The organism is Pseudomonas sp. RC10 (assembly GCF_038397775.1).
Classification (GTDB): domain Bacteria; phylum Pseudomonadota; class Gammaproteobacteria; order Pseudomonadales; family Pseudomonadaceae; genus Aquipseudomonas; species Aquipseudomonas bambusae.
Map to the genome: position 1 here is coordinate 56,768 of NZ_CP151650.1, position 230,686 is coordinate 287,453.

Annotated in this window: 207 protein-coding genes and 1 pseudogene (2 of these 208 cut by a window edge); 87 read left to right on the forward strand and 121 right to left on the reverse strand. The window is 59.2% G+C overall.

Going from position 1 to position 230,686, the window contains the following annotated elements; all coding sequences use genetic code 11:
• The 7 genes from AAEO81_RS00290 to AAEO81_RS00320 form a co-directional block, all read right to left on the reverse strand.
• Nucleotides 1-772: the 5' portion of a response regulator gene (locus AAEO81_RS00290; RefSeq protein ID WP_341960924.1), read on the reverse strand. It extends 125 nt beyond the left edge of the window; the window shows 772 of its 897 coding nt (coding positions 1-772); it begins with the start codon at nt 770-772; its stop codon lies off the left edge, out of view.
• A gap of 184 nt (nt 773-956) precedes the next feature.
• Entirely contained in the window at nt 957-1,715 is a 759-nt protein-coding gene (phoU, locus tag AAEO81_RS00295; RefSeq protein ID WP_166594019.1) for a phosphate signaling complex protein PhoU, read from the reverse strand.
• A 54-nt stretch (nt 1,716-1,769) separates the two neighbouring features.
• Complete coding sequence (pstB, locus tag AAEO81_RS00300) at nt 1,770-2,603, reverse strand: phosphate ABC transporter ATP-binding protein PstB (RefSeq protein ID WP_341960926.1); 834 nt, start codon at nt 2,601-2,603, stop codon at nt 1,770-1,772.
• Between the two features lie 103 nt (nt 2,604-2,706).
• Nucleotides 2,707-4,383, reverse strand: a complete 1,677-nt coding sequence (gene pstA / locus AAEO81_RS00305) for a phosphate ABC transporter permease PstA (RefSeq protein WP_341960928.1) — start codon at nt 4,381-4,383, stop codon at nt 2,707-2,709.
• A gap of 7 nt (nt 4,384-4,390) precedes the next feature.
• Entirely contained in the window at nt 4,391-6,676 is a 2,286-nt protein-coding gene (locus AAEO81_RS00310) for an ABC transporter permease subunit (RefSeq protein WP_341960929.1), read from the reverse strand.
• 194 nt (nt 6,677-6,870) lie between these two features.
• Entirely contained in the window at nt 6,871-7,842 is a 972-nt protein-coding gene (locus AAEO81_RS00315) for a phosphate ABC transporter substrate-binding protein PstS family protein (protein ID WP_341960931.1), read from the reverse strand.
• A gap of 157 nt (nt 7,843-7,999) precedes the next feature.
• Nucleotides 8,000-9,292: an MFS transporter gene (locus AAEO81_RS00320; RefSeq protein WP_341960933.1), complete on the reverse strand. Its 1,293-nt coding sequence runs from the start codon at nt 9,290-9,292 to the stop codon at nt 8,000-8,002.
• A gap of 376 nt (nt 9,293-9,668) precedes the next feature.
• Between AAEO81_RS00320 and AAEO81_RS00325 the strand changes: the two genes are divergently transcribed.
• Nucleotides 9,669-10,070: an acyl-CoA thioesterase gene (locus AAEO81_RS00325; protein ID WP_108236231.1), complete on the forward strand. Its 402-nt coding sequence runs from the start codon at nt 9,669-9,671 to the stop codon at nt 10,068-10,070.
• Nucleotides 10,071-10,168: 98 nt separating this feature from the next.
• A complete protein-coding gene (locus AAEO81_RS00330; protein ID WP_341960935.1) occupies nt 10,169-11,080 on the forward strand; it encodes a D-hexose-6-phosphate mutarotase in 912 nt (303 codons plus the stop codon).
• Nucleotides 11,081-11,246: 166 nt separating this feature from the next.
• On the opposite strand, the gene AAEO81_RS00335 is transcribed toward AAEO81_RS00330, so the two are convergent.
• The 4 genes from AAEO81_RS00335 to purE all read right to left on the reverse strand — a co-directional run bounded on the left by AAEO81_RS00335 (nt 11,247) and on the right by purE (nt 13,968).
• Entirely contained in the window at nt 11,247-11,783 is a 537-nt protein-coding gene (locus AAEO81_RS00335; RefSeq protein ID WP_341960936.1) for a DUF3299 domain-containing protein, read from the reverse strand.
• Nucleotides 11,784-11,863: 80 nt separating this feature from the next.
• Nucleotides 11,864-12,109 carry a GlsB/YeaQ/YmgE family stress response membrane protein gene (locus AAEO81_RS00340; RefSeq protein ID WP_341960938.1) on the reverse strand — a complete coding sequence of 82 codons (246 nt, stop codon included), beginning with the start codon at nt 12,107-12,109 and terminating at the stop codon, nt 11,864-11,866.
• Between the two features lie 277 nt (nt 12,110-12,386).
• Nucleotides 12,387-13,469, reverse strand: coding sequence for a 5-(carboxyamino)imidazole ribonucleotide synthase (locus AAEO81_RS00345; protein ID WP_341960939.1), 1,083 nt, complete (start codon nt 13,467-13,469; stop codon nt 12,387-12,389).
• 7 nt (nt 13,470-13,476) lie between these two features.
• Nucleotides 13,477-13,968 carry a 5-(carboxyamino)imidazole ribonucleotide mutase gene (purE, locus tag AAEO81_RS00350; RefSeq protein ID WP_074754780.1) on the reverse strand — a complete coding sequence of 164 codons (492 nt, stop codon included), beginning with the start codon at nt 13,966-13,968 and terminating at the stop codon, nt 13,477-13,479.
• 310 nt (nt 13,969-14,278) lie between these two features.
• On the opposite strand from purE, the gene AAEO81_RS00355 reads away from it, so the two are divergent.
• Complete coding sequence (locus tag AAEO81_RS00355; protein WP_341960942.1) at nt 14,279-14,926, forward strand: hypothetical protein; 648 nt, start codon at nt 14,279-14,281, stop codon at nt 14,924-14,926.
• A 24-nt stretch (nt 14,927-14,950) separates the two neighbouring features.
• On the opposite strand, the gene AAEO81_RS00360 is transcribed toward AAEO81_RS00355, so the two are convergent.
• Nucleotides 14,951-15,868 (reverse strand): LysR substrate-binding domain-containing protein, encoded by a 918-nt coding sequence (locus AAEO81_RS00360; RefSeq protein WP_341960943.1) that lies wholly within the window; start codon nt 15,866-15,868, stop codon nt 14,951-14,953.
• Nucleotides 15,869-16,199: 331 nt separating this feature from the next.
• Between AAEO81_RS00360 and AAEO81_RS00365 the strand changes: the two genes are divergently transcribed.
• The 3 genes from AAEO81_RS00365 to AAEO81_RS00375 all read left to right on the forward strand — a co-directional run bounded on the left by AAEO81_RS00365 (nt 16,200) and on the right by AAEO81_RS00375 (nt 20,423).
• A complete protein-coding gene (locus AAEO81_RS00365; protein WP_166594006.1) occupies nt 16,200-17,624 on the forward strand; it encodes an aspartate ammonia-lyase in 1,425 nt (474 codons plus the stop codon).
• 310 nt (nt 17,625-17,934) lie between these two features.
• A complete protein-coding gene (locus AAEO81_RS00370) occupies nt 17,935-19,389 on the forward strand; it encodes an alanine/glycine:cation symporter family protein (RefSeq protein ID WP_341960944.1) in 1,455 nt (484 codons plus the stop codon).
• A gap of 29 nt (nt 19,390-19,418) precedes the next feature.
• Entirely contained in the window at nt 19,419-20,423 is a 1,005-nt protein-coding gene (locus AAEO81_RS00375; RefSeq protein ID WP_341960946.1) for an asparaginase, read from the forward strand.
• A 10-nt stretch (nt 20,424-20,433) separates the two neighbouring features.
• On the opposite strand, the gene AAEO81_RS00380 is transcribed toward AAEO81_RS00375, so the two are convergent.
• Entirely contained in the window at nt 20,434-20,739 is a 306-nt protein-coding gene (locus AAEO81_RS00380; protein WP_341960947.1) for a DNA-binding transcriptional regulator, read from the reverse strand.
• The gene (locus AAEO81_RS00385; RefSeq protein WP_341960948.1) at nt 20,729-21,103 is read right to left on the reverse strand and encodes a type II toxin-antitoxin system RelE/ParE family toxin; all 375 of its coding nucleotides are present in this window, start codon (nt 21,101-21,103) and stop codon (nt 20,729-20,731) included. Before AAEO81_RS00385 ends, AAEO81_RS00380 begins: the two co-directional genes overlap by 11 nt.
• Before the next feature lie 203 nt (nt 21,104-21,306).
• Here AAEO81_RS00385 and AAEO81_RS00390 point away from each other — a divergent pair, with 203 nt between their 5' ends.
• The 3 genes from AAEO81_RS00390 to AAEO81_RS00400 all read left to right on the forward strand — a co-directional run bounded on the left by AAEO81_RS00390 (nt 21,307) and on the right by AAEO81_RS00400 (nt 24,758).
• Nucleotides 21,307-22,299, forward strand: a complete 993-nt coding sequence (locus AAEO81_RS00390; RefSeq protein ID WP_341960949.1) for an AraC family transcriptional regulator — start codon at nt 21,307-21,309, stop codon at nt 22,297-22,299.
• A 299-nt stretch (nt 22,300-22,598) separates the two neighbouring features.
• The gene (locus tag AAEO81_RS00395) at nt 22,599-23,627 is read left to right on the forward strand and encodes a histone deacetylase family protein (protein ID WP_341960950.1); all 1,029 of its coding nucleotides are present in this window, start codon (nt 22,599-22,601) and stop codon (nt 23,625-23,627) included.
• 30 nt (nt 23,628-23,657) lie between these two features.
• Complete coding sequence (locus AAEO81_RS00400) at nt 23,658-24,758, forward strand: polyamine ABC transporter substrate-binding protein (protein ID WP_341960951.1); 1,101 nt, start codon at nt 23,658-23,660, stop codon at nt 24,756-24,758.
• Between the two features lie 69 nt (nt 24,759-24,827).
• Here AAEO81_RS00400 and AAEO81_RS00405 read toward each other — a convergent pair whose 3' ends face one another.
• Nucleotides 24,828-25,709 carry a bestrophin family ion channel gene (locus AAEO81_RS00405; protein ID WP_341960953.1) on the reverse strand — a complete coding sequence of 294 codons (882 nt, stop codon included), beginning with the start codon at nt 25,707-25,709 and terminating at the stop codon, nt 24,828-24,830.
• Nucleotides 25,710-25,949: 240 nt separating this feature from the next.
• Here AAEO81_RS00405 and tkt point away from each other — a divergent pair, with 240 nt between their 5' ends.
• Nucleotides 25,950-28,043: a transketolase gene (gene tkt / locus AAEO81_RS00410; RefSeq protein ID WP_341960954.1), complete on the forward strand. Its 2,094-nt coding sequence runs from the start codon at nt 25,950-25,952 to the stop codon at nt 28,041-28,043.
• A 188-nt stretch (nt 28,044-28,231) separates the two neighbouring features.
• Here tkt and AAEO81_RS00415 read toward each other — a convergent pair whose 3' ends face one another.
• A complete protein-coding gene (locus tag AAEO81_RS00415; RefSeq protein WP_341960955.1) occupies nt 28,232-29,443 on the reverse strand; it encodes a YeeE/YedE family protein in 1,212 nt (403 codons plus the stop codon).
• Between the two features lie 253 nt (nt 29,444-29,696).
• Complete coding sequence (locus AAEO81_RS00420) at nt 29,697-31,241, reverse strand: PLP-dependent aminotransferase family protein (RefSeq protein ID WP_341960956.1); 1,545 nt, start codon at nt 31,239-31,241, stop codon at nt 29,697-29,699.
• An 88-nt stretch (nt 31,242-31,329) separates the two neighbouring features.
• On the opposite strand from AAEO81_RS00420, the gene AAEO81_RS00425 reads away from it, so the two are divergent.
• From AAEO81_RS00425 to AAEO81_RS00435, 3 genes are read left to right on the forward strand one after another with little or no spacing between them, the layout of a single operon-like run.
• The gene (locus AAEO81_RS00425; RefSeq protein WP_341960957.1) at nt 31,330-31,968 is read left to right on the forward strand and encodes an FMN-binding negative transcriptional regulator; all 639 of its coding nucleotides are present in this window, start codon (nt 31,330-31,332) and stop codon (nt 31,966-31,968) included.
• Nucleotides 31,961-32,407 (forward strand): GNAT family N-acetyltransferase, encoded by a 447-nt coding sequence (locus AAEO81_RS00430; RefSeq protein WP_166593995.1) that lies wholly within the window; start codon nt 31,961-31,963, stop codon nt 32,405-32,407. Before AAEO81_RS00425 ends, AAEO81_RS00430 begins: the two co-directional genes overlap by 8 nt.
• A gap of 17 nt (nt 32,408-32,424) precedes the next feature.
• Entirely contained in the window at nt 32,425-33,096 is a 672-nt protein-coding gene (locus tag AAEO81_RS00435; protein ID WP_341960959.1) for a GNAT family protein, read from the forward strand.
• A 964-nt stretch (nt 33,097-34,060) separates the two neighbouring features.
• On the opposite strand, the gene oadA is transcribed toward AAEO81_RS00435, so the two are convergent.
• Both oadA and AAEO81_RS00445 read right to left on the reverse strand, forming a co-directional pair.
• The gene (gene oadA, locus AAEO81_RS00440) at nt 34,061-35,866 is read right to left on the reverse strand and encodes a sodium-extruding oxaloacetate decarboxylase subunit alpha (protein ID WP_341960960.1); all 1,806 of its coding nucleotides are present in this window, start codon (nt 35,864-35,866) and stop codon (nt 34,061-34,063) included.
• Between the two features lie 98 nt (nt 35,867-35,964).
• A complete protein-coding gene (locus tag AAEO81_RS00445; protein ID WP_166593992.1) occupies nt 35,965-37,380 on the reverse strand; it encodes an acetyl-CoA carboxylase biotin carboxylase subunit in 1,416 nt (471 codons plus the stop codon).
• Between the two features lie 196 nt (nt 37,381-37,576).
• Here AAEO81_RS00445 and AAEO81_RS00450 point away from each other — a divergent pair, with 196 nt between their 5' ends.
• Nucleotides 37,577-38,527, forward strand: coding sequence for a LysR family transcriptional regulator (locus AAEO81_RS00450; protein ID WP_341960962.1), 951 nt, complete (start codon nt 37,577-37,579; stop codon nt 38,525-38,527).
• Here the strand turns inward: AAEO81_RS00450 and AAEO81_RS00455 are convergent.
• The 3 genes from AAEO81_RS00455 to AAEO81_RS00465 all read right to left on the reverse strand — a co-directional run bounded on the left by AAEO81_RS00455 (nt 38,481) and on the right by AAEO81_RS00465 (nt 41,992).
• A complete protein-coding gene (locus AAEO81_RS00455; protein WP_256665072.1) occupies nt 38,481-38,708 on the reverse strand; it encodes a hypothetical protein in 228 nt (75 codons plus the stop codon). The two genes, AAEO81_RS00450 and AAEO81_RS00455, sit on opposite strands and share 47 nt — an antisense overlap.
• A gap of 233 nt (nt 38,709-38,941) precedes the next feature.
• Nucleotides 38,942-39,808 (reverse strand): transcriptional regulator HexR, encoded by an 867-nt coding sequence (hexR, locus tag AAEO81_RS00460; protein WP_074754821.1) that lies wholly within the window; start codon nt 39,806-39,808, stop codon nt 38,942-38,944.
• Between the two features lie 144 nt (nt 39,809-39,952).
• Nucleotides 39,953-41,992 (reverse strand): EAL domain-containing protein, encoded by a 2,040-nt coding sequence (locus AAEO81_RS00465; protein ID WP_341960965.1) that lies wholly within the window; start codon nt 41,990-41,992, stop codon nt 39,953-39,955.
• Between the two features lie 203 nt (nt 41,993-42,195).
• Here AAEO81_RS00465 and uvrD point away from each other — a divergent pair, with 203 nt between their 5' ends.
• Entirely contained in the window at nt 42,196-44,382 is a 2,187-nt protein-coding gene (uvrD, locus tag AAEO81_RS00470; RefSeq protein WP_341960966.1) for a DNA helicase II, read from the forward strand.
• A 229-nt stretch (nt 44,383-44,611) separates the two neighbouring features.
• Here uvrD and AAEO81_RS00475 read toward each other — a convergent pair whose 3' ends face one another.
• Both AAEO81_RS00475 and AAEO81_RS00480 read right to left on the reverse strand, forming a co-directional pair.
• Entirely contained in the window at nt 44,612-47,215 is a 2,604-nt protein-coding gene (locus AAEO81_RS00475) for an RHS repeat-associated core domain-containing protein (protein WP_341960967.1), read from the reverse strand.
• Between the two features lie 157 nt (nt 47,216-47,372).
• Nucleotides 47,373-47,474: pseudogene (locus AAEO81_RS00480) on the reverse strand (IS5/IS1182 family transposase); the annotation flags it as partial.
• 213 nt (nt 47,475-47,687) lie between these two features.
• Here AAEO81_RS00480 and AAEO81_RS00485 point away from each other — a divergent pair.
• Together AAEO81_RS00485 and AAEO81_RS00490 are read left to right on the forward strand one after the other, a co-directional pair.
• Complete coding sequence (locus AAEO81_RS00485) at nt 47,688-48,542, forward strand: Tim44 domain-containing protein (protein WP_166593987.1); 855 nt, start codon at nt 47,688-47,690, stop codon at nt 48,540-48,542.
• Nucleotides 48,543-48,672: 130 nt separating this feature from the next.
• Nucleotides 48,673-49,080, forward strand: coding sequence for an SMI1/KNR4 family protein (locus tag AAEO81_RS00490; protein WP_166593986.1), 408 nt, complete (start codon nt 48,673-48,675; stop codon nt 49,078-49,080).
• Nucleotides 49,081-49,116: 36 nt separating this feature from the next.
• On the opposite strand, the gene AAEO81_RS00495 is transcribed toward AAEO81_RS00490, so the two are convergent.
• Nucleotides 49,117-50,880, reverse strand: coding sequence for a cation:proton antiporter (locus AAEO81_RS00495; RefSeq protein ID WP_166593985.1), 1,764 nt, complete (start codon nt 50,878-50,880; stop codon nt 49,117-49,119).
• Nucleotides 50,881-51,186: 306 nt separating this feature from the next.
• Between AAEO81_RS00495 and AAEO81_RS00500 the strand changes: the two genes are divergently transcribed.
• Nucleotides 51,187-51,672 (forward strand): acyl-CoA thioesterase, encoded by a 486-nt coding sequence (locus AAEO81_RS00500; protein WP_341960969.1) that lies wholly within the window; start codon nt 51,187-51,189, stop codon nt 51,670-51,672.
• 159 nt (nt 51,673-51,831) lie between these two features.
• Here AAEO81_RS00500 and pdxY read toward each other — a convergent pair whose 3' ends face one another.
• Complete coding sequence (pdxY, locus tag AAEO81_RS00505) at nt 51,832-52,698, reverse strand: pyridoxal kinase PdxY (RefSeq protein WP_341960970.1); 867 nt, start codon at nt 52,696-52,698, stop codon at nt 51,832-51,834.
• Nucleotides 52,699-52,832: 134 nt separating this feature from the next.
• On the opposite strand from pdxY, the gene AAEO81_RS00510 reads away from it, so the two are divergent.
• Nucleotides 52,833-53,225, forward strand: a complete 393-nt coding sequence (locus AAEO81_RS00510) for a DUF3301 domain-containing protein (RefSeq protein ID WP_166593983.1) — start codon at nt 52,833-52,835, stop codon at nt 53,223-53,225.
• 20 nt (nt 53,226-53,245) lie between these two features.
• On the opposite strand, the gene AAEO81_RS00515 is transcribed toward AAEO81_RS00510, so the two are convergent.
• Nucleotides 53,246-54,208: a CobW-like GTP-binding protein gene (locus AAEO81_RS00515; protein WP_341960972.1), complete on the reverse strand. Its 963-nt coding sequence runs from the start codon at nt 54,206-54,208 to the stop codon at nt 53,246-53,248.
• A 54-nt stretch (nt 54,209-54,262) separates the two neighbouring features.
• Between AAEO81_RS00515 and AAEO81_RS00520 the strand changes: the two genes are divergently transcribed.
• Nucleotides 54,263-54,634, forward strand: a complete 372-nt coding sequence (locus AAEO81_RS00520; RefSeq protein WP_341960974.1) for an NADH:ubiquinone oxidoreductase — start codon at nt 54,263-54,265, stop codon at nt 54,632-54,634.
• Nucleotides 54,635-54,769: 135 nt separating this feature from the next.
• Here the strand turns inward: AAEO81_RS00520 and zigA are convergent, their stop codons facing one another.
• Nucleotides 54,770-55,972, reverse strand: coding sequence for a zinc metallochaperone GTPase ZigA (gene zigA / locus AAEO81_RS00525; protein ID WP_341960975.1), 1,203 nt, complete (start codon nt 55,970-55,972; stop codon nt 54,770-54,772).
• 89 nt (nt 55,973-56,061) lie between these two features.
• Here zigA and AAEO81_RS00530 point away from each other — a divergent pair, with 89 nt between their 5' ends.
• On the forward strand, nt 56,062-56,454 hold the full coding sequence (locus AAEO81_RS00530) for a glutamine synthetase (RefSeq protein WP_341960976.1): 393 nt from the start codon (nt 56,062-56,064) through the stop codon (nt 56,452-56,454).
• A gap of 157 nt (nt 56,455-56,611) precedes the next feature.
• Here AAEO81_RS00530 and AAEO81_RS00535 read toward each other — a convergent pair whose 3' ends face one another.
• Complete coding sequence (locus tag AAEO81_RS00535; protein WP_341960978.1) at nt 56,612-57,865, reverse strand: N-acetylmuramoyl-L-alanine amidase; 1,254 nt, start codon at nt 57,863-57,865, stop codon at nt 56,612-56,614.
• A gap of 262 nt (nt 57,866-58,127) precedes the next feature.
• The gene (locus tag AAEO81_RS00540) at nt 58,128-58,649 is read right to left on the reverse strand and encodes a DUF3617 domain-containing protein (protein WP_166593978.1); all 522 of its coding nucleotides are present in this window, start codon (nt 58,647-58,649) and stop codon (nt 58,128-58,130) included.
• Nucleotides 58,650-58,835: 186 nt separating this feature from the next.
• Between AAEO81_RS00540 and cls the strand changes: the two genes are divergently transcribed.
• The gene (gene cls, locus AAEO81_RS00545) at nt 58,836-60,275 is read left to right on the forward strand and encodes a cardiolipin synthase (RefSeq protein ID WP_341960979.1); all 1,440 of its coding nucleotides are present in this window, start codon (nt 58,836-58,838) and stop codon (nt 60,273-60,275) included.
• Between the two features lie 130 nt (nt 60,276-60,405).
• On the opposite strand, the gene cfaB is transcribed toward cls, so the two are convergent.
• The 5 genes from cfaB to AAEO81_RS00570 all read right to left on the reverse strand — a co-directional run bounded on the left by cfaB (nt 60,406) and on the right by AAEO81_RS00570 (nt 67,927).
• Nucleotides 60,406-61,590 (reverse strand): C17 cyclopropane fatty acid synthase CfaB, encoded by a 1,185-nt coding sequence (gene cfaB / locus AAEO81_RS00550; protein ID WP_341960981.1) that lies wholly within the window; start codon nt 61,588-61,590, stop codon nt 60,406-60,408.
• A gap of 280 nt (nt 61,591-61,870) precedes the next feature.
• Nucleotides 61,871-63,751, reverse strand: coding sequence for a cation-translocating P-type ATPase (locus tag AAEO81_RS00555; protein ID WP_341964659.1), 1,881 nt, complete (start codon nt 63,749-63,751; stop codon nt 61,871-61,873).
• 77 nt (nt 63,752-63,828) lie between these two features.
• Entirely contained in the window at nt 63,829-64,896 is a 1,068-nt protein-coding gene (locus AAEO81_RS00560; RefSeq protein ID WP_341960982.1) for a protease modulator HflK, read from the reverse strand.
• Nucleotides 64,893-65,936 carry a protease modulator HflC gene (locus tag AAEO81_RS00565; RefSeq protein WP_341960984.1) on the reverse strand — a complete coding sequence of 348 codons (1,044 nt, stop codon included), beginning with the start codon at nt 65,934-65,936 and terminating at the stop codon, nt 64,893-64,895. The genes AAEO81_RS00560 and AAEO81_RS00565 overlap by 4 nt, the downstream gene beginning before the upstream one ends.
• A gap of 11 nt (nt 65,937-65,947) precedes the next feature.
• Complete coding sequence (locus tag AAEO81_RS00570) at nt 65,948-67,927, reverse strand: protease modulator HflK (RefSeq protein WP_341960986.1); 1,980 nt, start codon at nt 67,925-67,927, stop codon at nt 65,948-65,950.
• A gap of 361 nt (nt 67,928-68,288) precedes the next feature.
• Between AAEO81_RS00570 and AAEO81_RS00575 the strand changes: the two genes are divergently transcribed.
• The gene (locus AAEO81_RS00575; RefSeq protein ID WP_341960987.1) at nt 68,289-69,164 is read left to right on the forward strand and encodes a LysR substrate-binding domain-containing protein; all 876 of its coding nucleotides are present in this window, start codon (nt 68,289-68,291) and stop codon (nt 69,162-69,164) included.
• 287 nt (nt 69,165-69,451) lie between these two features.
• On the opposite strand, the gene AAEO81_RS00580 is transcribed toward AAEO81_RS00575, so the two are convergent.
• The 4 genes from AAEO81_RS00580 to fae all read right to left on the reverse strand — a co-directional run bounded on the left by AAEO81_RS00580 (nt 69,452) and on the right by fae (nt 74,023).
• Nucleotides 69,452-70,813, reverse strand: a complete 1,362-nt coding sequence (locus AAEO81_RS00580; protein WP_341960988.1) for an MFS transporter — start codon at nt 70,811-70,813, stop codon at nt 69,452-69,454.
• Between the two features lie 222 nt (nt 70,814-71,035).
• On the reverse strand, nt 71,036-72,469 hold the full coding sequence (locus tag AAEO81_RS00585) for an NAD-dependent succinate-semialdehyde dehydrogenase (protein WP_341960989.1): 1,434 nt from the start codon (nt 72,467-72,469) through the stop codon (nt 71,036-71,038).
• Nucleotides 72,466-73,500, reverse strand: coding sequence for an aldo/keto reductase (locus tag AAEO81_RS00590; RefSeq protein WP_341960990.1), 1,035 nt, complete (start codon nt 73,498-73,500; stop codon nt 72,466-72,468). The genes AAEO81_RS00585 and AAEO81_RS00590 overlap by 4 nt, the downstream gene beginning before the upstream one ends.
• Before the next feature lie 10 nt (nt 73,501-73,510).
• On the reverse strand, nt 73,511-74,023 hold the full coding sequence (gene fae / locus AAEO81_RS00595; protein WP_341960992.1) for a formaldehyde-activating enzyme: 513 nt from the start codon (nt 74,021-74,023) through the stop codon (nt 73,511-73,513).
• Nucleotides 74,024-74,453: 430 nt separating this feature from the next.
• On the opposite strand from fae, the gene AAEO81_RS00600 reads away from it, so the two are divergent.
• Entirely contained in the window at nt 74,454-75,095 is a 642-nt protein-coding gene (locus tag AAEO81_RS00600) for a CDP-alcohol phosphatidyltransferase family protein (RefSeq protein ID WP_341960994.1), read from the forward strand.
• Nucleotides 75,096-75,376: 281 nt separating this feature from the next.
• Complete coding sequence (gene lpdA, locus AAEO81_RS00605; RefSeq protein ID WP_341960995.1) at nt 75,377-76,777, forward strand: dihydrolipoyl dehydrogenase; 1,401 nt, start codon at nt 75,377-75,379, stop codon at nt 76,775-76,777.
• Between the two features lie 283 nt (nt 76,778-77,060).
• Here the strand turns inward: lpdA and AAEO81_RS00610 are convergent, their stop codons facing one another.
• A complete protein-coding gene (locus AAEO81_RS00610; protein WP_341964660.1) occupies nt 77,061-77,534 on the reverse strand; it encodes an Lrp/AsnC family transcriptional regulator in 474 nt (157 codons plus the stop codon).
• A 154-nt stretch (nt 77,535-77,688) separates the two neighbouring features.
• Between AAEO81_RS00610 and AAEO81_RS00615 the strand changes: the two genes are divergently transcribed.
• The 6 genes from AAEO81_RS00615 (at nt 77,689) to AAEO81_RS00640 (ending at nt 85,162) form a co-directional block, all read left to right on the forward strand.
• Complete coding sequence (locus AAEO81_RS00615; RefSeq protein ID WP_341960997.1) at nt 77,689-78,318, forward strand: LysE family translocator; 630 nt, start codon at nt 77,689-77,691, stop codon at nt 78,316-78,318.
• A 192-nt stretch (nt 78,319-78,510) separates the two neighbouring features.
• Nucleotides 78,511-80,130, forward strand: coding sequence for a glucan biosynthesis protein D (locus AAEO81_RS00620; protein ID WP_341960999.1), 1,620 nt, complete (start codon nt 78,511-78,513; stop codon nt 80,128-80,130).
• A 601-nt stretch (nt 80,131-80,731) separates the two neighbouring features.
• The gene (locus tag AAEO81_RS00625; protein ID WP_341961000.1) at nt 80,732-82,036 is read left to right on the forward strand and encodes a hypothetical protein; all 1,305 of its coding nucleotides are present in this window, start codon (nt 80,732-80,734) and stop codon (nt 82,034-82,036) included.
• A gap of 22 nt (nt 82,037-82,058) precedes the next feature.
• Entirely contained in the window at nt 82,059-83,342 is a 1,284-nt protein-coding gene (locus tag AAEO81_RS00630) for a hypothetical protein (protein WP_341961002.1), read from the forward strand.
• Between the two features lie 191 nt (nt 83,343-83,533).
• Nucleotides 83,534-84,286, forward strand: a complete 753-nt coding sequence (locus AAEO81_RS00635; RefSeq protein ID WP_341961003.1) for a transporter substrate-binding domain-containing protein — start codon at nt 83,534-83,536, stop codon at nt 84,284-84,286.
• Nucleotides 84,287-84,547: 261 nt separating this feature from the next.
• Complete coding sequence (locus AAEO81_RS00640) at nt 84,548-85,162, forward strand: hypothetical protein (protein WP_341961004.1); 615 nt, start codon at nt 84,548-84,550, stop codon at nt 85,160-85,162.
• Between the two features lie 39 nt (nt 85,163-85,201).
• Here AAEO81_RS00640 and AAEO81_RS00645 read toward each other — a convergent pair whose 3' ends face one another.
• The 9 genes from AAEO81_RS00645 to gcvA all read right to left on the reverse strand — a co-directional run bounded on the left by AAEO81_RS00645 (nt 85,202) and on the right by gcvA (nt 95,805).
• Nucleotides 85,202-87,019 carry an FAD/NAD(P)-binding protein gene (locus AAEO81_RS00645; RefSeq protein WP_341961006.1) on the reverse strand — a complete coding sequence of 606 codons (1,818 nt, stop codon included), beginning with the start codon at nt 87,017-87,019 and terminating at the stop codon, nt 85,202-85,204.
• Entirely contained in the window at nt 87,010-88,017 is a 1,008-nt protein-coding gene (gene sbnB, locus AAEO81_RS00650; protein WP_341961007.1) for a 2,3-diaminopropionate biosynthesis protein SbnB, read from the reverse strand. The genes AAEO81_RS00645 and sbnB overlap by 10 nt, the downstream gene beginning before the upstream one ends.
• Nucleotides 88,010-89,029 (reverse strand): 2,3-diaminopropionate biosynthesis protein SbnA, encoded by a 1,020-nt coding sequence (gene sbnA, locus AAEO81_RS00655; protein ID WP_341961009.1) that lies wholly within the window; start codon nt 89,027-89,029, stop codon nt 88,010-88,012. Before sbnA ends, sbnB begins: the two co-directional genes overlap by 8 nt.
• On the reverse strand, nt 89,026-90,384 hold the full coding sequence (locus AAEO81_RS00660) for a SidA/IucD/PvdA family monooxygenase (RefSeq protein WP_341961011.1): 1,359 nt from the start codon (nt 90,382-90,384) through the stop codon (nt 89,026-89,028). Before AAEO81_RS00660 ends, sbnA begins: the two co-directional genes overlap by 4 nt.
• 52 nt (nt 90,385-90,436) lie before the next feature.
• Nucleotides 90,437-91,384 carry an ABC transporter substrate-binding protein gene (locus AAEO81_RS00665; protein ID WP_341961013.1) on the reverse strand — a complete coding sequence of 316 codons (948 nt, stop codon included), beginning with the start codon at nt 91,382-91,384 and terminating at the stop codon, nt 90,437-90,439.
• Nucleotides 91,381-92,496 (reverse strand): FAD-binding oxidoreductase, encoded by a 1,116-nt coding sequence (locus tag AAEO81_RS00670; protein WP_341961014.1) that lies wholly within the window; start codon nt 92,494-92,496, stop codon nt 91,381-91,383. Before AAEO81_RS00670 ends, AAEO81_RS00665 begins: the two co-directional genes overlap by 4 nt.
• Nucleotides 92,497-92,509: 13 nt before the next feature.
• A complete protein-coding gene (locus AAEO81_RS00675; protein WP_341961016.1) occupies nt 92,510-94,018 on the reverse strand; it encodes a methionine--tRNA ligase in 1,509 nt (502 codons plus the stop codon).
• Complete coding sequence (locus AAEO81_RS00680; RefSeq protein WP_341961018.1) at nt 94,018-94,461, reverse strand: cupin domain-containing protein; 444 nt, start codon at nt 94,459-94,461, stop codon at nt 94,018-94,020. Before AAEO81_RS00680 ends, AAEO81_RS00675 begins: the two co-directional genes overlap by 1 nt.
• 435 nt (nt 94,462-94,896) lie before the next feature.
• Nucleotides 94,897-95,805, reverse strand: coding sequence for a transcriptional regulator GcvA (gcvA, locus tag AAEO81_RS00685; RefSeq protein ID WP_341961020.1), 909 nt, complete (start codon nt 95,803-95,805; stop codon nt 94,897-94,899).
• Between the two features lie 169 nt (nt 95,806-95,974).
• On the opposite strand from gcvA, the gene AAEO81_RS00690 reads away from it, so the two are divergent.
• The 3 genes from AAEO81_RS00690 (at nt 95,975) to AAEO81_RS00700 (ending at nt 99,641) form a co-directional block, all read left to right on the forward strand.
• A complete protein-coding gene (locus AAEO81_RS00690) occupies nt 95,975-96,898 on the forward strand; it encodes a DMT family transporter (protein ID WP_341961021.1) in 924 nt (307 codons plus the stop codon).
• Between the two features lie 202 nt (nt 96,899-97,100).
• Nucleotides 97,101-98,033, forward strand: coding sequence for a LysR substrate-binding domain-containing protein (locus tag AAEO81_RS00695; RefSeq protein ID WP_341961022.1), 933 nt, complete (start codon nt 97,101-97,103; stop codon nt 98,031-98,033).
• A 420-nt stretch (nt 98,034-98,453) separates the two neighbouring features.
• On the forward strand, nt 98,454-99,641 hold the full coding sequence (locus tag AAEO81_RS00700; RefSeq protein WP_341961024.1) for an AcvB/VirJ family lysyl-phosphatidylglycerol hydrolase: 1,188 nt from the start codon (nt 98,454-98,456) through the stop codon (nt 99,639-99,641).
• Between the two features lie 37 nt (nt 99,642-99,678).
• Here the strand turns inward: AAEO81_RS00700 and AAEO81_RS00705 are convergent, their stop codons facing one another.
• Nucleotides 99,679-100,674 carry a LuxR C-terminal-related transcriptional regulator gene (locus AAEO81_RS00705; RefSeq protein WP_341961027.1) on the reverse strand — a complete coding sequence of 332 codons (996 nt, stop codon included), beginning with the start codon at nt 100,672-100,674 and terminating at the stop codon, nt 99,679-99,681.
• A 243-nt stretch (nt 100,675-100,917) separates the two neighbouring features.
• Here AAEO81_RS00705 and AAEO81_RS00710 point away from each other — a divergent pair, with 243 nt between their 5' ends.
• The 5 genes from AAEO81_RS00710 (at nt 100,918) to AAEO81_RS00730 (ending at nt 105,825) form a co-directional block, all read left to right on the forward strand.
• Nucleotides 100,918-101,145: a hypothetical protein gene (locus tag AAEO81_RS00710; protein ID WP_341961028.1), complete on the forward strand. Its 228-nt coding sequence runs from the start codon at nt 100,918-100,920 to the stop codon at nt 101,143-101,145.
• A 14-nt stretch (nt 101,146-101,159) separates the two neighbouring features.
• Nucleotides 101,160-102,656 (forward strand): sodium:solute symporter family protein, encoded by a 1,497-nt coding sequence (locus AAEO81_RS00715; protein ID WP_341961030.1) that lies wholly within the window; start codon nt 101,160-101,162, stop codon nt 102,654-102,656.
• Between the two features lie 48 nt (nt 102,657-102,704).
• On the forward strand, nt 102,705-103,793 hold the full coding sequence (locus tag AAEO81_RS00720; RefSeq protein ID WP_341961032.1) for a carbon-nitrogen hydrolase family protein: 1,089 nt from the start codon (nt 102,705-102,707) through the stop codon (nt 103,791-103,793).
• A 77-nt stretch (nt 103,794-103,870) separates the two neighbouring features.
• Nucleotides 103,871-105,091: a M20 aminoacylase family protein gene (locus AAEO81_RS00725; protein ID WP_341961034.1), complete on the forward strand. Its 1,221-nt coding sequence runs from the start codon at nt 103,871-103,873 to the stop codon at nt 105,089-105,091.
• A 44-nt stretch (nt 105,092-105,135) separates the two neighbouring features.
• Nucleotides 105,136-105,825: a flavin reductase family protein gene (locus AAEO81_RS00730; protein ID WP_341961036.1), complete on the forward strand. Its 690-nt coding sequence runs from the start codon at nt 105,136-105,138 to the stop codon at nt 105,823-105,825.
• A 61-nt stretch (nt 105,826-105,886) separates the two neighbouring features.
• Here AAEO81_RS00730 and glmS read toward each other — a convergent pair whose 3' ends face one another.
• The 21 genes from glmS to rpmH all read right to left on the reverse strand — a co-directional run bounded on the left by glmS (nt 105,887) and on the right by rpmH (nt 126,139).
• The gene (gene glmS / locus AAEO81_RS00735; RefSeq protein ID WP_341961037.1) at nt 105,887-107,722 is read right to left on the reverse strand and encodes a glutamine--fructose-6-phosphate transaminase (isomerizing); all 1,836 of its coding nucleotides are present in this window, start codon (nt 107,720-107,722) and stop codon (nt 105,887-105,889) included.
• Nucleotides 107,723-107,731: 9 nt separating this feature from the next.
• Nucleotides 107,732-108,499 (reverse strand): DeoR family transcriptional regulator, encoded by a 768-nt coding sequence (locus AAEO81_RS00740; protein WP_341961038.1) that lies wholly within the window; start codon nt 108,497-108,499, stop codon nt 107,732-107,734.
• A gap of 198 nt (nt 108,500-108,697) precedes the next feature.
• Nucleotides 108,698-110,065 carry a bifunctional UDP-N-acetylglucosamine diphosphorylase/glucosamine-1-phosphate N-acetyltransferase GlmU gene (gene glmU / locus AAEO81_RS00745; protein ID WP_341961039.1) on the reverse strand — a complete coding sequence of 456 codons (1,368 nt, stop codon included), beginning with the start codon at nt 110,063-110,065 and terminating at the stop codon, nt 108,698-108,700.
• A gap of 125 nt (nt 110,066-110,190) precedes the next feature.
• Nucleotides 110,191-110,616 carry a F0F1 ATP synthase subunit epsilon gene (locus AAEO81_RS00750; RefSeq protein ID WP_043192055.1) on the reverse strand — a complete coding sequence of 142 codons (426 nt, stop codon included), beginning with the start codon at nt 110,614-110,616 and terminating at the stop codon, nt 110,191-110,193.
• 44 nt (nt 110,617-110,660) lie between these two features.
• Nucleotides 110,661-112,037, reverse strand: a complete 1,377-nt coding sequence (gene atpD, locus AAEO81_RS00755) for a F0F1 ATP synthase subunit beta (protein WP_341961042.1) — start codon at nt 112,035-112,037, stop codon at nt 110,661-110,663.
• A 28-nt stretch (nt 112,038-112,065) separates the two neighbouring features.
• A complete protein-coding gene (gene atpG, locus AAEO81_RS00760; protein ID WP_110951681.1) occupies nt 112,066-112,926 on the reverse strand; it encodes a F0F1 ATP synthase subunit gamma in 861 nt (286 codons plus the stop codon).
• Between the two features lie 50 nt (nt 112,927-112,976).
• Nucleotides 112,977-114,521, reverse strand: a complete 1,545-nt coding sequence (atpA, locus tag AAEO81_RS00765) for a F0F1 ATP synthase subunit alpha (RefSeq protein WP_108236322.1) — start codon at nt 114,519-114,521, stop codon at nt 112,977-112,979.
• Nucleotides 114,522-114,542: 21 nt separating this feature from the next.
• Nucleotides 114,543-115,079, reverse strand: coding sequence for a F0F1 ATP synthase subunit delta (locus AAEO81_RS00770; RefSeq protein ID WP_166593943.1), 537 nt, complete (start codon nt 115,077-115,079; stop codon nt 114,543-114,545).
• 12 nt (nt 115,080-115,091) lie between these two features.
• A complete protein-coding gene (locus tag AAEO81_RS00775) occupies nt 115,092-115,562 on the reverse strand; it encodes a F0F1 ATP synthase subunit B (RefSeq protein ID WP_166593942.1) in 471 nt (156 codons plus the stop codon).
• Nucleotides 115,563-115,619: 57 nt separating this feature from the next.
• The gene (gene atpE, locus AAEO81_RS00780; protein ID WP_002555987.1) at nt 115,620-115,877 is read right to left on the reverse strand and encodes a F0F1 ATP synthase subunit C; all 258 of its coding nucleotides are present in this window, start codon (nt 115,875-115,877) and stop codon (nt 115,620-115,622) included.
• Nucleotides 115,878-116,013: 136 nt separating this feature from the next.
• Nucleotides 116,014-116,883 (reverse strand): F0F1 ATP synthase subunit A, encoded by an 870-nt coding sequence (gene atpB, locus AAEO81_RS00785; protein WP_081564624.1) that lies wholly within the window; start codon nt 116,881-116,883, stop codon nt 116,014-116,016.
• Nucleotides 116,884-116,899: 16 nt separating this feature from the next.
• Nucleotides 116,900-117,307 carry a F0F1 ATP synthase subunit I gene (locus AAEO81_RS00790; protein WP_341961070.1) on the reverse strand — a complete coding sequence of 136 codons (408 nt, stop codon included), beginning with the start codon at nt 117,305-117,307 and terminating at the stop codon, nt 116,900-116,902.
• A gap of 146 nt (nt 117,308-117,453) precedes the next feature.
• The gene (locus AAEO81_RS00795) at nt 117,454-118,326 is read right to left on the reverse strand and encodes a ParB/RepB/Spo0J family partition protein (protein ID WP_166593940.1); all 873 of its coding nucleotides are present in this window, start codon (nt 118,324-118,326) and stop codon (nt 117,454-117,456) included.
• A 9-nt stretch (nt 118,327-118,335) separates the two neighbouring features.
• A complete protein-coding gene (locus AAEO81_RS00800) occupies nt 118,336-119,133 on the reverse strand; it encodes a ParA family protein (protein WP_166593939.1) in 798 nt (265 codons plus the stop codon).
• A gap of 18 nt (nt 119,134-119,151) precedes the next feature.
• Entirely contained in the window at nt 119,152-119,787 is a 636-nt protein-coding gene (gene rsmG, locus AAEO81_RS00805) for a 16S rRNA (guanine(527)-N(7))-methyltransferase RsmG (RefSeq protein WP_341964661.1), read from the reverse strand.
• A 5-nt stretch (nt 119,788-119,792) separates the two neighbouring features.
• A complete protein-coding gene (gene mnmG, locus AAEO81_RS00810; RefSeq protein WP_341961072.1) occupies nt 119,793-121,691 on the reverse strand; it encodes a tRNA uridine-5-carboxymethylaminomethyl(34) synthesis enzyme MnmG in 1,899 nt (632 codons plus the stop codon).
• Between the two features lie 526 nt (nt 121,692-122,217).
• Entirely contained in the window at nt 122,218-123,588 is a 1,371-nt protein-coding gene (mnmE, locus tag AAEO81_RS00815; protein WP_341964662.1) for a tRNA uridine-5-carboxymethylaminomethyl(34) synthesis GTPase MnmE, read from the reverse strand.
• Nucleotides 123,589-123,666: 78 nt separating this feature from the next.
• Nucleotides 123,667-125,346 (reverse strand): membrane protein insertase YidC, encoded by a 1,680-nt coding sequence (gene yidC, locus AAEO81_RS00820; RefSeq protein WP_341961073.1) that lies wholly within the window; start codon nt 125,344-125,346, stop codon nt 123,667-123,669.
• A 2-nt stretch (nt 125,347-125,348) separates the two neighbouring features.
• Nucleotides 125,349-125,594, reverse strand: a complete 246-nt coding sequence (gene yidD, locus AAEO81_RS00825) for a membrane protein insertion efficiency factor YidD (RefSeq protein ID WP_166593935.1) — start codon at nt 125,592-125,594, stop codon at nt 125,349-125,351.
• The gene (gene rnpA / locus AAEO81_RS00830; protein WP_166593934.1) at nt 125,587-125,988 is read right to left on the reverse strand and encodes a ribonuclease P protein component; all 402 of its coding nucleotides are present in this window, start codon (nt 125,986-125,988) and stop codon (nt 125,587-125,589) included. The genes yidD and rnpA overlap by 8 nt, the downstream gene beginning before the upstream one ends.
• Before the next feature lie 16 nt (nt 125,989-126,004).
• Nucleotides 126,005-126,139, reverse strand: a complete 135-nt coding sequence (gene rpmH, locus AAEO81_RS00835; RefSeq protein ID WP_002551315.1) for a 50S ribosomal protein L34 — start codon at nt 126,137-126,139, stop codon at nt 126,005-126,007.
• Nucleotides 126,140-126,725: 586 nt separating this feature from the next.
• Here rpmH and dnaA point away from each other — a divergent pair.
• The 11 genes from dnaA to AAEO81_RS00890 all read left to right on the forward strand — a co-directional run bounded on the left by dnaA (nt 126,726) and on the right by AAEO81_RS00890 (nt 142,849).
• On the forward strand, nt 126,726-128,261 hold the full coding sequence (gene dnaA / locus AAEO81_RS00840) for a chromosomal replication initiator protein DnaA (RefSeq protein WP_341961077.1): 1,536 nt from the start codon (nt 126,726-126,728) through the stop codon (nt 128,259-128,261).
• Between the two features lie 35 nt (nt 128,262-128,296).
• Nucleotides 128,297-129,400, forward strand: coding sequence for a DNA polymerase III subunit beta (gene dnaN / locus AAEO81_RS00845; RefSeq protein ID WP_166593932.1), 1,104 nt, complete (start codon nt 128,297-128,299; stop codon nt 129,398-129,400).
• A gap of 14 nt (nt 129,401-129,414) precedes the next feature.
• Nucleotides 129,415-130,518 (forward strand): DNA replication/repair protein RecF, encoded by a 1,104-nt coding sequence (gene recF, locus AAEO81_RS00850; RefSeq protein WP_341961078.1) that lies wholly within the window; start codon nt 129,415-129,417, stop codon nt 130,516-130,518.
• A 4-nt stretch (nt 130,519-130,522) separates the two neighbouring features.
• Nucleotides 130,523-132,940, forward strand: a complete 2,418-nt coding sequence (gene gyrB, locus AAEO81_RS00855) for a DNA topoisomerase (ATP-hydrolyzing) subunit B (RefSeq protein ID WP_166594270.1) — start codon at nt 130,523-130,525, stop codon at nt 132,938-132,940.
• Nucleotides 132,941-133,665: 725 nt separating this feature from the next.
• Complete coding sequence (locus AAEO81_RS00860) at nt 133,666-134,826, forward strand: outer membrane beta-barrel protein (RefSeq protein ID WP_341961080.1); 1,161 nt, start codon at nt 133,666-133,668, stop codon at nt 134,824-134,826.
• Between the two features lie 45 nt (nt 134,827-134,871).
• Nucleotides 134,872-135,399: a polysaccharide biosynthesis/export family protein gene (locus AAEO81_RS00865; protein WP_166593930.1), complete on the forward strand. Its 528-nt coding sequence runs from the start codon at nt 134,872-134,874 to the stop codon at nt 135,397-135,399.
• Between the two features lie 56 nt (nt 135,400-135,455).
• Nucleotides 135,456-137,630, forward strand: coding sequence for a polysaccharide biosynthesis tyrosine autokinase (locus tag AAEO81_RS00870; RefSeq protein ID WP_341961084.1), 2,175 nt, complete (start codon nt 135,456-135,458; stop codon nt 137,628-137,630).
• 91 nt (nt 137,631-137,721) lie between these two features.
• Nucleotides 137,722-139,113 (forward strand): undecaprenyl-phosphate glucose phosphotransferase, encoded by a 1,392-nt coding sequence (locus AAEO81_RS00875; RefSeq protein WP_341961085.1) that lies wholly within the window; start codon nt 137,722-137,724, stop codon nt 139,111-139,113.
• A gap of 25 nt (nt 139,114-139,138) precedes the next feature.
• Nucleotides 139,139-140,503 (forward strand): oligosaccharide flippase family protein, encoded by a 1,365-nt coding sequence (locus AAEO81_RS00880; RefSeq protein ID WP_341961087.1) that lies wholly within the window; start codon nt 139,139-139,141, stop codon nt 140,501-140,503.
• A 77-nt stretch (nt 140,504-140,580) separates the two neighbouring features.
• Nucleotides 140,581-141,522, forward strand: coding sequence for a glycosyltransferase family 2 protein (locus AAEO81_RS00885; protein WP_341961089.1), 942 nt, complete (start codon nt 140,581-140,583; stop codon nt 141,520-141,522).
• Between the two features lie 49 nt (nt 141,523-141,571).
• Nucleotides 141,572-142,849, forward strand: coding sequence for a hypothetical protein (locus tag AAEO81_RS00890; RefSeq protein ID WP_341961091.1), 1,278 nt, complete (start codon nt 141,572-141,574; stop codon nt 142,847-142,849).
• A gap of 1 nt (nt 142,850) precedes the next feature.
• Here the strand turns inward: AAEO81_RS00890 and AAEO81_RS00895 are convergent, their stop codons facing one another.
• A complete protein-coding gene (locus tag AAEO81_RS00895; protein WP_341961092.1) occupies nt 142,851-143,900 on the reverse strand; it encodes a glycoside hydrolase family 5 protein in 1,050 nt (349 codons plus the stop codon).
• Between the two features lie 212 nt (nt 143,901-144,112).
• Here AAEO81_RS00895 and AAEO81_RS00900 point away from each other — a divergent pair, with 212 nt between their 5' ends.
• Nucleotides 144,113-144,844, forward strand: coding sequence for a WecB/TagA/CpsF family glycosyltransferase (locus AAEO81_RS00900; protein WP_166593923.1), 732 nt, complete (start codon nt 144,113-144,115; stop codon nt 144,842-144,844).
• Between the two features lie 175 nt (nt 144,845-145,019).
• Here the strand turns inward: AAEO81_RS00900 and AAEO81_RS00905 are convergent, their stop codons facing one another.
• Nucleotides 145,020-146,135, reverse strand: a complete 1,116-nt coding sequence (locus AAEO81_RS00905; protein WP_341961094.1) for an acyltransferase — start codon at nt 146,133-146,135, stop codon at nt 145,020-145,022.
• A gap of 424 nt (nt 146,136-146,559) precedes the next feature.
• On the opposite strand from AAEO81_RS00905, the gene AAEO81_RS00910 reads away from it, so the two are divergent.
• The 3 genes from AAEO81_RS00910 (at nt 146,560) to AAEO81_RS00920 (ending at nt 150,405) form a co-directional block, all read left to right on the forward strand.
• The gene (locus AAEO81_RS00910; RefSeq protein WP_341964663.1) at nt 146,560-149,148 is read left to right on the forward strand and encodes a glucosidase; all 2,589 of its coding nucleotides are present in this window, start codon (nt 146,560-146,562) and stop codon (nt 149,146-149,148) included.
• Nucleotides 149,149-149,216: 68 nt separating this feature from the next.
• Complete coding sequence (locus AAEO81_RS00915; protein ID WP_341961096.1) at nt 149,217-149,918, forward strand: MFS transporter; 702 nt, start codon at nt 149,217-149,219, stop codon at nt 149,916-149,918.
• Nucleotides 149,902-150,405, forward strand: a complete 504-nt coding sequence (locus AAEO81_RS00920; protein WP_341961097.1) for a hypothetical protein — start codon at nt 149,902-149,904, stop codon at nt 150,403-150,405. The genes AAEO81_RS00915 and AAEO81_RS00920 overlap by 17 nt, the downstream gene beginning before the upstream one ends.
• 184 nt (nt 150,406-150,589) lie before the next feature.
• Here the strand turns inward: AAEO81_RS00920 and AAEO81_RS00925 are convergent, their stop codons facing one another.
• The 4 genes from AAEO81_RS00925 to glyQ are packed head-to-tail and all read right to left on the reverse strand — an operon-like array spanning nt 150,590 to nt 154,983.
• The gene (locus AAEO81_RS00925; RefSeq protein WP_166593919.1) at nt 150,590-151,360 is read right to left on the reverse strand and encodes a lysophospholipid acyltransferase family protein; all 771 of its coding nucleotides are present in this window, start codon (nt 151,358-151,360) and stop codon (nt 150,590-150,592) included.
• 56 nt (nt 151,361-151,416) lie between these two features.
• Nucleotides 151,417-151,968 carry a D-glycero-beta-D-manno-heptose 1,7-bisphosphate 7-phosphatase gene (gmhB, locus tag AAEO81_RS00930; protein ID WP_341961100.1) on the reverse strand — a complete coding sequence of 184 codons (552 nt, stop codon included), beginning with the start codon at nt 151,966-151,968 and terminating at the stop codon, nt 151,417-151,419.
• A gap of 16 nt (nt 151,969-151,984) precedes the next feature.
• The gene (gene glyS, locus AAEO81_RS00935) at nt 151,985-154,039 is read right to left on the reverse strand and encodes a glycine--tRNA ligase subunit beta (protein WP_341961101.1); all 2,055 of its coding nucleotides are present in this window, start codon (nt 154,037-154,039) and stop codon (nt 151,985-151,987) included.
• Nucleotides 154,036-154,983: a glycine--tRNA ligase subunit alpha gene (gene glyQ / locus AAEO81_RS00940; RefSeq protein WP_166593916.1), complete on the reverse strand. Its 948-nt coding sequence runs from the start codon at nt 154,981-154,983 to the stop codon at nt 154,036-154,038. The genes glyS and glyQ overlap by 4 nt, the downstream gene beginning before the upstream one ends.
• Before the next feature lie 82 nt (nt 154,984-155,065).
• On the opposite strand from glyQ, the gene AAEO81_RS00945 reads away from it, so the two are divergent.
• The gene (locus tag AAEO81_RS00945) at nt 155,066-155,620 is read left to right on the forward strand and encodes a DNA-3-methyladenine glycosylase I (protein ID WP_341961104.1); all 555 of its coding nucleotides are present in this window, start codon (nt 155,066-155,068) and stop codon (nt 155,618-155,620) included.
• Nucleotides 155,621-155,820: 200 nt separating this feature from the next.
• A complete protein-coding gene (locus tag AAEO81_RS00950; protein WP_341961105.1) occupies nt 155,821-156,708 on the forward strand; it encodes a lysophospholipid acyltransferase in 888 nt (295 codons plus the stop codon).
• 131 nt (nt 156,709-156,839) lie between these two features.
• Here AAEO81_RS00950 and AAEO81_RS00955 read toward each other — a convergent pair whose 3' ends face one another.
• From AAEO81_RS00955 to def, 5 genes are all read right to left on the reverse strand, one after another.
• Entirely contained in the window at nt 156,840-157,130 is a 291-nt protein-coding gene (locus AAEO81_RS00955; protein ID WP_341964664.1) for a tetratricopeptide repeat protein, read from the reverse strand.
• Nucleotides 157,131-157,164: 34 nt separating this feature from the next.
• Entirely contained in the window at nt 157,165-158,538 is a 1,374-nt protein-coding gene (trkA, locus tag AAEO81_RS00960) for a Trk system potassium transporter TrkA (protein WP_166593912.1), read from the reverse strand.
• A 129-nt stretch (nt 158,539-158,667) separates the two neighbouring features.
• Nucleotides 158,668-159,987, reverse strand: a complete 1,320-nt coding sequence (rsmB, locus tag AAEO81_RS00965) for a 16S rRNA (cytosine(967)-C(5))-methyltransferase RsmB (protein ID WP_341961106.1) — start codon at nt 159,985-159,987, stop codon at nt 158,668-158,670.
• Nucleotides 159,984-160,943, reverse strand: coding sequence for a methionyl-tRNA formyltransferase (fmt, locus tag AAEO81_RS00970; RefSeq protein ID WP_341961108.1), 960 nt, complete (start codon nt 160,941-160,943; stop codon nt 159,984-159,986). The genes rsmB and fmt overlap by 4 nt, the downstream gene beginning before the upstream one ends.
• A gap of 58 nt (nt 160,944-161,001) precedes the next feature.
• A complete protein-coding gene (def, locus tag AAEO81_RS00975; protein WP_341961110.1) occupies nt 161,002-161,508 on the reverse strand; it encodes a peptide deformylase in 507 nt (168 codons plus the stop codon).
• A 148-nt stretch (nt 161,509-161,656) separates the two neighbouring features.
• On the opposite strand from def, the gene AAEO81_RS00980 reads away from it, so the two are divergent.
• The 3 genes from AAEO81_RS00980 (at nt 161,657) to AAEO81_RS00990 (ending at nt 164,516) form a co-directional block, all read left to right on the forward strand.
• Nucleotides 161,657-162,682 carry a LysM peptidoglycan-binding domain-containing protein gene (locus tag AAEO81_RS00980; RefSeq protein WP_341961112.1) on the forward strand — a complete coding sequence of 342 codons (1,026 nt, stop codon included), beginning with the start codon at nt 161,657-161,659 and terminating at the stop codon, nt 162,680-162,682.
• A 124-nt stretch (nt 162,683-162,806) separates the two neighbouring features.
• On the forward strand, nt 162,807-163,919 hold the full coding sequence (gene dprA / locus AAEO81_RS00985) for a DNA-processing protein DprA (RefSeq protein WP_341961114.1): 1,113 nt from the start codon (nt 162,807-162,809) through the stop codon (nt 163,917-163,919).
• A gap of 39 nt (nt 163,920-163,958) precedes the next feature.
• A complete protein-coding gene (locus AAEO81_RS00990) occupies nt 163,959-164,516 on the forward strand; it encodes an L-threonylcarbamoyladenylate synthase (protein ID WP_166593906.1) in 558 nt (185 codons plus the stop codon).
• A gap of 56 nt (nt 164,517-164,572) precedes the next feature.
• Here AAEO81_RS00990 and AAEO81_RS00995 read toward each other — a convergent pair whose 3' ends face one another.
• Nucleotides 164,573-165,550, reverse strand: coding sequence for an NADPH:quinone reductase (locus tag AAEO81_RS00995; RefSeq protein WP_166593905.1), 978 nt, complete (start codon nt 165,548-165,550; stop codon nt 164,573-164,575).
• A 227-nt stretch (nt 165,551-165,777) separates the two neighbouring features.
• Between AAEO81_RS00995 and hemF the strand changes: the two genes are divergently transcribed.
• Nucleotides 165,778-166,701 carry an oxygen-dependent coproporphyrinogen oxidase gene (hemF, locus tag AAEO81_RS01000; protein ID WP_166593904.1) on the forward strand — a complete coding sequence of 308 codons (924 nt, stop codon included), beginning with the start codon at nt 165,778-165,780 and terminating at the stop codon, nt 166,699-166,701.
• Nucleotides 166,698-167,525 carry a shikimate dehydrogenase gene (gene aroE / locus AAEO81_RS01005; RefSeq protein ID WP_166593903.1) on the forward strand — a complete coding sequence of 276 codons (828 nt, stop codon included), beginning with the start codon at nt 166,698-166,700 and terminating at the stop codon, nt 167,523-167,525. The genes hemF and aroE overlap by 4 nt, the downstream gene beginning before the upstream one ends.
• 269 nt (nt 167,526-167,794) lie before the next feature.
• Here the strand turns inward: aroE and choX are convergent, their stop codons facing one another.
• Together choX and betC are read right to left on the reverse strand one after the other, a co-directional pair.
• A complete protein-coding gene (gene choX, locus AAEO81_RS01010) occupies nt 167,795-168,721 on the reverse strand; it encodes a choline ABC transporter substrate-binding protein (RefSeq protein WP_341961117.1) in 927 nt (308 codons plus the stop codon).
• A 38-nt stretch (nt 168,722-168,759) separates the two neighbouring features.
• A complete protein-coding gene (betC, locus tag AAEO81_RS01015; protein WP_341961118.1) occupies nt 168,760-170,265 on the reverse strand; it encodes a choline-sulfatase in 1,506 nt (501 codons plus the stop codon).
• A gap of 114 nt (nt 170,266-170,379) precedes the next feature.
• Here betC and AAEO81_RS01020 point away from each other — a divergent pair, with 114 nt between their 5' ends.
• Both AAEO81_RS01020 and AAEO81_RS01025 read left to right on the forward strand, forming a co-directional pair.
• Entirely contained in the window at nt 170,380-171,330 is a 951-nt protein-coding gene (locus AAEO81_RS01020) for a LysR family transcriptional regulator (protein WP_341961119.1), read from the forward strand.
• A 158-nt stretch (nt 171,331-171,488) separates the two neighbouring features.
• The gene (locus AAEO81_RS01025) at nt 171,489-171,818 is read left to right on the forward strand and encodes a DOPA 4,5-dioxygenase family protein (protein WP_341961120.1); all 330 of its coding nucleotides are present in this window, start codon (nt 171,489-171,491) and stop codon (nt 171,816-171,818) included.
• Nucleotides 171,819-171,960: 142 nt separating this feature from the next.
• Here the strand turns inward: AAEO81_RS01025 and AAEO81_RS01030 are convergent, their stop codons facing one another.
• The 3 genes from AAEO81_RS01030 to trpB form a co-directional block, all read right to left on the reverse strand.
• On the reverse strand, nt 171,961-172,413 hold the full coding sequence (locus tag AAEO81_RS01030) for an anti-virulence regulator CigR family protein (RefSeq protein ID WP_341961122.1): 453 nt from the start codon (nt 172,411-172,413) through the stop codon (nt 171,961-171,963).
• Between the two features lie 126 nt (nt 172,414-172,539).
• On the reverse strand, nt 172,540-173,352 hold the full coding sequence (gene trpA, locus AAEO81_RS01035; protein WP_341961123.1) for a tryptophan synthase subunit alpha: 813 nt from the start codon (nt 173,350-173,352) through the stop codon (nt 172,540-172,542).
• Nucleotides 173,352-174,578: a tryptophan synthase subunit beta gene (trpB, locus tag AAEO81_RS01040; protein WP_341961124.1), complete on the reverse strand. Its 1,227-nt coding sequence runs from the start codon at nt 174,576-174,578 to the stop codon at nt 173,352-173,354. Before trpB ends, trpA begins: the two co-directional genes overlap by 1 nt.
• Nucleotides 174,579-174,699: 121 nt before the next feature.
• Between trpB and AAEO81_RS01045 the strand changes: the two genes are divergently transcribed.
• Nucleotides 174,700-175,599, forward strand: a complete 900-nt coding sequence (locus AAEO81_RS01045) for a LysR family transcriptional regulator (RefSeq protein WP_341961126.1) — start codon at nt 174,700-174,702, stop codon at nt 175,597-175,599.
• A 10-nt stretch (nt 175,600-175,609) separates the two neighbouring features.
• Here AAEO81_RS01045 and AAEO81_RS01050 read toward each other — a convergent pair whose 3' ends face one another.
• Nucleotides 175,610-175,936, reverse strand: a complete 327-nt coding sequence (locus AAEO81_RS01050; RefSeq protein WP_166593894.1) for a DUF883 family protein — start codon at nt 175,934-175,936, stop codon at nt 175,610-175,612.
• A gap of 176 nt (nt 175,937-176,112) precedes the next feature.
• On the opposite strand from AAEO81_RS01050, the gene AAEO81_RS01055 reads away from it, so the two are divergent.
• Both AAEO81_RS01055 and AAEO81_RS01060 read left to right on the forward strand, forming a co-directional pair.
• A complete protein-coding gene (locus tag AAEO81_RS01055) occupies nt 176,113-176,328 on the forward strand; it encodes a dodecin (protein WP_166593893.1) in 216 nt (71 codons plus the stop codon).
• Nucleotides 176,329-176,472: 144 nt separating this feature from the next.
• Nucleotides 176,473-176,697: a DUF1161 domain-containing protein gene (locus AAEO81_RS01060; protein WP_341961127.1), complete on the forward strand. Its 225-nt coding sequence runs from the start codon at nt 176,473-176,475 to the stop codon at nt 176,695-176,697.
• A gap of 251 nt (nt 176,698-176,948) precedes the next feature.
• Here the strand turns inward: AAEO81_RS01060 and AAEO81_RS01065 are convergent, their stop codons facing one another.
• Nucleotides 176,949-177,950 (reverse strand): LLM class flavin-dependent oxidoreductase, encoded by a 1,002-nt coding sequence (locus tag AAEO81_RS01065; protein ID WP_341961130.1) that lies wholly within the window; start codon nt 177,948-177,950, stop codon nt 176,949-176,951.
• A gap of 289 nt (nt 177,951-178,239) precedes the next feature.
• Here AAEO81_RS01065 and AAEO81_RS01070 point away from each other — a divergent pair, with 289 nt between their 5' ends.
• Nucleotides 178,240-178,671: an OsmC family protein gene (locus tag AAEO81_RS01070; protein WP_166593891.1), complete on the forward strand. Its 432-nt coding sequence runs from the start codon at nt 178,240-178,242 to the stop codon at nt 178,669-178,671.
• Between the two features lie 133 nt (nt 178,672-178,804).
• Complete coding sequence (locus AAEO81_RS01075) at nt 178,805-179,038, forward strand: DUF1161 domain-containing protein (RefSeq protein WP_166593890.1); 234 nt, start codon at nt 178,805-178,807, stop codon at nt 179,036-179,038.
• A gap of 149 nt (nt 179,039-179,187) precedes the next feature.
• On the opposite strand, the gene AAEO81_RS01080 is transcribed toward AAEO81_RS01075, so the two are convergent.
• Complete coding sequence (locus AAEO81_RS01080; protein WP_341961131.1) at nt 179,188-179,604, reverse strand: hypothetical protein; 417 nt, start codon at nt 179,602-179,604, stop codon at nt 179,188-179,190.
• 103 nt (nt 179,605-179,707) lie between these two features.
• Here AAEO81_RS01080 and AAEO81_RS01085 point away from each other — a divergent pair, with 103 nt between their 5' ends.
• Nucleotides 179,708-180,772: an aminopeptidase gene (locus AAEO81_RS01085; RefSeq protein WP_341961132.1), complete on the forward strand. Its 1,065-nt coding sequence runs from the start codon at nt 179,708-179,710 to the stop codon at nt 180,770-180,772.
• Between the two features lie 119 nt (nt 180,773-180,891).
• Here the strand turns inward: AAEO81_RS01085 and gltP are convergent, their stop codons facing one another.
• The 5 genes from gltP to AAEO81_RS01110 form a co-directional block, all read right to left on the reverse strand.
• Nucleotides 180,892-182,223 (reverse strand): glutamate/aspartate:proton symporter GltP, encoded by a 1,332-nt coding sequence (gene gltP / locus AAEO81_RS01090; protein WP_341961134.1) that lies wholly within the window; start codon nt 182,221-182,223, stop codon nt 180,892-180,894.
• Between the two features lie 694 nt (nt 182,224-182,917).
• Nucleotides 182,918-183,385 (reverse strand): inhibitor of vertebrate lysozyme family protein, encoded by a 468-nt coding sequence (locus tag AAEO81_RS01095; RefSeq protein WP_341961136.1) that lies wholly within the window; start codon nt 183,383-183,385, stop codon nt 182,918-182,920.
• A gap of 5 nt (nt 183,386-183,390) precedes the next feature.
• Nucleotides 183,391-183,555 (reverse strand): DUF1328 domain-containing protein, encoded by a 165-nt coding sequence (locus tag AAEO81_RS01100; RefSeq protein ID WP_025257796.1) that lies wholly within the window; start codon nt 183,553-183,555, stop codon nt 183,391-183,393.
• Between the two features lie 88 nt (nt 183,556-183,643).
• The gene (locus tag AAEO81_RS01105) at nt 183,644-183,931 is read right to left on the reverse strand and encodes a hypothetical protein (protein ID WP_341961139.1); all 288 of its coding nucleotides are present in this window, start codon (nt 183,929-183,931) and stop codon (nt 183,644-183,646) included.
• A 291-nt stretch (nt 183,932-184,222) separates the two neighbouring features.
• Nucleotides 184,223-185,074 carry a BON domain-containing protein gene (locus AAEO81_RS01110; protein ID WP_341961141.1) on the reverse strand — a complete coding sequence of 284 codons (852 nt, stop codon included), beginning with the start codon at nt 185,072-185,074 and terminating at the stop codon, nt 184,223-184,225.
• A gap of 257 nt (nt 185,075-185,331) precedes the next feature.
• Here AAEO81_RS01110 and algB point away from each other — a divergent pair, with 257 nt between their 5' ends.
• Together algB and AAEO81_RS01120 are read left to right on the forward strand one after the other, a co-directional pair.
• Nucleotides 185,332-186,678 carry a sigma-54-dependent response regulator transcription factor AlgB gene (gene algB / locus AAEO81_RS01115; protein ID WP_341961142.1) on the forward strand — a complete coding sequence of 449 codons (1,347 nt, stop codon included), beginning with the start codon at nt 185,332-185,334 and terminating at the stop codon, nt 186,676-186,678.
• A 10-nt stretch (nt 186,679-186,688) separates the two neighbouring features.
• Nucleotides 186,689-188,476 (forward strand): KinB sensor domain-containing domain, encoded by a 1,788-nt coding sequence (locus tag AAEO81_RS01120; protein ID WP_341961143.1) that lies wholly within the window; start codon nt 186,689-186,691, stop codon nt 188,474-188,476.
• Nucleotides 188,477-188,656: 180 nt separating this feature from the next.
• Here the strand turns inward: AAEO81_RS01120 and AAEO81_RS01125 are convergent, their stop codons facing one another.
• The 6 genes from AAEO81_RS01125 to AAEO81_RS01150 all read right to left on the reverse strand — a co-directional run bounded on the left by AAEO81_RS01125 (nt 188,657) and on the right by AAEO81_RS01150 (nt 195,731).
• Nucleotides 188,657-190,276, reverse strand: a complete 1,620-nt coding sequence (locus tag AAEO81_RS01125) for an EAL domain-containing protein (protein WP_341961145.1) — start codon at nt 190,274-190,276, stop codon at nt 188,657-188,659.
• Between the two features lie 81 nt (nt 190,277-190,357).
• Nucleotides 190,358-191,134, reverse strand: coding sequence for an N-acetylmuramoyl-L-alanine amidase (locus tag AAEO81_RS01130; protein WP_166593880.1), 777 nt, complete (start codon nt 191,132-191,134; stop codon nt 190,358-190,360).
• Nucleotides 191,135-191,231: 97 nt separating this feature from the next.
• A complete protein-coding gene (locus AAEO81_RS01135) occupies nt 191,232-193,388 on the reverse strand; it encodes a diguanylate cyclase (protein WP_341961146.1) in 2,157 nt (718 codons plus the stop codon).
• Nucleotides 193,385-194,263 (reverse strand): endonuclease/exonuclease/phosphatase family protein, encoded by an 879-nt coding sequence (locus tag AAEO81_RS01140; protein ID WP_341961147.1) that lies wholly within the window; start codon nt 194,261-194,263, stop codon nt 193,385-193,387. The genes AAEO81_RS01135 and AAEO81_RS01140 overlap by 4 nt, the downstream gene beginning before the upstream one ends.
• Before the next feature lie 9 nt (nt 194,264-194,272).
• Nucleotides 194,273-194,911, reverse strand: a complete 639-nt coding sequence (locus tag AAEO81_RS01145; RefSeq protein ID WP_166593877.1) for a thiol:disulfide interchange protein DsbA/DsbL — start codon at nt 194,909-194,911, stop codon at nt 194,273-194,275.
• 202 nt (nt 194,912-195,113) lie between these two features.
• Nucleotides 195,114-195,731, reverse strand: a complete 618-nt coding sequence (locus AAEO81_RS01150) for a c-type cytochrome (protein WP_341961148.1) — start codon at nt 195,729-195,731, stop codon at nt 195,114-195,116.
• 174 nt (nt 195,732-195,905) lie between these two features.
• Between AAEO81_RS01150 and yihA the strand changes: the two genes are divergently transcribed.
• Nucleotides 195,906-196,541 (forward strand): ribosome biogenesis GTP-binding protein YihA/YsxC, encoded by a 636-nt coding sequence (gene yihA / locus AAEO81_RS01155; RefSeq protein ID WP_062386430.1) that lies wholly within the window; start codon nt 195,906-195,908, stop codon nt 196,539-196,541.
• Between the two features lie 218 nt (nt 196,542-196,759).
• Here yihA and AAEO81_RS01160 read toward each other — a convergent pair whose 3' ends face one another.
• The 3 genes from AAEO81_RS01160 to polA all read right to left on the reverse strand — a co-directional run bounded on the left by AAEO81_RS01160 (nt 196,760) and on the right by polA (nt 200,246).
• Nucleotides 196,760-197,173 (reverse strand): type II toxin-antitoxin system VapC family toxin, encoded by a 414-nt coding sequence (locus tag AAEO81_RS01160; RefSeq protein ID WP_341961151.1) that lies wholly within the window; start codon nt 197,171-197,173, stop codon nt 196,760-196,762.
• On the reverse strand, nt 197,170-197,400 hold the full coding sequence (gene vapB, locus AAEO81_RS01165) for a type II toxin-antitoxin system VapB family antitoxin (RefSeq protein WP_341961153.1): 231 nt from the start codon (nt 197,398-197,400) through the stop codon (nt 197,170-197,172). The genes AAEO81_RS01160 and vapB overlap by 4 nt, the downstream gene beginning before the upstream one ends.
• Nucleotides 197,401-197,480: 80 nt before the next feature.
• Nucleotides 197,481-200,246, reverse strand: coding sequence for a DNA polymerase I (polA, locus tag AAEO81_RS01170; RefSeq protein ID WP_341961155.1), 2,766 nt, complete (start codon nt 200,244-200,246; stop codon nt 197,481-197,483).
• Between the two features lie 74 nt (nt 200,247-200,320).
• On the opposite strand from polA, the gene AAEO81_RS01175 reads away from it, so the two are divergent.
• Both AAEO81_RS01175 and AAEO81_RS01180 read left to right on the forward strand, forming a co-directional pair.
• On the forward strand, nt 200,321-200,611 hold the full coding sequence (locus AAEO81_RS01175) for a DUF2782 domain-containing protein (RefSeq protein WP_166593874.1): 291 nt from the start codon (nt 200,321-200,323) through the stop codon (nt 200,609-200,611).
• A gap of 34 nt (nt 200,612-200,645) precedes the next feature.
• Nucleotides 200,646-201,596 (forward strand): homoserine kinase, encoded by a 951-nt coding sequence (locus AAEO81_RS01180; RefSeq protein WP_341961156.1) that lies wholly within the window; start codon nt 200,646-200,648, stop codon nt 201,594-201,596.
• Between the two features lie 37 nt (nt 201,597-201,633).
• Here AAEO81_RS01180 and AAEO81_RS01185 read toward each other — a convergent pair whose 3' ends face one another.
• Entirely contained in the window at nt 201,634-202,596 is a 963-nt protein-coding gene (locus AAEO81_RS01185; protein ID WP_341958274.1) for an IS110 family transposase, read from the reverse strand.
• A gap of 348 nt (nt 202,597-202,944) precedes the next feature.
• Nucleotides 202,945-203,871, reverse strand: coding sequence for a zinc ABC transporter substrate-binding protein ZnuA (znuA, locus tag AAEO81_RS01190; RefSeq protein ID WP_341961158.1), 927 nt, complete (start codon nt 203,869-203,871; stop codon nt 202,945-202,947).
• Nucleotides 203,872-203,937: 66 nt separating this feature from the next.
• Between znuA and AAEO81_RS01195 the strand changes: the two genes are divergently transcribed.
• The 4 genes from AAEO81_RS01195 (at nt 203,938) to AAEO81_RS01210 (ending at nt 206,875) form a co-directional block, all read left to right on the forward strand.
• Nucleotides 203,938-204,420 (forward strand): Fur family transcriptional regulator, encoded by a 483-nt coding sequence (locus tag AAEO81_RS01195; RefSeq protein WP_166593871.1) that lies wholly within the window; start codon nt 203,938-203,940, stop codon nt 204,418-204,420.
• Nucleotides 204,420-205,229, forward strand: a complete 810-nt coding sequence (gene znuC / locus AAEO81_RS01200; protein WP_341961160.1) for a zinc ABC transporter ATP-binding protein ZnuC — start codon at nt 204,420-204,422, stop codon at nt 205,227-205,229. The genes AAEO81_RS01195 and znuC overlap by 1 nt, the downstream gene beginning before the upstream one ends.
• Nucleotides 205,222-206,004, forward strand: a complete 783-nt coding sequence (gene znuB / locus AAEO81_RS01205; protein WP_341961162.1) for a zinc ABC transporter permease subunit ZnuB — start codon at nt 205,222-205,224, stop codon at nt 206,002-206,004. The genes znuC and znuB overlap by 8 nt, the downstream gene beginning before the upstream one ends.
• Before the next feature lie 157 nt (nt 206,005-206,161).
• Complete coding sequence (locus AAEO81_RS01210) at nt 206,162-206,875, forward strand: PA5502 family lipoprotein (RefSeq protein WP_341961163.1); 714 nt, start codon at nt 206,162-206,164, stop codon at nt 206,873-206,875.
• Between the two features lie 207 nt (nt 206,876-207,082).
• Here the strand turns inward: AAEO81_RS01210 and katE are convergent, their stop codons facing one another.
• The gene (katE, locus tag AAEO81_RS01215; protein ID WP_341961164.1) at nt 207,083-209,242 is read right to left on the reverse strand and encodes a catalase HPII; all 2,160 of its coding nucleotides are present in this window, start codon (nt 209,240-209,242) and stop codon (nt 207,083-207,085) included.
• A gap of 393 nt (nt 209,243-209,635) precedes the next feature.
• Here katE and AAEO81_RS01220 point away from each other — a divergent pair, with 393 nt between their 5' ends.
• The 3 genes from AAEO81_RS01220 (at nt 209,636) to AAEO81_RS01230 (ending at nt 212,162) form a co-directional block, all read left to right on the forward strand.
• Nucleotides 209,636-210,643: a methionine ABC transporter ATP-binding protein gene (locus AAEO81_RS01220; RefSeq protein ID WP_166593866.1), complete on the forward strand. Its 1,008-nt coding sequence runs from the start codon at nt 209,636-209,638 to the stop codon at nt 210,641-210,643.
• The gene (locus AAEO81_RS01225; RefSeq protein ID WP_166593865.1) at nt 210,643-211,317 is read left to right on the forward strand and encodes a methionine ABC transporter permease; all 675 of its coding nucleotides are present in this window, start codon (nt 210,643-210,645) and stop codon (nt 211,315-211,317) included. The genes AAEO81_RS01220 and AAEO81_RS01225 overlap by 1 nt, the downstream gene beginning before the upstream one ends.
• Nucleotides 211,318-211,388: 71 nt before the next feature.
• Nucleotides 211,389-212,162, forward strand: a complete 774-nt coding sequence (locus tag AAEO81_RS01230; protein ID WP_166593864.1) for a MetQ/NlpA family ABC transporter substrate-binding protein — start codon at nt 211,389-211,391, stop codon at nt 212,160-212,162.
• Nucleotides 212,163-212,423: 261 nt separating this feature from the next.
• Here AAEO81_RS01230 and AAEO81_RS01235 read toward each other — a convergent pair whose 3' ends face one another.
• The 4 genes from AAEO81_RS01235 to AAEO81_RS01250 form a co-directional block, all read right to left on the reverse strand.
• On the reverse strand, nt 212,424-213,056 hold the full coding sequence (locus AAEO81_RS01235) for an SCO family protein (protein WP_341961168.1): 633 nt from the start codon (nt 213,054-213,056) through the stop codon (nt 212,424-212,426).
• Nucleotides 213,057-213,202: 146 nt separating this feature from the next.
• Entirely contained in the window at nt 213,203-214,258 is a 1,056-nt protein-coding gene (locus tag AAEO81_RS01240; protein ID WP_341964665.1) for a COX15/CtaA family protein, read from the reverse strand.
• A 13-nt stretch (nt 214,259-214,271) separates the two neighbouring features.
• The gene (locus AAEO81_RS01245) at nt 214,272-214,865 is read right to left on the reverse strand and encodes a hypothetical protein (protein WP_341961169.1); all 594 of its coding nucleotides are present in this window, start codon (nt 214,863-214,865) and stop codon (nt 214,272-214,274) included.
• Nucleotides 214,831-215,595 carry an SURF1 family protein gene (locus tag AAEO81_RS01250; protein WP_341961170.1) on the reverse strand — a complete coding sequence of 255 codons (765 nt, stop codon included), beginning with the start codon at nt 215,593-215,595 and terminating at the stop codon, nt 214,831-214,833. Before AAEO81_RS01250 ends, AAEO81_RS01245 begins: the two co-directional genes overlap by 35 nt.
• Nucleotides 215,596-215,667: 72 nt before the next feature.
• Here AAEO81_RS01250 and AAEO81_RS01255 point away from each other — a divergent pair, with 72 nt between their 5' ends.
• Nucleotides 215,668-215,871: a twin transmembrane helix small protein gene (locus tag AAEO81_RS01255; RefSeq protein WP_166593860.1), complete on the forward strand. Its 204-nt coding sequence runs from the start codon at nt 215,668-215,670 to the stop codon at nt 215,869-215,871.
• A 132-nt stretch (nt 215,872-216,003) separates the two neighbouring features.
• Here the strand turns inward: AAEO81_RS01255 and AAEO81_RS01260 are convergent, their stop codons facing one another.
• The 4 genes from AAEO81_RS01260 to coxB all read right to left on the reverse strand — a co-directional run bounded on the left by AAEO81_RS01260 (nt 216,004) and on the right by coxB (nt 220,382).
• Nucleotides 216,004-216,888, reverse strand: coding sequence for a cytochrome c oxidase subunit 3 (locus AAEO81_RS01260; protein ID WP_341961172.1), 885 nt, complete (start codon nt 216,886-216,888; stop codon nt 216,004-216,006).
• Nucleotides 216,889-216,915: 27 nt separating this feature from the next.
• Complete coding sequence (locus AAEO81_RS01265) at nt 216,916-217,479, reverse strand: cytochrome c oxidase assembly protein (protein ID WP_341961173.1); 564 nt, start codon at nt 217,477-217,479, stop codon at nt 216,916-216,918.
• Between the two features lies 1 nt (nt 217,480).
• The gene (ctaD, locus tag AAEO81_RS01270) at nt 217,481-219,076 is read right to left on the reverse strand and encodes a cytochrome c oxidase subunit I (RefSeq protein ID WP_341961174.1); all 1,596 of its coding nucleotides are present in this window, start codon (nt 219,074-219,076) and stop codon (nt 217,481-217,483) included.
• A gap of 178 nt (nt 219,077-219,254) precedes the next feature.
• Nucleotides 219,255-220,382 (reverse strand): cytochrome c oxidase subunit II, encoded by a 1,128-nt coding sequence (gene coxB, locus AAEO81_RS01275; protein ID WP_341961175.1) that lies wholly within the window; start codon nt 220,380-220,382, stop codon nt 219,255-219,257.
• A gap of 353 nt (nt 220,383-220,735) precedes the next feature.
• Between coxB and AAEO81_RS01280 the strand changes: the two genes are divergently transcribed.
• Nucleotides 220,736-221,386 carry a hypothetical protein gene (locus AAEO81_RS01280; protein ID WP_341961177.1) on the forward strand — a complete coding sequence of 217 codons (651 nt, stop codon included), beginning with the start codon at nt 220,736-220,738 and terminating at the stop codon, nt 221,384-221,386.
• A gap of 136 nt (nt 221,387-221,522) precedes the next feature.
• Here AAEO81_RS01280 and AAEO81_RS01285 read toward each other — a convergent pair whose 3' ends face one another.
• The 3 genes from AAEO81_RS01285 to AAEO81_RS01295 form a co-directional block, all read right to left on the reverse strand.
• The gene (locus AAEO81_RS01285) at nt 221,523-223,052 is read right to left on the reverse strand and encodes a SulP family inorganic anion transporter (protein WP_341961179.1); all 1,530 of its coding nucleotides are present in this window, start codon (nt 223,050-223,052) and stop codon (nt 221,523-221,525) included.
• 147 nt (nt 223,053-223,199) lie between these two features.
• A complete protein-coding gene (locus AAEO81_RS01290) occupies nt 223,200-223,934 on the reverse strand; it encodes a carbonic anhydrase (RefSeq protein ID WP_341961181.1) in 735 nt (244 codons plus the stop codon).
• Between the two features lie 240 nt (nt 223,935-224,174).
• On the reverse strand, nt 224,175-225,233 hold the full coding sequence (locus AAEO81_RS01295) for a PA0069 family radical SAM protein (RefSeq protein WP_341961182.1): 1,059 nt from the start codon (nt 225,231-225,233) through the stop codon (nt 224,175-224,177).
• Nucleotides 225,234-225,428: 195 nt separating this feature from the next.
• Between AAEO81_RS01295 and AAEO81_RS01300 the strand changes: the two genes are divergently transcribed.
• Nucleotides 225,429-226,103 (forward strand): dual specificity protein phosphatase family protein, encoded by a 675-nt coding sequence (locus AAEO81_RS01300; RefSeq protein WP_341961184.1) that lies wholly within the window; start codon nt 225,429-225,431, stop codon nt 226,101-226,103.
• Nucleotides 226,104-226,188: 85 nt separating this feature from the next.
• On the opposite strand, the gene AAEO81_RS01305 is transcribed toward AAEO81_RS01300, so the two are convergent.
• Both AAEO81_RS01305 and prlC read right to left on the reverse strand, forming a co-directional pair.
• Nucleotides 226,189-226,476 carry a YheV family putative zinc ribbon protein gene (locus AAEO81_RS01305; RefSeq protein WP_341961186.1) on the reverse strand — a complete coding sequence of 96 codons (288 nt, stop codon included), beginning with the start codon at nt 226,474-226,476 and terminating at the stop codon, nt 226,189-226,191.
• On the reverse strand, nt 226,473-228,524 hold the full coding sequence (gene prlC, locus AAEO81_RS01310) for an oligopeptidase A (RefSeq protein ID WP_341961187.1): 2,052 nt from the start codon (nt 228,522-228,524) through the stop codon (nt 226,473-226,475). The genes AAEO81_RS01305 and prlC overlap by 4 nt, the downstream gene beginning before the upstream one ends.
• Nucleotides 228,525-228,636: 112 nt before the next feature.
• Between prlC and AAEO81_RS01315 the strand changes: the two genes are divergently transcribed.
• The 3 genes from AAEO81_RS01315 to AAEO81_RS01325 form a co-directional block, all read left to right on the forward strand.
• Nucleotides 228,637-229,182 carry a gamma carbonic anhydrase family protein gene (locus tag AAEO81_RS01315; protein WP_341961188.1) on the forward strand — a complete coding sequence of 182 codons (546 nt, stop codon included), beginning with the start codon at nt 228,637-228,639 and terminating at the stop codon, nt 229,180-229,182.
• 191 nt (nt 229,183-229,373) lie between these two features.
• On the forward strand, nt 229,374-230,027 hold the full coding sequence (locus AAEO81_RS01320; RefSeq protein ID WP_341961191.1) for an HAD family hydrolase: 654 nt from the start codon (nt 229,374-229,376) through the stop codon (nt 230,025-230,027).
• Nucleotides 230,028-230,153: 126 nt separating this feature from the next.
• On the forward strand, nt 230,154-230,686 hold the start of the coding sequence (locus AAEO81_RS01325; protein ID WP_341961192.1) for a nucleoside recognition domain-containing protein. Its footprint extends 706 nt past the window's final position; only the first 533 of its 1,239 coding nucleotides appear in the window; its start codon is at nt 230,154-230,156; its stop codon lies beyond the right edge, outside the window.

Consider the following 230,686-nt stretch of genomic DNA (forward strand, 5'->3'; position numbering starts at 1 on the left):
TCTGCTCGAACGCGGCGATGGCGTGCAGATAACCGTTCAAACGGGCAACCTCGGCGTTCTCGCCTTGCTCCAGATCGAGCACGGCGCTGTCCAGAATCTGCGGCAGGATTTCGCTGCGTCGTACGACCAGCGACGCCTCTTTCAGCGTCAAGGCCTTGATCACGCATTGCTGAGTGCCGCTGGACAGACGCAACTGGCCCTGACCACGGCCGGTGGGCTCGGTCGACGCCGCGGCCGGAGCGGCAGGCCTGATCAACGGTTGCGTCGGAGCAGACACCGCTGGCGTGGCGGACACGACTTCCGGACGATTGCCCGTCAGCGCGCTCAGGGAGTCGTTGGCGAACGCCGCTGCAGCACGAGCCGGGCCGGACGACATCAAGGCCTCCAGCTTGCCGACCTTGTGCAGCGCCTTCTTCACTTTGGTCAGCAACTGTTCATTGGTGAACGGCTTGCCGATGAAATCGGAAACGCCCGCCTGAATCGCCTGAATGACGTTTTCCTTGTCACCACGGCTGGTCACCATGATGAAAGGCATGCCTTTCAGGCTTTCTTGCTGACGGCACCAGGTCAGCAATTCAAGCCCGGACATCTCGGGCATTTCCCAATCGCACAACACCAGGTCGAACACCTCTTTGGTCAGCAGGACCTGAGCTTTTCGGCCATTGACTGCGTCTTCCAGCGTGACGCCGGGAAAGGCGTTACGCAGCCCTTTCTTAACCAGGTCGCGGATGAACGGCGCGTCATCCACCACCAATACACTGACTTTACTCATCGACGCTCCTGATGGCGTGTTCACCGCAAATGGCGAGCATATCGCTGGCTGGTGGCCAACTGCCAAAATTGTTTGACGACACCGGGACATTTATTCGCGGGTGACAGAAAAATAGGCGGCCTGAAAGGACTGAATCCCCAAAAAAAACGCCCGGCGTTCGCCAGGCGTTTTTTCTCAGGCAATCTTACTTATCGTCAGGCGAGGCCGGAACATTAGGTATTTCGGCGGACAGACCTTCGACTTCTTCCTGCATGCGCTTGAGACCCAGGTGACGCACATCGGTACCGCGCACCAGATAGATCACCAGCTCCGAGATGTTACGAGCGTGGTCGCCGATACGCTCCAGCGAACGCAGGACCCAGATCACGTTGAGCACGCGAGAAATCGAGCGCGGGTCTTCCATCATGTAGGTGACCAGCTCACGCAGCGCGGTCTTGTACTCGCGGTCGATGGTCTTGTCGTACTTCGCGACCGACAGCGCCAGATCGGCGTCGAAACGGGCGAACGAATCGAGAGCGTCACGGACCATTTTGCTCACCTGGTCACTGATGTGGCGCACTTCCACATAACCGCGTGGCGACTCGCCTTCTTCGCACAGCTGAATGGCGCGACGGGCGATCTTGGTGGATTCGTCACCGATGCGCTCCAGGTCGATGACCGACTTGGAGATGCTGATGATCAGACGCAGGTCGGAAGCGGCAGGCTGACGACGGGCCAGAATGCGCAGGCACTCTTCGTCGATGTTGCGCTCCATCTGGTTGATGCGATCGTCGACTTCACGAACCCGTTGGGCGAGGCCCGAATCGGCTTCGATCAGCGCGGTGACCGCGTCATTGACCTGCTTCTCGACCAGGCCACCCATTTCCAGCAGGTGGCTGCGAACCTCTTCCAGTTCAGCGTTGAACTGCTGGGAGATGTGATGTGTGTGGCTGTCTTTGATCATGCTGAGTGTCCGTCCGATTGATTGCGCGGTGGTTCAGGGCTGACGAAACACGTGCTAGCCGTAACGACCGGTTATGTAGTCTTCAGTCTGCTTTTTGGTCGGATTGGTGAACAACGTATCGGTGTCCCCAAACTCGACCACCTTGCCCATGTGCATAAAAGCGGTGTAATCCGATACACGCGCCGCCTGCTGCATGTTGTGGGTAACGATCACAATGGTGTATTTGGATTTCAGTTCGTAGATCAGCTCTTCGACTTTTAACGTCGAAATCGGGTCGAGCGCGGAGCACGGCTCATCCAGCAGCAGCACTTCAGGTTCGACGGCGATAGTGCGGGCGATCACCAGACGTTGCTGCTGACCACCGGAAAGCCCGAGCGCCGACTCATGCAGGCGGTCTTTGACCTCGTCCCACAGCGCCGCGCCACGCAGTGCCCACTCGACCGCCTCGTCGAGCGTGCGCTTTTTGTTGATGCCCTGAATCCGCAAGCCATAGACCACGTTTTCATACACGGTCTTGGGGAAAGGGTTGGGCTTCTGGAACACCATGCCCACGCGACGGCGCAGTTCGGCAACGTCTTCACCCTTGGTGTAGATGTCGTGGCCGTACAGCTTGATCTCGCCCTGCACCCGGCAGCCGTCCACCAGATCGTTCATGCGGTTGAACGTGCGCAACAAAGTCGATTTGCCACAGCCCGACGGGCCGATGAACGACGTCACCCGTTGCTTCGGGATGTTCATCTGAATGTCGAACAGCGCCTGCTTGTCGCCGTAGAACAGGTTCAGGCCCGGCACTTCCAGCGCCACGTCTTCGCTGGCCATGTCCAATCCCTGGCGCTTGCGCCCCAGGGCCGACATGTTCACGCCGTGTGTGTGTGGATCTTTCTGCATCTCTCTCTCACATCGTTTTTAGCGGCAGGCGTTAAGCCGTGAGCTACAAGTGGAGCAATCGGGGAGCGGCTTGTAGCTTGCCGCTTGAAGCTCGTCGCTGCGGTCATCCATCGAGGGCGCGATACTTCTCGCGCAGCCGGTTGCGAATGGTCACCGCCGACAGGTTCAACAGCGCAATCACCAGCACCAGCAACAGCGCCGTGGCGTACACCAGCGGCCGTGCAGCTTCGACGTTGGGGCTCTGGAAGCCCACGTCATAAATATGAAAGCCCAAGTGCATGATCTTCTGATCGAGGTGCAAATACGGGTAGTTGCCGTCCACGGGCAGCGACGGCGCAAGCTTGACCACGCCCACCAGCATCAACGGCGCGACTTCACCCGCTGCGCGAGCGACAGCCAGAATCAGGCCGGTCATCATGGCCGGGCTGGCCATTGGCAGCACGATCTTCCACAGGGTTTCAGCTTTGGTCGCGCCGAGTGCCAGCGAGCCTTCGCGCAGGGTCAGCGGGATGCGCGCCAGACCTTCCTCGGTCGCCACGATCACCACCGGCACCGCGAGCAGCGCGAGGGTCAACGACGCCCAAAGCAGACCCGGCGTGCCAAATGTCGGCGTAGGCAGCGCTTCGGGGAAGAACAGCCGATCCAGCGAACCGCCGAGCACATAGACGAAGAACCCCAGGCCGAACACGCCGTACACAATGGCCGGCACACCCGCCAGGTTGTTCACGGCAATGCGGATCAGCCGCGTCACCAGCCCCTGACGGGCGTATTCACGCAGATAGACCGCCGCCAGCACGCCGAACGGGGTCACGATCACCGCCATGATCAGGGTCATCATTACGGTGCCGAAGATCGCCGGGAAAATCCCGCCCTCGGTGTTGGCTTCGCGCGGGTCGTCGCTGAGGAATTCCCACAGCTTCTGGAAGTAGAAGCCCAACTTGGTCGCAACGCCCATGGCATTGGGCTGATACGCGTGCACAACCTTGCCAAGGCTGATTTCCACTTCTTTGCCGTTGGCGTCACGGGCGGTCAGGCTGTCGCGCGCAAAATCAGCATGCAAGGCAGAGAGGCGCGACTCGATATCCTTGTAACGCGCGTCGTACTCGGCGCGCTCGGTCGCCATGTCGGCCTGGGCCTCGGCGTCCAGTTGACCGTTAAGCTCCAGCTTGCGAGCCTGAAGGCGCAGGCGTTCGATGCCGTGGTTGATCGCGCCGATGTCGGTCTTTTCCAGACTGTCCAATTCATCGGAGATCGTCTGCGCCCGCTCGATGCGCTCGCGCAACTGTGGCCACGCGGCCTCGCCCTCGGCAACGACCTTCCCGTTTTCTTTGACGTTGACCAGATAGCCGTAAAAATTGCCCCACTCCCGACGCTCGATCGTCATCAGCTCGGCGGGTCTTTTCTGGTCCTTCAGCCACTCACCGATGACCCAGCTGAAATCGCTGGGGTTGAGGTCGCGGTTTCCGACCTTGAACAGGTCGCGGGTCATGAACTCTGGCCCTTGATCTGGCACCGGCAATCCGGTCGCCTTGAGGCGGGCACGTGGGACTTGCTCGGACTGCACCAGCTCGCCGACCAGCACGTGTTTTTCCTGGCCGGGAACGTCGTATTGGGCGGAAATCACGTCCGCTGGCCAGAAATGCCCCAGCCCGCGCACGGCAATCACCGCCAACAAGCCGATGGTCATGATCACGGCAATCGACACGGCACCCGCGCTGATCCACACGCCGGGGGCGCCGCTGTTGAACCAGCTCTTGAGGGAGGTCTTTTTCATCTGCATACCTGCCCTAGAGAGATGAATACTGCTTGCGCAGGCGCTGACGAATCAGCTCTGCCAAGGTGTTCATGATGAAGGTGAAGACCAGAAGCACCAGCGCCGCGAGGAACAACACGCGGTAATGGCTGCCGCCCACCTCGGATTCCGGCATCTCTACCGCAACGTTGGCCGCGAGCGTGCGCATGCCTTCGAACAGGTTCATGTCCATGATTGGCGTGTTGCCCGTGGCCATCAGCACGATCATGGTTTCGCCCACCGCGCGGCCCATGCCGATCATCAGCGCCGAGAATATTCCGGGGCTGGCCGTGAGCAACACCACGCGCATCAAGGTCTGCCAAGGCGTGGCGCCCAGCGCCAGGGAGCCGAGTGTCAGGCCGCGAGGCACGCTGAACACGGCGTCTTCGGCAATCGAATAAATGTTGGGGATCACGGCAAAACCCATCGCGATACCGACGACCAACGCGTTGCGCTGATCATAGGTGATGCCCAGATCGTTGGTGATCCACGAACGCATGTCGCCGCCGAAGAACCAGTTCTCCATGTGCGAACTCATGCCCAACGAGAACCAGCCCACCAGCAGAATGACCGGAATCAGGATTGCGCTTTCCCAGCCGTCGGGCACGCGCAGGCGAATCGAATCAGGCAAGCGCGTCCACAGATAACCCGCCAGCAGAATGCCGATGGGGGTCAGAAGCAGCAGGCTGAAAATCCCCGGCAAATGCCCTTCCAGATACGGCGCCAGAAACAGCCCCGCGAAGAAGCCAAGGATGACGGTCGGCATGGCTTCCATCAGCTCGATGACCGGCTTGACCTTGCGGCGCATGCCCGGTGCCATGAAGTAGGCCGTATAAATCGCAGCGGCAATGGCCAGCGGCGCGGCCAGCAGCATTGCGTAGAACGCGGCCTTGAGCGTGCCGTAGGTGAGCGGGGCCAGGCTGAGCTTGGGTTCGAAGTCACTGTTCGAGGCCGTGGACTGCCAGATGTATTTGGGTTCGTCGTAGTTCTCGTACCAGACCTTGTCCCACAACGCGCTCCATGAGACTTCCGGGTGCGGGTTGTTAAGGGTCAAAGGCAGCAGCTTGCCGTTGTCTTCGACGACGATGCGATCAGCGCGCGGCGACAGGGCCATGACCGACGGGCCGCTGGCGACCGGATCGATGAGTAACGTGCGATGGGCCGTGCTGTGGAACACGCCCAGCTTGCCGGAGGTGTCCATGGCAATGAAGCCTTTGCGGCGTTGCTCGGCGGTGATCTGCGAGATGGGCGCGCCGCTCATTTTGAAGTCGCGGATATGCTGCAAGCGCATCTCGCCATCGACGTCGCGGGCCATGAACCATTGGGCGATGTTGCCGCGAGAACTGCCGATCATCAGGGAAATGCCGCCCACCAGCTGCGTGCTGGCGGTGGTTTCAGCGTTGGCGTCTTCCAGCAGTTTGTAGCGACCGTTGAGCGTACGGTCTTGCAGACTGAACACGTCGGCCTGGGCGCGACCATTGATGACGTACAGCCACTGCTGGCGCGGATCGACGTAAATCGCTTTCACCATGGCCGACAGCTGTGGCAGCGCAATGCGGTTCTGTTCGCGGGTGGTTTCGCCGGTCATCAGGTTTTCGGACTGGGTCAGCGACAGCACGTGCAGTTCCGCGCCGGTGGCACCCGCCAGAATCAGCGTGGTGTCGTTGGCGTTGAGGCTGACATGCTCAAGTGCACGCCCCGCGTCATCCAACACCAAGGGGGTTTCGCCGTAGGGCCACGTGATAGCCGGGGTGATGGTCTTTTTGTTGCCGGGGTAGCTGATCGGGTAGGCGTGCTTGAACACCAGCACCTGGCCATTGGACAAACCTACCGCCATTAGCGGCTTGCCAGGCTGATCCTGCGCCACCGACGTCACGTGCGCGCCAGCAGGGATTGGCAGCGCCACACGGGTCAGCTCGCTTCCGTCTGCGATATTGAAGAACAGCGCTTCGCCCTTGTCCGAGACCCGCAGGCCGACCTGATTCTGCTCTTCGAGGACGAGCACCAGCGGTTTGCCAGCGTCCTGCATCCAGGTGGGAGTCTGTACGGTCTGGGCGGTCAGCTTCGCGCCCTGAAACAGAGGGGCGACGACGTAGGCCAGATAAAAGAAGATCAGCGTGATTGCCGCGAGAACGGCGAGGCCACCCACCAACACGTACCAGCGCGTCAGTCGGTCCTTGAGCGCACGAATACGACGCTGGCGTTGCAGCTCCGGCGCATTGAAATCAATGCGCTCAGGCGAGGACTTCTCGGTCATTGATGAATTGGCCAAATCATTCATGCGCACACCCTAGCGGCAATGTATGACAGATACATGACAGCATAGTGACGCAAAAAAGCCCGTCGCCTCGGAACCGTGGCAACGGACTGTTCATGTTTCGCAAGCCTCGTTCCATAAGGCCCTTGGGTTCAGCGGCGGGACGAACCTGTCACCCCGCGCAGGGTTGTCTGGCAGCGCTTCGCACTGCCGCGTTCTTATAGCCCCAGATCAGCCAATGCTTTGCTGACAACCTTGGCTGGTAGAGGAATGTACCCGTCTTTCGTGACAACTTCCTGACCTTGTTTTGACAGGATCAGTTTGACGAACTCGGCCTCCAGCGGGTTGAGCGGCTTGTTGGGCGCCTTGTTCACGTAGACATAAAGGAACCGCGCCAGCGGGTACGTGCCATTCAGCGCGTTGGCTTCGTTGTCTTCGATGAAGGCATCGCCCTCTTTCTTGGCCAGCGGCACGGTGCGCACGCTGGACGTTTTATAACCAATGCCCGAATAACCGATGCCGTTCAGCGAGCTGCTGATGGAGCTGACCACCGAGGCGGAGCCGGGCTGCTCGTTGACGTTGGGCTTGAAGTCGCCCTTGCATAGCGAGACTTCCTTGAAGTAGCCGTAAGTGCCCGAAACCGAATTGCGGCCAAACAGCTGGATCGACTTCCCCGCCAGATCCCCGGTCACGCCCACGTCCCCCCAGGTTTTTGCGTCCGTCTTGGCACCGCAAAGACGAGTGGCCGAGAAGATCGCGTCCACTTGCTGCAAGGTCAGGCCCTTGATCGGGTTGTCCTTGTGCACGAACACCGCCAACGCATCCACCGCCACCGGGATCGCGGTTGGCTTGTAGCCGTATTTCTGCTCGAAGGCCGACATCTCGCCGTCCTTCATCTTGCGACTCATAGGGCCAATGGTTGCAGTGCCTTCGGTCAGTGCCGGAGGCGCCGTGGACGAGCCCGCCGCCTGAATCTGGATGTTCACCGTTGGGTATTCTTTCTTGTAAGCCTCGGCCCACATGGTCATCAGGTTGGCCAAGGTGTCCGAGCCAACGCTCGACAGATTGCCCGAGACGCCGGAGGTTTTGACGTAAGGTTTGATCGCCGGATCAACCGCAGCAACAGCGCTTGCGGTGGCAACGCTGGCTGCGACAAAGGTGAGTGCAGTCATCAAACGCTTGAATGTCATGCCTGGCTCCTGGCGAGGTCAAAAATCTGGCCGGGTGAATGATGGCCATGTGACTACTGTATGACCAAGTTGTGACAATTAAATGAAAGGCCGCCAGCCTTTTCAGGTGGCGGCCTCACATCGAGCCGATTAGTTGCTACGGGCTATTTCTCATGCATCAGGCGCGTTTACTCTTCAGCAAATACACCCCAATCACCATGCCCAGCGCGCACAGAATCGCGACATACCAGGCAGGCCCCATCGGGTTGGCCTTGAGCATCAGAGTGACGACCATCGGGGTCAGGCCGCCGAAGATCGCGTAGGCCAGGTTGTAGGAGAACGATAGCCCGGAGAATCGGACGACAGGCGGGAAGGCTTTTACCATCACGAACGGCACAGCGCCGATGGTGCCGACGAACAGACCGGTGATGGCGTACAGCGGATAGAGCCAATCCGGGTAAGCGCCGACGGTGTGATAGAAGGTCCACGAGCTGACCAGCAAACCCAATGAGCCGAGCAGGAAGACTAAGCCTGCACCAAAGCGGTCGGCCAGCGCGCCTGCGCCAATGCAGCCCAGACTCAACATCACGATCGCCAGGCTGTTGGCCTTGAGTGTGACCGCGGGTGCGAAGCCATAACTGGTCTGCAACAGCGTCGGGGTCATGAGAATAACCACCACGACGCCCGCTGACAGCAGCCAGGTCAGGGCCATCGACAACACGACGGCACTGCGATGATCACGCAGAACGGCCTTGAGCGGTACTTCCTCGGCCAATTGCTTGCGCAGTTGCAGCTCGGCAAACACCGGTGTCTCGTGCAGCCAACGGCGCAGGTACACCGACATCAGACCGAATACCCCGCCGAGCAGGAAAGGAATACGCCAGGCGTAGTCCGAAACCTCGGCAGGTGTGTAAATGCTGTTGATCCAGGTGGCGACCAGTGAGCCGAGCAAAATGCCTGCGGTCAGACCCGAGGTGAGCGTGCCACAGGCGTAACCGACGTTACGTGCGGGAACGTGCTCGGAAACGAATACCCACGCACCCGGCACTTCGCCACCAATGGCGGCGCCTTGAATGACCCGCATCAGCAGCAACAAAAGCGGCGCCCAGATGCCAATCTGCGCATAGGTCGGCAGCAGGCCCATGATCAGGGTCGGCACTGCCATCAGGAAAATACTGAGGGTGAACATTTTCTTCCGGCCGAGCAGGTCGCCGAAATGCGCCATCACGATTCCGCCCAGCGGACGCGCCAGATAGCCCGCGGCAAAAATGCCAAACGTTTGCATCAAACGCAGCCATTCCGGCATGTCCACGGGGAAAAACAGCTTGCCCACCACAGCGGCGAAGAACACGAAGATGATGAAATCGTAGAATTCCAGCGCGCCGCCCAAGGCAGAAAGCGACAGGGTTTTGTAATCGTTGCGGGTCAGCGGACGCGAAGATTGCGCGGCACTTGAAGACACAGAGGACATGACAATGGCTTCTCTTTTGAGACTCTTTTGGGACGAGTGATCGGTAGCAAGGCAGCCAGGGGTAGCGGCTGTGCACGCGATTTATCGACTCGACATGTTAATCGGGCATCAAAATTGCGTGCCAATTTTGGCGGAGTGGGCCAAATCGGTTCGGCACGATAGCAAATTGCGCGTCGCTGCACATTGATTGCAACGAGCGTCGGGCAAAATGGAAACCCGGCGGTCGTTTCGTCGGACCTTGACCGATATACTGCCCGGCCGTGACTCAACCGGTCTTTCGGGGAATTTGTGCGAAACCATTTACCCAACGTTTTCGCAGAACTTCCCCCTTTAAACGTAGTGAAGACTGAGCGTGATGGGTCAGAGGGACCCCTTGATGAATGAGTTAGAGCAAGAAGATCCAATCCCGCAGGGCGACCTCGCCTTGCAAATCACTGCCTTGCCGCGCGAAACCAACGGTTTCGGCGATATCTATGGCGGGTGGCTGGTCGCACAAATGGACTTGGCCGGCACAGCAATGGCCAGCAAAGTCGCAGGCGGACGTGTCGCCACCGTCGCGATTGACCGCATGGCATTTCTGGTCCCCGTGGCCGTAGGCGCGCAGCTGTCCTTTTATACCCAGACGCTGGAAATCGGCCGCAGCTCGATTCAGATGATGGTCGAAGTCTGGAGCGACGATCCGCTGTCCAGCGAATGGCGCAAGGTGACTGAGGCTGTCTTTGTGTTCGTTGCCATCGACGGCAGCGGGCGCACCCGGTCGGTTCCAGCCCGGCGCTGAACATCGGGTCAGCGCCTCATTGCACTTGGCAGCGCGCAGTAAACTCATCAAGCTTGGCACAGTCTGATTCAGTCACTGTCCTTTGAGTGAGTACCCGTATGCCTACGCCAGAAGTCGAATCCATCCAGCTCGGTGAGCTGAACTGCTGGCGCATTCGCCACGGTCAAGCCGAACTGGTGGTCGCCCAGCAGGGCGCGCACGTCGTCAGCTATCAGATCGACGGCGATGAGCCGCTGATCTGGTCCAACCCCGGTGCGGTTTTCAAACACGGAAAAGCGATTCGCGGCGGCATGCCCGTGTGCTGGCCGTGGTTCGGCAATTTCCAGCGCAACCCGCAAAGCGTGCAGGACATGCGCCAGAGCAGCGAACCGGCGAACGCCCACGGCGAAGTCCGGGCCATCGACTGGGAGTTGATGGGGATGGGCGAAGACGGCGACGCGCTGATCGTCGAGTTCATTCAACCCAAGGCCGAAGGGCATTTACCGGGCTGGCCGCACACGGTAGGCGTGAAGCTGCAGATCCGCATGGACGCTGCGCTGAACGTCAGTCTTGCCAGCTTCAACGCGGGCCCTGAAACCGTCACGTTGAGCCAGGCGCTGCACAGCTATTTCGCGGTAAGCGACGTGCACCAAGTGAGCATCGAAGGTCTGGACGGCGTGAAGTACCTGAACACCTTGGAAAGTTGGGAGACGCTGAACGTGCAGGCCGGTGACATCACGTTCAGCGGCGAGACGGACCGTATCTATCAGGACACACCGGACTTGGTTTCCATCGTCGACCCTGGCTGGAAGCGTCGGATTCAAATCCAGACGCAGGGCTCGAAATCCTCCGTGGTCTGGAACCCGTGGATCGAGAAGACCAAGACGTTCAGTGACATGCAAGCCGACGGCTGGAAGAGCATGGTGTGCGTCGAGACCGCGAACGTCATGACCGACATCGTGACGCTCGCGCCGGGTGAGATGCATGTCATGGGCGTCAGCATCTGGGCTGAGCCTTTGGGCGAAGAATAACCAAACGCTGATCTTGCCCTGTGGGAGCGAATTCATTCGCGATGGGATCTTACAGTCGACACATTGTTGTGCATGTGCCGGCCTATCGCGAATGAATTCGCTCCCACAGGTGATTTCAGGCATTACGCAACATTCGCAGCGTGATCGATGCAGAGGGCGGATCAGCTTACAAATCCGCCTCAGTCACCACCCGCACTTTCCCTGCATCCAGCGCATAAGCCGCGTCGGCCAAGTCATTGCTGACCTTCTCGACCTTCAACGTGCCAATGACCCACAGCGGTGTGTAGATGTCATCGATCTTCAGGCCTTTCGGATAACGCACGAGCACCAATTGATTAGGCGGCGGTGGCGGCACGTGGATGCACGCGCCTGGGTACGGCACCAGGAAAAACAGCGTGGCGTGACCCTTGGCATCGGTTTCCAGCGGGACCGGATAACCGCCCAGGCGAATGTGCTTGCCGTCCATGGCCGCGACGGTCTTGGTCGAATACATCACGGCGGGCAAGCCCTTGCTTTGCTTCAAACCACCCTTGCTGTCGAACGTCCCTTGGGCTTCCGGGGAGTTGTGATCGATTTCGGGCATGGCTTCGAGGGCTTTCTGATCCGACTTGGGCATGAGCTCAAGCCAGTCGGTTTCAGGAATGTCAGCGGCGCGTGCCAGTCCGCAGACCAGCAGCAGGGAAATGAGAAGAAGACGACGCATCGAAGGGCTCGGCAGGAGGAATTGAATGCCGCGCATTCTAGCCCCCTGCGCGGCAATAGCGCAGAGGGCCAGACTCACATTCATTTCTTTTTGATCAAGCCGTAGATCACCAGCAGCACAATCGCGCCTATTAGTGCGCCGAGGAAACCTGCGCCTTCGCCTGCTTGATAGATGCCCAGCGCCTGACCACCGTAGGTCGCCACCAGCGAGCCGGCGATGCCCAGAATAATGGTCATGATCCAGCCCATGCTGTCGTCGCCTGGCTTCAGAAAGCGAGCCAACAGACCCACGATCAGGCCGATGAAGATGGTTCCGATGATTCCCATGCCATTTCCCTCTGTTTGAATGAATATGCCAAAGCCTAGTCGGCAATTGGCAACACGCTATGAGAGGGGTGTGGGGGACGAATGGTTCAACTGGAAGATATGGACGTCTAACTTTGCTTTCACACCGCAAATCACACGGTGCGCAAAACACCTGTAGGAGCGAATTTATTCGCGAGGCGGCGGCACATCCAATAGAGCTGTATCGGATGTACCGGCCAATCGCGAATGAATTCGCTCCTACAGTCGATAGCCGTTTACATCACGCAACCTGGGGCGCTCAGTTTTTGATCAACGCTTCAACCAGCTTTACTTGGCGATCCAGTGTCGCGCGGTCATGGCTGCGAACAGTCGCATGCCCGACCTTACGGCCGGTCTTGAACGCCTTGCCATAGTGGTGCAAATGGCAGTCGTCGATGGCGATGACCTTGTCCACGGCAGGCACTTCACCGATGAAGTTGAGCATCGCGCTCTCCCCCACTTTCGCAGTCGAACCCAGCGGCAGGCCAGCGACGGCACGCAGGTGGTTTTCGAACTGGCTGCACTCGGCGCCTTCGGTGGTCCAGTGGCCGGAATTGTGCACGCGTGGCGCAATTTCGTTGGCTTTCAGGCCGCCATCGACTTCGAAGAACTCGAACGCCAGCACACCGACGTAGTCGAGCTGCTTGAGGACGCGACCGGCGTAATCCTCGGCCAGCGCCTGCAACGGGTGATCGGTGCTGGCGATGGACAGGCGCAAAATGCCGCTGTCGTGGGTGTTGTGCACCAGCGGGTAGAAGCGGGTTTCGCCATCGCGGGCGCGCACGGCAATCAACGAGACTTCACCCGTGAACGGCACGAAGCCTTCCAGCAGGCACGGTACGCTGCCCAGCTCGGCAAACGTCTCGACCACGTCTTCGGGTTTGCGCAGGACTTTCTGGCCCTTGCCGTCGTAACCCAGCGTGCGGGTTTTCAGCACCGCAGGCAGGCCGATGCTGGCGACAGCAGCGTCGAGATCGGCTTGGGACTGGATGTCGGCGAACGCAGGCGTCGGGATGCCCAGGTCCTTGAACATGCTTTTCTCGAACCAACGATCGCGGGCGATACGCAAAGCTTCGGCGCTCGGGTAGACCGGCACGAACTGCGACAGGAACGCCACGGTTTCAGCGGGTACGCTTTCGAATTCGAAGGTCACCAAGTCCACTTCGTCAGCCAACTGACGCAGGTGGTCCTGATCGCCGTAATCGGCACGCAGGTGCTCGCCCAGTGCAGCAGCGCATGCGTCTGGCGCAGGGTCCAGAAAGGCGAAGTTCATACCCAGCGGGGTGCCCGCCAGTGCCAACATGCGACCCAGCTGGCCGCCACCGATTACGCCGATCTTCATGAAAACCTCAGGCCTCGCGTGGGTCTGGATTGTCCAGAACGCTGTCTGTCTGCTCAGTGCGGAATTTTTTCAGCACTGCGTGGAATTGCGGGTGTTTGGCGCCCAGGATGCTGGCGGACAACAGCGCGGCGTTGATCGCGCCCGCCTTGCCAATGGCCAGCGTCGCGACCGGAATGCCCGCAGGCATCTGCACGATGGAGAGCAACGAATCGACACCCGACAGCATCGACGATTGCACCGGCACGCCCAGCACAGGAAGGTGGGTCTTGGCGGCGCACATGCCCGGCAGGTGAGCAGCACCACCGGCACCGGCGATGATCACCTCGATGCCACGGCCTTCGGCCTCTTCAGCGTACTGGAACAGCAAATCCGGGGTGCGGTGGGCCGACACCACTTTGACTTCGTACGGAATGCCGAGCTTTTCCAGCATGTCGGCGGTGTGGCTAAGGGTGGACCAATCGGACTTGGAGCCCATGATCACGCCAACCAGTGCGCTCATCGTCGTGCCTCTTCATCGGGCGCCCGCAGGCGCGTCTAAAAACAACAAGCCACGCGGGAAAACCGGCGTGGCTTGTCGTACGAATTATGACCAGTGCAACCGGCCAAAGGCCGCGCAGTATACCGCAATGACAGTCGTTTAACAGATCAGCGGCGACCATCTGTCAACTGCGTCAAGTGCGCCCCTTTTTTGACAATAAAAAGCGAAAAATCCCTCCAGCCCACGCCCTCGCTCTGACTGACATCCTTAGCGGCTTCTGTTCAGCTGTGACTGCGCAACATCCATCCACTCTCAAGGACGAGAAAAGACCATGAACGTATTTATCGCAGCGCTGGCGATCGCCTTTCTTGGCGGCGCCATAACCACTTCAACCCTGGCGGCAGGCAACGACGCCACAGAGGCGAAAATGCCCATCGTGCTGACACTCTTTCTGCATGACGAACTCAACGATGAGGACATCCGGAATCTGGACGCAAAATACCTGAGGTGGTTTACCGAAGACCTCGGCGCCATGACCGAACGAAACGTGCAGATTGTTCCCATACTGCGTAAACCCGGCTACACCGATTTTGACTATCGCCTGGGCGACGCAGACAAAGCGCTTTATGAATGGGACCAGCGCGTAATCGATTACGTGATTGACGAAAACAAACCCCGCGACAAGCGCCACAAATACCTATTGATCACCAAGGACAATCTGACGCTTTTCGTACAAGGCGTCGCAGGACTCGGCAAACGCTCGGCCATAGCGTCGATGACGGCCTATCGCACCCTTGCCCACGAAGTCGGGCATACGCTCGGTGCCACACACAGTGATGGCGAATTTCACGCCACTGCAGCCCCCGCGCCGTGCATCACTAACATGTTCGTGGAGGATGTTTTCTTCCTCAAGAATTGCTACCGCTACAGTGAGAAATCGGCGCAGGCGATTCGGAATTACCTGCAAGACATCCCCTGATCCGGGCATTACCGGCCGCCGGGCTCACTGACTCGAATCAGCAGCCCCGGCAGCCGTTTCGAGCTTGCGCCACAACAGCCGTACATTGGCCTTGCGCACCAAGGCGCAACGGTAGAGCCGAATCTCCAGTGGGACATGCCATTGCGGGCCGCCACAAATCACCAGTTCGCCGCGCTCCAGTTCCGGCGCAATAGAAAGACGTGGCACCCAGGCGATCCCCAATCCCTGTAACGCCATGCCTTTAAGGCTGTCGGCCATTGCCGTCTCGTAAACCGTGGTAAAGCGCACGGTGCGCTGGCGCAGCAACAGGTTCACCGAGCGCCCCAGAAAGGCCCCCGCGCTGTAGGCCAGTAACGGCACGCTCTGTTCGCCTTCCAGATCGAACAGCGGCTTGCCGTCCGCGTCCGCCGAGCAGACGGGCAGCATTTCCGTCACGCCCAGGTGCAGGGACGGAAAGATCTCGGCGTCCATCTGCAACGCGGCGTCGGGGTCGTAGAACGCGAGCATCAGGTCGCAACCGCCTTCACGCAAGGCATGCACCGCGTCGCCGACGTTGGTGGCCACCAGGCGGGTCGCAATGTTCAGGCCTTCGTTACGCAACTGCGCGATCCAGCGCGGGAAGAAGCTCAGCGCCAGGGAGTGAGCGGCGGCGATTTGCATGACTTCGCCCTGCCCGCTTTCCAGATGGTGCAGATGCCGCAACACCTCACCCAGTTGATCAACCACGGTGCGCGCTGTCACCAGAAACAGTTGGCCCGCTGCCGTCAGTTCAATGGGTGTGCGCGAACGATTGACCAGCGTCAGACCCAAAGCGGCTTCCAGGCTGCGAATCCGCCGACTGAACGCCGGTTGCGTCACGAACCGACGCTCCGCCGCTTGGGAGAAACTCCGGGTGGCCGCCAGCGCGCTGAAGTCTTCCAGCCATTTGCTTTCCAGATTCATGGTGTTCTCCAGGGGCTCTCAGCCTTGGCGAGTCGGCTGCACGCCACGTAATTCGGTCGGCCCTATGTGGGAGTGAGCTTGCTCGCGATGGCGGCAGGCCAGATAACGAACTCGTCACGGGCAAACAGCAATCGCGAGCAAGCTCACTCCTACAGGACGGCAGACCATTCGGAATACCTCTTCACACGCTCATCACAATCCGAACGTCACATCGACATTATGCCGTTTGTGCATAGGCTAGCGCTTAACAGCATTGGTTCGCAATCGCCCGCAAGCCTAGTATTAAAGGCGTTCCGGCTTAGTCCGTGCCTCTCTTGAGACTTTCTCTATCATGTCCTCCGCTGCATCATTTCGCATCGAAAAAGACCTGCTTGGCGTTCTCGAAGTACCCGCTGAAGCGTATTACGGCATTCAGACCCTGCGCGCAGTGAACAACTTTCACCTCTCCGGCGTTCCCCTTTCGCACTACCCGAAACTGGTGGTCGGTCTGGCCATGGTCAAGCAAGCGGCCGCCGATGCGAACCATCAGTTGGGCCACTTGAGCAGCGAGAAGCACGCAGCGATCAGCGAGGCCTGCGCCCGCTTGATCCGTGGCGATTTCCACGAACAGTTCGTGGTCGACATGATTCAGGGTGGCGCCGGGACGTCCACCAACATGAACGCCAACGAAGTCATCGCCAACATCGCCCTTGAAGCGATGGGCCATGCCAAAGGCGAATACAAACACCTGCACCCGAACAACGACGTGAACATGGCGCAGTCGACCAACGATGCTTACCCGACGGCGATTCGCCTGGGTCTGCTGTTGGGCCACGACGCCCTGCTCGCCAGCCTCGACAGCCTGATTCAAGCCTTCGCGGCCAAGGGTCAGGAATTCAGCCACGTGCTGAAAATGGGCCGGACCCAGCTGCAAGACGCCGTTCCGATGACCCTCGGCCAGGAATTCCGCGCCTTCGCCACCACGCTGACCGAAGACCTCAACCGTCTGCGCAGCCTGGCGCCTGAGTTGCTGACCGAAGTGAACCTGGGCGGCACCGCCATCGGCACCGGCATCAACGCCGACCCGGGCTACCAGCATCTGGCAGTCGAGCGTCTGGCGATCATCAGCGGGCAGCCATTGGTGCCAGCCGCTGACCTGATCGAAGCCACCTCCGACATGGGCGCCTTCGTGCTGTTCTCCGGCATGCTCAAGCGCACCGCCGTCAAACTGTCGAAAATCTGCAACGACCTGCGCCTGCTGTCCAGCGGACCGCGCACCGGGATCAACGAAATCAACCTGCCAGCGCGTCAACCCGGCAGCTCGATCATGCCTGGCAAGGTCAACCCGGTGATCCCGGAGGCCGTGAACATGTGCGCCTTCGAAATCATGGGCAACGACCTGGCGCTGACCGTCGCGGCCGAAGGCGGCCAACTGCAACTGAACGTGATGGAGCCGCTGATCGCCTACAAGATCTTCGACTCGATCCGCCTGCTGCAGCGCGCCATGGACATGCTGCGCGAGCATTGCATCGTCGGCATCACCGCCAACGAACAGCGCTGCCGCGAGCTGGTCGAGCACTCGATTGGCCTGGTCACCGCGCTGAACCCGTACATCGGTTACGAAAACGCCACCCGTATCGCCCGCGTTGCGCTGGAAACAGGCCGAGGCGTACTGGAACTGGTGCGCGAAGAAGGCCTGCTCGACGACACGATGCTCGCCGACATCTTGCGCCCCGAGAACATGATCGCTCCCCGATTGGTGCCGTTAAAGGCCTGATCAAACCGCAATCGCGTTATCTGCAACACGCTCACCAGGCTGAGGGCCTAGACACCCCTCATCCTTTTGAGGGCCGGAAGTAGACGCTTTCCGGCCCTTTTTTTTGCCCGGAATCTTTGCGGAACGGGCTGATCTCAGACCCTGGTGCTCAAGGAACTGACTACCCAAAGAACACCACTGCTACAGAACGGTTCTCTTGGGACGCCCATCGGAAACCGACGAAACGGGATTAAAAAGCAGAAACGGTTTACAGACTCCAATAACGCGCACCGGTATAGTGCGCCCCCTCTAAAAAAGCGAGGAAACATCAATGCTTGAAGTCATCAACGACTTCCTCTCGGGAAAACTGCTGATCGTGCTCATTGTCGGGCTCGGTGGATATTTCACGATTCGCTCGCGCTTCGTCCAAATGCGTCATTTTTTCCACATGTTCGCGGTGTTTCGCGAAAGCCTGCGCAGCAGCTCCGGGCAACTGAGTTCGTTCCAGGCCCTGATGCTGAGCCTCGCGGGTCGCGTGGGCGCCGGTAACATCGCCGGTGTTGGCATCGCGGTCACCCTCGGCGGGCCGGGCGCGGTGTTCTGGATGTGGGTCACGGCCCTGGTCGGCATGGCCAGCAGCTTCTTCGAATGTTCCCTCGGCCAGCTCTACAAGCGCTGCGACTCCGAAGGCCAGTACCGCGGCGGCCCCTCCTTCTATATTCAGCACGGCCTGGGCAAGCGCTGGCTGGGCATGGTCATGGCGGTGCTGTTGCTGGTGACGTTCGGTTTCGCGTTCAACGGCCTGCAATCCCACGCCGTCACCCACTCGCTCAATAATGCGTTCGGCGTATCGCCAGGCTACGCCGGTATCGGTCTGGCCGTGCTGCTGGGTCTGGTGTTCATCGGCGGTATCAAACGTATCGCAGCGGTCGCTGACCTGTTGGTGCCGGTCAAGACGCTGGTCTACATCGCAGTTACCCTCTACGTGATCGGCGTGCAGTTCGAACACGTCCCACACATGCTGGCGACCATCGTCAAAAGCGCGTTCGGCGTAGACGAAGTGTTCGGCGGCCTGGTCGGCAGTGCCATCGTCATGGGTGTGAAACGCGGCGTGTTCGCCAACGAAGCCGGTCTGGGCAGCGCGCCAAACGTCGCTGCGGTCGCTGAGGTGCCACACCCGGTGGCGCAAGGCGTGGTTCAGGCGTTCAGCGTGTTCCTTGACACCTTCGTCATCTGCACCTGTACCGCTTTGTTGATTCTACTCTCAGGCTTCTACACCCCCGGCTTCGAAGGCGACGGCATCGCACTGACGCAGAACTCGCTGGCGGCGGTCGTGGGCGACTGGGGCAAGCTGTTCATCAGCGTGGCACTGTCGCTGTTTGTCTTCACCTCGATTCTCTACAACTACTACCTGGGCGAGAACAGCCTGCGCTACCTGCTCGGCGAGAGCCGCAAAGCGCTGATGGGCTACCGCGCACTCGTGCTGGCGTTGATCCTGTGGGGCGCTGTGGAAGACCTCGGCACCGTGTTCGCCTTTGCCGACATCACCATGACCCTGCTGGCGTTCGTGAACCTGATTGCATTGGCCATGCTGTTCAAGATCGGTTTGCGTATCCTGAACGACTACGATGCCCAGCGTAAGGCAGGCATCAAGACGCCGGTGTTCGACTCCAGCCAGTTCCCCGATCTGGACCTGGACCTGAAGGCCTGGCCAAAGCCGGTCGATGGGCAGCCTGCCGCCAAGCCTGCGACGGCCACCGGCAAACCGGCCATCGACACACCTTGACCCTCTGAAGTCTGTCCAGGGAGACACGCATGAATCGCGACAACCACGCACCGGCCAGCCACATCATGGTGCTGTACACCGGCGGCACCATCGGCATGCAGGCCAGCGAAAACGGTCTCGCGCCAGCGTCCGGTTTCGAGGCGCGCATGGCCGAACAACTGGCGAGCCAGCCCGCGCTGGTGGTGCCGCAGTGGCAGTTTCGCGAAATGTCTCCCTTGATCGACAGCGCCAACATGACGCCCGCCTATTGGCAGCGTCTGCGTGAGGCGGTCGTCGAGGCGGTTGCGGCTCAAGGCTGCGATGCCGTGCTGATCCTGCACGGCACCGACACTCTGGCCTACAGCGCAGCGGCCATGAGCTTTCAACTACTGGGGCTGGACGCGCCTGTCGTGTTCACCGGCTCCATGCTGCCCGCAGGCGTGCCGGACAGCGATGCCTGGGAAAACGTCAACGGCGCATTGCAGGCGCTGGGCAAAGGATTGCCGTCCGGCGTGCACCTCTACTTCCATGGTGAACTGATGCAACCGACCCGCTGCGCGAAAATCCGCAGCTTCGGTCGCAACCCGTTTGCCGCGCTGAACCGTTCTCGCGGCGGACAGACCGTTGGCACCTTGCCCACGGCACTGGCCTACAACCAGCCCAAGAAACTCGCCAACGTCGCCGTGCTGCCGCTGTTCCCCGGCATTGGCGCGGCACAACTCGACGGCCTGATCGACAGCGGCATTCAAGGTCTGATCCTGGAGTGCTTCGGCAGCGGCACCGGCCCCAGCGACAACCCGGCCTTCCTTGACAGCCTGCAACGCGCCCACCAACGCGACATCTGCGTGATCGCCATCACGCAATGCCACGAAGGCGGCGTCGAGCTGGATGTCTACGAAGCGGGCAGCCGCCTGCGCAGCGTCGGCGTCCTGTCCGGCGGCGGCATGACCCGCGAAGCTGCCTTCGGCAAACTCCACGCCCTGCTCGGCGCGGATTTGGCGGTGGAGGAAGTTCGGCGGTTGGTGGAGCTGGATGTGTGTGGGGAGTTGCGTTAAAGCAATCACGTCAAATGATCGCCTGCAACCCCTTGTCGGCGATCACGTTCAACAGCTTCAACGCCGGTCCTGCGGGTCGGCTTTCACCTTGCTCCCACTTGCGGACCGTCGATGCGGTGGTGTTGAGATGCAGCGCGAAAACGGGCTGGCTGAAACTCAGAGCCAACCGCAGATCCTTGATATCTGAAGCGCTCAGCTCCCGAACGGGTGTTGGGCAGACCGCTTCGAATTCGCGCATCGTGATTTTGCTGATAGCACCTGCCTGATGAAGCTCAGACAGATCAGCCCGTAGCGATTCGATGATTTTACTGGTCACAATGGACCTCCTCTAACGTTCCAATCTGCAGTGCCAATCGGAGTTGCTCTGCGGACAAGCGCAAGAAAATATCTCCCGCACAACGCAACCCTTTCTTTTCCTCCGCGGAGATATTGGCCCGAGCGCTTTTTGCAAAGCCAAACAAAAATACGTAGCGTGCGCCCACCCGTGCCGAGAGCAACGTCCGGTAACCCGTGCTCTTGCCTCTACCTTCTCGCGCAATCCGCTTTTTGTAGAGACCACCCCCCAAGTCCGCATCAACTAGACCGCTTTCCATTTCTAAAACCGCTTTGCATAACGCGCTGTCCGCTAGCTTTTCACCCGCTTGCCACTTGGCGAAGTCCCTTCGCTTCAAAACTGCCATCCATCAAGTCCTCAATATATACCCGTAACGGGCATGATTTGTAGACGTCGGTCACTTGTACCCACAGGTGTCGGTAACCGTAGACTCGCTTACGGCATGCGCGATCAGATAACGATGTCCAATTGATTCAACGCGTAGCACTGTCCTCAACGGCACATCTCTTGCTCCCCCTTTCCGATCAAAAAAACAATCGGAATGCCCTCATGCTCCATTCGCACCTCACTACCCTCAACGCCGTCTCGCTGGTGCTGGAGACGTTTTCGGTCGAGGGGTGGGGCAGTGAGGCGTTGCTGGCCGGGAGTGGGATCACGGAAGCGGACCTGAGTCGGCCGGACATTCGCATCACCACGTTTCAGGAAATGCAGGTCTGTGCCAACGCGGTGGCGTTGCGTCGGGAAATCGGGTTGCCGCTGGGGCGGCGCATGCATGTGTCGTCTTACGGGATTCTTGGTTACGCCCTGCTCACCAGTGCCACTTTCGGTGACGCCCTGCGCCTGGCGCTGGAATACCCGGCGCTGCTCGGGACGCTGTTCGAGTTGCAGTTGATCGAAGACGGCGACCGCGTCTGGTTCAGCGCCAGCGATTATCGGGACGACGAGGGCTTGCGGGTCTTCAACGCCGAGCTGTGCATGGCGTCGCTCAAAGTGATCTGCGATGACTTGCTTGGCAAACCGCTCCCTCTTATGGCGGCACGGTTCGCTCACGACGCGCCGGATTACCAGGGAAGCTACCGCGACAGCTTCGCCTGCGAAGTGCGCTTCAACGCAGAAGACAACGCTTTTGCCTTCGAAAGCCACTGGCTCGATCAGCCGCTGACCCTCGCCGATCCCGTCACCCATCGCGACATGCGCGAGCGTTGCCGTCGGCAGAACATCGAGTTCACCGGGCGGCAGGCATGGCTAGGGCGCATTCGTCATTTGCTCGCGGATCAACTCGACAACTCCCCAAGCCTGCGGCAGCTCGCGCAGAAGATGAACTGTTCCGAGCGCACGCTACGCCGTCATTTGCAGGCCACCGGCAGCAGCTATCAACAGCTGCTCGACGAGCTACGCTTCGAGCGAGCCAAGCAGCTCTTGCAGGATGACCAGTTGCCGATTCACCACATCGCCGAAGTGTTGGGATTCAGTGAAACGGCGAGTTTTCGGCATGCGTTCATTCGCTGGAGCGGCGTGGCGCCGAGTCAGTTCAGGCTTTGAATACCTGATTTGCCGCATGTCCCCTGTAGGAGTGAGCTTGCTCGCGATACCGGTATGTCAGTCCCCCCTGCGGTGTCGGACAGACCTCGATCGCGAGCAAGCTCACTCCTACAAAGGAATATCACCGGCCAATCGATTTGTGATCCGCGCCTCCAAACAGGGCGCATCGCCCTATTCAGGGGCGATATTCGGACAGCTTTTATGGCCGAATACATCCCCTTTTGGCCGTTTCCGTCGTTCTCCGAAAAGCCGTCCGCCTCAAGAATGTCGGACACCGATGCCCACAGGAGAACAAGAAAATGCTGACGATCTATTCAGACGATCACCATCTGCACCATGGCCGTTGCGAGTTGATCGACGGGCAACTGATGCCCTGCTTCGAGATGCCCTCCCGCGCCGACCACGTGCTGCAACGGGTCAAGGATCGCGAAATTGGCGCCGTCGAAGGCCCGCAGGATTTCGGCATCGAGCCGATCAAGCGCATTCACACCGAAGCGTTTCTGGAATTCTTCAAAGGCGCATGGGCTCGCTGGGCCGCGACCAACCCCCAAGGCGACCTGCTGCCGTTCACCTGGCCAGCACGCACATTGCGTTCGGTCATCCCCACCAGCTTGCACGGCCAGCTGGGCTATTACACTTTCGATGCCGGAGCACCGATCACCGCGGGCACCTGGCAAGCCGCGTACAGCGCTGCGCAAGTCGCTCTCACTGCGCAGGCCGCGATTCAAAACGGAGCGCACAGCGCCTTCGCCCTGTGCCGCCCGCCGGGACACCACGCCGCCAGCGACGTCATGGGCGGGTATTGCTACCTGAACAACGCTGCCATCGCTGCGCAGGCCTTTATCGACCAAGGCCACAAAAAGGTCGCCATCCTCGACGTCGATTACCACCACGGCAACGGCACGCAGTCGATTTTCTACGCGCGCAGCGACGTGCTGTTCACCTCGATTCACGGCCACCCGGAGGCGGAGTTCCCGTTCTTCCTCGGCTATGAAGACGAGTTGGGCGAAGGCGCGGGGGAAGGTTTCAATTTCAACTATCCACTGGCCGCAGGCAGCGATTGGGCGGCCTGGAGCGCTGCGCTGGAAAAAGCCTGTGACGAGATCGACCGCTTCGGCGCGGACATCGTCGTGGTGTCGCTGGGCGTGGACACCTTCAAGGACGATCCGATCTCGCAATTCAAGCTCGACAGCCCGGATTACCTGCGCATGGGCGAACGCATTGCACGCCTGGGCAAACCCACGCTGTTCGTGATGGAAGGCGGCTACGCCGTCGAAGAAATCGGCATCAACGCCGTGAACGTGCTGGAAGGTTTCGAAAGCGTCTGACCCCTCCGACTTAAAAGAAGAGAGACAACGATGAACAGACTCAAGCGCTTGATCGCCCCCGCCCTGTGCGCCGCCATGCTCGGCGGCATGGCCCACGCCGATGAACAGAAAACCCTGCGCGTTTACAACTGGTTCGACTACATCACGCCCCAGACCCTGGAAAACTTCAAGAAGGACACCAAGGTTCCGCTGATCTACGACATCTTCGACACCAACGAAGCCCTCGAAGCCAAGCTGCTGACGGGCAACTCCGGTTATGACGTGGTGGTGCCTTCCAACGTGTTTCTGGCCAAGCAGATTCAGGCCGGCGTGTTTCAGCCATTGGACAAGAGCAAGCTAACGAACTATTCGCACCTCGACCCGAGCCTGATGAAACTGCTGGAGGCCAACGACCCGGGCAATAAATTCGCCGTGCCCTACATGTACGGCACGATCCTGATCGGCTTCAACCCGGACAAGGTCAAGGCCGTGCTGGGCGACAAGGCGCCCGTGGACAGCTGGAATTTGATCTTCAAGGAAGAGAACATCAGCAAACTGAAGCAGTGCGGTGTGACGCTGCTCGATTCGCCTTCCGAGATTCTGCCACTCGCCCTGCAACACCTGGGGCTTGATCCGAACAGCAAGAATCCGAAGGACTACGACAAGGCGGAAGCCTTGCTGATGAAGATCCGCCCCTACATCACCTATTTCCACTCGTCCAAGTACATGGCTGACATCGCCAACGGCGACATCTGCGTGGCCGTGGGTTATTCGGGCAGCTTCTCGCAAGCGGCCAACCGGGCGAAGGAAGCGAAGAATGGCGTGGTCGTGGACATGCGCCTACCGAAAGAAGGCGCACCGATCTGGTTCGACATGCTGGCCATCCCGAAAGGCGCCAAGGACGTGGAGGATGCGCATACCTTCATCAACTACCTCCTGCAGCCTGAAGTGATCGCGCCGATCAGCGATTTTGTCGGCTATCCAAATCCGAACAAGGACGCGACGGACAAGGTCGATCCCGCGATTCGTAACAACCCGAACCTCTACCCGACCGCCGAAGCGATGAAAACCCTCTACACGCTGACGCCGTTGCCACGCGAAGCCGAACGCGCGCGGACGCGGGTGTGGACCAAGATCAAGTCCGGCACCTAGAAACAGCGGCAAGCTTCGAGCCGCAAGCTGCAAGTGGCGTACACCCGCTTGAAGCTTGCAGCTCGTCACTCATCGCTGCTTCTCTGTGGCATCGCGAAGCATCGAGTTCAAATTCCCCGAAATATTCGCGCACAACGCCTTCATCTGAATCTCATGCTCGGACGCCTTGAACGGGCTTTGCAGGTCGGTGCCAATGCGTTCGATCGCCAGCAGCATGAAACCCACCACCGTCGATGCAAGTGGCGTGAACCAGCCCAATGTTTCCACCAACCCGATCGGCACGATGATGCAGAACAGCGTGATGAACAGTCGCGGGAAGGTCACGTAGGGATAAGGCAGCGGCGTGTTGGCGATGCGCTCCATGCCGCCCTGGCAGTTGGAAATCTCCACCATTGTCGATTCGAGCCGCGCCAGACGAATGCTGTCCAGCCGACCGGCTTGGTATTCGCCCGCGATGATCGCGGCGGACTCGTTGAGGATGTCATTGGGAAAGTTGTTGGTGCGCGTGCGCCGATCGTATTCCTCTCGGGAAATCATGGCCGTGACGTCCTCACCGCATTGCTCGCCCTTGAGGTGCGCCGACAGGTATTCCACGTAGGCCACGTGCCGACGCAGCAGTACGGCTTTGACCGGATTCAGCTCGGTGCCGTCGTCGATCAGTGTCAGCACTTGCCGCGCGAAGCTGCGGGAATTGTTGACCAGCGCGCCCCATAACGTGCGGGCTTCCCACCACCGGTTGTAAGCACTGGAGTTACGAAAGCTGGTCAGCACCACCAGCGCCGAACCCAGCAACGTGAGAGGCATCGACGGCAGTGTGATCTTGCGTTCCAGGTACAGCATGAAGTCGACCGTGACAACGATGTCCCAAATCAGCAGCCAGAACAGCGACCAACCGATGTAGGTAAACGTCCTGATCATGGCGCGGTATTTCTTGATGAGCGTTTCCTGCAATGGTCACCCCCTGTTTGCAACCGTCGACCCCGCAACAAGCTGGAATCGCAAAGGGGTTCGAATACAGTTGTTACAGATCGTTCGGGCTGCCCACCAGTGGAAATGTAACCAAATGCCTTAAAAGCGCGACCCGCCTTCGTCCGCCAACAGCCAGTCAGGTGACGGATTATTCATGGAACGAACCCGCATCCTCCGCGCTCAACACCTATCTGGAAGCTTCAGCCACACGTCACGAGGAGAATGTTAATGAGCGCGTCTGCCACCTCCACCGAACGACCTGCACCCCACACCGATCGCGACCAACTGACCATCAACACCATCCGCACTCTGGCCATGGATGCCGTGCAAAAGGCCAACTCTGGCCATCCCGGCACGCCGATGGCACTGGCGCCGGTCGGCTACACGGTGTGGAAAGATTTCCTGCGCTATCACCCGGAACATCCCGACTGGCCCAACCGCGACCGGTTTGTGCTGTCAGTCGGTCACGCCTCGATGCTGCTCTATTCGCTGCTGCACTTGGCGGGCGTGGTTGAAATTGACGAACACGGCAAGCCGTCCGGCAAACCGGCGATCAGCCTGGAAGACATCAAGCAGTTTCGCCAAATGGATTCGAAAACCCCCGGCCACCCTGAATACCGCATGACCACTGGCGTCGAGACCACCACCGGCCCGCTGGGTCAGGGCTGCGCCAACAGCGTGGGCATGGCGATGGGTTCTCGCTGGCTGGGTGAGCATTTCAACAAACCCGGCGCGACGTTGTTCGATTACAACGTCTACGTGCTGTGCGGCGACGGCGACATGATGGAAGGCGTGACCGCAGAAGCAGCGTCGCTGGCCGGTCATTTGAAGCTGTCGAACCTGTGCTGGATTTACGACAACAACACCATCAGCATCGAAGGCCATACCGAACTGGCCTACAGCGACGATCCGCTGAAACGCTTCGAAGGCTACGGCTGGAAGACCCTGCACGTGAAGGACGCCAACGATGCGGCCGCGCTGGCCCAAGCAATCCAGACCTTCCAGCAGACCGATGACGCGCCGACGCTGATCGTAGTCGACAGTGTGATCGGCTACGGCTCGCCGAACAAACACAACACCGCTGCCGCCCACGGCGAACCGCTGGGCGAAGATGAAATCAAGCTGACCAAAAAAGCCTACGGCTGGGACGAAAACAGCAGCTTCCTGGTGCCTGAAGAAGCGCGCCATTACCTGCGCGACGCCCTGCTGAAACGCAACGGCAGCGGCTATGACGCTTGGAAGGAAACCTTCGCCCGCTTCGAGAAAGAGCAGCCTGCACTGGCCGATGAACTCCAACGCATGCGTCAAGGCGAGATGCCCGAAGGCTGGCGCAACACGGCGGTCAGTTTCGATACCGACGCCAAAGGCATCGCGACCCGGGCGGCAGGCGGCAAGGTGCTCAACGGTTTCGCCCAGCAGATTCCCTGGCTGATCGGCGGCTCGGCGGACCTTTCGCCATCGACCAAAACCAACCTCACGTTTGAAGGCGCTGGCAGTTTCGAGGCTGGGAGCTACAGCGGCCGCAACCTTCATTTCGGTATTCGCGAACACGCCATGGGCTCGATTGCCAACGGCCTGGCGCTGTCCTACATCCGCCCGTACACCTCGACATTCCTGGTGTTCAGCGACTACATGAAGCCGCCGATTCGCCTGGCGTCGATCATGGAGCTGCCGGTGATTTTCGTCTTCACCCACGACTCCATCGGTGTCGGCGAAGACGGCCCGACTCACCAACCCATCGAACACCTGACCCAGTTGCGCGCTACCCCCGGCCTGCTGACCCTGCGTCCGGGCGATGCCAATGAAACTGCCGAGGCCTGGAAAGTCGCCTTGGCGCAAACCCATCGACCCACGTGTCTGGTGCTGTCACGCCAACCGATGCCGACGCTGGATCGCGCTAAATACGCCAGTGCCGAGCACGTCGCACGTGGTGCGTATGTGTTGGCTGACGCGGTCGAGGGCAAAGTCGAAGTGATTCTCATCGCCACCGGCAGCGAAGTCGGCATGAGCGTCGAGGCGTTCGAAACACTCAAGGCCGCAGGTATCGCGGCTCGCGTAGTGTCGATGCCGAGCTGGGAGTTGTTCGAGGATCAAGATAAGGCGTATCGCGACGAAGTGCTGCCACCGAGCGTGAAAGCCCGCGTCGTGGTGGAGCAGGCCGGGCCTGTGGGTTGGGATCGGTACGTCGGCCAGACCGGCGCGAAGATCGTGATGAACACGTTCGGGGCCTCGGCGCCGATTGACAAGCTGCAGGCGAAGTTCGGGTTTACGGCTGAGAACATCGCTAAGGTTGCCAAATCCCAACTCGGGAAATGAAGCTGACTTTCGTTATCTGACAAGCATCGGCTTGGCACACGATGATCACCTGTAGGAGCGAATTCATTCGCGAGAGGCCGGTACATCCGACGAAAATTTTTCGGATGTACTACCGCATCGCGAATGAATTCGCTCCCACAGGGGCTTTATGAGTGCCGCAAAACTGCGGCAGTGCTGTCAGGCAGTGATCAACACCCGCTCAATACCACCGGACGACGCTCGCCTTCAAAGAAGAACGGCCGAATCCGTACGCCCGCCGCATTCCCCGCAAACGCTGCGATCAGCCACAGCCAGCCGTGCAGGCTGCCCGAAGCGATGCCGCTGAAATACGCGCCAATGTTGCAGCCATAGGCCAAACGCGAGCCGTACCCCAACAACAAACCGCCCAACACGGCCGCAATGAGCGAACGGGTCGGGATCTTCAGGCTTGGCGAGAAACGTCCTGCAAGCCCCGCCGCCACGGCCGCACCCAACATGATGCCGATGTCCATGACGGTGGTGATGTCTTCCCACACCGGCGCGGCCAAAGCCTTGGCATTGGCTGGCATCTGCCAGAACACCCAACTGCCGACGTCCACACCCAGCCCGCTGGCGGCTTTCGCGCCCCACAAGGCAAACGCCGAGGTGATGCCCCAAGGACGCCCCGCCAACGCGAGGGTCGCGTAGTTGAGCAACGCCAGCGCAATCGCACCCCACACCAGCGGCCACGGGCCTCGTAGGAAGCGACGCAGGCCCACGTGCTCACTCGTCACAGCGGCTTCGAGTTCGCCATGACGGCGTTTTTCCAGTTTGACTGTGATCAGGGCGATCACAGCGAACAGCGCCAGACTCATGATCAGCGCGGGCATCACGCCGAAGGTTTTGACGATAGAGGTTGCCGGGAACGACGGCAGTGAGAACCACCAGTCGGCGTGATGGGTGGCAATCACCGAGCCGATGATGAAGAACAGCAGCGTGACCAGCATCCGCGCATTGCCACCACCGACGGTGAACAGCGTACCGGACGCGCAACCACCGCCCATCTGCATGCCGATACCGAAAATGAACGCTCCGAACACGACGGACACGCCGGCAGGTGCGACCAGCCCGGTGACCGGCGTGCCGAACAGCGTGCCCGCGCCCAAGGCCGGAAAGAACAACACGACCGCAATCGCCAGCATGACCATCTGCGCCCGCAGACCCGCGCCGCGTCGCTCGTTGATGAACACGCGCCAAGCCGAGGTGAAACCGAAGGCCGCGTGATAAAGAGTCAGGCCCAACGCGGCGCCGACGATCAGCAACAAGACCTGCTTGCCGCCGACGGCGGACTGAAGAAACAGCGCGCCGATAACCAACAGGATGAAAGCGATCAGCGGCGTACCGAGCTTGCGCTCAGGGGCGGCGGAAAGAGGGAGGCTCATGGATGTGTCTCAGGGTATGTTTGCGATGGGCGCGAGTATAACCCCGCCCAGTTGTTTTTGATTCTGGCCGCAGCGCCGTAGGACTGCCGGGGTGGCGTGGTCAAGGCTTTTGATTCTGGCCGCAGGCCGTAGGAGCTGGCTTGCCTGCGATCTGGCGCGAAGCGGCAGTAAATCCTGCCACCGTGACTGCCCTGACACGACTAGGTCGTCTGGTTTTACTGCTGCTTCGTAGCAGAATCCGTCTGTTGGGAAACTACTCTCTCCAAACACCCCGCAACCGCTCAAGTGCCGACGCAATGTCTGCCTCGGGTACCGCCGCAAACCCCAACACCAACCCCGCCCGTTTATCCACAGGGGTTTCGGAATCCGGGAGCCAATAATCACTCAACGCCCCGATCTCGACCCCCACGCTGTCGGCCTTGGCCACCAGTTCTCTTTCTCGCGCCAGGCTCTCGACCGCCACCGACACGTGCAACCCCGCCACCGGCTTGGGCATGGGACTGCAGCCCCGAACATCCTCGGGCCAGCCCGCCAGCAACGCATCCCGCCGACTCAACGCCGCTCGGCGCATGCGCCGAATGTGCCGCTGGAAATGTCCCGCCGCGATGAACTCGGCCATGACCGCCTGAGTGCCAATCTCCGAATGCCGCATGTCCACAGCACGCCGCTGGCTGAACGGCTTGACCAGATTGCGCGGCAACACCAGATAGCCGAGGCGCAGCGCCGGGAACGCGACCTTGCCGAAGGTGCCGACGTAAAGCACCCGCCCATGCCGGTCCAGTGCAGCCAAGGGCGCGAGCGGTGCGCCGCTGTACCGGTACTCGCCATCGTAATCGTCCTCGACGATCCACCCTTGGGTGCGCTCGGCCCAGGCGAGCAACTCCAGTCGCCGCGCCAGGCTCATGGTCACGCCCAACGGGTATTGGTGAGACGGCGTGACGTAGGCCAGTTTGCAGGCTTTGCCCTGAAAATCCGGACTGCGCATCCCCTCCTCGTCCACCGGCATGCCGCGCAATGTCGCGCCCGCCACGGCGAACGCATGCCCAGCGGCGCGGTAGCCGGGGTTTTCAATCGCCACGCCGTCGCCATCGTTCAACAGCAACTGTGCACAAAGGGCAATTGCCTGCTGCGCGCCACTGGTGATCACAATTTGCTCAGCGTCACACTGCAAGTCACGAGATGTTCTTAAATACACCGCTATCAGCTCGCGCAGCCGCCACTCCCCTGCCGGGTCGCCGTAGCCCAACTGATGCAACCCCGGTTTGCGCCAGAAAGCCGCGTGCAGCTTGCCCCACACGTCGAACGGGAACAGATCGAATGCAGGAATGCCGACCCGAAACGCCCTCGGCAAACCCTGCAAATGGGGCTTTAAATGATGCTGTTCCAAACGCTCCATAGACGCACTGTGGATAACTTTACTGGATAAATCACCAGCCTCACTTGGCAGAAATGTGGATAAAGCTGTTGATAAGCCTGGTGATAACCCTGTGGACACTTTTGTGGATAGTTTTTTGGCGGACACGGGTTTGTCCGGCAGTTGAGCGACGTAAGTACCGTCACCAATTCGCCCTTCGATGAAACCTTCGGCGTACAACTGGTCGTAGGCGCGCATCACGCTGTTGCGGGAAATCGAAAGCGCCAGGGCCAAATCACGGCTGGCGGGTAAGCGCGTGCCGCTGCCCAAACGCCCGTCAAGGATTCGCTGGCGCAACGCCTGATACAGCTGGCGACTGAGGCCCTGTTGGCGGTCCAGCTCAATCCCGGCGAAATCGAAGGTTAGCGATGGCGTCATTGGCATGAATTGGCTCTACAAAATTGACCATTAATGGTTCTTACAACAGACCAATAGGCTGCCTAGGATGGGGCCAATCGCCAAGGAAAATCTCATGTACACACCCAGCTATTTCAAAGAAGAGGACCTCGCCAGCCTGCATCGACAGATCGAAGGTACGCGCCTGGCGACCTTGATCAGCGTTGACGAAACAGGCCTGCATGCGAGCCATGTCCCGCTATTACTCGACCCGAACCAAGGGCCACATGGCACACTGTTCGGCCATCTGGCCAAGGCCAACCCGCAGTGGAAAGCCTTGACATCTGGCGAAGCGCTGGTGATTTTCCAGGGTCCAGACGCCTACATCAGCCCGTCTTTTTACGCTGCCAAGGCCGAACACGGAAAAGTGGTGCCGACCTGGAATTACCTCGCCGTGCATGCCTATGGCCGCGCGGAGGTCTTCACCGACCCTGCACGCCTGTTGCAGCTTGTCAGCGACTTGACCGACAAGCACGAGGCCAAGCGCGCCGAGCCTTGGGCAGTGAGCGATGCGCCTGCCGATTACGTCGAGAAAATGCTCAACGCCATCGTCGGGTTCGCCATTCCCATCGAGCGCCTGGAAGGCAAACGCAAGCTCAACCAAAACCGCAGCGCCGAAGACATCGCCGGCGTCAGCAAAGGCCTGGCCGCCAGCCAGGATCAAACCGATCAGGAAATCGCTCGTTTGATGAGCCAAGGAGAAACCCGTGTCTGACGTACAGATCCGCCCTGTTACCGCCGACGACCACGCTGCCTGGCTGCCGCTGTGGAAAGCCTACCTGACCTTCTACAAGACGGAATTGCCGGACGCGGTCACCGAAAGCACCTGGAAACGCTTTCTCGACAGCAATGAGCCGACCAATGCTGCCCTCGCCTGGCAGGACGGCAAGGCGGTGGGCATGGTGCACTTCATCTACCATCGCTCCAACTGGAGCATCAATTGGTCGTGCTACCTGCAAGACTTGCTCGTCACCCCGGACCAACGCGGCACCGGCGTCGGGCGCCAGCTGATCGAACATGTGTACGCGACAGCCAAGAAAGACGGCGCTGACAAGGTTCACTGGCTGACCCACGAGACCAACACGACCGCGATCCAGCTGTACGAACGCATCGCCGAACGCCCTGGCTTCATTCAATTCCGTAAACCACTTTGAGCTCTGGAAGTCTGAACATGTCGAACCTCGAACATTGGCAACCGGCCCAACTGCCGGACGCGCGCACCCTGAATGGTCGCTTCATCCGTCTGGAAAAACTCGATGCCACACGTCACGCGGACGGCCTGTGGACAGCACTGGAAGGCCCCGGTGCGGACCCGAAACTATGGGACTACCTGGCCATCGGTCCGTTTACCGAACGCGCGGTTTTCAATGACTACCTGGCCGGGCTGCAAAACTCGACCGATCCCTGGTTCTACACCGTGATCGATCAGCAAACGGGCGCCATCGACGGGTTTCTCAGCTTGATGTCGATCGTGCCGAGTGCGGGCCGAATCGAAATCGGCCACGTGACGTTTGGCGCGTCTATGCAACGCACGCCGAAAAGCACTGAAGCGGTTTATTTGCTGGCGAAAGAATCGTTTGCGCTTGGCAACCGCCGTCTGGAGTGGAAATGCAACGGCGACAACGCCCGCTCCAAGCGCGCGGCAGAGCGCTTTGGCTTTAGCTTCGAAGGCACGTTCCGCCAGCACATGATCGTCAAAGGCCAGAACCGCAACACCGCGTGGTTCTCGATCATCGACAGCGAATGGCCCGAGTTGGAAAAGGCGTTCTTGGCATGGCTGGCTGTGGATAACTTCAAGGATGGCGAGCAAATCAAGACGTTGGCGGATTTGCGCCACGCATGAGCGAATTCACTCTTTAATCTGGCTGGAGAGCATCAAACCTGTGGGAGCGAATTCATTCGCGACTGGCCGGTGCAACCGACACATCTCTATCGCCTGACCCTTTTTCGCGAATGAATTCGCTCCCACAGTTGAACCCGCGCCAGGCTCAATTTACGTGGCTCAGACCAACTCCTGTAGGAGCGAATTCATTCGCGATTGGCCAGTGCAGCTGACACATCTCTATCGCCTGAGCCTTTTATTCGCGAATAAATTCGCTCCCACAGTTGAACCCGCGCCATGCCCAATCTACGCGGCTCAGACTAACTCCTGTGGGAGCGAATTCATTCGCGATTGGCCAGTGCAACCGACACATCTCTAGCGCCAGAGCCTTTCTTTCGCGAATAAATTCGCTCCCACAGTTGAACTCGCGCCATGCCCAATCTACGCGGCTCAGACCAACTCCTGTGGGAGCGAATTCATTCGCGATTGGCCGGTGCAGCCGACGCATCTCTATCGCCTGACCCTTTTTCGCGAATGAATTCGCTCCCACAGTTGAACCCGCGCCATGCCCAATCTACGCGGCTCAGACCAACTCCTGTGGGAGCGAATTCATTCGCGATTGGCCGGTGCAGCCGACACATCTCTATCGCCTGAGCCTTTTATTCGCGAATAAATTCGCTCCCACAGTTGAACCCGCGCCATGCCCAATCTACGCGGCTCAGACCAACTCCTGTGGGAGCGAATTCATTCGCGATTGGCCGGTGCAACCGACACATCTCTATCGCCTGACCCTTTTTCGCGAATGAATTCGCTCCCACAGGGATTGTGTTCATTCAGCCACGCTGCACGACATCAGCAACAAATCTGCTGCAGAAACAGCTCCTGCAGGACAAAAAAAAGAGGAGCCACGAGAGCTCCCCCAGAGGTAATCGTCCAGCCTGCCGCGTCTGTGCGCGTCAGGCTGTTTCAGCTTGATGAATCGCGATCATTCGATCTCGACCAGAATCTCACCCGGATTCACGCGGTCGCCTTTGGCCACGTGGATCGCCACGACCTTGCCTGCGACGGCTGCCTGAACCTCGGTCTCCATCTTCATCGCTTCGGTGATCAGCACTGCCTGGCCGGCCTTAACCGTGTCGCCTTCCTTGACCAGCACATCGACGATGTTGCCCGGCATGGTGGTGCTGACGTGCCCGGGTTTGCTGGCCTGGGCGCGCTTGCCAATGCCACCGCCGACGAACTCGTTGAGGGGCTCGAACACGACTTCTTCGGGCATGCCATCAATGGACAGGTAGAAGTGGCGCTTGCCCTCGGCCTTGACGCCTACACCGGTGATGTCGACGCGGTAGCTTTCGCCGTGAACGTCGATGACGAACTCGGTCGGTACACCTTCACCGCCCGCCCGCGCCACAGCGCCCGGCTCCGGAATCGGCAGCAGTGGCTCCGGCGCCAAGGTGCCCGCTGCGCGTTCTTCGAGGAACTTGCGGCCAATGTCCGGGAACATCGCGTACGTCAGTACGTCTTCTTCAGATTTGGCCAACGCGCCGATTTCACCGCGCAGCTTGGTCATTTCCGGCTTCAGCAGGTCTGCCGGACGCCCGTCGATAACCTCTTCGTTGCCAATTGCCTGACGACGCAGCTTCTCGTCGACCTGACCCGGCGCCTTGCCGTAGCCGCCCGTGAGGTAGAGCTTCACTTCGTTGGTGATGGTCTTGTAACGCTCACCCGCCAGCACGTTGAAGAACGCCTGAGTGCCGACGATCTGCGAGGTCGGAGTCACCAAAGGTGGGTAGCCCAGGTCCTTGCGAACACGGGGGATCTCAGCCAGCACTTCGCCCATGCGGTTCAGCGCGCCCTGCTCTTTCAGCTGGTTGGCGAGGTTTGAAATCATGCCGCCTGGCACTTGGTTGACCTGCACGCGGGTGTCGACAGCGGTGAATTCGCTCTCGAACTGGTGATACTTCTTACGCACGGCGTAGAAATACAGGCCGATTTCCTGCAGCAGCTCCAAGTCCAGACCGGTGTCGAATTCGCTGCCTTTGAGCGCGGCAACCATCGACTCGGTGCCCGGATGGCTGGTGCCCCACGCAAAACTGGAGATCGCGGTGTCGATGTGATCGGCGCCGTTTTCGACCGCCTTCAGCTGGCACATCGCGGCCAGACCTGCAGTGTCGTGGGAGTGGATGAACACCGGCAGCGACTGCTCGGCTTTCAGCGCCTTGACCAGCTCGCCCGCCGCGAACGGCGTCAGCAGACCGGCCATGTCCTTGATCGCCACGGAGTCGCAGCCCATCGCTTCCATCTGCTTGGCCTGAGCAACAAAGGCCTCGACGGTGTGTACCGGACTGACGGTGTACGCAATGGTGCCTTGGGCGTGTTTGCCCGCAGCTTTAACGGCTTCGATGGCCACACGCAGGTTACGCACGTCGTTCATGGCGTCAAAGATGCGGAACACGTCGATGCCGTTGACGGCAGCCTTGGCGACGAAGGCTTTGACCACGTCGTCGCTGTAATGGCGATAGCCCAGCAGGTTCTGGCCGCGCAACAGCATTTGCAGGCGAGTGTTCGGCAGGGCCGCACGCAATTGGCGCAGGCGCTCCCACGGGTCTTCTTTGAGGAAACGCACGCACGCGTCAAACGTCGCGCCGCCCCAGACTTCCAGCGACCAGTAGCCGACTTTGTCGAGCTTCTCGCAGATCGGCAGCATGTCTTCGGTGCGCATGCGGGTCGCCAGCAGCGACTGGTGAGCGTCACGCAGGATCGTATCGGTTACAAAGATCTTCTTCGTCATTCTTATCTCCTCACAAGCTTCAAGCTCCGAGCCACAAGCTACAAGTCACCGCGAACGGCTTTTACTTGAGGCTTGACGCTCGCAGCTCGACGCTGCTTTTAAATGCCTGCGTGGGCGGCGATGGCGGCGGCGATGGCCAGGGCCAACTCTTCGGGTTTGCGCTTGATCGAGTAGTTGGTCAGTTCAGGGTGGCTCTCGACGAAGCTGGTGTTGAACTGGCCGCTACGGAATTCCGGGTTGCGCAGGATTTCCTGGTAATACGCTGCAGTGGTCTTCACGCCTTGCAGGCGCATGTCGTCCAGCGCGCGCAGGCCCCGGTCCATCGCTTCTTCCCAAGTCAGCGCCCAGACGATCAGCTTCAGGCACATCGAGTCGTAGTACGGCGGAATGGTGTAGCCGGTGTAGATCGCCGTGTCGGTCCGCACGCCAGGGCCACCCGGCGCGTAGTAACGGGTGATCTTGCCGAAGCTTGGGAGAAAGTTGTTTTTCGGGTCTTCGGCGTTGATGCGGAACTGCAACGCGAAACCCCGGTGAATGATGTCTTCCTGCTTCACCGAGAGCGGCAGGCCGGACGCGATGCGAATCTGCTCGCGCACGATGTCGATGCCGGTAATTTCCTCGGTGATGGTGTGTTCCACCTGCACCCGAGTGTTCATTTCCATGAAGTACACCTCGCCCTCGGCGAGCAGGAACTCCACAGTGCCCGCGTTCTCGTAACCCACGGCCTTGGCGGCGCGCACCGACAGGTCGCCAATGTAGGCGCGCTGTTCAGGGGTCAATTGAGGGCTTGGGGCAATTTCGATGAGCTTCTGGTTGCGACGCTGGATCGAGCAATCACGCTCGAACAGGTGCACGACGTTGCCGAAGCTGTCACCGAGGATCTGCGCCTCGATGTGCTTGGGATTGACGATGCACTTTTCCAGAAAGACTTCAGCCTTGCCGAACGCCTTGGTTGCCTCGGAAATGACCCGAGGGAATGCCTGCTCCAGTTCTTCACGGCTGTTGCAACGACGAATGCCGCGACCGCCACCACCCGAGGTGGCCTTGAGCATCACCGGGTAGCCGATGCGATCGCCTTCGGTCAACGCTTCGGCGATGTCGGCAACGTTGCCTTCGGTGCCAGGGGTGACCGGCACGCCGGCCTTGATCATGCTGCGGCGAGCTTCGGTTTTGTCGCCCATGCGGCGAATCACTTCGGCGGAAGGGCCGATGAATTTGATTCCGCGTTCGGCGCAAATCTCTGCCAAGTCGGCGTTTTCCGAGAGGAAGCCATAACCGGGATGCAACGCGTCGCAACCGGTTTCCACAGCCAGGTTCACCAACTTGCGCGGGTTCAGGTAACCCTCCAGCGGTTCGGAACCAATGCCATAGGCCTCATCCGCCCGCTTTACGTGGAGCGCATGGCGGTCCGCGTCGGAGTAGATCGCCACGGAACGGATGCCCATTTCGGCGCAAGCGCGCACGATCCGGACAGCAATTTCCCCACGGTTGGCGATCAGGATTTTTGTTATCACTGGCATTTCCTCGACCGATGAACAGACGGACCGGAAACCCGGTCAGTACGGAGCGACATAGCGTTACAACATGTTGCGTCGCAGCGATGGCTCACCCTATGACGAATCAGCAATTAACAAAAATGAGTAAAAATTGGGTTAAACATAAGTAAAACCTTATAGTTGCGCTTTCAGCCATGAGCAGAGGAGTCGAAAGATGCGTAAGTCATTGATGCGTATGACATTGCGTCAGTTGCGAATCTTCAATGAGGTTTGCGATCTTCGGTCCTACAGCCGTGCGGCTGAAGAAATGTCCCTCACGCAACCTGCTGTCAGCTTGCAGATTCGTCAGCTCGAAGAGCTCATCGGCCAGCCGTTGTTCGAGTATGTCGGCAAGAAGCTTTACCTGACCGAAGCTGCCGAAGCGCTTCAAATGGCCAGTCGCGACATCTTCGGGCGCCTTGAAAACCTCGACATGCAGCTGTCCGACATGCAGGGCTCGCTTCAAGGCCAACTGAAGCTGGCCATCGAATCGAGCGCGAAATACTTCGTTCCCCACCTGTTCGCCGCTTTTAAACGTCAATATCCCGAAGTCATGCTCAACCTCACGGTGGTCAATCGGGCGCAGGTGATTCGACGGCTGTCCGACAACCGCGATGATCTGGTGGTGATGTCGATGGTCCCGCAGGACATGGGGCTGGAGTTTCTACCTTTCCTCAATAATCCCATCGTGGCGGTGGCGCGACCGGACCATCCGCTTTCACAACGGCCAAATCTGTCGCTGAAAGATCTGGAAGCCTACACGCTGGTGGTACGCGAGCAGGGGTCAGGAACGCGCAAGGCGTGCGAGGAATATTTCAAGGAGAAGCGCATTCACTTCGAGCATTCGCTGGAGGTGTCTTCGGCGGAAGCTCAACGGGAGTGTGTCGTGGCCGGGCTGGGGGTGGCGCTGCTGACGAGGCATGCGCTGAGTCTGGAACTGGCCACTGGCACGCTCAAGGAGCTGCCCGTGGCCGAACTGCCGCTTTATCGCAGTTGGTGCGTCGTACACGCTCGGGAGAAACGTCTGTCACCAGTGGCGCATGCCTTCCTGGCGTTCATTCGCACCGAGCGTGCACAGATCAGCGAGCTGGTCGCGCGCTTTGACGGGCACCTTCCGAAACGCTAGCGCTCTGCCAAAAGCTGGCGGAGTCTGCGTCCAGGTAGTCATCGAATTCGAGGGTCAGGCGACGGTCTTCGGACCGCGTTTCAATCGCACGCCGAAACGCCATGCGGCGCTGGTCTTCCTGCTGACGGCGGGTTTTGGCGCTGTTGCTTTGCTGCTGCGAGTCATCGTAGTGCCGAGGCATATCCTGTCTCCCATTGCGTGTGCGGGAGTACAGAGTGGCGGGACGCGGTGACGATCAGGCGTCGGAAGCGTTACAAGTTGGTGAAGGTTGAGTCGCAAGCCCAGACGCTGTGGTCACCCCTGTAGGAGCGAATTTTTTCGCGAGGCGGCGGTTTGGCCGATGGAGATGTGCCGGATGTAAGGCCCTCTCGCGAATGAATTCGCTCCTACAGAAGAGCGTAGGCGGGCCTGATATCAATCCTCAGCCGATTTGATCGACTTCGGCGACAGCCGCAAGCTACGCAAGCTGCGCTTCACGCTCTTCAGGTGATTGACCAGGCTCGGGCCGCGGGCCATCGCTACGCCCATGGCCAGCACATCGATCACGACCAAATGGGCGATACGCGAGGTCAACGGCGTGTAGATTTCGGTGTCTTCGTGCACGTCGATCGCCAGGTTGACGGTCGAGAGTTCGGCCAAGGGGGTCTGGCTCGGGCACAGGGTGATCAGATTCGCGCCGCTCTCGCGTACGAGGTTGGCCGTGATCAGCAGGTCCTTCGACCGGCCCGACTGTGAGATGCACACCGCGACGTCTGTAGGCTTGAGCGTTACCGCCGACATGGCCTGCATGTGCGGATCGGAGTAGGACGCCGCCGTCAGCAGCAGTCGGAAGAACTTGTGCTGGGCGTCAGCCGCGACCGCGCCTGACGCGCCGAACCCGTAGAACTCCACACGATGGGCCGCAGCCATGACGGTCACCGCAGCCTGCAACGCGTGAGGGTCGAGCTTTTCCCGAACTTCCATCAGCGTATGGAGCGTGGTATCGAAGATTTTAAGGCTGTAGTCCGCAACCGAGTCGTCTTCATGAATCGCGAACTGCCCAAAACTCGCGCCCGCCGCAAGGCTTTGCGCCAGTTTGAGTTTGAGGTCCTGGAAACCGGTGCAGCCAATCGCACGACAGAATCGCACGATGGTCGGCTCACTGATCCCGACACTGTGGGCCAGATCGGCCATGGAACTGTGCATCACGGCCGCAGGATCAAGCAGCACATGGTCGGCTACCTTGAGCTCCGACTTACGCAAGAGATGGCGAGACTGGGCGATGTGCTGCAACAGATTCAAAGGACAGGACTCAATAGGAGGATGGGTCGGGCTGTAGCTTTCTTGTAGTTATACTACATGACCTGCAAACCGCACAGCTAAACGAGTTTGATGATCCCAAACGAAAAGCCCGGAGCGACGGGTCGCCATGCAGTGTAGGACTTTTCACACAGGACTCCAGGCAACCGCTTCACAATCACGTAGGACAGTGCCCATCGCATTGGCCTCCACTGGCCGACTGACCAGGTAGCCTTGCACCTCGTCGCATGCATGGGCTCGGAGAAATTCCAGCTGTTGCTCGTTCTCTACCCCTTCGGCGACCACCTTCAATTCAAGGCTGTGAGCCATGGCGATGATCGCCCGCGTGATGGCGGCGTCTTCGGTGCCCTCGTTCAGGCCTCTGATAAATGCTTGATCAATTTTTACGTAGTCCACGGGGAAGCGCTTCAAGTAACTGAGTGACGAATAGCCTGTGCCGAAATCATCGATAGCCAACTTCACGCCCAACTCACGCAACTGCTGGAAGGTGCTGATGATGTGCTCGACGCTGTCCAGCAGCTGGCTTTCGGTCAGTTCAAGCTCCAAGTATTCAGGCAGCAGCCCGCTTTCATCGAGCACTTGGCGCACCAGACTGACGAGCTTGCCCTGCCGTAATTGATGCACAGACAGATTGACTGACACCCGAATGGGCCGCAGCCCGCTGGCTTGCCATTCGCAGGCCTGTCGGCAGGCGCGGCGCAGCACGAACTCGCCGATGTCGGCGATCAGCCCGGACTCTTCGGCCAAGCCGATGAATTCGCTGGGCGGTACCATGCCGAGCACCGGATGCCGCCAACGCACAAGGGCCTCGGCAGAACTGAGCTGACCCGTCGCCAGTTCGAGCTTGGGCTGATAGAAGACCTCCAACTGACCGTCTTCAATCGCTCGGCGCAGTTGAATCTCCAGCTGCAAACGCTCAAGGGTCCGGGCTTGCAGGCTGTCGGTGTAGAACTGGAAGTTATTACCGCCCAAGTGTTTGGCGTGCTGCATCGCCATGTTGGCTTGGGTGACTAACGCAGAAATGTCTCTGGCCGAATCCGGCAGCAAGGCGATGCCGATGGACGCGCTGACCACCAGTTCGTGCCCAGCCACCAGAACCGGTGAACGCAGTTTGTTCAGCAACCGGGTGGTCATTCGCGTCAGTGTCGTCAGGTTGCCGAAGGTGTCGAACAGCACCGCGAATTCATCGGCGGACAAGCGCGCCACAGTATCGGCGTCTGCCAGCTCGGCGCTGATGCGGCGGCCTATCTGACGCAGCAATTGATCGGCAACCTCATGCCCAAGGCTGTCGTTGAGCAGCTTGAAACGGTCCAGATTGATGTGCAGCAGCGCCAGGGTTTGCCTGCCGTGGCGTACGCGCTGATTGGCTTCGCGCAGCCGCTCGTTGAACAGCGCGCGGTTGGCCAGGCCTGTCAGCTCGTCATAGTGCGAGAGGAATCGGGCCCGCTCTTCATATTGCCGCGTCAGCTCTCGATTCAGCGCTTCGCTTTGGGCTTGAGCCTGTTGCAGGTGCTCAATCAAGGCCTGATTCTGAAAGCGCCGGGTCAGACCTCGCTCAATCAACCGGTTGACCTGCGCCGCCACGACAATCAGCGCCAGCAGCAGGATCAACCCCAGCCAGCCCCAACCACGCAACGGCACGTCGCCACCCCAGAACAGATAGAGGATGGGCGGCAGCAGGCAGGGCACGGTGAACGTCAGGAAGGCTGGAATGCTCGCGGCGTAGGCCACGCTGGCCGAGAGCGTGGCCGCGCCGATCAGGCCGAAGACCCACGCCTGTTGCACGAAGCTTTCCACGGGAACCAGCACCAGCGCCGCGCTGGAGAGCGTGAACCCGCTGACACAGGCGCCCGCCAGAAACATCCGCGTCCAGACCGGATGCGCCTGACGCTCAGGTGGCGCCGCACGAAACGCCGCCACCTGAAGCACCCGTAGGCACACCAGCGCTGACAGCCAGCCCACCCAAATACTGACGAGCACGTACCGCTGCGGACTCCAGAGCAGCCAGGCGCAGAGCAAACCATTGATGAACATGAACAGAGTCGGCAGCAGCGACCCCTGATAAAGAAGGCGTGTGCGCTCGACGGCAAGCTGGGTGGCGAACTGTCTGCGGATGACACGTCGTGTCGCCACAGCATCGGCCGGGGCTTTGGAGCTGGTGGTCATGGCGATTCTTATAATTAGTGAGCCTTGAACGTGCACGGAGCATACACAAGCCACCGAAGAGACCAAACAGTCAGGGAAATAAATTGCGTGAATGGTCGGCATACGTGACGGTTTTCCGCTCCGACAGGCAGAGGGCAACAGCTTTTCACGACCGACCAGCGTTAGAGTTTGCCCGGCATCCGTCGGCACCCTAGAATGCCCCGATGCATACTGATGACCTCTCCCTTCTGCTCAACTCCCTCAACGATGCCCAACGCCAGGCGGTCGCCGCCTCCGTGGGTCGTCAGTTGGTTCTCGCTGGCGCAGGCTCCGGCAAAACCCGCGTGCTGGTGCACCGTATCGCCTGGTTGATCCAGGTGGAGAACGCGTCGCCCCACTCGATCCTGTCGGTGACGTTCACCAACAAGGCGGCCGCCGAGATGCGCCATCGCATCGAGCAGCTGATGGGCATCAACCCGGCAGGCATGTGGGTCGGCACCTTCCACGGGCTGGCGCACCGTCTATTGCGTGCGCACTGGCAGGAAGCCGGGCTGAACCAGAATTTCCAGATTCTCGACAGCGACGACCAGCAGCGTCTGGTCAAGCGCGTCATCCGCGAGATGGGTCTGGACGAGCAGAAATGGCCTGCGCGTCAGGCGCAATGGTTCATCAACGGCCAGAAGGATGAAGGGCTGCGTCCCAAGCACATTCAGGCGTCCGGCGACCTGTTCCTCAGCACCATGAAAGGCATCTACGAGAATTACGAAGCGGCGTGCCAACGGGCCAGCGTCATCGACTTCTCGGAACTGCTGCTGCGTGCGCTGGACCTGTGGCGCGACAACCCTGGCCTGCTGGAGCATTACCAGCGCCGTTTCCGCCACGTCCTTGTAGACGAATTCCAGGACACCAACGCCGTGCAGTACGCCTGGCTGCGTTTGCTGGCCAAGGGTGGCGACAGCCTGATGGTGGTCGGCGACGACGATCAGTCGATTTACGGCTGGCGCGGCGCGAAGATCGAGAACATTCATCAGTATTCCGATGACTTCCCGGACACCGAGACGATCCGACTGGAGCAGAACTACCGCTCCACCGCGAGCATCCTGAAGGCTGCCAACGGCCTGATCGTCAACAACAGTGGCCGTCTGGGCAAAGAGCTGTGGACCGATGTCGGCGACGGCGAACTAATCAGCCTGTACGCCGCCTTCAACGAACACGATGAAGCGCGCTACGTGGTCGAGACCATCGAGAGCGCGATCAAGACCGGCATGTCCCGCAGCGACATCGCGATTCTTTACCGCTCCAACGCCCAGTCCCGGGTGCTGGAAGAGGCCCTGTTGCGCGAGCGCATCCCGTACCGCATTTATGGCGGTCAGCGCTTCTTCGAACGGGCAGAAATCAAAAACGCGATGGCCTATCTGCGCGTTCTGGAAGGCCGTGGCAACGATTCGGCCCTCGAACGCGTGATCAACGTGCCGCCCCGTGGCATTGGCGAGAAAACCGTCGAAGCCATTCGCGAGCATGCGCGCCACGCCGATGTGTCGATGTGGGAATCCATGCGCCTGCTGGTGGCTAACAAAGGCGTGACCGGTCGGGCCGCCAGCGCCTTGGGCGGGTTTATCGAACTGATCGAGAACCTCTCGGCCAAGGTCATGGAGATGCCGCTGCACCTGATGACCCAGACCGTCATCGAGCAGTCCGGGCTGATCACCTATCACCAGGAAGAAAAAGGCGAGAAAGGCCAGGCTCGGGTAGAAAACCTTGAGGAATTGGTCAGTGCCGCCCGCGCCTTTGAGAACAGCGAAGACGAGGAAGACTTGACGCCACTGGCCGCGTTCCTCGGCCATGCTTCACTGGAGGCAGGCGATACCCAGGCCGATGAGCACGAAGACAGCATCCAGCTGATGACGCTGCACAGCGCCAAGGGTCTGGAATTCCCTTACGTGTTTCTCGTTGGCATGGAAGAAGGGCTGTTCCCGCACAAGATGAGCCTGGAAGAACCGGGCCGTCTGGAAGAGGAACGCCGCCTGGCTTACGTCGGGATCACACGAGCGATGCAACATCTGGTGCTGACGTACGCCGAAACCCGACGTTTGTACGGCAGCGAGACCTACAACAAGGTGTCGCGCTTCGTACGTGAAGTCCCGCCGAATCTGATTCAGGAAGTGCGCCTGTCCAACAGCGTCACGCGTCCTTTCGGTGGCTCCAAGACCATGGCGCCGAGCCGGCTGTTCGACGGCGAAGGCATTCCACAAAGCCAGTTCTCGCTCGGCCAACGCGTGCAGCACGCGGTGTTCGGCGAGGGCACCATCCTCAACTTCGAAGGCTCCGGCGCCCAGGCTCGGGTGCAGGTGAACTTCTCCGAAGGCAGCAAGTGGCTGATGCTGGGGTACGCCAAGCTGGAGCCGGTTTGATCAGGCCCTGTCTGGCATCCGTTGATACCAGGTGACGCTGCGTTGAAAACCGCCTTGATCGAGAGCCAGGTCGGAACGTTCATGTACAACACGGACACTCAAAGCGGGCCCGGCAGCCGATCGCGCCCCGGTCCGCTTTCTCGGCCGTTTTTGCCGTGCCGGACCTTCGTCTCAATACTTTTCATACAGAGCCTAATTTCTACATGGCTTATTACTGGAAAACATCACACTAAATAGCGCGATTCGCCCTGAGAGACTTGAAAGTAGCGTATGCTGCGGGGTTCGACCTGACAAAGCGACCGTAAGTGTCGGCGTTTGAGAGCAGCACTTTACTCCTGATTTTTTCGTCCCCGATGAAGCGTTCAAGCGGCGTTCTTTTGGAAAATACCGAAACTATCTTTGATCGTTTGGCAAGGTCGTCGAAGGCTTCGCGATTCAAGCTGTGGGCGTTTACCAAGATGGGGCCGCTGGCGGCAATCTTGACTAGATTACCGGCCACGAGCCTGGCGTTTTCAGACAGCTCCTCATCGCTCACATTACGCCCGGAAAACGGGATATTTTTATTATAAAAAACATCCCTGGTGTTATGAGAAGCATGACTTGCTTCATGTATCAGCGTGTCAGCGACTTCAAGAGGATGAGCATCCATGACGTGATCTTCACGCAGGGCCATCGTTTTCTGTGGTGCATATGGCCTGACGCCGAATGTAACGCCCGCTGCTGAAGCACCGCTATATAAGCTCACCTTCCAGCCATTCTCACCATTAAGACTTTGCAGGTAATCACGTTGTTGTTTGTAATTACCGCGCAGTTTCTTGATGACTGATTTTCTTTGCTGGTTTGATAATGTGCCAAATGCTGCTTCAAGCGAGGCTTCCGTGCCTTTGTCCAGCGACGAAGAAGATAATCCAGCGATTGCATCGTCTAGCAACGTTGTCGCCAGGACCAGCGCCTCCTCGAACGCCACGTTCTGAGCCGCACTGAACTCACCTCTCCCTCGGGCAACAAACTTGAAAGGCACCCCATTGGCCCCATGCATTTCGCCTTCATGCAAAACGTCGTAAGGCGCAGCGCCGAGCACGTCGCCATAGCGCACCGGCGAATTGCTCGCGAACCGATACCGATTCAACCCGTCCATCTCCCCCGCCGGGTCTGGATTGATCCAGCGGCATAGCCACGGTGCGTAATACCGAAGCCCGTAGTCATACAAGCCAGTGGCATCGCGCTCCCTGCCTGAGTAGCGCACGAAACGATACTTCACCTCGGTGGCGCTTCTGGCAGCACTCCAAGCGGTGCCGCCGTAGGGGTAATAGATCTCTTGGCTGATCAGTCTCGTCTCGGAATCGAGTTCCAGCGTGGTCGAGCCCAAGTGGTCGGTCAGTAAATAGCGCGGCTGATTGTTTGTCAGTTCGGCAGGCCTGCCTTGCACCCAATGCAGCACGCGCACGCCGCAGACGTCGAGCACATGCAATGTCTCGCCCGTGGCGCTGTTATTGCGAATCTGGAGGTCAGGCAGGTACAGCACGTCTTCAACCAGCGAATGGCTTCCCGCCTTGGCATGACGCGTCTTGCATGCACGCAGGTTATCAGCGCCATAAAGATAACGCTCGTAGTCGTCATTGCCGTCATCACGCTGCACCGGACTCACTCCGCTTAGCCGGTTGTGGCTGTCCCACTGCAACGACTGGCCAGGCTGCAGTTGCTGCAGGTTGCCGTTCGCATCGAAGTCCGGTGGGTTGTCCTTGAGATGGGCGCGGTTGCTACTGCCACACACCTGCCAGGTGCGTGTGAAATTCTTTGCGCCAACATGCACCAACTGCAGCATGTTGCCGCCCAGGTCGTAGTCGTAGGTTTCACTGTAGATAGCGATGCCTTGATTGTCCGCCGCTTCATAGCCGGTGGCTTCGATCAGTTGGTAGTGGATATCGTAGGCGAAGGTGCGCACCGGCTCGACGCGCTGGTTGTTGAAGTGCCGAACGGGCTGCGCAGCGTCTTCGATGCGCAGTGGGTTGCCTACGGGGTCGTAGCGGTAGGTCAGGTCCTGCAGCACCGTGCCGTCTGTGCAACGGCTGCGCAGTCGGGCCAAGCGACCATCGGCAGGATCATACTCACGCTCGGTGCCTACACCATTGCCTAAGGTTTGCGCCTGAAGGCGGCCTTCGGCGTCATAACACGTGCTGCTGATCATCAACCGACCCATGGCCTGCGCAGTATCCGCCTCGCCGCTCACGGATGCCGTGAATCGGCGTAAATGGCCGCCGGCATCAGTCTGCTGCTGAACATCCCCAAGTGGACCATACGCCCAATGCGTGCGCAGCATCGCTGTGGGAGCGATTTCAGTTGCAACAACCTCTCGCCCTTGAACCAACACCTGCCCCCCCAGCGCATAGTGTTCATTTACCAGCCTACCTGCCTGATCCCGCTGCTCGGTCAGGCGCCCGCAACGGTTGCCAGCAGCCTCATCGGCGGCGCCATAGGCATAACACTCAACACGGATACCGCTTTCAAACACTGCAATGGGCCGCAAAAGCGCGTCATGTTCGACACGCCGGACAAGCCCCCGGCCGTCGCGCTGCTCGACTGTCTGTCCGGCCTCACCAAGCAGCGAAAGCTGCCAGCCAGCGTCGGCACATTCGGCCGACAGCTCCGTTCCAGAGAGTGCGTAGAGAGATCGACGGCTAAAAAGACGACGGGCGTCGAAACGCTCGATCACTCGCGCGGCGTTATCGAATACGTCGCGCTCGCGGCGGGCACCACGAATCGTCAAAACAACCAATTGCCGAGAGTCGCGCGCAGTGATGCTGGCGGTACGCGCATGCAGAAAAGCATCCATATGGGCATCCATGTCAGATGAAGCGCTGCGGCCAATCCCGCAGCCACAGCGATGTAATTAGGTCTAGCCCAGCTTCAACTGGGCGCAAGGAGCGCCGCTCAACGGCGACACGCAGACCCTGCGTCAACAGTTCGAAACCAGCGTGCATGTGGGTTGAAGTAACCATGGCCGCGTAGCTCATCACCCGGTGGTCGAACCGCGCGACGACACGGCAGTTTTCCTTCAACCAGCCAAACATGCGTTCGATGATGTCGCGCTCCCACAGAGGATTTGCGTGATGGCTGACCTCCGGTATTGCATTCCTACATCTGGCCCCCATCTTTCCTACAGAACTTTCTCAATCGCCCTGCAGCCCAAGTAGTACGCGGGTGATTGAGATCCACGCAAAAGCCAGAAACATATGGTCGCTGGTCAGACACATTTGTCCTGTTCAATATGGCGCGCGTGCAATCCACAAACGGGAATTCCCAATATGCAACGTTTTCTAAGCATCGCTTTGGCGCTGGTCATCGGACTCACCATGAGTCTGGATGCCAACGCCGCGCGTTTCGGTGGCGGCAAGAGCATGGGCTCGGCGCCAAGTCACCAAGCGCGTCAGACAGCTCCTTCTGCTCCTGCCGCTGCACCTAACGCTGCCGGTCGTCCTGCGCCTGCTGCGGGCGGTGCTTCCAAATGGCTGGGCCCTCTGGCCGGTATCGCTGCCGGTGGCCTGCTCGCCTCCATGTTCATGGGCGGCGGCTTCCAGGGCATGCAGTTCTTCGACATCCTGATTATGGCGGTCATCGCTTTCGTGATCTTCCGTTTCATCGCCGCCCGTCGACGCAAGCAGCAGCCAAACATGGCTCCGGCTGGCGCGCCGTTCCAGCGTGAAACCTTCGAACAGCAGCCTGCGCAAAACGCCAATTCGATGTTCGGCGGTTCGCCTGCCGCGTCGGCTCGCCCGGTCATCAACGCACCGGCATGGTTCAACGAAGAGCGCTTTATCGAGGCCGCGCGTAACCACTTCCAGTCGCTGCAACAGCACTGGGATGCGAACGAGATGGACAAGATCTCCGAGTTCGTGACCCCGCAAATGCTGCAGTTCCTGAAAAAAGAACGCGCAGACCTGGGTGATGGCTTCCAGTCCACCTATATCGACAACCTGAACGTGCAACTGGAAGGTGTCGACGACCGCGCCGACAAGACCATTGCTACCTTGACCTTCAGCGGTGTGTCGAAAACGTCGCGCTTCGACCAGGGCGAAGTGTTCAGCGAAAGCTGGAACATGGAACGCGCTCCGGGCGAGAACCAGCCTTGGCTGGTGGCAGGTATTCGCCAGAACGGCTGAAACTCTTTGCCGCTTCGCTAATCCAAAACCCCGACTGTGTTCGGGGTTTTGTTTTTTGTGGGCCGCAGTTAATTTGGTGATGTCTTTGAGCTACTGTATAAACCGCGAAAACCGTTAGAGGATCCACGTCGTGGAAGAAGTCATCGAACAACTCCGTGAAGCCAATGAGCCGGTTCCCGTCCCGCTTGAGCTGCCGGACGAAGATCAGCTTGTCGAAATCGAAGAGCAGCTGTTCATCAACATTCCTTTCGTCTTCAAGGAATTCTTGCTGACCGTCAGCGACGTGGTGTATGGCAGCCTGGAGCCGGTGACTGTCACCGATCCGCAATCTCATACCTACCTGCCGGACGTGGCGGCAAATGCCTGGGACATCGGTGTTCCGCGCGAGCTCATCCCGATCTGCCAAGATGGCGAAGATTACTACTGCGTTGAAGAAGACGGCACTGTGGTGCTGTGGTCCGGCGAAGAAGAACTCGTCACCGAAGAAAGCTGGGAATCGGTTTGGCACTGGGCGCGGGACGTCTGGCTGGAAAGCTGAGACATTTCCCACGCACGCAGGGAAGCCTTCAGCCGCTTAATGCTCTGAAGGCTCCTGATGATTCCCCAGTGTTTCCAGCAGCGCGATCTGCATGCGGGTGTGCACCCGGATGAACCAGCGCCACAGCACCGCCGCCACCACCGCTGCCACGATCACGATCAGCAGCAACCATTCGTGGGTCGGCAGCATGCTCGCCGACAGCAGGGCGATCAGCAGGAAAATCACCACCAGCGACAGCAACGGGATCACCTCCGCAATCACTCGGCGTACGCGTGCGGTATGCCTGCCCGCCATCTCTGGCTTCACACTCATCTCGGCCAACAGCATCGACAGCGCTTTCAGCTTGCGATAGGCCGCGATCAGAAACGGTAGCGACAACAGTAAAGAAGCGCCCCATATCCAGGCCTTCTGCTGACCGACTTCGCTGACCCATTCGCTGAAGTAATCCCCAATGCGCTCGGCGAAATAAGCACCGCAGAAGAAGATCGCCACCACCAGCGCCAGGTTCACCCCCACTTGCAGCAGGATCTTGCGAATCATCGAAGCCAGTAACGCCCCCTGCCCCTGTGGCTGAATGCTGCGCAGCCACTCTCCGTACAGACCGAAAACCCGGGCCACTCGCGTAGGCATGATCCTCGCCAACGTGTGGGACAGTGGATCGGCAGCCCGAATCAGATACGGCGTGAGCAGTGTGGTGATCGCCGACACCGCCACCGCAACGGGATAGAGAAAATCGCTGGTGACCTGCAATGTCATCCCGAGCGCGGCAATGATGAAAGAAAACTCGCCAATCTGTGACAGCCCCATTCCAACACGGAGCGAGGTTTTTCCGTCGTTACCTGCGATAAACGCTCCCAGGCCGCAGGACAGCATCTTGCCCAGCACAACGGCCACGGTGATCACGGCGATGGGCCATGCGTAGGCAAGCAGGATCTGCGGGTCGATAAGCAAGCCGATGGCAACAAAGAAAATTGCGCTGAACATGTCGCGAATGGGTTCGATCAAATGCTCGATCTTCGCCAGTTGCTTCGATTCGGCCATGATCGCGCCAATCAGAAAAGCCCCTAGCACCATGCTGTACTCGAGTTTGACCACCAGCAGACAGAAGCCGAAACACAGGCCCAGGACCGTGACCAGTAGCATCTCGTTGCTTTCGAATTTCGCGACGTAGGCCAGCAAACGCGGCACCAGCAGAATCCCGATCACCAGCGCGACGATCATGAACAACGAAAGCTTGCCGACGGTGGAGAACACTTCACCGGAACTCACCGAGCCGCTGACCGCAATGCCCGACAACAGCGCGATGATGCCGATGCCGAGGATGTCTTCCACGATCAGCACGCCAAAGATCAGTTGGGCGAAACGCTGGTTTTTCATTTTCAGGTCGTTGAGCGCCTTAACGATGATCGTGGTCGAGGAGATGGCCAAAATCGCTCCCAAGAACAGCGAATCCATGGTGCTCCAGCCAAAATACTGGCCGATTTCATAGCCGATCCAGATCATCAGCATGATTTCGAGGAAGGCGGCGACGAACGCCGTAGCGCCGACCTTGAACAATTTGCGCAGACTGAATTCCAGTCCCAGACAGAACATGAGGAAGATCACGCCCAGTTCAGCAAGAATCTTGATGGTGTCTTCGTCGTGGATCAGGCCGAATGGCGGAGTGTGCGGCCCGATGATGAACCCGGCGACGATATAGCCGAGGACGACCGGTTGTTTGAGTCGATGGAAGAGAACGGTGACCACGCCAGCCACCAGCATGATGACTGCCAGGTCCTGAATGAAACTGATGGCATGCATGGCGCGGCTCCTTGTGACGACTAAAGATGCGCGTTCATGCTGAAAAGGAGACGGCTGCGGTGCGAAAGATCGCCAGCAGAGTCAGAAATTTCTGAGCGGAACGCAGGAAATACCCCATCCAAGAGTTTTCGCAGGTTAACACCGCACAAAAGCCGATGAAGCCGGTGCAATATATGGAAACAGATCGACCTCAGGCGTGACGGCAGCCCGGCTGCCAGCGTCCCGATAGTGTTGGTTTTGATAGCCGATTTTATTTCGAGCACCCACCCGAGGTGCCAATTGACCCAACCAGACCGTGAGCACGCTATGGAACCCGGAAACGCCCAGCTGTCGATGACTGTATTGATGACCCCGGACATGGCCAACTTTTCTGGCAACGTGCACGGCGGCACGCTTCTTAAATACCTCGATGAAGTCGCCTACGCGTGCGCGAGCCGTTACGCCGGTCGTTACGTCGTGACGCTGTCGGTGGATCAGGTGATTTTCCGCGAGCCGATTCACGTCGGTGAACTGGTGACCTTCCTGGCGTCGGTGAACTACACCGGCAACACGTCCATGGAAGTCGGGATCAAGGTGGTGACGGAAAACATCCGCGAGCGCTCGGTGCGTCACACCAACAGCTGCTTTTTCACCATGGTGGCGGTGGACGACCAACGCAAACCGGCCAGCGTTCCGCCGTTGGATCCGCAGACCAGCGAAGACAAGCGCCGCTACGTACAGGCCCAGCAGCGTCGTCAGCTGCGTCAGGAGCTGGAAAAACGGTATCGCGAAATTCGCGAAGACGGCGTGTAAACGGAATAGGCAATTTGTAGGAACGTGGCTTGTCCCGCGATCGGCTGCGCAGCAGTCGCAGATCGTGCGATCCCATTGTGTCTGATGGACGGCATTGATTTAGTTTGCTGGCGCTGCGCGCCAGATCGCGGGACAAGCCACGCTCCTACAGAATCAGCATTACAGCCGAACGGCCTCGAACTTCACCCTTGGGTGCGCAATGCGGTCCTGCGCCCGGATCAGCTCAAGCTCGTAACTCCCGCACGCCTGGGTCTCCAACAGCACCTCATGCACCGCCGAAGCCGCGTATTCGAAGGCGCTGCGCAGATCCTCCCCGAGCAAGACCTTCGCCAGAAACAGTCCGGACGTCAGATCACCCACGCCCACCGGCTGACGCGGAAACGCGAGCAACGGGCGTCGCAGGTGCCAGCTTTCCTGCTCGGTCACCAACAGCATTTCAAAGCTCTCGGCGGGTTTGCCGGGGTAGCTCAGATGTTTGACGACAATCGCCTTCGGTCCTCTGGCCAGCAGCGCACGGGCCATTGCCAGGCAGTCGAGCAAAGATGTCGGCTTGCGCCCTGAAAAACTGTCCAGCTCCAGCTGATTCGGGCAGAGAAAATCGGCCACGGCAGCGGCGTCTTCCAACAGAAAGTCGCTGACTTCCTGGGGCACGATGCAGCCTTTTTCCGGATGCCCCATCACCGGGTCACACAGATACAACGCACGCGGGTTGGCCCGTTTGATCTGCGCGACCGCCTGCAAAATCGCCCGCCCTTGCGCTGCGCTGCCCAGATAGCCGGACAACACCGCGTCGCAATGGCCCAGTTCTCCGATCGCCGCAATGCCCTCGACCAGTGCCGGAATCTGCTGCGGCGGCAGCACTTCGCCGGTCCAGTGGCCGTACTGAGTGTGATTCGAGAACTGAACGGTATTCAGCGGCCAGACATTGATGCCGATACGCTGCATAGGGAACACGGCAGCGCTGTTGCCGGCGTGCCCGAAGACGACGTGGGACTGAATGGCGAGCAAATGGGGCGAACGTTTCATGACAGGTTCCTGAAGCCGGGAAAGCACAGTAGTAGCGAAGCCGGACGAAGTGAAGCGAAATTAAACGGACGCACTATGGCTGTCAGTGACCTGACGCAGTTAAGCTGGACACCTTCTGTTGGAGCTCTCTTTCCATGCTGACCCTGGGCAATATTTTCGTCCTGATGCTGCTGGCGACTGCTGGCGCTTGGCTGTGGCACTCCCATGGTCTACGTGAACGGGCGCTGGAGCGTGTCAAACAGCACTGCGCCAAGCTCGACATCGAATTGCTCGACGGCAACGTGGCACTGCGCCGTATCGCGTTCAAGCGCGACAACGAAGGCCGCAAGCGCCTGGCCCGGGTGTACAACTTCGAATTCACGGTAACGGGCGAGCAACGTCACCCCGGCACGATCACGATGTTTGGCGCACACACTGCGCAGATCGAACTGGCGCCCTACCCGTTCGAAATCAAGGACCCCAAGCCCACGGCTGAGATCATCCAGCTCGCCGAATGGCGGCAGGAACACAACAAGTGGAAGCAGTAAGCCGCTGTGGGTAAGCAGCGCTAGGTCAGACAGTTCGCTAGCTGCGCCGTCAGTTGGGCCTCGGTTTGGGGCTCGTCGAAGATCAGTTCAAGCCTCGAATCCTTGCGCCATTCGCTCGGTGCCCATTCAAACTCGGCCCTCTCCAGCGCATTGCCCGAAACCCACCCCGATCCGCTGTGGATAACCAGCTTGGCACGGCGCCATTCATGGCTTCGCAGCCACGCCCGGACTTTGGTCGCATCGAAGATACGCTCCGGGTGCCAACGCCAGCCAATGCTCCAGCCTTCAGGCTGAGCCTGACTCAGACAAATCGGCGTCATCGGGTCGACCCAAACCGCTGGCAATTGAGCAAGAGATCGGGGCGCAACGAACTTATCCACACCCTCATTGGCCTTTGCATCGATGCCGGGCAAGCGCTGCAGCGGCAGCGCGCCAGATTCAGTCCAGCACACAGCGCGTTCGGGCAGCATCGTGACGAGGGTGTCTCGGGCCGCGGCGTTCAGCCCCTCCGATTTGTTAAGCACCAACAGACCGGCGTTTCCCACAGCCTCTTGTTGAGTCGGCGGGAGGGGTTTTCCGGCTGCAAGGGCCTGAGCGTCCAGAACGATGACGCTAGGCTGAACGGCCAACACCCCGAGCCACGGCGCCTCTCGCAATTGCTTCAACAGCTGGACGGGATGCCCAAGACCGGACGGCTCGATGAACAGTCGGTCCGGCCGAGCCTTGCGCAGCAATCGACCCAGTCCGATCTGAAACGGCGCACCGTTGACGCAGCACAGGCAACCACCAGCGACTTCACCAAGTGCGATACCATCTTGCGCCGTGCTGAGCAGTGCCGCGTCCAGACCGATCTGGCCGAACTCGTTGATCAGAATCGCCCAGTGTTCATTCGGCGGTTTCTGTGACAGCAGGTGCTTGATCAGGCTGGTTTTGCCTGCGCCCAAAGGGCCAGCAATGACATGGGTGGGGATGTTCTGCAGCATGTCCGGCCATTCTTGAACGTCGCTCCCGAGAACGAGCGCAGACGGAGGTAATGAATGCGAGCAATCTGGCTGCCCACGCGGCTGGCGTTGGTGCTGTTGGCGGTCACGTCGGGTCAGGCGTGGGCCGAATCCTGTGTAGTCCACAGCCAGGCCGAGCGGCTTGACGTGAAAGTCTGTCAGGAAAATCTCACCATTCCGCCCGATCTGTTCCATAACGGCTTCTGCAAACCGCAGTTGAAGGATCAGAAAATCGAAGTGACCTACGCCGAACAGTGCCCGAGTGGGTCATTCGGCCAGTGCAGCAACGCGCAAGTCGCCAATATGCCTTATCGGCAGAACATTCACTATTACGGCGTGGCCAGCGATGCCGCCTTCCTCAAACCGTTCTGCGAGGAGCAGAGCAAAGGGGTGTGGAAGGCGCAGTGAGCTGACGGATAGCGGATCACCCTGTGGGAGCGAATTCATTCGCGAGGCGGTTGTACATTCGATAGATATGCATCGGATGTACTGGCCAATCGCGAATGAATTCGCTCCTACAGATGTTTCAGGTGTTCGGGGGCGTTATGCGGCCTCACCATGCCAATCACCAAACGGATCATCCAACTGAGCCCAGGCTTCAACGCCCGCGGCCATCTCGATGTCGGTGAGCAGACAGGCATCCAGATCAGCGGTCATCTGCGCGAAGTCGATGTTTTGGCCAATGAACACCAACTCCTGACGGCAATCCCCGGTCTGCGCCAACCAGCTGCGCATGATGACCTCGGTACTTTCCTCGTCCTGCGGCCAATGAGCTTTGGGCACGAAACGCCACCAGCGACCCGCAAACCCGTGGCGCATCAGCCCGCCCGCCTGGGACCAGCTCCCCGCCTCCTGATGCTTGTTCGCCAGCCAGAAGAACCCTTTGGAGCGCAACAGTTTGCCGTTGGTCCACGGTTGGTTGATGAAATCGAAGAAGCGTTGCGGATGAAATGGGCGACGCGCGCGGTACGCCGTCGAGGCGATGCCGTATTCGTCGGTTTCCGGTGTGTGTTCGCCACGCAATTCCTTCAGCCAGCCCGGCGCCTGAGCTGCCCGCTCAAAGTCGAAACGGCCGGTATCGAGAATCTTGCACAAGGGCACCGCGCCCATCACCATCGGCAAAATCTCGGCCTGGCTGTTGAGGCTTTTGAGGATGGCCATTAGCTCAAGGCGGTCGCTGGTGCTGATGAGATCGATCTTGCTGATCAGAATCACGTCGGCGAACTCGACCTGTTCGATCAGCAAATCGGTGATCGAGCGCTCGTCGTCTTCACCCATCGTTTCCCCGCGTGTATCCAGACTTTCGGCGGCCTGATAGTCCTGCAAGAAGTTAAGGCCATCAACCACCGTTACCATGGTGTCGAGCCGCGCAATATCGGCGAGACTCTGTCCTGACTCATCGCGAAAGGTGAACGTCTCGGCCACCGGCAGCGGCTCGGAGATGCCCGTCGACTCGATCAGCAGATAATCGAAGCGCCCATCCTTGGCGAGCCGGCTGACTTCTTCCAGCAGGTCTTCACGCAGGGTGCAGCAGATGCAGCCGTTGCTCATCTCGACGAGTTTTTCTTCGGCGCGATTGAGGCTGACGTCGCGCTGGACTTCGCTACCGTCGATGTTGATTTCGCTCATGTCGTTGACGATCACGGCGACGCGCAGGTTCTCGCGGTTGCGCAGGACATGATTGAGCAGCGTGCTTTTACCGGCACCGAGAAAGCCGGACAGGACGGTTACGGGGAGGCGGTTCATGGAGGTCTCATCAGGTAGCAGGTTCAGGTGCTTTTTACGTTATAGTATAACAATACAAACCTGCTAACACTTTTTACAAGGTCCGCTCGATGGTCAGGGTTTCCAACGTGTTCGCCGGGTTTGTCGCTCTGCTGCTAGGCACACAGGTGTGGGCTGCACCTCCGTCGCCGAGGCTGGATCGGGCGTTATGTACGCGCAGCGCAACGTTGCTGGCGTGCATCGACGCCTATAACAACCAGTACAGCGTGGCGATGTCGGGCACGACGATGTATTTGCGCGGGTACGAAAGCGTGGGCAATCGCACGTGGGCGCAAACCAACAGCCGTTATGGCTCGATGACGTTTTTCACGGGGTTGGCCTCGGATGGCGAGGCCTGGGTGGGGTACATCCAGAAAGTCGGCTGGACGACGATCAGCCGGGTGTCCAGTTCCAGCGGCAGCCGGAGCAAGATCACCTGTGATCGCGTGATGGGCTGTCGCTGAGTGCACGCAGCCCAGCCTGACACAACGCACCCCTTGTGGGAGCCGGCTTGCTGGCGAAGGCGGAGTGTCAGAAACGAATGTGCAGACTGACCCGCCACATTCGCCAGCAAGCCGGCTCCCACAGAGGTCGCGCCTCACTCAAGACAGATGCACGGCGTCAGACGACAACCTGTTCCGCCGCCTTCTGCTCCTGCCGCCAAGCGATGAACGAGCCTGCAGGTGGGTTGGCCTCGAAGTACTGCTTCATCCCGGTGAACAGCCCATCCGCCACGGCCTGTTGATGGCGCGCCGTCACCAGACGCTGGCTGTCGCGGCTGTTGGAGATAAACCCGGTCTCGACCAGAATCGACGGCACGTCCGGCGATTTCAGCACCGCAAACCCGGCCTGCTCGACGCGTTTCTGATGCAGCGTGGTGACGCCTTCCAGACTGCCGAGTACGGTGTGACCCAGTTGCAGGCTCGCCGCGATGGTCGCGTTCATCGACATGTCGAGAATCACGCCCGCGAGCATCGGGTCCTTGTCTTTCAGGTTCAACAGGCTGGTCGCGCCAATCAAGTCCGCGCCATTCTCGCGCTGAGCCATGAAACGGGCCGTGGCCGAGGTCGCGCCGTTTTCAGACAACGCGAACACCGATGCACCCGAAGCTGTAAGCCTTGGCGCCGCGTCAGCATGCACTGAGATGAACATGTCAGCGTTGTATTTGCGAGCGATGTCGACGCGTTTGCGCAGGGGCACGAAGAAGTCGTCGTTACGCACCAGACGCACGTCGAAGCCTTTCTCACGCTTCAACCGCTTAGCGAGCAGTTGCGCGATGGACAACACTACGTCTTTCTCGCGCTCACCCTTCGAGCCGACGGCGCCAGGGTCTTTACCACCATGACCGGCATCGACCACGACCATGATGTCGCGCTTCGGATGCGCTTTGTCCAGCACGGGTGGAGGCGGTTCCTTGACCAGCGCGGCGGGCGCAGCTGCCAGTTGCACCGGCACATGTGGCTTCAAATCGTTACCGAGATCGACCACCAACCGGTTGCCTTGCGCACCTTCTGGACCGAGCAGGAAACTGTTGAGCTGCACGGGCGATGCGAGGTCTAGCACGATGCGTGTGTCGCCCTGTCCGAAATGGCCCGAACGAATCGCTTTGATCGGCGTGTTTTCCAGCGCCAGCTCAGGGAAGTTGCCTTCCAGGCGCGCGCCGCTCACATCAATGATGATGCGTTCAGGGGCGCTGAGGGTGAAGGTTTTGTACTGCACCGGACCACTGAGGTCGAAGACCAGTCGCAGCTTGTTATCGGAACGCCAGAGACGGGCGTTGCGAATTTGCGCGGCATTGGCAGCATTGACAGAGAAAGGGAGCGCGAAGGCGGCGCTGGCCAAAAGCATATTGAGCAGCATTTGACGTCGATGCATGACACGTTCCGAAAAAAGATGAGCATCCCAGCCCAGATAGAAACGACATTCTTCGTAACAATATAACATGCAGGTCATTCGGTGAAGATGAAGCTTTTTACAGAAATGCGTTGAGTTTTCCGCTTTAAAACAAGGGGTAACAGGCGAAAACTCATGTGAAACAACAAGATGTTCCACGTGGAACATGGACACGAATCTGGCGCTGAAAATGAAAACGCCCCGATAAACGGGGCGTTCAGACGAACGGTCGTACCGCAGCGAGTTAAGTGCGCGGTTTGACCGTTCCACAGTTCTGGCCCAGCCACACGGCTTTAGTGTCCATGCTGCCATTCTGCTGCTGGCCGGTGGCATTGAACGAGCCAATGACGTGGGTGGTGAACTGGCGATCACTCAAGAACTGCGCAGTGCCGGTGCCTTGCGCACGTGGGCAACTGAATTTGAATTTCCAGGTCGGCCCGTTGCGGTCAGTGATTTGCTGAGTGCAGCCTGTCTTGGGATCGGTCAGCGGAATCTGCTCGTTCTTCACCTGTTCAGGCGTCAGACACACCCGAACGCCTTGACCGCCCAAGGTAATCCCTTGTTTTGCCAGCATTTGTTCCATCGCCGCACGCTGTTCAGGGGCCATCATTTGCAGTTGAGCGAGCATGATTTGCATGTCCGGCATCTGCTGGCCATCGACCTGCATGTTGCTCGACGTCAGCTCCCACAAGCCGGGCTGAAGCACTTGCGCTTGAGCGAAGGGCGCAGCCAGACAAACCATCAACGCCAATACGCGCTTTTTCATGAATCTGTTTTCCTTTTTTGCCTGAAACAGTGTGATTGCGGCATGCCAGCAAGACCAAGCGCGGCCGCCAGACGATGACGCTTAGACGACGAATCCGATAACCAGTTGCAGCCAGAATAAAATAGCGACAATCCCCGCCCGCTGTGGTCTGTTAGACACCTATACGCCTCGAACACAAGGTTGCGCATGGATTACCACAGCCCGTATTTCTTTGGCTATCTGCTTGGTTTTACTCACCTGCTCGGCATCGTAGCAGCGATTCACGCTCTGCTGACCGTGCGCACCGCACAAGGCTCGATTGCCTGGGCGATGCCGCTGATTTTCATCCCCTACATCACCCTCATTCCTTATCTGGTCTTTGGCCGCAGCACCTTCGACGCCTATATCAAGGCTCGTCGTCAGGCCAACAACGAGATGCGCAATGCCATCGTCGATTTCAACTGGAAACCCTGGATCGAAGAAGCCGTCGCGGCACGGCGCTCGGATGCCTATGAGTCGCTGCGCGCCATGCCCAAGCTCGGGCGGATGCCGTGCCTCGCCAACAACGAAGTGAAACTGCTGATCAACGGGGACGCCACGTTCACGGCCATTTTCGATGCGATACGGGCGGCGAAGCGCGTGGTGTTCGTGCAGTTTTTCATCATTCATGACGACGGGCTCGGGCGCCGGTTGCAGTCGCTGCTGTTGGAGAAGGCCGCCGAGGGCGTCGAGATTTTCGTGCTGTACGACCGCATTGGCAGCCACTCGCTGCCCGCCAGCTATGTCGAAAAACTTCGGGCAGGCGGCGTACAAATCAAAGCCTTTGCCACACGCGGCGGATGGCTCAATCGCTTTCAAGTCAACTTCCGCAACCACCGCAAGATCGTCGTGGTGGATGGCGTGAAGGGGTTTGTCGGCGGCCATAACGTCGGCGACGAATACATGGGCCTCAAGCCACCGCTGGCGCCGTGGCGAGACACGCACGTGTCCATCGTCGGCCCGGTGGTGGCATGTTTGCAGGAATCGTTTGCCGAGGACTGGTTCTGGGCAACCCGCGAACTGCCGCCGCTGATCCTGCCGGAAAGCTACCCCGAAGACGGCGTGCTGTGCCAGTTCCTCGCCACCGGCCCGGCAGACTCGCAAGAGACCTGCTCGCTGTTCTTCGTTGAAGCCATTCATGCCGCAACCGAGCGCGTGTGGATCACCACGCCGTATTTCATCCCGGACGAAGCGGTGTCGGCGGCGTTGCGACTTGCGGTATTGCGCGGGGTGGACGTACGCCTGCTGCTGCCCTCGCGGCCTGACCATTACACGGTTTACGCAGCGTCCAGCCTGTTCGCGTTCGAAGCGGTGCGCGCGGGCGTGCGGATGTTCCGCTACAAGCCGGGCTTCCTGCACCAGAAGGTTGTGCTGGTGGACAACGAGATCTCGGCCATTGGCAGCGCGAACCTCGACAACCGCTCGTTCCGCCTGAATTTCGAGCTGATGCTGCTGACCGTGGATGAGGATTTCGCGCGGGAGGTTGAAGCCATGCTCAGCGACGACTTCGCCCAGGCCCATGAGATTTCCATTGAGGAAAGCAAAGAGACCCACCACTTACAGCAGCTGGGGATGCGCGTGGCGCGGTTGATCTCGCCGATTTTGTGAAGGCATCGCACCACTTTGTGGGAGCCGGCTTGCTGGCGAAAGCGGTGTATCAGTCAACATGTGTGTGACTGAACTGACGCTTTCGCCAGCAAGCCGGCTCCCACAGGAAAGCGTGGTGCTCTGTCAGCGCTTAAGCGTAAAGATCATCCCGCGTCAGCGGCAGGTCGTGGCTGCCATCGGCTCGGGGCTTCACGGCCAGAATCTGATGCAGGTTGATCCACCCCTTCGAGAACGCATACGCGCAACCCGCCAGGTACAGCCTGAAAATCCGCAAGGCCTGTTCCGGCACCATCGCCGCCGCCACGTCGAGCTTCTCTTCCAGACGCGCGCTCCAGTGGTCGAGGGTTTTGGCGTAATGCAAACGCAGACTTTCCACGTCCACCACTTCCAGCCCTGCTTCGCTGATGAACCCGCTGATCATCGCCAGATGCGGCAGCTCGCCGTTCGGGAACACGTAACGGTCAATGAAATCTCCGGCGCCGCGCCCCACTGGACGGCCATCGGTGTGCTTGGCGGTGATGCCGTGGTTCATTACCAGACCGCCCTCCTTCAACGCGCCGAACAGACATTTGGCGTACAGCTCAAGGTTGGCGTGGCCCACGTGTTCGAACATGCCGACGCTGACAATCTTGTCGAAGCGGCCATCTTGCGGCAGGTCGCGATAATCCAGCAGTTGCAGCTCAACCCGGTCTTCCAGCCCTTCGGCTTTCACGCGCTCCCGCGCCAGCGCCAGTTGCTCGCGGCTCAGGGTGATGCCGAACACTTTCACACCGTACTCACGCGCGGCGAAGCGGGCCAATCCGCCCCAGCCACAGCCCACGTCGAGCAAGTATTCCCCAGGCTTCAGGCGCAGTTTCCGACACAGATGATGGAATTTGTCCTGCTGCGCTTGCTCCAGCGTCTCGGTGCCGGTCTTGAAGTAGGCGCAGGAATACACCATTTCCTTGTCCAGCCACAGCCGGTAGAAGTCATTGGAAAGGTCGTAGTGGTAGGAGATCGACTTGGCGTCGGTTTCTTTGTCGTGCTCGGTGCGCACCGGGACGACGTCGTCATCCTCGTCCACCAGCGCGGCGGTCAACTCGTCGCAGACGCGCATGACTTCGCTGATCGAGCCTTCGAGCTCCAGACGGCCTTCAACGAAGGCGCTCCCCAGCAGGTCGAGACTTGGGTGAGTGAAATCGGACACCAGCGAGGGGTCCTTGACGACAATCGTGACGCTGGGGTCTGCCCCCAACTCGACTTCATTGCCATCCCAGAGCTTGAGTCGCAGTGGTAAGTGAAGCTTCTGTAACGCCGGTGGAAGTTGCGCGAGCATTGAGAAAAACCCCTGATCCAGAAACACGGAAAAGGGTAGTCCAAAACCGGTTCCAGAGCAGGAACCGCCAGGCTATCGGCTTTTATGAATGACAACGTGGAACCTACTGCCGGGTACTTCCATGCCCCCAGGTTTCGAGCCAATTTGAAGCCTGCAATGGAGCACCCTCTGCATGACTGATAGGTAATTTGTTACAGAGTTCTTCAAAGCTCAAGCGAATTTTTATACTTAGTGCAGGCGTCTAATCCGGCGCTCTCAGAGAGGGCGCCGAATCAAAGACTTACGACGGCATGTGAAATTTCGCGATGGGTTCGTGAAAGCGCAACAGGCGCCCCGCGTTGCCCAAAACCAGCAGCGTGCTGAGGTTGTGCAGCACAGCGGCGATCATCGCCCCCGCCGCACCGAGGACGCCAAAGGCTGCCAGTGCGACAATCGCCAGCGTCCATCCCAGCCCGATAATCACGTTCACCTGCAGCGTGGAGCGGCATTGGCGGCTCAGACGCACGCATGTGCCCAGACGACGCAAGTCACTGCCGATCAGCACGATGTCGGCAGAGGCCAGCGCAATGTCCGCACCACCCGCCCCCATCGCCACGCCGACGACGCCTGCCTTCAGCGCGAGGGAGTCGTTGATGCCGTCGCCCACGACCATGGGCCGGAAGCCACTCTTGATCTCGCCCATGACACGGTTGAGTTTGTCTTCGGGCAATGCCTGCGCGTGGATGTCGCGGATGCCGACCTCCGCGCCGAGGCTGTCCGCCACGCTCTGACGGTCGCCGGTCAGCAGCAACTGACGCCCCATTCCCAGCTCGCGCAGTTCGCTCAACGCCTGACGCGCCTCTGGTTTGAGGCTGTCCGCCAGCAGCAGCCAGGCCAGGAACACGCCATCGACCGCCAGCCCCGCAATCGGGCCGTCATGGTTTGGCACGGGCGAGGTTTCGATTCCCAGTTGCGCGAACAGCTCGGGACGGCCCATCGCCGCTTCGCCACGACCCGTTTGCGCGATGACCCCCAGCCCCTGACGTTCGCGAATGTCTTCCAGCGCCAGCAAATGATCCTTCTCCACCAGCCCTGCCAGCGCGCGACTGACCGGGTGGCTGCTGGCCGACCCGAGACTGGCCGCGAGCGTGATCACGTCATCGCCCGCGCCCTCTTCGGCTTGCACCGATTGCAAACGCAGACTGCCGTAGGTCAGCGTGCCGGTCTTGTCGACCACCAGGGAGGTCAGGTCCGCGAGCTCTTCAAGAAACGCCGAGCTGCGAATCAGAATGCCGTGGCGGGCCGCGACTGCGATCCCCGCGATGGCTGTGGCAGGTGCCGACAACACCAGCGCACAAGGACACGCCGCCACCAGCACAGCAAGCATCGCCTGCGCGTTGTTGGTAATGAACCAAGTGACCGCCGCGATCAGCAACACCAGCACCATGTAGCTGCCCGCGTAGCGCTCCAGCAGGCGCGTGATCGGCGGCTTCGAACGTTCGGCGTTCTGCATCAGCGCGATGACTTTGCCGAGCGTCGATTCGTTGCCGATGCGCGTCACTTCGATGCGCAGCAGACCGTCGAGGTTGATCGCGCCACCGAACACTTCCATGCCCGCACGCGCTTCGAGAGGCACTGATTCTCCCGTGATCGGCGCGGTGTCGAGACTGGCCTGACCCGACATCACCAAACCGTCAGCAGGCACCCGATCACCGGCGCGCACTTCGACGCGATCACCCGCGACGAGGGAGCCGTTGTCCACTTCCCGAATCGTGCCGTCTGCCCCGATCAAACGCGCATGGCTGCGGGTGAGTTTGCCGAGGGCCTGAATCGCCTCTTGCGAGCCGATGACGCTGCGCTCTTCCAGCACGTGGCCGAAGATCATGATGATCGGCAGCAGCGCGGCGGTCATCAGGTCGCCCGTGGCCCATGCACCGAGCATGGCCAGCGCGATGAGCTGATCCGTGATGCCGTGCAGGCTCGGGTAACGCAGGCTGTACCAACCGGCGCTGACCACGGGGATCGCCACCAGCAGCGAGGCGACGCCCAGCAGCAATTGGCTGACGCCGACCTGCTCAGGGGCGAAGAATCGCCAGACCAGCCCCAGCGCCAGCAAGCCCAGGGCGAGCATGGCCAAGGTCAGTTGTCGCGCAGCGCTGCGCTGTTCGTTGCTGGTCAGCATGCTGCCGGGCGCGGGCGCTTCGGCGTGGCCATGATCGTGCTCGTGGGTGTGGTCGTGGTTATGTGCGGCGTCGGCACTCATTTGTCGGCTCCCTGAATGATCAGGCGTGAATCGTCATGGGGATTGACCGTCGTCACGGAACCGGCCTGCTTGAGAATGCCCGGCACGCGCTCGCGGTAGATCCGCAGCAGCAGACCGGGGTCGCTCTTGTTCTGGATCGATTGCGCCAGACCGGTGACCGCAGCGGTGTCGGTCTGCGCCTTGGCCAGTCGCTCGGACGCCTGAGCATGGGCGACCTGCAAGGTGCGGTCGGCCTGCTGATTGGCAGTCTGGTTTTGCTTTTCAGCATCTGTGCGGGCGTTGGCCACGGCCTGGTCGGCTTGCTGGCTGGCGGTCAGCACGGCGTTGAAAGCGTTGACCGCAGCGGGTGGCAGGCTGGACTGCACGTCCACCCGCACCACTTCCACACCCAGACCAATGCCGGTCGCGGTCAGGTCTTCGAGGCGGGTATTGATGCCCTGCACCAGATCACCCCGCAGACGCTCACGGCGCTCGGCCGCCTGACTGTCGGAGCCTATCAGTTCGGGGCGCGCCACCAGAATCGTGTCCAGATCCCGCGCTGCCGTCAGGCTGACCGCGCTGCGATTGACCAGACGATCCAGCGCAGGCAACACGTGCTCACCCTGCAACACGAACTCACGGGGGTCGGTGACCTTGTAGTACGCCGTCACATCCAGCTGTACGACACCGGCATCGCCCGTCAGCAGGTAGCCCGAACCGGCCAGCGCGTCACTCATTGGCGTCGCGAAGCTGGTGACTTTGTCAGCGGCCTGGGCCGTGGGCGAGCGCAGCAGCGTTTCCACATGGCGTTCGATCACGCGATCCGCTGACGGCAGCAGCACCACTTGCTCGAAAGGCTGCGGCCAGGCGAGCAAGAGACCGGCGTTCTGCACGCGATCCAGCTCGCCAAAGCGGAAGACCACGGCGCGGTTTTGCGGATCGATCTGGCGCACGTTGGACACCGCCCAACCCAGTGCCGCCAACAACGTCACGACATACAAGCCCATGAACGCCAACCGACTTGCTTGCAGCCAAGGGCTGCTCACCGCCGGGCGCTCGATCGGGGTCGAGTCCTGCTCACTCATGGCTGCGTTCCAGCTTTGCCATCCGACTTGCCATCAAGGCTCGGCGGGCCATCCACCAATACGCGGAACGGCGCGGCGTCTGTGCGCAGGATCAGCTTGGTGGTCGGGCCGACCACGGTGCCGAGGGTGTCCAGCGAGCGCAGCAGGTTGTACAGCTGCGGCGAGCTGGCGTAAGCGCGGCCGTAGATGAGAGCGGCTTCGACGCGGGATTGCGCTTCGATGTCGGCAGCTTTGACGGTGGCGTCCGCTTCGACGATGCGCGCATCGCGTTCGGCTGCCGAGCGGATCTGCGCGGCTTCACGCTTGCCGATGGCCGTGCGTTCGGTGGCGATGGTTTCACGTTCGGCGCGCATGCGGTCGACCGTCGCGTTGAGGGTCACCGACGGCAGTGTAAGACGCTCGACGCCCACTTGCAGGACGCGTACGCCATAGGTCGTCAGCAATTGCTTGTCGATCTGCTGGCGCAGTTGGTTTTCGAAGTCGCCGATCCGCACTTGATTGGCGTCGGTGTTGATCAGGCTCGACAGGTCGAAGCTCGCGGCCGTGGTTTCCAGCGCCGAACCGACGAAGGTGCGGATCTGCCGCGCCGCTTCGTCCGGTTCGTTCTGCACCGCACGCATGAAGCGCTTCACGTTGTCGGGGTCGCCCTGCACCTGCCAGGCGACGTAGGCCTGCACGATGATGCGCAGGCCATCGCGGGTGCCCACGTCCTGCAAGCCGCTGGAGGTGGTGCGCAGCCTCAGGTCCACTGGAATCGCTGCCTCGAATGGCGCAGGCCAGCGCCAGCTCAAACCCGGGTCGAGCAGCACGCGGGACGGGTTACCGAAACGGGTGATGACAGTGGCTTCGCCAGAACGCACCTGCACCAGGCTCGCGGCTGCCACGGCAAACGCGATCAACACCGCTGCCAGCCCGGCGCGACGCCACGGAAAACCCACCGGCCCCGACGCTTCGCCGTGGTGGTGGCCATGGTGATGACCGTGACCGCCGTGGTCGTGACCTGAATGGTCGTGATGGTCGTGGGAATGAAACAGACTCAAGGGACGACTCCTTATTCAGCCATTGGCTGTTCAGCCGACTTTGGCGACGCCGCAGGGTCGACCGGGAGGGTGAAAGAACGCAGATCGATAGTGGGGGCGCTGGTGCCGCCCAGTCGATGATCCAGAACGAGCAATTTGGCGTGGGTCATGCCCAGGGTCAGTTGACTCAGATACTGCTCCAGCAGAAACGCCTGACCGGCCTTGGCGTAGCCTTGTTGTTCGGCGCTGAAACGCAGGTCCGCGCTTTGCGCCGTGGCCATGACTTCGCGGGACGTGGCGGCGGCTTGATCGTGCGCTACGCTGGCGTGCAACTGCGCCAGGTTGGCCTGATCGGCAGCGGCGCCTCGTTCGCGGGAAATGAGCGCTTGAGCGCTGATCTGCGCCGCTTGAACGGCGTGATACGCGTTGGCGGCACCGGCTGGCGGGTGAATCGATTCGACGACCGTCGCGAGGATTTCCACGCCGCTGTCGAGTTTTTTCAGGTCCCGCGCCACAGCAGTGCCAATGTCGGCGGCCAGATCAGTGCGCTGCTCGCCGAGCAATTCATCAAGGGTGCGCGAAGCGAAATCGTGGACCAGCACGCGGCTGGCGGTGCTGCGAATCAGGCTCGGAATGTCGGCGCTGTTGTAGGTCGCGGCCATAGCGGACTGATCGTCGAGACCGATACGGTAGACGAAGCGCACGTCCATGTTGACGATCTGGAAGCTCTGCTTGTCGCCCGAACCGCTGGCGATCACTTGGGATTTGTCGTTGATGTGGGTCGCGTCCCACAGTCGGTTCGCGACGGCAGGCGGTGGACCTTCAGCCGGATCGCGCACCTGTTCCGCGTCGTTGTTTTTGGCGTTGGTGCCCTCGGAAACGCTGGTCGCCAACTCGTGCACGACGCCATTCTCTACCGGCAACACCGTCCCGAACGGCCATGGCAGCCCGGCGTGCAGGCCCGGTCCCATGACTTCGACGGGCTTACCGAAACGCTCGTAAATGCCTCGCCCCTGCATCGGAATTTCGTGCACGCCGCTCAGGGCCCAACCCAACGCGACGATCACGGCCATGACGGGCAAGAAGGCGCGGCGCATGTAGGTAAACGCCCAGATCTGCCGCAGGTCGATGCCGAAGCGGTTGTGCAATTCGTTCTGCAGCGCAGTCAGCGGACGCGGCGGCCAGCGCAGGAGACCAGCAGCGAAACTGCTGGCGACCAGACGCGGCTCAAGCCGGTCGTTGCGCGGGCTGAAGACTGAAAGCAGTGCGCGGATCAGCAATTCCACCGCCACCAGTCCCGGCAGCAAGCCGATCAACACGGCCAGTCGTGCAGGCCAGACCCGCTCAACCGACGAAAAGAACAGACAGAGCGCCGCAATCAACAGCGTGCCAATGGCCATGCGCGTGATCTGCGCCAGTTGCTCGGCTTCAGGCCAGGACGCTTCGGATTCGTTGCTGAACTGGCGTTCCAGCACCAACAGACCAAAGCCGATCAGCAGCAAAAGACCGCCCACCACACTGCCGGTCAGGCCGACGTTGGTACCGATTAGTGTGAGGTTCCAGACCAACGAGATGCTGATCAGCGCCAACAGTGACCAGCCCGCGAGCCAGAACACCGACGCCCCGATCTGACCAACCATCGAGGTTCCGGCCCCGCCGATGCGACCGAGCATGCGGTCGTACCAGCCCTGCTCGTCGGCAACGACGTCTTCGTCCGGCACCACCGCCACGTCGTCAGGCGCGATGACACGGGCGCGCCACAAGGCCACCACCTGCGCCGACTGCATCGCCGACGCCAGCACCAGCAGGCTCGCGGCGCTGTTGGTCAGCACGGCGGTCCAGAGGGAATTAGGGGAAAACAGGTCAACGAATAACGAGAGCACCAGGCCGATCACGCCCATGGCGCCCAGCACGTAGGTCAATCGCGACAGGCGTCGAGCGTGAAAGCTCGCGCGCTGAAACCTCGGCAGACTTGCAGGCGTTGCACCTTCAACATCCAGATCAACCCGCATCGACACTCCACACCTTGCTGAACGCTGTAGTCATTACCCTGCCTGTCCACGTCGTGGGATACGCATCCCGAAACACAGTTTAACGGGGCGTTACGATATAACAGAAGTCGTGAAATTTTCGTCTGATCAATACGCCGGAACATGACGAATTATTCACTCAGACAGCCAGCAGACAGGTTAGCCCGCAAAGGGCGCCCCCACGACGTCATTTTCTGCGCGCGGGCCTTGCATCGGCGTGCGCCACAGCGTCAGATACCTCCTACAAAATTCCTCTAAAAACACACACCGTTGACCCGCCTTCTTCGATCCGCTCGACACGAGACGAGTGGCCGCTTGAAGGGTCAGCGCTGGAGCCCGTTTGATGCGTCAATTGCCTTCGCTGAACACCTTGCGCATCTTCGAAGAGGTCGCTCGGCATCGCAGTTTCAACAAGGCCGCGGAGTCGCTGAACGTGACACAAGGCGCTATCAGTCGGCAGATCAAGCAGCTTGAAGATTATCTGGGCATCACGCTGTTCATTCGCACGCCGCGAGGCCTGTCACTCACCGAGTCGGGTGCCGCACTGTCGCCGAATCTGGCCCAAGCGTTCGATCACATTGAACGTTCGCTGCAAGCCGTGCGTGTGCCGAACCTGCGCCAACGCCTGCGCATTCTCGCGCCGCCGACGTGGGCCACGCGCTGGCTGTCGGCGCAACTGCGCACCTTCGTGCAGCGTTATCCGGACATCAGCCTGAGCATCACCAACCAAGCGAATCACGACGGATATGCGGAAGTGGATTGTCACATCCGCTTCGGACTGGAGGCGGACACCCACTGTCATAGCCAATTGCTGGTCATGGAGCGGCATATCGCGGTGGCGAGTCCCGAGTTATTCGACAACGGTGAAGCGCCAGACCTGCGGCGTTTTCCGCTGCTGCACATTCTCCACGAAGGCAAGCGCCTGAAGGTGTGGGAGAACTGGCTGAGCGCGGTAGGAAGAGTCGACGTCGATGCGACGCAAGGGCTGGAATTCAGCACGCTGGATCAGGTGATCAACACCGCGCTGTCAGGGGGCGGACTGGCGGTGATCGACCGACAGATGATCGAGCGCGAGCTGGCCAATGGCAGCCTGCTGCCGATCACCCCGGTCGAAGTGATCGGCCCGTACGGCTATTGGCTCGACATCCCGAACGACAAATTCGGGCTGTCCAAGGTGCAGCTATTTACTGAGTGGTTGAGTTTGGTGAGTAATCCCTGATTCCAGCAGATCTCTCCATCTCCCATAAACATCCAGACAACCCAAAACGCTACGCCGAACGCTGTTCTGTAGGAGCCGCCTTGGTGGCGAAGGCGGTACACCTGACAGAGAAGTGTTGCCTGACACTCCGCTTTCGCCAGCTAGCCGGCTCCTACAGGACCGCGTCCGCCGCAGAGCGTCGAGGTGTCTGGGTTTTCTGTGGGAGACGCAGGAGGTTACGACGGCAGCGAAGGCGTAGCGCCTGACACTCCGCCTTCGCCAGCAAGCCGGCTCCTACATAGATTGCGTTACGCCTGAGACGTCAGAGGAGCCTCGGCAGAGGCGACGCTCGGACCCTCCTTCACCGTACACGCCTGATTCAACGTCAACGCTTTGGTTTCCGGCGCCCACGCCCAGGAGATGATTGCGCCCAGCGCCAGAATCGCCGCGAGAATGCCCATGGTCGGGCTCAAACCAATACCGGCGACGCTCACCGGCAACAGGAACGTGCTGATCGCCGACCCCAGACGGCTGACCGCCGTGGCCAAACCAATCCCGCTGGCGCGCACTTCGGTCGGGAAGCTTTCTGCCGGGAACACGCCCACCAGGTTGCTCACCGCTGACAGCACCACCGTGAACAGCGCAAACGCCAGCACCATCAGCAGCGTCGAGGCACTTGGCAGCACCGCCAACACAAACAACGCGATCGCCAGAATGATGAACGAGTTGATCAAGAAGCCTCGGCGGGTGAATTTCACCGTGCACCAGATGCCGATCAAGGCCCCTGCGATCAGCAGCATGTTCAGCATCAGCTCGGTGCCGAAGCCTTCCGCCAGGCCCATCTTCTGCAGAATCGACGGCAGGAAGGTGTAGATGGCGAAATACGGCATCACGATGCACACGAAGAACAGGCAGTTGAACAGCGTGCGCGTGCGGTACTCGGGGCTGAACAGAATCGCGTAACCCGAACGACGGTCGCTGGAGCGCTCTTCGTCCATGACTACGTGGTCGCCCAAGTGCTTTTTGACGATGGCGCGCGCTTCGGCGACGCGGCCCTGATTGATCAGCCAGCGAGGCGATTCGGGGGTGCCGATGCGCGCGATCAGGATCAACGCCGCCGGAATGGCCGAGGACGACAGTATCCAGTGCCAGGCGTCCTCGCCCAACGACAACATCGCCGTGCCCACGAAGGTTGCCGCCACGTAGCCGAAGGTCCAGATCACGCTGAACGAACCCAGCAGCACGCCGCGATGTTTCTTCGGCGAGAACTCGGCGAGCATGGCGTGGCCGACGCTGAAGTCGCCGCCCAGACCGATGCCGATCAGCACCCGACACAGGAACAGCTGCATCGCGGTTTCGGCGTAGAACTGCAGCACTGATGCCGCCGTGATCAGCACGAAGCTGACGAGAAAGATTTTCTGGCGGCCCAGCCGATCGGAAATCCAGCCGAAGAACAGACTGCCGAGAAACAGGCCGATCAGCGCCGACGCCCCAATCAGGCCCTGCCAGAACGCATCCAGGTGCAGCTGCGGGCTGAGCAGGGTAAACGCGATGCCGATCAGACCCAGAATGTAGCCATCAGTGAAGTGCGCACCGAACGTCAGGCCTGCAATCTTGATGTGAAATTTACCGATGGGCAGATCATCGATTTGTACCGGTTGAACAGACATGTTTGCCTCCAGTTATTGTTATTGACGGAGAAGCGAAACCAGAATTTTCCCGCTGGCTACCCAGCCGGCGGGATTCGACTGTAGGAGTGAGCTTGCTCGCGATGGCGGAGGGTCAATCACCACCTCAGCGAAAGACGAACCTATCGCGAGCAAGCTCACGCCTACAGAAAGGGGTAGCGAGACGGGTGCGTTCCCGCGCAGAGCGTGGGAACGATCAGCCGTCTAGAGCCCACCCATCAGCAGGTATTTGATTTCCAGATAGTCTTCCAGACCATACCGCGATCCTTCGCGCCCCAGGCCCGACTCCTTGATGCCGCCGAAAGGCGCCACTTCGGTGGAGATGATCCCTTCATTGATGCCCACCATCCCTGCTTCCAGCCCTTCGGCCACTCGCCACACACGTCCGATGTCGCGGCTGTAGACGTACGCCGACAGGCCAAACGGCGTGTCGTTGGCGCGGCGCAGCACTTCAGCTTCGTCCTTGAAGCGGAAACACGCGGCGACCGGGCCGAAGGTCTCTTCCTGAGCGATCAGCATCTGATCGTTCACTTCAGTAATCACGGTCGGCTCGAAGAACGTGCCGCCCAGCGCGTGACGCTGACCGCCACACAACAGCTTGCCGCCCTTCTCCAGCGCATCGCCGACGTGTTGCTCGACCTTGCCCAGTGCGGCGTTATTGATCAGCGGACCTTGCTCGGTTTCGCCTTCCAGGGCGTTGCCCACGCGCATCTTCGCCACAGCGTCCGCCAGCTTGCGGGTGAAGGCGTCGTACACGGCGTCTTGAATGAAGAAGCGGTTCACGCAGACGCAGGTCTGCCCGGTGTTGCGGAATTTCGAGGCCATGGCGCCTTTGACGGCGGCGTCCAGGTCGGCGTCGTCGAAGACAATGAACGGCGCGTTGCCGCCAAGTTCCAGCGAGACTTTTTTCAGCGTGTCGGCGGCCTGACGCATCAGCAATTTGCCGACGCGGGTCGAGCCGGTGAACGACAGTTTGCGCACCACAGACGACGCTTGCAGCGCGCCGCCAATGGCCACCGCATCGCCCGACACGACGTTGAACACGCCCGCTGGAATGCCTGCCTGTTCGGCCAGCACGGCCAGCGCGAATGCACACAGCGGGGTTTCCTCGGACGGCTTGAGAATCATCGTGCAGCCCGCCGCCAGTGCCGGGCCAACTTTGCGGGTGACCATCGCCAGCGGGAAGTTCCACGGAGTGATCGCCGCGACCACGCCGATGGCTTCCTTGGTGACGACGATGCGCGCATCGGCCTTGTGGCTCGGAATCACGTCGCCGTAGGCGCGCTTGGCTTCCTCGCCAAACCACTCCAGAAAGCTTGCGGCGTAGACGACCTCACCCATCGCTTCAGCAAACGGCTTGCCTTGCTCGCGGCTGAGCAGCGTCGCCAGCTCACGTTGATTGCTCAGCATCAGCTCGCTCCAGCGCTTGAGCTTCACGCTGCGTTCCTTCGCAGTCAGCTTGCGCCAGGCGGGCAGTGCGCGTTCAGCCGCGTCAATGGCGTGATTGGTTTCCTCGGTCCCGCCCTTCTGCACCTGAGCGATCAGCTCGCCGGTGGCGGGGTTGGAGACGGGGTACGTCGGGCCGCCCGTCGTCCATTGACCGTCGATGTAATGCCCGTTTCGGATCAGCGCGCTCATGCCACGGCCTCGGTCAGGCTGAACACATCAGTCGCAGGGCGTGCACTGCGCAGGATGCGTTTGCCAGCGGTGTAATCGTTGATCACGTCGCACGGCGTGTAGTTGCGCTCCAACTCGTACAGCTCATCAGCATCCAGTTTGGTTTCCAGCGCGGCCAAGGCGCTGTCGAACTGTTGCGTGGTGTCGGCGCCGACCAGCATGCAGTCGACACCCGGATGGTTGGCGACCCACGCCTGTGCGATCTGCGCGTTGGACACGCCACGACGCTGGGCCACGCGCTGCACCGAGTGCGCAATCTGGAACGAGGCTTCGTCGCTGTACATCTGTTGCGTGAAGAAGTCGGTCTGGTTGCGGGTCGATTGCACGTCGCCGGTCAACAGGCCACGCGCCAGCGGGCTGAACACGGAAACGCCCAGGCCCTGATCGCGGCAGAACGGAATCATCTCGCGCTCTTCTTCGCGGTAGGCGCAGTTCAGTTGCAGCTGCATGTTGATCGGCTTGACCCAGCCGTTGCGTTCGCAGGCCATGAAGATCTTCGCCAACTGGCCGGTGAGCATGGTCGAAACGCCGATGTAGCGTGCCTTGCCGGAGCGAACGATGTCGTTCATCGCGCTCATGGTTTCTTCGACGGGGGTGTTCACGTCGAAGTAATGCAGCATGAAGACGTCGACGTAATCCATGCCCAGACGGCTCAGGGAGGCGTCGATGCTGTCCATAATGTGTTTGCGCGAATGACCGCTGGCGTTTTTGCCGGAGCGGGTGCCGTAGCCGACCTTGGTGGTGATCACCAGGTCTTCGCGACGGGCCAGGCGCTTGACGATGCGGCCCACCACTTCTTCGCCGACGCCTGCGGAATAGAAGTCCGCCAGGTCGATGAAGTTGACGCCGTTTTCCAGCGCGTGACGCACGATCGGCTCGCTTTTCTTCTCGTCGAAGATCCACGGTTTCCAGTCAGGCGTGCCCATGTTCATGGTGCCCAGGCACAGCCGCGACACTTCGAGGCCCGAATTTCCCAAACGAATGTATTGCATGGCGCGGACCTTAGGCTTTTGGCGTGTAGAACGGGTTGCTGATGCGGTTGACCACGTCGGCCAGTTGCGAACGCTCAGGCTTGCCGGTCAGGGCTGCACGAATCGCGTTGCGGCAGGCGTTGTAGTTGTTCAGGTAGACGGCATCCAGATCGTCACAGGCCGGGTTGACCCAGTTGGCGGTGACGATGGCCCACTCGTCTTCGGCTTCGGCAGGCAAGGTGCCGTCGAGCAGCGCTTCAGTGACGGCCTTGGCGATACCGGCCTGAGACGCGCCCCACGTGGCGTTGCCGTGCAGGTCGCTGCCGATGGCGGCTTTGTTCACATAAAGCGTCATCGGTTTGACCGGGATGTTCGGCTGAGCGATGACCATGAACGGGCAGTGGCCCTGGCTTGGCGAGGCGAGGCTGTTGGCGAAGGCTTGTCCCGCAGGGCCGTTGCGCGGGCCGATCATGATGTTGATGTGGGCGGCGTTGACGCCTGGGCCTTCGAAGCCTTCACCGATGTACAGGTCGAGTTTTTTCATGGGGTGTTCTCCGGAACGGAAAAATGCGGGTGATCAGAACCGCACGCAGATGCCGGGCATCGCGTGGCGAATGAAGGAAGTCGGAGAGCGCCGCATGGGGCTGGACGGAATCGGGGCGTGCAGAGAGGTCATATCGCAAGCGCTCTTTGTTGTTGTGGGTGAGCTGTGATGCGATTTGTATCACCGGGGATTTCGGGGCCAGTAACCATAAAAACTCATGGGGGTATGAGTGCAGGTCATACCCGAACTTATCTATGTAGGAGTGAGCTTGCTCGCGATAGCAGTCTCTCGTTCACTGAAGGGGTGTCTGGATAAACGCATCGCGAGCAAGCTCACTCCTACAAGGTCGTGGCAATCTTCAGACCTCAGCACAACCCCAAACTTGCACTATGCTCCCAGAAAGTTATCCACAGGGGAGCGGCCCGCGATCATGCTGACCACACTCAAGACCTGGCTGCTCAAAATCCTGCATCCGGTGGCCAAGGTTCTGTTCGATGACGGCGTGCGCGCTATTCACGTGACGTCATGCGCGGGGCTCATTTCCGCGGCCGTCGGGATGCTGGTGGCCGCGTTTGCCGCGTACCCGCCGATCTTCCTGTTGATTCCGATCTGGATGCTGATTCGGATGCTGTTCAACGCGGTGGAAACGTTGCTGGTGACAGAGTTCGGACAACACTCCAGATTCGGCACCTGCGCCCGCGAGTTGAGCCGAGTTGTCGCCGAAACCGCTCTATTTCTGCCGTTTGCAGTGATTCCCAAGGTCAGCCTGTTGCTGGTGCTGACGGTCACGCTGCTGGCGATTTTCAGTGAATTCGCCGGTTTGCTCGGGCCGTTGATTAAGGCGTCTCGTCGGCGGGATGGCCCCCTGAAAAGCCACGTGCGCATGCTGTGTTTTGGTCTGTTTGGCGTAGGCATCGCCTCGGAGCGCGTCCTCACAGCGCCGATCAACATCATCATGGCAGTGATGGCCATTCTGCTGCTGGTGACTATCGTCAGACGCATTCGGGGCGCAGTGGCTGAAGTGACAAACCCTGCCACCACCCCTATCGCCAAGGTTTATGCACAAGATTGAAGAAAGTGTTTCAACAGCTTTACACACAGACTGCCAACACGTTATCCACAGGGCTCATTCCGTGCACCTATTCTTTTAGGAGACGCCGGAGCTCTCGACGGCAGCGAAAGCAATCATCCAGGCTTAAACCGTTTCAGCCTTGTAAAACCCTGGCCTTGACCTCACCTCACTCCTGAGTCGATATTACGGACATAATTTTTCTCTGATAGGGTCCATCGAGACATTCGCGGAGAGCGGACTACGCTTCCTCCACTGTTATTTCTTCATTCAGGAGTACGCTCATGAGTCACTACGACGTTGTCATTATTGGCGGCGGCCCAGGCGGCTACAACGCGGCCATTCACGCCGGTCAGAAAGGCTTGAAGGTCGCCTGCATCGAAGGCCGCGAGACCTTGGGTGGCACCTGCCTGAATGTGGGATGCATCCCGTCCAAATCCCTGCTGCACGCCTCTGAGTTGTACGAAGCGGCGACAGGCGATGAATTCAAAAAGCTCGGCATTGAGGTCACGCCGACCCTGAATCTGGCGCAGATGATGGCGCAGAAGGTCGAGAGTGTGACCGGCCTGACCAAGGGCATCGAGTTCCTGTTTCGCAAGTACAAAGCCGAGTGGATCAAGGGCTGGGGGCGTCTGGCCGGGCCGGGCAAGGTCATCGTCACCGATGCCAGCGGCGCCGAAACCGAGCTGACGGCCAAGGACATCATCATCGCCACTGGCTCCGAACCGACCCCGCTGCCGGGCGTGACCATCGATAACCAGCGCATTCTCGATTCAACCGGCGCGCTGTCCTTGAGCGAAGTACCCAAGCACTTGGTAGTGATTGGTGCAGGTGTGATCGGCCTTGAGCTGGGGTCCGTCTGGCGTCGTCTGGGGGCCAAAGTCACGGTCGTGGAATTCCTCGATCACGTGGCCCACGGCTCGGATCTGGAGACTGGCAAGACCCTGCATCGCTCACTGTCGCGCCAAGGCATGAATTTCAAACTCAGCTCCAAAGTAACGTCGGCCGTCGCCAGTGACACAGGCGTGAGCCTGACAGTCGAACCCGCCGCCGGTGGCGAAGCCGAAGTGATCGAAGCGGACTACGTGCTGGTGTCCATCGGCCGACGTCCGGTCACGAAAGGTCTGGGGCTGGAAACAGTGGGGCTTGAAGTCGACAAGCGTGGCGTCCTGGCCAACAAGGGCCATCGCACGTCAGTGGACGGCATCTGGGTGATCGGCGACGTGACCTCCGGCCCGATGCTCGCGCACAAGGCCGAAGACGAAGCAGCAGTGTGCGTCGAGCGGATCGTCGGCAAGAAGGGCGAGCTGAATTACAACCTGATCCCCAACGTGATTTACACCTGGCCGGAGCTGGCCAGCGTCGGTAAGACCGAGGAGCAATTGAAGGAGGAAGGCCGCGCCTACAAGGTGGGAAAATTCCCGTTCAGCGCCAACAGCCGGGCCAAGGTCAATCACGAAACAGACGGCTTCGCCAAAGTGCTGGCTGATGAAAAAACCGACGAGATTCTGGGCGTGCATCTGGTTGGGCCAAGCGTCAGCGAGATGATTGCCGAGTATTGCGTGGCGATGGAGTTTGCAGCGTCGGCGGAAGACGTCGCGCTGACCTGCCATCCGCACCCGACCCGCTCCGAGGCCTTGCGCCAGGCGGCGATGGCAGTGGGTGGGCATACGACGCAGGCGTGAGCCCAAGGTCGACGATTGAACCGCGGCCTGTTGATGACCCTGTGGGACTGAATTTATTCGCGATTGGCCAGTGCAGGCGATACACCTCTGTCGTCTGCCTCATTTTTCGCGAATGAATTCGCTCCCACAGAAATTCGAGGCTGCCACGGCATTTGAAGTCCGATGAAGGCTCAACTGTGGGAGCGAATTTATTCGCGATTGGCCGGTGCAGCCGATACACCTCTATCGTCTGCCCGATTTCTCGCGAATGAATTCGCTCCCACAGAAATCCGGGATCGGTCTGTCACACCGGCAAATGCCCCAAAGGCAACGGCCCTTGCTGCTTGAGGGTGCGAATCGCGAAGTTGCTGCGAATGTCCCGCACGCTGGGCATTTTCAGCAGCGTGTCGGTGAGAAACCGGTCGTAGCTGCGTAAGTCTGGCACCACGACGTGCAGCAGAAAATCTGACTCGCCCGAAACGATGTGCGCTGATATCACCTCAGGCAACACCGACACCATCTGTTGAAATTTCTGCGCCTCGTCTTCGTGATGGCGGTCAACTTTCACCCCGATGAACACCGTCAACCCTAGCCCCACTGCATCGGCATCCAGCGTTGCCTGGTAGCCGCTGATCACCCCCGCCTCTTCCAATTGCCTGACCCGTCGCAGGCATGGCGAAGCTGACAATCCGATCTCATCTGCCAGTTGAACGTTGGTCAATCGACCGTCCCGTTGCAAAGCATTGAGAATGCGGCGGTCATAGGCGTCGAGCTTCACATTTGACGGATTTGGCACAAAAGACCCCATTTCAGCATGGCTATAAGCAGAAGATGCCAATACTAAGCCGTTCAGGGGTCAAACACGCAAGCACCTGCCCCACCCTCTCGCCTTAGAATTTCCTTCCATCACCCCTTCATCCGAGAGCCGAACCATGGAAAACATCGCGCTGTTTATCGCCGCCCTGTCGATGATCCTGCTGGTGCCGGGCCCAGACATGATTCTGCTGCTCCAGACCGGCGCCCGTCACGGTCGTGGCAAAGCACTGGCGACGGCGCTCGGATTGGCCATCGCCCGTGGCGGTCATGTGGCGTTGGCTGCGCTGGGGCTGGCAACGCTATTCAAAGTCTCGCCCTGGACATTCGAAGCGGTGCGCATCATCGGCGCCGCATACCTGCTGTGGCTGGGGCTCAAGATGTTCAAACCGGGCGCGATGAGCATGACGGCCCAAGGCGGCGAGGGTGGGACGGCGCTCTCTTGGCGCGCAGCCGTCGGGCGCGGGCTTTTGACCAACCTGCTCAACCCCAAAGCCCTGCTGTTTTGCTCGGTACTGCTACCGCAATTCATCGACCCACACGCGGGTTCGGTGGCCGGGCAGTTCGCTGCACTGGGGGTAATTCTGGTGCTGGTCGGCCTGTCGTTCGACAGCGTGTACGCAATGGCAGGCGGCTGGATCGGTCGATGGCTGGCCCGCTGCACGACCGCGCAACGCATTCAACAATGGGTGTTCGGCACGATGCTGATCGGTTTCGCCGTGCGTCTGGCTTTTATCCAGCAGGCGTGAACACCTCACCTGAAACACAACCCGCAATACTCTGAATGCTCACAAGTAGCCCTCTGAAACGATTTTTTCTCTTTTTTGCGAACAAGATGCCGAGATTGTTATCTGTTTGTTGGTAATTTGCGTTCGGCAAGGATTGGGAAAGCGCACTTTCATGTGCAGGAAGGCACGGCATTTCTTCAGAGGCTTCACCTTATGAATCGCAGGAATCTACTGAAAGCTTCCATGGCGCTGGCAGCCTATAGCGCGCTGCCAGCCACGGGTCTTTATGCAGCACGCGCCCTGGCGGCAGCAGCAGATGGCGACATCGAACATTTCGACTTCAAAACGTTGCAAGACCTCGCCAAACAGATGGCCGGCAAAGCCTACGTCAGCACCAAGCAAAACTTGCCGCCCACGCTGGCAAATATGACGCCTCAGCAGTTCAACGCGATCAAATACGACGCAGGCCATTCCCTTTGGAATGACGTCAAAGGCCAGTTGGACGTGCATTTCTTCCACGTCGGCGCAGGCTTCAAGACGCCGGTGCGCATGTACAGCGTGGACCCCGCGACGAACGAGGCGCGTGAGGTGCATTTCCGCCCCGAGCTGTTCAACTATGAAGCCAGCCGCATCGATCAGACCCAACTCAAGGGTGATCTGGGCTTTGCTGGCTTCAAGCTGTTCAAGGCCCCGGAAATCGCGATCAACGACATTCTGTCGTTCCTCGGCGCCAGCTACTTCCGCGCTATCGACAGTAACAAGCAGTACGGCCTGTCGGCCCGAGGCCTGGCGATCGACACCTACGCTCACAAGCCCGAAGAGTTTCCTGACTTCACCAAGTTCTGGTTCGAAAAACCCACCAAGGACGCCACCCGCTTCGTGGTCTACGCGCTGCTGGATTCGCCGAGCGCGACCGGTGCCTACAAATTCGATATCGATTGCCAGGCTGATCGCGTGGTCATGGACATCGACGCGCACATCAACGCCCGCGCCGACATCGAACAAATGGGCATTGCGACCATGACCAGCATGTTCAGCTGCGGCACTCATGAACGCCGGATGTGCGACACCATTCACCCGGAAATCCATGACTCGGACCGCCTGGCCATGTGGCGGGGCAACGGCGAGTGGATCTGCCGTCCGCTGAACAACCCGGCGAAGCTCCAGTTCAACGCCTTTGCCGACAAAGACCCGAAAGGTTTTGGCCTGGTACAGACCGATCACGAGTTCAAGACCTATCAGGACACCGTCGACTGGTATCACCGTCGACCCAGCCTGTGGGTCGAGCCGACGACGGCCTGGGGCGAGGGCTCCATCGATCTGATGGAGCTGCCGACCACCGGCGAGACGCTGGATAACATCGTTGCGTTCTGGAACCCGAAAGTGCCGATCAAGGCCGGAATGTCGATGAATTACGGCTACAAGCTGTATTGGAGCCCGCTGCCGCCGGTGAGCACGCCATTGGCGCAGGTACACGCGACACGTTCGGGCATGGGCGGCTTCATCGAAGGCTGGGCACCCGGCGAGCATTACCCGGATGTCTGGGCACGCCGCTTTGCGGTGGACTTCAATGGTGGGGGCATCGACCGGCTGCCGGAAGGCTCGGCCATCGAGCCGATGGTTACCGTGTCGAGCGGCAAAGTGCAGGATTTCAACGTACTGGTGCTGCCGGATATCAAAGGCTTCCGCGTGAGCTTTGACTGGTACCCGACCAGTGATTCGGTGGACCCGGTGGAGATGCGCATGTTCATCAAGACTGGCGACCGTACGCTGAGCGAGACCTGGCTGTATCAGTACTTCCCGCCTGCGGCTGATAAGCGTAAATACACCTGAGTTCGAGGTCCGGACTCTGATCCGGTGATGAACCCTTTGTGGGAGCGAATTCATTCGCGAAGTTCGGTCAGGCGATAGAGATGCGTCGTCTGTACCCGCATTCGCGAATGAATTCGCTCCTACAGTTGAATCCGCGTCTGTCTTTCGTTTCGTGGCGTTGATGAACTTCTGTAGGAGCGAATTTATTCGCGAAGGTTGTTCAGGCGGTGGCGATGGGTCGAACGAGGCGGATATGTAACGAAAATGAGCCATAGGATTGAAGAACAAGGCTCATCTTTTTCCTCCATTTATTAGCGTCAATTTTTACACTCTCAGTAATTTCAATAAGTTACACACTCTGATTTTTAAGCCTTATTCAAACTGTCCGAAAATTTGACTATTTCATTGACAGCCCTTTGATCTGCGGCTGATATATCCCCTGTCACGCCGCTTTGAGAGGGACCCCATTCGGCAATTCCCTCCCGTCACGGCCCTCCAGCACACAAGGATTTACCGGTTTCATCGACGGCGTTTGCCGACGTCGGTGAGCGGTAGCGTGGCCACGATGCTTCTTTCATTTGTCACCCCATATTCGATCCAGCGCGCCTGAGAGGCTGTTCCCATGATGTCGCCTACCCCCGCTTACGTTGAAAAGCCGTCGATCCTGTCCTTCGACAAATCGACGGCCATCGTGCTGGTCGCGATCAGCCTGATTCTGGTCGAGACCTTCTCTGGCGCCTTGCGCTTCTACCTGGACAAAGCGGGCATCTCGGTGTTGCTGTACGCCCCGAAAGTCGCCTGCCTGCTGTTCTTCGCGCTGGAACTCGGCCGGTTCAAGGCAGGGCCTGGTGTGTGGCTCAGCTTCATCGCCTTGTTACTGTCGTCTGCATGGGCGGTGCTGAATGGCGCGGGGGCAGGAAACTTCGCTTTTGCCTTGTACGGCATCAGCCCGTTGCTGTTCGGACTGGCGTGCGGCGATCAGATCACCAAGCACAAACGGCTGTTCATGTGGGCCATCGCCTTTGCACTGGCGGCCTCGCTGGCGGGCATCGCGATGGACAAGTACACCGACCTGCCGTGGAAGGGCTACAGCTACAGCATTGGCGGCACCGAGCTGAGCGCCAACACAACCTGGGCCTCCGAAGACGCCGACCGACCTGCCGGGTTCGCCCGGATTTCCAGCGCGCTGGCGATCATCATCTCGATTTTCAGCCTGTACCTGATGACCACCGTACGTTCGAGAATGCTGGCCATCGCCATCTGCGCCGCCGGGCTGGCGGGGGTGATTCTGACCACCAGTAAAGCGCCGGTCCTGGCCTTCGCGGGCGCCGTTGGCCTGCTGTTGATCACTCGCTTTCGATGGACCACCCGCGGTGCCATCGTGGTGGCGGTGTTGCTCGGGATGGCGTTGCCGTTCGTGGCGATGATGTACGACTTCGACCCCAACAAAATCTCGACTGGCAGCTCGCTGTCATCGATTTACGACCGCCTCGTCAACACTTGGCCAAACGTGATCCGCGAGCTGGTCAGCGAAGACCGCGCCTACACCGGGGCAGGATTTGGGCTAGTGGGCAGTTCGGTGGCGGCATTCCCTGTGATCGGTGCAGACCTGTTCATGGTTTCCGACAGCACCGTCGTTTACCTCTGGGCGGCCTTTGGCGTGGCGGGGTTGTTCCTCTACGCGCTGCACATCCCGCTGTTCATCACTCTGGCTGACATCACGACCCGCTATGGCCGGGCGATGCTGGCCACCAGCTTCTGCATCTGCATCGTCAGTTGGACGACTGACACACTTGAAGTAACGCTGGCGAACCTGTTCCTCGGCATGGCCATCGGGCATGCCATGGCGGCGAGGTCGCACGTGAAGGCCGTCGCCCCAAAGCCGGTTGAAGCGGCACCCTGGGTCGGTCTCCCCGGCCTGAGCTGATCCCACAAAGGAATGCGTGCGCATGAGCCTATTGCGTATTGGCCGTGGAAGCCTGTTGCTGCTGTCGTGCCTGATCTCTACTTACGTCACGGCTGCCGATTCATTCATCGTCGGTGTCGCCACCCACTCGATGAACAACGTTAACCAGCCACTGCGCAGTCTGGAGCTGGCCAGCCTGGCGGGCGTCACCTCGGTGCGTGATGACGGGTTCTGGTCCACGGCTGAACCGGCGCCCAATCAGCTGCAAATCATCCCGCCATGGCGGGCGTGGCTCGCCAAGGCCAACGCGTTGAACCAAGCACCGATGGTCATCCTGGGTTACGGCACGTCCTTCAATGGCAACGCCAAGCCGCGCACGCCCGAGGTGAAGATTCCGTACCTTAAGTACGTCGATTACCTCACCCGACAGTTGGGCAATCCGGTGAAGTACTACGAGGTTTGGAACGAGTGGGACATCGAGGGGCCAACCGACTCACGCCTTAGCCGGGATTACGTCGCCATCGTGAAGGAAGCAGCACCGATCATTCGCAAAAACAATCCGCAGGCCAAAGTGCTGGCGGGTGCGGTGACGTCCACGGGCATCAAGGGTGGTTTCGTGGATCGCCTGCTGACGGCGGGCATCATGAATTACGCGGACGGCATTTCGCTCCATCCTTACGTGCACTGCGAGGGACGCGACCACAACACGCCGGAAAGCTGGATCAACTGGATGCGCGATCTGGACCGGCGCTTTACTGGTCTGGCCCATAAGCCTGTGCCTCTGTACCTGACCGAAATGAGCTGGCCAAGTCATGAGGGCAATTGCGGCATCGACACTACGCGTCAGGCCGCTTACCTGGCCCGGGCCTGGTTTCTCGCTCGCACTGTGCCTTCGATCAAGGGCATCTGGTGGTACGACCTGATCAACGATGGCAACAAGCGCGACGATCAGGAACACAACTTTGGCCTGCTGAACGTGGACCTGAGCCCCAAACCGGCCTACTCGGTGCTCAAAGCGATCAGCCCCTACCTGAAAGACTTCGAGTACGACGCCAGCGCCAGTTTGCAGTCTGACGGCCTCTACAAACTGGTGTTCAGCGATGGACGCGAGCGGATCATCGTGGCCTGGGCCACGGGACGCACCCGGGAAGACCAAGTGGTCAGCCACGCGATGAACAACGCGCCGTTGCGGGTGCTCGATACGCAAATGGCGAGCAAGGGGATGGTAACCAGCGAGCAACGCTGGAGCTGCACCGGCGACCGTTGTACAGCGTCTGTCAGTCTTAACGAGTTTCCAAAAATCATCCGGCTAAGCCCCGGCGCCTGACTCAACCACCCTGAAAAGCCCGCCTGACCTCGTCTGCGCGGGCTTTTTTCGTGGTTTTTCGTGAAACGACCTGCAAATAGTGGCATTACGACACATGCCCGACATTTTCCGCTGCTAGGCTTGGGCTCCTTCATGGATGCCCATGATCGGGGGAAGGTATGGGGTTACGGTGCAGACTGCTCGCTGTGTGCTTGCTCTATTTGATCGCGCTGCCCGTTGCCGCAGAGGCCTTCGTGGCAGGCACTGCACAGTGGAAGCCCTATGCGTTCGAGGACGATAACGGTCGCCTGCGCGGCTTGGCCGTGGACATCACCCGCCGAGTGATGCAACTCGCAAACGTGGACGTCACTTTCGTCACGTACCCCGTCAACCGTCTGCAATCGATGCTGCAAAAGAACGAAATCGACCTCAACTACGCCGATGCGCTGATCTGGAACACCCCTGAAGAACGACAGCATTATGTGTTCTCCAAACCCTACTCCATCGTCAGCGAGCACCTGTATTTCCTCGCAGACCATCCCGCGCTCGGTCAACCCATCGAGAAGATGGATCACCTCACCATCGGCACAGTACGCGGTTACACCTACGCGGCGTTGGAACCGGCCCTTGAAACTCACCGTCTCGACCGGCTTGAGACCTCTCAGGACGACGCCTTGATCAAGCTGCTGCAAAGCCGACGCGTCGATGCGATTGCCATGGTGGACGATATTTTCGAAGGTTTGATCAACACCACCCACCTCGATCCTACCCAGTTCCGCCAGGGCGCCAAGCTCAGCGAAGCACCGCTGGTAATCAAACTCCAACCGGCGCACGCGAAATGGCTCGGGCGAATCAACCAGGCCATCGACACCCTGCGCCGCACCGGAGAGCTGGATAGCATCAGACGGCGTTATCTGCCGGGGAACACTGCCGTGGCGTGCGTGGGGGCGGGGAAAGGGTGTTGAGTTGAGGTCTCGGGGGGCTGGTTGAGACGGTGATCTCCAGCATTTGCCGTGCGATACGGTCCGCATTGAGCACGTATAATCTCACCCCGAAAAACAAGAAACCCCGCCAAAAGGCAGGGTTCCTGTTTACTTCGTCTGTCCTCGGGGGGAGGTGCTTGCACCCGCGTTTCCCGTGGCTAGTGAGCAAAACTATATGGATATAGGTCTTTTCAGTCAATGCAGATTGCGTGCGCGGTAAAATCCGCCTTGTCTCCCGCTCGAATGTCCACCTACGAAGCCAAAGCGTTGGCAGAGGGGTTTGAAGCAGCCGCAGGGCTGAAGCTGTATGCGTGGAATGCGCGGGTCAGCGGCACGTTGCTCGTTCCACTACACATCTGTGAGGTGGTTATTCGGAACGCGGTTGCAGACGCGTTGGAGGCGATGCACGGCCCGCAATGGCCATGGAACCCTGGCTTCGAACGCAGTCTTCCACGTCTGGGCGGTCCTGGGTACGACGCTGTGAGCGATCTTCAGAATGTTCGCAAAAAAGTCGCCACGACAGGACAGGTTATTGCGGAACTCAAGTTTGTATTCTGGGAAAAAATGTTCACCAGTCGGCATGACCACCGCATCTGGAACGCGCATCTACGACGCGTGATGCCAAACTTGGATGACACTAAAACAATCGCCGAAAATCGAAAAAGAATTTTCGAGGATTTGAACAAAATTCGGCTACTAAGAAATCGGATCGCCCATCACGAGCCCATTTTTGCGCGGGATCTGCGAGGAGATTTTCAACGTGTTCAGCAGTTAATAGCTGCGCGCTGTGAGATTTCCGCCAGTTGGCTGTTCGTTGAGCAGCAAGTGATCGACACCCTCAAATGCAGACCATTCTGAGTCACGTCCCTTGTCGGCGCAGATGCTCTTAGGGCGCACTCAAGCCATCACCGACAAACCGAGCATCTGCTTGGCGATACGATCCGCATCCACGAACGCTCGCGAATAACTGCCGGACGACGGCACGTAGTGGTTGTAGTACGTCGCTCCCTCGACGATAGGGCCGGTTATCCACAGCCGGTGCTGCGCCTTGCCGTGACTGTCCACATACACATCCTCACCATTTTCAGCCGCACTGTGGATAATTCCGGCGGCGTGTAGTTGGCGGATGATTGCTGAGTGGCCATCGGCTTTTCGGGCGTCACTGCCATGGGCGTGCACGCAGGCGTCCAGCACTAAGGTATGTCCATCTCCCAATGCGACTGAAACGGCGCCATTGTCAGCGTTGTAAATAACATGGGCGCTATGAACCCACTGAATGACGCCTGCCTCGGCCAGCGCCAGCAACTCTTGATGCCGTTCTTTTTGCGGTCCAGCGACCATGCGGTTGACCAGTGGAGCGTATTCGTTGAAGAAGATCGTATGTGAGGTCGGCGTTAGGCCTCTGTTATCCACAACTCGCCTGAGCTGCTCGCGGCAGCTCCTCCACACCTCAACGGCTGCCTTTATCGGGCTGTGGTCCAGATCGAGAATGCTCTCTTGGAGATCATCGCGAATAAACGCTTCGATCCACCCCTGATAATTATCCACAGGGGCAGCCATGCTGCGAGGGTTGTACACGCTGTCAGCCAGAAGCGGGACCTCAAAAAGCTCGGCAAGCTCGTGATGTTTGGCTTCGATCTCGCCCAGGTAAAACGCAGTGGCGACCTCCGATTTGATGCTCAGAGCCGAGTCGCCTTGCAGCGCTGCGACCATGCCGAAGTACTCCGCGAGCATCTCGGCCTTGAGCAGCGGTAGCACGTGAGCTTCGAAGTCCAGCCCGTCCGGGTGCCGGGCGCGAAGATCGGCCACCGCAGACAGCGTGAAGATCAGCGCGGGCGCTCCCACGCGATGGGACGTGATGTCGGGGCGTGTGCGGTAAGGCAGACCGTTGCGGGAGTACATGAATACCTGCGGTTCCTGACCTGACGTCAGATAGCGCAGTCCCTTGGGTCCTTGCACAAAGCGCCCGCCTCTACCGACCGTCAACCCGGCGACAACATCCATTGCGGCCAGGCCTAGCCCCTCAACGCCCACCGCATCTGTGGATGAAATCGTTTGAAGCGAATACGGCTGTGGATAAGCGTGTAGACGCGCCGTTATCTGGGTAATCGGAGCCGCTGAAGGCCGATTTTCAGCGTGACCGACCGTGATCAAAAGCCAGTCGACGCGGTGCTTTTTATCCCCTGTGGACAATTCAAAACGCCCCTGATCGGTGTAGTCGACCTTATCCACAGCGCGCGCATGATGAATCACCCGAACCTGCTCGGGCAGCGTCCGAATCACCTCGTCATAAGTCCACGCGAGGTATTCGCCTAGCCAGGAACGGGGCAGAAACTCATTGGGTTTCACCACACGTTCAGCGGATTTGAAACGCAGGCACCACTCGTAGAAATTCGGCCCTTGTCGGCCCCTCAACCCGCCCAGAGCAGCCTGATCAGGGAACATGGAAATCTGCGACGCCACAGTGTTGAGCATCAAATACTCCGGCTGCTCAACCGAATGCAGGCCCGGCCCCGGCCGATGGGGATCGAACACAATGATCTCCACCCGCCGCTCACCCTCGCCCGCCAGCGCGCAGAGACGCTCCAGGACGGTCAGTCCACGTGACCCACAGCCGACAATGCCAATTTTGATCGCCGGTTTTGGCCCGACTTTATCCACAGGGTTCGTTTCTATGAAGGACCTATCAAGGCGCAGATCGGCACTCAATTCCATCTCAGCGTTTCTCCGAAGAACGAGTCGATGGCGACGGCGCGGCCATCCGCTAGCGCAGTGTCTACAACGAATTTGCTCAACGCGAGGTCCAGCACACCCAGCCCGAAAGGCGAAAAGATCGAGGGTTTGCGCGGATCAAGCTGTACCTCGCCGCGAATCAACCCGGCCAGCGTGCCGTTCATGAATTCACGGTTGCCAGTCACTTGCTCCGCCAAATGCGGCGAGGTATTGGCCTTCATACAATGCTCGACGTCATCGCACAGATTGTTAGCCGTCAGCAGCAGTTGAGGGGCAAGGTCGCGCAACGAAATGTTCAGCACCACCTGACCGGCGCGGAACGCCATCGGCGGCTTCACGTACGGCTCGCCCGCCGTGGTGGCAAAGATCACGAGATCCGCCGCTAGCGCGTCTTCCAATGAGCCTGTGCGGGTTGTGCATAAGTCGGTCTGCTCAATGAATCCCTTCAACGCCAGGGCCGACGCGTCGTCGAAGTCATGCACCACCGCTTGCCCGATCTCCCAACCTTCCACCGCCAGCATCCGAGCAATGTTGCGGGCGATAACGCCTGCGCCGATAAATCCCACAGACTCCGCCTGACGCGACTGACTATTGAGCCAATAAGCGCCTGACACCGCTGACGCCGCTGTTCTGACCGCGCTGATCTGAGCGCCTTCAAGGCAGGCATAGGGGTAGCCCGTTTCGCGATCATTGAGAATCACCACCGCCGAGGCGCGAGGTTTTTGCTGGGCGACGTTACCGGGAAAGCTGGAAATCCATTTGATGCCCGCGACAGCGTCCTCGCCCTCCAGCGATGCGGGTAGCGCAATGATGCGGTTGGCCGGTTGTTGTGGAAAACGCAGGAAGTAGCTGTCCGGGTTGAGGGTCTGACCGTCGTGGTGTTGCAGATAGACCTGTTCGACGCGCGCGACCATGGTGTGCGCCTGGCTGTCGAGGATGTCTTTGATCACAGCGCCCGGGATGACATGGAATTCAGACATTCAACGCTTCCCCCTCGAAGGTGTGGACGTAGGTGTTCAGATAGCGGCTGATGGGCTGCGACGACAGCGCGGCCAGCTCGGCTCGCCCGAATTTCTGCATGACCCATTCATCGTTGTAGATCGTTTCGAGGTAGCGCTCGCCAGCGTCGGGGGAGATCGCGACCACCACCGCGTCTTTAGGAATCTCCAGAGATGGCGCCGCCAGACCTGCGACCACCGTGCCGGTCGATCCCCCCGCCAACACGCCGTTGGACTTCGCCAACCATCGGCACATGGCAACCGTGGCGCGCTCATCGACCACTTGCTGTTTGTGCAAATGATTGGCGCGAAAGATCGGCGGGATCTGGCTTGATCCAAGGCCCGGAATGAAGCGCTTCCCCGGCGCCTGACCGAAGGTCACCGAGCCGGCACTGTCCACAGCAATGATCTTGGTGCGTGGCGAATGCTTGCGGAAATACTGCACGCAGCCCATCAACGTGCCCGTGGTGCCCACGCCAACCACCAGGTAATCCAGCGCCGGAAATGCGATGTGAATCGAGCGCGCCGTGGTTTGCTCATGGGTGCGGGCGTTGGCCGGGTTGCTGTACTGGTTGAGCCACAGATAACGCGGATCGCGGCCCACGGTGTCGCGGATGTAGCGAATGCGAGTGCCCAGGTAGCCGTCGTTATCGTCGCGCTCGGTGACAATCACGATCTGCGCGCCGAAGGCTTCCATCATCTTGATGTTGTGCAGGTTGGTGTTGGGGTCGACCACACAACAAAACTTGTAGCCTCGCTCCGCGCAGATCATTGCCAGGGCCACACCGAGGTTGCCCGAAGATGACTCGATCAACACCGTGTCCCTGTGGATAAGTCGGCGCTCGGCGTAGGAGTCGATCAGGCCGATGGCGGTTTTCATCTTGATCGAACCGGCTGGGTTACAGGACTCCAGCTTGAGGTGCAGATTCTCGAACCCTAACCCCTTGAGCCGGACGAAGTTCGAATCGCCCACGATATGCGAGATGAAGTTCATGGCCGTGCCTCAGCCCGTGCGGCCATTGAGCGCTTGGGATGTGCCACCACCGGCGCCAGTTGCCGAGGTTGCGTGGCGAGCAAGGCGTCGGTCAGTTGCTGGGCGCGCAGTGCGACCATGGAAAACGACTGCGCGTCGCTAATGCCGTGGGTTTTTTCTGACGTGCCGTTGGCCAGAATCTGCACGCCCTCGCTGTGTTGAAGGCCCACGCGGTAGTGGCGGTCCACGGCCAGATGGCCGTCTTCTTCGCGCAGCAACCAAGGTTGCAGCAAGGTGAGCAACGGCGGCACCGCGAGCTGTTCATAACCGGTGCCGAGGACGATGCCATCGACATAAAGCGTGGTTTCAAGCCCCGTGTTGCTGTCGCGCAGGACGACGGAATACGCGTCGCCCACCTGCTCCACCGAGATGACGCTGGACCACGTGTGCAGGTTCAAACGCTGATGCCCGCTGACTTCGCCTTCGTACATGAAGGAGTACAACGCCTGACTTTCGTCAGCGTCGATGCCTGCGTAGTTGGTCGAACGGATCTCGTCGAACACCTTGCTGCGACTGGACGGGTCCAGTTGGTGGAAGTAATCGACCTGCTCTGGCAAGAACGCCATGTTCGGAAACTGCCCCAGTTGCCCGACCCGGAAACCCACGCCCCTGTGGACAGAATGCACTTGGGTGGTTGGCGCGGCACCGAGCAGATGCGCCACCGCCTCGCCTGCACTTTGGCCCGACCCCAGCACCAGCCAGCGCTGGGCAATCGGGCCGCCGCCCAGGTGAATGTTCTTCAGGTACTGCGAGGTGTGGAAAACCCGCCCGCCCAAGTGAGGGCTGAACGCTTCGGGAATGTTGGGCAAACTGCCGTGGGAAAGCACCAGCCGCTTTGTACGATAGGTCCCTTGAGCGGTGACCACATCCACTGCGCGCAAGATGCCTTTTTCCGCAACGGGCAACACATCCAGCACACCTTCATCGTAGGAGACGTAGTCTTTTAATTGCGCGGCGACCCACCCGATGTAGTCTGACCATTCCACACGGCTTGCGGGACGTCCCAGCAGACCGAACTTGTACAGCCGCCCTTTTTCCTTGAGGTACATCGCGAAGGAGAAACGGCTGCGGGGATTGCGCGGCGTCACCAGGTCGCGAAAGACGTGGTGGTTGATGTCAGTGCCCGCAAGCAGGAAGGCGCCGTGCCAAGTCGAATCGCGCCCTTTCTCAAAAAAACGGACGCGCTGAAACGGCTTCTTGCCGTTGTCCTCCGCTTCGTCTTCCAGCGCACAGGCCAGTGCGATACCGGCGGGACCGAAGCCGACCGACACAACGTCCAGCTCCTGACGCAAACCCTCGATTTCAAACTGATTCATGGTGGTTCTTCCTGAAAGGTTCAAAGACTTGGCGAGCCGAGAGCGGCCCGATTCAACACAGCAGCCGTCTTTCATGGACGCGCTTGTCGGCGTAGACCCAAAGCGAAACCCGGGCGTGATCGTTTTCCCCATCGCTGAAACGGATAGGGCCTGCGGGTGTGGAAAACTCATCCGAACGCAGCGCCGTTAGCAGCCTGCGGTGCTGGCGAACGGCGAGGTCTATCAGAGAGAACGCGGCCAACGTCTCGATGGCGTAGACCGGCGCCGATTCGCCGTAAATCCGTTGGTACGCCCGATCCACTGATTGGGCCTCGGGCAGATCGCTGGCGATGGGAAAGCTGACCACGTAAACGACGCCGGTCTGCGGTAATCCGCTCACCAACGCAGGTGACGCAGCATCGTCGGTGAAAAACAGCGGTAATCCACAACCGGAAAGGCGGTTTTCCACAAGGAACTGGCGGCTGGCTTTCAATCGTCCACAAAACACCAGCGCGTCGGCTTGAACGGTGTCTTGAACAATCTGCACTGTGGATAACTTTGCGGCGTTCTCAAGCTCTTTTAACTGGCGCTGACCGTGCAGGCTTTGATCGGCGTACAGCGCAAGCTTGAACAGGCCCTGAGTTTCAGCAAACGCCAGCAGCCGTTTTGCCAACACCTTGTCTGATGCACATACCCTGAACGTCGTGCGGCCCTCTTCGGTCAGGGCCGCAGCGGTCGAGGCCGGGAGGATCAGCGGAATGCCAGCCTGTGCATAACTCTCCACTACGGCGGCAGCGGACTCGGACGCGAAATGGCCGATCACCGCGTCCACCCGCGCCTCGATTAAACGCTCGGCCGCCGCACGACCGCCATCAGCCGTGGCGCCATCGTCGAAATAAAAATGCTGCGCACGCCGGATGTGGCTGAATAAATGGCTTGAGAGGTATACGCCACGCAAAAAGCTGCGGGCATGCAGCGTGGTGCCGACGTCCAACGCGGCGCAGATACCCAGGCGCATCATGACAATGCCACCTCGGTGAACCGGCTGGGGTTGAACGCTTTCATGATCGAGCGATGGTCAGCATCCATCGACACACCCGCCGTCAAACCGCGGAGTTCGAAAGACAGCAACTCTGCGACGCTAGGCGCCATCTTGAAGCCGATGCCACAAAAGCCTGTGGCCAGATAAATGTGGCTGTTGGCGCTGGAACGACCCACCAGCGGCCGACCGTCATCGGTGTAAGCGTCCCACGCGACCTGGGTGACGACCGGAAGGCTGTGTTGCGTGTCAAAGCCCAGCTTGGCGATACGGGCCATCACGTCCTGTTCGTTATCCATCACAGACAGGTTCAAGTGGCTTGCGTGGTCCGCGCGATGACGACGCTGCCCGCCCACTTGCATCAAGGTGCGTCCAAGCGGCAGCAAATAGGTGTTCAGATGATGCGCGATGACCGGCATGCTCGGGGCTTCGTCGCAACTCACCCGAGTAAACGGAATGGTGCGGGCGTGCACCACGCCAGGCGGCCTCGGCAGCGGACCATCAGCACCGCAGGCGTCGACGACCCAGGTCGCCTCCAGACACAATTTGCCCGCGTGCACTTGGACTGAGCCTTCGAGTTCGACGCATTTATCCACCGCGAGATGATCGAGAAACGTTGCCTTCTCACTGACGTAACGGCACAGGTTCGAGACCGCCGACAAGGCATCGACCATGCCGCCATCACGCTCGATGAGCAGGCATTCGTCATCGCAAAAGGCGCTGAAGCGACCGTTGTCCAGCGCGCTGACCGACGCATGCAGCTCGACGTTTTGCGTGCCCACGGCATCGAGATAACGGCCGCAGATTTCAGAATTGGCAATGTACGCGACGCCAGTGCGTTTCAGGGCCTGTTCGAACACGGCATGAACGATCCCGGTCGTGCCGTGATGCGCGCCGCGTCGAGTCAGCGGGCGCAACGCGGGGTCCAGCTCCAGAGCCCGAACGATGCCGCCGGTATCACGCGTTGCCCCTTGGCCGCCGCCGATGCCCTTTTCCATAAGGGCAACGTCGAGGCCGCTTTCGACGAGCGCTGCGGCAATCGACGCGCCCATGACACCCGCGCCGATCACGATCACATCGAATGACGTCTTCATCAGCGTCTCCTGATCAGATCTCGTACTCAACGGCGCTGACGTACACCAGCTGATGAAATACTTCGTTCTCCGTGAAACGGCAGTAGCGCAGAATCTGCTTGGCCAAATCCGGAAACACTGGCGCACCAATCGCCCCGATCAACGCCATGTAAGGGAGGATGCGTTTGCCAAGCAATTGGCGATCACGGGCCGCGTTGATCACGTCGCTAAGCAAGACGGCCAGGCCTTTCATGCTGAAGTGATCCACCGAAGTCACTTCGAACCAGCGGGCCACCAGCAGCTTGATCGCCGCAGCATCAGCCGACGTGACCTTCAGGCTGTCGCCCTCCACGCGCTCCCGCTCGGCCTGCGCGGCGAGTTTCACCAGCACCTCGTTGAAAGTTTGCTCGCGCCAGGCGGCGAATTTTTCGACATCGAAGTCATCGGTGTCTTGTTCCGGCGCAATCAAAGCCAGATAGAACCGGGCGCTGTCGGTGCAGGCGTCGGCCACCAGGTCCCGGGCCCAGATCGCGTAATTGCGGCTGGTGGAGAGGTTTTTGCCGTTCAGGGTCAGGAATTGATTGGTATAGAAGGTCTGACGCATGCGGTAGCTGTGCATGGTTTGGAGCAGCGCGGGGTAAACCATCATGTGGCTGAACGCGCAGTCGTAGCCAAGGAAATGCACCAATCGGCCTTTGCCCGAGCGGCAGTACTCGTCGTATTCCCAAGGCGCGTGCTTGTGTTCGTTGAGGTATTCGCGGAACGCGCCGAGATAACCCGACAGGCCCATCACCCACGTGTGAATGCGTCGGCTGCCGTCGGGCTTGAGGTCTAAGCCGCCGTCGTGAGGACGTGTGATGCCCCAATCAATCGGCCCGATTTCGAACTCTTCGTTGAGGAAGCGGCGAATGAAGGGGCGCAGCGGAGCGTGTTCGAAAGTGCTCTGTAGATGGCTGCGGAAGTTGGACAGCGCCAGGAACTCACGCTCGACCGGTCGCCAGATCATCTGGGACGAACACAATTTGCAGCGAAACTCGGTCATCTTCGACGCGTTGGGCGTGTGGGCGCATTCCTCGCACTGGCTGGCGTCGGAGTCAGAACCGCAATGATCGCAATTGCCCCGCCCAAACGCCTCATAGCCCCATTTTTCGCACTGTTCACAGTAGGGTTCCTGGCTGACTTTTCTGTAAATGGCCCCCGCCTTCATCGCCGATTCGTAGGTTTCTTCGACCGCCTTCTTGAAATAGTTATTGCGATAAGGGCGCATCCAGAAATCAACTTCAATCCCCATCTTTTTCAGGGTGTCGTTGATCTTGTCGGTGTTTTCCAGCGCCAGCTCCTGGGGCGATCGGTCCAGTTCGATGCCACGGCGCAGCATGTAGGACTGATAGTCATCGGAATAGGAAACCAGCGTGCAATCATGCCCGCGCTGGCGTTGTGCGCGGGTGTAGATGTCCGCAGCCAGAAACGGCCCGGCCATGTGACCGATGTGCAGGTCGCCGTTCGGGGTGGGCGGTGTAATGGTGACCAGGAGCTTGCCCATTACGAAGCCCTCTGATCGGACACGTCATGGATCGTCGCTTTTTGCAGCGCGAACTCGTTCAGGGCGACGGCCTGTTGGGCGTCTTCGTCGAGGAAACGGTTGGCCGAATCGCGGTCCCACCAGACCACGTAGAAGTGAAAATCTTCGTCGGTGTCGTTAAGGACGTAATGGTCGGTGTGTTTCGGAATGGCGGCGATATCGCCCATGGTGAAGGGGTAGGTCTGATCGACAACGACCAGCTTGGCCGTGCCTTTTATGCCGATGAAGAACTCTTGATCGATCTGGGTGTGGGACAGGGACTTGGTGCCGGGACGGACAACGCACCAACCGCCGCCAATCGGGGTCGGATAACCGTCCCACGGCAACAGCCGGGACCCGTCCAGATCGTATTCATGAACCAGTTTGTCCCACGCCATGGGACGGAAAATTTGAAAGCCTGTCATGAAGTGTCTCCTTCAACCCGGAGCATCCTTGCTCGTTGTTTTGCCGGCGCTAGCCAAGGCTTAACGACGCCGTTGAGTTGAGGGATAAGCTGAAGAAATTCGGGAAGGGGAGCAAACAAGAAATATGCAATCAGTGGTTAAGTTTGACTTAACTCAAGTTTGCTTAATCATCATGCTTATCAAGTGGTTAACAGATTATTTGGCGCGAAATGTTTGCTCAATTGACGCTAAAGCAGGGCTTAACTGTCGCGATAAAAAGGGGCGGATGTATTGAAACCTGAGAGAGCGAATTCATTCGCGAAAAATGGATCAGTCGCTATAAATGCATCGTCTGAACTGACTTTTCGCGAATGAATTCGCTCCCTCAGGGGGGCCGCGATTCTCCAGCAGGTAGCATGTGAACGGTATAGCCGCCGTGGATAGGCACCCCACTCCTCAGCGCGTCGTGAATTCCCGTTGGCTGGCTATCGCCTGGGACACCAGCCAATCCCGGAACTGACGGCTGGATTTAGGCAGGATGGCGGTCTCGTCGTAGACCAGGTAATACGCAATGGGCGTGTCGATCGTCGCGCGAAACGGCACCACCAGCCGCCCAGACGCCAGCTCCTCGCGCACCAGCGACCGACGCACCAGTGCGATGCCCATGCCCGCCAACGCAGCCTCGATCACCCCGTTGGAATCCACAAATACTGAGCCCCTGTGCACCGCAGCTTCAGCGTCCTCGATGCCCACCGCCCGCAGCCACAGCGCCCAGTCTTCACGGTGTTCGTCGTGCAGCAGGTTGTAATTCTTCAGATCGATGGGCGATGACAGAAAGCGCGACTCCGGCAGCAGGCTCGGCGCGCATACCGGCTGCAAACGGTCGTTGATCAGCATCTCGACCTCCAGACCCGGATAGCGTCCAAGCCCGTGGCGCACGGCGAAATCCACCCCGTCGCCCAACAGGTCAACCAATCGATTGGTCGTGCTGATCAACACTTCGATGCCAGGGCAGATCGCCTGAAAATCCGGCAGGCGCGGCAACAGCCATTGCATCGCAAAACCGCTGGTGCAACTGACCGTGATGGTATTAGGGCCGTTGTCGCTCATCAGCCGCTGAGTCGCGTCTGAGATCTGGCCTAATGCGGGGCGGATCGCGCGTAAGTAAATCTTACCTTCGGGGGTCAGCTCCAGACGCTTGGTGTTGCGGATGAACAGCGTGACGCCCACGGCTTTTTCCAACTTGGCGATCTGTTGGCTGATCGCCGCCGGGGTGACGAAAAGCTCGCCCGCCGCGCTCTTCATGCTGGCGTGACGCCCCGTCGCTTCAAAGCAAAGCAACGCGTACAAGGGCGGGAATTTCATGCCGGTCCTTAGTTAAGAAAATCAGTTAAGAAAATCTAATGTGCGTTAGAAAAGCTCGCTTGAGCACGACTGGAGAGACTGCTCAAATCATCACACCCCGGCTCGACAAGCGTCAATCCACAACTTTCGCGCCGTCCGTTTCAAGCATTGGATTTGGGAAGGAAGTGCTATGCGTCCATCTGATTATGTTCGACTGCTTCTCCTCGCTGCGATCTGGGGAGCAAGTTTTCTGTTCATGCGCGTGGCCGCCCCGGTATTAGGCGCATTGCCTACCGCATTCTTCCGGGTATCAATCGCCGCCATCGGTTTATTCGTCATCCTGGCGATGTTTAAAACCCGCCACGATTTCCAGGGCAAACTCAAAGCGACCATGGTGCTGGGTATCATCAACTCGGGTATTCCGTTTTTGATGTACAGCATGGCGGCGTTGCTATTACCCGCCGGATACTCCGCCATTCTCAATGCCACCACGCCGTTAATGGGCGTCTTGATCGGGTCCATGTTTTTCAATGACACGCTGACTCCGAAAAAAGCAGCGGGTGTATTGGTGGGCTTGTTGGGGATCACCTTGTTGACCACCACCGGCCCGATGACCTTCACCAGCACGGTGGTGATGGGTGCTCTGGCCTGTTTGGTCGCAACCACTTGCTACGGCGTGGCAGGGTTTCTCACCCGCCAGTGGATTGCCGACAAAGGCGGTCTCGACGCCAAACTCGTCGCGTTTGGCAGTCAAATCGGCGCTACGCTGTTTCTCGTGCCGTTCTTCGGCATCTCGGCCACCGTCAACCCGCCCGTCAGCTGGGGAGATTCAACGGTCTGGTTGTCCCTTCTCGCGGTGGGTTTTGTGTGTACGGCCTGCGCCTACATTCTGTATTTCCGGCTGATTGCTGACATCGGCCCCGTCCGCTCACTGACCGTCACCTTTTTGATCCCGCCATTCGGGGTGCTCTGGGGCGTGATGTTCCTGGATGAACATTTGTCGGCGGGTCATCTGTACGGTGGCGGGCTGATTTGTCTAGCCGTGTGGTTCGTGCTCAGCAAGAGCACGCCCAAACCGTTACCCGAATCACGGGACAACCCCGCCACTACCTGATTCACGCACTTATCCACAGCTGAATCCGTAACGAGACTGTCTGGTGGCGACCGCCAGACTCGGCCTTTCTTCGCCCGGCATTTACTCATGGATCTGCCGGACCGGAGATAACGACACGTTCTGGAATGACTGACATGGCATCACTCACACACGCGTTCACCCTTCAGCTTTCGGGCTGTGGCATCCGGGCGGAGTCAGTACGATGAGCAGAGCGATTCCCTTGATTGCCCTTCGCACCTTCGTCGAGGTGTGCAAGGTGGGCAGTATGAAACGCGCCGCCGATCACCTGTGCGTCTCCCCCGCCGCCATCAGCCAGCAGATCAAAGGGCTGGAAGATCAGATTGGAAAACGCCTGTTCGAACGCGACGCCAAAGGCATTCAGCTCACCACCAGTGGCCGCAGCCTGTTCGATGAGCTGTCCGACACCTTCGACGTGATCGAAAAAGCCTGGTCTGGCGCGGCCCTCAAACAGCCTCGCCAGACCCGCCTGGTCATCAGCACCACGTCCACCATCGCCAGCTCCTGGCTGATCCCCGCGCTGGGAAGTTTCAAAGAGCGGTGCCCGACCATCGAAATCTCGATACAGATTTGCAATGGCCTCTCGGATCTCAAGCATGGCCATGTGGATATCTCTATTCAGCGAGAAATGGCCAGCAGCCCGGACAACCATGCCACCCGCCTCTGGTCGTCTTATTTGATCCCCGTGTGCAGTCCAAACTTGCTTACCAAACAACGGACCATCGACAGTCCACAAGACTGCCTGACTTATCCACTGCTCCAAGACACCGAACGCAACTACTGGAAGGTGTGGATGAATGCGTTCGGTGTGAACAACCGCAAAATGATCCAGGGATCGAGTTATGGCGATGAATCCCTGTTGATAAGTGCCGCTTGTGCGGGCCAAGGGATTGCCTTGGTCAACAACGTGTTTGCGTCCGAAGCCCTGCGCTCCAAGCGCCTGGTGCAAGTGACCAACGCTACGTCCGAACTGAAATTCGACTATTTCGTTTACTGCGCCAAAGAGCGGCGTGAGGAATGGGCGATTGTCGAGTTCATGAAATGGGCGGTGCAGCAGGCAGGCAAGACGGTAAAGGGGCATGTTTGTGAAGCAGCGAGTGTGCACAAGGTCGCGTGAATTCAAACACCTGCGAGGTTTGACCGGCGTCTTATTTACACCCTCTTTTTAAACCACTTACGAGTGGTTTTTTTCCTCCATTCATTCCTGTGAACGATAGTACGTCAGCCTCCAGACAGGCGGAGCGGGATACAGTGAATGGCATTCAAGTCTTCACGTATGATGCGGCGCCTGCGCTCGGGTGCCTTTTGCGCCCAATCCCATACCCCCGTTTTCGCCCTGTGACCGTCAGAGGTTTTCCTCGCGATACCTGAGGCAGAAAGGCTTTTTAGAATAATCAGAATGCAAACGATCAAAACCCTCAGTCGGCGCTTCAAACAAAAAAAATACCTGCTGGTCGCCATCGCTGTCCTCGTCGCATTGGCCGTTGCATGGGCGGTCCACTCTCACTCGGTCGTTGAACGAAAGGCTCGCAGAGCCATGCTGCCACGCGTCTTACCCACCGTGCAGACTCACGACCTCGGCGGCTCGTCGACGCTGACGCTGTTCGTGCCCAATGTGTCGAAAAAAACCATCGTCATCGCTGTGCCTGTGGACAACGACCTGGAAACCAAGCGCCTGCGCAAACTGAGTTTCGATGCCTCCGCCACCGTGGTGAAGATCGAACTTTCACCTTCCGATTGCCTGCAGGCCCTTCGCAAATTCGACGAGTCCTTGCGACGCTTCGCGCCGACTGCCGATATTGTCGTAGGGCTCGATGAAGAGGCCATGCTGGCGCAGCGTTGGCTCTCACTGCAAACAAATGAACGGGCAATCGCCGTTTCGCTGACGACCGATGGCATTGGGGAGGCCAGTAAGGAAGTCTGCGCAGACCCCGCCACCGTGCTCCCGTCAAAAGGGACATGGCACAACCTGACGTCGAACAAATTGACTGTTTGGGAAAACGGCGTCGCCACTCACGTCACAACACCGATGACGCCGAAAAAGCTGATTTCCGAGGAACTGGAAACGTATCTGCGTCATACGATTCTCAACATCCCCGAACTGAACATGCTCAACAAGCTGCCGTTGATTGAACTGCCTGCCGCCAGCCCCGGCGATACACTGACGCTCTTTTATTCAGGTGATGGCGGTTGGCGGGGACTGGACAAACGCGTTTCGGAACATCTGTCCGACGCCGATATCGCCGTCGTCGGCGTCGATGCGCTGGAGTATTACTGGGACTTCAAAAGCCCGGAAAAAAGCGCCCAAGAGTTGTCCCAAATGATGGAGCACTACCGCCAGAAATGGGGCATCAAACACTTCATCCTCACCGGTTATTCGTTTGGCGCTGATGTACTTCCCGCGCTCTACAATCGCTTGCCTGTTACCGATCAGGCCGATGTTCAGAGCATTGTGCTGCTGTCGTTCGCACGTAGCGCCAACTTCGAAATCCGCATCGAAGGCATGATGGGAAAAGACACCGGCAAATACCCGACAGGCCCGGAAATGGCAAAGCTGCCCGCCAATAAAGTGTTCTGTGTGTACGGCACGGATGAAGCGCGCAAGAGCGGATGCACGGACGCCACCGTCGTCGGAAAGACCCTTGGGATTCCCGGGAACCACCACTTCAATGACGATTACGACACGTTGTCCACCTACCTGATCGACTTCATCAAGAGATCATAAGAGGGGTCATCACGGTATATCCGTCATAACACGCGGGTCAGGGCTCTGCGCGACCGGGCGCATGATGCACCAGATTGGCGAGTTCGACCTTATCGGTCAGTCCCAGCTTGGCGTAAATCTCTCGCAGGTAATGCCGTACCGTTGCTGGCGACAATCCCAGAGAGCGCGCGATTTCCTTGTATGACTGCCCGCAGGCAAATGCCGCGGCTACTTGCGATTCGCGCGGGGTCAGACTGTCCAGGGCTGATACGGCCGAAATGCTCAACAGGCTAAGACCACCCGCCGGTTTCAAGGTAAAACCGAGTCTTGCAAATCTCACTGCCGAGCCGCGAGGCACATTGAGCAGACCCTGTATCAGCGGCTCAGGCAGCGTGGGGCCGCACCAGTGCGGCCAGACCGAACGAACGAGCTCACGAAAGCGCGGTGGCGGATCCAGCACGGCAAATTGCAGGTCGACGAACACGCAACTCATGACGGTCGAGGCGTCGGCTGCCCCCGCATAATGGTCCTGACGTCGCGAAAGATTGTGGCGCCACGCCAAATTGACGTGAGGCATCAGAAACTGTTTGGCCCACACATCTGACTTGTCGAAGGCGGCGCTTCGGCCGCATCGAAACAATGAAAGAAACAGGAAGTCGTCGTCTCGTCCCGGCAATCTGTAGGCCGTACACAGGGCGTACTTGTTGCCAACGTCGGCATTGATCTCGTAAAGCCCCTCAGTGCTGTGCAATTCCTGAGTGCCGAAACGCACGGTGCGCGTCGGCGCATCGTTCACACTCATCGCCAATCGGTCATCGCCGGTACACGTTTGCCATTTCTCGACATACGAGTCGGGGAGATTGGCCTGGTATGAACTCAGCAGGGTAAAGCCCGCCGCAGTGGGGGACATGATGCCCCACCAGGCTCGATCGAAGCCGATCACCTGATCGATCTGGTTCAACACCTGCTCTTGAAAGACTTCCGCGTCCGCTTCAAAGGCTGATGTGTTGATGTTCAAAACCACGTCGCCGCAATCTGTGAGCGTTTTCAACATGGGTGACTCCTGGGACGCTGTCGTCCGGTGGCTGCAAGCGGCAGAACCAAGCAGTCGCACTCCATTGCGTCAATCAGGCCTCCTCGTGGCACGTCACACTGGCTTGAAGCACACCCCGTTCATTTGAACGATGGGATTACCCAATGGGCGCTCCTACAGTGGCCGCGTGCCTTACATTTTTATGTCAGGCAATTCCTACCACCTTTCTTTGGGTTTTACCAAAGGATTCCACGGACGCCTGCCATGCCTACATCACAATTAATTCGCGGCTCCTCTCTCATTCGGCTCTGGTTCGTGGCCAACGCGATCGTGTTGATGCTGCCACCGCTTCACTGGTTAGTGAACGATCACCAGACACCTATCGCTGGCCTTGCGCCGACACTCTTTTATTTCATCGCGATCTGCATCTCGATCACGGCCAGCGTCGTGGCGGCATACATGCAGGAATCCGAAGCGGGAGAACTTCAATGATTGTCACTTTCGGAATGCTTCTGATCTTCTTCGCGATGATCATCTACGTCCTTCAACGCAGCCACGTGAAAGACAAGAACTTCACCGACTATGCCGTCGGCGGCCGATCATTCGGCGCGAATTACCAGGCGATGTCGTTCCTGAACACTTGGTACCCAGGCGCGATGTTTACTGCATTTGCCGGGCTAGCGGCCGGCGCCGGGGTGATTTCGTTCTATGTCCTCGCGTACAGCCTGCTGACCGTGGTGCTGATGTACGCCATGGCCAAAACCGTGTGGGTGTGGGGCAAGAAATTCGACCTGCACACACAGCCCGATCTGTTCGCCCTTCGCTATGACTCACGGCACATCCGTACCATCGCCGCGTTAATTGGCATCGTGTCCGGATTTCCATGGCTGGTCTTAGCCATGCAGGCGATGGGTGGCTTGTTTCACTTCATGTCATTGGGCGCGTTGCCCTTCTCTGAAGCTGTGATTCTAGGCGTCATCGTGGTGGCCATACGGCAGATCTGGACCATTCGCATGGGTATGCGTGGTGTCATCATCTCCGATATGTATCAAGGCATCGTCGCTTACGTCTTCGGCAGCGTGATGCTGTGTGCATTGATCGCATGGCTGTGCTTCTCCAAAGGGATCACGCTGGGCTCACTTGACCCCAAAATGTTCGCGCTTCCTGGCATTGGCTCGAAGGAAGGCCCGCTGTATCTGTTCAGCCTGCTCTTTACCGGGACGATCGGGGGCTGGTGCCTGCCGTTCATCTTCGTGCGGCTATTCACCGCCGAGGGCGTGGTTGCCCTGAAAAAGTCGGCGGCGCTGGCCATGCCGCTGTCGCTGATCTTCGGCGTCTCACTGTTGATTTTCGGGATGCTCGCGTCGCAGCTCCCAGGAATCGCCGGTCACGAAGAAGACGTATGGTTCCTCGTCAGCCAGCAGGCCGGAGGCTTGGTGTTACTCGGATTGGCGGGGGTTGTCTTGCTGGCGGCGTCCATCGGTCACACCGACGGCAGCATTCAAGCGACAGGCGCTCAGTTCGCCAACGACCTCATCGGGAACTACGTCGATCTCACGCCGCGCCAACTCGTCACCGTCTCCAAGCTTGCGATGGTTGTGCTGACTGCATTGGCTGCATGGGTGGCCTGTCTCTCGCTCCCCGCTCTGTTCACCCTGGCTGTGCTGGCCTATCAAGGGGTCATTCAGCTGGCTGTGCCGCAGTTCCTCGGCATCTTCTGGAAGCGCGGTAACAAGCAAGGGGCCATCGCCGGAATGGTCGTGGGTTTCGTGCTGGTGATCATGCTTGAACTGTTTTTCAAAGAGACGCTGGCTGGGGCCTATGGGTTGTCATCGGGCGTGCTGGCGCTGGTCGTCAACCTGGCGGTTTATGTGGGTTTTGCCTACTTCAAGCCCCACACAGCGCAAGAAAGCGAAAGGGTCGAGACGTTGTTCGCGGTGGCTCGCGATGCGCAGCCCGAAGCGATACCCATGCCGATTGCGGATCTGCCTGTACGCGGCTGAACCACCTACAACGCCACGTCATCAACGCTTTACTGTTGAGTAGCCATCATGAACATGTCCGCCTCGCAACATTCACCGTTTCCCGCTGAGTTCACCGCTGCCGTGGTCCAGGCCGCACCGGGTTTTTGCGATCTTCAGTTGTCCGTTGAAAAAACCCTCCATTACATTGCCGAAGCGGCGCGTCAGGGTGCGTCAATCGTCGCTTTTCCCGAAGACTGGATTCCCGGTTATCCGTGGTGGATCTGGCTCGATGCCCCCGCTTGGGGTTTCTCCAAGGGCTGGGTACGTCGCTTTTATGAGAACGCCTTCACCTATGAAAGCGAAGGTGCAAGGCTAATCGCCGCCGCTGCCCGGCAGCACAAAATCCATGTATCGCTGGGCGTGGTCGAGCGTATCGGCGCCAGCCTTTACGTCGGTAACTGGATCATCGACGACAGCGGCGAAAGCGTCTCCCGACGTCGCAAATTGAAGCCCACACACATGGAGCGAACGGTATTCGGCGAGGGCGACGGCAGCGACCTGGTCGTCAGCGAGACCCCACTGGGGCGCATCGGTGCACTGTCGTGCTGGGAGCATCTGCAGCCGCTGACCAAATTCGCCATGTACAGCCAGAACGAGCAGCTGCATGTAGCAGCGTGGCCCGGCTTCAGCTTGTACAAAGACGTCGCCTATTCGTTGAGCGCCGAGGCGAGTCTGGCCGCCACCCAGACCTACGCGTTGGAGGGTGGATGTTTCGTTCTGGCGCCGTCCTCCGTCACATCGCAGTCAATGGTGGATCAAATCTGCGACGCGCCGGAAAAACATGCGCTATTCACCACCGGCGGAGGGCACTCCGTCATTTATGGCCCTTATGGCAACCTGATTTCAGAGCGCATGCCCGACACATGGGAAGGCGTGATCTGTGCGCCAATCGATCTCGGTGAAATCGCTGTGGCAAAGGCCGCTGCCGATCCCGCGGGCCATTACGCGCGGCCTGATGTGATGCGCCTTCTGCTTAATCGGACCCCTGCTCATCGGGTGCATGCTTTCGAACCCGGCCTGCAAGAACAGCGTGGGCCATTCCCCGCAGCAGAGGGTGCTGTCGCATCAGCTCATGCAACTACGGAATGGTCATCAACAGAAGACGTCGAAGGATAAGGTCGTTGCATTGAAGGACGGGATTGCCCCCGGATCGACGTGAACAGGCACATGGCTCCGATTGCATGTGCCCGTCGATGCAACGCTTAAAAAGGACAGCCGAGAATAACAACATGCCTTCATTTCAAGACGCACCCACTTCTTCGCTCATGGACCAAGCCTGCGCCTGGCGCCGTGACTTTCACGCTCATCCAGAATTGGGCTACCACGAACATCGCACCAGCGAGCAGGTCGCCCGGTTGCTGGAAAGCTTCGGCCTTACCGTGACTCGTGGGGTCGGTGGGACGGGTGTCGTCGCGACATTACAACGAGGAACAGGGCCCGCCATCGGCTTGCGTGCCGACATGGACGCCCTGCCTATGCAGGAAAACAGCGGCTTGGCGCATGCTTCCACCCATGATGGCTGCATGCACGCCTGCGGCCACGACGGTCACACCACCGTGTTGCTCGCCACCGCTCAGCATCTTTGCGAAGCGACGGACTTCACGGGCACGGTCCACTTCATCTTTCAGCCTGCTGAAGAAACAGGGGCTGGCGCGCGGCGGATGATCGAAGACGGGCTTTTTGAACAGTTTCCCATGCAGGCGGTGTACGGCTTGCACAACTGGCCTGGCCTGCGCCAAGGTTCGCTGGCCGTGAATCCGGGGGCGATGATGGCGTCCCAAGACACGTTCAACATTCTGATTCAGGGCTCCGGCTCACATGCGGCCATGCCTGAGAACGGCATCGATCCCATTGTCGTGGCGACCCAGTTGGTGTCAGCGCTGCAAACCATCGTTTCGCGGCGAATCTCTCCGCTGGACGCTGCCGTGCTGAGCGTCACCATGATTGAAGCCGGCACGGCCTATAACGTCATTCCTCACACCGCGACGATCAGGGGGACAGTCCGGTGCCTGTCCAGGGATGTGCGCAGTCGGATACAGGAAATGATCGCCACAATGGTCAATACTTTGCCGAGCGCCTTTGGGGCAACAGGTACAGTGGCGTTTCGAGAAGGTTATCCGGTTACTCAAAATGACCCGGCCTGTGCCGAGCGCGTGCGGGATGTCGCGGCGTCTATTTTGGGTGCCGAAAACGTGCGTTGGGATACACGAGCGTCCATGGCATCGGAAGATTTTGCATACATGCTTCAGTCCTGCCCGGGCGCGTATTTTTGGTTAGGCGCTGATGGCGCCGAAGCCTCAAGGCCCCTGCACCATCCCGCGTATGACTTCAACGATGCGCTGATTCCAGTTGGCGTGCGACTTTTCTGCGGCATTCTGAAGTCGTATCAGGCAGCCTCCGTCCATCAGACATAAACGCCGCAAGAATCGGAGCGTACAGATCCCGAACGGGCCGCACCATGAGTCATCTGACCATGGAGAACCCACTGATGAATGCGCCCCACGTTGTCGCCGAACCCCACATCCTTTACCTCGGCACCCCCGTTGTTCTGGTGAGTACCGTCAATGAAGACGGTACTCACAACCTTGCCCCCATCTCTTCGGCGTTCTGGCTGGGGTGGCGAGGCGTGCTGGGTATCGCGTCCGGCTCGCAGACCGCGCAAAACCTGCTGCGCACCAACGAATGCGTACTGAACCTTCCCTCCGTCAACGAAGTGAGCGCCGTAGACCGCATCGCCAAAACCACAGGCGTGTACCCCGTTCCAGCGTTTCGAGAAGCGATGGGCTATGTGTACGAGCCCGACAAATTTGGCCGCGCGGGCATGACCAAGGTGGCATCCGACACCGTCGAGGCCGCACGAGCGCTGGAATGCCCCATACAGCTTGAGGCAGTCGTCGCGGCGGCTCATGGAATAGGCGAAGACAGCGACGTGCTGCGCGGCTTCATCAGCCTCATCGAAGTCCGGATCAACCGCGTGCACGTCCACCCGGATGTGCTCATGGACGGCCACGCCAACCGGATCGATCCGGACAAATGGACGCCATTGATTATGAGCTTTCAGAAATTCTATGGCCTGAGCGGACAGGTGCATGCGTCGAGACTATCCGAAATACCGGAACAGGCGTATGAACCGCTGGCGAAGGTTTGAATTTTTTCAGAGAAGAGGCCGCGTGATAGCGGCCTCTTTTTTCTCCAAGCTGACGCGTGACTTACTCGACAGTGACAGATTTCGCCAAATTCCGCGGCTGATCCACGTCGGTGCCCTTCAACACCGCGACGTAGTACGACAGCAGTTGCAGCGGGATGGTGTAGAGGATCGGGGCCAAGGCATCGACGATGTGTGGCATTGAGATGACGTGGGTGCCTTCGCCGTTGTTCAGGCCGGCTTGTTCGTCGGCGAAGACGATCAGCTCGCCGCCACGGGCCCGGACCTCCTGGAGGTTGGATTTCAGCTTTTCCAGCAGCTCGTTGTTCGGGGCGACCGTGACGACGGGCATGTCGCTGTCGACCAGGGCCAGCGGGCCGTGTTTCAGCTCGCCTGCGGGATAGGCTTCGGCGTGGATGTAGGAAATCTCTTTGAGTTTCAGCGCACCTTCCATCGCCACCGGGAATTGCGCGCCACGGCCAAGGAACAGGGTGTGGTTCTTCTCCGCGAACAGCTCGGCCACTTTCTCCACGGTGCTGTCCATGGCCAGCGCTTCGCCCAAACGGGTCGGCAAGCGACGGAGCTCCTCAACCAATTCGGCTTCCACGCCGTCTTCAAGCGTGCCTTTGATCTGACCCAACGAAAGGGTCAGCAGCATCAGCGCCACCAGTTGCGTGGTGAATGCCTTCGTCGACGCCACGCCAATCTCCGGACCTGCCTGAGTCAGCAGGGTCAGGTCTGATTCCCGCACCAGCGAACTGATGCTGACGTTGCAGATGGCCAGGCTGGCGAGAAAGCCCAGCTCTTTCGCGTTGCGCAGTGCAGCAAGCGTGTCAGCAGTCTCGCCTGATTGCGAGATCGAGACGAACAGCGTGTCCGGCTGAACCACGACCTTGCGGTAGCGGAATTCGCTGGCCACTTCGACCTGACACGGAATGCCCGCCAGCCCTTCGAGCCAGTAACGCGCGACCATTCCCGCGTGATAGCTCGTGCCGCAGGCAACGATTTGCACGTTGCGCACTTTAGCGAACAGCTCGGCGGCTTGTGGGCCGAAGGCCTGGACCAGCACCTGGCCGTGGCCGAGGCGGTTCTCCAAAGTGCGCTGCACGACTTTTGGCTGCTCGTGGATTTCCTTGAGCATGAAGTGGCGGAACTCGCCCTTGTCCGCCGCTTCTGCGCCTTCACGGTACTGGACCACTTCGCGCTCGACCGGCTGGCCATCGGCGGTCCAGATCTGGACGCTGTCTCGGCGGATTTCAGCGATGTCGCCTTCTTCCAGGTACATGAAACGGTCGGTTACCTGGCGCAGCGCCAGTTGGTCCGATGCCAGGAAATTTTCCCCAAGGCCCAGGCCCACCACCAGCGGGCTGCCACTGCGGGCAGCGATCAAACGATCCGGTTGCTTGGCGCTGATCACGGCCAGACCGTATGCACCGTGCAGTTCTTTGACGGTGGCTTTCAGGGCAGCGGCCAAATCTGGTGTGTCCTGCAACTTGTGGTGCAGCAAATGGACGATGACTTCTGTGTCAGTGTCGGAGGTGAACAGGTAGCCCAGACCTTTCAGGCGCTCGCGCAGTGGCTCGTGGTTTTCGATGATGCCGTTGTGGACGACAGCCAGCTCGCCACTGGAAAAATGGGGGTGGGCGTTGTGTTCCAGCGGCGCACCGTGGGTGGCCCAACGTGTGTGGGCGATGCCCAGACGGCCTGCCAACGGTTCGCCCGCCAGCGATTGCTCAAGCTCATTGACCTTGCCCACACGACGACGGCGCTCAAGCACACCAGCGTTGCTAAACAGCGCGACACCGGCGCTGTCGTAGCCGCGGTATTCAAGGCGCTTGAGGCCCTCCAGCAGGATGGCTGTGACATTACGTTCAGCGACGGCGCCGACGATTCCACACATGGTCTTCTCCTAGGAAACAGCGGCGCAGATCAATGTCACGCCGCGAGCCTGAATTTGGTCGCGAGCCTCTTGGGGCAGGCGATCATCGGTAATGAGGGTGTGGACACTGCTCCATGGCAGCTCCAGATTGGGAATCTTGCGACCGACTTTGTCGGCCTCGACCATCACGATCACTTCCCGGGCGACTTCCGCCATGACGCGGCTCAAGCCCAGCAATTCGTTGAATGTCGTTGTACCGCGCTGTAAATCGATACCATCCGCACCGATAAACAGTTGATCGAAATCGTAGGATCGGAGCACCTGTTCGGCGACTTGACCCTGAAAGGACTCGGAGTGAGGGTCCCAGGTGCCGCCGGTCATCAACAGCACCGGCTCATGCTCCAGCTCACCCAAGGCGTTGGCCACGTGCAGGGAGTTGGTCATGACCACCAGGCCGGGTTGCTGGCCGAGTTCCGGGATCATCGCGGCGGTGGTGCTGCCGCTGTCGATGATGATGCGCGCGTGTTCACGAATGCGCGTAACCGCCGCGCGAGCGATGGCCTGTTTGTGGCGAGACACCGGCTGGCCGGGTTCGCCGATCAGCTCTTGGGGCATCGGCACGGCGCCGCCGTAGCGACGCAACAACAGACCGTTGCTTTCAAGCGCTGCCAAATCTTTACGAACCGTAACTTCGGACGTTTCGAAACGCTTCGCCAGCGCGTCCACACTCACTTCGCCCTGCTCATTCAACAACGCGAGAATATTGTGGCGACGCTGAGGTGTATTGCGTTTCGACATGGCTGACCTTAAGTTTCGTTTCGAAAGATAACGGCCGCAATAGAAACCTATCGAAAGATTCTCGTCAAGAGGCGGCTGTGAAATGAGCGGCTCAACTCGCAGCCGGTGCATACGAATCGCAAGCAGGGTGGCACATGAGGACTGAATCCGGCCTGAACGCCGTCATGGACGTTCAAGCCGGCTTCGACTGTGGATAACTCAGCTCTTTTTGGTTTTTACTGGACGCTTCCACCCATCGATGTTGCGCTGACGCGAACGCGCGACTGCTAATTGCTCGGCAGCCACGTTCTGATTAATGGTGGAACCGGCAGCCGTCGTAGCGCCGGATGAGATATCCACAGGCGCGACCAGTGAGTTGTTGGAACCAATGAACACGTCTTCGCCCAGGACCGTCTTGTGCTTGTTGGCGCCGTCGTAGTTGCAGGTGATCGTCCCAGCGCCAATATTGGTACGCGCGCCGATAATAGCGTCACCCAGATAAGTCAGATGGCCCGCCTTGGCGCCCTCCCCCATCTCGGCATTCTTCAACTCGACAAAGTTACCCACATGGGCGCGAGGACCCAGCACGCTGCCAGGACGCAGACGCGCGAACGGGCCTGCGTCGGCCGCTTCACCCACGATGGCGCCTTCAAGGTGGCTGTTGGCCTTGATGATGGCGCCTTTGCGCAGGGTGCTGTCCTTGATCACGCAGTTCGGACCTATGGACACGTCGTCCTCAATCACGACACGGCCTTCGAGGATCACGTTCACGTCGATCAGCACGTCGCGGCCCACGGTGACGTCGCCTCGCACATCAAATCGCGCAGGATCACGCAGCGTCACGCCGAGGCCCATCAGTCGGCGGCCTTCACACATCTGATAGTGGCGTTCCAGCTCCGCGAGTTGTTTGCGGTCGTTGGCGCCTTGCACTTCCATCGCGTCCAGCGGCTGCGCCGTCGCCACGGTCAGACCATCGTTCACCGCCATGGCGATAACGTCGGTGAGGTAGTACTCGCCCTGTGCATTGTTGTTCGACAGACGACCAAGCCAGTCCGCGAGACGTTTGCCCGGCACCGCCAGAATGCCGGTATTCCCTTCCTTGATAGCCTTCTGTGCCTCGGTGGCGTCTTTGTGCTCGACGATGGCGCTGACACGGTTATCGGCGTCGCGGACGATGCGGCCGTAGCCGGTGGGGTCATTCAGATTGACTGTCAGCAGGCCAAGCTGTTGGTCATTCACAAGGGTCAAGAGGCGTTGCAGTGTTTCCACCTCGATCAACGGCACGTCGCCGTAGAGGATCAGCACGGTGTCAGCACTCAGTACAGGTACGGCCTGCGCTACGGCATGGCCGGTGCCCAGTTGCTTGTCCTGCAGCACAAAGCTCAGGTCGTCAGCGGCAAGACGCTCCCGTACCAGATCCGCGCCATGGCCAATCACGACTTGAATGCTCTGCGGAGAAAGCTGGCGGGCGCTGTGGATAACATGGCCAAGCATGGAGTTGCCGGCGACCGGGTGCAGCACCTTGGGCAGCGCCGAACGCATGCGAGTGCCCTGACCTGCGGCGAGAATGACGATATCGAGAGACATGAAGGGATTCCAGGCGGACTAGCCTCAGCCTTGGCCGGGCAGGTGGTTCAGGAGAAAGAGCCGAAAAAAGAAAAAGGGTAGCCGAGGCTACCCTTTTACTCAATCGCGCATGAGAGCCGCCGACCTTAGCCGCCGAACTTCTTGCGAATTTGCTGAACGGTACGCAGCTGGGCTGCGGCTTCCGCCAGACGTGCAGCAGCAGATCCGTAGTCGAAATCTGCGCCTTTTTCATTCAGGGCTTTCTCGGCAGCCTTGACGGCTTCCTGAGCAGAGGCTTCGTCCAGGTCGGCAGCGCGTTGCACAGTATCGGCAAGCACTTTGACCATGTTCGGTTGAACCTCAAGGAAACCACCGGAGATGTAAAACACCTCGGCTTCTCCACCCTGCTTGATCAGACGGATAGGACCTGGCTTCAGATCAGTGATCAGCGGCGCGTGACCTGGAGCAATACCGATATCACCCAGGTTACCGTGTGCAATCACCATCTCGACCAGACCGGAGAAAATCTCCCCTTCCGCGCTGACGATATCGCAATGGACTGTCATAGCCATTTGCTTGCCTCAACCTGATTAGCGCCCGTTGCCGGGCGCCTGGATTACAGTTTCTTGGCTTTCTCGATCGCTTCTTCGATGCCGCCGACCATGTAGAACGCTTGTTCTGGCAGATGGTCGTACTCACCGGCGAGGATGCCTTTGAAGCCAGCAATGGTGTCTTTCAGGGAAACGTATTTACCCGAAGCACCGGTGAAGACTTCAGCCACGAAGAACGGCTGCGACAGGAAGCGCTGAATCTTACGAGCGCGGGATACCAACTGCTTGTCGGTTTCCGACAGCTCGTCCATACCCAGGATCGCGATGATGTCTTTCAGCTCTTTGTAGCGCTGCAGAACATACTGGACGCCGCGAGCGGTGTCGTAATGGTCCTGGCCGATAACGTTCGGGTCCAGCTGGCGCGAAGTCGAGTCCAGTGGGTCAACCGCCGGGTAGATACCCAGGGAAGCGATGTCACGGGACAGAACGACGGTGGCGTCTAAGTGGGCGAAAGTGGTCGCTGGCGACGGGTCGGTCAAGTCGTCCGCTGGTACGTATACCGCCTGGATCGAGGTGATCGAACCTTCTTTGGTCGAAGTGATGCGCTCTTGCAGCACGCCCATCTCTTCAGCCAAGGTCGGTTGGTAACCTACTGCGGAAGGCATACGGCCCAGCAGTGCGGATACTTCGGTACCGGCCAGTGTGTAACGGTAGATGTTGTCGACGAACAGCAGAACGTCGTTACCTTCGTCACGGAACTTCTCGGCCATGGTCAGGCCGGTCAGAGCAACGCGCAGACGGTTTCCCGGCGGCTCGTTCATCTGGCCGTATACCAGGGCTACTTTGTCCAGAACGTTGGAGTCCTTCATCTCGTGGTAGAAGTCGTTACCCTCACGAGTACGCTCACCCACACCAGCGAACACGGAATAACCGCTGTGCTCGATGGCGATGTTACGGATCAGTTCCATCATGTTTACGGTCTTGCCGACACCGGCACCACCGAACAGACCGACTTTACCGCCCTTGGCGAACGGGCAAACCAGGTCGATAACCTTGATGCCGGTTTCCAACAGGTCGTTGCCGCCTGCCTGATCAGCGAACGAAGGCGCTGGGCGGTGAATGCCCCAACGCTCGTCGGCGTCGATCGGGCCCGCTTCGTCGATCGGGTTACCCAGGACGTCCATGATACGGCCCAGGGTACCTTTACCAACCGGTACGGAGATGGCTGCGCCGCTGTCGATAACGTCCAGACCGCGCTTCAAGCCTTCGGTAGAACCCATCGCAATGGTACGAACCACGCCGTCGCCCAGCTGCTGCTGAACTTCCAGAGTGGTTTCCGCGCCTTGTACTTTCAGCGCGTTGTAGATGCTCGGTACGCTGTCGCGTGGAAATTCCACGTCGATCACGGCGCCGATGATTTGAACGATACGTCCGCTACTCATTAGCTGGATCCTCTGAATATTTGAACCGTTAAACCGCGGCAGCGCCGCCGACGATTTCCGAGATCTCTTGGGTGATCGCTGCCTGACGCGCCTTGTTGTAGATCAGCTGCAAATCGCTGATCAGGTCGCCGGCGTTGTCAGTAGCGTTCTTCATCGCGATCATCCGCGCGGCTTGTTCAGCTGCGTTGTTCTCGACCACCGCCTGGTAAACCTGCGACTCCACGTAACGGACCATCAAGCCGTCCAGCAGCTCTTTGGCGTCGGGTTCGTACAGGTAATCCCAGTGGTGCTTGAGTTCTTGATCCTGGGTGGCGACCAACGGAATCAACTGCTCGACCGTTGGTTGCTGAGTCATGGTGTTGATGAACTTGTTGGATACCACGGACAGGCGGTCAATACGGCCCTCCAGGTAGGCATCCAGCATCACCTTGACGCTGCCGATCAAATCGTTGATCGACGGCTCTTCGCCCAAGTGGCTGATCGCAGCGACGACGTTACCGCCGAAGTTGCGGAAAAACGCCGCACCTTTGCTGCCGACCACGCACAGATCGATCTCTACGCCGTTTTCACGGTTCTTCGCCATGTCCTTGACCAAAGCCTTGAACAGGTTGGTATTCAAGCCACCACACAGACCACGGTCACTGCTTACCACGATATAACCGACGCGCTTGACTTCACGGTCGATCATGAACGGGTGGCGGTATTCCGGGTTAGCGTTGGCAAGATGACCAATCACCTGGCGGATGCGCTCCGCGTAAGGACGGCTAGCAGCCATGCGCATTTGAGCCTTGCGCATTTTGCTGACCGCCACTTTTTCCATGGCGCTGGTGATCTTTTGCGTGCTTTTGATGCTCGCAATCTTGCTGCGAATCTCTTTTGCGCCTGCCATGTAACACCTATCAGGTTAGCAAGCGGGAGCCTCGCGGCTCCCGCTGCGGCTTACCAGGTTTGGGTGGCCTTGAACTTCTCGATACCGGCTTTCAGGCCAGAATCGATTTCGTCATTGAAGTCACCCTTCACGTTGATCTTGGCCATCAAATCGGCGTGATCGCGGTTGAAGTAAGCAATCAGCGCTTGTTCGAAGCTGCCGACTTTGGCGATTTCAACGTCGGTCAGGAACCCACGCTCAGCGGCATACAGCGACAGCGACATGTCAGCGATCGACATTGGCGCATATTGCTTCTGCTTCATCAGCTCGGTAACGCGCTGACCATGCTCAAGTTGCTTACGGGTCGCTTCGTCCAGGTCAGAAGCGAACTGGGCGAATGCCGCCAGTTCACGGTACTGAGCCAGAGCGGTACGGATACCACCGGACAGCTTCTTGATGATCTTGGTCTGAGCGGCACCACCCACACGGGATACCGAAACACCGGCGTTCACTGCCGGACGGATGCCGGAGTTGAACATGGCCGATTCCAGGAAGATCTGACCGTCGGTGATGGAAATCACGTTGGTCGGAACGAACGCGGAAACGTCGCCAGCCTGGGTTTCGATGATCGGCAATGCGGTCAGCGAACCGGTTTTGCCGGTTACTGCGCCATTGGTGAACTTCTCTACGTATTCTTCCGAAACGCGGGATGCGCGCTCCAGCAGACGGGAGTGGAGATAGAACACGTCGCCTGGATAAGCTTCACGTCCTGGTGGACGACGCAGCAACAGGGAGATCTGGCGATAAGCCACAGCCTGCTTGGACAGATCGTCATAAACGATCAGCGCGTCTTCACCACGGTCGCGGAAGAATTCGCCCATGGTGCAACCGGCATACGGAGCCAGGAATTGCAGCGCAGGGGATTCGGAAGCACTGGCAGCCACGATGATCGTGTTGGCCAGAGCGCCGTTTTCTTCCAGCTTGCGAACAACGTTGGCGATGGTCGATTGCTTCTGACCAACTGCTACGTATACGCAAAAAATGCCGCTGTCTTTCTGGTTGATGATCGCGTCGATCGCCAGAGCGGTTTTACCGATCTGACGGTCACCGATGATCAGCTCACGCTGGCCACGGCCGACAGGGATCATGGCATCGACAGCCTTGTAGCCAGTCTGTACAGGCTGGTCTACCGACTTACGCCAGATAACGCCCGGAGCAACCTTCTCGACCGCATCGGTCTCGGTGTTGTTCAGGGGGCCTTTGCCGTCGACCGGGTTACCCAGTGCGTCGACAACGCGACCCAGCAGTTCCTTACCAACCGGAACTTCCAGGATGCGGCCGGTGCACTTGGCACTCATGCCTTCAGCCAGCGATGTGTAAGCGCCCAGTACCACCGCACCCACGGAGTCTTGCTCCAGGTTCAGTGCCATACCGTAGACGCCGCCCGGGAACTCGATCATTTCGCCGTACATAGCGTCGGCCAGACCGTGAATCCGCACGATACCGTCAGACACGCTGACGACAGTGCCTTCGTTTCGGGCTTGGGAGGCTACATCGAGTTTCTCGATGCGGCCCTTGATGATTTCACTTATTTCGGAAGGATTGAGTTGCTGCATTGCTCTGCTGCCCCTTCAAACTCAAGATTTCAATGCTTCGGCTAGTTGCGCGAGTTTGCCGCGAACTGAGCCATCGATAACCAGGTCGCCGGCGCGGATGATGACACCACCTATCAGGGCAGCATCCTCCGCAGCGTGCAGGCGCACTTCCCGGCCGAGCCGTGCACTGAGAACCTTGGCGAGTTTGTCTTGCTGTTCTTGGTTCAATGCGAAAGCACTGGTGACATCCACATCTACCGATTTTTCCTGCTCGGCCTTGTATAGCTCGAACAGTTCGGAGATCTCCGGCAGAAGCTGGAGACGGTCGTTTTCAGCAACGACGTGGATGAAATTCTGTGCCTTGGCATCGAACTTGTCGCCGCACACTTCAATAAAAGTGGCGGCCTTGTCTGCGCTCGTCAGTCGCGGGGCCTTGAGCAGGCGCTGCATTGTGTCGTCTTGCGACACTGCAGCAGCCAGGCCGAGCATGGCTGACCAATTGGCCAGTTGCTGGTGGGCCTGGGCATGCTCGAAGGCTGCCTTAGCGTAAGGTCGGGCCAACGTGGTCAGTTCTGCCATGATCGCCCTCGCTTAAATTTCTGCTGCCAGTTTGTTAACCAGCTCCGCGTGCGCGTTTTGATCGATTGTGGCACCCAGGATCTTCTCTGCGCCGTTGACTGCCAGGCTGCCCAGTTGGGCGCGCAGCGCGTCTTTGACGCCATTCAGTTCCTGCTCGATCTCGGCCTGAGCCTGAGCCTTGATGCGGTCAGCATCGACACGGGCCTGTTCACGGGCTTCGTCGACAATCTGGTTACCGCGTTTCTTGGCTTGCTCAATGATTTCAGCTGCCTGAGCTTTCGCTTCGCGCAGTTGCTGACCCGCTTTATCTTGGGCCAGCTCCAGGTCGCGAGCCGCTCGTGTAGCAGCGTCCAGTCCATCCGCGATCTTCTTCTGACGTTCGTGCAAAGCCGCGATGACCGGAGGCCACACGAACTTCATGCAGAACAGCACAAAAATGAAGAACGCAACGGACTGGCCAATCAGGGTTGCATTAATGTTCACGCCAACACCTCGCTCGTTCGTTGTCCATCACACCAATCAACTCGAAAATTCGAGCGATTAGCCAGCGAGTTGACCAACGAAGGGGTTCGCAAAAGTGAAGAACAGAGCGATACCAACACCGATCATGGTTACGGCGTCGAGCAGGCCAGCCACGATGAACATTTTAACTTGCAGCATTGGAACCATTTCTGGTTGACGCGCAGCGCCTTCCAGGAATTTACCGCCCAGCAAGCCGAAACCGATTGCAGTACCCAGTGCGCCCAGGCCGATCAGCAGTGCAACAGCGATAGCAGTTAGACCAACTACAGTTTCCATCTTTCCTCCCGACTTTTACGTCGTATTGGTTAGGTTTTTTTAGATTAAAGCGGTAAAGCAAAATCGTTTTTTACATCCGCCCTTGCGGGCGCCCCCTCACCGCAATGAGGGGATCATCAGACTCGCCAGGCGAGTCTTAATGGTTATCTTCGTGAGCCATCGACAGGTAGACGATGGTCAGCATCATGAAGATGAACGCTTGCAGGGTGATGATCAGGATGTGGAATACAGCCCACGCCCACTGCAGAACCACGCCCAGACCGCTCAGCCAGAGCAAGCCGCTGCCGAACATGACCGCGATCAGGATGAACACCAGTTCACCAGCGTACATGTTGCCGAAGAGACGCAGGGCCAGAGAAACCGGTTTGGCGATCAGCGTCACGAATTCAAGCAGGAAGTTCACAGGAATCAACAGCGCCTGAACCAGAACATTCTTGCTACCGAACGGGTGAAGTGTCAGCTCGCCAATGAAACCGCCGATGCCTTTGACCTTGATGCTGTAGAAAATGATCAGTGCGAAGACCGACAGCGCCATACCGATGGTGGCGTTCGGGTCGGTGGTCGACACGGCGCGGAACGGAATGTGGTGGTCACCGGAAATCATGACGGCCAACTGTGGAATCCAGTCAACGGGTACCAGGTCGACCGCGTTCATCAGGAATACCCAGACGAATATAGTCAGTGCCAGCGGAGCGATGACCGCGCTGCGACCGTGGAAGCTGTCTTTGACGCTGCCGTCGACGAACTCGATCAGGACTTCAACGAAGTTTTGCAGTGCACCTGGTTGACCAGAAGTCGCCTTTTTGGCGGCCATGCGGAAAATCAGGACGAAAATCAGACCCAGAGCAACCGACCAGCCGAGAGTATCGAGGTGGAAAGCCCAAAAGCCCATTTCTTTTGCTTCTGCTGCGGAATGCGCGAAGCCCCAAGTGCCGTCAGGCAAATGACCGAAGGTCAAGTTCTGCAAGTGGTGCTGGATATAGCCCGAAGCTGTTTGCTCTGCCATGGTTGCCTCAAACGCCCTAAGGTCTCAAAAGTCTTGTTCTCATTAGCAGGGGTGCGAACCAACTGACCAACTGAGTCAGTATGAACACGCCGAAGACCGCCAGCGGGGCCAGCGGCTTCACTCCTGCGAAGGTCAGTGCAAAAAGCACTGCCGTGAAAATCAGTTTGCCCGCCTCGCCGGCATAGAACGACCGAACGATGGCTTGCGCTGCCCTGGCACCGGAATACCGAAATGCCTTATGAGCAAAGTACAAATTGGGCAGCCACGCTATCAGGCCTCCGCACAGCCCTGAATACCCAGCTACGACTCCATGCCACTGCCAAAGCGTCACCGCCGTCAGTAACAGGAAAATAAATTGAGCCAACAGTACCGGGAAAACAGCCAGGCGATGGAATGGCAAGCGGTTTGGCGTGCGTGTCTCCATCACATGGGCTCCTCGTATGCCAGCCGCCAAAATCAATAACTTGGCATAATTTGTGCCGACAAAATGCGCGCAGAGTATAGGGGCGGTTCAGCCCCTATTCAACTGCTGGGTAGTGATTTCCGACTACACGCTACGGACTATTTGTTTCAGCGAATGTGGGCGAGGACACCCTGCAACTCATCGAGCGAGTTATAGCGAATCACAAGCTGGCCTTTTCCCTTCTGCCCATGGCGAATCTGCACGTTAGAGCCTAGCCGCTCGGCCAGACGCTGTTCGAGCCGCGTGATATCCGGGTCGGCTTTGGCGGGAGCGGCAGGCTCTTGTTTACCACTCAACCACTGGCGCACAAGTGCCTCAGTCTGGCGCACGGTAAGACCGCGTGCGACAACATGTCGCGCCCCGTCCACCTGCCGTTCTTCCGGCAAGCCCAACAATGCACGGGCATGACCCATTTCCAGATCACCATGGGACAACATGGTCTTGATCACCTCAGGCAGCGCGATCAGACGCAGGAGGTTGGCAACGCTGACGCGCGACTTGCCCACAGCCTCGGCCACCTGCTGCTGGGTCAGTTGAAATTCCTGCTGCAGACGTTGCAGTGCAATAGCCTCTTCGATCGGATTCAGGTCTTCACGCTGAATGTTCTCGATGAGCGCCATGGCGATGGCGGCTTCATCCGGCACATCGCGCACCATCGCTGGAATGGTGTCCACGCCGGCCTGCTGACTGGCACGCCAGCGGCGTTCACCGGCAATGATCTCGTAGCGGTTATCAGCGATCGGCCGCACCACGATGGGCTGCATGACACCCTGCGCTTTGATCGAGTTGGCCAGTTCTTCCAGCGCTTGCGGGTCCATGTCCCGACGCGGCTGGTACTTGCCGCGCTGAATCAGGTCCAGTGGAATGTGTTGCAGCTCACGCTGATCAGCCTTGACGGCCTGTTCTTCCAGCGCGCTGACGGTAGGACTGCTCAGAAGTGCGTCCAACCCACGTCCGAGTCCTCGTTTCTTGACGGCCATGGGATTTCCTTAAGTGGGCTGGGCTGCGGCGCGTGACGTACCGCGACGTTGACGACGAACCATTTCGCCGGCCAGGGCCAGGTACGCCAAGGCGCCTCGGGATGTCTTGTCATAGGCCAGCGCCGGCATGCCGAAGCTCGGCGCTTCTGCCAGACGGATGTTGCGCGGGATCACCGTGTCGTAAAGCTGATCGCCGAAGTGTTCCTTCAGCTGCGCGGAAACGTCGTTGATCAGGCTGAGACGCGGGTCATACATCGTCCTCAGCAGGCCTTCGACTTTGAGCTGTGGATTCAGCAACTCGGCGATGCGCTTAATGTTATCCACAAGGTCGCTCAGACCTTCCAAAGCAAAGTATTCGCACTGCATGGGAATGATCACGCCATCGGCCGCAACCAGTGCGTTGAGCGTGAGCATCGACAATGATGGTGGGCAGTCGATGAGGATGTAATCGTAGTTTTCCCGTATCGGTCCCAGCGCGGTGCGCAAACGGGACTCTTTCATCTGCATTTCCAGCAGAACGACTTCGGCGGCGGTCAGATCACGGTTGGCCGGCAGGAGCTGATAGCCGCCGTGCTCGGAAAAATGCATCGCCTGATTCAGATCACATTCGCCGATCAGCAGATCGTAGACCGAATGTTCCAGCGCGTGCTTATCCACACCGCTGCCCATGGTGGCGTTGCCCTGTGGATCAAGGTCGATCAACAGCACCCGACGCTTGGTGGCAACCAGCGACGCTGCGAGGTTGATGCAGGTGGTGGTTTTACCCACACCCCCTTTTTGGTTCGCTATCGCGAATACCTTAGCCATTATTGCGTGTGTTCCCTGTCATGCCGTGCGGCGCAGTATCAGCAGATGCCGTTGACCTTGGCAACCGGGGACGGCCAAGGCTTGCGCGCTTTCCAGATGAAAATCTGCGGGCAATGCTACCAGTTCGTCCGCAGGATGCAGACCTTTCATCGCCAGCCAGCGTGTTTCGGTGTCGCCCATGTGCCGCGTCCACTGCGTGAAGTCTTCAAGGCTGCTGAAAGCGCGGGAGATGATCCCGGTGAACGGCACGTCTGGCTGGAAGGCTTCTGCGCGGCTGTGGATAACTTCCAGATTGTCGAGCTTCAGCTCAAGTTTGACCTGGGTAAGGAACCGGGTTTTCTTTCCGTTGCTGTCAAGGCACATGACTTTCATGTCCGGAAACAGGATCGCAAGCGGAATGCCTGGCATGCCTCCGCCGCTGCCGACGTCCAACTGGCGATTCCCTTCGATGAAAGGCACCACGCTCAAACTGTCCAGCAGATGCCGGGACACCATTTCATCAGGATCACGGACGGCGGTCAGGTTGTACGCCTTGTTCCATTTGATCAACAGCGCCAGATAACCCAGCAGCTGCGTGTGCTGGATTTCGGTCAGCTCGACGCCAAGCTCGCGGGCGCCGAGGGTCAATTCTTCTGCATGTTGCGGGGTGACCATAGAACTCAAGCGCTTTGCTCCAACTGACGGCCCGCGCCGCGTTTTTTCAAATGAATCATCAACAATGAAATCGCTGCCGGAGTAACGCCCGGAATGCGGGATGCCTGGCCGAGGGTCTCTGGACGAGTTATCCCCAGCTTGCTCTGAATTTCTTTCGAAAGCCCGGAAATGCCGGTGTAGTCGATGTCCGCTGGAAGCTTGGTGTCTTCACTGGCGCGCAGACGTGCAATTTCATCCTGCTGGCGGTCGATGTATCCCGCGTATTTGGTCTTGATCTCAACCTGTTCAGCGACCTGTGGATCAATTGATCCATTGCCTGTGATGGCTACAAGACTTGCGTAGTCCACTTCCGGACGGCTGAGCAGATTCAGCAGATTGTATTCGTGGGTCAGCGGCGTACCGAAGTGGGCCGAGACCGCATCGCCCTGTTCCGTACCTGGTCTAATCCAGGTGGATTTCAGGCGCTGTTCTTCCAGTTCGATGCCTTCGCGCTTGGCGCAGAACGCTGCCCAACGTGCATCATCGACCAAGCCCAGCTCGCGGCCTTTTTCAGTCAGGCGCAAATCGGCATTGTCTTCCCGCAGGATCAGCCGGTATTCGGCGCGGGAAGTAAACATCCGGTACGGTTCTTGGGTGCCGAGGGTGATCAAATCATCCACAAGCACGCCGATGTAAGCCTCATCGCGGCGAGGGCACCAGCTTTCTTTGCCTTGGGCCCGCAGCGCAGCGTTGGCGCCGGCGAGCAAACCTTGCGCACCGGCTTCTTCGTAACCGGTAGTGCCGTTGATCTGGCCCGCGAAGAACAGACCACCAATCACCTTGGTTTCCAGACTGTATTTCAGGTCCCGCGGATCGAAGTAGTCGTACTCGATGGCGTATCCGGGGCGCACGATGTGGGCATTTTCCATCCCGCGAATCGATCGCACGATCTGCAATTGCACGTCAAAAGGCAAAGACGTCGAAATACCGTTCGGATACAGCTCGTGGGTCGTCAACCCCTCAGGCTCAATAAAGACCTGATGGCTTTCCTTGTCCGCAAAGCGGTGAATCTTGTCTTCAATCGACGGGCAGTAGCGAGGACCGACGCCTTCGATCTCACCGGCAGCGGAATACATCGGCGAGCGATCAAGGTTGGCCGCGATGATTTCGTGGGTGCGTGCGTTGGTGTGTGTAATCCAGCAACTGACCTGGCGAGGATGCTGTTCCTTCGAACCCAAGAACGACATCACCGGAATCGGCGTGTCTCCCGGCTGCTCGGTCATCACGGAGAAATCAACAGACCGACCATCGATGCGAGGCGGCGTACCTGTTTTCAAGCGGCCAACGCGTAAGGGCAATTCTCGAAGACGCCTCGCCAACGCGATTGACGGAGGGTCGCCGGCGCGACCGCCTGAGTAGTTCTGCAATCCAATGTGGATAAGTCCACCGAGGAAGGTTCCGGTAGTCAACACGACGGAATCTGCCATGAAACGCAGGCCCATCTGTGTGACTACACCGCGCACCTGATCTTGCTCGACGATAAGGTCGTCGCAGGATTGCTGGAATATCCACAGGTTCGGCTGGTTTTCAATGATCTCGCGGATGGCAGCCTTGTAGAGGATGCGATCTGCCTGGGCACGTGTCGCACGCACCGCTGGGCCTTTGCGACTGTTCAAAACGCGAAATTGAATACCGCCCAGATCAGTGGCGGTAGCCATTGCGCCGCCAAGCGCATCGATCTCTTTGACCAGATGGCTTTTACCAATGCCGCCAATAGCGGGGTTGCAACTCATTTGGCCGAGGGTTTCCACGTTGTGCGTGAGCAGCAGGGTTTTCGCACCCATGCGAGCAGACGCCAGTGCTGCCTCGGTACCGGCATGACCGCCGCCGATGACGATCACTTCAAAACGGGAAGGGAAATCCACCACGCACCTCGTGCCTGTTAATGGGGGAATAGGAAATTGGCGGCAAGTATAGGGACTTCGCCCCCCTGAAAGGAACCTTTTGCACAAAATTTAACCAGCTGTGGATGAATGGCAGATAGAAAAATAAAAAGAAGAGAAATTTATAAAAGCTTTGTTTTTATGTTTATGTTTAGAGGACCACCTTTCTGTGGATAGATTCATACAGCCCACATTCTACTTGCTGTACAGATGATCATAACTCTGTGATCAGGTACCAATGAGCGCGTTGGATAACCCGTTTAAGCCTGTGGATTAAATGGTCTGTTACCCACAGGAGGGATTATCCTCAGGTCAAAGGCCTACTTATCAACTGAGCTGGATGTCGGTTATGCACAGGGCTCATCTCGCATCTCACAGTGCTATCGCGGTTAAAAAGGAGCCGCACGACGGCGATCCGACGACCTGAACGGCACGGATGGAAGGAATGTGGGGGAGAAAAAACAGGCAGACCGCGGAAAAAGGGTCCGCCTGTGGACAAGCGAAGGCGTTATTTACCGATGCAGAAGCTGGAAAAGATGCGTCCCAGCAGATCATCTGAGCTGAACGCGCCTGTAATCTCGTTCAGGAACTGCTGTGCCAGTCGCAAATCTTCAGCCAGCAACTCACCGGCGCCCGCCAGTGTCAGCTGTGAACGACCGTGTTCGAGGGAGGCGCTGGCCTTGTGCAGCGCTTCCAGATGACGCCGACGGGCGCTGAAGCTGCTTTCAGAGGTCTGTTGATAACCCATGCAGGCTTTCAGGTGCTCGCGCAGCAGCTCCAGGCCGTCTCCGCCAGCCTTGGCACTCAGGTTGATGGTGACGTGGCCGTCGGCGCTCATCTGTAGCCCTACGATGTCTCCGCTGATATCGGTTTTGTTCCGGATCAATGTGACGTTGGCAGGATCAGGGCGTTCATCAAGAAATTCTGGCCACAGGGCGAACGGGTTCACGGCCTCAGGCGCAGTGGCATCAACCACGAGCAAGATGCGATCGGCCTCACCAATCGCTTTCAATGCTCGTTCGACACCTATCCTCTCTACTTGGTCGTCGGTATCGCGGAGCCCCGCAGTGTCAACGACGTGAAGTGGCATCCCATCAATGTGGATATGTTCCCGAAGCACATCTCGCGTGGTGCCTGCGACCTCTGTAACGATTGCAGCCTCACGACCAGCCAGCGCATTCAGCAGGCTGGATTTTCCAGCGTTCGGACGGCCAGCGATTACCACAGTCATACCATCGCGTAGCAGCGCGCCTTGATTGGCCTCACGCTGCACTGTGGACAACTGTTCGCGAACGTCATCAAGCATGCTGAGCACATGGCCATCCGCAAGGAAGTCGATCTCTTCTTCGGGGAAGTCGATCGCGGCTTCAACGTAGATACGCAGCTTGATGAGCTTCTCTGTAAGGCTATGCACACGTTGGGAAAATGCACCTTGTAACGAACGCAGCGCATTTCGGGCCGCTTGTGCAGAACTCGCTTCGATCAGGTCAGCAATGGCCTCGGCTTGAGCGAGGTCGAGTTTGTCGTTGAGAAATGCACGTTCGCTGAATTCTCCCGGGCGGGCCAGGCGACTACCGAGTTGTACACAGCGCTGCAGCAGCATATCGAGCACGATTGGGCCACCGTGGCCTTGCAGTTCCAGCACATCTTCGCCGGTGAAGGAGTTCGGACCCTGGAAATACAGCGCGATGCCTTCATCGATGATCTGACCGTGTTCATCTTGAAATGGGCCGTAATGGGCGTGCCGTGGCTGCAGTTGCTTGCCAGTGATGGCTTGCGCTGCGGCACTCGCCAACGGGCCGGAGATACGCACAATCCCAACGCCGCCTCGACCTTGAGCAGTGGCAATGGCGGCGATGGTTTCACGAGGGACGTTCATGGTCCGGCTCCTGAATAACTGACGGATAGCAAAACGCCCCACGAGGGGGCGTTCTGCATTACTTATTCACAGGGTAGATCAAGCAGCGGCTTTCTTGGCCTTGGCCTCGATGCTACGCGTGATGTACCACTGTTGAGTGATGGACAGGGTGTTGTTCACCACCCAGTACAGCACCAGGCCTGCCGGGAACCACAGGAAGAAGAAGGTGAAGATGATCGGCATCAGCTTCATCACCTTGGCTTGCATCGGGTCCGGAGGCGTAGGATTCAGACGCTGCTGGATGAACATGGTCGCGCCCATGATGATCGGCAGGATGAAGAACGGATCCTTGATCGACAGGTCGGTTATCCACAGCAGCCAAGGCGCTTGACGCATCTCGACGCTTTCCAGCAATACCCAGTACAGCGACAGGAACACCGGCATTTGGACAAGAATCGGCAAGCATCCACCCAACGGGTTGATCTTCTCTTTCTTGTACAACTCCATCATCGACTGCGAAAGCTTCTGACGGTCATCGCCATGTTGCTCTTTCAGAGCAGCCAGACGCGGCGCTACGGCACGCATGCGCGCCATCGACTTGTAGCTGGCGGCAGACAGAGGGAAGAAAAGCCCTTTGATCAGCATGGTGAGGAAGATGATGGACCAACCCCAGTTACCCACAATGCTGTGGATATGTTGCAGCAGCCAGAAGATGGGCTGGGCAATGAACCACAGAATGCCGTAATCGACCGTCAGTTCGAGACCTGGGGACAACTCTTTCAGAACAGCCTGGCTCTTCGGACCCGCATACAGCGTGGTCGTTGTTTCGGCTCTTGCACCCGGAGCGATCGTTACTGCTGGGCCAGTGAAACCGATGATGTAGTTGCCAGCGCTGTCTTTACGGGTGGTAACGGTGTTGCTGTCAGCCTTGTTCGGGATCCATGCGGTCACGAAATAGTGCTGCAACCAGGCCACCCAGCCACCCTGAACGGTGTCTTTTACAGAGCCTTTATCAATGTCCTTCATCGAAACCTTTTTGTAAGGCTCCGAAGGTGTCCACATCGCCGCTCCCAAATACGTGGCAGTACCGGTCGCAGTAGTCGACGAAGGGTCAGCACTGGCATCGCGTTTCAGCTGAGCGAACAGGTTGCCGTTCCAAGGCTGTGTGCTCTGGTTGTCGATCAGGTAGCTGACGGTCAGGTCGTACAAGCCGCGTTTGAATGTGAAACGCTTAATGTAATTGACGCCGGCATCGCTGAATTTCAGGTCGACGACCAGATCATTCTGACCATCAGCCAGTTGGAAGCTTTTCTGTGTGGTCGAGTAGACCGGACGACCACCCGCGCGTGCATCGGGACCGTTTGCACCCGTCAGGCCGCTCTGTGCGAGGAAAGTACGCTCGCCACCGTTGTCGAACAGCTGGAATGGGATCTCTGGGTGGTCTTGACGACGAGGATAAAGTGGCAAGCGAAGTTGCACCACATCACCGCCCACCGGGTCGATTTCCAGATTCAACACATCGGTTTTGACCTGAATCAGGTCTTTACTGGCGACAACCGGGGTCTCGACAGGCGCGGCTACTTCACCTGTTGCACTTGGAACGTCTGCATTGGCAGCAGCTGTACCTTGCGGGGTGTCAGGGAGCGCGGATGTGTTGGTGTTGGCGGCAACATTCTGAGTCGGCAAAGCAGCCTGACCATAGTCCTGGTTCCATTTCAGGACACCGACATAGGTCACGATTGCCAGGGCGACGATCAGGATCGTGCGTTTAATATCCATGATTACTCGGCCATCGAAGAGGAACGGGAGGTGGGAGCTGATGGAACCGGGTCGAAACCACCGGGATTCCAAGGATGACAGCGGCCTAAACGGCGTAAGGTCAGCCAGCCGCCGCGTACCAGGCCATGATGTTCAATGGCTTCGTACGCATAGCAGGAGCAACTGGGGTAGAAACGACAGTTTCTGGCCATCAGCGGACTAATGGCGTAGCGGTAAAACTGGATCGAAGCGAGCGCCAGTTTACGCATCTGGACTGTCTACCCCCGCAGTTTCGGTTTTGACTTCTGGAGTGGGTCGGCTGCGCGCCAGACGTTTCCAGAGCTTGCCGAAATGCTGAATCAATTCGGGGTTTTCAATGTCACCCAAGCCTTTACGCGCGACAACTACGATATCCCATCCAGCCAGGTTGTCCTGGTGGAGACGAAACGATTCGCGCATCAGGCGTTTCAAACGATTGCGCTCAACGGAAAGCTTGACGCTCTTCTTACCGATCACCAAACCCAAGCGGGCGTGATCCAGGTCGTTGTTGCGCACAAGGAGCAGGAGATTTTTCCCCGGAACCTTGCCGGCGGGGGAGTCAAAGACTGCCTTGAAATGCCGGGGTGTCAGCAAACGCTTTTCCCGACTGAAGTCCTGACTCACCACCTGTGCCGATTAATCAAACTGCCAGACGCTTACGGCCTTTGGCGCGACGACGCGACAGAACTGCACGGCCGTTTTTGGTAGCCATACGAGCACGGAAACCGTGGGTGCGGGCGCGCTTGATGGTGCTCGGTTGGAAAGTACGTTTCATGGTGTGTTACCTGGTTCGTCCACAACGGGCCGGAATGACCCCGTTTTAAGAGAGCGGGGATTCTAGAGAAAGCAAGCTCGCAGGTCAATTTCCAACCAGCGTTTCATGCATTTACTTCATGGATGGATTTTCAGCGCTGTTGGCAAGGCTTCTCGGAGAGCGCGAATGATTAGACATAGAAATAAAGAAGGAAAGTATTTAAAGCTTTTCTGTAAAGCTTGTAAAAGCTAGGGCTCTAGGTATCTGTGGATAAAGTTCTGAAGGCCACGTTTTTCCTGCTGTACAGAGAATTTAAAGTCTGTCGAAAAACCGTGCTCCACCTGTGCTGCACCCTCGGAAAACCTGTGCGTGAAATGCCTAGTTATCCACAAGAGGGTTGTCCACAGATTTTCGGCCCGGGTTATGCAAAGAGGTCCCTTGCCGTTATCCACAGGGCTTATGCACAGATACGGTACCGACTTTCATAACCATAAGATCTTGATTTTGAGATGCCTGTCAGCCTGCCACATGTGGATAAGTCGGTCGGGGCTGGGTACAATGGCCGCTTGTTTTTGCCTCACCGGCTTTCGAAACTTAGGGGATATCCGTGTCAGTGGAACTTTGGCAGCAGTGCGTGGAGCTTTTGCGCGATGAACTGCCTGCCCAGCAATTCAACACCTGGATCCGTCCACTACAGGTCGAAGCCGAGGGCGACGAGTTGCGCGTCTACGCGCCTAACCGGTTTGTGCTCGACTGGGTGAATGAAAAGTACCTGGGCCGTATGCTCGAACTCTTAGGTGAACAAGGCCAGGGCATTGCACCTGCGCTTTCTTTATTAATAGGCAGCAAACGGAGTTCAGCACCTCGTGCCGCGCCGAATGCTCCACTGGCAGCCGCAGCCGCGGCATCTCAGGCTGCTCAGAACTCGGGTAGCACTCCTACACAAGCCCAGCAGCCTGTTGCCGAACCGGCGTCAGCGCCCTCGCCCGTTGTGCAGGCCATACTGGAGGTCGACGACGAGCCATCACGTGCCAGTTTTGATCCCATGGCAGGCGCGAGTTCTCAGCAGGCACCTGCCAGGGCCGAGCAACGTAATGTTCAGGTCGAGGGTGCGTTAAAGCACACGAGCTATCTGAACCGTACTTTTACGTTCGAGAATTTCGTTGAAGGTAAATCCAACCAGCTGGCCCGCGCTGCGGCCTGGCAGGTAGCGGACAATCCCAAGCATGGCTACAACCCGCTTTTCCTTTATGGAGGGGTTGGTCTCGGTAAGACGCACTTGATGCATGCTGTGGGTAACCACCTGCTCAAGAAGAATCCGAATGCCAAAGTCGTGTACCTGCACTCTGAGCGTTTCGTGGCTGATATGGTCAAGGCGTTGCAGCTCAACGCGATCAACGAATTCAAGCGTTTCTATCGCTCGGTCGATGCATTGCTGATCGACGACATTCAGTTTTTTGCCCGTAAGGAGCGTTCGCAGGAAGAGTTTTTCCACACCTTCAACGCACTGCTGGAAGGCGGACAGCAGGTCATTCTCACCAGTGACCGTTATCCCAAAGAGATCGAAGGTCTTGAAGAACGTCTAAAGTCGCGCTTTGGCTGGGGCTTGACCGTGGCCGTCGAGCCACCCGAGCTCGAAACACGCGTCGCGATCCTGATGAAAAAAGCGGATCAGGCGAAGGTCGACCTGCCTCACGATGCCGCATTCTTCATTGCCCAGCGTATCCGCTCAAACGTACGTGAGCTTGAGGGCGCGCTGAAGCGTGTCATCGCTCACTCGCACTTCATGGGCCGTGATATCACCATTGAGCTGATTCGTGAATCGCTCAAGGACCTGCTGGCGTTGCAAGACAAGCTGGTGAGTGTGGATAACATCCAGCGCACCGTCGCTGAGTACTACAAGATCAAGATATCCGACCTGTTGTCTAAACGGCGTTCCAGGTCGGTCGCGCGGCCGCGCCAGGTAGCGATGGCGTTGTCCAAGGAGCTGACGAACCACAGCTTGCCAGAGATTGGCGATGTGTTCGGCGGTCGGGACCACACCACGGTGCTGCACGCCTGCCGCAAGATCAACGAACTTAAAGAATCCGATGCGGACATCCGCGAGGACTACAAGAACCTGCTGCGCACGCTGACTACGTAATGCCAGCGCAGCTTATCAAGGCAAGGGACTAGACCATGCATTTCACCATTCAACGCGAAGCCCTGTTGAAACCCCTGCAACTGGTCGCCGGCGTTGTCGAACGCCGCCAGACCTTGCCGGTTCTGTCTAACGTGTTGTTGGTTGTCGAAGGCCAGCAGTTGTCCCTGACCGGTACCGACCTGGAAGTCGAGCTGGTCGGTCGCGTGCAGTTGGAAGAGCCGGCAGAGCCGGGTGAAATTACTGTGCCTGCGCGCAAGCTGATGGACATCTGCAAGAGCTTGCCCAACGACGCACTGATCGATATTAAGGTCGACGAGCAGAAGCTGGTCGTCAAGGCGGGTCGCAGCCGTTTCACGCTGTCCACTTTGCCGGCGAATGATTTCCCGACAGTCGAGGAAGGTCCAGGCTCGCTGACGTTCAACCTGGTGCAGAGCAAACTCCGCCGCCTGATTGAACGCACCAGTTTTGCAATGGCTCAACAGGACGTCCGTTACTACCTCAACGGGATGCTGATCGAGGTTCAGTCTGGCGTATTGCGCGCTGTTGCCACTGACGGGCACCGTTTGGCGATGTGTTCCATGGCCGCAGAAATCGAGCAGGCTGATCGTCATCAAGTGATCGTCCCGCGCAAGGGTATCCTTGAGCTGGCGCGTCTGCTTACCGAGCAGGATGGTCTGGTCAGCATCGTGTTGGGTCAGCATCACATCCGTGCGACGACGGGTGAGTTCACGTTCACGTCCAAACTGGTTGACGGCAAATTTCCTGACTATGAGCGCGTTCTGCCCAAAGGCGGCGACAAGTTGGTGGTCGGTGATCGCCAAGCGCTGCGTGAAGCGTTCAGCCGTACGGCGATTCTTTCCAACGAGAAGTACCGTGGTATCCGCCTGCAACTCGCCAGCGGTCAACTCAAGATTCAAGCGAACAACCCTGAGCAGGAAGAAGCAGAGGAAGAGATCAGCGTCGATTACAACGGCGGCTCGCTGGAAATCGGTTTTAACGTGAGTTATCTGCTTGACGTTCTCGGTGTCATGACCACCGAACAAGTGCGCCTCATTCTGTCCGACTCCAATAGCAGTGCACTGGTGCAAGAATCCGGCAACGATGATTCTGCATATGTCGTCATGCCGATGCGCCTGTAACCAGCTGCCACTCGATGTCTCTCAGTCGCGTCTCGGTCACCGGGGTGCGCAATCTGCACCCGGTGACCTTCTCCCCTTCTCCCCGAATCAACATTCTTTATGGTGCCAATGGCAGTGGGAAAACCAGTGTCCTGGAAGCCATACATCTGCTCGGGCTTGCCCGCTCGTTTCGCAGCGCTCGATTGCAGCCAGTCATTCAGTACGAACAACCTGCCTGTACGGTATTCGGTCAGGTTGAACTCGCTGAAGGCGGCCACAGTAACTTGGGCATTTCCCGTGACCGTCAGGGCGAGTTTCAGATTCGTATCGATGGTCAAAACGCCAAAAGCGCTGCTCAGTTGGCGGAGACGCTTCCACTCCAGTTGATCAACCCAGACAGTTTCCGTCTTCTGGAAGGGGCTCCGAAGATCCGTCGGCAGTTCTTGGACTGGGGAGTGTTCCACGTGGAACCTCGTTTCATGGCCACTTGGCAGCGTTTACAGAAGGCGTTGAGGCAGCGGAACTCGTGGCTTCGGCATGGTACACTTGACGGCGCTTCGCAGGCTGCCTGGGACCGTGAGCTGTGTTTAGCCAGCGACGAAATCGATGAGTTTCGGCGGGCCTATATCAAAGCTCTGAAACCCGTCTTCGAGCAAACTTTGAGCGAGTTGGTTCAGCTTGAAGGTTTGACCCTGAGTTACTACCGCGGTTGGGATAAAGAAAAAGACCTGAGCACCGTGCTCGCCTCTTCTCTTCACCGCGATCAGCAAATGGGCCACACCCAGGCAGGTCCGCAACGCGCGGATTTGCGGCTCAGGCTAGGTGGCCATAACGCAGCCGATATTCTCTCGCGCGGCCAGCAAAAGCTGGTGGTGTGCGCGTTGCGCATCGCGCAGGGACATCTCGTAAGCCAGGCCCGACGTGGCCAATGTATTTACCTCGTCGACGATCTGCCTTCAGAGCTCGACGAGCATCACCGCAGCGCGTTGTGTCGCTTGCTGGAAGAATTACGCTGCCAGGTTTTTATCACCTGTGTAGATCATGAATTGTTGAGGGAGGGCTGGCAGACGGAAACGCCAGTTGCTTTGTTCCACGTGGAACATGGCAGTATCACCCAGACCCACGACCATCGGGAGTGAATGCATGAGCGAAAATCAAACGTACGACTCGTCCAGCATCAAGGTGCTAAAAGGACTCGACGCCGTGCGCAAGCGTCCCGGTATGTACATCGGCGATACGGACGATGGTAGCGGCCTTCACCACATGGTGTTTGAAGTCGTGGATAACTCTATTGACGAAGCGCTGGCTGGCCATTGCGACGACATTAGCATCATCATCCACCCGGATGAGTCCATTACGGTACGCGACAACGGTCGCGGCATCCCGGTCGATGTGCATAAAGAAGAAGGCGTGTCCGCGGCCGAGGTCATCATGACTGTGCTGCACGCAGGCGGTAAGTTTGACGACAACTCTTACAAGGTATCCGGCGGTCTGCACGGCGTCGGGGTATCTGTCGTTAACGCACTGTCCGAAGTGCTGAATCTGACCGTTCGCCGCAGCGGAAAGATCTGGGAACAGACCTACGTCCATGGCGTGCCTCAAGAGCCGATGAAAATTGTTGGCGATAGCGATTCGACGGGTACCGAGATTCACTTCAAACCGTCGGCCGAGACTTTCAAGAATATTCACTTCAGCTGGGACATCCTGGCCAAGCGGATTCGTGAGCTCTCGTTCCTGAACTCCGGCGTTGGTATCGTTTTGAAGGATGAGCGCAGCGGCAAGGAAGAGCTGTTCAAGTACGAAGGTGGTCTGCGTGCTTTTGTTGAATATCTCAACACCAACAAAACGCCGGTCAACCAAGTGTTCCACTTCAACATCCAGCGTGATGATGGTGTGGGCGTCGAGATCGCGTTGCAGTGGAACGACAGCTTCAACGAGAACCTGCTCTGCTTTACCAACAATATTCCTCAGCGTGATGGCGGCACTCACCTCGTGGGCTTCCGTTCCGCACTGACGCGTAACCTGAACAATTACATTGAGCAGGAAGGTCTGGCGAAGAAGCACAAGGTTGCGACCACTGGTGACGACGCACGTGAAGGTCTGACCGCGATCATTTCGGTCAAAGTGCCTGATCCAAAATTCAGTTCGCAGACCAAGGACAAGCTGGTTTCGTCTGAGGTGAAAACTGCAGTGGAACAGGAGATGGGTAAATACTTCTCCGACTTCCTGCTGGAAAACCCGAATGAAGCCAAGGCTGTTGTCGGCAAGATGATCGACGCTGCGCGTGCTCGTGAAGCTGCGCGTAAAGCGCGTGAGATGACCCGCCGCAAAGGCGCGCTGGACATCGCTGGCTTGCCAGGCAAACTCGCTGATTGCCAAGAGAAAGACCCTGCCCTCTCCGAGCTGTACCTCGTGGAAGGTGACTCTGCTGGCGGGTCGGCCAAGCAGGGGCGTAATCGTAAGACTCAAGCAATTTTGCCACTCAAAGGCAAGATTCTGAACGTTGAAAAAGCCCGCTTCGACAAGATGATTTCCTCGCAGGAAGTTGGCACCTTGATCACGGCGTTGGGCTGCGGCATTGGTCGCGAAGAGTACAACATCGACAAGCTGCGTTATCACAACATCATCATCATGACCGATGCCGACGTTGACGGTTCGCACATCCGTACGCTGTTGCTCACTTTCTTCTTCCGCCAACTGCCGGAACTGGTCGAGCGTGGTTATATCTACATCGCTCAGCCGCCGCTCTACAAAGTGAAGAAAGGCAAGCAAGAGCAATACATCAAAGACGACGAGGCCATGGAAGAATACATGACTCAGTCGGCTCTTGAAGATGCGAGCCTGCACCTGAGTGAATCGGCCCCTGGCATTTCCGGTCCTGCGCTGGAAAAACTAGTTAACGATTTCCGTATGGTGATGAAGACGCTCAAGCGTCTGTCACGTCTGTATCCGCAGGAGCTGACCGAGCATTTCGTCTACCTGCCACCCGTGTCGATGGATCAGCTTTCTGACCATGCCGCCATGCAGGATTGGCTGGCGAAGTTCGATGAGCGTCTGCGTGTCGGTGAAAAGTCTGGCTTGGTCTACAAGGCGAGCTTGCGTGAAGACCGCGAGCGTAATGTCTGGCTGCCAGAAGTCGAGCTGATCTCCCACGGTCTTTCCAACTACGTCACGTTCAACCGCGACTTCTTCGGCAGTAACGATTACAAGACCGTTACAGCCTTGGGCGCGCAGATCAGCACGCTGCTTGAGGAAGGTGCTTACGTACAACGTGGCGAGCGTAAGAAGCCTGTCACCGAGTTCAAGGAAGCCCTGGCTTGGTTGATGGCGGAAAGCACCAAGCGCCACACCATCCAACGATATAAAGGGCTGGGCGAAATGAACCCGGATCAGCTGTGGGAAACCACGATGGACCCGACCGTCCGCCGTATGCTGAAAGTCACCATCGAAGATGCAATCGCAGCCGACCAGATTTTCAACACGTTGATGGGCGACGCTGTAGAGCCTCGCCGTGACTTCATTGAAGCTAACGCGCTGGCTGTATCGAATCTCGATTTCTAACGCGGTCATTGCTGTATCGCTGGGTGATTTAAGCCCGGCAATAAAAACCGGCCATGTGCCGGTTTTTTTTGAACACTTCATTCGTATGTTCCACGTGGAACATTGCGCGGGCGTTTCAGATCTGGACAGCGTTTGATCCAGATATCGAACAGGAGATAAAGCTCACGAACGGAGACACCCGATTTAGAGGACCCGCTCAAGTATGACTGTATTGATGAATTTACACTCTCAGTTGGCCGTGTCTCAATATTGTTACGGGCTTATGGACCGTCCGTCGATAGACTCCCACAAGTCATATTCCTCAAGCATACTCAGTCCGTCGAGCGATGCCGTCGGAGACATATCCTATTGTCCCGACGCACCCAATGGTCGCCGACGCAGTTCCCCGGATGCGACTGAAGTCGTGACGGATCAGCAGTCATCGGTTGTCCCGTGCGTCCCCGCTTTACGCATGGTTGATGTGAGAAATCCCATTTTGGTTTGCCACTTCCGAGTCACCTCGGTGCGGTAGCTATACCCAAAATTTGAATCCTGCCTGTTGTACCCGCTGCCATCGGACGAACCGAATGAGCAGTACGCCATCTGCCCTGCGACACGCCTCGGCATGACTGGCTAAAAATCCCAGATCAAGATCGGCCCTACCGGAATGTCCGGACGTGCTACGGCTTCGCTTTGCTCTATTTCCATGTCCGTTTTTTGGCCCTGTCGCGTGAAAGGATGTGTGAATGATCAACCGCAAAAATCTCATGACGTTGCTCGTTTTTGTCCCCTTCCCGGTGGTCGCCATGGCGGGCAAACCTCAAAGCGTGGAACTGGGCGGATTTGATTTCACCCCAACGCTGAAAGTCAGCGAGTTTTACGACGACAACTTTCGAACCCTGCCGGACCACGAGGAGGCGTCATGGATCACCTCCGTGCGCCCGACGTTTGTGCTGGAAACCCAGACCCGTACCAGCGGTTATCAGCTGGAATATGCCGTTGATAGTCGTACCTATCAGGATCACCCCGAAGCTGATCATGTTGATCAGTCCCTCATCGGTCGTAGCGTCATGGAATTCGACGCGCGCAATCGGCTGAGCGGAGAGCTCGGTTATCGACGTGCCGAAGACACGGTGCAAACCGCCGAGCCGCGCGAGAACGACAAGTACACCCTGAAGAATGGCAAGCTCGGCTACACCTACGGTGCGCGAACGGCGATGAACCAGCTTGAGGTCTCGGCGGAGTACCAAGAGCTGCGCTATCGCAACAGCGGCACGCTCAACGACGACAAAGAACACGACACCAGGACTTACATCGGCACCTGGTATCACCGCCTTGGCGGCCAGACTCGAACGCTGGTGGAGATACGCCACAGCGATTTCGATTACGTCCTCTCTGACAGCCCGCGCAACAGCACCGGCGACGCGGCCCTTGTCGGTGTGACGCGTGACATCACCGCCAAGCTCAGTGGCAGCGTGCGCGTGGGCTACGAGCGCAAGAACTTCGACAACAGCGACGTGAACGACTACAGCAGCCCGACGTGGGAGGCCAACGTCGAGTACAAGCCGCGCACGTATTCCACGTTTTCAATCAAGGCGAGCAAAGCCTTCGAGGAAGGGGACGATGGCGCAAACACCGTTCACGACACCAGTACGCGTTTGGGTTGGCGACACACCTGGACGCCTTGGGTTGCCACTGACGTGCACTACCGCTACGCCGACCTGGAATACCTGGGCGTGGGAGGCCGTGACGACAAGCTGAATGACTACGGCGCATCGGTTATCTACTCACCCACCCGATGGGCCGAGGTCTCGCTCGGGTATCAGCGGTGGAAGAACGACTCTGATCTCAGCGATCAGACCTACACCCGCAACGTGTACATGCTGACGGTCGCCCTGAGTCTATAGGGGCACCCGGTCGCAAGCGTTTCATTCAGGAAAGGAGGTGCCCTCATGTCTGTACGTCAAATCATGATCGCCGCGATGTTGCTGGTCTGTAGCGCATCGACGTGGGCGGCGGCGCAGTACCAACTAAGCTCCGGCGATACGATCGCCATCAACGTATTCGGGGAAAACGACCTCACTTTCAAGGAGATCGTCCTTAACGATGCCGGCGCGTTCAGCTACCCGTTTCTCGGGGAAGTCGTTGCGAAGGGCATGACCCCAACGGCCGTCGAACAATTGATCACCACCAGGCTCAAGGACGGCTATCTGGTGAATCCGCGAGTGTCGGTCAGCGTGCTCAAGTACCGGCCGTTTTTCATTGGCGGCGAGGTCAAGTTGCCAGGCGGCTATCCATTCCAGCCAGGGCTGACGCTCGACCGGGCAATTGCACTGGCAGGCGGCTTGACCGAGCGGGCCTCTGACAAACGCATCACGTTGGTCCGTGGCTCCGACTTAAAACGCAACGAGATCAAGGCAACGCTGAGCACCCTGGTTGAACCAGGTGACACCATTAACATCGATCAGGGGTTCTTTTGATCATGGGCCAGATCAGCATTAGCAGAAGAAACGATATTCCACGGTATCCCGCCGGCATGCCCGATGAGGACAAGGATTTCATCGATTCGCGCAAGATCGGTCAGACGCTGTGGTCGAGCAAATGGAGCATTCTGACCCTCACCCTCCTCGCGGTAATACTGGCCGCAGCGTTGATGCAGACAGTCACGCCTATGTTTCGCGCGGTGGCATCCCTGGTGATCGAACCCAAGGGCACGTCGGTGATCACTTTTCAGCCGCCTGCCGATCCCAACAACCCCACCAGCGATTACCTGCAAACGCAGCTGAGCTTGATCCAGAGTCGCGGCGTGGCAGAACGCGCGGTGCGCCAACTCAATCTGACGCAACACCCCGAGTTCGACCCGCGCCAACGGCCTTACCTGATGACGCGCTTCAAGGCGATGGTCTCTTCACTGTCGCCGGGGATGTTCCCGGCGACGTGGAGCAAAGGGGAGGTGCTGACCCCGACGCAAGTGTTCGATGCCGCCGTGGCGGAATTGATGGAACACACGTCGGTGGGCTCGGTGGGCAAGAGTCAGTTGGTAACGATCGGGGTCACGCTGGAGGACAAGCAAACGGCAGCCGCAGCGGCCAACGCATTGGCTCGGGGCTATCTGGACAGTCGGCTGGACGCGCAAGTGAATGACTCACTCAATGCCAGTCGCTGGATGGATTCGCGCGTGATCGAATTACGCACGCAGTTGCAGGAGGCCGAGAACAAGCTTCAGGCCTACAGGGATGCCGAAGGATTGGTGGACGTGGGGGGGGTCACAACGCTGACCGCCAATGAGTTATCCCGCACCAGCGATCGCATGATCGATGCACGCCGTGAACGCGCCGAAGCCCAAAGTCAGTACCAACAAGTTCAGTCGATCAATGGCAAGGGGGCAGGTCAGCTTTCCACACTGCCCGCCGTGATCAACAACCCGGTGGTGCAGCAGTTCCAGGCCGATGTGGCGAAGGCGCAAGCGAAGGTTGATGAGCTGTCGAAACGCTACGGGGATCTGCACCCGAGCATGGTCGCCGCGCGCTCCGATTTGGCGGCCGCCAAGGCGAGCATGGCGACGCAGGTGAATCAGGTCGTTGCCGGTTTGCAGAACAACTACCAACTGGCACAAGCCAACGAGAGCGCACTGAGAACATCGGTGAATACCAGTCGTGCACAAATCCAGGACATCGCACGCAAAGAGTTCAAGCTGCGCGAATTGCAGCGGGACGTGGACAGCAATCGCTCGCTGTACGAAACCTTCGTCAATCGCCTGCGGGAAACCACGGCGACATCCGACCTGGGTTCGACCAATGCGCGCATCGTCGACGACGCCATCCCGCCGTTGATCCCGAACATGCCGCGCAAGTCACTGATTCTGTCGATTGCCGCGATTCTTGGCTTTGGCTTCGCGTGCGGGTTGTCACTGGTGCGTGACGCAATGAAGAACACCGTCAAATCCAGCGACGACGTTGAGAAGAAACTTCGCCTCCCGGTGCTGGGTGTGGTGCCGTTGCTGCAAAAGAAAAATCGCGCACGGATCGCCCGGCAGTTCGAACACAACGACGATTCGGCATTCAGCGAAGCCATTCGAACGGCGCGAACGGGGGTCATGCTCAGCGACATCGAGGTGCGTCGCAACGTCGTGGTGATCACCTCCTCCGTGCCCGGTGAAGGGAAAAGCGCCATCGCAGTGAATCTCGCTTGCGCACTGGGACGCCTTGAGCGCGTGCTGTTGATCGAAGCGGATCTTCGTCGGCCAACGCTGGCGAAAAACCTCGGCTTGAGCAATGGCCATATTGGCCTGGCGAATCTGGTGAATGGCAGCGCTCGCAGCGGCGAATGCATTCAGCAAGTTGGCGACATGGATGTCCTGCCTGCCGGTGCCGTGCCGTCCAACCCGCTGGAGCTGCTCGCCTCTCCCCGCTTCAACAGTTTTCTGGAGTGGGCCAAGCAGCGTTACGACCGCATCATTATCGACTCCCCCGCCAGCCATTCGGTCAGCGATGCGGCGCTGCTGTGTGCATTGGCGGATGCGGTGTTGTACGTCGTGAAGTCCGACAGCTCGGCCACGCCCGTGGTGCAGCGCGGGGTCGGGCAATTGCTGCGCAATCGGGCGCCGGTGATTGGCGTAATTCTCAACCAGGTCTCGGCGGTCAATCTGCGCTACGACCATCAAGGCTATTACGGCTATCTGCCGGGTGAGGCCTATCAGGCAACGGTGTAACGGGATAACGGCGACTGTCGCTACTGGAAATCATCAGCTCAGCCTGGGCAACGAATTACAGGCCACGCGACGAACGCTTGGGAGTACCACCATGCTTGCTCGACGCTTACATCCTTCGGTCAACCGGAGAGGCTTGACGTTCTGGGGTCAGTGGATCAGCGCCACGGCCCTGTCCAATCTGACCATCTGCTACCTGGTCTACGATCACTTCGGCCACATCCCCATTCCCTACCGCGTCCTTCTTCTGCTGGGGATGCTGGCGTCGGTGCCGATTTATTCGGCCCTGCACGTCTATCACAAGCGCTACGGCTACGGTCTTGGACTGCTGCGGTTGCTGGCTGCCTGGCTGGTGCTGATGGTGTCGCTGTCAGCCGTGGTGCTGGTCTGCCTCGACTATGCCAATCTGGATCAGCCGCTGTTGGCGAAACTCGTCGGCTTTGGCTTCCTGGCGCAAGCGTGCAGCTACTTGCCATTGCGCTACCTGACCAATCTCCACGCCCGCTGGTTGCGTTTCGAACGCACGGCGCTGATCGTCGGCACCTGTCCCCTCGCCTACAGCCTGGCTCAGCAATTGCGTGAACGAGTGCCTGTGCTCGGCATGGTCGCGACCGGGGATGATGTCCCTCACGCCCCTGACGACGATGATCTTCCGGTGCTGGGCTCGTTGGAAGACCTCAATGATCTGGTGAGCCGAAGCAATATTCGTCGCGTGTACATCGCGATGCCATTGAGTAGGGCGGCACAGATAGAGGCGATTTACCTGGCCCTGCTCGACCTCAGCGTCGACGTGGTGTGGATTCCTGATTTCAGCAGCATGATGCTGCTTAATCAGTCCATCTCGCAGATCGAGCGTTTCCCTGCGATCTACCTCAACGAAACCCCAATCAGTTCGCACCCGGCGGCAGCCTTGGGCAAGGAATTGTTCGACCGTTGCATTGCGTTGATGGCGTTGATCGTCCTGCTGCCCGTGATGCTGAGCGTGGCCGTTGCGGTGAAACTGTCGTCTCCCGGTCCGGTGTTTTTTCGTCAGCCGAGGCATGGATGTAATGGCCTGATCATCATGGTCTGGAAGTTTCGCTCCATGCGCTTACACGACGACACATCAGTGAAACAAGCGACGCAAAATGACTCGCGCGTCACCCGCGTGGGTGCGTTCATTCGACGGACCTCCATCGACGAACTGCCCCAACTGATCAACGTGCTGCGCGGAGAAATGGCACTGGTCGGGCCGCGTCCTCACGCGGTCGCCCACAATCACTACTACGGCGACAAGATCCTTGCGTACATGGCGCGGCATAGGATCAAGCCGGGCATCACCGGCCTGGCGCAGATCAGTGGCTTGCGTGGCGAAACCGAGACCTTGGAAAAGATGCAGATGCGGATCGAAAAAGACCTCGCCTACATCAATCACTGGTCGCTCTGGCTCGACATCAAGATTCTGCTGATCACCCCTTTCACCCTGTTCTCACGCAACATTTATTAAGCGCCTGCTGGCGAAGGAGAACGGCATGGCTGATCCCGAATTCACCGCTTCGGGTTTGCCCGGTACTGGGTGGCGCGGCGCGGTTCGACAGGTATGGCAGGCGCGGTTGGTGCGCAACATCGCCACCACTATTTCCGGGAGCGCGGGGGCGCAGGCGATCAACCTGGCGTTGATCCCGGTGATCATGCGGATCTACGGGCCAGAGGCCTTTGGCGTGGTCGGCACCTTTCAAAGCCTCACTATCATCCTCATCCCGTGGTGTGCCCTCACCTACCCGATGTCGATCGTGCTGCCCCAATCGGAGCGCGATGCCCGGGGTTTGATTCGCTTGTCGCTGTGGGTGGCGGCGCTGATCTGCGGCATCACGGCCCTGCTCTTGTACGGCTGGGGTGAACAGGCCTCCCATGCTTTGGGCATCGATCTGCTGATCCCCTACCTGATGTGGCTGCCTGTGGTCATGTTCAGTTCGGCCGTGCTGGAAATCACCCAGCAGTGGCTCTACCGAAATCAACGCTTCAACCTCACCGCCCGCGCCGCTACGTTTCACGCCTTGATCTATAACGCGACGCGCACGGGCGCCGGTCTGATCATGGCGACGGCGCCGGTTCTGGTGATCACCAGTTCGCTCTATTACGTTATCCACAGCGCGTTGCTGCTGATCGGCATTCGCCTGCGACGTGAGCCGGGTTTGTTCAAGGCCTCGCCGGAAGCGTCGGACGAACCCCATAAGACGCTGCGTCAGCTGGCGTCCGAATACCGGGACTTCCCACTCTTCCGTGCGCCTCAAGTCTTGATCAATGCCCTGTCGGTGCACATGCCGACCTTGGTGCTGGCGTCCGCCTTCGGCGCCGTCCCGGCTGGCTTTTTCGCGCTGTGCCTGCAAGTGCTGGCCATGCCGAGCAACTTCATCGGCAAGGCCGTTGGCAGCGTGTATTACCCGCGCATCACCCAGGCGATTCATGCCCGAGAAGCTGTAACCGGTCTGTTGCTGCGTGGCGTGATGGGCATGTCGCTGGCGGGTTTGGTGCCTTTTGCGGCGCTGGTGATTGCCGGGCCATGGCTGTTCGATCTGGCATTCGGCGGGCAATGGCACACTGCTGGGGAGTACGCACGATGGCTGGCGATTTCTGAATTTGCCGGATTCATCGGTGGCCCTTGTCTGGTGGCCATCCCCGCGCTTTCGCTGCAAAAAACGTTTCTGGTGTTCGAAATCGTCAGCACCAGTCTGCGTATTTCGGCGGTGATGGCGGGTGCGTTTTTCTTCAAGGATGCACTGGCAGTGGTCACGGCCTTCGCCGCCGCGAACGTGCTAATCAACCTGTCGATGATTGTGATCGTGCTGATCGAAGGGCGGCTTTGGCATCGCCGTCTTCAGGCGGCACACCCCTGACCTAAAAAAACGGTTTTTTCCGATTCGGGCGGCAGCTACGCCTGCCGTTCGCTCATCCCTCTTGAGGCTCTGCACCCATGAATACTGAAAAGGTTTGCGCGATCATCCTCAACTGGAACGGCGCCGAGCAGACGCTCAATTGCATCCGCTCGATTGAGGCCTGTGGTTCGATTCCGGTGATCGTCATCGATAACGACTCCCATGCTTCCGATTACAAAAAGTTGCTGAGTGACATGGTGCAGCGGGATGTCACCGACACGCTCATCACCACGCAAGATGAGATCGCTCACGAATCCCGCCGGTATGACCGCTGCTTGATCCGGAACAACGGCAACCACGGTTACGCCGGAGGCAATAATGTCGGCATCGCTTACGCGGCCCGCGCCGGGTACGACTATTTCTGGATTCTGAACAACGACATCACCGTCGAACCCGGTGCGCTGGAACGGCTGCTCGACACGATGCACAGCGATCCTTATTGCGGATTCAGCGCGTCCGTTCTGGTCTACGCCGACAACCCGGACATGGTTCAGTGCGTGGGCGGCGGCACGGTGTACCCATGGTTGGGCAAGACCAAACTGATCGGCAAGAAAGCCGAACGCTCCCAACTGCCGCAGCTCAATTTGCCCACACCCGATTATTTGATGGGGGCGTCGATGCTGGTGTCCCGCCGGGTGGTTGAAGAAGTGGGCCTCATGGACGAGCGCTACTTCATGTACTCCGAAGAAGTGGACTGGCAACGGCGTGCAGCGGCCCGAGGTATTTCTTGCCAAGTCGCGCTGGGCAGTTTCGCCCGGCATGGCGACAGCGGCAGCACCAAAGGTAAAAGCCACCTGTACCATTTTTACCGGAACCGTGCCGCCATCATGTACAACCGCAAATTCCACTCCACTGCATGTTGCGTCGTTTCCTCGCTGGCGCTGGCGTCGATCACCGTGCTGCAAAACAGCCGTAGTCTGAAAAACATTCGCTATGGCCTGAAAGGCATCAGCGAGGGGTTCGCGTTTTCCTGGCGCTGAAGGGCTAACCCGCTGCCTTGCCTGGCTTCTCCCATGAAGGTATTTCGTCGTGACCAGAGCGCTTTTTTCATACCGGACGTTGCTGTTCATCCTGCTGTTTCTGAATTCGGCATGCCTGTTCCTGACCGACAACAAAAAAGCCGGACTGCCCTACGTGCGCGAGCTGTTCATCGTTGCAGTCGTGGTGTCCGCGCTCGGCTTGCTGTTGGTCTGGAAGCGGGCGCATCAGTCGAGAGCGGCGCTGTGGATCGTGTGCTTCGGCCTGCTGTTGCCATTGCTGTCAGCGTTCTTGGCCAACGCAAAATTCGGACAGCCCCTTCTCTACGGCATGCTCGAAGAACGTCGCAGCTTTCTTTACCTGCTGTTCTTCCCGGCCCTGTTTCTGATGATCCGGGCGAAACCGACTCAGGACGAACTGGAACGGTTTTTCCTGATCTCCGGCCTGGCCTGCGTGCTCGTTGGCTACCTGTATTACTTCGGCGTGCTGCCGGAAAACAACGACGTCACGTTCAACGTCGATGACAAGGATTATGGCCTCAACCCGCTACGTCCCAATCGCTTCAGCATTGGCGCGGCGTACGTCAGCGTTTGTGCCTACATGCTGATGTACCGCATCCGACGCGCCTACTCGCTGGGATCGGTCTTGCTGCTGTTGCTGTTCGCGTCCTATCTCTGGCTGGTGCTGCAAACACGCAACACCATGTTGATGTGGGTATTGGGCGGCGTCTGGATCTTTCGCACACGTTGGGGCGTGTTGCTGAAAACCGGCGCAGCGGTGATCGGGATTGTGTTGGTCGCGTACTTCATCGCGCCTGATTTTTTCGAGGACCAATACCAGCAATTCAACGCGCTCATTGGCGAAGCCACCACCGAAGGCGGCGTGCGCGTGACCACCTCAGACATCGTTCTCCGAGAAGTGCCCGCGAATTATTACGTCGGCATGGGCGCCTTGTCGTTGCAGTGGCAGAGCGGTTTTGCGCGGCTGTACAACGCCTACTTTTACCTGTCGGACGTGGGGCTGTTGGGGGTGTTGTACCGCTTCGGCTTTCTCACCCCGCTGATCGCCGGGTTCTACTACTTCGGTTACTGGCGAATCATGCGCAAGTGCCGACGCAAGGGGGATCTGCTCAGTGGCTTGCAGCTGGATTTCGCCCTGAACGCGTTCAATTTTTTCCTGTCGACTTCGATCATGTACGGCGGCGATCTGACGGGGCTGGCCCTCGCGGCATTCGTGTACTTTGCGCGCGCCTCGGCGGTGCGCGAGTCAAGCGTGGGTCGGCCGTTGCCGGAATCGGTATTTCAGTCACCCATCCAACCACACCGCTGAGTCAGCGGCGGGCAGCGCCTGGGCCGTATTGTGTGCATGTGGGCGTGTCCAGGTATTTGGCCATCACCTGCCATTGCGGCCGGTCCTGGCCATCGATCGGTTCCAGGTTCATCGGCTCGGGGCCCCAGCTCTCGCCCGACGTCCAGTACGCCAGCGGCACGCAATACGGCTGCAAGTATTTGAGCAGTCGGTCCGCGGCTACCGCCCAGCGAGGATCGTTATCCGGAAAACCCATTTCACCAATCTGCCCACGACGACCGTTTTTCTGTAGCCATTGAATAAAGGGCTTGGCGCGGTTCACGCCAATATCAGGATCAATAGGACGGTTTTTCGGGTCCGTGTAGGTCCCGCCGCCGTTGCTGTCCAGATAGAGATGGGCTGAAAACACCAGGTTGTTGGCCGGGTCTTTCAGCTTCAGTAAGGCGTCGTTGTTCTGCGGCCAGCGGGCAGCGCTTGCCCAGTCACGACCCTCGACAATGATCAGCCGCTTGCGGTCCACCTTGCGAATGCCGTCGATCCCGGCCTGCGCGGCCTGCGGCCAGATGGCGTCGGAGTCATCGTGGGGTTCGTTCATCAAGTCGTACGCATACAGCGCTGGCGCGTCGTGCCAGCGTTCGGCAATGCGCTGCATCAACTGACGGTAATGGTCGACGGTCACGTCGCGGCTGCCGATCACCTGCTGTCGATACCGAGCATAGTTATGCACATCGATGATCACGCCGATGCCTTGCTGGTTCGCCTGCATGAGCATCTTGTCTATCAACCCGGCATACGTGGGGTCCAGCCCATCGCCCAACACCGGCTGTAATCGCTCCCACTTCACTGGAAAGCGCACGGTGCGTATGCCCTTGGCTTTCCAGCGGGTGAAATAGCCTTCGCTGGGGAAGAAGTAGTCCGTTCCGTTTTCGCCCGGAAACTTGCCTTCCGACGACTCGGCCCCCGAGACGTTGATCAGCACCATGGGCAAGGTGGCCGCCTGGGCGGGGATGTATAGCCCCTGAAAGACCGTCAGCGTCAGGCCGGCCAACACCGATCTGCGCAACCACCTCATAGCGCGACTCATCCTCACCGTTTTTTCACCGCGGAAATCTCCCGGACGGAATTCGTGTTGTTCAGGCAACGCGCGGCTTTGCCGTGCCTGTTTGTTTCGTCGCTCCCGATGTTTGCCGCTGGTACCCGAGAGGGTCGCACACGCCGGATTCGCGCTGCTGTTCAGTGTGGTCCGGCACTGCACGCGATTATTCATTAGCAGGAGCCCGCCCTATGAAAGTGTTTGGAATCGAGTTCTATCGTGGACGACAACGGGAGCTCATCGACGAGCTGATCAACCTCACGGACGCCCCTTTTAAATACTTGGTGACTGCCAACGTCAATCACATCGTATTGCTCGAACATGACGAGCAGCTTCGCGAAGCCTATCGGTATGCGGGCCATCGGTTGTGCGATAGCCGAGTGCTCTACCCCGTGCTACAGCGCCTGAATGCGGGGATCGCCGAGCCCATTCCCGGTAGCACACTGACCAGAGCCATGATGAACATCGCCCAGCTCAGGCAATGGGACGTCACCGTCCTGGGGTGCGAGCGAGACGTCATCACCACGCTCAAGCGCAGTTATCCCTCCGTGACCTTTCATCACTACAACCCGCCTATGGGCTTCATTGACGACCCGCAAGAGGTCGAACGCTGCGTTGATTTCATCCAGCGACAGCATTCGCGTATGACCGTGTTTTCCGTCGGCTCGCCACGCCAAGAGGTTCTCGCCTGCGAGGTGTACAAGCGTGGCGGTGCCACCGGAGTCGGCTTGTGCACGGGGGCGTCGCTGATGTTTCTCTCAGGCAAAGTCAGGCGAGCGCCGATGTGGGTCCAGAGGCTTTCACTGGAGTGGCTGCATCGGCTGTGCACTGAGCCCAAACGGCTGGGTCGACGTTACGCGGTGGATGCCTACCGCATTCTGCCGATCATCGCTCGGCAGTTCCGTAATCGTTCGGGGACTTGATCCCGTCCAGGTGACTCAACCCCTTCTGTAGGAGCGAATTTATTCGCGATTGGCCGGTAGGGACGACACATCTCTATTGCCCGAACGATTTTCGCGAATAAATTCGCTCCTATAGTGGCCAATGCTCTTCGTCAGGAACCCCGGTCGATTTACATCGTCCGGGGTTTTTTGCGTTTTACGCCGTGCCTTTTCCCATCGCCGCCCAATACGCTTTCAGGCCGCTGAACGAATGGGTGATGTGCGCAGCCAACGCATGCCGTCGCGCCATCGCCGGTTTCTCGATGAAGTGCCAGGAGAACACCGCCGCCGCCAGCACAATCGGGAACGCCACCAGCATCATGGTCACCGGCCCGATGCCCTTGAACTGATGAGCAAGGATTTCTTGCACCGGAAACGCATAAATGTAGACGCCGTACGAGTAATCGCCCAACCGGTTGTAGCGGTCGATCAGCGGGTGGGTCGCGAAGCCGAGATAGAAGATCAGGTAGGTCCAGGCCAGCACGAAACACTCGCTGAAATATGGCGTCTTGTATGACCCGACCGCCAGCGCAGCCAGCGGCACAAACCAAATGAAGCGGTGTGGGATGTGCTGCCGATAGCGATACAGCGACATGCCCAGTACGAAGGGCAAACCCCACGTGAAGAAGTATTGCAGGCGGTGCATGTCCGCCAGCAGCGTGGTGTTGGCCGACACCACTTTGAACGTGACATAAGCAATCGCGTACACCAGCAGAAACACGGCGAAGCGTCGGTTTTGCCCGTAGCAGGCGAACACCCCTAGCCCGCCGACCAGCACGTACAGCATCACTTCGTAGAACAGCGTCCACAGCGAGCCATTGATGCCAGGCCATGGGTTATCTTCGAACAGCCCCGGCAATTGAAACTGCATGCTGAACAGCGTCAGGTTGTGGCTCAGGTAACCGTATATTGCGTTCGAGCGGAAATATTCTTCCGCGCCGAGTGTCGTAAAGAGCGGGCCGATCAGAAACACGCTAATCAACAGCACCAGCGTCAGCCCAGGGTAGATGCGCAGGAAGCGCGCAGAGACAAAATCAATCGTGCCGGGGGCGCGGTCACGGCTCAGCGAAATGAAAAAACCTGACACGCAGAAGAAGGTGATCACGGCCAGCTCGCCCAGCGAGAGGCCCAGCCAAGCGGACAAAGGCTCAACGGCCGTGCTGCCCTGCGACAGTGGGTAACTGTGCGAAATCAGCACGGCAGTGGCGGCGAGCATCCTGATCAGGTTGAAATTGTTGTTTCGTCTGGACGCCAGATCACCCAATGTATTCATACCGCCTCCGCCCGTTAAACGAGCAACCACGCGAGATCCTTCTGTTTCGTGTCCGACGCCAAGATAGGCGATGGACTTAATGTGGGAGCCGGTTTGCTGGCGAATGCGGTGAGTCAGCGCGTGAATCGGTAACTGGCCGGACGCATTCGCCAGCAATCCGGCTCCCACACTGATGTTTTGTCGGACTGGCCTTGAGCGTATCCCACGGTGGAACCATACGCCGACCGTGTACAGCGTCTAATTGCCATCACTAATCGGCCTGTGAATAACCCGGTTGCCAAAATATTGACAAAAGCTGCGGCGCGATAGATTTCTCTGCATCCTGCGCCGGTTTCCAGCCGTTTCCACGGCGTTAATTCTGGAAGTGAACATGCCTGCCGACTCTGCCAATGCGACACCGCTGCACACCACCGAAGGGCTGCGAATGCAAGGTGAGACTGCCGAGCAGTGGCGCGAATGGGGGCCGTACCTGAGCGACCGGCAATGGGGCACAGTGCGCGAGGACTACAGCGCAGACGGTGATGCGTGGGCTTTTTTCCCCCACGATCACGCTCGCAGCCGGGTGTATCGCTGGGGCGAAGATGGCTTGGCGGGTTTTTCCGACAAGGCCCAGCACTGGTGTCTCGGGCTGGCGCTGTGGAACGAGCGTGACCCCATTCTGAAGGAACGCTTGTTCGGCCTGAACAACGCGGAAGGCAACCATGGCGAAGATGTGAAGGAGCTGTATTTCCATGTCGATGGCGTGCCGAGCCACGCCTACATGCGCATGCTGTATAAGTACCCTCACGCTGTTTTCCCTTATAGCGATCTGGTGGAAGAAAACGGGCGTCGAGGGCTGGACGACCCTGAATACGAAGTGCTCGACACCGGCGTGTTCAACGACAACCACTACTTCGACGTCAGCGTCGAATACGCCAAACACACGCCCGATGACATCTTCATGCGGGTCACGGTGGTCAACCGTTCGGATCGGCAGGCGCGTTTACATGTCCTGCCGCAACTCTGGGCGCGGGACATCTGGAGTTGGGGCGACGAGGTCGAGCGCCCTGCCCTGTCGCGTGTGGATCACGTGGTGACCGCTCGGCATCCCAAGGCGTCCGCGAGAGAAGCCACGGCCTGGGGGCATGAAACGGCCGAATGGGTCTTTTGCGAAAACCGCACCAATGCGCCGAAGCTGTTCGGTCGTCCTGAAGCCGGCCCGTTCAAAGACGGCATTAATGACTGGCTGATTGGCGTAAACCCGGACGCGATTCATCGAGACTCGGGTACCAAGGCCGCCGCTCATTTCGTCCTGACGCTGGAAGGCGGCGCCTCCCAAGCGGTGTACCTCCGGTTTGCGCCCGCCGGTTCAGCCCACGTGAATGCCCGCGCGCTCTTCGATGAACGCCGCAGGGAAGCCGACGAATTCTATGGCGCCCTGCAGCACAAGCTGGAAGACGCCGACGCCCGCAATGTTCAGCGTCAGGCGCTGGCCGGGTTGCTCTGGTCGAAGCAGCTGTATTACTTCGACGTTAAGGCCTGGCTCGCGGGTGACCCCGGACTACCCCCTTTACCTGAAGGACGCTCGCACATTCGCAATAACCAATGGCGCCACCTGTGCAATTTCGACATCGTCTCGATGCCCGACAAGTGGGAATACCCGTGGTACGCCTCGTGGGACCTGGCGTTCCAGGCCGTGGCCTTCGCTTTGATCGACGTCGATTTCGCCAAGGATCAACTGCTGCTGTTGGTCAAAGACCGCTTCATGCACCCCAACGGCCAGTTACCCGCTTACGAATGGCGTTTCGACGATGCCAACCCGCCCGTTCATGCCTGGGCGTCGTGGCGCGTGTACCAGATGGAAAAGGCGCAGAAGGGCCAAGGCGACGGGGTGTTTCTTGAAAAAATTTTCCACAAGCTGCTGCTGAATTTTTCCTGGTGGGTCAATCGCAAGGACGCCGAGGGCCACAACATCTTTCAGGGCGGATTTCTCGGCTTGGACAACATCGGTCTGTTCGACCGCTCAGCGGCCCTCGCCCCCGGTTATCAGCTTGATCAGGCGGATGGCACGGCGTGGGTTGCGGGCTACGCGCTGGACCTGATGCGCATCGCATTGGAGCTCGCGCAGCACAACGAGGTGTACGTCGACATTGCGGTGAAGTTCTTCGAACACTTCCTTTATATCGCTGGCGCGATCAACGAAGTCGACAAGGACGAAGTCGAAGGCCTGTGGAACGATCAAGACAGCTTTTTCTACGACGTGTTGCACCGGCCGGATGGTGTGCGTGAGTCCGTGAAACTGCGTTCCTTCGTGGGCCTGATCCCGCTATTCGCCGTCCGCGTGTTGGAGCAGCGCGAACATGAAGGCCTGAAAGGCCTGCGTGAACGGTTGCTGGGTTTTCTGCATCACCGCCCTGATCTGGCGGCGCTGGTCTCGCGCTGGACCGAACCGGGCAAAGGCAATCGGTTGCTGCTGGCGCTGTTGCGCGGCCAACGCACCAAAGACCTGATCAAACGCATGCTCGATGAAAGCGAATTCCTTTCGCCTCACGGCATCCGCTCTCTGTCTCGGTACTATGGCCAAACCCCATTCAGCATGAAGATCAACGGCAACACGCTGTCGGCGGATTACGAACCGGCGGAGTCCAACTCCCGTCTGTTTGGCGGCAACTCCAACTGGCGGGGGCCGGTGTGGATGCCCTTGAACTACATGCTGATCGAATCGTTGCGTGAGTTTCATCGCTATTACGACGAGAACTTTTCGGTCGAATACCCCAGCGGCTCGGGCTATCTGGCCTCGCTCGACGAAGTGGCTGACGGACTCAGCCATCGCATAAACAGACTTTTCCTACGCGACGAAGAAGGCAACCGGCCTTCCATGGCCGGTTATCCACAGCTTGAAATAGACCCGCAGAGTCGGGATCTCGTGCTGTTTCACGAGTACTTCCACGGCGAAAATGGCCGTGGCCTTGGGGCATCGCACCAGACGGGCTGGAGCGCGCTGGTGGCCCTTTTGCTTCAACCGAAGGCATAAACTCGCCGGCTGACTCGGCAAGACGCGCTGTATCAGGACAGGGACGGGGTTAAAGGAGCGGTAACCGGATGTCGTTTCGCAAGTACCAGAAAGTGCTGGCCATCCCTCGGGTGCTGCCAGCGACGCTGTTCATGTTTGTCGCCGGCTTGCCGCTGACGATCATGACCCTCACGCTCAGCCTGCATGTGCTGAATGAAATGGGGCGCAGTTATTTCGATGCCGGTGTCGTCGCGACCGCCACGGCGTTGGGGTTTGCCGTGGGCTCGCCGCTGTTGGGGCGCAAGATCGATTCCCACGGTCTGCGCCCGGTGGTGGCCGTTAGCGGCACGATATCCACCGTCGCGTGGCTGGGCCTGCCGCTGGCGAGTTATCCCATCTACGTTTGCTTAGCTTTTATTGCAGGCGTATTTACGGTGCCGACGGGTTCGCTGGCTCGTCAGTTCGTGGCCAGCCTGGTGCCTGAAGACCAGCGTCGCCCGGCGTATTCGCTGAACATGATGTTGATGGAGCTGGGGTTCGTCATTGCGCCTGCCACCGGCATTCTCCTGATCACGTCTTACTCGGCCACAGCGACCATCATTGGTATCGGCGTGTGGCGGGCGCTTTCGTACATCGTGCTGTACAAGCTGAACTGGCCCACGCGTTCTCTCGACGAAGCCGCTCAGAAGATACAGCGTGTCCGACCCAAGTTGAGGACGTGGATGAGCGGCCCACTGCTGTCTGCAATAGTTTGTCAGCGCGGCGGCTTTGTTTGTGCTCTACGGGACTGAGCTGGCGCTGATTGCCGTGCTGCGCAGCAATGGCGAGATCGCGTTTACGGGATATGTGATCGCGGCCATGTCCGTAGCATCGATCACGGGCGGATTTGTCCATGGCATTGTTCGGCGGTCGTGGTCGCAGGCCCGACTGGCGTTGGCGATGAGTTTGCTGCTGCTGCCAGTGGCGCTGTTCGATCAGGTCTGGTGGTGGCTGATGCTGGCGCTGTTGCCCACCAACCTGTTGTGCACGCCTACGCTGGCAGCGGGATCGGAAGCTGTCGCCAAACTGGCGCCTTCGGATGTGCGAGGCGAAGTGATGGGGCTGCACGACTCGGCGTATCGAATAGGCCAGACGCTGTCTGCCCCGCTCGTTGGCTTTGCCATCGACAGCCTTTCCCCTGCGATGGGGTTCGTTGCGGCAGCTAGCGGAGGGCTGGTTTTGATTGGGATGGCGGCGCTTTGCAATCTGTGGATATCCGCGCCGAAAGCGCTTCCGTAAAAACGACATCGGTCTTGACCGTGAAGGCTCAAGACCGATGTTTTCAAGCGTAAAAAATGTCTGTCAGAAAAAACTTATGCACGTTTTTGGTTCGACCATCGCCTCTGGAAATAAGCAACAAAATCAGGAGGTTATGAACGATTCTCAAAAATTTCACACATTTGGTGCACAGGTTATCCACAATTCACGCCGGTGATTTTTCCGGTGTGGGCGCTGGCATGACAGGCGAGCCTAGCGCCTTCTGCGTGGCCTCGTTCCAGGCGGACACCCGATCATTCAGCGCGGCAATCGCCCGCGGGCCAGTGCCTTCTGCATACATCGGCTCACCAATCACTACTTCGATAGTGCCGGGCTTCTTGGCCCACCCTTCTTTTGGCCAATACCTGCCCGCGTTATGGGCGATGGGCAGGACCGGCAATTCCGCATTTACTGCCATGGCCGAGCCGCTGCGTGAGAACTTGCCGATCTGACCGTAGGGCACCCGCGTTCCTTCCGGGAAGATCAACACCCACACGCCGTCCTTGAGCAGTTCGTCACCCTTCTTGGCCACCACCTTGAGCGCGGCCTTAGGGTTGTTACGGTCAATGGCGATAGGGCGAAGCATCGCCATCGCCCAACCGAAGAATGGCACATACAGCAGTTCACGTTTGAGGACCTGACTCAGCGGCTGGAAATGCGCCGACAGGAAGAAGGTCTCCCACGTGCTCTGGTGATTGGACACGATCACGCACGGCGTCTTTGGCACGTTTTCCTGGCCGGTGACGTTGACCTTGATGTTTAGGAACACCTTCGTCAGCCAGACCGCACAGCGACACCAATACACGTTGATGAAGCGATAACGAACGCGGAAAGGCAGAAAAGGCGCAACGAAGAAACTCAGCGAACACCACAGCAGGGCAGTGGTGCCCAGCAGCAGGTAAAAGATGAAGATCCTGATGGCCTGCACTATCGACATAGCTGCTTTTACCGTTACGGGCAGTGCCCGGATGGAGCGTACCGTTGGACGACCGGTCAGTCGTTCGTTGATGCGCTGTTGTGAATAAGTTTTGCGGCAACCGCCGCCAGATCGTCAAAAATCAACGTTCCTGCGGGCAACGGGTTGCTCCGCGTCTTGTGTCCTTTGCCGGTCATGACCAGAACAGGTTGAGAGTCGACGGCCACCGCCGCCTCCAGGTCACCCTTGCTGTCACCGACGAACCAGATTCCGCGAAGGTCCACGGCGTAATGGCTGGCAATGTTGCGCAGCATGCCCGGCTTGGGCTTGCGGCAATCGCACCCCGCGTCCGGGCCATGCGGACAATAAACGATCAGGCCGACTTCACCGCCCTGCTCCGCCACCAATGCGCGTAAACGTGCGTGCATGGCGTCCAGCGTGGCGAGGTCGTAATAACCGCGAGCAATACCGGACTGGTTGGTGGCCACGGCCACGGTCCAGCCCGCCTTGCTCAACTGCGCGATGGCCTCGATCGAGCCGGGAATCGGAATCCACTCCTCCACCGACTTGATGTAAGCGTCGGAGTCTTCGTTGATCACCCCGTCCCGATCGAGAATCAGCAGTTTCAAATCATGCGCTCCGGCGTTAGCCCAACAGGGAGATGTCAGCGACGCCGAGGAACAGATTGCGCAGACGCGCCAGCAACGCATAACGGTTGGCGCGCACGCTGGCGTCTTCGGCGTTGACCATCACGGCCTCGAAGAAGGCGTCCACCGGCTCGCGCAGTGCTGCCAGACGGGCCAGCGCTTCGTTGTACTGACGGTTGGCCGACATCGGCGCGACGGCCTGGTCTGCCTGCTGAATCGCCGAGTACAGCGAGAACTCGTTGGCGTTGTCGAAATATTTTGGCTCGACGGTCTGGGCGATGCTGCCCTCGGCCTTGCTCAAGAGATTCGAAACGCGCTTGTTCACGGCGGCCAGTGCAGCGGCTTCCGGCAATTTGCGGAACGCTTGAACGGCTTGCACGCGCTGGTCGAAGTCCAGCGCCGAACCCGGTTGCAGGGCACGGACCGACAGGTAGACCGAGACATCGACGCCTTCGTCTTCGTAACGCGCACGCAGGCGGTCGAAGATGAACTCAAGCACTTGCTCGGCCAGGCCGGCCGGTTTGACCTTCGTGCCGAACTGAGTGACGGCGAATTGCACGGTCTTGATCAGGTCCAGGTCCAGCTTCTTCTCGATCAGAATCCGCAGGATGCCCAGCGCGGCGCGACGCAGTGCGTATGGGTCTTTGCTACCGGTTGGCAGCATGCCGATGCCGAAGATGCCGACCAGGGTGTCGAGCTTGTCAGCGATGGCCACCGCTGCACCGGTCAGGGTGCTTGGCAACTCCGCGCCCGCGCCACGCGGCATGTACTGCTCGTTCAGCGCCAGTGCGACGTCTTCCGGCTCGCCATCGGCCAGCGCGTAGTAGTAACCCGCCACGCCCTGCATTTCAGGGAATTCGCCGACCATCTCGGTCGCCAGGTCGCACTTCGACAGCAGACCGGCACGGCCTGCGCGCTGAGCATCGCCACCGATGCGTGGCGCGATGAACGCGGCCAGCTTCGACACGCGCTCGGCTTTGTCGAACACAGTGCCCAGCTGGGCCTGGAACACGACGTTCTGCAGGCGCTGGTTGAAGGTTTCCAGCTTCTGCTTCTTGTCCTGTTTAAAGAAGAACTCGGCGTCGGTCAGGCGGGGGCGAACGACTTTCTCGTTACCCAAGACGATCTGCGACGGGTCTTTGCTCTCGACGTTGGCGACCGTGATGAAGCGCGGCAGCAGCTTGCCTTCAGCGTCCAGCAGGCAGAAATACTTCTGGTTGTCCTGCATCGTGGTGATCAGGGCTTCTTGCGGCACTTCGAGGAAACGCTCCTCGAACGAGCACACCAGCGGCACCGGCCACTCGACCAGCGCGGTCACTTCGTCCAGCAACGCAGGCGGCACGATGGCGGTGCCTTCGTGTTGGGTCGCCAGTTCGTCGACACGCTTGCTGATCAGCGCACGACGCTCGTTGAAATCAGCCAGCACGTGAGCAGCACGCAGGTCGCTGGCGTAGTTCGCTGGCGAGGTGATGCGCACGCTTTCCGGATGATGGAAACGATGGCCACGGGATTCACGGCCAGCGGTCTGGGCGAGGATCGTGCAGTCGATGACCTGGTCACCGAACAGCATTACCAACCATTGGGTCGGACGCACGAACTCTTCCTTGCGCGCACCCCAGCGCATGCGCTTCGGGATCGGCAGGTCGTTGAGCGAGTCTTCGATGATGGTTGGCAGCAGGCTCGCGGTCGGTTTCCCGGCAATGCTCTGGCTGTAACGCAACTTCGGGCCGCTCTGATCGATTTCGCTCAGGTCGACGCCACATTTCTTGGCGAAGCCCAGGGCTGCCTGGGTCGGGTTACCGTCGGCGTCGAACGCGGCCTGACGTGGCGGGCCGTCCAGATTGACGCTGCGGTCCGGCTGTTGGGTTGCCAGCTCGGTGATCAGCACGGCCAGACGGCGCGGCGCGGCATACACCTGCTTGGCGCTGTAGGTCAGACCAGCGGCTTGCAGGCCTTTTTCGATACCGGCCAAGAACGCGTCGGCCAGGGTGTTCAGTGCTTTGGGTGGCAGTTCTTCGGTGCCCAATTCAACCAGGAAATCTTGAGCACTCATTGTGCAGCCTCCAGCTTCGCCAACACTTCGTCGCGGATATCAGGTGCGGCCATCGGGAAGCCAAGCTTGGCCCGGGCCATCAGGTACGCCTGGGCGACGGAGCGGGCCAGGGTGCGTACGCGCAGGATGTATTGCTGACGCGCAGTCACGGAAATCGCGCGACGGGCATCCAGCAGGTTGAAGGTGTGCGAGGCCTTGAGGACCATTTCGTAGCTCGGCAGTGGCAGCTCGGCTTCGATCAGACGCATCGCTTCGCTTTCGTAGAAGTCGAACAGTTCGAACAGTTTGTCGACGTTGGCGTGTTCGAAGTTGTAGGTCGATTGCTCCACTTCGTTCTGGTGGAACACGTCGCCGTAGGTCACTTTGCCGAACGGGCCGTCGGTCCAGACCAGGTCGTAGACCGAATCGACACCTTGCAGGTACATCGCCAGACGCTCAAGCCCGTAGGTGATTTCGCCGGTGACCGGGTAGCACTCGATGCCGCCCACTTGCTGGAAGTAGGTGAACTGCGAGACTTCCATGCCATTGAGCCAGATTTCCCAGCCCAGGCCCCAGGCGCCCAGGGTTGGAGATTCCCAGTTGTCTTCGACGAAACGCACGTCGTGGACCAGCGGGTCCAGGCCGACATGTTTCAGGGAGCCGAGGTACAGCTCCTGGAAGTTGTCCGGGTTGGGTTTCAGAACCACTTGGAACTGGTAGTAGTGCTGCAGGCGGTTAGGGTTCTCGCCGTAACGGCCATCGGTAGGACGACGGCTCGGTTGTACGTAGGCGGCGTTCCAGGTTTCCGGGCCGACGGCGCGCAGAAACGTGGCGGTGTGGAAAGTGCCGGCGCCCACTTCCATATCGTAGGGCTGAAGTACCACACAACCTTGCTCAGCCCAGTATTGCTGGAGGGCGAGGATCAAGTCTTGGAAGGTACGCACGGCTGGCGTAGGCTGGCTCACGAAATTCACCTGTACTGGGGGGCTGCGATTTAAAGAGCGGGAGTATACCCGATTCGGCAGCGCCTCCACCCTTGGGAGCCCTATGCCACGCTGCTTTTGGTGCAACGAAGAGCCAATTTATATGGACTACCACGACCAAGAGTGGGGTGTGCCGTTGCGCGACGCGCAGAAGCTGTTCGAGTTTCTATTGCTCGAAGGGTTCCAGGCCGGCCTGTCGTGGATCACCATTTTGAAGAAACGCGCCCGCTACCGTGAAGTGATGTTCGACTTCGACGTGCGCCGGATCGCGGCCATGACTGACGCTGAAATCGAAGAATTGATGCTGGAGCCGGGCATTGTTCGCAACCGCCTCAAGCTCAACGCCGCCCGCAAGAATGCACAGGCCTGGTTGCGCCTCGAAGACCCGGCGGCGTTTGTCTGGTCGTTCGTCGGTGGTCAACCCAAGATCAATCACTTCAAGGGCCGCAGTGAAGTTCCGGCGATCACGCCTGAGGCCGAGGCCATGAGCAAGGCGTTTAAGAAAGCCGGGTTCACGTTCGTGGGGCCGACCATCTGTTATGCCTATATGCAGGCGACCGGAATGGTCATGGACCACACGACCGATTGTGATCGGTATGCCGAGTTGGCGAACGCGTGAGAGATGAACATCTGTGGGAGCGAATTCATTCGCGATTGGCCGGTACAGTCGATCCATTTCTGTCGTTTGTACCGACGCCTCGCGAATGAATTCGCTCCCTCAGGGGATATTCATTCAGCTCAGCGGGCGACAGTGCATCGTTGTGCGAACGCTTGTGCTGAATGGTTACAATGCCCGCCTCATCGATTCAGGAGTGATCTGTGGATAAGTTCAAAGGCGCCATGATGGTCGGGGCGTTGCGATTGTTTGCATTGTTGCCTTGGCGCGCCGTGCAATGGGTGGGCACCGGCATTGGTTGGTTGATGTGGAAGCTGCCCAATCGCTCTCGCGAAGTCGCGCGGATCAACCTTTCCAAGTGTTTTCCCGAGCTGAGTCCAAGCGAGCTTGAGGCGTTGGTCGGTCGCAGCCTGATGGACATCGGCAAGACCCTGACCGAAAGCGCCTGCGCCTGGATCTGGCCTGCGCAAAAATCGATCAATCTGGTGCGTGAAGTCGAAGGGCTACAGGTGCTGAAGGACGCGCTGGCCTCCGGCAAAGGCGTGGTCGGCATCACCAGCCACCTCGGCAACTGGGAAGTGCTTAACCACTTCTATTGCAGCCAGTGCAAACCGATCATTTTCTATCGCCCGCCAAAGCTCAAGGCGGTGGATGAACTGCTGCGCAAACAGCGCGTGCAACTGGGTAACCGCGTCGCGGCATCGACCAAGGAAGGCATTCTCAGCGTCATCAAAGAGGTGCGCAAAGGTGGCTCGGTGGGCATTCCGGCTGACCCGGAGCCAGCAGAGTCGGCGGGTGTCTTCGTGCCGTTCTGTGGGACGGTGGCGCTGACCAGCAAATTCGTGCCGAACATGTTGGCCGGTGGCAAAGCCGTCGGTGTGTTCCTGCACGCGATGCGCCTTGAGGATGGCTCAGGCTACAAGGTGGTCCTGGAGGCCGCGCCGGACGACATGTACAGCACCGACACCGAAACCTCGGCGGCGGCGATGAGCAAGGTTGTGGAGAAATATGTGCGGGCGTATCCGAGCCAGTACATGTGGACGATGAAGCGCTTCAAGAAACGACCCGAGGGCGAGAAGCGCTGGTATTGAGCCAGGGCAACCCCCTGTAGGAGTGAGCTTGCTCGCGATCACGCAATGACTGTCATACATGCTCTGACTGACACACTGCTATCGCGAGCAAGCTCACTCCTACAGGGATCACATTTCAATATGGGATGGCGTTACGCCTTGCGATCCAGCTTTTTGAGAAACACCGTCATTTCCTTCTCGGCCTGCTTGTCACCATGGCCGACCGCGGCTTGAATCCCCTGCTCCCACGCCTGACGAGCCTTCGCCTTATCCCCTGAAGCGAGCCAGGCCTTGCCGAGCAGCTTCCACGCCGCCGAGTATTTCGGGTCGAATTCGACACAGCGCTGCAAATGCTCCGCTGCCTTGGCATGATCCCCGGCATCGAGATAGCCCTTGCCCAGACCGAAGCGCAGCAAGGCGTTGTCCATGCCCTTGGCGAGCATCTTTTCCAATGATTCGAGCACGCGGACCCCTCCTTTAGAAAAAGCTCAATCCGACCTGAAACAGCCGTTCCACGTCGCGGATATGCTTTTTATCCACAAGGAACATGATCACGTGGTCGCCGGATTCGATGACCGTGCTGTCGTGAGCGATCAGCACTTTGTCCGCACGCGTGATCGCGCCAATGGTGGTACCGGGCGGCAGGTTGATGTGCATGATGGCCTTGCCGATCACCTTGCTCGACTTGGCATCGCCGTGGGCCACGATCTCGATGGCTTCCGCCGCGCCCCGCCGCAATGAATGCACGCTCACGATATCGCCGCGCCGCACGTGGGCCAGCAACGTGCCGATGGTCGCCAACTGCGGGCTGACGGCAATGTCGATCTCGCCGCCCTGCACCAGGTCCACATACGCCGTGTTGTTGATGATGGTCATGACCTTTTTCGCCCCCAGCCGCTTGGCCAGCAGCGAGGACATGATGTTGGCCTCATCGTCGTTGGTCAGCGCGAGGAACAGGTCAGCGTTGTCGATGTTCTCTTCCATCAGCAGGTCGCGGTCCGAAGAGCTGCCTTGCAGGATCACCGTGTTATCGAGGGTGTCCGACAGGTAGCGGCAACGCGCCGGGTTCATCTCGATGATCTTCACCTGGTAACGGTTTTCGATGGCCTCGGCCAGTCGCTCGCCAATCTGCCCGCCCCCGGCGATGACAATGCGCTTGTAACTGACGTCCAGCTTGCGCATTTCGCCCATCACCGCACGAATGTCCGCCTTGGCGGCGATGAAGAAGACTTCATCGTCAGCCTCGATCACCGTATCGCCTTGAGGAATGATCGGACGATCACGACGGAAGATGGCTGCGACGCGTGTATCGACTTCCGGCATGTGGGCGCGTAACTGGCGCAGTTGCTGACCCACTAATGGACCGCCGTAATAGGCTTTCACGGCCACCAGCTGCACCTTGCCGTCCGCGAAGTCGATGACTTGCAGCGCGCTCGGGTATTCGATCAGGCGCTTGATGTAGTTGGTGACGACCTGTTCGGGACTGATCAACACGTCCACCGGAATGGCATCGTTGTCGAACAGACCCGAGCGGGTCAGGTACGCCGACTCGCGCACACGGGCGATCTTGGTCGGGGTATGAAAGAGGGTGTAGGCGACCTGGCAGGCGACCATATTGGTTTCGTCGCTGCTGGTCACGGCGACCAGCATGTCGGCGTCGTCTGCCCCGGCCTGGCGCAGTACGGTAGGGAACGAGCCGCGGCCCTGAATCGTGCGAATGTCCAGACGGTCGCCCAGCGCTCGCAGGCGATCCGGGTCGGTGTCCACGACGGTGATGTCATTGGCCTCGCTGGCCAGATGCTCCGCCAGCGTGCCGCCCACCTGGCCCGCACCGAGAATGATGATCTTCAATCAGCCTCTCCTTAGGAATTCTGCACAATCCTGTGGGAGTGAGCTTGCTCGCGATAACGGTAGGCCTGTCACAGATTTGTCGCCTGACACACCGCTATCGCGAGCAAGCTCACTCCTACAGGTCTTATATCAACCCGCAGAAATCTTGATCAACTTCGCGTAATAAAACCCGTCATGCCCGCCCTCCTGCGCCAACAACTGCCGACCGTGCGGCTGTTTCAGCCCCGGCGGCGGGTTGCCTTGCTGACCGGCGATGTCCAGCTCTCGCGCACCGGGTGTGCGGGCGAGGAAAGCGTCGATCACTTCAGTGTTTTCAGTGGGCAGCGTCGAACAAGTCGCGTACAGCAAGATCCCGCCCACTTGCAGCGTCGGCCACAGCGCGTCGAGCAGTTCACCTTGCAGGGTCGCCAAGGCGGGAATGTCATCGGCCTGACGGGTCAGCTTGATGTCCGGGTGACGACGGATCACACCGGTCGCCGAACACGGCGCATCGAGCAGGATGCGCTGGAACGGCTTGCCGTCCCACCATTGATCGGTGGCGCGGGCGTCGGCGGCGATCAGTTCGGCGCTCAGCCCGAGACGGTCGAGGTTCTCTTTCACACGCACCATGCGCTTGGCTTCAAGGTCCACCGCGACGACGCCGGACAAGCCCGGTTGCACTTCCAGCAGATGGCAGGTCTTGCCCCCCGGCGCGCAGCACGCGTCGAGCACGCGCTGACCCGGCGCCAGCTCCAGCAGGTCGGCGGCCAGTTGCGCGGCCTCGTCCTGAACGCTGATCCAACCCTCGGCGAAGCCCGGCAGCGAGCGGACGTCGCCGGGTTCGGTCAGCACGATGCCGTCCTGGCTGAACGCGCTGGCATTCGCGGCAATGCCTGCGTCTTGCAGCAGCTGCAGGTATTGCTCGCGGGTTTTGTGGCGGCGATTGACCCGCAGAATCATCGGCGGGTGCGCGTTGTTCGCGGCGCAGATGGCTTCCCAATGCTCGGGCCATGCAGCCTTCAAGGCTTTTTGCAGCCAGCGCGGGTGAGCAGTGCGGACTACCGGGTCATGTTCCAGCTCCAGCAACAGCGCTTCGCCTTCACGCTGAGCGCGGCGCAGCACGGCATTGAGCAAGGCTTTTGCCCACGGCTTCTTCAGTTTGTCAGCGCAGCCGACCGTCTCGCCAATGGCAGCGTGAGCGGGAATACGCGAATAAAACAGCTGATAGAGGCCCAGGAGCAGCAGCGCCTGAACGTCGTTGTCGGCGGCCTTGAAGGGCTTTTGCAGCAGCTTGGCGGCGAGCGCCGAAAGACGAGGCTCCCAACGCGCCGTGCCAAACGCCAGGTCTTGCGTCAGGCCGCGATCACGATCATCCACCTTGTCGAGTTGCGTGGGCAACGAGCTGTTCAGCGAAGCCTTGCCACTGAGCACGGCAGCCAAAGCCTTGGCGGCGGCCAGACGCGGGTTCATGACGCGTCAGCCGAGAGACCCAAAACGGTCCCGGTCGCGAATTTCTCACGGCGGCTGTTGAACAGGTCGGCGAACCCCAGCGGTTTACCGCCCGGCAGTTGCAGGCGGGTGAGGCGAAGGGCCTGTTGCCCACAGGCGACGATCAGGCCGTCTTTGCTGGCGCTCAGGACCGTACCCGGCTCGCCCTGCCCTTCAGCGACCTGCGCGCCCAGCACTTTCAAGGCTTCGCCGTTGAGCGTGCTGTGGCAGATCGGCCACGGGTTGAAGGCCCGCACCAGTCGCTCCAGCTCATCAGCCGGACGCGACCAGTCGATGCGCGCTTCATCTTTATTCAGTTTGTGAGCGTAAGTTGCGAGGCTGTCATCCTGCACTTCGCCCACCAGCGTGCCTTCCGCCAGACCGGCAATGGCCTGCACCACGGCAGGCGGGCCAAGTTCCGCCAAGCGATCATGCAACGTGCCGCCGGTGTCTTCGCCCGTGATTGGCGTGACGACCTTGAGCAGCATCGGGCCGGTGTCCAGCCCTGCCTCCATACGCATCACGGTCACGCCACTTTCGGCGTCGCCCGCTTCCACGGCGCGCTGAATTGGCGCCGCACCGCGCCAGCGAGGCAGCAGCGAAGCGTGGCTGTTGATGCAACCGAGCCGTGGAATGTCGAGGACCACTTGCGGCAGGATCAGGCCGTAGGCGACGACAACCAGCAGATCCGGCTTGAGCGCGGCCAGTTCGGCCTGGGCTTCGGGGGCACGGAGGGTCGGCGGTTGAAAAACGGGAATGGCGTGTTGCAGAGCAAGTTGCTTGACCGGGCTTGGCATCAGCTTTTGGCCGCGACCCGCCGGGCGATCAGGCTGGGTGTAAACCGCGATCACGTCGTAAGGGCTGTCGAGCAGGGCTTTGAGGTGTTCGGCGGCGAATTCCGGGGTGCCGGCGAAGACGATGCGCAATGGCTCAGTCATGGGCTTCTCGTTGTGTAAAAAAGAAAAGGCCTCAGCAAGAGGCCTTTTGGGTGAGGGATCAAGCGTTCTGCTTGTGCTGTTTTTCCAGCTTTTTCTTGATCCGGTCACGCTTGAGTGTGGACAGGTAATCGACGAACAGCTTGCCGTTCAGGTGATCGCATTCGTGCTGGATGCACACGGCGAGCAGGCCTTCGGCAATCAGTTCGTAGGCCTGGCCGTCGCGGTCCAGCGCCTTGACCTTGACCCGCTGCGGGCGGTCGACGTTCTCGTAGAAACCGGGAACGGACAGGCAGCCTTCCTGATACTGGTCCATTTCTTCGGTCAGCGGCTCCAGCTCCGGGTTGATGAAAACCCGTGGTTCGCTGCGGTCTTCCGAGAGATCCATTACAACGACGCGCTTGTGTACGTTAACCTGCGTCGCCGCCAGACCGATGCCAGGCGCTTCGTACATGGTTTCAAACATGTCGTCGACCAACTGGCGAATGCCGTCGTCCACAGCAGCCACCGGCTTGGCGATGGTACGCAGGCGCGAATCGGGAAATTCGAGAATGTTTAAAATGGCCATATACGTAAGAGATGCACTTGTAGGGTAAAGTCAAAATCGGCTGCTAGGCTTGGGGGCGTTACAAGACAAGCGGGCAGCCCTTGTAAAACAGAAGTCTCGCAAGACTCCACGTTTCACGCGAAGCCAACATGATAAAGGGATTCACCGCATGAGGAAATCACTACTCGCCCTGCTGCTGTTGGCCGCGACAGGCCTTGTCCAGGCGCAAGTACAACTCAAGGAAGGCCATCCAGAGCGCTACACCGTTGTCGCCGGTGACACGCTTTGGGACATTTCAGGAAAGTTTCTCAGTCAGCCATGGAAATGGCCGCAGCTCTGGAGAGCCAATCCGCAGGTTCACGACCCGGATCTGATCTACCCCGGCGACACCCTGACGCTGATCTACGTGGACGGTCAACCGAGGATCGTCGCCAATCGTGGCGAGTCTCGCGGCACCATCAAATTGTCACCGCGTGTGCGTAGCACGCCGATTGCCGACGCGATTCCCACCATCCCGTTGGGCGCGATCAACGCGTTTCTGCTGAACAACCGCATCATCGACACCCCTGAAGAATTCGAAACCGCCCCGTACATCGTGGCCGGCAACGGCGAGCGCGTGCTCAGTGGCGCCGGGGACCGCATCTACGCCCGTGGCCAATTCAGCCCGGACCACGTGTCGTACGGGGTCTTCCGTAAGGGTAAGACCTACTTTGATCCAGAGACCAACGTTCCGCTGGGCATCAATGCCGACGACGTGGGCAGTGGTGAAATCGTGGCGGCTGAAGGCGACATCGCAACCGTGCAGATGCAGCGCTCTACGCAGGAAGTCCGTCTGGGTGACCGCCTGTTCGTCAGCGAAGAGCGTGCGATCAACTCGACCTTCGTCCCAAGCGAGCCGCAGCGGGAAATTCGCGGCACGATCATCGACGTGCCACGGGGTGTGACGCAGATCGGCGAGTTCGACGTGGTCACTCTGGACCGGGGCAAGATGGACGGTCTGGCCGATGGCAACGTGTTGGCGATCTACAAAGCGGGTGAAACCGTCCGTGACCGCATCACGGGCGAACAGGTAAAGATTCCCGACGAGCGCTCCGGTTTGCTGATGGTGTTCCGCACCTATAACCACCTCGCTTACGGCATGGTATTGCACGCAACCCGATCGTTGGCGGTCAACGACCGGGTGCGCAATCCGTAATCCTATGTATCAGCTCTAAAACACTTTTTTCCACCGGCATGCTTCACTTATCTAAACGTTGTCAACAGAGTTATCCACAGGTTGGCCCACCTGTCGAGGTGGGTCGCCGGTTAAGGAAGATCTCATGCCGATGTTCGAAAAAGTGGGGCAGTCGCCTGCCGAACTGGAGGCGCGGCTGCGTCTCCATCGCTTGCCTGAAATTGGTGGCAAGCGTTTTCAAACCCTCATCAATGCCTTCGGCAGCGCCTCTGCGGCCCTGAGTGCGCCAGCCTCCGCCTGGCGTTCTTTGCGTCTGCCCGCGATCAGTGCCGACGCCCGTCGCGACCCAACCGTACGCGATGGCGCCAGCGCCGCATTGACCTGGCTAGAGCGTCCGGGCCAGCATTTGTTGATGTGGGACGACCCGGACTACCCCGCGCTGCTGGCCGAAATTCCTGATCCGCCGCCACTCCTTTTCGTCGCCGGTAATCGCGCTTTGCTTGATCGCCCACAGTTGGGAATGGTCGGCAGTCGGCGTGCATCCCGACCCGGGCTCGACACCGCAGCCGCGTTTGCACGAAGCCTGGCGGGCGCCGGATTTGTTGTCACAAGCGGCTTGGCGTTGGGCATTGATGGGGCTGCTCATCAGGGTGCACTGGACGTTAAAGGCGCCACGATTGGCGTCTTGGGAACGGGGATCGAAAAACTTTATCCACAGCGGCACCGTCAGCTCGCGGCGAACATGATGGCTCACGGTGGTGCGGTGGTTTCGGAGCTGCCGTTGGATGCTGATCCTCATGCCAGTAACTTTCCGCGTCGGAACAGGATTATCAGCGGCCTATCGCTGGGCGTACTGGTGGTAGAGGCGAGTGTTGCCAGTGGTTCGCTGATCACGGCGCGGCTGGCAGCGGAACAAGGCCGCGAGGTGTACGCCATTCCGGGGTCGATCCATCATCCCGGTGCGCGGGGCTGTCATCAGTTGATTCGGGAAGGCGCGACGCTGGTCGAAACCGTCGATCATATTCTTGAGGGTTTGCAAGGTTGGAAGAACCTGGCGCCCCCTCCAGCGCCTGTGGAAAACCCCGGCAAGCCCGACCATCCCCTGCTGGCGCTGCTGCACGCTGCGCCGCATACCAGCGAAGGGCTGGCTGCCAGTAGCGGGTGGTCACTGCCGAATGTGCTGGTGGCGCTGACGGAGCTTGAGCTGGACGGTTGCGTGGCGAGTGAGGCGGGACGATGGTTTGCCCGGGCACGCTGAGGTTAAACTGCCGACCAGCGTTTATTCGGAGAGCGAGTGATGGTCAGCAGTTGGCGTGTGCAACAAGCCGCACAAGAAATTCGTGCCGGGGCGGTGATTGCCTATCCAACCGAAGCGGTCTGGGGTTTGGGCTGTGATCCTTGGGATTTCGAGGCGGTGTACCGTTTGTTGGCGATCAAGGCGCGTCCTGTGGAAAAGGGCCTGATCCTGATTGCCGACAACATCCGTCAGTTCGACTTTCTGTTCGAAGACTTTCCAGAGCTGTGGATCGACCGCATGGCCAGCACCTGGCCGGGCCCGAACACCTGGCTGGTGCCGCACCAGGGCCTGCTGCCCGACTGGATCACCGGCGGGCGCGACACCGTGGCCCTACGCGTCAGCGACCATCCGCAAGTCCGCGAACTGTGCGCGCTCACCGGCCCGCTGGTCTCCACCTCCGCCAACCCCACCGGCCGCCCGGCTGCCCGCTCCCGCTTGCGGATCGAGCAGTATTTCCATGGGCAGCTGGACATGGTGTTGAACGGCGAACTGGGCGGACGCCGCAATCCGAGCGTGATTCGGGATTTGGTGACGGCTGAAGTGGTGCGTGCAGGCTGAGGCAATTCTCTGATCGTTCCCACGCGGAGCGTGAGAACGATCAAGAGCCAGCGGCGTTAAGGCACCAGGATGATCGACCCCGTGGTGCGCCGACCCGACAGGTCGGTGTGCGCCTGGGCTGCGTCTTTCAGGGCGTATTTCTTGATGTCATCGACCTTCACCTTGCCACTGGTGACCATCGCGAACACTTCATCCGCCATCGCCTGCAAGGCTTCCGGGCTGTTGGCGTAGGAGCCCAAGGTCGGACGGGTCACGTACAGCGAGCCTTTCTGCGCCAGAATCCCCAGGTTCACACCCGACACCGCGCCCGAGGCATTGCCGAAGCTGACCAGCAGTCCGCGCAGTTCCAGGCAATCCAACGACGTTTCCCACGTGTCTTTGCCGACGCCGTCGTATACCACCGATACTTTCTTACCGTCGGTCAGCTCCAGCACGCGCTTGGCCACGTCTTCCTTGCTGTAGTCGATCACTTCCCAAGCGCCGTTCGCCTTGGCGACAGCGGCTTTTTCCGGGGAGCTGACGGTGCCGATCAGCTTCACGCCCAGCGCAGCGGCCCATTGGCAGGCAATCGAGCCCACGCCACCGGCAGCCGCGTGGAACAGAATGATTTCTTCAGGGCGGATTTCATACGTCTGGCGGAACAGGTACTGCACGGTCAGGCCCTTGAGCATGATCGCGGCGGCCTGTTCGAAGCTGATGTCGTCCGGCAGTTTCACCACGTTGGCGCCTTGCGTCAGGTGCAGATCCGCGTAGCTGCCCAACTGGCCAGTGCCGTAACCAACACGGTCGCCCACCTTGACGTGAGTCACTTCGCTGCCGACGGCCTCGACCACGCCCGCACCTTCATTTCCCAGTCCCGACGGCATCGAGGCGACGGGATACAGGCCAGTGCGGAAATAGGTTTCGATGAAGTTGACGCCAATCGCTTTGTTGCGCACGACGACTTCCTTTGGACCCGGTTTGGCCGGTTCGAAATCGACATATTCAAGGACTTCAGGGCCGCCGTGGCTGCGGAACTGGATACGCTTTGCCATTTGCTTTCTCCGTCATGGATCGAAACTGCTGGAACAAAACTGTGGGTGCGAAAGGGCTCTATCGGACTCCTTCGCTCGGACTTCGTCAACTGCGGCCGCGCGCGAGCCGGTGTATGCTACGCGCCACTTTCAGGATGTCGTTCACGCCAGCGGTGCCATTGCCGAATGCACGCCAGAAGCGGAACGACGCTCAAAATACCGCTTACACGTTACTTCAAGGTATGCCCATGTCCTCACGCACCGATGCCGTCAAAGCCTACCTGCTCGACCTGCAAGACCGGATCTGCGCCGCGCTGGAGCAAGAAGACGGCAGTGGCCGTTTCGTCGAAGACGCCTGGGAGCGTCCGGCGGGCGGCGGTGGTCGTACTCGCGTGATCGAGAACGGTGGCCTGTTCGAAAAAGGCGGGGTCAACTTCTCCCACGTCTTCGGCGCCGGTTTGCCCCCTTCCGCCAGCGCTCATCGCCCGGAACTCGCGGGTCGCGGCTTCGAAGCGCTGGGCGTGTCGTTGGTGATGCATCCGCACAACCCACATGTTCCGACCTCACACGCCAACGTGCGTTTCTTCATTGCTGAAAAAGAGGGCGAAGAGCCGGTCTGGTGGTTCGGCGGCGGGTTCGACCTCACGCCTTATTACGGCGTCGAGGAAGACTGCGTTCATTGGCACCGTGTGGCCGAGCAGGCCTGTGCGCCGTTCGGAGCGGACGTCTACCCGCGTTACAAAGCCTGGTGCGACCGCTATTTCCACATCAAGCACCGCAACGAGCCCCGGGGCGTCGGCGGCCTGTTTTTCGATGACTTGAACGAATGGGATTTCGACACCAGCTTTGCCTTCCTGCGCGCCATCGGCGATGCCTTTGTTGAGGCGTACCTGCCGATCGTTCAACGCCGCAAGGCCACGCCGTTCACGCCGCAGCAGCGCGAGTTTCAGGAATTCCGCCGTGGCCGTTACGTGGAGTTCAACCTGGTGTACGACCGCGGCACCCTGTTCGGGCTGCAATCGGGCGGGCGTACCGAATCGATCCTCATGTCGCTGCCGCCGCAAGTGCGCTGGGGCTACGACTGGAAGGCCGCGCCGGGCAGTGAGGAGGCGCGCCTGACCGAGTATTTCCTGCAAGACCGCGACTGGCTGGCCGAAGGAGCACAAGCATGACTGATCACTACGTTGTCTTCGGCAACCCTATCGCTCACAGCAAGTCGCCACTGATTCATCGCTTGTTCGCGGAACAGACCGGCGAATCGCTGGATTACCAGACCGCGCTGGCGCCGCTGGACGGTTTCCCGGCGTTCGCCAAACAGTTCTTCGAGTCAGGCAAGGGCGCAAACGTCACGGTGCCGTTCAAGGAAGAGGCGTATCGACTGGCGGATCAACTGACCGATCGCGGCCGTCGCGCCGGTGCCGTGAACACGCTGGCGATTCAGGTGGATGGCACGTTGTTGGGCGACAACACCGACGGCGCCGGTCTGGTGCGGGACCTGACGGTGAACCACGGTGTCACTCTCAAAGACAAACGCATCCTGTTGCTAGGGGCCGGTGGCGCGGTGCGTGGTGCGCTGGCGCCGTTGCTGGCGGAAGAGCCTTACGTGCTGGTGATCGCCAATCGTACGGTGGAAAAGGCCGAGCAATTGGCGAAGGAATTCGCCGAATTGGGACCTGTTTTGCCTGCGGGGTATGACTGGCTGGAAGAGCCCTTCGACGTGATCATCAATGCCACGTCAGCGAGTCTGGCGGGTGAGTTGCCACCGATTGCACCGAGCTTGATTCAGCCGGGCGAAACGTTTTGCTACGACATGATGTATGGCAAAGAGCCGACCGCGTTCTGCCGTTGGGCGACCGAGCATCAGGCCGGGCAGGCGGTGGACGGTTTGGGGATGCTGGTGGAGCAGGCGGCAGAGGCTTTTTATGTGTGGCGCGGCGTGCGCCCGGATTCGACACCGGTGCTGGCGGAGTTGCGGCGGTTGATGGCCGAGGCCTGATCCCAAGCCGTCACGAATCTTCCTGCTAACGATGCCCTCCTGTAGGAGCGAATTCATTCGCGATAAGCCGGTACATTCGGCGCGTTTGTGTCGCCTGTACCGACGTCTCGCGAATGAATTCGCTCCTACAGGGTGAGCAGAACCTGTAAGCACATCGTGCATCTGTAGGAGCGCGCTTGCCCGCGATTGCGTCAGTTCAGACGCCGTGGGAGTGTCTGACTCAACGCATTCGCGGGCAAGCGCGCTCCTACAAGGTCATCGCACGGCGTTTACAACTTCGCTTTAACCGCCGCCAGCGCATCTTTGTCGTCGATGGTTTTCACGCCGTCGAGCCATTTTTCAAGCACGGCAGGGTTGGCCTTGATCCACGCCTTCACCGCGTCGGTGTTGCTGATCTTCTTGCTGTCCACTTCCTGCATGATGCTGTTTTCCATGTCCTGGGTGAACGTCAGGTTGGAGAACAGTTTGGCCACGTTCGGGCACGCGTCGGCGTAGCCTTTGCGGGTCACGGTGTAGACGCTGCCGGTGTCACCGAAGTATTTCTCGCCGCCCTTCAGGTAGTGCATACCTTTGATTTGCACGTTCATCGGGTGCGGGGTCCAGCCGAGGAAGACCACGAAGTCTTTCTTCTTCACGTTACGCTTCACTTCGGCCAGCATCGCCTGTTCGCTGGACTCGACCAGCTTCCAGTCGCCCAGGTCGAACTCGTTCTTTTTGATGATCTCCTGAATCGACGCGTTGGCCGGCGCCCCCGAGCCGATGCCGTAAATCTTCTTGTGGAACTTCTCGGCAAATTTGTTCAGGTCGGCGAAATCATGCACGCCCGCGTCGTAGACATAGTCCGGGACCGCAAGGGTGAACTCGGTGCCTTCCAGGTTTTTCTTGTACTGCGTCACGTCCCCCGTGGCGATGAACTTGTCATAGAACCCCTGCTGCGCAGGCATCCAGTTGCCCAGGAACACGTCCATTTGACCGTCCTTGAGACCACCATAGGCAATCGGCACTGCCAGCGTATCGACCTTGGTCTTGTAACCCATGCCTTCGAGCAGGAAACCCGCCGTGGCATTGGTTGCAGCGATGTCGCTCCAACCTGGATCGGCCATCTTGACCGTACTGCAGCTCGCGTCAGCGGCGTATGCAACGACGCTGCCCAAGCTCATCACCGCAACCGCCAGCGTTGTGAACAACTTCTTCATGGTGTGCCCCTTTTTGGTTTTCTAGGTGTTGGCAGGGTTCAAGGTTGTGGATAACGGGCCTTACGCTCCAGATCGTCGAGATCGATATGGTTGCGCATGTATTGCTGACTGGCGTCTACCAGCGGCTGGTGATCCCAACTCTTCAGCTTGCCGAGCGCCAGCGACTCGGCGACGAAACGCCGACGACGCTGGCTGGCGAGCACCTGGTGGTGTATCGCCGGAATGTCCCATTTGGCCTTCGCTTCAGCCAGGAACGTGTTGAACAGGTCGCGATGGGCCTCGGATTGGCTCAACTCTTCCTGCTCCTTCGGATCGTTATGCACGTCGTACAGCAGACATGGGTCCTGTTCCGAATAAATGAATTTGTAGGCGCCGCGACGAATCATCATCAGCGGGCTGTTGGTGCCTTCGGCCATGTACTCGCCAAACACTTCGTCATGGCCGCCCTCGCCTTGCAAATGCGGCAACAGCGAGCGACCGTCCAGTGGCAGACCGGCTTCCAGATTGCCTTCTGCCAGCGCCACGAACGTCGGCAGCAGGTCGGCGGTGGACACCGCAGCCTTCACGCGGCCAGCCTTGAATTGCCCCGGAGCGTACACCAGCAGCGGCACGCGGGCAGACATTTCAAACCAGTGCATTTTGTACCAGAGGCCACGCTCGCCGAGCATGTCGCCATGGTCGCCCGAGAACACGATGATCGTGTCATCGGCCAAGCCGGTGTCTTCGAGGGTCTTCAGCAGTTTGCCGACGTTGTCGTCGATATAGCTGCACGCGCCGAAATACGCGCGGCGGGCGTCACGGATCTTGTTCTCCGGCAGCGGCTTGTCCCACAGGTCGTAGACCTTGAGCAGACGCTGGGAGTGGGGGTCTTGATCAGCCTGGGCAGGGGGCGCAGGCGGCATTGGAATCTCGTCATCGTGGTAGAGATTCCAGTATTCCTTGGGGATGGTGTACGGGTCGTGGGGGTGAGTCATCGACACGGTCAGGCAGAACGGCTGATCGCCGTCTTCGCGCACGTGATCGAACAGGTATTGCTGAGCCTTGAACACCACCTCTTCGTCGAAATCGAGCTGATTGGTGCGCACGCATGGGCCGGCTTGCAGCACCGACGACATGTTGTGATACCAGGTCGGGCGCACGTCCGGCTCGTCCCAGTTCACCGCCCACCCGTAGTCGGCGGGGTAGATGTCGCTGGTCAGGCGCTCCTCATAGCCGTGCAGCTGATCCGGGCCGCAGAAATGCATCTTGCCCGACAGCGCGGTGCGATAGCCGAGACGACGCAGGTAGTGGGCGTAGGTCGGAACGTCGGCAGGAAAGTCGGCAGCATTGTCGTAAGCGCCAATCTTGCTCGGGAGCTGGCCGCTGACCAGGGTAAAACGCGACGGTGCGCACAGCGGGCTGTTGCAATAGGCAGCGTCGAACACCACGCCCTCAGCGGCGAGGCGGCTCAAATTGGGCATCTTGATTGGAGATGAGGCGTAAATCGGCAACATCGGCGCGGCCATCTGATCGGCCATGATGAAAAGAATGTTCTTGCGCTTCATGTCTTCGCGGCATTCCATAGTGAATATTTATGCGAAATTGCTGGTCCAGAGAATGAGACCCATGGATTCAGCGGTAAAGCCCATAAAACGCAATGCCTAGGATAAGCCACGCTTATGTTTGAAGCCCTCGGTGACACGTCGTTGGACCTGCTTCGCGGTTTCGAGTCCGCTGCCCGCTTGCGCAGTTTCACAGCGGCAGCCATCGAACTGGGCACCACTCAACCGGCCATTAGCCAGCAAATCAAAAGGTTAGAAGAACAACTGGCAACGCGCCTGTTTGATCGCATTTATCGCGGCATCGAACTCACCGACGCCGGAGAGATTCTGTTCAATCACGTGCAGGCCGGTTTGCAGTCGATGGACGCCGGATTGAGCCTGATCACCGAGCAGCATCAGCATGAGGTGTTGCAAGTGGCGACCGACTTCGCCTTCGCCGCGTACTGGCTAATGCCGCGCCTGCATCGCTTTCACAAGGACAACCCCGACGTTGACGTCAGCCTGGTCACCAGCGAACGCAGCCACAGCATGCTGCGAGCGGATATCGACGTGGCGGTGCTGTTTGGTGACGGGCGTTTCAAGCAGGGCGAGAGCCACTGGCTGTTCAGCGAAGAGGTGTTTCCGGTGTGCAGCCCCAAGCTGCTGGCCGGGCGTGATCTGCCGCTGCGACCCGAAGCGCTGAAAGAGTTTCCGCTGCTGCACCTGCGGGGTGAAGGCGGCAACAACTGGTTCGATTGGGGCGGCGTGTTTCGCGCCCTCGGCATCGCTCAAGCGCCTGCACCGGGGCAGTTGAGATTCGACAATTACACACTGTTGATTCAGGCCGCGATTGGCGGGCAAGGCGTGGCCATCGGCTGGCGGCATCTGGTGGATGAGCTGCTGGAGCAGGGGTTGTTGTGTCGGCCCATCGAGGCCACCGCCATTTCCGCCTACGGTTATTACATCGTGCTCCCGCAACGCAAACGTCGTGTGCAAATCGTGCAGCGGTTTGTTGATTGGTTAAAAAGCGAGCAGGCGTTAAGCGGGGATTCGCTGGTCGGCAAGCCGTTGCCGTCCATCGCGGTGTGATCACGGCCGATCTCTGTAGGAGTGAGCTTGCTCGCGAGAGCGGTGGGTCTGTATGAAGGTGGAGACTGACACGCCGTTATCGCGAGCAAGCTCACTCCTACAGGTTGTCGTTGTCGGCGGTCCCGGGAAATGAATTCAAGAACATTGAGGAATTAGGTATGCCATCCATCGAGGGCTACCACGCCCACATTTACTTCGACGCCCAGACAATCGAGCAGGCGCGAGCCCTGTGCGAGACGGTTGCGGCGAAATTCGATATCCGCATGGGGCGTGTGCATGAACGGCCTGTCGGACCGCATCCGGACTGGAGTTGCCAGTTGGCATTCGCCCACGAGCAATTTGCGGATGTGATGTTGTATCTGGCGCTGAATCGCAGCGGGCTGGTGGTGTTCACCCACCCTCTTACCGGGGATGACCTGGCGGATCACACCGAGCATGCGATCTGGATGGGAGCGATTCGGGAGTTGAATGTGGGGATGTTCAGGTAGTCGTTGTCTGGCGCCGATATCAACTGTAGGAGCGAATTCATTCGCGAAGCGGTGGCACATCCCACAGATATCTGTCGGATGTACCGGCCATTCGCGAATGAATTCGCTCCCACAGGTTTGCCCCTTTTTGCCAGGGGGAACCTTAGTTCAGCACACCATCCAGAATCTCATACACAATCCCGCTGCCAATCGCGACGAGCACGACATCCGGGCCCAGGCGGCGCCATTCGTAGCCGTCGTAACGTGGCAAGAATTCCTGCGATCGGGCGTCGAGGCGGCGGCCGTAACCCCGTGGCAACGGATGGCCCTTCACGATGTGCACGTTAGGTGGCAACGGCTGGCCGCGACCGATGACCTCGCGATGCTCTTGAATCGTGCGACGAACGTCGCCGAAATCAGCTGGCGGGCGACCACCTCCGCGATGATCATTGCCCCGATTATTCTGTGGACCCCCTTGTGGCCCATGATCCTGATGTTGGCCTTGGCCGTGATCATCGTGACCGTCACGTTGATCCGGCGGTGCCGCGTGCACCAAGGCACTGGCGCTGAGCATCAGCACGCCCAACCCGGCGATCAGACGATTCGAGACTTTCATGTAGCGCGCTCCTGGGCGAATTCGAGGCAGCAAAAAGGGGTTCAGAATCAGGCTCTGAACCCCTTTTGCTGTACTGCTTAGTCTGCTAACGAACCCGTTGATTCCTCTGTATCAGAAACTTTACGTTCAGGACACACGGGCCTTACGAACGCCTTCTGACAGCTCCGAACACAACTTCAGCACGTTGCTCACCGCCTGGTCTGGCGATTGCGCGTTGGCGATGTGGTCGATCAGTGCCGAACCCACCACCACGCCATCGGCTACGCGGGCAATCGCGGCGGCCTGTTCCGGCGTACGAATCCCGAAGCCGACGCTGATCGGCAGGTCCGAATGACGGCGCAGACGCGTAACGGCTTCCTTGACGTGCTCGATGGTCGCCGAACCCGCGCCTGTGACACCGGCCACCGACACGTAGTAGACGAAGCCCGAGCTGCCGTTCAAAACGGTTGGCAGACGCTTGTCGTCAGTGGTCGGCGTGGTCAGGCGGATGAAGTCCAGATCCGCGTCTTGCGCCGGGTCGCACAGCTCGCCGTTATGCTCGGGCGGCAGGTCGACCACGATCAGGCCATCGACGCCGGATTCGTGTGCTTCAGAGATGAAGCGCTCAACGCCGTAGTTGTGAATCGGGTTGTAGTAACCCATCAGCACCAGCGGCGTGTTGCTGTCTTCAGCGCGGAACTCGCGAACCATTTGCAGGGTTTTTGCAAGGTTCTGCCTAGCGTCCAGCGCGCGAATGTTCGCCAGCTGAATCGCCGGGCCGTCGGCCATCGGATCGGTGAAGGGCATGCCCAACTCGATCACATCGGCACCGGCTTTCGGCAGGCCTTTGAGGATTGCCAGCGAGGTGTCATACGCCGGATCGCCTGCGGTGATGAAGGTCACCAGGGCGGCGCGGTCTTGTTCTTTCAGCTCGGCAAAACGGGTTTGCAGGCGGCTCATCAGTGTTTCTCCTGCTTGGACAGATCCAGGTGATGCATGACGGTTTGCATATCCTTGTCACCGCGACCGGACAGGTTGACCACCATCAGATGATCTTTCGGCAGTGTCGGCGCGCGTTTGAACACTTCGGCCAAGGCGTGAGCACTTTCCAGCGCCGGGATGATGCCTTCCAGACGGCAGCACTGGTGGAACGCGGCCAAGGCTTCGTCGTCAGTGATCGAGGTGTATTCCACGCGACCGATGTCATGCAACCACGCATGCTCAGGGCCGATGCCGGGGTAATCCAGACCGGCGGAAATCGAGTGGGCGTCGATGATCTGGCCATCGTCGTCTTGCAGCAGGAAGGTGCGGTTGCCGTGAAGGACGCCTGGCACACCGCCGTTCAGGCTGGCCGCGTGCTTGCCGGTTTCGATGCCGTGACCGGCCGCTTCGACGCCGATGATGCGCACGCTGGTGTCATCCAGGAACGGGTGGAACAGCCCCATGGCGTTGGAGCCGCCGCCGATGCACGCCACCAGGCTGTCTGGCAGGCGGCCTTCCTGTTCTTGCAACTGCACGCGGGTTTCCTTGCCGATCACGGCCTGGAAGTCGCGGACCATCGCCGGGTACGGGTGGGGACCGGCCACAGTGCCGATCAAATAGAACGTCGTGTCAACATTGGTCACCCAGTCACGCAGCGCTTCGTTCATCGCGTCTTTCAGGGTGCCGGTACCGGCCACGACCGGAATCACCGTGGCGCCCAGCAGCTTCATGCGGAACACGTTCGCCTGCTGGCGCTCGATGTCCGTGGTGCCCATGTAGATCACGCATTCCAGGCCGAAACGCGCAGCGACGGTGGCAGTCGCCACGCCGTGCATGCCCGCGCCGGTTTCGGCGATGATGCGCTTCTTGCCCATGCGGCGGGCCAGCAGGATCTGGCCGATGCAGTTGTTGATCTTGTGCGCGCCGGTGTGGTTCAGCTCTTCGCGCTTCAGGTAAATCTTCGCGCCGCCGCAGTGTTCGGTCAGACGCTCAGCGAAATACAGCGGGCTTGGACGTCCGACATAATCGCGCTGGAAGTAGGCCAGTTCCTTGAGAAACGCAGGGTCTTCCTTCGCCGCTTCGTATTCGCGGTTCAGATCGAGGATCAGGGGCATCAGGGTTTCGGCGACGTAACGACCGCCGAACGCGCCGAACATGCCGCGATCATCCGGGCCATTGCGGTATTGGGTCTCTGTCTGGGACATAGGAACCTCCAAGGTGACGAATAGGGTGAGCCGTTGAGGCAGTGAACACACTTTAACCAGCGCCAAAGCCGATGAAAACCGATAAGATCGCCGCAACCTGTCAGAAAAACTCACAGATACCATGAGCCGCGACCTTCCTCCCCTAAACGCTTTGCGCGCCTTCGAAGCCACCGCCCGCCTGAACAGCGTCAGCCAGGCCGCGGAACAGCTACACGTCACCCATGGTGCAGTCAGCCGCCAGTTGAAAGTGTTGGAAGAACACTTGGGCGTGAGCCTGTTCAGCAAGGACGGGCGCGGCCTGAAACTCACAGATGCCGGCGTCCGTTTGCGAGACGCCAGTGGCGAGGCGTTCGACCGACTGCGCAGCGTGTGCGCCGAGTTGAGTCAGGACAGCGCCGATGCGCCGTTCGTCTTGGGCTGCTCGGGGAGTTTGCTGGCGCGCTGGTTCATTCCGCGATTAGGCCGACTGAATGCCGACCTGCCCGATCTGCGGTTACACCTGTCGGCAGGTGAAGGCGATCTCGATCCTCGGCGCCCTGGTCTGGACGCACTGCTGATCTTCGCAGAGCCGCCGTGGCCTTCCGACATGCAGGTATTCGAACTGGCGAGCGAGCGCATTGGGCCGGTGCTGAGCCCTCGTTTTTCGCGATACGAAACATTGCGGAACAGCCCCGCACAGGCATTGCTGCATGAGCCGCTGCTGCAAACCCTGTCGCGTCTGCAAGCGTGGCCGAGCTGGGCTAAACAAAACGGCATTGATCCCGACGCGCTGAAATACGGCCAGGGTTTCGAGCATCTGTATTACTTGTTAGAGGCAGCTGTCTCGGGCCTTGGCATTGCCATCGCCCCGGAACCGTTGGTGGCCGATGACTTGAAAGCCGGACGCCTCGCTGCGCCGTGGGGCTTCAGCGAAACCCCGGCGCAACTGGCGTTATGGGTGCCTAAACGCGCCGCCGATGGGCGGGCCCGGCAACTGGCTCAATGGCTCAAGCAAGAACTGGCGCATTCAGGTCGGGCCTGATCAGGTGTGATCAGTTGCCGCGCTTGCACAGCAGATAAGCGGCCAACAGACCCACTGCACCGACGGCCACACCGGCTGTGGTCCAAGGATGCTCTTGCGCATAGTCACGGGTTGCGACGCTGGCTTCGCGGGTCTTCACTTTGGCGTCTTCGTAGACATCGCTCAACAAGCTGCGCGAATGGCTCAGCGCGCTTTCAGCGTTGGCTTTCAGCGTCTTCAGGGTTTTCCGCGACTCGTCCGAAGCGTCCGACTTCAAGCTCTCCAACGACTTGAGCAGACTTTCGATCTCAGCTTCCATACTTTGCAAAGACGCTTTACGGGATGACGTGAATGCCATGATTTGACTCTCCTGCAGTGATGAGTGGCGTGTGATGATTCCGACTACAGGGTTTTCAGAAAGTGCAGTGCGGTTTTACCGTGTGGTTATTTGTGAACTTTTGTGGGCCTTCCCCCGCCAGAGCTAAAGAGCTTTTCACTGCTACGCTCCCTTTGGAGTCCACTTGGAGAACTGCCATGTCTGATCATCACACTTACAAACTGCTTGAACTGGTCGGCTCGTCGACCACCAGCACCGACGATGCAATCCAGAATGCCATCGCTCGTGCCGCCGAAACCGTGAAGCACCTGGAGTGGTTCGAAGTGCTCGAAACCCGCGGCCACATCAAGGACGGCAAGGTCGCGCACTTCCAGGTGACCATCAAAGTGGGCTTCCGCCTCGAAAACAGCTGATGAACTTTTACGCTGGCTGAATGCCACAACCTTCGCTATACATACCGCGCCGTTCGTGAATTCGGACGCGAGGATCATGTGAACGGGCCGCTCCTTTGGGCGGCCTCTTACGCTTGAAAAGCGCCTGACGAGGGAGTGTGACCGATGAAGAAGATTCTTTTGGCGGTAGGGTTGTTGAGTATTGCGGGCACCACCTTTGCAGCCGGGAAATCGTGCGATGACGTGAAGGCGGACATCGACGCGAAGCTCAAGGCCAAGGGCGTCGCGTCTTACACGCTGGAAGCGGTGGACAAAGGCAGCGCGGCAGACGGAAAAGTCGTCGGCACCTGCGACGGCGGCAGCAAGGAAATCGTCTACAAACGCGGTTGATTCTGCTCGCTTCAATAAAAAACCGACGCATCACGCGTCGGTTTTTTTAAGCCCGGCCGACGCTGAAGGATGATCTCGAACGGAAGCTCTGAGGGCGGCACGGCTTGCAAACGGTGATGATTTGATTGGCACCACTAACCCTGTGGGAGCGAATTCATTCGCGAGATGGCCTTACATCCGACACCTCTTTATCGGCAGTACCGCCGCATCGCGAATGAATTCGCTCCCACAGGTCGAGTCACGTACTGGCCTTAACCTCTGGCCACCTGCGCCAAAATCTCATACGAGCGCAACCGATCCGCATGTTCATACATGTCGCACGTGAAGATCAGCTCATCCGCGTCGGTCTGCTCTAGCAGCACGTCCAGCTTGGCGCGGATTTTCTCGGGGCCGCCGACCATCGCCAGTCCGAGGAAGTCCATCACCGCTTCGCGTTCGTGTGGCAGCCACAGGCCGTTCATGGTTTCCACCGGTGGCTTTTGCATCAGGCTTTGGCCACGCATCAGGTTGAGAATGCGCTGGTAGACCGACGTCACCAGATAATCCGCCTGCTCATCGGTATCTGCCGCAGCGAGAGGCACGCCGAGCATCACGTAAGGCTTGTCCAGCACGGCAGAGGGCTGGAAGTGATTGCGGTACACACGAATGGCCTCGTGCATGAATCGTGGCGCGAAGTGCGAAGCGAAGGCATACGGCAACCCGCGCTGACCGGCCAGCTGTGCGCTGAAAAGGCTCGAACCCAACAGCCAGATCGGCACGTTGGTGTTGGTGCCCGGCACGGCGATCACGCGCTGATGGGGCTGACGCGGTCCGAGGTAGCTCATCAGCTCGGCGACGTCGTCGGGAAAGTCGTCTGCGCTTCCGGAGCGTTCGCGGCGCAGGGCACGCGCGGTCATTTGATCGGAGCCCGGTGCACGGCCCAGACCCAGGTCGATGCGGCCTGGGTACAAACTGGCCAAGGTGCCGAACTGCTCGGCAATGACCAGTGGCGCGTGGTTCGGCAGCATAACGCCGCCGGAGCCGACGCGAATGGTCGAGGTGCCCCCCGCCAGATAGGCCAGCAACACTGAGGTCGCGGAGCTGGCGATGCCGTCCATGTTGTGGTGTTCAGCGACCCAAAAACGGTTGTAGCCCCATTTCTCGGCGTGTTGCGCCAGATCCAGCGAATTGTGCAGCGACAAGGCCGGGCCTTTGTCTTCGCGCACCGGCACCAGATCGAGCATGGAAATTTTCACATCAGCTAGGCGTTTCATAGGCTGTGGTGAGTCCTCTTGAGGGCCAAGTCGGACGCCCGAGGTGGATGGGCGCGAGAGCAAAGCCTGCGTTAAGCCTAAATATTTGCGTTAAGGCCCTAGGATACGTCTGGATTCTCAGGTTGCAATGGGCAAAGCGAAATTTCCTACTAATTTGGTCGGAAATTGCTTTTCAAAAAATCGGCAAATAAAGCACGTGCGTCACAACCGTTGAACTTAGTCCCGCCTACACTCCTCAGACTTTTGGTCAGCGTGCGAGTCCATCGCACTTATTCAACAAGGAGACACCATGAGCATCGTCAAGAAAGCATCCGCCCATTGGGAAGGTGACCTGAAGTCCGGCATCGGTAGCATCTCCACGGAAACCGGCGTGCTGCGCGAAGCACCGTACGGCTTCAAGGCCCGTTTCGAAGGCGGCAAAGGCACTAACCCTGAAGAACTGATCGGCGCGGCCCACGCGGGTTGTTTCTCGATGGCCCTGTCGATGATCCTCGGCGGCGCGAACCTGAAAGCCGACAGCATCGACACTCAAGCCGAGGTCACTCTCGACCAAGATGGCGAAGGGTTTTCGATCACCGCCGTGCACCTGATCCTCAAGGCCAAAGTGCCAGGCGCCACTCAGGCGCAGTTCGATGAGCTGACCGCCAAAGCCAAAGAAGGCTGCCCGGTCTCCAAAGTGCTGAATGCCAAGATCACGCTGGATGCCACTCTGTTGAGCTGACCCCGCGCTGACGCAACACCCCGATGACCCGCCCATGCGGGTCATCTGCGTTTCAGGGCCACGAGAACCGGTTCAGGCCTGCAAGGTCATATGAAGGGCCGACGCGATCCGCGCGGCATCGAAGGAGTCGAACATGAAACGTATCGCTACCACCCTGATCCTCGCTGCACTGACCACCAGCGTGTTCGCCGCTCCCAAGCCTTGTGATGAGCTCAAGGCCGAAATCGAGGCCAAGATTCAGGCGCAAAATGTCAGCTCGTACACCCTTGAAGTCGTCAGCAACGAAGAGGTTCATGACCAGAACATGGTCGTGGGTACGTGTGAAAACGGCACGAAGAAGATTATTTATCAGAAGAATGATCGCTAATCCCCGAGCCAGCGACGATCCCCTGTAGGAGCGAATTCATTCGCGATTGGCCGGTGCAGACAATGCACCTTTTTCGCCTGACCCATTTTCGCGAATGAATTGGCTCCCACTGGCCATCAACCCCCCTGTGCAATCGCGTTTGATCTTGATCACGGAATACAAAAAATCTGCCCCTCTTCCGCCAGCACCTTGCGTTGTTCATCGCGCAATTGCGCGTCGATGCTGTTGGCGATGTGGCGCACGTCGAGCCTGTAACGGTGGCCCGCTTCGAAATGGTCATAGTTGATCGTCACGTAACAAGTCAGCTCGTTGTAGATGTCCATCGACAACCCCAACCCGCCCGGCGCGTATTCATAGTCGTAGCGCACTTCGAGCTTGTGCTTGCCCGGCGTTACCTGGAAATAGCGGCCGTCTTCCGTTCTGACGCCGTCGAGTTTGTCGGCCATCAGGGTCTTGCCCGTGAACGTGTGCAGATCCACCCACGCCTGTTGCGGGTCAACCGCAGGCAACGGGCCTGCGCATCCGGCCAGCAAACTCAGGGCAATGATCGACAAGGGCAGGCGCATGACAAACTCCGCATTCAGGGAAATAACAACAAGGTTGCGACGAAGGTCGTCTCTCCGGCATAACGCTGGGGGCAACCCTTTATTCCGACGTTAAGGCCGCTGCATGAATCGATTGAACATCTTGTGGTTCCGGCGCGGCGTGCCGATGCTGGCGATTTTACTCCTCAGCGGTTGCTCCAGTCTTTCCTATTACACACAGTTGGCGGGCGGCCAATTGGCATTGCTGCGCGCCCGTGAACCGGTCGCCGACGTGATTGCCGATCCGCAGCGCGACCCCAAACTGCGCGACCGTCTGCGCACGTCGCAGCAGGCCCGCGAATTCGCCAGTCAGCACCTGCATCTGCCGGACAATCAGAGCTATCGACTCTATGCCGACATTCATCGGCAATACGTGGTCTGGAACGTTTTTGCCACGGGCGAGTTCTCGCTCGACCCCGTGACCCACTGCTTCCCCATCGCAGGTTGTGTCGCCTATCGCGGCTACTACGACCAGAACGCCGCGCGGGGCGAAGCGGCGTTGCAAAAGCTCGACGGCAAGGACGTTTACGTCAGCGGCGTGGAGGCGTACTCGACGCTGGGCTGGTTCAACGACCCGATTATCAGTTCGATGATGACCTGGGGCGATGAACGTCTGGCGACGCTGATCTTCCATGAGCTGGCGCACCAGCGTTTTTACGTGAAGGACGACAGCGAGTTCAACGAGTCCTACGCCACCTTCGTGGAGCAGGAAGGCACACGACAATGGCGTGCAGCCCGTGGGATGTCGCCTGAAACAGCGTCATCCGAAACCCTGCGTCGCGATCAACTGACGCAATTGTTACTGGATACGCGAGACCGGCTGAAAACGTTGTATGCCGAACCGTTGAGCGCGGACGTCATGCGTCAGCGTAAGGCCGCCGAGTTTGAGCGCTTGCGTGGTCAATACAAGCAATTGCGTGACAGGCAGTGGGGTGGCGACAAGCGTTTCGATGCGTGGGTGTACGCACCGATGAACAACGCGCGGCTGCTGCCGATTGGGTTGTATGACCAATGGACACCAGCATTTGCGGCGCTGTTCAAACAGGTGGACGGGGATTGGCCAGCGTTTTTCACCGCTGTGGAAACGCTCGGCAAATTGCCCCAAGAGGAGCGCAAGGCGGCATTGGAGCGGTTGCTGAAGAGGTCCTGAGCGACTGCCCCTGAGCTGCTCAAAGAGACTGGGCAGAGATCGGAGTCACGGGGTGAGCAGAAACCCAAAAACAACAAACCCCAGCCAAGGCCGGGGTTTGTACTCAGACGGTGCAGTGATCAATCAACCGCTGACTGCGCCGCTGGCAACGACTCCTTGCTGCGCCAATGGGGCAGAGAGTTCCAGTAGCGCTGACCCTTGGCGTCGTCGTACATGCCTTCCCAACGGGCGATGACCAGGACGGCCAAGGCGTTACCGATGACATTCAGTGCGGTACGCGCCATGTCCATGATCCGGTCAACGCCAGCGATGAACGCCAGGCCCTCCAGCGGAATACCCACGCTGCCCAGGGTCGCCAGGAGCACCACGAACGACACGCCCGGCACACCGGCGATGCCTTTGGAGGTGACCATCAGCGTCAGCACCAGCATGATCTGTTGGCTGATGGGCATGTCGATGCCATAAAGCTGCGCGATGAACAGCGCCGCGATGCTCTGGTACAGGGTCGAGCCGTCGAGGTTGAACGAATAGCCGGTCGGCACCACAAAACTGCTGATAGCCTTCGGCGCGCCGTAGGCTTCCATCTTTTCGATCACGCGCGGCAGCACGGTTTCAGAACTCGCGGTGGAATAAGCCAGCACCAGCTCATCCTTGAAGATGCGCATGAGCTTGATCACCGAGAAACCGAACAAACGGGCGATCAGTCCCAGCACTACGAAAGCAAAGAAAGCGATGGCGACGTAAACCAGAATCACCAGCTTGGCCAGGGGCAGCAGCGAGGCGAAACCGAAGTTGGCGACGGTCACGGCGATCAGCGCGAACACGCCGATGGGCGCGTAGTTCATGATCATGTGAGTGACCTTGAACATCGTTTCCGAGACGCCCTGGAACACCTTGACCAGCGGTTCACGCACTTCTGCGTTCAGGCTGGACAGGCCCAGGCCGAAGAAGACGGAGAAGAAGATGATCGGCAGCATGTCGCCACGAGCAACGGCGGCGAAGATGTTCGACGGGATCAGGTTGAGGATCGTCGCGATAAAGGCGTGATCATGTTGCACCTCGGCGGTGGTCTTCTCGTATTGCGAGATGTCCACGGTGCCCAGCGTGCTCATGTCGATGCCAGTGCCCGGATGGAAAACGTTGGCCAGCAAGAGGCCGACAACGATGGCGATGGTGGTGACGACTTCGAAATACAAAATGGTCTTCAGGCCGATGCGACCGAGCTTTTTCGCGTCGCCCACCCCTGCGATGCCGACGATCAACGACGAGATGACGATCGGGATAACGATCATCTTGATCAGGCGGATAAAGATATCGCCTGCGGGCTGCAGAATGTTGCTGATCCACCAAGCCTTTTCAGCGCTGAAGTGGTTGAGCACAGCACCCAGCGCGATGCCCAGCACCAGACCGATGAGGATCTGCCAGGCGAGGCTGATTTTTGCCTTCTTCATGTCGTTAACCTTGTTGTAGTTGGCGTGGACATTTCTCACCGACACTTTCGGGGTCGCTCTTGTGAAGTCGAATCGAAGCGCGGATGCCCTTGGATCTGTCCAGAAGGTCTCTGCAAACGAGCGTCCAAGCTCTCGGCAGGCGGAAAAAGGGCGCAACTATTCCCATCCAGACCATCAGCGTCTAATGCCGTAAACGACTACCTCATGCGTAATCGGCATGAGGAAAATCAAAGACTTACTGTGAAACGCCCTGAAACAGAGCATTAGCCGATGCGCACATTTGTGCTGAGAAGTGGCTAAAACGTCGCCTGCAGCCCAGTGGGAGGTGTATCAGAAGAGGCAAGTGACAAAATGGTCACCCACGACCGAGACGTCATCTGAGGGGGCAGATTTATCGATATACGGTCGTAGGGCTTAGAGAATTAGAAACAGGGGGATTGAAGCGGAGTGATACGAACATATCATTTGCGCGTCGCAAGCCCACTGTCGGCTCGCCACTCAAAGGCGATCGGACGATGGACTTGCGGTGCGGCTTCCTGACCCGGCCCACGAGTGGGAGTACTCCCTGTACACCTGGCGCGCTGCAACCACTCCATTGGTCAGAGCGCCCCGGCCCCTTGGTCACGCGCCGACCCTCCTCGGGTTGCGCGGCTTTCAGGAAGACCCAACTGCATTTGGTCTTCCATCATTTGAATCAGTACCAGTTTGGATCTTTCTTCAGCTGCTCTTTGAGAAGGCCTTGCATGCCCTCGTCCGGCTTGCCGATGAAACGGTATTCAGCATGGCGCGTTGGGGATTTATCCGCCGGCAGGCCCGCTGGAACCTCGACCAACATGGCATAGGCATGTGACTTGTCGAGACTGAACGCGACGATGAGCCGTTTGTTGATGCACGTGTCCTGGGTTTCGCAGAGAGGCCCTACCAGGTATGTGTCACCATCCTCGGTCACCGCATTCATCTGGTCCGATGCGCCGGACAGATTGATCACCCAATCCGGCAACCGTTCCTCTTTCTTCACAACGCTTGACCAGGTCTGGCGATACTCGGGATCAGAGCTCAACAGCTCGTTCACCCGCGCCTGACCATCGTTGGCTGCCATCGCCATGGCGCTGGCGCTCGTCAGGAGCGCCAGCGTCATGGCATGGAAGTGCTTGCGGATCATTCTGGTTAGCCTCGACCACGACGGCCGAAGAAGAACGACACGACGAACATCACCAGGAACACGATAAAGAGAATCTTGGCGATACCCGTGGCGGTGCCTGCGATGCCACCAAAGCCCAGAACTGCAGCGACGATAGCGATGATCAGAAATGTGATAGCCCAGCTCAACATGGTGATTCTCCTTACTGTTTTTAATTTTCAGCTACAGCGAGGTATCGGATAGGAACCTCGGCATAGATTGCGTCTTCGCCATTGCTGGTCAGAAAACCCAACTCTGTTGACGCGGCGCTTGCTCAATGGCGGCAGCGGCGTCTTCAACCGGTTGCAGACTCAGGCCTACATCAGTTGCCTTGAGCGCGCTCGCTTTGGCGAAAGGCGCTGCATGGCTATAGGTGTGGTGAATCTGGACAACCTCTTGCTGTTTCTGGGTCCAGTGTGCGAACTGCTGAACGGCGATCAGCGTGATCATCAACGCCAGGCTGGCGAACAAACCTTGCTGCAGGTGCAGTGGAGAGATACGCAGAGTGGCGAGGCGTTGAGTGTTCATGCAGTGGGCTCCAGGCAATCTTGTCGGTCGACGGTTCAGACCTTGTTGCTAGAGATATTGCAGCCTGTGTGCCAGCTTTTTTGATCAAATAAAGTTGTTTTAAATCAAGCGCTTAGCATCGGTAGGATGAAGTTTCCTACGAGCAAGCTGCACGATTGAACATTTGACATCGTGCGTATTGCACGAGAGGGTGGGGCAAAGTGTCGCGACGTGTAGCGGCGGGCGGGCCGGCTGCGGCAGGCGTCAAGGACGCCGCCGCCGACAAACCCGCTGCTCTGGAGAGGCTGGCTATCAACCGGCACTGCGGGTCATCACCCGTAAGGTATCGGCATCCACGCCTTTGACCCCTCGAATGTTGCGAGCAATTTCAACGGCCAGCTCTTTCTCGGCGTAGTTGGCCACCACGCCATCCAGGCTCACCACGCCGCCTTTGGTTTCCACCTTTATATTCAGGCCATCGAGATTGCGGCTATAGATGAGGCTGGACTTCACCTTGCTGGTGATCCACGCGTCGCTGAACTCTTCACGCACGCTATTGGCCTGCGCTTCGCTCTGCTCTTTGATGGCTTGGGTGTCGCGTGCGCTGACGCTGATGAGGTTATTCACTTCCGTGACACCGTCAGTGTTGCTCGCCAGGCTGCCCGCCAGTTGCTTGGCCTCGGCATCTTTTGCCTGACCCTTCAACGTCACCACGCCCTTGGCGGACGCTACATCGATGTTCAGTCCTTCTGTGACGCTGTTCCACAGCAGCTTGGACTTGATCGTCGCGGTCAGCGTGGCGTCGTCGAAGCGCTGTGCCATGTTGGCTTTGGTGCCGGGCTCCGCAGCGACCCCCGGATCGATCTGCAGCTGATTGTCGACCTTGTTGATGCCTTGCGTGTCGCCGGCGATTTGCGTGGCCAACTCCTTGTCCACCTCGTTCTCGACCTTGCCGGTCAGAATGGCTGTGCCTTGCTCAACCTTCACGCCGATGTTGAACGGGCTCAAATGGCGATTGAGTGCGAAGGCCGTCCATATCGAGCCTTCCTGACGCGCTTCGGCCAGTTGCGTTTGCACATCGCTTTGCGCGGCGTGCGCGACCGGCATCGTCGCGAGCCAGCCGGTGGTGGCCACAGCCAAGGCGATTTTCTTGAGCGGGTGCATGGCAATTCTCCAGACAGTTCCAAAAGGTGCTACTGGAGAGACTTTCCATTCGCCCAGACGTTCTACACCCGAGGAGATGCAGATCACGATCCCTGCACCAGACAGAGAGTCGACGCTGTAGGACGTAGATCAATCTGTTGTCTGAAATTTCGCCAGATAACTACCCGGCATCGCATTGAATCAATCAGAATGAACCATGCAACTTGCCCGATTTTTCCGGGACTAACCAAGATCATTCATTTAGGAGCGTAGGAAAAATGGAAGCAGCCACTGAGAATCAGGGCCGTATTCTGCTTGTGGATGATGAATCCGCCATCCTTCGCACCTTCCGCTATTGCCTGGAAGATGAAGGCTACAGCGTCGCCACCGCCAACAGTGCGGCCCAGGCCGAGGCGCTGTTGCAACGTCAAGTGTTCGACGTGTGCTTTCTGGACCTGCGTCTGGGTGAAGACAACGGTCTCGATGTGTTGGCGCAGATGCGCATTCAGGCGCCGTGGATGCGCGTGGTCATCGTGACCGCACATTCGGCGGTGGACACTGCCGTGGACGCCATTCAGGCCGGTGCGGCGGATTATCTCGTGAAACCGTGCAGCCCTGATCAGTTGCGTCTGGCGACCGCCAAACAATTGGAGGTGCGTCAGTTGTCGGCGCGTCTGGAAGCGCTGGAAGGCGAAGTGCGCAAACCCAAGGACGGTCTGGATTCCCACAGCCCGTCGATGATGGCGATTCTGGAAACAGCTCGCCAAGTGGCGAACACCGACGCCAACATCCTGATCCTCGGCGAATCCGGAACCGGTAAAGGCGAGCTGGCGCGGGCGATTCACGGCTGGAGCAAACGGGCGAAAAAAGCCTGCGTGACCATCAACTGTCCGTCGCTCACCGCCGAGCTGATGGAAAGCGAGCTGTTCGGTCACAGCCGCGGCGCCTTCACCGGGGCGAGCGAAAGCACACTGGGCCGGGTCAATCAGGCAGACGGCGGTACATTGTTCCTCGACGAAATCGGAGATTTCCCACTGACATTGCAGCCCAAACTGCTGCGTTTCATTCAGGACAAAGAGTACGAGCGCGTAGGCGACCCTGTTACCCGCCGTGCCGACGTGCGCATCCTTGCGGCCACCAACCTGAATCTGGAAGACATGGTTCGCGAAGGCCGTTTCCGCGAAGACCTGCTGTATCGCCTGAACGTGATCACGCTGCACCTGCCACCGTTGCGTGAGCGCGGCGAGGACATCCTGACGCTGGCGGACCGCTTTTTGGCCCGTTTCGTCAAGGAATACGGTCGCCCAGCCCGTGGTTTCAGTGAAGAAGCCCGCAGTGCGCTGGTGAACTATCGCTGGCCGGGCAACATTCGCGAACTGCGTAACGTGATCGAGCGGGCCAGCATTATCTGTCCGCAAGAGAAGGTCGAAATCAGTCACTTGGGCATGGGTGAACAACCGACCAACAACGCACCACGTGTGGGTGCCGCGTTGAGTCTGGACGAACTGGAAAAAGCGCACATCGGCGCCGTGCTGGCCACCAGCGATACCCTCGATCAGGCTGCGCGCACGCTGGGCATCGACGCCTCGACGTTGTACCGCAAACGCAAGCAGTACAACTTGTGACAGGGCGCCCATGAAGTTCGCGATGAAGTTGCGCACCCGACTGTTCCTCAGCATTTCGGCGCTGATGACGGTCGCGTTGCTGGGGCTGATACTGGGTCTGGTCAGCGTCATGCAGATGGCCAAGTCCCAGGAGGATTTGATCCACCACAACTTCATCACGCTCGATATCGGCCTCAAACTGCGCCAGAACCTCGGCGATCAGTTGGTGATGCTGCTCAAGGACCGTCCCGATCAAGTGGCGCTCAAGCAGAATCAGGCGCAGTTTCAGGATTTGCTCGATCAGGGCATCGATCACGATCAGCAGACCAACACCCACAGCGGTTTCGAGAAAGCGCGGGTGGATTACGAGCGATTCCTCAAGGCGCTGGAAGAGGCGGGCGACTCGGCCGATGCACTGAATGATGACAAGACGGTCACGGCGACCTTCAACGCATTACGCAACGGTTTGCTCGACGCCCATCGTCAGGCGCTGGAAAACATCAGCCAGGCTGAAAGCGCCTCGCGAACTCGCGCATTGTGGGTGGCTGCTTTATTAGGGCTGGTCGGGTTGGCGGTGCTGGCCATCGGTTTCGTCACGGCCCACGGCATCGCCCGCCGTTTTGGCGCCCCTATCGAGGCGTTGGCCAAGGCGGCGGACAACATCGGCCAAGGCAACTTTGAAGTGCTGCTGCCCATTTCATCCTCTGCCGAAATGAATTTGCTGACGCGTCGCTTCGGCATCATGGCCGAGGCCCTGCGTCAGCATCAGGTCACCAACGTGGATGAGTTGCTCGCCGGTCAGCAGCGGCTGCAAGCGGTCCTCGACAGCATCGACGACGGGCTGTTGATGATCGACCGCCAAGGCCGACTCGAACACCTGAACCCGGTCGCGCAGCGGCAGCTGGGTTGGGAAGAGGGACGTTTGGGCCAAGGACTGGGTGAAGCGTTGCAGCGTCCGGAACTGGACGAGCAGTTGTACCTGGTGCTGCGCGGCGGAACGCTGGAGCGAGCGCCGGAAGACTTGTCTATCGAGGTCGACGGCGAAACCCGCCTGCTGACCTACAGCCTGACCCCTGTCAGCCACACCAAAGGCCACATCCTCGGGGCGGTGATGGTGTTGCACGATGTGACAGAGCAGCGGGCCTTCGAACGGGTACGTAGCGAATTCGTGCTTCGCGCCTCCCACGAATTGCGCACCCCGGTGACCGGCATGCACATGGCGTTCGGGCTGTTGCAGGAGCGCGTGCACTTCGCCCCCGATTCCCGGGAAACGGACTTGCTGAAGACCGTCAATGAAGAGATGCAGCGGCTGATGCAGCTGATCAACGACCTGCTGAATTTCTCGCGCTACCAGAACGGCCTGCAAAAACTCGCGCTGGCGCCCTGTGATGTTAATGACCTGCTCACTGAGGCGCGTCAGCGCTTTGCCGAAACCGCGCAGGAACAGGACGTAATGGTCCTGCTGGAAATGCAGGAACCCTTGCCACGTCTGCAGGCCGACAAGGTCCAGTTGGACCGCGTATTGGACAACCTCCTCGACAATGCCCTGCGCCACACGCCGCAATCCGGGCTTATCCGGCTCCAGGCGCGTCGACACGGGGAGCGGTTGATCATCAGCGTCGAAGACAACGGCGAGGGCATCGCGTACGGCCAGCAGGCCCGGATCTTCGAACCGTTTGTGCAGGTCGGGCGCAAGAAGGGTGGCGCGGGATTGGGCCTGGCGCTGTGCAAGGAAATCGTCCAACTCCACGGCGGACGCATGGGCGTGTACTCACGGCCGGGGCAAGGCACGCAGTTTTATATGGCGTTGCCGTTGTAGGCATCGCTCGCAAGCCTGGACGCTGCTTAACCCTCGCAGAATAAACACTGCCCCATGTGGGAGCGAATTCATTCGCGATGCGGTGGTACAGACGAAAGACATCTGTTGGATGCACTGGCCTCTCGCGAATGAATTCGCTCCTACAGAGGGCCAGTGCTGACTCCGTAACCACTAAACCCATCACGCCACATCATCGGCCCTGCGTCCGGTATTACGCCGCCCACCCGTCACCAGTTCGGTGAATTTGGCTGCTGTCAGAGGCCGGGCGAAGAGCCAGCCTTGGCCGTAGATCACGCCCTCGCTCTTGAGTAACAGGGCTTGAGATTCGAATTCGATACCCTCGGCGATCACTTTCAATTGCAGGGCGTGGGCCATGCGGATGATGTGTGGAGCAACGCCGCTACTGGCGGCGTCATGACCAAGGGCATCAATGAAGGCCTTGTCGATCTTCAAACAATCCACCGGCAAGGTTTGCAAGTACGCCAGGCTGCAATACCCCGTCCCGAAGTCGTCGATCAGCACCTGATGCCCGCGGTCACGCAACGCTTGCAGGTGATTGCGTGCGACCACCACGTCCACTAACCCCCGCTCGGTCACTTCAAACGCAATCTGCCGGGCTGCAACGCGATGCAATGCCAGCAGCTTTGCGGTCACTCGACCAATCCGAGGTGCCATCACATCGCAGGCTGCCAGGTTTACCGACACGTACAAATGCGGATTGGCGCGCAGCAGTTGCCCGAGCTGCTCAAGCAACTGCTGCAACACGAAATCAGTGATCTGACGAATCTGCCCGGTATTTTCGGCCAGCGGAATGAAGAGGTCGGGGCTGGTTAGCGTGCCGTCGGGTCGTCGCCAACGCACCAGTGCCTCAGCGCCCACGCACAAGCGGGTATTAAGGTCGAAGATGGGTTGGTACAGAACCTTCAACTCGCCCCGACGGAGCGCGCCATGCAATTCCCCACCCAGCGACTGGCGCTGCCGAACGAGCTGCAACACCAGAATCCCGATGCACAACGAGACCAACACGCTGGCGGGAACCAGCAACCACCAGGCGCCGGTGATTTTCTGCTGCAAGCCGTTACGCGGCGTGATCAGGACCAACTGATATTCCGGACTCTGCGTGGGCATCCGGTAGACCAACTTGTCCTGAGTGGTGATCAATGTCTCGATGGTCGTTGGCGACCAGTCGGGCGTAGGCGGCCACGCTTGGGGCGGCCCAAGCACCGGAACGGCTTTTTTACCCTGATCGAGCACCACAACCAGGCTCCCGCCTGCAGGCAGATCGACCACGTCGGTCAAATGGCCGCGTGACGTTGATACGCGAAAATCACCCCTGCCCAGCATCAGCGAGGCGAGGTTATCGTCCGGTTGAGTCGAGGTGTTGAGCCAGTAATCGTAGATGGGGCCGCGAATGTCCGGCGCTCGCGGCTTGCCAATCATGCTCTCGCGCGTCCAGCTGGAACAGGTTTGAGCCTCGCTGACGTACGCGACTTCATAAATGAAGCGGTAGCGCGAGTTTACCTGACGCAATTGCTCGACCATTTCCGGACTGCAACCACGCAAGGGCTGGGCTTCGAGCTGATCAAGGCCAGCGCGGAGCTGGTCGAAAAGCTGCTCCAGACGCACCAGAAAACGCTCGCCCTGAGCATTCATCTGCGCGCTTTCTTCCTGCTTGGCCTGATGCATCGCCAGCCCGAAACTGCCCGCCAGCAGCACGACCGCACTCAACAACGCTGCCAGCAGAGCCAGGAGCGAAGGGCGGTAGAGGACTGAGCGCAATTGCGGTGAAGCCGTGAACATCGGCCAATATCCAGTGGAATACCCATGAGGTATAGCAACAAGCGCAGAAATAGCCCGTTAAAAAGCGGCCCTAAGAAAAATTTAGTGCTTTGAATTCAATACCTGCAGGATCGCCGCGCTTTGCAGGTCCGGCTCGCCGTCAAATTTCTGCGGTCGATAGTGCATCTGGAACGCCCCCAGCACGTGGCGCGTCGCAATATCCCACTCGCCCGTTTGCGGGGTCGGATAACCCAGCATCGCCAATTGTTGCTGGAACCAGGTGACGCTCGGCACCACGCCCGTCATCTGCGCCTGCTGTTGGGCGACCTGCTGCTCGTCCGGCCAGATGCCAAGCCCTTCCTGAGCCAAACGCTTCCACGGGAACAACGGCCCCGGATCAAGTTTGCGTAAGGGCGCAATGTCACTGTGGCCGATCACATGACGGGGTTCGATCTTGTTGCGTTTGACGATGTCTTTCAGCAGCACGATCAGCGCTTGAATCTGCGCTTCGCTGTATGGGTACCACAGGCGCCCGGTCGGTGTGTCGCGATAGCCCGGATTGACGATCTCGATGCCGATGCTGCTGGAATTGAGCCAGGTGCGGCCGTCCCATTCGCTTTCACCGGCATGCCAGGCGCGCTGACTTTCATCCACCAGTTTGTAGGTCGTGGCAGGGCCATCGCCGATCAGGTAGTGAGCGCTGACTTCGCCATGGGTCAGCAACGCGAGGGAGCGATCCAGAGAGGCAGAGGTGTAATGGACCACCACGAACTGGGCGCGGCTGTCGAAATTTGCCGAAGGATGGCTGGTGTCCAGCTTCGGTCCGCTGGAGCAAGCTGTCAGCAGCAGGGCGAGGAAAAGTACGCAATAAGACTTCATAAAAAGGCAGAACACTGAGGCAAGTAATGCAACAGTGTAACGTAATGCCAGCGCGGCGCCCAAAGTTGCGATAGGCCGAAACTGAACGCGTGCTGTCTCACCCTTGCTCGATGCGATTCCGACCGCTGTCCTTGGCCCGGTACAGGGCCTCGTCTGCCCGTTTGAGCACCAGATCACTGCGTTCACCCGGTTTGAAGAGGGTGACGCCCATCGAGACCGTGATTGTCACCGGCTCGCCTTTGAAGTGAAACGGGCATTGTTCGACGGCTTCTCGCAGTCGCTCCAGCAGCGCCACGCCATCGGGCAACTGAGTGTCAGGAAGCAGCACCACGAACTCTTCACCGCCAAAACGGGCGATGAAATCCGAGGACCGCAAACGCTTCTTCAGCTGTGCGGCGACGATCTTCAACACCTTGTCGCCCGCCAGATGACCGTAGCCGTCGTTGATGCGCTTGAAATGGTCCAGATCGAGAATGCCGAGCAGCAAGTTGGAGCGCCGCTTCTGCAATTGAGCGACTTCGTGCTCCAGGCGCTCATTCCAGGCGGCACGGTTGGGCAACCCTGTCAGCGTATCGATCAGGGCTTTTTGCCGCTGCTCTTCAAGGTGCGCACGGAAGCCAACCGCTTCCTGCTCCATGGTCGCCACGCGGCTGGCGAGGGACTGCAACCGCGATGCGACTTCCTGCTCGCGCTCATCGCGTTGCTGCTGATGCGCGTCCATGGTGCCCAGCAAACCTTCCAGCCGGGTTTCCAGAATCGTTTTCAGGCTGGTGAGATCAGCCGCTTCCTGCACACTGCTCTGCAAATCACCGACATGCTCGCGCAACTGATCACTCATTTCGCGGGAGGCGGTCTGCTGCCCTGCGTGATCGTCGCTGGCCGCTTGCAGATTCGCCTGGAATGACTCCAGACGCTCGTTCAGTTGTTTGAGATAAAGCTCGAATTCGTGCTGGCCGCTGTCGGTGATGGCCAGCATCAGCACGGCAAGGTCATCGAGGATCGGCAGCAGTTCGTACCAGTTCAGCCCATGCTCAAGCCTGACGCGCATGGCTTCGGCCTGGGGCCGGTGGTGCTCGGGCAGGGTCAGATCGTTGAGAAGACCCAGCAATGTCTCTTCAATGTGCGCGGCGACAGAGCTGTAGCTAGGCTCGGGAGAGGACGGCAGCGCATAAGGACCCTCCTCTTCAGTCTCATCGGCCTCTTCATTGGCACGGTCGTCGATCGCTTCCTGAGCGACCTCGTCTTCCACCCTCTCAGCCTCGGCAGCCTCAATGGCTTGTTCTTCGCTGGACGTCTCTTCGCCCGTTTTGTTTTCGTCGCTCAGCGGCCCTTCACTGACGACATCCGCAGGCTCGGGCTCGGCGACCGCAGGCGACTCGACCACTGCCACGGGCGATGGGGCTGCCTCGGCGATAGGAACTTCACTCTCCAGTTGCTCGACCGAACGAGGCTCAGGGGCAGGCTTGACCTCGTGGGACAGGGCCATCGCCACTGTCTCGGGGGCCTCGAGTGGCGCAGCAGCATCGGCGCGCGCGACAGGACGCTCAACCATGGCTGCCAACTCGGCGGGAGGGGCTTCGTTAGTCCACTGCGCCGTTTGCGCGACCGGCGCGGCAGGCACCTCGTCATCGTCGTCATCATTGTGAGTCTTGACCGGCGCAATCGGCTTGGGCGCATCGGCAACGGAGTGATCAGGCAGGTGCGAGACGTCAGTGCCGTCGGCTGCCGAATCACGATTACCGAACAAACGCTGCAAGAAGCCTGGCCGGCTCGCGCCTTCCGGGTGTTCGACCTGCGACAATGCCTGGCCTTGCAAACCGCTGAGCTCACTCAGCAGCAACGGCAACTCACGGGCTTGATTGACGCGGTCTTCGAGGTTCTTGGCAAAGCGTTTGAGTGGTTTGGCGACTTCCCGAGGCAGAGGCAAAGACTGCAATTGAGTGACCAGCGAAGTCAGCGCCGTGCCCATTTGCTCGATACGCTGTTCGCGGCGCTGTTCGGAATCCAGCACCGCCTTTTCGAGCCGTGGAATCAGTGCCGCCAATCCGGCGTCCATGTCGTCTCTGCGCACGATTTCGCGCATTTCTTTCATGCACTGATCGACTGCCTTGTCAGCGCCTTCTGCCGCCAGGCTGCTGCGCACGAGACCGCGCCGCAGCAGGTCGAGACGGGCATTCCAGCGCTTTTCGAGCTTGTCCTGTTGCTCGATGCTCTTGAGGTATTTTTCTTTCCAGCGTTGGGCTTCGTCGCTCATTCCGAGGGCTCACGGGGAGATGTGCTTGTTATCGGCAGGGAGTCACCGATTAATGAGGCCGGCAAGCGAATCTCCACCGCAACCGGCAGATGATCGGAAATGGGCTGAGCCAGCACCTGCACTTTTTCAAGCGTCAGGGTCGGGCTGAGAAGAATGTGGTCCAGACAGCGCTGCGGGCGCCAGCTGGGAAATGTGGCTTCGATCTGAGGCGCAAGCAGGCCCAGATCGCGCAGGGGGGAGGTTTCCAAAAGGTCCGCTGCGTGGGTGTTCATATCACCCATCAGCACCTGATGCTTGTAGCCACCGATCAGCTCGCGGATGTACGCCAGTTGCCGGGTTCGGGTGCGCGCCCCGAGTGCGAGGTGCATGACGACCACGACCAACGCGTCTTCACCTTCACCGAAGCGGACCAGAATCGCGCCGCGACCCGAGGGGCCGGGCAACGGATGATCTTCAATGTCCCAAGGGCGCAGACGACTCAGCACGCCATTGCTGTGCTGGGCGAAACGTCCCAGGTTGCGATTGAGCTGCTGATGCCAGTACGGGAATGATCCGAACTGGGCAAGGTGCTCGACTTGATTGACGTAGCCCGACCTCAGGCTGCCGCCGTCGACTTCCTGCAACGCGACCAGATCATAGTCGTTCAGCAGGTTGCCGATCTTTTGCAGGTTGCCAGCCCGACCGGTGTGGGGCAGCAAATGCTGCCAGCCACGGGTCAGGTAATGCCGATAGCGCTCGGTACTGATGCCCACCTGAATGTTGAAGCTGAGCAACCGGAGCCGGCCATCGGCAGGCAATCCGGTTTCTTGCAGGTGTCGCTCGTTGACCTTGGGGATATGCCGGGCAACGGTGCGTTCAGTACCCCAGCGCGTCATGATCGGCGCTTACTTGGCAAGCGTTGCGCGTTCTTTGGCGATCAACTGATCGGCCACATCCAGCGCTTGCTCAGCACCACCGGCCGTGCCCAGGTCGAAACGGTATTTGCCGTTGACGATCATGGTAGGGACGCCAGTGATTTCATACTTCTTGGCCAAGTCCTTGTATTGGGCGATCTTGCCCTTCACCGCGAACGAGTTGTAGGTTTCGAGGAATTTCTGCTTATCGACACCTTGAGTGGCGACGAAGTCAGCCATGTCGTTCGGGTCGGTCAAACGCTTGCCGCCTTTCTGGATGGCATCGAACACGGCGGTGTGAATCTTGTGCTCTACACCCATGGTGTCCAGGGTGATGAACAGTTGGCCGTGGGCATCCCATGGGCCGCCGAACATCGCCGGGATGCGGATGAAGTGAACGTCAGCCGGGAGTTTTTCAACCCATGGATTGATGGTCGGCTCGAACGCGTAGCAGTGTGGGCAGCCATACCAGAACATTTCAACGACTTCGATCTTGCCTGGCTCGGCGACCGGAACGGCGCTGCTCAGCTGGACATATTGTTTGCCAGCTTCGATCGGCTCTGCCGCTTGAGCGGTCAGACCGAACAGACTGGTGAACACCAGAGCGGCGCTGAGAATCAGATTACGCATGCTTAACTCCTGGGCATGAAAAGTCACCACGATGGCCGCAGTTGGACCGGGCGGGGTGATGTGAGTTCGCAAGTGTAACGCTTGCGCGCACAAAAAAGGGCAGCCGTTCGCTACCCTTTTTAGCCCGTCTGCACGATAAACGCGAACGACGTTTTCCGGCCGTCGAATGGCCCTGAATCAAGGCTTTAGCGTTAATCCAGACTTAATGAAGACCCTGTATGTAGGCCGCCAACGCGTCGATATCCTTGTTGCTCAGTTTGGATGCAATGGTGCGCATGACCATGGTGTCGCCATCGTTCGTGCGGTCACCTTCGCGGAAGGCCGTCAGCTGCTTTTTCACGTAGTCCGCATGTTGCCCACCCAGATGCGGAAAGCCTGCCGCCGCATTACCAGCGCCGTTGGGTGAATGACAACCGGTACACGCGGGCATTCCCTGATCAATCTTGCCGCCGCGAAACAGTGCTTCGCCCCGCGCCACCAGGTTGGCGTCCGCCGCGCCGACGCTGCCTTTCTGGCCGGAGAAATAAGCGGCGATGTCCGCCAGGTCCTGATCATTGAGGGCGTTCAGCATCCCGGTCATTTCGAGCACGGTGCGCTTGCCGTCTTTTATTTCGTGCAGTTGTTTAAGCAGATAGCGCTGGCCCTGTCCGGCCAGTTTCGGAAAATTGGGAGCCATGCTGTTACCATCCGGGCCATGACAGGCACCACACACAGCGGTTTTCGCCTGGCCAGCGGCGGGGTCTCCCACGACCACATCAGCGGCTCGCGCTGCGCCGGTAATGCCCAGCAGCAGGAGCAGACTCACCAATAGCTTGTTCATCGGCTGATCCAACTCATTTTTGTTGTTGATGTAAGGTTAGTCCGACTTCTGCGAACTTCACCCTGTGGACGGGACAAGCACACACAAAATCTGCGGCAATATATACTTGCGCCCATCGAACGGAAAATGACACACGTTGCCGCACCCTCGCCGCAACGCCTCACCGGATATCCCATGCAACTCAAGAACCCGATCCTCGGCCTGTGCCAACAAGCCAAGTTCATGCTCAGCGCCGCCAAAGTCGACCAATGCCCCGATGACGAAGGTTTCGAAGTGGCCTTCGCCGGTCGCTCCAACGCCGGTAAATCCAGCGCGCTGAACACCCTGACCCACGCCAGCCTGGCCCGCACCTCGAAAACGCCCGGTCGTACGCAACTGCTGAACTTCTTCAGTCTGGACGACGATCGCCGCCTGGTCGACTTGCCGGGTTACGGTTACGCGAAAGTGCCGATTCCGCTCAAGCAACACTGGCAACGTCACCTGGAAGCGTATCTGGGCAGTCGGGAAAGCTTGAAAGGTCTGATCCTGATGATGGACATCCGCCACCCGATGACGGATTTCGACCTGTTGATGCTCGACTGGGCCATCGCCAGCGGCATGCCGATGCACATTCTGCTGACCAAGGCCGACAAGCTGACTTTCGGCGCGGCGAAGAACACGCTGCTCAAAGTACAGTCGGAAATCCGCAAGGGCTGGGGTGATGCCGTGACCATTCAGCTGTTCTCCGCGCCCAAGCGCATGGGACTGGAAGAGGCCTACACCGTCCTGGCCGACTGGATGGAACTGGAAGACAAAGCGCCTGCGGCCTGAATCGCAGGCAAAAAAAACCCCGGACTTCATATGGGGAGGGGAAGTTCGGGGTCTAAGTCCAGACCTTTAGGGAAAAGTCCGGATATCTGCCAACACTTAACACAACATAGGAGCATGAATGGCTACGTCAGCCATTCGCAACCTCTGACCGGGGTATGGACGAAGAAGTTCAAAAACCGGGGAAATTTAATGTTGGCAGCGCAGGTAGAAGGCAAGACTCAGTGCACCCAGTCCTCGTAGGACAACTGCGCAACCCGGCTGAACTCTCTCACATTGTTGGTAACAAGCACGCACCCCTTGGCGATGGCATGCCCGGCGATGGCGGTGTCGTTTCCACCGATGACAAGACCCGCTTCGGTCAATTGGCGCTTGACCTCGATGGTGGCATCAACGGCATGCCTGTCCCACGGCAAAACCTCGTCCAGACGCTTCACGAACTCGTCGACCAGCGTTTTATGCCTGGGCGACGCTTTTTTGCCGATCTGCCCGTAGCGCATCTCGGCGTAGGTGATTGCAGAGATCACGATCCGGTTGCTACGTGAGACTTCCGCAGCCAGGCGTCGCAAGACTGACTCGGGACGCTCGCGCATGATGAAGGAACAGATGCAGGTATCGAGCATGTACACCGTCACAGCTCGAACCTGCCTTCGTCATCGACAACCACCGGGCGTTCTTGCAGGAAATCGTCGTCGGCAACCGGCAAGTCGGCCAGCGAAAGCCAGCTTGAGCGAACCGGGCGCAGCGTGATGGTATCGCCCTCGCGGGTGATCTCCAGCTCACCGACACCTTCGTAAGCCATATCGGTGGGAAAGCGGATTGCCTGATTCTTGCCGTTTTTGAAAATTGAAACCGTGCGCATGATCTGTCCCCTGCATATGCCTGACCTATGCAATATAAGCACGCCGTCAGACCTATGCAAGACCTATGTCTGGCGTGAGATCAATGCGCCTCATCCCAGTTGTTGCCCACGCCCACTTCTACCAACAACGGCACGTCCAGCTTCGCAGCACCGCTCATGTGCACGCGGATGTCCTGGCTGATCTGCTCGACCAGATCCTCGCGCACTTCCAGCACCAATTCGTCGTGAACCTGCAGGATGACCCGTGCATCCAGCTCTGACGACTCCAGCCAGCCATTCACCGCGACCATGGCGCGTTTGATGATGTCCGCCGCCGTGCCTTGCATCGGTGCGTTGATCGCCATGCGCTCGGCGCCTTTGCGCAGGGCCTGGTTTTTCGCGTTGATATCCGGCAGGTACAGGCGACGACCGAAGATGGTCTCGACGAAACCCTGCTCGGCGGCCTGGGTACGAGTGCGCTCCATGTAGTCGAGTACGCCCGGGTAGCGCGCGAAGTAACGGTCGACGTACGCCTGGGATTGCTTACGATCCACGCCGATCTGCTTGGCCAGGCCAAATGCACTCATGCCGTAAATCAGGCCGAAGTTGATCGCCTTGGCACTGCGGCGCATGTCGTTGGTGACATCGGCCAGTTCAACGCCAAACACTTCACCGGCCGTGGCGCGGTGCACGTCCAGATCGTTGCGGAAGGCGTGCAGCAGGCCTTCGTCTTTCGCCAGATGCGCCATGATCCGCAGCTCGATCTGCGAATAGTCCGCCGCCAGCAGCTTGTAGCCTTTGGGCGCGACGAACGCCTGACGAATCCGGCGGCCTTCGGCAGTGCGGATCGGGATGTTTTGCAGGTTCGGATCGCTGGACGACAGACGCCCGGTCACCGCCACTGCCTGATGATAAGAAGTGTGGACCCGGCCGGTGCGCGGGTTGATCTGCTCCGGCAGCCGGTCTGTGTAGGTGCTTTTCAACTTGCTCATCGAGCGGTACTGCATCAGCACCTTGGGCAGCGGGAATTCCTGCTCGGCCAGTTCTGCCAACACCGCTTCTGCTGTTGAGGGCTGGCCGGTGGCGGTCTTGCTGATGATCGGCATGCCGAGTTTTTCGTAAAGAATCACCCCCAGTTGCTTTGGCGAGCCGAGGTTGAATTCTTCGCCCGCGATGGCAAACGCCTCACGCTCCAGCTCGGTCATCTTGTTGCCGAGCTCGACGCTCTGAATCCCCAGCAGCTTGGCATCGACATACGCGCCCTGACGCTCGATACGCGCCAATACCGGCATCAGGGGCATCTCGATGTCGTTCAGTACCGGCGCCAGACTTGGCGTCTTCGCCAGCTTCTCTTGCAAGACTTCGTGCAGGCGCAGGGTCAGGTCCACTTCTTCAGCGGCGTAGATGCCTGCCTGCTCCAAGGCAATCTGGTCGAAACTCAGCTGCTTGACGCCTTTGCCCGCGATGTCCTGGAAATTGACCGGCGTGTGGTCCAGGTATTTCGCAACCAGGCTGTCGCGGTCGTGGCGGGTGGCGGTCGAGTCCAGCACGTAGGATTCGAGCATGGTGTCGAATTTCACGCCCTGCACGTCAATGCCTTGGGCCTGATCACCACCAATGGCGCAGTTTGCCAGCAGGTTGATCGCGAATTTGGCGTGCTGACCAACTTTGACCTTGCTCGCGTCTTCGAGCATCGGCTTGACGGCGTTGAGCACCGCGTCGCGATCCAGCTGCTGCGGCACGCCCATGTAGGAGTGGGTCAGCGGGATGTAGCAGGCTTCGTGGGTCTTGATGGCGAACGACAGGCCGACGATCTGTGCGCGCTGGGCGTCGGAGCCGTTGCTCTGCACGACAAAGGCGAACAGCTTGGCGGCCTTGAGCTTTTTCAGCCAGTCGTCGAACTGGGTCTGCTCCAGAATCAGTTCGTATTGGGCTTCGATGACGGGGGCAGGCTCTTCAGGCGTGGCGATTTCCGTGCCTTCCTGCTTGGCGTCCCGTTGCAGGTCATTGATCCAGCTCTTGAACTCCAGCTCGGTGTACAGCGCCAGCAGCGCCTCTCGATCCGGCTCGCCGCAGTGCAGGGCATCCAGTTCGATGTCCAGCGGCACATCGATCTTGATGGTCGCCAGTTGATAGGACAGAAAGGCCATCTCCTTGTGCTCTTCGAGTTTGGCAGGCAAAGACTTCGCGCCGCGAATCGCCAGCGTCGGCACCTTGTCGAGATTCTCGTAAAGCTCTTTGAGGCCGCCGTTGATACCCACCAGCAGGCCAGCGGCGGTCTTTTCGCCTACGCCGGGAACGCCGGGAATATTGTCGACTTTGTCGCCCATCAAGGCTAGATAGTCGATGATGTGCTCAGGACCGACGCCAAATTTCTCCTTCACGCCAGCCACGTCCAGCACGCTACCGGTCATGGTGTTGACCAGCGTAATGTGCCCGTCCACCAGCTGCGCCATGTCCTTGTCGCCGGTTGAAATGATCACAGGTCGGTCAGCCGCCGCACTGCTGCGCGCGAGCGTGCCGATCACGTCGTCAGCTTCGACGCCTTCGACGCACAGCAGTGGATAGCCCAAGCCACGCACGCAGTTGTGCAGGAAGTCGATTTGCACGCGCATATCATCAGGCATGCTCGGACGATTCGCCTTGTATTCGGCAAACATCTCGTCACGGAACGTGCCGCCTTTGGCGTCGAAAACCACGGCAAACGGGCTTTCTGGATACTGTTTGCGCAGGCTCTTGAGCATGTTCAGCACGCCCTTGACCGCACCGGTGGGCAGGCCTTTGGACGTGGTGAGTGGCGGCAGCGCATGGAAGGCGCGGTACAGGTAAGAAGAACCGTCCACCAGGACGAGAGGCGCTTGACTCATGTGAGGGATCAACCTTTTCGGCGGGGTCGGCGCTAGAATGCGAGGACCGTTGACGACAAAGGAGCAAGGTTATCATGCGTACACAAATTCGCTTGTTACTGGTCGCTCTCCTGGTTGCCTGTCCGCTGATCGCGGTGGCGGCCGAAGACGAGGCTCCGTCGGCCGAACCTGACGTCACGATCCAGAAAGATGGCGACAATTTCGTTCAGGAATACAAGGCAAACGGCTTCGTCTACGCGGTGAAAATTACGCCGAAACATGGCAAGCCGTATTATCTGGTGCGCGCCGACGGTACGAGTGGTCAATTCATTCGTTCGGATCAACCGGACATGCTGATTCCCCAATGGGTATTATTCAGCTGGTAACGCCCTACATTCACTTTTTGCTGGCAGTGTTCATATGTCCGTTTTTACCCCCCTGGCTCGGCCCGAGCTGGAAGCTTTTCTCGCCCCGTACGGGCTCGGCCAACTGCGTGATTTCCAGGGCATTGCCGCCGGAAGTGAAAACACCAACTTCTTTATCAGCATGGAACAGGGCGAGTTCGTGCTCACGCTGGTCGAGCGCGGCCCGGTGCAGGAGATGCCGTTTTTCATCGAACTGCTGGACGTGCTGCATGACGCCGACCTGCCGGTGCCTTACGCCCTGCGCACCACCGACGGTCAGGCACTGCGTGAGCTGAAAGGCAAACCGGCCCTGCTGCAACCACGGCTCTCGGGCAAACACCCGACCGATCCGAACACCCAGCATTGCGTGCAGATCGGCGAGCTGTTGGCACACATGCATCTGGCGACCCGCGAGAAGACCATTGAGCGCCGCACCGATCGCGGCCTGGACTGGATGCTGAAAGAGGGTGGCAACTTCATCTCGCACCTGAATGAAGCCGAAGGCGCGCTACTGAAAGCGTCAGTGGAAGAAATCGCCCGCGAACAGGCGAAGATCATGGCCCTTCCACGGGCCAATGTGCACGCCGACCTGTTCCGCGACAACACGCTGTTCGAAGGCACACACCTGACCGGCGTGATCGATTTTTACAACGCCTGTTCGGCGCCGATGCTGTACGACGTGGCGATTGCAGTGAATGACTGGTGTTCGTTCGAGGACGGCAAGATCGATGCGCCACGGGCCCGTGCCTTGCTGGGCGCCTATGCGGCACTGCGCCCGTTTACAGCGGCTGAGGCTGAACTGTGGTCGACGATGTTGCGCGTGGGTTGCGTGCGGTTCTGGCTGTCCCGTTTGATCGCGGCCGAGAGCTTTGCCGGGCAGGACGTGCTGATCCATGACCCCGGCGAATTCCGCAAGCGTCTGGAACAGCGTCAGGTAACGCACATTCCGCTGCCGTTTGCGTTGTAAAGATTAAATCCGCCAGCACCAACCACTGTGGGAGATTCTATGTTTGGGGGGCAACCCCCAAACGTTTCGTAGAGTCGTACTCTTCCCGTTTCTTCATCAGCGAGAAGGCCACCCCTGCGAGCTTCCTGCTCAATATCGTCAACGCTTCAGTTCTGGCTTTCCCCTCGCCTATTTTCTTCTCGTAATACGGTTTCCATGTCGCCGATCGGCAGGCGGCCATTGAAGCGTTGTAGCCTAGCCGGCGTACCTCGGGGTCGCCTTTCTTGCTTAGCCGGCGGCGACCGGATTTGTTCCCGGAATCCGACACCCGCAAATCCAGCCCCAGATAGGCGATGTACGCATCTACGTTTTTGAATTCGCCTCGAAGGAATGCCGCAAACAGCGCTGTGGCGGTCAGGAACCCGACGCCTTCGATGCCCTGGCAACGTTTGACCTGATCCATTTCACCGGACTTGATCAGCACTTGCTTGAGCTGTTTCTCGATATCTTTGATCAGATGGCTGAAGCGACGCATCAACTTCTCGAACCCCTTCCTGAGGTCTTTTTCATCCTTCCAGCCTTGGCGCAGTGACGTCTGGCTATTGACCAGCGAGGCCCTGCGATGCAGCAGATGCTTGAGCTGGGTGTGCAACTGGGGTGGCGGGCTCCACTGACGCAGCTCGTCACCTTCCTTTTCCAGATAGCGAGCCAGCAGATGTGCATCGCACGCATCTGTTTTGGCGCGCTTGCCCAGACTTTCTCGATATTTGCTTACGCGTGCCGCATCGACGACAAACACCAGGTGCCCCATGTCATGGGCCATTTCCACTAGGTCCAGATGGTAGGTATTGGTCGCCTCGAGGGCGATGGCACTGCCTTGAGGCAATGTCTTGAGCCAGTGGTGAATCGAAGTTCGCTCATTGACCAAACAATGAGTTTTATCCACACCACGCTGAGCGGTGACAAGTTCCGCCATCGCCACATCGACACCCACAATCGCCGCTGCATCAAGGATTGCCATGTCACACCCTCCGAGTTAGGGTTGAAGAGCTTGCTGGGGGTTCACCGTAAGCGCTGGCTTGCTTCTATCGTCGGTCCAGGCCGATGCATTCCATATCGGCGCTTGTAGGTGACAGGGTGGGGCTGGAAGTCTCCCAACGGTCTGTACTGGCTAGAGTCAGATTCGGCTTTCCGTCCCTCCCACCCCATCAAGTCTAAACATACAAGCCGGCTTGCTGGCGAATGCGGTCTGCCTGTACCTCATCAGGCGACTGACACGACGCCTTCGCCAGCAAGCCGGCTCCCACAGGATTTGCGCTCCCCAGAAGTTTTGTAGGAGCGCTTGCCCGCGATGTCGCCGCTGCAGACGCTACAAACTCTCCAGACACCCCGCCAGATCATCCGCCAGTTTGCTCAACAACTGCTCATATCCTTGCGCCGTCGCAGGTGTGTAGCCGCCCAAACCGTCCAGCTCCGCCAGTTTCACCGGTAATCCGGCGCTCAGCGTGTCGGCCAATTTCGGGCGCAGAGGCGGTTCGCTGAACACGCAGGTCTTGCCGTATTCGGCCAGCCGCGCACGCATGGCCGCGACGTGCTGGGCGCCGGGCTGGACTTCGTGGCTGACCGCAAACACACCGGCATGCTTCAAGCCATAAGCCTCTTCGAAATAATCGAACGCCTCATGAAACACGAAATACTTCTTGTCGGAGATGCCCGCCACGCGCTGTTTGATCTTCGCGTCCAGTGCGTCCATCTGCGCGTCGAAAGCTTTGACGTTGCTGTCATAGCGAGCGGCATGGGTGGGATCGATCTGACTCAAGTCGGCCGCCATCTTCGCGGCGATCACCCGCGCATTGACGGTCGAGAGCCACAGGTGCGCATCGACGCTGCCAGGGCGGTGATCATGATCGTGCTCGTCGTCATCGCCATCATCATCGTGATGCTCGGCATTGGCGGTGAACGTCCGCAGGTGCATGCCTGGCAACGACTGAACCGGCACAGAGGCTTTGGTGCGGCCCGCCAGGACCCGTGGCAGGAAAGTTTCCATGTCAGGACCGATCCAATAGAGCAGATCGACCTCTTGCACGCGCCGTACGTCGGAAGGGCGCAGCGCGTAGTTATGTGGCGAAGCCCCCGGTGGCAGCAACACTTCCGGCACGGCGATTCCGTCCTGCACCGCTGCTGCGATCAGCTGTAGCGGCTTGATGCTGGTTAGCACTCGAACGTCGGCCTGGGCGGGGGTAATGGCGGAAAAACCGGTGATAAAAACGACAAAAAGTAAAAAAAGTCGGGACACGATGACCACTCATGGGGGCAGGAACGGGTAACATAATAACGTCTCTCACAAAAGCCGTCGCCGCCCATGTCTAAAACACCGCTGGCCAGTCGCCCCCACGATCACTCTCACTGCGTGCACAGCGCACTCACTGAAGCCGATGCGCTCTGCACTGGCAAAGGCTTGCGCCTGACCGCTTTGCGTCGTCGCGTGCTGGAACTGGTCTGGCAAAGCCATAAGCCATTGGGCGCGTACGACATCCTGGCCGTCCTGAGCGAAGAAGACGGCCGTCGTGCCGCGCCGCCGACGGTTTACCGTGCGCTGGATTTCCTGCTGGAAAACGGCCTGGTGCATCGCATCGCATCGCTCAACGCTTTCGCTGGCTGCAACCATCCGACGCACGCGCATCAGGGCCAGTTCCTGATCTGTCGCGCCTGCCACGCCGCCATCGAATTGCAGCACGGCGCCATCAGCTCAGCCATCGTCAGCGCCGCCAACGAAGTCGGCTTCGATGTTGAAACCCAGACCGTCGAAATCGTTGGGGTGTGTGCTGGCTGCAAGGCCGCTTGATGAGCGACGTACTGATCCGTCTGCAAGGCGTCAGCGTCACCCGCTCTGGCCAGAATGTGCTCGACAACATTCAATTGAGCGTCAGCTCCGGCGAGATTGTGACCCTGATCGGCCCCAACGGGGCGGGCAAAACCACGCTGGTGCGCGCTGTTCTCGGGTTACTCAAGCCGGACGCGGGCGATGTCTGGCGCAAGCCAAAGCTGCGTGTGGGCTACATGCCGCAAAAATTGCACGTAGACGCAACGCTGCCGCTCTCGGTTCTGCGTTTTCTGCGTCTGGTGCCGGGGGTTGATCGCAGCACCGCACTCGCCGCGTTGGTGGAAGTCGGCGCCGAAAAAGTCATCGACAGCCCGTTGCAGGGCATTTCCGGCGGTGAGATGCAGCGGGTCCTGCTGGCCCGTGCGCTGCTGCGTGAGCCCGAATTACTGGTCCTCGACGAACCCGTGCAGGGCGTGGATGTGGCCGGACAGGCTGAGCTGTATGCGCTGATCACTCAACTGCGTAATCGTCACAAATGCGGCGTGCTGATGGTCTCCCACGATCTGCACCTGGTGATGAGCACGACCGATCAGGTGGTCTGCCTCAATCGCCATGTCTGCTGCTCCGGCCATCCCGAGCAAGTCAGCAACGATCCGGCGTTCGTTGAGCTGTTCGGCCAGAACGCCCCGAGCCTGGCGATTTATCACCATCATCACGACCACGCTCACGACCTGCACGGCGAAGTCTGCCAGCCCGCCGAGCCCGCACACGATCACGCCCAACCACACGCTCACAACCATGACCACGGGGACAGCTGCAAGCATGGCTGATTTTCTTCTCTACGCCTTGCTCGCAGGCCTCGCACTGGCCGTGGTTGCAGGTCCCTTGGGTTCGTTCGTGGTCTGGCGGCGCATGGCCTACTTTGGCGATACCCTGTCCCACGCCGCCCTTCTCGGCGTCGCGCTGGGGTTTCTGCTGGACATCAGCCCGACCATCGCGGTGACCGTGGGCTGCCTGCTGCTCGCGATTCTGCTGGTCACGCTGCAACAGCGTCAGCCCCTGGCCTCTGACACCCTGCTGGGGATTCTCGCGCCGAGCACATTGTCTCTTGGGCTTGTGGTGCTGAGTTTCATGCGCGAAGTCCGCATCGACCTGATGGGCTACCTGTTTGGCGATCTGCTGGCGATTACCCCCACCGACCTGGCCTGGATTCTAGGTGGCAGCGCGGCCGTGCTGGTGTTGATTTGCGCGCTGTGGCGCCCACTACTGGCGATTACTGTGCATGAAGAACTGGCGACCGTCGAAGGCCTGCCTGTCGCCGCGCTGCGCATGACGCTGATGTTGTTGATTGCCGTGGTGATCGCTGTGGCCATGAAAATCGTCGGTGTGTTGCTGATCACCTCGCTGTTGATCATCCCCGCCGCTGCGGCACAACGTCACGCCCGTTCACCTGAGCAAATGGCCCTCGGTGCCAGCGTGATCGGTGTTCTGGCAGTCTGCGGCGGACTGGCGCTGTCGTGGTTCAAGGATACGCCCGCAGGCCCCTCGATCGTGGTTTGCGCCGCTGCGCTGTTCCTGCTCAGCTTCCTTTTGCCCAAGCGGTAGAACCTTGTTCCGAAAGTCGAGTCATACTCCGCAATCATTGAATGGCGGCAATGTGCAATGATTCGGTTCAGCGCCGCCGATGGTGATCTGTTATTTTCGGTGCAAGTCACTTATGTGTAGACTTGCTCGTTTTTTGCGCAAATAGAGAATCGCAGGAATGAAGCCGTACGCATCCCGTTATCTGCTGCTTGCTGCATTTTCCATTCTGTTGGCCGCTTGTCAGAGCAAGCCCGTCGAGCAGCCCGCGCCCGTCGCGGCGCCTGACGCCTATCAACAGTTGGAACAGAACATCGCCAGCAGCGAATTGGCCACCGCTGAAGATCAGCTCGCCGCTCTGCAAAGCAAGAATGCCGATGATCCGCGTCTTGAGCAGTATCAACGTCAATTGGCCGAGGCTTATCTGAGCCGCAGTCAGATCGTCTTGCAGAAAGGCGATGTCAACGCTGCCGCCACTGCCCTGAGCCGCGCCCGTGCGCTGATGCCGAAGGCCCCGGCGCTGACCAGCGGCGTCAACGGCGCCATCGCCAATGCGCGCAAAGCCGAGCTGGAGAAAGCCGAAGCTGAGCTGCGTGCTGCCGAAGCCAAACGCAGCGCCAAAATCATCGACCCGACCGTTGAAAGCACGACTATTGCGCTGAAAATCACCGATTCGAAGCAGCTCCGTCGCCAACTTAACGACATCGCCGCCGATGTGACTGCGTTCAACTGTGACGTGACGGTCCAGGTGCCACGCACCGACGATTACCCATGGCTGGCAACGCTGTTGACCAAGCGCGTGGCGAAGATCAACCCGGATTTCGAATTGCAGATTCAGCGCGAGATCGAGAAGACCGAGCCTGCGCAGATCATTTTGAAACCTGCGAAGCTCTGATCGCTTTTTGACCAAGCGAGAGGATCAAAAGAAAGGCGTTGCCCTCGCAGGCAACGCCTTTTTTATTGGATTAACACAACCACTGTGGGAGCCGGCTTGCTGGCGAAGGCGGTGTGTCTGACCCCTATCAGTCGACTGACATTACGCCTTCGCCAGCAAGCCGGCTCCCACAGGTTCGGGGTAGATCAGCCCCACTTCACGGCGCGATCACGCTGGAATCGCCTTTGCCTTTGGCTCGCGTGCCCAGACCCGATGCTGTTTGATCGCATCGAAGAAGGCGTTGAACGACTTGCTGTCCGAAACCGCCAACAGCCCCGCATCCGCTTCAAGACGCAGCAGGTCGATCAGCTCTTTCGCTTCCCCTGCGTAGGAAATGGCCTTGAGGTGTTTGTACGCCTCCAACACGTAATGCAGCGCCACCCCGCTGCCGCTCAACGCCTTGATCGACGCCGCCCCTCCCGGAATGAATACAGCATCGAAGGCAATCGAAGGCAGCCCTTCGATCGACGCATCCACCGCCAGGGTTTTGCCGCCCGCCGTTTTGACCGGCGCAGAGGTTGGGCCAAGGATCTTCGCATGGGCCGCTTCTGCTTCAAGCGCTGCTTTCATCGCTGCGACCGCTTTGTCGTCCACGCCGTCCGCGACGATGATCGCCACTTTGCGCGAGGCGATGTCGCCCGACAGCAGATTCGTCTGACTCAGCAGCGGAGATTTATCCACTGTCGGTTTGCCCGTTTTCTGAGCTTTGACGGTCGGGCCTTTCGGCGCGGGCAGACCCAGGTTGGCCGCTACACGGCTCGCCAAGGTCATGTCGATGTTGGCCAGAATCTCGTTCACCTGACGCGCACGAATATGTTCGCGCTCGACCTTGCCCAGTTCGAAGCTGTACGCCGCGATGATGTGCTCTTTCTCGTGCTCGCTCATGCTGTTGAAAAACAGCGTCGCTTGGGAGAAGTGATCGGCAAATGACGGGCTGCGCTCGCGGACCTTGTGCGCTTCGACGCGCTCCTGGTAGGTCTCGAAGCCGCCATCTTCCGGGCCTGCGGGGGTTTCTTTAGGCCAGCCGCCATCGATGGAATTCGGCTCGTAAGCAGCACGGCCCTTGTCGATGGTCATGCGGTGTTGCGCATCACGCTGACCACTGTGATTCGGCGAGACCGGACGGTTGATCGGGATCTCGTGAAAGTTCGGTCCACCGAGTCGGCTGATTTGCGTGTCGGTGTAGGAAAACAGACGACCTTGCAGCAGTGGGTCGTTGGAGAAGTCGATGCCCGGCACCACATGACCCGGGCAGAACGCGACCTGCTCGGTTTCGGCAAAGTAATTGTCCGGGTTGCGGTTGAGCACCATTTTGCCCAACGGCGTTACAGGCACCATCTCTTCAGGGATGATCTTGGTTGGGTCCAGCAGGTCGAAGTCGAACTTGTGTTCATCCTCTTCAGGAACGATCTGCACACCCAATTCCCACTCGGGATAGTCGCCTGATTCGATGGATTCCCACAGGTCGCGACGGTGGAAATCGGTGTCTTTACCGGCAAGCTTTTGCGCTTCATCCCACAACAGCGAGCAGGTGCCGTACTTGGGTTTCCAGTGGAATTTCACGAACGAGGATTTGCCCTCGGTATTGATCATGCGGAAGGTATGAATGCCGAAACCCTGCATGGTGCGCAGGCTTTTCGGGATCGCACGGTCGGACATGGCCCAGATCACCATGTGCGCCGACTCCGGCACCAGCGAAACGAAGTCCCAGAAGGTGTCGTGTGCCGAACCGCCTGTAGGAATCTCGTTGTGCGGCTCGGGTTTTACGGCGTGCACGAAGTCAGGAAACTTGATCGCGTCCTGAATGAAAAATACCGGCATGTTGTTGCCGACCAGATCGTAGTTACCTTCGGCGGTGTAGAACTTCACGGCGAAACCGCGCACGTCACGCACGGTATCGCCCGAACCGCGTGGTCCTTGAACGGTGGAAAAGCGCACGAAGACAGGCGTCTTTTTCCCCGGATCACGCAGGAGTTCGGCCTTGCTCAGCTTCGAATGGTTTTCATAGCTCTGGAAATAGCCATGAGCCGCCGTGCCGCGAGCGTGGACGATGCGCTCCGGAATGCGCTCGTGGTCAAAGTGCGTGATTTTTTCACGCATGATGAAGTCTTCGAGCAGCGACGGGCCGCGATTGCCGACCTTGAGCGTGTTCTGGTTATCGGAGACCTTCACCCCCTGATTGGTGCGCAGGGCCTGGCCCGTGGCATCGGAGCGAAACTGTTCGAGGCTGTCGAGCTTTTCGTTGGTGTTGCCCCGATCCAGAGTGTCGGTGCCCGCCATTTCGCTTTTTGGGGTGCTGCTTACAGGTGTCGTTTTTTTCGTAGCCATCAGTCAAAAACTCCTCGGTTCAGGCAGCTCTTTTCTCGTTCTTCCGTGGGGAAAGGCGGTGTGAGCTTGGTAAGCAGGAAATTTCCTGACAAAAGACAGGGGGAAATCCCGGCGCTTACTTAGTGACTGATGATAAAAAGGGCCGTTCCGTGTTTTTTCGGACCTTTGGTCTACCGTTGCATCATCTGACCGATCCGCGCGATATGACCGTTCGGCAGGTGACCCACCAAATAAATGCTAAGAATTCTCGGCCCAACCCCGGCCCGACAGGCTAAAATGCGCGCCCGGTTTATCCAGCCGAGGCGATAGACGGCACCATTTCGCGTATCGCCCAGTAGCGTTCGAGACTGTTCTCACGCTGAATTTCCAACGCGCCCCCACAAGGTTCGCTACGTGATCGAGTTTCAAAACGTCCATAAAACCTATCGGGTCGCCGACAGGGAAATCCCAGCGCTGCATCCCACCAGCCTGCGAATCGAAAACGGCCAGGTCTTTGGCCTCATCGGCCATTCCGGCGCGGGCAAAAGTACGATGCTGCGCCTGATCAACCGCCTGGAGGCCCCAAGCGGCGGCACGATCCGCGTCGATGACGTCGATGTCACCGCACTGGACGCAGACGGCTTGCGAGGCTTTCGCCGTCAGGTCGGGATGATCTTCCAGCACTTCAACCTGCTGTCGTCCAAGACCGTGGCCGACAACGTCGCCATGCCGCTGACGCTGGCCGGGGACATGTCCCGGGCGCAGATCGACCAGCGCGTAGCCGAATTGCTGGCGCGAGTTGGCCTGTCCGACCACGCGAAAAAGTACCCGGCGCAGCTGTCGGGTGGTCAGAAACAGCGCGTCGGCATTGCCCGTGCGTTGGCGACCAAGCCGAAAATCCTGCTGTGCGACGAGGCCACCAGTGCCCTCGACCCGCAAACCACCGCCTCGGTCTTGCAACTGCTGGCTGAGATTAACCGCGAGCTGAAACTGACGATCGTGCTGATCACCCATGAGATGGACGTGATTCGTCGCGTCTGTGATCAGGTGGCGGTGATGGACGCGGGCGTGATCGTTGAGCAAGGCGCTGTGGCCGACGTGTTCCTGCACCCCAAGCACCCGACCACGCGCCGTTTCGTGCAGGAAGACGAACAGGTCGACGAAAACGACCAGAACTCCGACTTCGCCCACGTTCAAGGCCGCATTGTGCGTCTGACGTTCCAGGGCGACGCGACCTACGCGCCGCTGTTAGGCACTGTCGCCCGGGAGACGGGTGTGGACTACAGCATCCTGGCGGGTCGTATCGACCGCATCAAGGACACTCCCTATGGGCAACTGACGCTGGCCATCACTGGCGGCGATATGGACGCCGCGTTCGCCCGCTTCACCGCGGCTGACGTTCACATGGAGGTCCTGCGCTGATGGAAACTCTGGCTGCTCTGTTTTCCAACGTCGACTGGTACGAAATCTGGGTCGCGACCGGCGACACGCTGATCATGCTCGGCATTTCCCTGGCTTTCACCGTGCTGCTGGGCCTGCCCCTCGGCGTGCTGATGTTCCTCACTTCCCCGCGCCAACTGCTCGAAAACAAGCCGGTCTACGCCACCATTGGGCTGATCGTGAACATGTTGCGGGCGCTGCCTTTCATCATTCTGTTGATCGTGATGATGCCGTTGACCGAAATCATCACTGGCACTTCGCTGGGGATTCTCGGGACGCTGCCACCACTGATCGCAGGTGCGACGCCGTTCTTCGCCCGTCTGGTAGAAACTGCGCTGCGCGAGGTGGATCGCGGGATCATCGAAGCGACGCAAGCGATGGGTGCCACGACGCGGCAGATCATCGTCAAGGCGCTGCTCCCGGAAGCACGTCCGGGCATTCTGGCGGCCATCACGGTCACCGCCATTGCGCTGGTCTCGTTCACTGCCATGGCGGGTGCAGTGGGTGCGGGCGGCTTGGGCGACCTGGCGATTCGCTACGGTTACCAGCGCTTCCAGAACGATGTGATGTTCGTGACGGTCGTATTGCTGCTGGTGCTGGTGCAGATCCTGCAAACCGTGGGCGACCGTCTGGTTGCGCACTTTTCACACCGTTAACCGTATTCGCCGGTCCTGCACGGACCGGCACATGCGCGCCGCCCGGCGTGCATTTCAAGGAGTCGATACACATGAAGAAGCTGTTGGCCGTATTCGCTGCTGTGGCTGCACTGTCCGCCCACGCCGATGAAACCCTGACCGTCGCGGCCACCGCCGTGCCTCACGCCGAGATTCTGGAGTTCGTGAAACCGGCGCTGGCCAAAGAAGGCGTGACGTTGAATGTGAAGGTCTTCAACGACTACATCCAGCCAAACGTGCAGGTCGATCAGAAGCGCATGGACGCCAACTTCTTCCAGCACCAGCCGTATCTGGATGAGTTCAACAAGGGCAAGGGCACGCACCTGGTAAGCGTGGCCAAGGTCCACGTCGAGCCGTTTGGCGCGTACTCGGACAAGATCAAGAACCTGGCCGACCTGCCAGATGGCGCGACCGTGGCACTGCCGAACGATGCCACCAATGAAGGCCGTGCGTTCCTGCTGCTCGTGAAAGCCGGTCTGATCACCCTGAAAGACCCGACCAGCATCACCGCCAAGCCGAGCGATGTGCTGCAGAACCCGAAAGCCCTGAAGTTCCGCGAGCTGGAAGCGGCGACCCTGCCGCGTGTGCTGACTCAGGTTGACCTGGCGCTGATCAACACCAACTACGCACTGACCGCCAAGCTAGATCCGACCAAGGACGCGCTGATCATCGAAGGTCAGGAATCGCCGTACGCCAACATTCTGGTGACCCGCGAAGATAACAAGGACGCGCCAGCGATCCAGAAACTGGTCGCCGCGCTGCACAGCCCCGAGACCAAAGCGTTCATTCTTGAGAAGTACAAAGGCGCTGTGGTTCCGGCGTTCTGATCAAACCCGCGTTAGATAATGAAACACAAATCCACTGTGGGAGTCGGCTTGCTGGCGAATGCGGCGTGTCAATCGCAATCAATGTGCCTGACCTGAAGCTTTCGCCAGCAAGCCGGCTCCCACAGGTATGACGCCGGTCGCAGATTTTATGACCTATGCATGACCTTGTAGGAGCCGCCTTGGTGGCGAATGCGGTTTGCCAGTCAACATAGAATCTCCCACAGTCAGTGGGCGCCGCATCATTTGCGCCGAAACTTCTTGTTATTTCCTTTCAACCAACCTCGGCAACTGCGCCGTCAGTTTCTGGTTGTTGATCGGCGCGCGGATGAAGCCGCGCTGGGTGCCGTCCGGGCCAAGGATGGCCAGATTGCCGCTGTGATCGACTGTGTAATTCGGCTTGCTGGTATCGGCCGGAATGAACGGAATGCTCATGGCATTGGCGAGTTTCTGAATGGTATCCACCGGCGCGGTCAGGCCGAGGAACTGCTTGTCGAAATACCCCAGATACGTCTTCAACTGCTGCGGCGTGTCCCGATTGGGGTCAACGCTGACAAACACCACGCGTAATTTATCCACCGCTTCTTTTGGCAGATCACTCTTGATCTGGCGCAGTTGGGCGAGTGTGGTGGGGCAAATGTCCGGGCAGAAGGTGTAACCGAAAAACAGCAGTGTCCACTTGTCCTTCAATGAATCCAGCGACACCGGCTGGCCGTCCTGATCGGTCAGTTTCAGGTCCGGTACGTTACGGCTTTGCGGCAACAGGATCACCCCGGCGTCGATCAGCGCGGTCTGGTCGCCCTGGCCGCTGCCGGACAATACGCGGTTGACGGTCAGGCCCAGTACCAACGCGACGATGGCCACAAGGATGAAGACGGTTTTTTGGGTTCGGGTCATGAGTTCAACATCGAAAAGTGATCGTCAAGCAGCGCGACCCACCACGGGAAAAGCTCCAACGTGTCGATCACGGCATGCGGCCGGGCTGCCACGGTACAACACCCTTGGCCTGGGCAGAAAGTGAATCGCGCCCTGGGATTCACATCTCAGCGATGCGGCCCGAGGTGAAGGCGCACATGGGCGTGCTGCCAGAAGCTCGACACCCGCCTGGAAGCCACGACGAACGGGAGCCGGATGCGGTAATTGATCAGGCACAGCGTCAGCACCAACCCCGCCGCTCCAGCGTTGTGCGCCACAGCCAATTCAAGCGGCAGATGAAAGATCACATTGCCCAACCCCAGCGTAATCTGCGTACCCAGCGCGATCACCAACAGCTTCGCCATCCCACCGAGCCCTGCGCGATTCAGTCGCCACGCCAACGACAGCAACGAAAGGCTCACCAGCACCGCGCCGACACGGTGGGTCAGGTGAATCGCCGTGCGCGCTTCACTGTCGAGTTTTCCCCCCAGGTAATTAGGGCCGATGTGTTGGGTCAGATGAAAGCCATTGGCGAAGTCCGCGTCGGGCCACCACTGGCCCTGACAGGTCGGCAGATCTGTACACGCCATGGCGGCGTAGTTGGCGCTGACCCAACCGCCCAGCGCGACTTGTATCACCACCAATGCCAAACCGACGGCCGCCAGATGCCGCACGCGTGGGTGCAACTGTGGCATCGGTTTGAATCGCCCGCTCAAACGCAAGGTCAGCAGAAACAGCAGGCTCAGGGTCGTCAGCCCGCCCAGCAAATGCGCCGTGACCACCTGCGGCCAGAGCTTGAGCGTGACGGTCCACATCCCGAAGGCCGCTTGGGCGAACACCACGCCCACCAGCAGCAACGGCAAGGCAACCGGCTGATCGGCCATGTGGCGCCGATGCCAGGCCTGTACGCCGAGAATCATGATCAGCAGCCCCAACCCACCGGCGAAATAACGATGCACCATCTCGTTTCGGCCCTTGTGTTCGATCACGGGCGAATCCGGGTAGTGCAACTCGGCATGGGCCAATTGCGCTTCGGTCTTGGGCACGCTGATGAAGCCGTAACAGCCGGGCCAATCCGGACAGCCCAACCCGGCATGGGTCAGACGGGTGTAGGCGCCGAGCAGCACGACCATGAGCGCCAAAAGCGTTGCGCAGAGGGCGAGACGAAATCCGGGCTTGGTCATCATGGCCTCCCCTTTATCCGATGTTCGACAGTTTCAGCAGTTGGCGCAGGTCGTTGAGCAGGTCCTTGCCGTTGACCTCCGCCCCATATCGCAGCACTAGATTGCCGTGGGGATCGACGATCCACAGCTGCGGCAGTTCGATGCCCGGGGCCATCCGTTGGTAGCGCTTGAGGTCGAGGGGGTAGCGCTGCAATTGAGGGTATTCGTGAGTGAGTTTGGCGTCGTATTCGCTGGTGATCGGTTGTGCCGTGGTGAGCGCGTGGCTGGCGCGAGACGCATCGCGCCCCAAGCCGATCTGCACCTGCCGCGCCAGATACACCAATTGCTGGCAATCGGCGTCGCATTCCCGAGGCGCTGTCACCAGGAGCTGCCAGCGCTTTTCGTCCGTCTGCACGCCCAGCTCGGTGCGGCTTTCGCCATTGCCGATCAGCTCGCCATGGTAGCTGCGACTCTCGGGCACCCAGAACTTGAGCTTGTACATGGCTGTTGCGAGCACCATCGGACCAATCGCCACGAGAAACACCAGGATCAACTGCACGCGCCCGCGCCGCCGACTTTTCCGAGGACGAGCTTCAGACGTGCTGGCTGGATTCATCGCCGTTCCCATGAGCGGCCTCCTTCTTTTTATTGTGTTTTGTCGGGCTGGGCGGCCTGAAACTCAGGTACAGGTAGAGCCCGGTCAGCGCCGTGGCCATGGCGAACCACTGCACCGCGTAGCCCATGTGTTTCTCCGGCCCCATGGCGACAACGGGCCAGTCGGTGCGATACGCGGCAGGACCGGCCTCAAGTCGCAGCTCATGGGCGAACCCCTCACGGTTCAGCTCGGGCCAGACCTTCGCTGGATCGATGGCCGTCACCAGCTTCGGCCACACATCGCTCTGCGCATCCGGGTGCAGCTGAAACGTTGCGCCGGGGGCAACGTAGACCCAGGCGTCGAGGTTCAACGGCTGAGTGGGTGTGTCGAATGTCGGAGGAGTGCGCCGATCCGGCCACGGCAGCCAGCCCCGATTGACCATCAGCCACAGCCCGCCCCCTTGATCATGGAAAGGCTGGATCAGCTCGACCCCGACCTTTCCCTCTCGGGTGCTGTTGTCGAGGATCAGGCTGTGTTCGGCATCAAAGCTGCCGCGCAACTGGACCCGGCGATAGGCTGGGTCAGGCGTGTTCGGCAGCAACTCCGCCGACATGGGCGGGGCCGCACGACGTTCGGCGTAGTGGGCGAGCATGACGCGCTTCTCTTCCCCACGCCCCAGTTGCCAGCCGCCCAGCGAAATCAGGACCGGCAGCAGCACAAGGATCACCAGCGTGGGGGCGATACCGGGCCGAAAGCGTCTCATCACGCCTCCTGCGTCAGCTGTTGCGCGACACCTATACTCCTTTGCATAGCGTTCGCTCCCCGGAGTCACCCGATGCTCAAAGCCGCGATTGTCTTCATGCTTCTGGCCACTGTGGTGAGTCTGTTCAGCGGCCTGTTTTTTCTGGTCAAGGACGACGCGTCATCCACTCGCCTGCTCAAAGCCCTGACCGTCCGCGTGGGCTGCGCCGCGATTACCCTGGCGTTGATTGCCTATGGGTATTTCAGCGGGCAGTTGGTGTGGCATCCGCCTTGGTAGCCCGCACGGCCCCTGTAGGAGTGAGCTTGCTCGCGATTGCGGTAGATCAGATACATAGATGTCAGCTGACACACTGCAATCGCGAGCAAGCTCACTCCTACAGAGGGGGCCTCGCAGCCGGCAATTCGATGTTCACAACACATACACAAAAACAAACAACCCTACCCACACCACATCCACAAAGTGCCAATACCAACTCGCCGCCTCGAAACCGAATTGATGCTCGGCATCGAAATGCCCGCGCATGACCCGCATCAGCATCACAAACAGAATGATCGTGCCGATGGTGACGTGGGCGCCGTGGAATCCGGTGAGCATGAAGAACGTCGCGCCGTAGATGCCTGAACCCAGGGTCAGCCCAAGCTCGGTGTAGGCCTCGTGATACTCAATGGCCTGTAGCGCAAGAAAAGACAGACCCAGAAGAATCGTCAGCCCCAACCACAGTTTCAACGCAGCGCGATGGCCGCTCTTCAGCGCATGGTGGGCAATGGTCACGGTGACGCTCGAACTGACGAGCAATACAGTGTTGATCAAGGGCAGGTGCCAAGGGTCGATGACCTCTTTGGGCGGCGGAAACAGCTTCGGATCGGGCGTATGCAGCAACGGCCAAGTGTTCTGAAATTCCGGCCAGAGCATGTGGGCGATGGCCTTTGTGCCCTCGCCACCCAAGGCAGGCAAGCTGACGTGGCGCACGTAAAATAGCGCGCCGAAGAACGCCACAAAGAACATGACTTCCGAAAAGATGAACCAGCTCATGCCCCAGCGGAACGAGCGGTCCATCTGACTGCTGTACAGCCCGGCCCGACCTTCGCGCACGACAGTGCCGAACCAGCCGAACATCATGTAGGCCACCATCAGCGCGCCCATACAGAATATCCACGCACCGTGTGTTTCGCGGCCCGCTTTCAGGTCCACCAGCCAAGTGCCCAATCCGTACATCGTGACGAACATGCCGACGGTGGCGATGATTGGCCACTTGCTCTGCGCCGGGACGTAGTAATGCTCATGGGTTGCCATCTTCCAGATCTCCTCAGGCCGTGGGGCCTAACCGCCATTGGCCGCGACAGGGCGGACGATGGGCGGCATGCGCGCGGTGATGTCGAACAGCGTGTAAGCGAGCGTCAGGTGTTTCACGTCTTTGGGCAGGTCGCGGTCGATGATGAAACGCACGGGCATCTCGATGCGCTCGCCCGGTTGCAGCATTTGCTGGGTGAAACAGAAGCATTCGGTCTTGTGGAAATACACGGCGGCGGTGCTGGGGGCGATGCTTGGGATCGCCTGGGCAGTCATCGCCTTGCTGGTCGGGTTCTGCGCGACGAACAGCATCTCGTTGACCGCGCCGGGATGAACGTTCAGCTCCTCGCCTTTGGGATAGAAGCCCCAGACCATTTCTGCCGAGTTGGTGGCCAGAAACTGCACGCGCACCTCACGACTGGCATCGACCTGCTGACTTTGGGTGTACTGATCGCCGGTCTTGCCGTTGATGCCCAGCGCTTTGCACATCACGTCGTACAGCGGCACCAAGGCGAAGCCGAATGCGAACATTGCCGCCACCAGCACCAGCAGGCGAATGACGAGTCGCGTGTTCGGACGCTCTGCGGAAGTCATGTCATTCGACGTCCGGCGGCGTGACGAAGGTGTGATACGGCGCCGGTGAGGGCACGGTCCACTCAAGGCCATCGGCGCCATCCCAAGGCTTGGCCGGCGCAGGCGGGCCGCCGCGAATGGTCTTGATCACGATGAAGAGGAAGAAAATCTGCGTCGCGCCAAACGTGAATGCGCCAATCGACGAGACCATGTTGAAGTTGGCGAATTGCAGGTTGTAGTCCGGCACACGGCGAGGCATTCCGGCCAGCCCCACGAAGTGCATCGGAAAGAACGCCATGTTCATGCCGACGAAGGACAACCAGAAATGCAACTTGCCCAGGGTTTCGTCGTACATGTGGCCGGTCCATTTCGGCAGCCAATAGTAGGCCGACGCGAAAATACCGAAGATCGCCCCCGGCACCAATACGTAGTGAAAATGCGCGACGACGAAGTAGGTGTCCTGGTACTGGAAGTCGGCCGGCGCAATCGCCAGCATCAGCCCGGAAAAGCCGCCGATGGTGAACAGGATCACGAAGGCCACGGCGAACAGCATGGGCGTCTCGAAGGTCAGCTCGCCTTGCCACATGGTGCTGATCCAGTTGAACACCTTCACGCCCGTGGGGACTGCAATCAGCATGGTCGCGTACATGAAGAACAGCTCGCCCACCAACGGGATGCCGACCACGAACATGTGGTGCGCCCAGACGATGAACGACAGGAACGCAATGCTCGCTGTGGCGTAAACCATCGAGGTGTAGCCGAACAGCGGCTTGCGCGAGAACGCCGGAATGATCGAACTGACCGCGCCGAACGCGGGCAGAATCATGATGTACACCTCGGGGTGGCCGAAGAACCAGAACACGTGCTGGAACAGTACCGGATCGCCGCCGCCCGCCGCGCTGAAAAAGCTGGTGTGAAAATGGATGTCCATCAGCATCATCGTCACGCACCCGGCCAGCACCGGCATCACGGCGATGAGCAGGAACGCGGTGATCAGCCACGTCCATACGAACAGCGGCATTTTCATTAGGGTCATGCCGGGGGCGCGCAGGTTGAGGATGGTGGCGATGACGTTGATCGCGCCCATGATCGAGCTGATGCCCATCAAGTGAATGGCGAAGATGAAATAGGTGACGCTTTCGGGGGCGTACGTGGTGGAGAGCGGGGCATAGAAGGTCCAGCCAAAATTTGGCCCTCCGCCGGGGGTGAACAGGGTCGAGACCAACAGCAGGAACGCAGCAGGCAGGAGCCAGAAGCTGAAGTTGTTCATACGCGGCAGGGCCATGTCCGGCGCGCCGATCATCAGCGGGATCATCCAGTTTGCCAGCCCGACGAACGCGGGCATCACGGCGCCGAATACCATCACCAGGCCGTGCATCGTGGTCATCTGGTTGAAGAAGGCGGGTTCGACGATCTGCAGGCCGGGCTGAAATAGCTCGGCGCGAATCACCATCGCAAACGACCCACCGAGCAGAAACATGCAGAAGCTGAACCACAGGTACAGCGTGCCGATGTCCTTGTGGTTGGTGGTAAGCACCCAGCGCATCAGGCCCTTGGCGGGACCGTGGGTGTGGCCGGCGTGGTCTTCGTGACGGGGATCGTCAATCACTGCGCTCATGTTCTGTCTCCTGCGTAAATCCCGCGCCAAGCCTGAAGCTGTCTAACGCCACTGAAACCTGTGGGAGCGAATTCATTCGCGATGCGGTCGTTTGGCTGATAGAGATGTGTCGGATGCACGGTCCTTTCGCGAATGAATTCGCTCCCACAGGTCAAAACGCGTACATCTGGCAAACGGTTCATTTCGCACCCGCCTGTTTCAGCGCCAGCACGTCTTTTGGCGTGACCATGTCGCCTTTGTTGTTGCCCCACGCGTTGCGTTCGTAGGTGACGACGGCGGCGATATCGACCTCCGACAGCTGCTTGCCAAACGCCGCCATGGCAGTGCCCGGCCGACCGTTGAAAACGGTGGCCAGGTGTTCTTCTTTAGGTCCGGTGACCGTCTTAGAGCCCTTGAGCGCCGGAAACATCGGCGGCAGGCCCTGACCTTCGGCCTGATGACAGGCCACGCAGGTGGTGTGATAAACCTTGTCGCCCTGGGCCACGAGTTCTTCCAGCGTCCAGTCCTTGCTGGTCAGCTCTTTGAGCTTGGCGGCTTCAGCTTTACGATCGGCAAGCCAGGTGTCGTAATCGGCCTGGGTCTTGGCCTCGACCACAATGGGCATGAAGCCGTGATCCTTGCCGCACAATTCCGAACATTGGCCGCGATAGATGCCGGGCTTTTCGATCCGGGTCCAGGCCTCGTTAACAAAACCGGGGATGGCATCGCGCTTGACGGCAAACGCGGGGACCCACCAGGAATGGATGACGTCAGCCGCCGTCACCAAGAAGCGGATTTTCACCCCGACCGGCACCACCAGCGGCTGATCCACTTCCAGCAGGTAGTGTTCGCCCTTGGCTTCCTTGTTGTGAATCTGATCCTGAGGTGTCGCGAGGTTGCTAAAAAACTCGACGTCCTGACCCAGATATTTGTAATGCCACTTCCACTGGTAGCCGGTGATCTGGATGTCCAGCCCCGACTCCGTGCTGTCGTACATCTGGATCAGGGTTTTGGTCGCGGGGATCGCCATGACGACGAGGATCAGCAGCGGCACGATGGTCCAGAGGATTTCCACCGTGGTGCTTTCATGGAATTTGGCGGCCACCTGCCCGGTCGAGCGGCGATGCAAAATCATCGACCAGAACATCGCGCCAAACACAATGATTCCGATCACCACACATATCCAAAAAATGGTCATGTGCAGGCCGAAGACTTCGTGACTGACCTCGGTCGCTCCCGGCGCCATATTCGTGGTCCAGGCGCCGTGCGCCGGACTGAATACCGACCACAACAGGAGCGCCATCCAAACGTGTGGATGTCGCTTCATTGCGGGTTTCCCTCATTGTTCTTCTTATTTTCTGCCACAGCGGGCGAGGGAGCGGTCATCAAAGTGCGGTGGACCGGGGCCAGGCCAGCAAATCCGGTGGAGCTACTGCATCACAGACCGAGTATAGACACGCTGTCGCGCTCAGCACGCGGTGGCGTTTTCGCAAAACCGGGCTATACAAGCACGCGTGTAACAAGTTTTTGGCCGGAAAAGCCGAGAAAGTGGCGTTTTAATAGCCAATGCACATAACCGTGAAGTTGTTATGACAATTACGTCTTAGCGCCTTTCATAAGCCAGCTAACGTATGACTTCCCTATAATGACAGCCTGGTTTTATTTCCCTATGGAGCATTCATGAACACCGCCGCGTTGCGCGAGCAGATCACACGAGCACAGGAACACGAGACCCAAACCGGTCAGCTATTGCGCCAACTCGAAGTGCAACTCCCCCATCTGCACCCTGCCATTCACCTTCCTGACGTTGATGCGCGGGGTGTTTTGGCACGTTTTGTCGTGGCCTACATCGATCAAGTTCCGGACTTGCTGGACGCCGCAAACGACGTCGCCGTGCAGGCCGGTATCGAAAGCCAGATCAAACCCGTGCTGAAAATCGCCGAACAATTCTTCAGCGCACCGCCCGCCATCATGGACGGGCACGAAGGGCTCGACAGTCTGTTGGACGAGGCCTACTTGGCTCATCGTCTCGTGGAGGAAGTAAACGACCTCTACATCGTGCACTTCGCTCAACCGCTGATCCCGGTGAACACCACCGTGGCCAGCGTCATCGCTCATCAGTTGATCGGTGAAACGTTTGCGAACCAGCTCGATGAAGTGGTCCACCACGCCATCGACCAATTGCTGGACGAAGACAGCTTTTCGCTTGAGTCAGTGGAAGCCTATCGCGACAAACTCGCCAGCCCCGACACCGATGCGGCGTGGAAACGCTGGCCAAGCCTGTCCCGGCAACTGGGCGTGGGGCTTGAGATGGAATGCGCGAAGGTTTGATTCGCCGGCAGACTCTCACATAACACCTGTAGGAGTGAGCTTGCTCGCGATAGCGTCCGGCCTGACAGCCCAGATGCGTCAGACATGCCTGATCGCGAGCAAGCTCACTCCTGCAGAGGGGACGCCGACCTACACATCAATGCAACGCCGCGCCTCCAATTGACGTGCGTATGCGCCCTTCAACCCTCCGTTTCAACAGGCGCTGCTCCAGCAACAGGCGCGAACCCTGTGCTGCATTGGCACGACCCCATTCCTCCAGCAGCTCCAGGCAGGAATGGTCGATGTAGCTGAGATTGCTCAGCGGCACATGTAACGTCGTGCCGGGCGGAACGTTGCCCAGTGCCTGAGTCAGCGCTGGGACCTTCAGGAACGTCGCGGCGCCGTTCAAACGCAGTTCCATCTCCCCCTCCGCTTCCAGATCCACCAGATTGATCTTCAACCGCGATGCGTTCAGCGCCAGTTTCACCAGCGTCAGACTAAAGCCGATGAGCACGCCCGTCAGCAAGTCGGTCAGGATGATTGCACTCGCCGTCGCGCCATAAATGAACATCGGCATACGCCCATAACGCCCCAGCCCGCGTAGCGCCTTGAGGTCCACCAATTTCACGCCGGTGTAAACCAGCACACCCGCCAGGCTCGCCACCGGAATGCTTTGCAGCACGCTGGACAGCAGCAACACGAACGCCAGCAACCAAAGCCCGTGAAACATCGCCGACATCCGCGTCTTCGCCCCGGCCTGAACATTGGCCGAGCTGCGCACGATCACACCGGTCATCGGCAATGCACCGACCAGAGCGCACAGCATGTTGCCGACGCCTTGGGCGCTGAGCTCCTTGTCGAAGTCCGAGCGCGGACCGTCATGCATGCGATCCACCGCAGCGGCCGAGAGCAGGGTCTCGGCGCTGGCAATGAAAGCGACGGCAATGGCGGCGATGAGAATCGCCGGATCGGTGAGATTCAGCAGGTCAGCCGGACGCAGCCAGTCGATGGCCTCTGCGAGGTTGGCCGGGACTTCGACCCGTTTCACGTCGAGGGCCATCGCCAGGCTCACGGCCGTGGCAATCCCCACACCGAGCAAGGCGCCCGGCACGAACCGCAGTGCGTGAGGCCGCCGTTTTTCCCACAACCACATCACGGCGATGGTGCCCAACCCCAACAGACCCGCTTGCATACCGCTGCCGGGGCCGATGGCGCCGAAGAGGGTTTGCGGAAAGGCGATCAGGTTGTCCAGACCGGACGGCTTAGGGCCGCTGTCGAACATCACATGGGCCTGGGAGAGCACGATCAGCACGCCAATCCCCGCCAGCATGCCGTACACCACGGCTGGAGCGGTCACGCGAAACCAGCAGCCCAGTTTGAGGCGACCGGCCAGTAATTGCAGCAGACCCGCTAACAGCAGAATCGGCCCCAGCATCGCCATCCCATGTTCACGCACCAACTCGAAGACCAACACTGCCAGCCCCGCTGCAGGACCGCTGACCTGCAATGGCGAACCCGCCAACCAACCCACGACGATGCCGCCGATGATGCCCGTGATCAGTCCTTTTGCCGGAGGCATGCCAGACGCGATAGCGATCCCCATGCACAACGGCAGGGCCACCAGAAACACCACCACGGAAGCCAGCAGCTCCCGTGGTAACAAGGATTTCAGATCTGTATTAGCCATGACGACTCTCCGCAAAAACTTCAGACGTGACAAAGCCGACAGCACGCGCAGTGCGCGGCCGTAAAGGGCTTGATAGAGGGTTGAACCGTCAGGGATGGCGCAGCGTCACGGGTGTGGCGCTGCGCTCATCCAGTGATCAATCAATGATCAGTAACGTCCGCGAGGCAGCGTGGCCATCGGGATTTTCTGGTCGCCGTCCAGCGGCAGAAAGCCGTCCTGTTCAGCGTCGTAAGCGCGGATTTCGCTGGTCTCGATGTCGTAGACCCAACCGTGGATGAACAGTTGGCCGCTCGCCAGTTTCGACGCCACCGACGGGTGAGTGCGCAAATGTTGCAACTGGGCGATGACGTTCTCTTCGGTGAGGACGTGCATGGTTTCGTGTTCGCCGGTGCAGTTGCAGTTGTCCTGAACGACCGTCTTGGCAACTTCGGCATGGCGCAGCCAGGCTTTGACCGTGGGCATCTTTTCCAGCGTGTCCGGGTTCAGCACCGCACGCATCGCGCCGCAATCGGAGTGGCCACAAACGATGATGTGTTGCACACCCAACGCCAGTACTGCGTATTCGATGGCCGTGGAAACGCCGCCGTTCATCGGGCCATAAGGCGGCACGACGTTACCGACGTTACGGGTCACGAACAGGTCGCCTGGGGAGCTTTGTGTAATGAGTTCGGGAACGATGCGCGAATCCGCACAGGTGATGAACATGGCTCGCGGATGCTGGGCGGTCGCCAGCTTCTTGAACAGCTCTTCCTGCTGAGGGAAGACGTCATGACGAAAATGTTTGAAGCCGTCGACGATATGCTGAAGCGCCTCGTCAGCGGATTCAGCCTTGGCCGAGGCTGGGGCCGTGGAAGCTTGAGGTTGTTTATCCCTGTTGCTCATGTCTCATCCTCTCTGTCGGATTGAAGTGGAGTTTCCAGTGATTCCCGTGGATGTCCCACTTTTTTCTGGCATGACGGACAATTCCATCTGTGCGCGACCAGCTGGTCACTTGCGAAACACCTTAGCGATAAAAACTTAATTGAAACTGAATGCATCGCTCTAGATCGCGGGTCTGGCTTTAGAAAATCTAAAGCGATAGCGATACACGCTCCTGTATCAGCTAATGAGACGCCACCCGAGTCACAACAGCGACATCTGACCACCGGGCGGGCAGAACGCTTCACAATCGAGCTTGAAGCTCTCGCGCTGATTCAGCCCCAGTTTCTTCACCGCCATACTGTAGCGTTGCGCCAGCAGTTCAGCGAATACCCCTTCTCCGCGCATTCGAGAACCGAAACGGCTGTCATACACCTGGCCTCCACGGCTCTGCCGAACCAGACTCATCACATGTTCGGCCCGTTGCGGGTAATGCGCCTGCAACCACTCCTCAAACAGCGGCGCGACCTCCAGCGGCAGCCGCAGCATGACGTAGCTCGCGCTCAATGCGCCGGCAGCCTTGGCTTCGGCCATGAGTTTCTCCAACTCCATGTCGTTGATCATCGGAATCATCGGCGCCAGCAGCACCCCGACCGGCACCCCGGCATCGCGCAACACTCGAATCGCCCGCAGCCTGGCCCTGGGAGCGGCGGCCCGGGGCTCAAGGATGCGTTTGAGCTCATCGTCCAGCGACGTAAGGCTGATGAACACCGACACGAGGTTCTGTTTGGCGAGTTCTGACAGCAGGTCCAGATCCCGCAGGATCAGCGAGCCTTTGGTGATGATCGTTACGGGATGGCGATAACGCAGCAGCACTTCCAGCGTGGCGCGGGTGATTTTGTATTCGCGCTCGATGGGCTGATACGGATCGGTGTTGGCGCCCAGAGTGATGGGGGCCACGCTGTAGCCGGGCTTCGACAGCTGCTGTTCGAGCAGCGCAGCGGCGTTGGTCTTGGCGATCAGCTTCGTCTCGAAATCCAGCCCCGGCGACATGTCCCAGTACGCGTGGCTGGGGCGTGCGTAGCAATAAATGCAGCCGTGCTCGCAACCGCGATACGGATTGATCGACCGGTCGAAGGGAATGTCAGGAGACGAATTGCGCGCGATGATGCTTTTGGCGGTTTCCAGCGTGACAGTCGTGCCTTGTGTCACGGGCACTTCCTGATACCAGCCGTCGTCTTCGGCCACCGAACGATTGGGGGCAAACCGATTGTGGGGATTGGTGGCGGTGCCGCGACCGCGGGGTGGCAATGGCGTGGACATGCGAGCATTCCCGATTACTGTTTATGCATACAGTATCGCGAAATGCATGGCGTCTCTACGCTGCGGCCGGAAAAACCACGCGCCGCCGATCAATGGCGCTCAACGAAGTTTTGACATTTGCCTCACATTGCCTTGACCCCGTAGCGCAGACACTCGCCGCACTCCCTTTCCTGCACGCTTGAACGGTACTGCTCAATGCGCCTTCAATTGATCGCTCCGCTGCTTGCCACGCTGTTGGCGACTTCTTTTTGCGCGCTCGCTCAGGCTGACGACGCGCCCTCACCCACGCCGCGCCCCAGCGAGTGGGCCCAGCCGGTCGACACGCATTACAACCTCTATCAAATGACTCCAACGCTGTATCGGAGCCGTCAGCCCGACGCTGCTGCTCAGCCGCTTTTGAAACAACTGGGCGTGGCGACGGTGGTGGATTTCATCAAGGAAAGTGACAGCAAGTGGCTGTCCGACCCGTCAGTGGCGCAGGTGCAGATTCCGCTGCAGACCGTTCATGTCGACGACGCGGACATTATCCAGAGCCTGCGCGCCATTCAAACGGCGCAAGAAAAAGGGCCAGTGCTGATGCACTGCAAACACGGGCTTGACCGGACGGGCCTGGTGGCCGCGATGTACCGCATTGTCGTGCAGGGTTGGACCAAGCAAGCCGCGCTGGACGAGATGGAACATGGGGGATTTGAGGATGAAGACAGCCTCAAGCATGGCATCGATTACATCAACAAGGTCGATGTGGATGCTTTGAAAACTGCGCTCAACAGCGGCGCATGCAGCACCAGCGCGTTTGCAAGCTGTGCGATCAAAGGCTGGTTTCAGAAGACAGATGTGGTGGGCGTTCAGACGATTCTCTGGCGATTGTAGCCCGCCTATCAGCACGGCTTGCCGACGGCGGATTTGAAATCGCCACCGCCCGCAAGCCGGACTGCTTCGGCTTCAGAGAAGAAGACTACTGAGGATCTACCGGCTTCTTGAGCTTCGGATTCGGGAAGAACTGCACCCCTTGCACCTTCGGGTCCGCCGGTTTCACCGCAGGTTTGTTGACCCGCGTGCCCAACTCTTTTGGAATTGACTGCCCTTGTGCGTTCAGCGTGTCGGAGTACCCGCAATTCACGCATTCGCGGTGCGGGACGTCGTCTTCGCTCCACATCATCAACTTGTCAGGCTCGCTGCACGCCGGGCACACAGCCCCGGCGATGAAGCGCTTTTTAGTAACCACGTGCGGTGTATCGGTCATGCTGCCGCGTCCTCGCTCAAGCCGGAATGGCGCAAGAGTGCGTCAATCGAAGGCTCGCGTCCGCGGAAGTCGACGAACAGCACCATCGGCGCTTGCGATCCGCCACGGGCCAGAATCGCCTCGCGGAAGGCACGGCCAGTTTCGGCATTGAGCACGCCGTCTTCTTCGAACTTCGAGAAGGCGTCCGCCGACAGCACTTCAGCCCACTTGTAGCTGTAGTAACCCGCTGCGTAACCGCCTGCGAAAATGTGCGCGAAGCTGTTCGGGAAGCGGTTGTACGCCGGTGGACGCATCACCGAGACCTCGTCGCGCACGCCTTCGAGCACTTGAAGGGTGGTGCGACCATCACCGTGGGTGGCGTGCAGTTCGAAGTCGAACAGCGAGAATTCCAGCTGGCGGACCATCATCAGGCCGGACTGGAAGTTCTTCGCGGCGAGCATTTTCTCCAGCAAATCTTGAGGCAGCGGCTCGCCGGTTTCGTAATGACCGGAGATCAGCGCCAGGCCTTCCGGCTCCCAGCACCAGTTTTCCATGAACTGACTTGGCAGCTCGACCGCATCCCACGCCACGCCGTTGATGCCCGAGGCGCCTGCGTGTTCAACGCGGGTCAGCAGGTGGTGCAGACCGTGGCCAAATTCATGGAACAGGGTCGTCACTTCATCGTGGGTCAACAGGGCGGGTTTGCCCGAATCGGCCGGAGTGAAGTTGCAGACCAGATTGGCGACCGGGCTTTGCAGCGAGCCGGCCGAGGTGCGGCGACGGTCGCGGGCGCCGTCCATCCACGCGCCGCCGCGCTTGTTGGCGCGGGCGTAGAGGTCGAAGAAGAAGCGACCGACATGCTGACCGTTTTCCTTGATTTCGAAGAGGCGAACGTCCGGGTGCCAAGTGTCGAAACCTTTCTGCTCGGCGATTTCAATGCCGTACAGTTTTTGTACGATGGCGAACAGGCCGCTCAGCACTTTGTCGATCGGGAAGTAAGCGCGCAGGGTTTCCTGGGAAACGCTGTAACGCTGCTCGCGTAGCTTCTCGCCGTAGAAACCGCTGTCCCAGCTTTGCAGGTCCGGGCAGCCTTGCTCGGCGGCATAGGCGTTCAGCTGTTGCAGGTCCTGCGCGGCGAACGGCTTGCTGCGCTTGGCCAGATCACGCAGGAAGCTCAGCACCTGATCGCTGGACTCGGCCATCTTGGTGGCCAGGCTCAATTCGGAGAAACTGGCGAAGCCCAACAGTTTGGCCAGTTCCTGACGCAGGTCGAGGATCTGTTCCATCACCGGACCGTTATCATTCTTACCGGCGTTCGGCCCTTGGTCCGACGCACGGGTGCAGTACGCGGCGTAGACTTCTTCACGCAGCGCGCGGTCCTGGGCGTAGGTCATCACCGCGTAGTAGCTCGGGAACTCCAGAGTGATCAGATAACCGTCGAGCTCTTTGGCTTGGGCGGCTGCGGCCATTTGCGCCTTGGCTGAATCGGTCAGCCCGGCGAGAGCGGCTTCATCGGTGATGTGCTTGGTCCAGGCCTGAGTCGCGTCGAGCAGTTGGTTGGAGAACTGGCTGCCCAGCTCCGACAGCTTGCTCTGCACTTCGGCATAGCGCTTCTGCTGCTCGGGTGGCAGGTCGATGCCCGACAGGCGGAAATCACGCAGCGAGTGTTCCAGAATGGTTTTTTGCGCAACGTCGAAACCGGCAGCTTCCGGGCTGTTCGCCAAGGCTTCGAAGGCCTGGAACAGCTCACGGTTCTGGCCCATTTCGGTCGAATACGCGCTCAACGCAGGCAGGCACGACTCGTAGGCTTCGCGCAGTTCGGCGCTGTTGCGCACGGCGTTGAGGTGGCTGACCGGGCTCCAGGCGGCGCCCAGACGATCATTCAGCTCGTCCATCGCCAGCACTAGGCCAGCCCATGTAGGCTGCGCACCTTGCTTGGCGAGGATGTCGGCAATCGCGGCGCGGTTGTCGGCGAGAATCTGGTCGATGGCAGGTTTTACGTGCTCGGCGCGAATCGCCGAGAAAGGTGGCAGGTCGTAGGGTTGCAAAAGAGGGTTGTTCGCGCTCACGGTTTGGCACCTTGGCTGGAAGAAACACCCGAGCATCTTAATTACAATCGGCGCTGACCGCAGCTACCTAACAGGGATAGTCCAGCTATCAATGCCAGAGAAGGAGCCTATCGTGGCCATTCGCACGTTCCAGAATCACACGCCAGCCCTTGGCGAACGGGCCTTTGTCGATTATTCGGCGGTTGTCATCGGCGATGTCGAAATCGGCGCCGACAGTTCGGTCTGGCCGCTGACGGTGGTTCGAGGCGACATGCACCGCATCCGCATCGGCGCACGTACCAGTGTTCAGGACGGCAGCGTGCTGCACATCACCCACGCCGGGCCGTTCAACCCGGACGGTTTTCCGCTGCTGATCGGCGATGAAGTGACCATTGGCCACAAGGCGATGTTGCATGGCTGCACGGTGGGTAACCGCATTCTGATCGGCATGGGCACGACCATCATGGACGGTGCTGTCGTGGAAGATGAGGTGATCATCGGTGCGGGCAGTCTGGTGCCGCCAGGCAAACGTCTGGACAGCGGCTTTCTGTACGTGGGCCGTCCGGTGAAACAGGTTCGCCCGCTGACGGAAAAGGAAATCGCCTTCTTCCCTTACAGCGCGACCAATTACGTGAAGCTCAAGGATCAGCATTTGGCTGAGGGTTTCGACAAGCCTTGATTGACAACGTCAATGTCCCTGAACACTGATTAACCTGTGGGAGCGAATTCATTCTCGATACGTCGGTACAGCCAAAAAATATCTATCGGATGTAACGGCCTCTCGCGAATAACTTCGCGCCCACAGGGTTGTGTGGTCCCACAGGGTTCGTGCGCCACCAAGCGATTCACCTCACGCTTTTGAGAGACGACATGCATTACCAGAATATTCTGTTCGACCTGGACGGCACTCTGACCGATCCGCGCGAAGGCATTACCCGCTCGATTCAGTTCGCCTTGAGCAAACTGGGCATCGACGAACCCGACATCACACAGCTTGAACACTTCATCGGCCCGCCGCTGTTGCAGCAATTCATGCGCGCCTATGACTTTGACGAGGCGAAGGCCTGGGAGGCGGTGGGGTTCTACCGCGAGCGCTTCAAGGTCACCGGGCTGTACGAAAACCTCGTGTTCGATGGCGTGTTCGAACTGCTCGACCTGCTGTCGGATCAAGGCCGCACGCTGTTCATCGCGACGTCCAAGCCGTGGGTGTTCGCCCATGAGATCGCTCGCCATTTTGACTTCGCCCGGCACTTCAAGCTGATCTACGGCAGTGAGCTGGACGGCACCCGGACTGACAAGGTCGAGTTGATCCGGCATGTGCTGGACGAGGAAAAGCTCGATCCCAAGCAGACCTTGATGATCGGCGACCGCAAACATGACCTGATCGGCGGCAAGCGTAACGGGCTGGATGTGGCGGCGGTGGGGTATGGGTTTGGCAGTCGGGAAGAACTGGCGGCCGAAGCGCCGACGTTTCATTTCGAATCGTTGAAAGCGCTGCACGAAGCGTTTCTCAATTCCCGGTAAGGCTGCGTAACTGATAACACCGCAGAAGCGCAATCTCGGCAGCCAGAGGAATCGGCAAACAACCAGAGGTTTGTTGTTTGCGCCCCCGCCGCTATCATCCCTCGCATCTTGCGAGGGGATTGACTGATGCTTAACGGCCTATGGCTTGGTTTTTTTGTGGTCGCGGCCATTTCCGCGCTGGCGCAATGGCTGGTGGGGGGGAACGCCGGGATCTTCGCCGCGATGGTCGAAAGCATCTTCGCGATGGCCAAGCTCTCGGTCGAGGTCATGGTTCTGCTGTTCGGCACCCTCACCCTCTGGCTCGGCTTTCTCAACATCGCTGAAAAAGCGGGAATCGTCGATTGGCTCGGTAAAGTTCTCGCGCCGCTGTTTCATCGTCTGATGCCCGAAGTCCCTCGCGGCCACCCGGCCTTGGGCCTGATCACCCTCAACTTTGCGGCCAATGCGCTCGGTCTGGACAACGCGGCAACGCCCATCGGGCTAAAGGCCATGCGCTCGTTGCAGGAACTGAACCCCAGCCAGACCGTCGCCAGCAATGCGCAGATCCTCTTTCTGGTGCTCAACGCCTCTTCCCTGACTCTGCTCCCCGTTACCATCTTCATGTACCGCGCCCAACAAGGCGCGCTCGATCCGACCATGGTTTTCCTGCCGATCCTGCT

Bases quoted from the DNA above. Each gene is read 5' to 3' on its own strand.
- AAEO81_RS00315 (WP_341960931.1), bottom strand. From the start codon at position 7,842: ATGACATTCAAGCGTTTGATGACTGCACTCACCTTTGTCGCAGCCAGC.
- AAEO81_RS00910 (WP_341964663.1), top strand. From the start codon at position 146,560: ATGCAAGGTGAGACTGCCGAGCAGTGGCGCGAATGGGGGCCGTACCTG.
- AAEO81_RS00375 (WP_341960946.1), top strand. From the start codon at position 19,419: ATGAATCGCGACAACCACGCACCGGCCAGCCACATCATGGTGCTGTAC.
- AAEO81_RS00450 (WP_341960962.1), top strand. From the start codon at position 37,577: ATGCGTAAGTCATTGATGCGTATGACATTGCGTCAGTTGCGAATCTTC.
- AAEO81_RS01120 (WP_341961143.1), top strand. From the start codon at position 186,689: ATGAAGTTCGCGATGAAGTTGCGCACCCGACTGTTCCTCAGCATTTCG.
- AAEO81_RS01225 (WP_166593865.1), top strand. From the start codon at position 210,643: ATGGAAACTCTGGCTGCTCTGTTTTCCAACGTCGACTGGTACGAAATC.
- AAEO81_RS01195 (WP_166593871.1), top strand. From the start codon at position 203,938: ATGTCTAAAACACCGCTGGCCAGTCGCCCCCACGATCACTCTCACTGC.
- betC (WP_341961118.1), bottom strand. From the start codon at position 170,265: ATGAAGCGCAAGAACATTCTTTTCATCATGGCCGATCAGATGGCCGCG.
- AAEO81_RS00355 (WP_341960942.1), top strand. From the start codon at position 14,279: ATGAACGTATTTATCGCAGCGCTGGCGATCGCCTTTCTTGGCGGCGCC.
- AAEO81_RS01050 (WP_166593894.1), bottom strand. From the start codon at position 175,936: ATGGCATTCACGTCATCCCGTAAAGCGTCTTTGCAAAGTATGGAAGCT.
- AAEO81_RS01140 (WP_341961147.1), bottom strand. From the start codon at position 194,263: ATGACGCGCTGGGGTACTGAACGCACCGTTGCCCGGCATATCCCCAAG.
- atpB (WP_081564624.1), bottom strand. From the start codon at position 116,883: ATGGCAGAGCAAACAGCTTCGGGCTATATCCAGCACCACTTGCAGAAC.
- AAEO81_RS01185 (WP_341958274.1), bottom strand. From the start codon at position 202,596: ATGGCAATCCTTGATGCAGCGGCGATTGTGGGTGTCGATGTGGCGATG.
- zigA (WP_341960975.1), bottom strand. From the start codon at position 55,972: ATGAACCGCCTCCCCGTAACCGTCCTGTCCGGCTTTCTCGGTGCCGGT.
- AAEO81_RS01295 (WP_341961182.1), bottom strand. From the start codon at position 225,233: ATGTCCACGCCATTGCCACCCCGCGGTCGCGGCACCGCCACCAATCCC.
- uvrD (WP_341960966.1), top strand. From the start codon at position 42,196: ATGCATACTGATGACCTCTCCCTTCTGCTCAACTCCCTCAACGATGCC.
- AAEO81_RS00945 (WP_341961104.1), top strand. From the start codon at position 155,066: ATGCCACGCTGCTTTTGGTGCAACGAAGAGCCAATTTATATGGACTAC.
- AAEO81_RS00630 (WP_341961002.1), top strand. From the start codon at position 82,059: ATGAGCCTATTGCGTATTGGCCGTGGAAGCCTGTTGCTGCTGTCGTGC.
- AAEO81_RS00600 (WP_341960994.1), top strand. From the start codon at position 74,454: ATGCTGACCACACTCAAGACCTGGCTGCTCAAAATCCTGCATCCGGTG.
- AAEO81_RS00665 (WP_341961013.1), bottom strand. From the start codon at position 91,384: ATGATGCGCCTGGGTATCTGCGCCGCGTTGGACGTCGGCACCACGCTG.
- AAEO81_RS01085 (WP_341961132.1), top strand. From the start codon at position 179,708: ATGAATCGATTGAACATCTTGTGGTTCCGGCGCGGCGTGCCGATGCTG.
- AAEO81_RS00625 (WP_341961000.1), top strand. From the start codon at position 80,732: ATGATGTCGCCTACCCCCGCTTACGTTGAAAAGCCGTCGATCCTGTCC.
- gcvA (WP_341961020.1), bottom strand. From the start codon at position 95,805: ATGAAATTCCCGCCCTTGTACGCGTTGCTTTGCTTTGAAGCGACGGGG.
- AAEO81_RS00800 (WP_166593939.1), bottom strand. From the start codon at position 119,133: ATGGCTAAGGTATTCGCGATAGCGAACCAAAAAGGGGGTGTGGGTAAA.
- AAEO81_RS00500 (WP_341960969.1), top strand. From the start codon at position 51,187: ATGGAACCCGGAAACGCCCAGCTGTCGATGACTGTATTGATGACCCCG.
- AAEO81_RS01180 (WP_341961156.1), top strand. From the start codon at position 200,646: ATGTCCGTTTTTACCCCCCTGGCTCGGCCCGAGCTGGAAGCTTTTCTC.
- yidC (WP_341961073.1), bottom strand. From the start codon at position 125,346: ATGGATATTAAACGCACGATCCTGATCGTCGCCCTGGCAATCGTGACC.
- AAEO81_RS00690 (WP_341961021.1), top strand. From the start codon at position 95,975: ATGCGTCCATCTGATTATGTTCGACTGCTTCTCCTCGCTGCGATCTGG.
- glmS (WP_341961037.1), bottom strand. From the start codon at position 107,722: ATGTGTGGAATCGTCGGCGCCGTCGCTGAACGTAATGTCACAGCCATC.
- katE (WP_341961164.1), bottom strand. From the start codon at position 209,242: ATGGCTACGAAAAAAACGACACCTGTAAGCAGCACCCCAAAAAGCGAA.
- AAEO81_RS01175 (WP_166593874.1), top strand. From the start codon at position 200,321: ATGCGTACACAAATTCGCTTGTTACTGGTCGCTCTCCTGGTTGCCTGT.
- AAEO81_RS00645 (WP_341961006.1), bottom strand. From the start codon at position 87,019: ATGGAATTGAGTGCCGATCTGCGCCTTGATAGGTCCTTCATAGAAACG.
- atpG (WP_110951681.1), bottom strand. From the start codon at position 112,926: ATGGCAGGCGCAAAAGAGATTCGCAGCAAGATTGCGAGCATCAAAAGC.
- AAEO81_RS01235 (WP_341961168.1), bottom strand. From the start codon at position 213,056: ATGACCCGAACCCAAAAAACCGTCTTCATCCTTGTGGCCATCGTCGCG.
- AAEO81_RS00860 (WP_341961080.1), top strand. From the start codon at position 133,666: ATGATCAACCGCAAAAATCTCATGACGTTGCTCGTTTTTGTCCCCTTC.
- sbnA (WP_341961009.1), bottom strand. From the start codon at position 89,029: ATGAACTTCATCTCGCATATCGTGGGCGATTCGAACTTCGTCCGGCTC.
- AAEO81_RS01145 (WP_166593877.1), bottom strand. From the start codon at position 194,911: ATGCGTAATCTGATTCTCAGCGCCGCTCTGGTGTTCACCAGTCTGTTC.
- AAEO81_RS00585 (WP_341960989.1), bottom strand. From the start codon at position 72,469: ATGAGCGCGCTGATCCGAAACGGGCATTACATCGACGGTCAATGGACG.
- AAEO81_RS01320 (WP_341961191.1), top strand. From the start codon at position 229,374: ATGCATTACCAGAATATTCTGTTCGACCTGGACGGCACTCTGACCGAT.
- AAEO81_RS01305 (WP_341961186.1), bottom strand. From the start codon at position 226,476: ATGACCGATACACCGCACGTGGTTACTAAAAAGCGCTTCATCGCCGGG.
- AAEO81_RS00700 (WP_341961024.1), top strand. From the start codon at position 98,454: ATGCTGCCACGCGTCTTACCCACCGTGCAGACTCACGACCTCGGCGGC.
- AAEO81_RS00475 (WP_341960967.1), bottom strand. From the start codon at position 47,215: ATGGATGCTTTTCTGCATGCGCGTACCGCCAGCATCACTGCGCGCGAC.
- AAEO81_RS00310 (WP_341960929.1), bottom strand. From the start codon at position 6,676: ATGAATGATTTGGCCAATTCATCAATGACCGAGAAGTCCTCGCCTGAG.
- AAEO81_RS00515 (WP_341960972.1), bottom strand. From the start codon at position 54,208: ATGCTGCAGAACATCCCCACCCATGTCATTGCTGGCCCTTTGGGCGCA.
- sbnB (WP_341961007.1), bottom strand. From the start codon at position 88,017: ATGTCTGAATTCCATGTCATCCCGGGCGCTGTGATCAAAGACATCCTC.
- AAEO81_RS00455 (WP_256665072.1), bottom strand. From the start codon at position 38,708: ATGCCTCGGCACTACGATGACTCGCAGCAGCAAAGCAACAGCGCCAAA.
- znuB (WP_341961162.1), top strand. From the start codon at position 205,222: ATGGCTGATTTTCTTCTCTACGCCTTGCTCGCAGGCCTCGCACTGGCC.
- purE (WP_074754780.1), bottom strand. From the start codon at position 13,968: ATGAGCGCACTGGTTGGCGTGATCATGGGCTCCAAGTCCGATTGGTCC.
- AAEO81_RS01055 (WP_166593893.1), top strand. From the start codon at position 176,113: ATGTCTGATCATCACACTTACAAACTGCTTGAACTGGTCGGCTCGTCG.
- pdxY (WP_341960970.1), bottom strand. From the start codon at position 52,698: ATGAAACGTTCGCCCCATTTGCTCGCCATTCAGTCCCACGTCGTCTTC.
- AAEO81_RS00345 (WP_341960939.1), bottom strand. From the start codon at position 13,469: ATGAAGATCGGCGTAATCGGTGGCGGCCAGCTGGGTCGCATGTTGGCA.
- AAEO81_RS00795 (WP_166593940.1), bottom strand. From the start codon at position 118,326: ATGGCCGTCAAGAAACGAGGACTCGGACGTGGGTTGGACGCACTTCTG.
- AAEO81_RS01025 (WP_341961120.1), top strand. From the start codon at position 171,489: ATGCCATCCATCGAGGGCTACCACGCCCACATTTACTTCGACGCCCAG.
- choX (WP_341961117.1), bottom strand. From the start codon at position 168,721: ATGAAGAAGTTGTTCACAACGCTGGCGGTTGCGGTGATGAGCTTGGGC.
- AAEO81_RS00615 (WP_341960997.1), top strand. From the start codon at position 77,689: ATGGAAAACATCGCGCTGTTTATCGCCGCCCTGTCGATGATCCTGCTG.
- AAEO81_RS00710 (WP_341961028.1), top strand. From the start codon at position 100,918: ATGCCTACATCACAATTAATTCGCGGCTCCTCTCTCATTCGGCTCTGG.
- AAEO81_RS00390 (WP_341960949.1), top strand. From the start codon at position 21,307: ATGCTCCATTCGCACCTCACTACCCTCAACGCCGTCTCGCTGGTGCTG.
- AAEO81_RS01110 (WP_341961141.1), bottom strand. From the start codon at position 185,074: ATGCACCCGCTCAAGAAAATCGCCTTGGCTGTGGCCACCACCGGCTGG.
- AAEO81_RS00955 (WP_341964664.1), bottom strand. From the start codon at position 157,130: ATGCTCGCCAAGGGCATGGACAACGCCTTGCTGCGCTTCGGTCTGGGC.
- AAEO81_RS00705 (WP_341961027.1), bottom strand. From the start codon at position 100,674: ATGTTGAAAACGCTCACAGATTGCGGCGACGTGGTTTTGAACATCAAC.
- AAEO81_RS00790 (WP_341961070.1), bottom strand. From the start codon at position 117,307: ATGGAGACACGCACGCCAAACCGCTTGCCATTCCATCGCCTGGCTGTT.
- vapB (WP_341961153.1), bottom strand. From the start codon at position 197,400: ATGCGCACGGTTTCAATTTTCAAAAACGGCAAGAATCAGGCAATCCGC.
- AAEO81_RS00320 (WP_341960933.1), bottom strand. From the start codon at position 9,292: ATGTCCTCTGTGTCTTCAAGTGCCGCGCAATCTTCGCGTCCGCTGACC.
- AAEO81_RS00540 (WP_166593978.1), bottom strand. From the start codon at position 58,649: ATGAAAAAGCGCGTATTGGCGTTGATGGTTTGTCTGGCTGCGCCCTTC.
- AAEO81_RS01240 (WP_341964665.1), bottom strand. From the start codon at position 214,258: ATGACCAAGCCCGGATTTCGTCTCGCCCTCTGCGCAACGCTTTTGGCG.
- oadA (WP_341960960.1), bottom strand. From the start codon at position 35,866: ATGACGAAGAAGATCTTTGTAACCGATACGATCCTGCGTGACGCTCAC.
- AAEO81_RS00420 (WP_341960956.1), bottom strand. From the start codon at position 31,241: ATGCCAATGACGCCATCGCTAACCTTCGATTTCGCCGGGATTGAGCTG.
- znuC (WP_341961160.1), top strand. From the start codon at position 204,420: ATGAGCGACGTACTGATCCGTCTGCAAGGCGTCAGCGTCACCCGCTCT.
- AAEO81_RS01265 (WP_341961173.1), bottom strand. From the start codon at position 217,479: ATGACTTCCGCAGAGCGTCCGAACACGCGACTCGTCATTCGCCTGCTG.
- AAEO81_RS00990 (WP_166593906.1), top strand. From the start codon at position 163,959: ATGGTCAGCAGTTGGCGTGTGCAACAAGCCGCACAAGAAATTCGTGCC.
- AAEO81_RS00360 (WP_341960943.1), bottom strand. From the start codon at position 15,868: ATGAATCTGGAAAGCAAATGGCTGGAAGACTTCAGCGCGCTGGCGGCC.
- pstA (WP_341960928.1), bottom strand. From the start codon at position 4,383: ATGCAGATGAAAAAGACCTCCCTCAAGAGCTGGTTCAACAGCGGCGCC.
- AAEO81_RS00880 (WP_341961087.1), top strand. From the start codon at position 139,139: ATGGCTGATCCCGAATTCACCGCTTCGGGTTTGCCCGGTACTGGGTGG.
- AAEO81_RS00400 (WP_341960951.1), top strand. From the start codon at position 23,658: ATGAACAGACTCAAGCGCTTGATCGCCCCCGCCCTGTGCGCCGCCATG.
- trpB (WP_341961124.1), bottom strand. From the start codon at position 174,578: ATGTCCCAGACAGAGACCCAATACCGCAATGGCCCGGATGATCGCGGC.
- AAEO81_RS00695 (WP_341961022.1), top strand. From the start codon at position 97,101: ATGAGCAGAGCGATTCCCTTGATTGCCCTTCGCACCTTCGTCGAGGTG.
- AAEO81_RS00770 (WP_166593943.1), bottom strand. From the start codon at position 115,079: ATGGCAGAACTGACCACGTTGGCCCGACCTTACGCTAAGGCAGCCTTC.
- AAEO81_RS00915 (WP_341961096.1), top strand. From the start codon at position 149,217: ATGTCGTTTCGCAAGTACCAGAAAGTGCTGGCCATCCCTCGGGTGCTG.
- mnmE (WP_341964662.1), bottom strand. From the start codon at position 123,588: ATGAACGTCCCTCGTGAAACCATCGCCGCCATTGCCACTGCTCAAGGT.
- AAEO81_RS00675 (WP_341961016.1), bottom strand. From the start codon at position 94,018: ATGGGCAAGCTCCTGGTCACCATTACACCGCCCACCCCGAACGGCGAC.
- fmt (WP_341961108.1), bottom strand. From the start codon at position 160,943: ATGACTGAGCCATTGCGCATCGTCTTCGCCGGCACCCCGGAATTCGCC.
- AAEO81_RS00485 (WP_166593987.1), top strand. From the start codon at position 47,688: ATGCAACGTTTTCTAAGCATCGCTTTGGCGCTGGTCATCGGACTCACC.
- AAEO81_RS01080 (WP_341961131.1), bottom strand. From the start codon at position 179,604: ATGCGCCTGCCCTTGTCGATCATTGCCCTGAGTTTGCTGGCCGGATGC.
- recF (WP_341961078.1), top strand. From the start codon at position 129,415: ATGTCTCTCAGTCGCGTCTCGGTCACCGGGGTGCGCAATCTGCACCCG.
- AAEO81_RS01045 (WP_341961126.1), top strand. From the start codon at position 174,700: ATGAGCCGCGACCTTCCTCCCCTAAACGCTTTGCGCGCCTTCGAAGCC.
- AAEO81_RS00620 (WP_341960999.1), top strand. From the start codon at position 78,511: ATGAATCGCAGGAATCTACTGAAAGCTTCCATGGCGCTGGCAGCCTAT.
- aroE (WP_166593903.1), top strand. From the start codon at position 166,698: ATGACTGATCACTACGTTGTCTTCGGCAACCCTATCGCTCACAGCAAG.
- AAEO81_RS00560 (WP_341960982.1), bottom strand. From the start codon at position 64,896: ATGAGTGAGCAGGACTCGACCCCGATCGAGCGCCCGGCGGTGAGCAGC.
- AAEO81_RS00670 (WP_341961014.1), bottom strand. From the start codon at position 92,496: ATGAAGACGTCATTCGATGTGATCGTGATCGGCGCGGGTGTCATGGGC.
- rsmB (WP_341961106.1), bottom strand. From the start codon at position 159,987: ATGAACCCGCGTCTGGCCGCCGCCAAGGCTTTGGCTGCCGTGCTCAGT.
- AAEO81_RS00510 (WP_166593983.1), top strand. From the start codon at position 52,833: ATGCTGACCCTGGGCAATATTTTCGTCCTGATGCTGCTGGCGACTGCT.
- AAEO81_RS01125 (WP_341961145.1), bottom strand. From the start codon at position 190,276: ATGTTCACGGCTTCACCGCAATTGCGCTCAGTCCTCTACCGCCCTTCG.
- AAEO81_RS01020 (WP_341961119.1), top strand. From the start codon at position 170,380: ATGTTTGAAGCCCTCGGTGACACGTCGTTGGACCTGCTTCGCGGTTTC.
- AAEO81_RS00905 (WP_341961094.1), bottom strand. From the start codon at position 146,135: ATGAATACATTGGGTGATCTGGCGTCCAGACGAAACAACAATTTCAAC.
- AAEO81_RS00590 (WP_341960990.1), bottom strand. From the start codon at position 73,500: ATGCAATACATTCGTTTGGGAAATTCGGGCCTCGAAGTGTCGCGGCTG.
- AAEO81_RS00750 (WP_043192055.1), bottom strand. From the start codon at position 110,616: ATGGCTATGACAGTCCATTGCGATATCGTCAGCGCGGAAGGGGAGATT.
- AAEO81_RS01095 (WP_341961136.1), bottom strand. From the start codon at position 183,385: ATGATCCGCAAGCACTTCCATGCCATGACGCTGGCGCTCCTGACGAGC.
- AAEO81_RS00495 (WP_166593985.1), bottom strand. From the start codon at position 50,880: ATGCATGCCATCAGTTTCATTCAGGACCTGGCAGTCATCATGCTGGTG.
- AAEO81_RS00740 (WP_341961038.1), bottom strand. From the start codon at position 108,499: ATGTCGAAACGCAATACACCTCAGCGTCGCCACAATATTCTCGCGTTG.
- AAEO81_RS01100 (WP_025257796.1), bottom strand. From the start codon at position 183,555: ATGTTGAGCTGGGCTATCACATTTCTGATCATCGCTATCGTCGCTGCA.
- pstB (WP_341960926.1), bottom strand. From the start codon at position 2,603: ATGCAGAAAGATCCACACACACACGGCGTGAACATGTCGGCCCTGGGG.
- atpE (WP_002555987.1), bottom strand. From the start codon at position 115,877: ATGGAAACTGTAGTTGGTCTAACTGCTATCGCTGTTGCACTGCTGATC.
- AAEO81_RS01075 (WP_166593890.1), top strand. From the start codon at position 178,805: ATGAAACGTATCGCTACCACCCTGATCCTCGCTGCACTGACCACCAGC.
- AAEO81_RS01250 (WP_341961170.1), bottom strand. From the start codon at position 215,595: ATGAGACGCTTTCGGCCCGGTATCGCCCCCACGCTGGTGATCCTTGTG.
- AAEO81_RS00570 (WP_341960986.1), bottom strand. From the start codon at position 67,927: ATGCGGGTTGATCTGGATGTTGAAGGTGCAACGCCTGCAAGTCTGCCG.
- AAEO81_RS00870 (WP_341961084.1), top strand. From the start codon at position 135,456: ATGCCCGATGAGGACAAGGATTTCATCGATTCGCGCAAGATCGGTCAG.
- AAEO81_RS01290 (WP_341961181.1), bottom strand. From the start codon at position 223,934: ATGAGCAACAGGGATAAACAACCTCAAGCTTCCACGGCCCCAGCCTCG.
- AAEO81_RS01150 (WP_341961148.1), bottom strand. From the start codon at position 195,731: ATGAACAAGCTATTGGTGAGTCTGCTCCTGCTGCTGGGCATTACCGGC.
- AAEO81_RS00680 (WP_341961018.1), bottom strand. From the start codon at position 94,461: ATGACAGGCTTTCAAATTTTCCGTCCCATGGCGTGGGACAAACTGGTT.
- AAEO81_RS00660 (WP_341961011.1), bottom strand. From the start codon at position 90,384: ATGAATCAGTTTGAAATCGAGGGTTTGCGTCAGGAGCTGGACGTTGTG.
- AAEO81_RS00725 (WP_341961034.1), top strand. From the start codon at position 103,871: ATGCAACGCTTAAAAAGGACAGCCGAGAATAACAACATGCCTTCATTT.
- AAEO81_RS00730 (WP_341961036.1), top strand. From the start codon at position 105,136: ATGAGTCATCTGACCATGGAGAACCCACTGATGAATGCGCCCCACGTT.
- fae (WP_341960992.1), bottom strand. From the start codon at position 74,023: ATGAAAAAACTCGACCTGTACATCGGTGAAGGCTTCGAAGGCCCAGGC.
- AAEO81_RS01130 (WP_166593880.1), bottom strand. From the start codon at position 191,134: ATGAAGTCTTATTGCGTACTTTTCCTCGCCCTGCTGCTGACAGCTTGC.
- AAEO81_RS00335 (WP_341960936.1), bottom strand. From the start codon at position 11,783: ATGCGTCGTCTTCTTCTCATTTCCCTGCTGCTGGTCTGCGGACTGGCA.
- AAEO81_RS01280 (WP_341961177.1), top strand. From the start codon at position 220,736: ATGAACACCGCCGCGTTGCGCGAGCAGATCACACGAGCACAGGAACAC.
- AAEO81_RS01030 (WP_341961122.1), bottom strand. From the start codon at position 172,413: ATGAAAGTCTCGAATCGTCTGATCGCCGGGTTGGGCGTGCTGATGCTC.
- yidD (WP_166593935.1), bottom strand. From the start codon at position 125,594: ATGCGTAAACTGGCGCTCGCTTCGATCCAGTTTTACCGCTACGCCATT.
- rsmG (WP_341964661.1), bottom strand. From the start codon at position 119,787: ATGGTCACCCCGCAACATGCAGAAGAATTGACCCTCGGCGCCCGCGAG.
- AAEO81_RS00325 (WP_108236231.1), top strand. From the start codon at position 9,669: ATGAATGAGTTAGAGCAAGAAGATCCAATCCCGCAGGGCGACCTCGCC.
- AAEO81_RS01210 (WP_341961163.1), top strand. From the start codon at position 206,162: ATGAAGCCGTACGCATCCCGTTATCTGCTGCTTGCTGCATTTTCCATT.
- atpA (WP_108236322.1), bottom strand. From the start codon at position 114,521: ATGCAGCAACTCAATCCTTCCGAAATAAGTGAAATCATCAAGGGCCGC.
- gyrB (WP_166594270.1), top strand. From the start codon at position 130,523: ATGAGCGAAAATCAAACGTACGACTCGTCCAGCATCAAGGTGCTAAAA.
- AAEO81_RS00435 (WP_341960959.1), top strand. From the start codon at position 32,425: ATGTCGAACCTCGAACATTGGCAACCGGCCCAACTGCCGGACGCGCGC.
- dnaN (WP_166593932.1), top strand. From the start codon at position 128,297: ATGCATTTCACCATTCAACGCGAAGCCCTGTTGAAACCCCTGCAACTG.
- polA (WP_341961155.1), bottom strand. From the start codon at position 200,246: ATGAGTCAAGCGCCTCTCGTCCTGGTGGACGGTTCTTCTTACCTGTAC.
- yihA (WP_062386430.1), top strand. From the start codon at position 195,906: ATGCAACTCAAGAACCCGATCCTCGGCCTGTGCCAACAAGCCAAGTTC.
- AAEO81_RS01135 (WP_341961146.1), bottom strand. From the start codon at position 193,388: ATGAGCGACGAAGCCCAACGCTGGAAAGAAAAATACCTCAAGAGCATC.
- ctaD (WP_341961174.1), bottom strand. From the start codon at position 219,076: ATGAGCGCAGTGATTGACGATCCCCGTCACGAAGACCACGCCGGCCAC.
- AAEO81_RS00340 (WP_341960938.1), bottom strand. From the start codon at position 12,109: ATGGGAATCATCGGAACCATCTTCATCGGCCTGATCGTGGGTCTGTTG.
- AAEO81_RS01285 (WP_341961179.1), bottom strand. From the start codon at position 223,052: ATGGCTAATACAGATCTGAAATCCTTGTTACCACGGGAGCTGCTGGCT.
- AAEO81_RS00395 (WP_341960950.1), top strand. From the start codon at position 22,599: ATGCTGACGATCTATTCAGACGATCACCATCTGCACCATGGCCGTTGC.
- hemF (WP_166593904.1), top strand. From the start codon at position 165,778: ATGTCCTCACGCACCGATGCCGTCAAAGCCTACCTGCTCGACCTGCAA.
- AAEO81_RS00415 (WP_341960955.1), bottom strand. From the start codon at position 29,443: ATGAGCCTCCCTCTTTCCGCCGCCCCTGAGCGCAAGCTCGGTACGCCG.
- AAEO81_RS00580 (WP_341960988.1), bottom strand. From the start codon at position 70,813: ATGTCTGTTCAACCGGTACAAATCGATGATCTGCCCATCGGTAAATTT.
- AAEO81_RS00875 (WP_341961085.1), top strand. From the start codon at position 137,722: ATGCTTGCTCGACGCTTACATCCTTCGGTCAACCGGAGAGGCTTGACG.
- dprA (WP_341961114.1), top strand. From the start codon at position 162,807: ATGCCGATGTTCGAAAAAGTGGGGCAGTCGCCTGCCGAACTGGAGGCG.
- algB (WP_341961142.1), top strand. From the start codon at position 185,332: ATGGAAGCAGCCACTGAGAATCAGGGCCGTATTCTGCTTGTGGATGAT.
- def (WP_341961110.1), bottom strand. From the start codon at position 161,508: ATGGCCATTTTAAACATTCTCGAATTTCCCGATTCGCGCCTGCGTACC.
- AAEO81_RS00720 (WP_341961032.1), top strand. From the start codon at position 102,705: ATGAACATGTCCGCCTCGCAACATTCACCGTTTCCCGCTGAGTTCACC.
- AAEO81_RS00980 (WP_341961112.1), top strand. From the start codon at position 161,657: ATGAGGAAATCACTACTCGCCCTGCTGCTGTTGGCCGCGACAGGCCTT.
- AAEO81_RS00925 (WP_166593919.1), bottom strand. From the start codon at position 151,360: ATGTCGATAGTGCAGGCCATCAGGATCTTCATCTTTTACCTGCTGCTG.
- AAEO81_RS00465 (WP_341960965.1), bottom strand. From the start codon at position 41,992: ATGACCACCAGCTCCAAAGCCCCGGCCGATGCTGTGGCGACACGACGT.
- phoU (WP_166594019.1), bottom strand. From the start codon at position 1,715: ATGATCAAAGACAGCCACACACATCACATCTCCCAGCAGTTCAACGCT.
- AAEO81_RS00330 (WP_341960935.1), top strand. From the start codon at position 10,169: ATGCCTACGCCAGAAGTCGAATCCATCCAGCTCGGTGAGCTGAACTGC.
- AAEO81_RS01060 (WP_341961127.1), top strand. From the start codon at position 176,473: ATGAAGAAGATTCTTTTGGCGGTAGGGTTGTTGAGTATTGCGGGCACC.
- AAEO81_RS00520 (WP_341960974.1), top strand. From the start codon at position 54,263: ATGCGAGCAATCTGGCTGCCCACGCGGCTGGCGTTGGTGCTGTTGGCG.
- AAEO81_RS00715 (WP_341961030.1), top strand. From the start codon at position 101,160: ATGCTTCTGATCTTCTTCGCGATGATCATCTACGTCCTTCAACGCAGC.
- AAEO81_RS01260 (WP_341961172.1), bottom strand. From the start codon at position 216,888: ATGGCAACCCATGAGCATTACTACGTCCCGGCGCAGAGCAAGTGGCCA.
- AAEO81_RS01105 (WP_341961139.1), bottom strand. From the start codon at position 183,931: ATGAACACTCAACGCCTCGCCACTCTGCGTATCTCTCCACTGCACCTG.
- glyS (WP_341961101.1), bottom strand. From the start codon at position 154,039: ATGAGTGCTCAAGATTTCCTGGTTGAATTGGGCACCGAAGAACTGCCA.
- AAEO81_RS01230 (WP_166593864.1), top strand. From the start codon at position 211,389: ATGAAGAAGCTGTTGGCCGTATTCGCTGCTGTGGCTGCACTGTCCGCC.
- gltP (WP_341961134.1), bottom strand. From the start codon at position 182,223: ATGAAGAAGGCAAAAATCAGCCTCGCCTGGCAGATCCTCATCGGTCTG.
- AAEO81_RS00530 (WP_341960976.1), top strand. From the start codon at position 56,062: ATGGTCAGGGTTTCCAACGTGTTCGCCGGGTTTGTCGCTCTGCTGCTA.
- AAEO81_RS00385 (WP_341960948.1), bottom strand. From the start codon at position 21,103: ATGGCAGTTTTGAAGCGAAGGGACTTCGCCAAGTGGCAAGCGGGTGAA.
- atpD (WP_341961042.1), bottom strand. From the start codon at position 112,037: ATGAGTAGCGGACGTATCGTTCAAATCATCGGCGCCGTGATCGACGTG.
- glmU (WP_341961039.1), bottom strand. From the start codon at position 110,065: ATGTCTCTCGATATCGTCATTCTCGCCGCAGGTCAGGGCACTCGCATG.
- AAEO81_RS00365 (WP_166594006.1), top strand. From the start codon at position 16,200: ATGTCCTCCGCTGCATCATTTCGCATCGAAAAAGACCTGCTTGGCGTT.
- AAEO81_RS01255 (WP_166593860.1), top strand. From the start codon at position 215,668: ATGCTCAAAGCCGCGATTGTCTTCATGCTTCTGGCCACTGTGGTGAGT.
- AAEO81_RS00900 (WP_166593923.1), top strand. From the start codon at position 144,113: ATGAAAGTGTTTGGAATCGAGTTCTATCGTGGACGACAACGGGAGCTC.
- AAEO81_RS01245 (WP_341961169.1), bottom strand. From the start codon at position 214,865: ATGGGAACGGCGATGAATCCAGCCAGCACGTCTGAAGCTCGTCCTCGG.
- AAEO81_RS00865 (WP_166593930.1), top strand. From the start codon at position 134,872: ATGTCTGTACGTCAAATCATGATCGCCGCGATGTTGCTGGTCTGTAGC.
- AAEO81_RS00370 (WP_341960944.1), top strand. From the start codon at position 17,935: ATGCTTGAAGTCATCAACGACTTCCTCTCGGGAAAACTGCTGATCGTG.
- AAEO81_RS00555 (WP_341964659.1), bottom strand. From the start codon at position 63,751: ATGCTGACCAGCAACGAACAGCGCAGCGCTGCGCGACAACTGACCTTG.
- tkt (WP_341960954.1), top strand. From the start codon at position 25,950: ATGTTAATGAGCGCGTCTGCCACCTCCACCGAACGACCTGCACCCCAC.
- AAEO81_RS01300 (WP_341961184.1), top strand. From the start codon at position 225,429: ATGCGCCTTCAATTGATCGCTCCGCTGCTTGCCACGCTGTTGGCGACT.
- cfaB (WP_341960981.1), bottom strand. From the start codon at position 61,590: ATGCTCGCGCAACTTCCACCGGCGTTACAGAAGCTTCACTTACCACTG.
- coxB (WP_341961175.1), bottom strand. From the start codon at position 220,382: ATGAAGCGACATCCACACGTTTGGATGGCGCTCCTGTTGTGGTCGGTA.
- AAEO81_RS01065 (WP_341961130.1), bottom strand. From the start codon at position 177,950: ATGAAACGCCTAGCTGATGTGAAAATTTCCATGCTCGATCTGGTGCCG.
- trpA (WP_341961123.1), bottom strand. From the start codon at position 173,352: ATGAGCCGCCTGCAAACCCGTTTTGCCGAGCTGAAAGAACAAGACCGC.
- AAEO81_RS00885 (WP_341961089.1), top strand. From the start codon at position 140,581: ATGAATACTGAAAAGGTTTGCGCGATCATCCTCAACTGGAACGGCGCC.
- AAEO81_RS00535 (WP_341960978.1), bottom strand. From the start codon at position 57,865: ATGCATCGACGTCAAATGCTGCTCAATATGCTTTTGGCCAGCGCCGCC.
- lpdA (WP_341960995.1), top strand. From the start codon at position 75,377: ATGAGTCACTACGACGTTGTCATTATTGGCGGCGGCCCAGGCGGCTAC.
- AAEO81_RS00995 (WP_166593905.1), bottom strand. From the start codon at position 165,550: ATGGCAAAGCGTATCCAGTTCCGCAGCCACGGCGGCCCTGAAGTCCTT.
- AAEO81_RS00640 (WP_341961004.1), top strand. From the start codon at position 84,548: ATGTCCACCTACGAAGCCAAAGCGTTGGCAGAGGGGTTTGAAGCAGCC.
- cls (WP_341960979.1), top strand. From the start codon at position 58,836: ATGGATTACCACAGCCCGTATTTCTTTGGCTATCTGCTTGGTTTTACT.
- AAEO81_RS00895 (WP_341961092.1), bottom strand. From the start codon at position 143,900: ATGAGGTGGTTGCGCAGATCGGTGTTGGCCGGCCTGACGCTGACGGTC.
- AAEO81_RS00575 (WP_341960987.1), top strand. From the start codon at position 68,289: ATGCGTCAATTGCCTTCGCTGAACACCTTGCGCATCTTCGAAGAGGTC.
- rpmH (WP_002551315.1), bottom strand. From the start codon at position 126,139: ATGAAACGTACTTTCCAACCGAGCACCATCAAGCGCGCCCGCACCCAC.
- AAEO81_RS01070 (WP_166593891.1), top strand. From the start codon at position 178,240: ATGAGCATCGTCAAGAAAGCATCCGCCCATTGGGAAGGTGACCTGAAG.
- AAEO81_RS00425 (WP_341960957.1), top strand. From the start codon at position 31,330: ATGTACACACCCAGCTATTTCAAAGAAGAGGACCTCGCCAGCCTGCAT.